The organism is Streptomyces sp. CA-251387, from assembly GCF_050936625.1.
In the GTDB taxonomy this organism is placed as follows: Bacteria; Actinomycetota; Actinomycetes; order Streptomycetales; family Streptomycetaceae; genus Streptomyces.
Genome location: NZ_JBNJMJ010000001.1, coordinates 7,782,059 through 8,008,337, shown reverse-complemented (window position 1 = coordinate 8,008,337; position 226,279 = coordinate 7,782,059). Strand labels below are relative to the sequence as shown.

The 226,279-nt window shown below is 71.1% G+C and carries 198 protein-coding genes, 1 tRNA gene, 5 pseudogenes and 1 riboswitch (2 of these 205 cut by a window edge); of the genes and pseudogenes, 95 read left to right on the top strand and 109 right to left on the bottom strand.

The genetic code is table 11. The features are described from left to right. Together ACQEV2_RS35565 and ACQEV2_RS35560 are read left to right on the top strand one after the other, a co-directional pair. Positions 1-405: the 3' portion of an MFS transporter gene (locus ACQEV2_RS35565; protein WP_433051091.1), read on the top strand. It extends 945 nt beyond the left edge of the window; 405 of the gene's 1,350 nt are visible here — the last part of the coding sequence; the start codon falls outside the window, past its left edge; its stop codon occupies positions 403-405. 66 nt (positions 406-471) lie between these two features. Then, positions 472-1,704: a serine hydrolase domain-containing protein gene (locus ACQEV2_RS35560; RefSeq protein ID WP_433051088.1), complete on the top strand. Its 1,233-nt coding sequence runs from the start codon at positions 472-474 to the stop codon at positions 1,702-1,704. Positions 1,705-1,861: 157 nt separating this feature from the next. Here the strand turns inward: ACQEV2_RS35560 and ACQEV2_RS35555 are convergent, their stop codons facing one another. Further along, the gene (locus ACQEV2_RS35555; RefSeq protein WP_433051085.1) at positions 1,862-3,007 is read right to left on the bottom strand and encodes an NAD(P)/FAD-dependent oxidoreductase; all 1,146 of its coding nucleotides are present in this window, start codon (positions 3,005-3,007) and stop codon (positions 1,862-1,864) included. Between the two features lie 128 nt (positions 3,008-3,135). Then, on the bottom strand, positions 3,136-3,804 hold the full coding sequence (gene ribA / locus ACQEV2_RS35550; RefSeq protein WP_433051082.1) for a GTP cyclohydrolase II: 669 nt from the start codon (positions 3,802-3,804) through the stop codon (positions 3,136-3,138). Between the two features lie 41 nt (positions 3,805-3,845). On the opposite strand from ribA, the gene ACQEV2_RS35545 reads away from it, so the two are divergent. After that, complete coding sequence (locus tag ACQEV2_RS35545; RefSeq protein WP_433051079.1) at positions 3,846-4,634, top strand: creatininase family protein; 789 nt, start codon at positions 3,846-3,848, stop codon at positions 4,632-4,634. A 146-nt stretch (positions 4,635-4,780) separates the two neighbouring features. Here the strand turns inward: ACQEV2_RS35545 and ACQEV2_RS35540 are convergent. From ACQEV2_RS35540 to ACQEV2_RS35520, 5 genes and pseudogenes are all read right to left on the bottom strand, one after another. After that, positions 4,781-5,794 (bottom strand): annotated as a pseudogene (locus ACQEV2_RS35540) (lysylphosphatidylglycerol synthase transmembrane domain-containing protein); the annotation flags it as partial. Continuing rightward, entirely contained in the window at positions 5,791-6,828 is a 1,038-nt protein-coding gene (locus ACQEV2_RS35535) for a trans-aconitate methyltransferase (protein ID WP_433051076.1), read from the bottom strand. The gene ACQEV2_RS35535 and the pseudogene ACQEV2_RS35540, both read right to left, overlap by 4 nt. Next, positions 6,825-7,967, bottom strand: a complete 1,143-nt coding sequence (locus tag ACQEV2_RS35530) for a glycosyltransferase family 4 protein (protein WP_433055029.1) — start codon at positions 7,965-7,967, stop codon at positions 6,825-6,827. The genes ACQEV2_RS35535 and ACQEV2_RS35530 overlap by 4 nt, the downstream gene beginning before the upstream one ends. A gap of 128 nt (positions 7,968-8,095) precedes the next feature. Continuing rightward, positions 8,096-8,494 carry a 6-pyruvoyl trahydropterin synthase family protein gene (locus ACQEV2_RS35525; RefSeq protein ID WP_433051073.1) on the bottom strand — a complete coding sequence of 133 codons (399 nt, stop codon included), beginning with the start codon at positions 8,492-8,494 and terminating at the stop codon, positions 8,096-8,098. 151 nt (positions 8,495-8,645) lie between these two features. Continuing rightward, a complete protein-coding gene (locus ACQEV2_RS35520; RefSeq protein WP_433051070.1) occupies positions 8,646-9,629 on the bottom strand; it encodes a zinc-dependent alcohol dehydrogenase in 984 nt (327 codons plus the stop codon). 108 nt (positions 9,630-9,737) lie between these two features. Here ACQEV2_RS35520 and ACQEV2_RS35515 point away from each other — a divergent pair, with 108 nt between their 5' ends. Continuing rightward, a complete protein-coding gene (locus ACQEV2_RS35515) occupies positions 9,738-10,496 on the top strand; it encodes a CDP-alcohol phosphatidyltransferase family protein (protein WP_433055026.1) in 759 nt (252 codons plus the stop codon). A gap of 410 nt (positions 10,497-10,906) precedes the next feature. Here the strand turns inward: ACQEV2_RS35515 and ACQEV2_RS35510 are convergent, their stop codons facing one another. Genes ACQEV2_RS35510 through ACQEV2_RS35495 form a run of 4 tightly spaced genes read right to left on the bottom strand, consistent with a single transcriptional unit; the run spans position 10,907 to position 15,957 of the window. Next, complete coding sequence (locus tag ACQEV2_RS35510; protein WP_433051067.1) at positions 10,907-12,133, bottom strand: MDR family MFS transporter; 1,227 nt, start codon at positions 12,131-12,133, stop codon at positions 10,907-10,909. Beyond that, positions 12,130-13,923, bottom strand: coding sequence for an ABC transporter permease subunit (locus tag ACQEV2_RS35505; protein ID WP_433051064.1), 1,794 nt, complete (start codon positions 13,921-13,923; stop codon positions 12,130-12,132). The genes ACQEV2_RS35510 and ACQEV2_RS35505 overlap by 4 nt, the downstream gene beginning before the upstream one ends. Before the next feature lie 3 nt (positions 13,924-13,926). Continuing rightward, complete coding sequence (locus ACQEV2_RS35500; protein ID WP_433051061.1) at positions 13,927-15,417, bottom strand: ABC transporter substrate-binding protein; 1,491 nt, start codon at positions 15,415-15,417, stop codon at positions 13,927-13,929. 3 nt (positions 15,418-15,420) lie between these two features. Continuing rightward, the gene (locus tag ACQEV2_RS35495; protein WP_433051058.1) at positions 15,421-15,957 is read right to left on the bottom strand and encodes a GNAT family N-acetyltransferase; all 537 of its coding nucleotides are present in this window, start codon (positions 15,955-15,957) and stop codon (positions 15,421-15,423) included. A 170-nt stretch (positions 15,958-16,127) separates the two neighbouring features. Here ACQEV2_RS35495 and ACQEV2_RS35490 point away from each other — a divergent pair, with 170 nt between their 5' ends. The 4 genes from ACQEV2_RS35490 (at position 16,128) to ACQEV2_RS35475 (ending at position 18,642) form a co-directional block, all read left to right on the top strand. Continuing rightward, on the top strand, positions 16,128-17,075 hold the full coding sequence (locus ACQEV2_RS35490; protein ID WP_433051055.1) for an ATP-binding protein: 948 nt from the start codon (positions 16,128-16,130) through the stop codon (positions 17,073-17,075). A gap of 61 nt (positions 17,076-17,136) precedes the next feature. Then, on the top strand, positions 17,137-17,529 hold the full coding sequence (locus ACQEV2_RS35485) for an SCO5389 family protein (RefSeq protein ID WP_433051052.1): 393 nt from the start codon (positions 17,137-17,139) through the stop codon (positions 17,527-17,529). 61 nt (positions 17,530-17,590) lie between these two features. Next, entirely contained in the window at positions 17,591-18,073 is a 483-nt protein-coding gene (locus ACQEV2_RS35480; RefSeq protein ID WP_433051049.1) for a DUF3592 domain-containing protein, read from the top strand. Continuing rightward, the gene (locus ACQEV2_RS35475; RefSeq protein ID WP_433051046.1) at positions 18,070-18,642 is read left to right on the top strand and encodes an SMI1/KNR4 family protein; all 573 of its coding nucleotides are present in this window, start codon (positions 18,070-18,072) and stop codon (positions 18,640-18,642) included. The genes ACQEV2_RS35480 and ACQEV2_RS35475 overlap by 4 nt, the downstream gene beginning before the upstream one ends. 76 nt (positions 18,643-18,718) lie before the next feature. On the opposite strand, the gene ACQEV2_RS35470 is transcribed toward ACQEV2_RS35475, so the two are convergent. The 4 genes from ACQEV2_RS35470 to ACQEV2_RS35455 are packed head-to-tail and all read right to left on the bottom strand — an operon-like array spanning position 18,719 to position 23,301. After that, complete coding sequence (locus ACQEV2_RS35470; protein ID WP_433051043.1) at positions 18,719-20,083, bottom strand: GH1 family beta-glucosidase; 1,365 nt, start codon at positions 20,081-20,083, stop codon at positions 18,719-18,721. 35 nt (positions 20,084-20,118) lie between these two features. Next, positions 20,119-20,958: a carbohydrate ABC transporter permease gene (locus tag ACQEV2_RS35465; protein ID WP_433055023.1), complete on the bottom strand. Its 840-nt coding sequence runs from the start codon at positions 20,956-20,958 to the stop codon at positions 20,119-20,121. A gap of 31 nt (positions 20,959-20,989) precedes the next feature. Continuing rightward, positions 20,990-21,979, bottom strand: coding sequence for a carbohydrate ABC transporter permease (locus ACQEV2_RS35460; RefSeq protein WP_433051040.1), 990 nt, complete (start codon positions 21,977-21,979; stop codon positions 20,990-20,992). Positions 21,980-21,984: 5 nt separating this feature from the next. Continuing rightward, on the bottom strand, positions 21,985-23,301 hold the full coding sequence (locus ACQEV2_RS35455; RefSeq protein ID WP_433051037.1) for an ABC transporter substrate-binding protein: 1,317 nt from the start codon (positions 23,299-23,301) through the stop codon (positions 21,985-21,987). A 211-nt stretch (positions 23,302-23,512) separates the two neighbouring features. Between ACQEV2_RS35455 and ACQEV2_RS35450 the strand changes: the two genes are divergently transcribed. After that, positions 23,513-25,372 (top strand): coagulation factor 5/8 type domain-containing protein, encoded by a 1,860-nt coding sequence (locus ACQEV2_RS35450; protein ID WP_433051034.1) that lies wholly within the window; start codon positions 23,513-23,515, stop codon positions 25,370-25,372. 42 nt (positions 25,373-25,414) lie between these two features. Here the strand turns inward: ACQEV2_RS35450 and fusA are convergent, their stop codons facing one another. Continuing rightward, complete coding sequence (fusA, locus tag ACQEV2_RS35445) at positions 25,415-27,472, bottom strand: elongation factor G (protein WP_433051031.1); 2,058 nt, start codon at positions 27,470-27,472, stop codon at positions 25,415-25,417. 710 nt (positions 27,473-28,182) lie between these two features. Here fusA and lanKC point away from each other — a divergent pair. The 5 genes from lanKC (at position 28,183) to ACQEV2_RS35420 (ending at position 34,798) form a co-directional block, all read left to right on the top strand. Beyond that, positions 28,183-30,795, top strand: coding sequence for a class III lanthionine synthetase LanKC (gene lanKC / locus ACQEV2_RS35440; RefSeq protein WP_433051028.1), 2,613 nt, complete (start codon positions 28,183-28,185; stop codon positions 30,793-30,795). 6 nt (positions 30,796-30,801) lie between these two features. Beyond that, positions 30,802-30,918 (top strand): SapB/AmfS family lanthipeptide, encoded by a 117-nt coding sequence (locus ACQEV2_RS35435; RefSeq protein WP_433051025.1) that lies wholly within the window; start codon positions 30,802-30,804, stop codon positions 30,916-30,918. Positions 30,919-31,050: 132 nt separating this feature from the next. Next, positions 31,051-32,871, top strand: a complete 1,821-nt coding sequence (locus tag ACQEV2_RS35430) for an ABC transporter ATP-binding protein (RefSeq protein WP_433051022.1) — start codon at positions 31,051-31,053, stop codon at positions 32,869-32,871. Beyond that, positions 32,868-33,902: a hypothetical protein gene (locus ACQEV2_RS35425; RefSeq protein WP_433051019.1), complete on the top strand. Its 1,035-nt coding sequence runs from the start codon at positions 32,868-32,870 to the stop codon at positions 33,900-33,902. Before ACQEV2_RS35430 ends, ACQEV2_RS35425 begins: the two co-directional genes overlap by 4 nt. A 35-nt stretch (positions 33,903-33,937) precedes the next feature. After that, complete coding sequence (locus tag ACQEV2_RS35420; RefSeq protein WP_433051016.1) at positions 33,938-34,798, top strand: ATP-binding cassette domain-containing protein; 861 nt, start codon at positions 33,938-33,940, stop codon at positions 34,796-34,798. 109 nt (positions 34,799-34,907) lie between these two features. Here ACQEV2_RS35420 and ACQEV2_RS35415 read toward each other — a convergent pair whose 3' ends face one another. The 5 genes from ACQEV2_RS35415 to sucC all read right to left on the bottom strand — a co-directional run bounded on the left by ACQEV2_RS35415 (position 34,908) and on the right by sucC (position 39,767). Beyond that, entirely contained in the window at positions 34,908-35,513 is a 606-nt protein-coding gene (locus ACQEV2_RS35415; RefSeq protein WP_433055020.1) for a LuxR C-terminal-related transcriptional regulator, read from the bottom strand. 264 nt (positions 35,514-35,777) lie between these two features. Next, positions 35,778-35,862 (bottom strand) — tRNA-Leu (locus ACQEV2_RS35410). A gap of 219 nt (positions 35,863-36,081) precedes the next feature. Further along, positions 36,082-37,623 carry an aldehyde dehydrogenase family protein gene (locus tag ACQEV2_RS35405; RefSeq protein WP_433051013.1) on the bottom strand — a complete coding sequence of 514 codons (1,542 nt, stop codon included), beginning with the start codon at positions 37,621-37,623 and terminating at the stop codon, positions 36,082-36,084. A 111-nt stretch (positions 37,624-37,734) separates the two neighbouring features. Continuing rightward, the gene (gene sucD, locus ACQEV2_RS35400) at positions 37,735-38,619 is read right to left on the bottom strand and encodes a succinate--CoA ligase subunit alpha (protein ID WP_433051010.1); all 885 of its coding nucleotides are present in this window, start codon (positions 38,617-38,619) and stop codon (positions 37,735-37,737) included. A gap of 14 nt (positions 38,620-38,633) precedes the next feature. Continuing rightward, complete coding sequence (gene sucC / locus ACQEV2_RS35395; protein ID WP_433051007.1) at positions 38,634-39,767, bottom strand: ADP-forming succinate--CoA ligase subunit beta; 1,134 nt, start codon at positions 39,765-39,767, stop codon at positions 38,634-38,636. A 167-nt stretch (positions 39,768-39,934) separates the two neighbouring features. On the opposite strand from sucC, the gene ACQEV2_RS35390 reads away from it, so the two are divergent. From ACQEV2_RS35390 to ACQEV2_RS35370, 5 genes and pseudogenes are all read left to right on the top strand, one after another. Continuing rightward, entirely contained in the window at positions 39,935-41,617 is a 1,683-nt protein-coding gene (locus tag ACQEV2_RS35390) for a thiamine pyrophosphate-binding protein (RefSeq protein ID WP_433051004.1), read from the top strand. 9 nt (positions 41,618-41,626) lie between these two features. Then, complete coding sequence (frc, locus tag ACQEV2_RS35385) at positions 41,627-42,886, top strand: formyl-CoA transferase (protein ID WP_433051001.1); 1,260 nt, start codon at positions 41,627-41,629, stop codon at positions 42,884-42,886. A 4-nt stretch (positions 42,887-42,890) separates the two neighbouring features. Then, positions 42,891-45,023, top strand: a pseudogene (locus ACQEV2_RS35380) (acetate--CoA ligase family protein); the annotation flags it as partial. A 132-nt stretch (positions 45,024-45,155) separates the two neighbouring features. Then, positions 45,156-46,544 carry an OFA family MFS transporter gene (locus ACQEV2_RS35375; RefSeq protein WP_433055017.1) on the top strand — a complete coding sequence of 463 codons (1,389 nt, stop codon included), beginning with the start codon at positions 45,156-45,158 and terminating at the stop codon, positions 46,542-46,544. 1 nt (position 46,545) lies between these two features. Then, positions 46,546-47,934: an OFA family MFS transporter gene (locus ACQEV2_RS35370; protein ID WP_433050998.1), complete on the top strand. Its 1,389-nt coding sequence runs from the start codon at positions 46,546-46,548 to the stop codon at positions 47,932-47,934. A 63-nt stretch (positions 47,935-47,997) separates the two neighbouring features. Here ACQEV2_RS35370 and ACQEV2_RS35365 read toward each other — a convergent pair whose 3' ends face one another. The 16 genes and pseudogenes from ACQEV2_RS35365 to ACQEV2_RS35290 all read right to left on the bottom strand — a co-directional run bounded on the left by ACQEV2_RS35365 (position 47,998) and on the right by ACQEV2_RS35290 (position 68,376). Then, complete coding sequence (locus tag ACQEV2_RS35365; protein WP_433050995.1) at positions 47,998-49,044, bottom strand: sugar phosphate isomerase/epimerase family protein; 1,047 nt, start codon at positions 49,042-49,044, stop codon at positions 47,998-48,000. Between the two features lie 115 nt (positions 49,045-49,159). Further along, on the bottom strand, positions 49,160-50,632 hold the full coding sequence (locus ACQEV2_RS35360; protein ID WP_433050992.1) for an alkaline phosphatase family protein: 1,473 nt from the start codon (positions 50,630-50,632) through the stop codon (positions 49,160-49,162). Further along, positions 50,629-51,798 carry a metabolite traffic protein EboE gene (gene eboE / locus ACQEV2_RS35355; protein WP_433050989.1) on the bottom strand — a complete coding sequence of 390 codons (1,170 nt, stop codon included), beginning with the start codon at positions 51,796-51,798 and terminating at the stop codon, positions 50,629-50,631. The genes ACQEV2_RS35360 and eboE overlap by 4 nt, the downstream gene beginning before the upstream one ends. A gap of 3 nt (positions 51,799-51,801) precedes the next feature. Further along, a complete protein-coding gene (locus tag ACQEV2_RS35350; protein WP_433050986.1) occupies positions 51,802-52,722 on the bottom strand; it encodes a TatD family hydrolase in 921 nt (306 codons plus the stop codon). After that, positions 52,722-53,462, bottom strand: coding sequence for an EboA domain-containing protein (locus ACQEV2_RS35345; RefSeq protein WP_433050983.1), 741 nt, complete (start codon positions 53,460-53,462; stop codon positions 52,722-52,724). Before ACQEV2_RS35345 ends, ACQEV2_RS35350 begins: the two co-directional genes overlap by 1 nt. Continuing rightward, positions 53,459-54,598, bottom strand: a complete 1,140-nt coding sequence (locus ACQEV2_RS35340) for a sugar phosphate isomerase/epimerase family protein (RefSeq protein WP_433050980.1) — start codon at positions 54,596-54,598, stop codon at positions 53,459-53,461. Before ACQEV2_RS35340 ends, ACQEV2_RS35345 begins: the two co-directional genes overlap by 4 nt. Then, positions 54,595-55,742, bottom strand: a pseudogene (locus ACQEV2_RS35335) (SCO3242 family prenyltransferase). The gene ACQEV2_RS35340 and the pseudogene ACQEV2_RS35335 overlap by 4 nt, the downstream one beginning before the upstream one ends. 71 nt (positions 55,743-55,813) lie before the next feature. Then, the gene (locus ACQEV2_RS35330) at positions 55,814-56,980 is read right to left on the bottom strand and encodes an inositol-3-phosphate synthase (protein ID WP_433050977.1); all 1,167 of its coding nucleotides are present in this window, start codon (positions 56,978-56,980) and stop codon (positions 55,814-55,816) included. 111 nt (positions 56,981-57,091) lie between these two features. Beyond that, complete coding sequence (locus ACQEV2_RS35325) at positions 57,092-58,486, bottom strand: ThuA domain-containing protein (protein ID WP_433050974.1); 1,395 nt, start codon at positions 58,484-58,486, stop codon at positions 57,092-57,094. 15 nt (positions 58,487-58,501) lie between these two features. Continuing rightward, positions 58,502-60,994, bottom strand: coding sequence for a PQQ-dependent sugar dehydrogenase (locus tag ACQEV2_RS35320; RefSeq protein ID WP_433050971.1), 2,493 nt, complete (start codon positions 60,992-60,994; stop codon positions 58,502-58,504). Between the two features lie 83 nt (positions 60,995-61,077). After that, complete coding sequence (locus ACQEV2_RS35315; protein WP_433050968.1) at positions 61,078-62,082, bottom strand: sugar phosphate isomerase/epimerase family protein; 1,005 nt, start codon at positions 62,080-62,082, stop codon at positions 61,078-61,080. Positions 62,083-62,116: 34 nt separating this feature from the next. Beyond that, entirely contained in the window at positions 62,117-63,328 is a 1,212-nt protein-coding gene (locus ACQEV2_RS35310) for a Gfo/Idh/MocA family protein (RefSeq protein WP_433050965.1), read from the bottom strand. 55 nt (positions 63,329-63,383) lie between these two features. Next, entirely contained in the window at positions 63,384-64,421 is a 1,038-nt protein-coding gene (locus ACQEV2_RS35305; protein ID WP_433050962.1) for a substrate-binding domain-containing protein, read from the bottom strand. Between the two features lie 49 nt (positions 64,422-64,470). Next, complete coding sequence (locus ACQEV2_RS35300) at positions 64,471-65,490, bottom strand: ABC transporter permease (RefSeq protein ID WP_433050959.1); 1,020 nt, start codon at positions 65,488-65,490, stop codon at positions 64,471-64,473. Then, positions 65,487-67,007: a sugar ABC transporter ATP-binding protein gene (locus tag ACQEV2_RS35295; protein WP_433050956.1), complete on the bottom strand. Its 1,521-nt coding sequence runs from the start codon at positions 67,005-67,007 to the stop codon at positions 65,487-65,489. Before ACQEV2_RS35295 ends, ACQEV2_RS35300 begins: the two co-directional genes overlap by 4 nt. A 187-nt stretch (positions 67,008-67,194) precedes the next feature. Then, positions 67,195-68,376: an ROK family protein gene (locus tag ACQEV2_RS35290; protein WP_433050953.1), complete on the bottom strand. Its 1,182-nt coding sequence runs from the start codon at positions 68,374-68,376 to the stop codon at positions 67,195-67,197. Between the two features lie 258 nt (positions 68,377-68,634). Between ACQEV2_RS35290 and ACQEV2_RS35285 the strand changes: the two genes are divergently transcribed. Then, positions 68,635-69,453 (top strand): NAD(P)H-binding protein, encoded by an 819-nt coding sequence (locus ACQEV2_RS35285; RefSeq protein WP_433050950.1) that lies wholly within the window; start codon positions 68,635-68,637, stop codon positions 69,451-69,453. Positions 69,454-69,483: 30 nt separating this feature from the next. Here the strand turns inward: ACQEV2_RS35285 and ACQEV2_RS35280 are convergent, their stop codons facing one another. From ACQEV2_RS35280 to ACQEV2_RS35265, 4 genes and pseudogenes are all read right to left on the bottom strand, one after another. Next, complete coding sequence (locus tag ACQEV2_RS35280; protein ID WP_433050947.1) at positions 69,484-70,161, bottom strand: GntR family transcriptional regulator; 678 nt, start codon at positions 70,159-70,161, stop codon at positions 69,484-69,486. Positions 70,162-70,332: 171 nt separating this feature from the next. Then, positions 70,333-71,271 (bottom strand): beta-ketoacyl-ACP synthase III, encoded by a 939-nt coding sequence (locus tag ACQEV2_RS35275; RefSeq protein ID WP_433050944.1) that lies wholly within the window; start codon positions 71,269-71,271, stop codon positions 70,333-70,335. A 151-nt stretch (positions 71,272-71,422) separates the two neighbouring features. Next, complete coding sequence (locus tag ACQEV2_RS35270) at positions 71,423-71,557, bottom strand: MFS transporter small subunit (RefSeq protein ID WP_433050941.1); 135 nt, start codon at positions 71,555-71,557, stop codon at positions 71,423-71,425. Next, positions 71,541-72,878 (bottom strand): annotated as a pseudogene (locus ACQEV2_RS35265) (OFA family MFS transporter); the annotation flags it as partial. The pseudogene ACQEV2_RS35265 and the gene ACQEV2_RS35270, both read right to left, overlap by 17 nt. Before the next feature lie 315 nt (positions 72,879-73,193). On the opposite strand from ACQEV2_RS35265, the gene ACQEV2_RS35260 reads away from it, so the two are divergent. Genes ACQEV2_RS35260 through fdhD form a run of 5 tightly spaced genes read left to right on the top strand, consistent with a single transcriptional unit; the run spans position 73,194 to position 79,653 of the window. Next, positions 73,194-74,165 (top strand): 2-dehydropantoate 2-reductase, encoded by a 972-nt coding sequence (locus tag ACQEV2_RS35260; RefSeq protein WP_433050938.1) that lies wholly within the window; start codon positions 73,194-73,196, stop codon positions 74,163-74,165. A gap of 10 nt (positions 74,166-74,175) precedes the next feature. Next, positions 74,176-76,110, top strand: coding sequence for a molybdopterin oxidoreductase family protein (locus ACQEV2_RS35255; RefSeq protein ID WP_433050935.1), 1,935 nt, complete (start codon positions 74,176-74,178; stop codon positions 76,108-76,110). Positions 76,111-76,115: 5 nt separating this feature from the next. Continuing rightward, on the top strand, positions 76,116-77,939 hold the full coding sequence (locus tag ACQEV2_RS35250) for an NAD(P)H-dependent oxidoreductase subunit E (protein WP_433050932.1): 1,824 nt from the start codon (positions 76,116-76,118) through the stop codon (positions 77,937-77,939). Then, on the top strand, positions 77,936-78,796 hold the full coding sequence (locus tag ACQEV2_RS35245; protein ID WP_433050929.1) for a 2Fe-2S iron-sulfur cluster-binding protein: 861 nt from the start codon (positions 77,936-77,938) through the stop codon (positions 78,794-78,796). Before ACQEV2_RS35250 ends, ACQEV2_RS35245 begins: the two co-directional genes overlap by 4 nt. A gap of 8 nt (positions 78,797-78,804) precedes the next feature. Then, positions 78,805-79,653, top strand: a complete 849-nt coding sequence (gene fdhD, locus ACQEV2_RS35240; protein ID WP_433050926.1) for a formate dehydrogenase accessory sulfurtransferase FdhD — start codon at positions 78,805-78,807, stop codon at positions 79,651-79,653. Between the two features lie 111 nt (positions 79,654-79,764). Here fdhD and ACQEV2_RS35235 read toward each other — a convergent pair whose 3' ends face one another. Continuing rightward, positions 79,765-80,292 (bottom strand): isochorismatase family protein, encoded by a 528-nt coding sequence (locus tag ACQEV2_RS35235; protein WP_433050923.1) that lies wholly within the window; start codon positions 80,290-80,292, stop codon positions 79,765-79,767. A gap of 233 nt (positions 80,293-80,525) precedes the next feature. On the opposite strand from ACQEV2_RS35235, the gene ACQEV2_RS35230 reads away from it, so the two are divergent. Together ACQEV2_RS35230 and ACQEV2_RS35225 are read left to right on the top strand one after the other, a co-directional pair. After that, a complete protein-coding gene (locus ACQEV2_RS35230) occupies positions 80,526-82,415 on the top strand; it encodes an exo-alpha-sialidase (protein ID WP_433050920.1) in 1,890 nt (629 codons plus the stop codon). A gap of 19 nt (positions 82,416-82,434) precedes the next feature. After that, the gene (locus ACQEV2_RS35225; protein ID WP_433050917.1) at positions 82,435-83,670 is read left to right on the top strand and encodes a DUF4185 domain-containing protein; all 1,236 of its coding nucleotides are present in this window, start codon (positions 82,435-82,437) and stop codon (positions 83,668-83,670) included. On the opposite strand, the gene ACQEV2_RS35220 is transcribed toward ACQEV2_RS35225, so the two are convergent. Then, positions 83,606-84,646: a bile acid:sodium symporter family protein gene (locus tag ACQEV2_RS35220; RefSeq protein ID WP_433055014.1), complete on the bottom strand. Its 1,041-nt coding sequence runs from the start codon at positions 84,644-84,646 to the stop codon at positions 83,606-83,608. The genes ACQEV2_RS35225 and ACQEV2_RS35220 overlap by 65 nt on opposite strands. A gap of 193 nt (positions 84,647-84,839) precedes the next feature. Here ACQEV2_RS35220 and ACQEV2_RS35215 point away from each other — a divergent pair, with 193 nt between their 5' ends. From ACQEV2_RS35215 to ACQEV2_RS35205, 3 genes are all read left to right on the top strand, one after another. After that, entirely contained in the window at positions 84,840-85,718 is an 879-nt protein-coding gene (locus ACQEV2_RS35215) for a LysR substrate-binding domain-containing protein (protein ID WP_433050914.1), read from the top strand. 407 nt (positions 85,719-86,125) lie between these two features. Next, on the top strand, positions 86,126-87,952 hold the full coding sequence (locus tag ACQEV2_RS35210) for an AMP-dependent synthetase/ligase (protein WP_433050911.1): 1,827 nt from the start codon (positions 86,126-86,128) through the stop codon (positions 87,950-87,952). Between the two features lie 125 nt (positions 87,953-88,077). Then, positions 88,078-88,914: an aldo/keto reductase gene (locus tag ACQEV2_RS35205; protein ID WP_433050908.1), complete on the top strand. Its 837-nt coding sequence runs from the start codon at positions 88,078-88,080 to the stop codon at positions 88,912-88,914. Between the two features lie 87 nt (positions 88,915-89,001). Here the strand turns inward: ACQEV2_RS35205 and ACQEV2_RS35200 are convergent, their stop codons facing one another. The 3 genes from ACQEV2_RS35200 to ACQEV2_RS35190 all read right to left on the bottom strand — a co-directional run bounded on the left by ACQEV2_RS35200 (position 89,002) and on the right by ACQEV2_RS35190 (position 91,700). Next, positions 89,002-89,613 (bottom strand): hypothetical protein, encoded by a 612-nt coding sequence (locus ACQEV2_RS35200; RefSeq protein WP_433050905.1) that lies wholly within the window; start codon positions 89,611-89,613, stop codon positions 89,002-89,004. Positions 89,614-89,831: 218 nt separating this feature from the next. After that, positions 89,832-90,548 (bottom strand): SDR family oxidoreductase, encoded by a 717-nt coding sequence (locus ACQEV2_RS35195; protein WP_433050902.1) that lies wholly within the window; start codon positions 90,546-90,548, stop codon positions 89,832-89,834. Positions 90,549-90,806: 258 nt separating this feature from the next. Further along, positions 90,807-91,700, bottom strand: coding sequence for a class I SAM-dependent methyltransferase (locus ACQEV2_RS35190; RefSeq protein ID WP_433050899.1), 894 nt, complete (start codon positions 91,698-91,700; stop codon positions 90,807-90,809). 136 nt (positions 91,701-91,836) lie between these two features. On the opposite strand from ACQEV2_RS35190, the gene ACQEV2_RS35185 reads away from it, so the two are divergent. Beyond that, on the top strand, positions 91,837-92,607 hold the full coding sequence (locus ACQEV2_RS35185) for a phytanoyl-CoA dioxygenase family protein (protein WP_433050896.1): 771 nt from the start codon (positions 91,837-91,839) through the stop codon (positions 92,605-92,607). A gap of 109 nt (positions 92,608-92,716) precedes the next feature. On the opposite strand, the gene ACQEV2_RS35180 is transcribed toward ACQEV2_RS35185, so the two are convergent. Then, complete coding sequence (locus ACQEV2_RS35180; protein ID WP_433050893.1) at positions 92,717-94,435, bottom strand: glycoside hydrolase family 6 protein; 1,719 nt, start codon at positions 94,433-94,435, stop codon at positions 92,717-92,719. A 537-nt stretch (positions 94,436-94,972) separates the two neighbouring features. Here ACQEV2_RS35180 and ACQEV2_RS35175 point away from each other — a divergent pair. Together ACQEV2_RS35175 and ACQEV2_RS35170 are read left to right on the top strand one after the other, a co-directional pair. After that, positions 94,973-97,888 (top strand): glycoside hydrolase family 48 protein, encoded by a 2,916-nt coding sequence (locus tag ACQEV2_RS35175; RefSeq protein WP_433050890.1) that lies wholly within the window; start codon positions 94,973-94,975, stop codon positions 97,886-97,888. A gap of 300 nt (positions 97,889-98,188) precedes the next feature. Further along, on the top strand, positions 98,189-100,855 hold the full coding sequence (locus tag ACQEV2_RS35170; RefSeq protein ID WP_433050887.1) for a cellulose binding domain-containing protein: 2,667 nt from the start codon (positions 98,189-98,191) through the stop codon (positions 100,853-100,855). A 49-nt stretch (positions 100,856-100,904) separates the two neighbouring features. On the opposite strand, the gene ACQEV2_RS35165 is transcribed toward ACQEV2_RS35170, so the two are convergent. The 3 genes and pseudogenes from ACQEV2_RS35165 to ACQEV2_RS35155 form a co-directional block, all read right to left on the bottom strand. Further along, positions 100,905-101,513, bottom strand: coding sequence for a DUF4352 domain-containing protein (locus tag ACQEV2_RS35165; RefSeq protein WP_433050884.1), 609 nt, complete (start codon positions 101,511-101,513; stop codon positions 100,905-100,907). Positions 101,514-101,666: 153 nt separating this feature from the next. Further along, a pseudogene (locus tag ACQEV2_RS35160) lies at positions 101,667-103,540 on the bottom strand (rhamnogalacturonan lyase). A 40-nt stretch (positions 103,541-103,580) separates the two neighbouring features. After that, positions 103,581-104,531, bottom strand: a complete 951-nt coding sequence (locus ACQEV2_RS35155; RefSeq protein WP_433050881.1) for a helix-turn-helix transcriptional regulator — start codon at positions 104,529-104,531, stop codon at positions 103,581-103,583. A 39-nt stretch (positions 104,532-104,570) separates the two neighbouring features. Between ACQEV2_RS35155 and ACQEV2_RS35150 the strand changes: the two genes are divergently transcribed. Together ACQEV2_RS35150 and ACQEV2_RS35145 are read left to right on the top strand one after the other, a co-directional pair. Further along, entirely contained in the window at positions 104,571-105,050 is a 480-nt protein-coding gene (locus ACQEV2_RS35150) for a hypothetical protein (RefSeq protein WP_433050878.1), read from the top strand. After that, entirely contained in the window at positions 105,047-105,523 is a 477-nt protein-coding gene (locus ACQEV2_RS35145) for a hypothetical protein (RefSeq protein ID WP_433050876.1), read from the top strand. Before ACQEV2_RS35150 ends, ACQEV2_RS35145 begins: the two co-directional genes overlap by 4 nt. Here the strand turns inward: ACQEV2_RS35145 and ACQEV2_RS35140 are convergent. From ACQEV2_RS35140 to ACQEV2_RS35130, 3 genes are all read right to left on the bottom strand, one after another. Next, complete coding sequence (locus tag ACQEV2_RS35140; protein WP_433050873.1) at positions 105,492-106,235, bottom strand: class I SAM-dependent methyltransferase; 744 nt, start codon at positions 106,233-106,235, stop codon at positions 105,492-105,494. The two genes, ACQEV2_RS35145 and ACQEV2_RS35140, sit on opposite strands and share 32 nt — an antisense overlap. Positions 106,236-106,240: 5 nt before the next feature. Further along, on the bottom strand, positions 106,241-106,543 hold the full coding sequence (locus tag ACQEV2_RS35135) for a 4a-hydroxytetrahydrobiopterin dehydratase (RefSeq protein ID WP_398821932.1): 303 nt from the start codon (positions 106,541-106,543) through the stop codon (positions 106,241-106,243). An 88-nt stretch (positions 106,544-106,631) separates the two neighbouring features. Then, entirely contained in the window at positions 106,632-107,720 is a 1,089-nt protein-coding gene (locus tag ACQEV2_RS35130) for an ADP-ribosylglycohydrolase family protein (protein ID WP_433050869.1), read from the bottom strand. Between the two features lie 30 nt (positions 107,721-107,750). On the opposite strand from ACQEV2_RS35130, the gene ACQEV2_RS35125 reads away from it, so the two are divergent. Then, positions 107,751-108,581: a helix-turn-helix domain-containing protein gene (locus ACQEV2_RS35125; protein ID WP_433050866.1), complete on the top strand. Its 831-nt coding sequence runs from the start codon at positions 107,751-107,753 to the stop codon at positions 108,579-108,581. Here the strand turns inward: ACQEV2_RS35125 and ACQEV2_RS35120 are convergent. Next, positions 108,563-108,988: a hypothetical protein gene (locus tag ACQEV2_RS35120; RefSeq protein ID WP_433050863.1), complete on the bottom strand. Its 426-nt coding sequence runs from the start codon at positions 108,986-108,988 to the stop codon at positions 108,563-108,565. The genes ACQEV2_RS35125 and ACQEV2_RS35120 overlap by 19 nt on opposite strands. A gap of 298 nt (positions 108,989-109,286) precedes the next feature. Between ACQEV2_RS35120 and ACQEV2_RS35115 the strand changes: the two genes are divergently transcribed. From ACQEV2_RS35115 to narI, 6 genes are all read left to right on the top strand, one after another. Continuing rightward, positions 109,287-110,150 carry a helix-turn-helix domain-containing protein gene (locus ACQEV2_RS35115; RefSeq protein WP_433050860.1) on the top strand — a complete coding sequence of 288 codons (864 nt, stop codon included), beginning with the start codon at positions 109,287-109,289 and terminating at the stop codon, positions 110,148-110,150. Between the two features lie 112 nt (positions 110,151-110,262). Continuing rightward, a complete protein-coding gene (locus ACQEV2_RS35110) occupies positions 110,263-111,078 on the top strand; it encodes an SAM-dependent methyltransferase (protein ID WP_433050858.1) in 816 nt (271 codons plus the stop codon). Between the two features lie 99 nt (positions 111,079-111,177). Next, positions 111,178-114,750 (top strand): nitrate reductase subunit alpha, encoded by a 3,573-nt coding sequence (locus tag ACQEV2_RS35105; protein ID WP_433050855.1) that lies wholly within the window; start codon positions 111,178-111,180, stop codon positions 114,748-114,750. Next, on the top strand, positions 114,750-116,378 hold the full coding sequence (narH, locus tag ACQEV2_RS35100; protein ID WP_433050852.1) for a nitrate reductase subunit beta: 1,629 nt from the start codon (positions 114,750-114,752) through the stop codon (positions 116,376-116,378). Before ACQEV2_RS35105 ends, narH begins: the two co-directional genes overlap by 1 nt. Then, positions 116,378-116,869 carry a nitrate reductase molybdenum cofactor assembly chaperone gene (narJ, locus tag ACQEV2_RS35095; RefSeq protein WP_433050849.1) on the top strand — a complete coding sequence of 164 codons (492 nt, stop codon included), beginning with the start codon at positions 116,378-116,380 and terminating at the stop codon, positions 116,867-116,869. The genes narH and narJ overlap by 1 nt, the downstream gene beginning before the upstream one ends. Further along, a complete protein-coding gene (narI, locus tag ACQEV2_RS35090; protein ID WP_433050846.1) occupies positions 116,869-117,591 on the top strand; it encodes a respiratory nitrate reductase subunit gamma in 723 nt (240 codons plus the stop codon). The genes narJ and narI overlap by 1 nt, the downstream gene beginning before the upstream one ends. 13 nt (positions 117,592-117,604) lie before the next feature. On the opposite strand, the gene dnaK is transcribed toward narI, so the two are convergent. From dnaK to ACQEV2_RS35060, 6 genes are all read right to left on the bottom strand, one after another. Further along, positions 117,605-119,491: a molecular chaperone DnaK gene (gene dnaK, locus ACQEV2_RS35085; protein ID WP_433050843.1), complete on the bottom strand. Its 1,887-nt coding sequence runs from the start codon at positions 119,489-119,491 to the stop codon at positions 117,605-117,607. Positions 119,492-119,635: 144 nt separating this feature from the next. After that, entirely contained in the window at positions 119,636-120,064 is a 429-nt protein-coding gene (locus tag ACQEV2_RS35080; protein WP_433050840.1) for an OsmC family protein, read from the bottom strand. Between the two features lie 74 nt (positions 120,065-120,138). Continuing rightward, entirely contained in the window at positions 120,139-121,938 is a 1,800-nt protein-coding gene (locus ACQEV2_RS35075) for a vWA domain-containing protein (RefSeq protein WP_433050837.1), read from the bottom strand. Beyond that, entirely contained in the window at positions 121,935-122,996 is a 1,062-nt protein-coding gene (locus ACQEV2_RS35070; RefSeq protein WP_433050834.1) for an ATP-binding protein, read from the bottom strand. The genes ACQEV2_RS35075 and ACQEV2_RS35070 overlap by 4 nt, the downstream gene beginning before the upstream one ends. A gap of 240 nt (positions 122,997-123,236) precedes the next feature. Then, the gene (locus tag ACQEV2_RS35065) at positions 123,237-125,375 is read right to left on the bottom strand and encodes a phage holin family protein (RefSeq protein ID WP_433050831.1); all 2,139 of its coding nucleotides are present in this window, start codon (positions 125,373-125,375) and stop codon (positions 123,237-123,239) included. A 271-nt stretch (positions 125,376-125,646) separates the two neighbouring features. Next, on the bottom strand, positions 125,647-126,054 hold the full coding sequence (locus ACQEV2_RS35060) for a hypothetical protein (RefSeq protein WP_433050828.1): 408 nt from the start codon (positions 126,052-126,054) through the stop codon (positions 125,647-125,649). A gap of 84 nt (positions 126,055-126,138) precedes the next feature. Here ACQEV2_RS35060 and ACQEV2_RS35055 point away from each other — a divergent pair, with 84 nt between their 5' ends. Then, positions 126,139-126,912 (top strand): MBL fold metallo-hydrolase, encoded by a 774-nt coding sequence (locus tag ACQEV2_RS35055; RefSeq protein WP_433050825.1) that lies wholly within the window; start codon positions 126,139-126,141, stop codon positions 126,910-126,912. Next, positions 126,909-127,529: a DedA family protein gene (locus ACQEV2_RS35050; RefSeq protein WP_433050822.1), complete on the top strand. Its 621-nt coding sequence runs from the start codon at positions 126,909-126,911 to the stop codon at positions 127,527-127,529. The genes ACQEV2_RS35055 and ACQEV2_RS35050 overlap by 4 nt, the downstream gene beginning before the upstream one ends. Before the next feature lie 90 nt (positions 127,530-127,619). Here ACQEV2_RS35050 and ACQEV2_RS35045 read toward each other — a convergent pair whose 3' ends face one another. The 4 genes from ACQEV2_RS35045 to ACQEV2_RS35030 form a co-directional block, all read right to left on the bottom strand. Beyond that, positions 127,620-128,699, bottom strand: a complete 1,080-nt coding sequence (locus ACQEV2_RS35045) for an MBL fold metallo-hydrolase (protein ID WP_433050819.1) — start codon at positions 128,697-128,699, stop codon at positions 127,620-127,622. After that, positions 128,696-129,943, bottom strand: a complete 1,248-nt coding sequence (locus ACQEV2_RS35040) for an aminotransferase class I/II-fold pyridoxal phosphate-dependent enzyme (protein WP_433050816.1) — start codon at positions 129,941-129,943, stop codon at positions 128,696-128,698. The genes ACQEV2_RS35045 and ACQEV2_RS35040 overlap by 4 nt, the downstream gene beginning before the upstream one ends. A gap of 243 nt (positions 129,944-130,186) precedes the next feature. Next, a complete protein-coding gene (locus ACQEV2_RS35035; protein ID WP_433050814.1) occupies positions 130,187-131,278 on the bottom strand; it encodes a hypothetical protein in 1,092 nt (363 codons plus the stop codon). 232 nt (positions 131,279-131,510) lie between these two features. Then, entirely contained in the window at positions 131,511-132,227 is a 717-nt protein-coding gene (locus ACQEV2_RS35030; protein WP_433050811.1) for an ANTAR domain-containing response regulator, read from the bottom strand. A 123-nt stretch (positions 132,228-132,350) separates the two neighbouring features. On the opposite strand from ACQEV2_RS35030, the gene ACQEV2_RS35025 reads away from it, so the two are divergent. Beyond that, complete coding sequence (locus tag ACQEV2_RS35025; RefSeq protein WP_433050808.1) at positions 132,351-133,481, top strand: GAF domain-containing protein; 1,131 nt, start codon at positions 132,351-132,353, stop codon at positions 133,479-133,481. Positions 133,482-133,595: 114 nt separating this feature from the next. On the opposite strand, the gene ACQEV2_RS35020 is transcribed toward ACQEV2_RS35025, so the two are convergent. After that, a complete protein-coding gene (locus ACQEV2_RS35020) occupies positions 133,596-134,387 on the bottom strand; it encodes an RNA polymerase sigma factor SigF (protein ID WP_433050805.1) in 792 nt (263 codons plus the stop codon). A 267-nt stretch (positions 134,388-134,654) separates the two neighbouring features. Between ACQEV2_RS35020 and ACQEV2_RS35015 the strand changes: the two genes are divergently transcribed. Further along, positions 134,655-136,457: a thiamine pyrophosphate-requiring protein gene (locus tag ACQEV2_RS35015; RefSeq protein WP_433050802.1), complete on the top strand. Its 1,803-nt coding sequence runs from the start codon at positions 134,655-134,657 to the stop codon at positions 136,455-136,457. A gap of 86 nt (positions 136,458-136,543) precedes the next feature. Here the strand turns inward: ACQEV2_RS35015 and ACQEV2_RS35010 are convergent, their stop codons facing one another. Then, on the bottom strand, positions 136,544-136,675 hold the full coding sequence (locus tag ACQEV2_RS35010; RefSeq protein ID WP_433050799.1) for a hypothetical protein: 132 nt from the start codon (positions 136,673-136,675) through the stop codon (positions 136,544-136,546). A 128-nt stretch (positions 136,676-136,803) separates the two neighbouring features. Between ACQEV2_RS35010 and ACQEV2_RS35005 the strand changes: the two genes are divergently transcribed. The 5 genes from ACQEV2_RS35005 (at position 136,804) to ACQEV2_RS34985 (ending at position 141,036) form a co-directional block, all read left to right on the top strand. Then, positions 136,804-137,208, top strand: a complete 405-nt coding sequence (locus ACQEV2_RS35005) for a DUF2795 domain-containing protein (RefSeq protein ID WP_433050796.1) — start codon at positions 136,804-136,806, stop codon at positions 137,206-137,208. Between the two features lie 86 nt (positions 137,209-137,294). Further along, positions 137,295-137,714, top strand: a complete 420-nt coding sequence (locus tag ACQEV2_RS35000; protein ID WP_433050793.1) for a CBS domain-containing protein — start codon at positions 137,295-137,297, stop codon at positions 137,712-137,714. A gap of 5 nt (positions 137,715-137,719) precedes the next feature. Further along, positions 137,720-138,385: a diguanylate cyclase gene (locus ACQEV2_RS34995; protein ID WP_433050790.1), complete on the top strand. Its 666-nt coding sequence runs from the start codon at positions 137,720-137,722 to the stop codon at positions 138,383-138,385. A 6-nt stretch (positions 138,386-138,391) separates the two neighbouring features. Then, positions 138,392-138,943, top strand: a complete 552-nt coding sequence (locus tag ACQEV2_RS34990) for a type 1 glutamine amidotransferase domain-containing protein (protein WP_433050787.1) — start codon at positions 138,392-138,394, stop codon at positions 138,941-138,943. Next, the gene (locus ACQEV2_RS34985) at positions 138,943-141,036 is read left to right on the top strand and encodes a catalase (RefSeq protein WP_433050784.1); all 2,094 of its coding nucleotides are present in this window, start codon (positions 138,943-138,945) and stop codon (positions 141,034-141,036) included. Before ACQEV2_RS34990 ends, ACQEV2_RS34985 begins: the two co-directional genes overlap by 1 nt. A gap of 245 nt (positions 141,037-141,281) precedes the next feature. Here the strand turns inward: ACQEV2_RS34985 and ACQEV2_RS34980 are convergent, their stop codons facing one another. After that, complete coding sequence (locus ACQEV2_RS34980; protein ID WP_433050782.1) at positions 141,282-141,554, bottom strand: DUF6158 family protein; 273 nt, start codon at positions 141,552-141,554, stop codon at positions 141,282-141,284. Positions 141,555-141,613: 59 nt separating this feature from the next. Between ACQEV2_RS34980 and ACQEV2_RS34975 the strand changes: the two genes are divergently transcribed. Then, positions 141,614-142,720, top strand: coding sequence for a Vms1/Ankzf1 family peptidyl-tRNA hydrolase (locus tag ACQEV2_RS34975; RefSeq protein ID WP_433050779.1), 1,107 nt, complete (start codon positions 141,614-141,616; stop codon positions 142,718-142,720). 110 nt (positions 142,721-142,830) lie between these two features. On the opposite strand, the gene ACQEV2_RS34970 is transcribed toward ACQEV2_RS34975, so the two are convergent. Next, positions 142,831-144,450 carry an ABC-F family ATP-binding cassette domain-containing protein gene (locus tag ACQEV2_RS34970; protein WP_433050776.1) on the bottom strand — a complete coding sequence of 540 codons (1,620 nt, stop codon included), beginning with the start codon at positions 144,448-144,450 and terminating at the stop codon, positions 142,831-142,833. A 138-nt stretch (positions 144,451-144,588) separates the two neighbouring features. Further along, positions 144,589-145,248: a histidine phosphatase family protein gene (locus ACQEV2_RS34965; RefSeq protein ID WP_433050773.1), complete on the bottom strand. Its 660-nt coding sequence runs from the start codon at positions 145,246-145,248 to the stop codon at positions 144,589-144,591. Between the two features lie 72 nt (positions 145,249-145,320). On the opposite strand from ACQEV2_RS34965, the gene ACQEV2_RS34960 reads away from it, so the two are divergent. The 3 genes from ACQEV2_RS34960 (at position 145,321) to ACQEV2_RS34950 (ending at position 147,987) form a co-directional block, all read left to right on the top strand. Further along, the gene (locus ACQEV2_RS34960; RefSeq protein WP_433050770.1) at positions 145,321-146,814 is read left to right on the top strand and encodes a bifunctional phosphatase PAP2/diacylglycerol kinase family protein; all 1,494 of its coding nucleotides are present in this window, start codon (positions 145,321-145,323) and stop codon (positions 146,812-146,814) included. A 125-nt stretch (positions 146,815-146,939) separates the two neighbouring features. Next, a complete protein-coding gene (locus ACQEV2_RS34955; protein ID WP_433050767.1) occupies positions 146,940-147,773 on the top strand; it encodes a class I SAM-dependent methyltransferase in 834 nt (277 codons plus the stop codon). A gap of 43 nt (positions 147,774-147,816) precedes the next feature. After that, positions 147,817-147,987 (top strand): hydrophobic protein, encoded by a 171-nt coding sequence (locus tag ACQEV2_RS34950; protein ID WP_433050764.1) that lies wholly within the window; start codon positions 147,817-147,819, stop codon positions 147,985-147,987. A 53-nt stretch (positions 147,988-148,040) separates the two neighbouring features. Here the strand turns inward: ACQEV2_RS34950 and ACQEV2_RS34945 are convergent, their stop codons facing one another. The 13 genes from ACQEV2_RS34945 to ACQEV2_RS34885 all read right to left on the bottom strand — a co-directional run bounded on the left by ACQEV2_RS34945 (position 148,041) and on the right by ACQEV2_RS34885 (position 158,275). Further along, positions 148,041-148,325 carry a gas vesicle protein K gene (locus ACQEV2_RS34945; protein WP_433050761.1) on the bottom strand — a complete coding sequence of 95 codons (285 nt, stop codon included), beginning with the start codon at positions 148,323-148,325 and terminating at the stop codon, positions 148,041-148,043. Continuing rightward, on the bottom strand, positions 148,322-148,510 hold the full coding sequence (locus ACQEV2_RS34940) for a gas vesicle protein (RefSeq protein ID WP_031475810.1): 189 nt from the start codon (positions 148,508-148,510) through the stop codon (positions 148,322-148,324). The genes ACQEV2_RS34945 and ACQEV2_RS34940 overlap by 4 nt, the downstream gene beginning before the upstream one ends. Then, positions 148,507-149,322: a GvpL/GvpF family gas vesicle protein gene (locus ACQEV2_RS34935; protein ID WP_433050757.1), complete on the bottom strand. Its 816-nt coding sequence runs from the start codon at positions 149,320-149,322 to the stop codon at positions 148,507-148,509. The genes ACQEV2_RS34940 and ACQEV2_RS34935 overlap by 4 nt, the downstream gene beginning before the upstream one ends. Continuing rightward, positions 149,319-149,654 carry a gas vesicle protein gene (locus ACQEV2_RS34930; protein ID WP_433050754.1) on the bottom strand — a complete coding sequence of 112 codons (336 nt, stop codon included), beginning with the start codon at positions 149,652-149,654 and terminating at the stop codon, positions 149,319-149,321. The genes ACQEV2_RS34935 and ACQEV2_RS34930 overlap by 4 nt, the downstream gene beginning before the upstream one ends. Beyond that, on the bottom strand, positions 149,651-150,793 hold the full coding sequence (locus tag ACQEV2_RS34925; protein ID WP_433050751.1) for an SRPBCC family protein: 1,143 nt from the start codon (positions 150,791-150,793) through the stop codon (positions 149,651-149,653). Before ACQEV2_RS34925 ends, ACQEV2_RS34930 begins: the two co-directional genes overlap by 4 nt. Beyond that, the gene (locus ACQEV2_RS34920) at positions 150,793-151,536 is read right to left on the bottom strand and encodes a DNA primase (protein WP_433055011.1); all 744 of its coding nucleotides are present in this window, start codon (positions 151,534-151,536) and stop codon (positions 150,793-150,795) included. The genes ACQEV2_RS34925 and ACQEV2_RS34920 overlap by 1 nt, the downstream gene beginning before the upstream one ends. Further along, complete coding sequence (locus ACQEV2_RS34915) at positions 151,536-151,796, bottom strand: gas vesicle protein GvpG (RefSeq protein WP_433050748.1); 261 nt, start codon at positions 151,794-151,796, stop codon at positions 151,536-151,538. Before ACQEV2_RS34915 ends, ACQEV2_RS34920 begins: the two co-directional genes overlap by 1 nt. A 4-nt stretch (positions 151,797-151,800) precedes the next feature. Continuing rightward, entirely contained in the window at positions 151,801-152,571 is a 771-nt protein-coding gene (locus ACQEV2_RS34910; protein ID WP_433050745.1) for a GvpL/GvpF family gas vesicle protein, read from the bottom strand. Then, positions 152,568-152,993, bottom strand: coding sequence for a gas vesicle structural protein GvpA (locus ACQEV2_RS34905; RefSeq protein ID WP_433050742.1), 426 nt, complete (start codon positions 152,991-152,993; stop codon positions 152,568-152,570). Before ACQEV2_RS34905 ends, ACQEV2_RS34910 begins: the two co-directional genes overlap by 4 nt. A gap of 52 nt (positions 152,994-153,045) precedes the next feature. After that, positions 153,046-153,378, bottom strand: coding sequence for a gas vesicle protein (locus tag ACQEV2_RS34900; RefSeq protein ID WP_433050739.1), 333 nt, complete (start codon positions 153,376-153,378; stop codon positions 153,046-153,048). A gap of 78 nt (positions 153,379-153,456) precedes the next feature. Beyond that, complete coding sequence (gene ligD / locus ACQEV2_RS34895) at positions 153,457-154,386, bottom strand: non-homologous end-joining DNA ligase (RefSeq protein WP_433050736.1); 930 nt, start codon at positions 154,384-154,386, stop codon at positions 153,457-153,459. Beyond that, positions 154,383-156,233 (bottom strand): transketolase, encoded by a 1,851-nt coding sequence (locus ACQEV2_RS34890; protein ID WP_433050733.1) that lies wholly within the window; start codon positions 156,231-156,233, stop codon positions 154,383-154,385. The genes ligD and ACQEV2_RS34890 overlap by 4 nt, the downstream gene beginning before the upstream one ends. Beyond that, entirely contained in the window at positions 156,230-158,275 is a 2,046-nt protein-coding gene (locus ACQEV2_RS34885) for an FAD-dependent oxidoreductase (RefSeq protein WP_433050731.1), read from the bottom strand. The genes ACQEV2_RS34890 and ACQEV2_RS34885 overlap by 4 nt, the downstream gene beginning before the upstream one ends. A gap of 215 nt (positions 158,276-158,490) precedes the next feature. On the opposite strand from ACQEV2_RS34885, the gene ACQEV2_RS34880 reads away from it, so the two are divergent. Beyond that, positions 158,491-159,447, top strand: a complete 957-nt coding sequence (locus ACQEV2_RS34880; RefSeq protein WP_433050728.1) for an LLM class F420-dependent oxidoreductase — start codon at positions 158,491-158,493, stop codon at positions 159,445-159,447. 19 nt (positions 159,448-159,466) lie between these two features. Then, positions 159,467-160,558, top strand: coding sequence for an enolase C-terminal domain-like protein (locus ACQEV2_RS34875; protein WP_433050725.1), 1,092 nt, complete (start codon positions 159,467-159,469; stop codon positions 160,556-160,558). A 3-nt stretch (positions 160,559-160,561) separates the two neighbouring features. Here the strand turns inward: ACQEV2_RS34875 and ACQEV2_RS34870 are convergent, their stop codons facing one another. Next, on the bottom strand, positions 160,562-161,599 hold the full coding sequence (locus ACQEV2_RS34870) for an SDR family oxidoreductase (protein WP_433050722.1): 1,038 nt from the start codon (positions 161,597-161,599) through the stop codon (positions 160,562-160,564). A 6-nt stretch (positions 161,600-161,605) separates the two neighbouring features. Beyond that, a complete protein-coding gene (locus ACQEV2_RS34865; protein ID WP_433050719.1) occupies positions 161,606-162,142 on the bottom strand; it encodes a phage holin family protein in 537 nt (178 codons plus the stop codon). Positions 162,143-162,280: 138 nt separating this feature from the next. On the opposite strand from ACQEV2_RS34865, the gene ACQEV2_RS34860 reads away from it, so the two are divergent. The 3 genes from ACQEV2_RS34860 to ACQEV2_RS34850 all read left to right on the top strand — a co-directional run bounded on the left by ACQEV2_RS34860 (position 162,281) and on the right by ACQEV2_RS34850 (position 163,706). Beyond that, entirely contained in the window at positions 162,281-162,829 is a 549-nt protein-coding gene (locus ACQEV2_RS34860; protein ID WP_433050716.1) for a hemerythrin domain-containing protein, read from the top strand. 83 nt (positions 162,830-162,912) lie between these two features. Then, the gene (locus ACQEV2_RS34855; protein ID WP_433050713.1) at positions 162,913-163,260 is read left to right on the top strand and encodes a VOC family protein; all 348 of its coding nucleotides are present in this window, start codon (positions 162,913-162,915) and stop codon (positions 163,258-163,260) included. A 98-nt stretch (positions 163,261-163,358) separates the two neighbouring features. Beyond that, positions 163,359-163,706, top strand: a complete 348-nt coding sequence (locus ACQEV2_RS34850) for a DUF6204 family protein (RefSeq protein ID WP_433050711.1) — start codon at positions 163,359-163,361, stop codon at positions 163,704-163,706. Here ACQEV2_RS34850 and ACQEV2_RS34845 read toward each other — a convergent pair. The 9 genes from ACQEV2_RS34845 to ACQEV2_RS34805 all read right to left on the bottom strand — a co-directional run bounded on the left by ACQEV2_RS34845 (position 163,678) and on the right by ACQEV2_RS34805 (position 172,686). Then, entirely contained in the window at positions 163,678-164,232 is a 555-nt protein-coding gene (locus ACQEV2_RS34845; protein WP_433050708.1) for a GNAT family N-acetyltransferase, read from the bottom strand. The two genes, ACQEV2_RS34850 and ACQEV2_RS34845, sit on opposite strands and share 29 nt — an antisense overlap. 20 nt (positions 164,233-164,252) lie before the next feature. Continuing rightward, on the bottom strand, positions 164,253-164,507 hold the full coding sequence (locus ACQEV2_RS34840; protein ID WP_433050705.1) for a DUF1049 domain-containing protein: 255 nt from the start codon (positions 164,505-164,507) through the stop codon (positions 164,253-164,255). A gap of 56 nt (positions 164,508-164,563) precedes the next feature. Next, positions 164,564-166,369, bottom strand: a complete 1,806-nt coding sequence (locus ACQEV2_RS34835) for a CocE/NonD family hydrolase (protein ID WP_433050702.1) — start codon at positions 166,367-166,369, stop codon at positions 164,564-164,566. 117 nt (positions 166,370-166,486) lie between these two features. Next, entirely contained in the window at positions 166,487-167,422 is a 936-nt protein-coding gene (locus ACQEV2_RS34830) for a S66 peptidase family protein (RefSeq protein ID WP_433050699.1), read from the bottom strand. Continuing rightward, positions 167,419-169,383 (bottom strand): LpqB family beta-propeller domain-containing protein, encoded by a 1,965-nt coding sequence (locus ACQEV2_RS34825; protein ID WP_433050696.1) that lies wholly within the window; start codon positions 169,381-169,383, stop codon positions 167,419-167,421. Before ACQEV2_RS34825 ends, ACQEV2_RS34830 begins: the two co-directional genes overlap by 4 nt. 5 nt (positions 169,384-169,388) lie before the next feature. Next, a complete protein-coding gene (locus ACQEV2_RS34820; protein ID WP_433050693.1) occupies positions 169,389-170,693 on the bottom strand; it encodes a M20/M25/M40 family metallo-hydrolase in 1,305 nt (434 codons plus the stop codon). Then, the gene (locus ACQEV2_RS34815; protein ID WP_433050690.1) at positions 170,686-171,519 is read right to left on the bottom strand and encodes a M55 family metallopeptidase; all 834 of its coding nucleotides are present in this window, start codon (positions 171,517-171,519) and stop codon (positions 170,686-170,688) included. Before ACQEV2_RS34815 ends, ACQEV2_RS34820 begins: the two co-directional genes overlap by 8 nt. A 148-nt stretch (positions 171,520-171,667) precedes the next feature. Then, a complete protein-coding gene (locus ACQEV2_RS34810; RefSeq protein ID WP_433050687.1) occupies positions 171,668-172,096 on the bottom strand; it encodes a hypothetical protein in 429 nt (142 codons plus the stop codon). A 50-nt stretch (positions 172,097-172,146) separates the two neighbouring features. Next, on the bottom strand, positions 172,147-172,686 hold the full coding sequence (locus ACQEV2_RS34805) for a DUF2231 domain-containing protein (protein ID WP_433050684.1): 540 nt from the start codon (positions 172,684-172,686) through the stop codon (positions 172,147-172,149). Positions 172,687-172,804: 118 nt separating this feature from the next. On the opposite strand from ACQEV2_RS34805, the gene ACQEV2_RS34800 reads away from it, so the two are divergent. The 5 genes from ACQEV2_RS34800 to ACQEV2_RS34780 all read left to right on the top strand — a co-directional run bounded on the left by ACQEV2_RS34800 (position 172,805) and on the right by ACQEV2_RS34780 (position 176,831). Continuing rightward, positions 172,805-173,554 (top strand): helix-turn-helix transcriptional regulator, encoded by a 750-nt coding sequence (locus ACQEV2_RS34800; RefSeq protein WP_433050681.1) that lies wholly within the window; start codon positions 172,805-172,807, stop codon positions 173,552-173,554. Positions 173,555-173,804: 250 nt separating this feature from the next. Further along, positions 173,805-174,158: a hypothetical protein gene (locus ACQEV2_RS34795; protein WP_433050678.1), complete on the top strand. Its 354-nt coding sequence runs from the start codon at positions 173,805-173,807 to the stop codon at positions 174,156-174,158. A 182-nt stretch (positions 174,159-174,340) separates the two neighbouring features. Next, positions 174,341-174,898, top strand: a complete 558-nt coding sequence (locus tag ACQEV2_RS34790; protein WP_433050675.1) for an RNA polymerase sigma factor — start codon at positions 174,341-174,343, stop codon at positions 174,896-174,898. Then, complete coding sequence (locus tag ACQEV2_RS34785) at positions 174,865-175,626, top strand: hypothetical protein (RefSeq protein ID WP_433055262.1); 762 nt, start codon at positions 174,865-174,867, stop codon at positions 175,624-175,626. The genes ACQEV2_RS34790 and ACQEV2_RS34785 overlap by 34 nt, the downstream gene beginning before the upstream one ends. Positions 175,627-175,709: 83 nt before the next feature. Beyond that, positions 175,710-176,831 carry an IS630 family transposase gene (locus ACQEV2_RS34780; RefSeq protein WP_433050672.1) on the top strand — a complete coding sequence of 374 codons (1,122 nt, stop codon included), beginning with the start codon at positions 175,710-175,712 and terminating at the stop codon, positions 176,829-176,831. A gap of 221 nt (positions 176,832-177,052) precedes the next feature. Here ACQEV2_RS34780 and ACQEV2_RS34775 read toward each other — a convergent pair whose 3' ends face one another. The 4 genes from ACQEV2_RS34775 to ACQEV2_RS34760 all read right to left on the bottom strand — a co-directional run bounded on the left by ACQEV2_RS34775 (position 177,053) and on the right by ACQEV2_RS34760 (position 180,397). Next, a complete protein-coding gene (locus tag ACQEV2_RS34775) occupies positions 177,053-177,217 on the bottom strand; it encodes a hypothetical protein (RefSeq protein ID WP_433050669.1) in 165 nt (54 codons plus the stop codon). Between the two features lie 484 nt (positions 177,218-177,701). Further along, complete coding sequence (locus ACQEV2_RS34770; protein WP_433050667.1) at positions 177,702-178,304, bottom strand: TetR/AcrR family transcriptional regulator; 603 nt, start codon at positions 178,302-178,304, stop codon at positions 177,702-177,704. A 48-nt stretch (positions 178,305-178,352) separates the two neighbouring features. Next, positions 178,353-179,348, bottom strand: a complete 996-nt coding sequence (locus ACQEV2_RS34765) for an NADP-dependent oxidoreductase (RefSeq protein ID WP_391237292.1) — start codon at positions 179,346-179,348, stop codon at positions 178,353-178,355. A 122-nt stretch (positions 179,349-179,470) separates the two neighbouring features. After that, positions 179,471-180,397 carry an NADP-dependent oxidoreductase gene (locus ACQEV2_RS34760; RefSeq protein ID WP_433055008.1) on the bottom strand — a complete coding sequence of 309 codons (927 nt, stop codon included), beginning with the start codon at positions 180,395-180,397 and terminating at the stop codon, positions 179,471-179,473. Positions 180,398-180,525: 128 nt separating this feature from the next. Between ACQEV2_RS34760 and ACQEV2_RS34755 the strand changes: the two genes are divergently transcribed. The 7 genes from ACQEV2_RS34755 (at position 180,526) to ACQEV2_RS34725 (ending at position 188,040) form a co-directional block, all read left to right on the top strand. Beyond that, positions 180,526-181,569, top strand: a complete 1,044-nt coding sequence (locus tag ACQEV2_RS34755) for a GlxA family transcriptional regulator (RefSeq protein ID WP_433050663.1) — start codon at positions 180,526-180,528, stop codon at positions 181,567-181,569. A 352-nt stretch (positions 181,570-181,921) separates the two neighbouring features. After that, a riboswitch (cobalamin riboswitch) is annotated at positions 181,922-182,106 on the top strand. Between the two features lie 30 nt (positions 182,107-182,136). Next, positions 182,137-182,838 (top strand): energy-coupling factor ABC transporter permease, encoded by a 702-nt coding sequence (locus tag ACQEV2_RS34750; RefSeq protein WP_433050661.1) that lies wholly within the window; start codon positions 182,137-182,139, stop codon positions 182,836-182,838. Next, positions 182,835-183,236 (top strand): energy-coupling factor ABC transporter substrate-binding protein, encoded by a 402-nt coding sequence (locus ACQEV2_RS34745; protein ID WP_433050658.1) that lies wholly within the window; start codon positions 182,835-182,837, stop codon positions 183,234-183,236. The genes ACQEV2_RS34750 and ACQEV2_RS34745 overlap by 4 nt, the downstream gene beginning before the upstream one ends. A 6-nt stretch (positions 183,237-183,242) precedes the next feature. Next, a complete protein-coding gene (cbiQ, locus tag ACQEV2_RS34740) occupies positions 183,243-183,992 on the top strand; it encodes a cobalt ECF transporter T component CbiQ (protein ID WP_433050655.1) in 750 nt (249 codons plus the stop codon). Beyond that, on the top strand, positions 183,989-184,843 hold the full coding sequence (locus ACQEV2_RS34735) for an energy-coupling factor ABC transporter ATP-binding protein (RefSeq protein ID WP_433050652.1): 855 nt from the start codon (positions 183,989-183,991) through the stop codon (positions 184,841-184,843). The genes cbiQ and ACQEV2_RS34735 overlap by 4 nt, the downstream gene beginning before the upstream one ends. Before the next feature lie 141 nt (positions 184,844-184,984). Next, a complete protein-coding gene (gene rox, locus ACQEV2_RS34730) occupies positions 184,985-186,412 on the top strand; it encodes a rifampin monooxygenase (RefSeq protein WP_433050649.1) in 1,428 nt (475 codons plus the stop codon). 131 nt (positions 186,413-186,543) lie between these two features. Continuing rightward, positions 186,544-188,040, top strand: coding sequence for an APC family permease (locus ACQEV2_RS34725; RefSeq protein ID WP_433050646.1), 1,497 nt, complete (start codon positions 186,544-186,546; stop codon positions 188,038-188,040). 7 nt (positions 188,041-188,047) lie between these two features. Here ACQEV2_RS34725 and ACQEV2_RS34720 read toward each other — a convergent pair whose 3' ends face one another. After that, the gene (locus ACQEV2_RS34720; protein WP_433050643.1) at positions 188,048-189,103 is read right to left on the bottom strand and encodes a heme/hemin ABC transporter substrate-binding protein; all 1,056 of its coding nucleotides are present in this window, start codon (positions 189,101-189,103) and stop codon (positions 188,048-188,050) included. Between the two features lie 85 nt (positions 189,104-189,188). On the opposite strand from ACQEV2_RS34720, the gene ACQEV2_RS34715 reads away from it, so the two are divergent. The 4 genes from ACQEV2_RS34715 to ACQEV2_RS34700 all read left to right on the top strand — a co-directional run bounded on the left by ACQEV2_RS34715 (position 189,189) and on the right by ACQEV2_RS34700 (position 194,144). Then, positions 189,189-189,974: a hypothetical protein gene (locus tag ACQEV2_RS34715; protein WP_433050640.1), complete on the top strand. Its 786-nt coding sequence runs from the start codon at positions 189,189-189,191 to the stop codon at positions 189,972-189,974. Between the two features lie 32 nt (positions 189,975-190,006). Continuing rightward, a complete protein-coding gene (locus tag ACQEV2_RS34710; protein ID WP_433050637.1) occupies positions 190,007-190,954 on the top strand; it encodes an HtaA domain-containing protein in 948 nt (315 codons plus the stop codon). Between the two features lie 110 nt (positions 190,955-191,064). Next, positions 191,065-191,592: a hypothetical protein gene (locus ACQEV2_RS34705; protein WP_433050634.1), complete on the top strand. Its 528-nt coding sequence runs from the start codon at positions 191,065-191,067 to the stop codon at positions 191,590-191,592. Positions 191,593-191,606: 14 nt separating this feature from the next. Beyond that, positions 191,607-194,144: an immunoglobulin I-set domain protein gene (locus ACQEV2_RS34700; RefSeq protein ID WP_433050631.1), complete on the top strand. Its 2,538-nt coding sequence runs from the start codon at positions 191,607-191,609 to the stop codon at positions 194,142-194,144. A gap of 60 nt (positions 194,145-194,204) precedes the next feature. Here the strand turns inward: ACQEV2_RS34700 and ACQEV2_RS34695 are convergent, their stop codons facing one another. The 4 genes from ACQEV2_RS34695 to ACQEV2_RS34680 form a co-directional block, all read right to left on the bottom strand. Next, positions 194,205-194,930, bottom strand: coding sequence for a class I SAM-dependent methyltransferase (locus tag ACQEV2_RS34695; protein ID WP_433050628.1), 726 nt, complete (start codon positions 194,928-194,930; stop codon positions 194,205-194,207). Between the two features lie 153 nt (positions 194,931-195,083). Beyond that, positions 195,084-197,537 (bottom strand): SpoIIE family protein phosphatase, encoded by a 2,454-nt coding sequence (locus ACQEV2_RS34690; RefSeq protein ID WP_433050625.1) that lies wholly within the window; start codon positions 197,535-197,537, stop codon positions 195,084-195,086. Between the two features lie 108 nt (positions 197,538-197,645). After that, complete coding sequence (locus ACQEV2_RS34685) at positions 197,646-200,033, bottom strand: MFS transporter (protein ID WP_433050622.1); 2,388 nt, start codon at positions 200,031-200,033, stop codon at positions 197,646-197,648. 161 nt (positions 200,034-200,194) lie between these two features. Further along, positions 200,195-200,638 (bottom strand): SRPBCC family protein, encoded by a 444-nt coding sequence (locus ACQEV2_RS34680; protein ID WP_433050619.1) that lies wholly within the window; start codon positions 200,636-200,638, stop codon positions 200,195-200,197. A 190-nt stretch (positions 200,639-200,828) separates the two neighbouring features. On the opposite strand from ACQEV2_RS34680, the gene ACQEV2_RS34675 reads away from it, so the two are divergent. From ACQEV2_RS34675 to ACQEV2_RS34665, 3 genes are all read left to right on the top strand, one after another. Continuing rightward, a complete protein-coding gene (locus tag ACQEV2_RS34675; RefSeq protein ID WP_433050616.1) occupies positions 200,829-201,866 on the top strand; it encodes an Rv2578c family radical SAM protein in 1,038 nt (345 codons plus the stop codon). A 136-nt stretch (positions 201,867-202,002) separates the two neighbouring features. Continuing rightward, a complete protein-coding gene (locus tag ACQEV2_RS34670; protein ID WP_433050613.1) occupies positions 202,003-203,580 on the top strand; it encodes an alpha/beta hydrolase in 1,578 nt (525 codons plus the stop codon). A 71-nt stretch (positions 203,581-203,651) separates the two neighbouring features. After that, positions 203,652-204,050, top strand: a complete 399-nt coding sequence (locus ACQEV2_RS34665) for a RidA family protein (RefSeq protein ID WP_433050610.1) — start codon at positions 203,652-203,654, stop codon at positions 204,048-204,050. Positions 204,051-204,163: 113 nt separating this feature from the next. On the opposite strand, the gene ACQEV2_RS34660 is transcribed toward ACQEV2_RS34665, so the two are convergent. Beyond that, complete coding sequence (locus tag ACQEV2_RS34660; RefSeq protein WP_433050607.1) at positions 204,164-204,739, bottom strand: adenylosuccinate lyase; 576 nt, start codon at positions 204,737-204,739, stop codon at positions 204,164-204,166. Positions 204,740-205,139: 400 nt separating this feature from the next. Here ACQEV2_RS34660 and ACQEV2_RS34655 point away from each other — a divergent pair, with 400 nt between their 5' ends. The 11 genes from ACQEV2_RS34655 to ACQEV2_RS34605 all read left to right on the top strand — a co-directional run bounded on the left by ACQEV2_RS34655 (position 205,140) and on the right by ACQEV2_RS34605 (position 217,996). Next, positions 205,140-206,945 (top strand): 3-hydroxyacyl-CoA dehydrogenase family protein, encoded by a 1,806-nt coding sequence (locus ACQEV2_RS34655; protein ID WP_433050604.1) that lies wholly within the window; start codon positions 205,140-205,142, stop codon positions 206,943-206,945. 160 nt (positions 206,946-207,105) lie between these two features. Next, positions 207,106-207,918, top strand: coding sequence for a TetR family transcriptional regulator (locus ACQEV2_RS34650; protein ID WP_433050601.1), 813 nt, complete (start codon positions 207,106-207,108; stop codon positions 207,916-207,918). A gap of 134 nt (positions 207,919-208,052) precedes the next feature. Then, positions 208,053-208,271, top strand: a complete 219-nt coding sequence (locus ACQEV2_RS34645; RefSeq protein ID WP_433050598.1) for a hypothetical protein — start codon at positions 208,053-208,055, stop codon at positions 208,269-208,271. Between the two features lie 530 nt (positions 208,272-208,801). Beyond that, on the top strand, positions 208,802-210,145 hold the full coding sequence (gene ccrA / locus ACQEV2_RS34640; RefSeq protein ID WP_433050596.1) for a crotonyl-CoA carboxylase/reductase: 1,344 nt from the start codon (positions 208,802-208,804) through the stop codon (positions 210,143-210,145). A gap of 18 nt (positions 210,146-210,163) precedes the next feature. Then, complete coding sequence (locus tag ACQEV2_RS34635) at positions 210,164-212,212, top strand: protein meaA (RefSeq protein WP_433050593.1); 2,049 nt, start codon at positions 210,164-210,166, stop codon at positions 212,210-212,212. Beyond that, a complete protein-coding gene (locus ACQEV2_RS34630) occupies positions 212,209-213,183 on the top strand; it encodes an HpcH/HpaI aldolase/citrate lyase family protein (RefSeq protein WP_433050590.1) in 975 nt (324 codons plus the stop codon). Before ACQEV2_RS34635 ends, ACQEV2_RS34630 begins: the two co-directional genes overlap by 4 nt. A 5-nt stretch (positions 213,184-213,188) precedes the next feature. Next, entirely contained in the window at positions 213,189-213,701 is a 513-nt protein-coding gene (locus tag ACQEV2_RS34625) for a MaoC family dehydratase (protein WP_019757884.1), read from the top strand. Between the two features lie 2 nt (positions 213,702-213,703). Beyond that, complete coding sequence (locus ACQEV2_RS34620; protein WP_398822101.1) at positions 213,704-214,909, top strand: acyl-CoA dehydrogenase family protein; 1,206 nt, start codon at positions 213,704-213,706, stop codon at positions 214,907-214,909. A gap of 170 nt (positions 214,910-215,079) precedes the next feature. After that, on the top strand, positions 215,080-215,739 hold the full coding sequence (locus tag ACQEV2_RS34615) for a phosphatidylserine decarboxylase (RefSeq protein WP_433050587.1): 660 nt from the start codon (positions 215,080-215,082) through the stop codon (positions 215,737-215,739). A gap of 58 nt (positions 215,740-215,797) precedes the next feature. Next, complete coding sequence (gene pssA / locus ACQEV2_RS34610; protein ID WP_433050584.1) at positions 215,798-216,580, top strand: CDP-diacylglycerol--serine O-phosphatidyltransferase; 783 nt, start codon at positions 215,798-215,800, stop codon at positions 216,578-216,580. A 201-nt stretch (positions 216,581-216,781) separates the two neighbouring features. Then, positions 216,782-217,996, top strand: a complete 1,215-nt coding sequence (locus ACQEV2_RS34605; RefSeq protein WP_433050581.1) for an alpha/beta hydrolase — start codon at positions 216,782-216,784, stop codon at positions 217,994-217,996. Between the two features lie 4 nt (positions 217,997-218,000). Here the strand turns inward: ACQEV2_RS34605 and ACQEV2_RS34600 are convergent, their stop codons facing one another. Next, complete coding sequence (locus ACQEV2_RS34600; RefSeq protein WP_433055004.1) at positions 218,001-219,119, bottom strand: glycerate kinase family protein; 1,119 nt, start codon at positions 219,117-219,119, stop codon at positions 218,001-218,003. A 235-nt stretch (positions 219,120-219,354) separates the two neighbouring features. On the opposite strand from ACQEV2_RS34600, the gene ACQEV2_RS34595 reads away from it, so the two are divergent. Next, on the top strand, positions 219,355-220,488 hold the full coding sequence (locus ACQEV2_RS34595; protein ID WP_433050578.1) for an ADP-ribosylglycohydrolase family protein: 1,134 nt from the start codon (positions 219,355-219,357) through the stop codon (positions 220,486-220,488). A 39-nt stretch (positions 220,489-220,527) separates the two neighbouring features. Then, positions 220,528-221,022 carry an NUDIX domain-containing protein gene (locus ACQEV2_RS34590; RefSeq protein WP_433050575.1) on the top strand — a complete coding sequence of 165 codons (495 nt, stop codon included), beginning with the start codon at positions 220,528-220,530 and terminating at the stop codon, positions 221,020-221,022. Between the two features lie 54 nt (positions 221,023-221,076). On the opposite strand, the gene ACQEV2_RS34585 is transcribed toward ACQEV2_RS34590, so the two are convergent. Next, positions 221,077-221,277, bottom strand: coding sequence for a DUF2191 domain-containing protein (locus tag ACQEV2_RS34585; RefSeq protein WP_398822112.1), 201 nt, complete (start codon positions 221,275-221,277; stop codon positions 221,077-221,079). A 77-nt stretch (positions 221,278-221,354) separates the two neighbouring features. On the opposite strand from ACQEV2_RS34585, the gene ACQEV2_RS34580 reads away from it, so the two are divergent. Beyond that, a complete protein-coding gene (locus tag ACQEV2_RS34580) occupies positions 221,355-222,110 on the top strand; it encodes an SIR2 family NAD-dependent protein deacylase (RefSeq protein WP_433050572.1) in 756 nt (251 codons plus the stop codon). Between the two features lie 15 nt (positions 222,111-222,125). Further along, positions 222,126-222,497: a VOC family protein gene (locus tag ACQEV2_RS34575; protein ID WP_433050569.1), complete on the top strand. Its 372-nt coding sequence runs from the start codon at positions 222,126-222,128 to the stop codon at positions 222,495-222,497. 32 nt (positions 222,498-222,529) lie between these two features. Here ACQEV2_RS34575 and ACQEV2_RS34570 read toward each other — a convergent pair whose 3' ends face one another. Then, on the bottom strand, positions 222,530-223,012 hold the full coding sequence (locus ACQEV2_RS34570; RefSeq protein ID WP_433050566.1) for a methylated-DNA--[protein]-cysteine S-methyltransferase: 483 nt from the start codon (positions 223,010-223,012) through the stop codon (positions 222,530-222,532). 9 nt (positions 223,013-223,021) lie between these two features. Further along, positions 223,022-224,521: a DNA-3-methyladenine glycosylase 2 family protein gene (locus ACQEV2_RS34565; RefSeq protein WP_433050563.1), complete on the bottom strand. Its 1,500-nt coding sequence runs from the start codon at positions 224,519-224,521 to the stop codon at positions 223,022-223,024. A 175-nt stretch (positions 224,522-224,696) separates the two neighbouring features. On the opposite strand from ACQEV2_RS34565, the gene ACQEV2_RS34560 reads away from it, so the two are divergent. After that, positions 224,697-225,059: an ArsR/SmtB family transcription factor gene (locus ACQEV2_RS34560; protein WP_433050560.1), complete on the top strand. Its 363-nt coding sequence runs from the start codon at positions 224,697-224,699 to the stop codon at positions 225,057-225,059. A gap of 30 nt (positions 225,060-225,089) precedes the next feature. Here ACQEV2_RS34560 and ACQEV2_RS34555 read toward each other — a convergent pair whose 3' ends face one another. Both ACQEV2_RS34555 and ACQEV2_RS34550 read right to left on the bottom strand, forming a co-directional pair. Then, a complete protein-coding gene (locus tag ACQEV2_RS34555) occupies positions 225,090-225,554 on the bottom strand; it encodes a hypothetical protein (RefSeq protein WP_433050557.1) in 465 nt (154 codons plus the stop codon). A 59-nt stretch (positions 225,555-225,613) separates the two neighbouring features. Continuing rightward, positions 225,614-226,279, bottom strand: partial view of an FAD-dependent monooxygenase gene (locus tag ACQEV2_RS34550; protein ID WP_433050554.1) — the end only. 876 nt of this gene lie beyond the right edge of the window; only the last 666 of its 1,542 coding nucleotides appear in the window; its start codon lies beyond the right edge, outside the window — the gene reads right to left on this strand; it ends in the stop codon at positions 225,614-225,616.

Sequence of the window (226,279 nt, the reverse complement as noted above, 5' to 3'; positions counted from 1 at the left end):
CGTACGGCCGTGGGGGCGATGGTGGTCCTCGCGCTCGGAATCCTCGTCCTCTCCGATGCGTCGGCCACGGTCACCCTGTGCGCGGGGTTCGCCCTGGTGGGAGCCGGATTCGGCACGGTGATGGTGGCGGCGACCCATGGCGTCGTACGGGAGGCCGCCGTGCAGTCGGCAGGCGTGGCGGGCGGGCTGCAGCAGACCGCGATGAACGTCGGGCCGGTGCTGGGCGTGGCCGCCGCGACCGCGCTCATGGAATCGAGTGGTGGCCCCGCGCTGCCGTTGATCGTCCTCGCCGCCCTCGCCCTGGCCGGTGCGGTGCCGGGCCGTGCGCTTCCGGGGCGGCCCGGAGCGGCGATCGACGATCATGAGCAATCGAAGGACCGTACACGCGTACCTGCGCGACGATGAGGTCAGAGGCCGTTCCGGCGGGGTATGCCGGAGCGCGTCCTCGTCGTACGCATTCGGAGGAGAGCGATGGCACTGCTGACACAAGAGGTCGACCCGGGCGAGGTCGGACTGGACGCGAAGGCGCTGGACCGCCTCGACCAGCAGTTCGCCCACTACGTCGACGAGGGGCGGCTGCCCGGCTACCTGGTGTCCGTCGCCCGCGGCGGCCGCGTCGCCCACCTCACCACGCACGGCCACCGCGATCTCGCGGCCGGGCTGCCGGTCGAGGCGGACACGCTGTGGCGGATCTACTCCATGACCAAGCCGGTCACCTCGGTCGCCGCGCTGCTGCTGGTGGAGGAGGGCAAGCTGTCGCTCGACGACCCGCTCGAACGCCACCTGCCCGCCTTCGCCGAGCCTCGGGTGTACGTCAGCGGATCCGGCGCCGACATGGTGACCCGCCCCGCCGACGGGCCGATCACCGTCCGGCACCTGATGACCCACACCGCCGGGCTGACGTTCGCCTTCTACCACACGCACCCCGTCGACGCCCTCTACCGCGACGCCAACCTGGAGTCGGCGGTGCTGCCGGGCTCCGACCTGGCCACGACAGTCGACGTGTACGCGAGTCTGCCGCTGCAGTTCGAGCCGGGGACACAGTGGAACTACTCGGTCGCCAGCAATGTCCTGGGCCGCGTCATCGAGGTCGTGTCCGGGCGGTCGCTCGACGAGTTCTTCGCCGAGCGGATCTTCGGGCCGCTCGGGATGACCGACGCCGGGTTCTGCGTGAGCGACGAACAGGCGGGCAGGCTGGCCGAGTTGTACGGCGAGACCGAGCACGGTGGTATCGAGCCGATCCCGGGCCTCCCGCTGCACGGCCGCCCCCGCTTCCTGTCCGGCAGCGGTGGTCTGGCGGCGTCCGCGCACGACGTCCACCGCTTCATGGAACTGCTGCGCCGCCGCGGCGAACTCGACGGCACCCGGTTGCTGGCCCCCGAAACCGTGGACCTGATGACGTCCAACCAGCTCCCGGGCGGCGCCGATCTGCGCGCCTTCGGCAGCCGCCCCGCCCATGACGAGCCCGGCAACGACGGCATCGGCTTCGGCCTCGGCGTCTCCGTGGTGATCGACCCGACCCGCACCAGGGCCCCCTCCACGCTCGGCACGTACGGCTGGAGCGGTGTGGCGACCACCACGTTCTGGGTGGACCCGGCCCGCGATCTGACGGTGCAGTTCATGACGCAGGTGCGGCCGAAGTCCTCGCACACGATGTTCCAGGACCTCAAGCGGCTCGTGCACGAGGCCGTCACCGGGGACTGAATCGTCACCGGGTGGTGGGGTACGCGGCCCGCCGACTCCTCTGCCGGCGCGGTGATCCGGGCGTCGTCACCGGTCCACAGCTCCTCGAAGACGGCGTCCCGGGCACGCAGTCACCCCTCCGGGCGCAGCGTGCCGCGCAGCCACAGATGGAGCTCGGTCATACGCGGTTGGCCTCCGGGCGCGGGGCGTCGGCCGCGAACCGGTCGGCGCTCAAGGGGCTGACGTCCATGAAGGGTGCGCGGCCGAGGTACAGGTCGCGGACGACCTCGCCGACGGCCGGTCCCTGAAGAAAGCCATGGCCGGAGAAGCCGGTCGCGTACAGAAAACGGGAGACGGAAGTCGCCTCGCCGATCAGGGCGTTGTGGTCCGGGGTGACCTCGTACAGGCCCGCCCAGCCTCCCGTGCGGCGCAGGTCGAGGAGCGCGGGGGCGCGGCGCTCCATGGCCTCGGCCAGGCGGGGGATCCAGCGGTCGTGGGTGTCGGTGGCGAAACCGGGCCGCTCGTCGGGGTCGGACATGCCGAGGAGGAGGCCGGGGCCCTCGCGGTGGAAGTAGAGGCTGGTGGTGAAGTCGATGGTCATGGGCAGCTGCGGCGGCAGCCCCTCTACCGGCTCGGTGACCGCGATCTGGCGGCGCAGCGGCACCACCGGCAGGACCACGCCGGCCATCGCGCCGACGGCCCGCGACCATGCGCCGGCCGCGCAGACGACCGTGTCGGTGGCGATACGCCCGATGGTCGTCGTCACGGCGGTGATCCGGTCGCCGCGCAGTTCGATGCCGGTGACGTCGGTGTGCCGTAAGATCCGCGCGCCGTACTGGCGGGCGGCGGACGCGTAGCCCTGGACGACGGATTCGGGGGTGCAGTGGCCGTCGTCCGGCGAGAAGGCGGCGGCCAGCAGTCCCTCGGTGATGATCAGCGGGGAAAGCCGCTGCGCCTCAGGCGGGGCGATCATCCGGCTCGGCACGCCGAGGGAGTTCTGCAGCCGGACGCTCGCCTCGAAGCCGGCGACCTCCTCCGGGGTCGACAGCAGGAACAGATAGCCGACCCGGTGCAGCCCGATGTCGTACCCGGTGTCCGCCTCGAACCGGCCGAACGCCTCCAGACTGCGCGCCCCGAGCTGGATGTTGAGCTCGTCGGAGAACTGCGCCCGCACCCCGCCGGCCGCCTTCGAGGTGGACCCGGAGGCCAGCTCGTCCCGCTCGACGAGCAGGACGTCCCGTACGCCGGCGCGGGCGAGGTGGTAGGCGATGCTGGTGCCCATCACGCCGCCGCCGATGATGACGACGTTCGCGTGCGTGTTCACAGGCCCACCTTCCTGACTGGCGTCGGTTCTGCCGCGCCCCAAAGGGGCGCGGGGAACTGCGCGACCAGCCACGACGACGCCGCAGACGAACGACGGCACATCGCGGCATAATCCAGCGGAACGCCTCGTCAGGACAAGTGCGCCACGGCGTCCAGATGGGGCAGGTGGTGGTCGAGCCGCTCCCGCTTGGTGCGCAGATAGGTGATGTTGTTCTCGCACGGCGGTATCAGCAGCGGAACCTGCTCCGCCACCTGGATGCCGTGCCGCAGCAACGCCTCCCGCTTGCGGGGGTTGTTCGACATCAGGCGGACGGAGTTGACGCCCAGGTCGTGCAGGATCTCGGCGGCGACACCGTAGTCGCGGGCGTCCACCGGCAGGCCGAGCGCGAGGTTGGCCTCGACGGTGTCCAGGCCCTCCGCCTGCAGGGCCATCGCGCGCAGCTTGGCGAGCAGGCCGATGCCGCGGCCCTCGTGGCCCCGCAAGTAGACGACGATGCCGCGTCCTTCGGCGACGACCGCGCGCAGCGCGGAGGCGAGCTGGTCGCCGCACTCGCAGTGCTGGGAGCCGAAGGCGTCGCCGGTCAGGCACTCGGAGTGCAGCCGGGTGAGCACGTCCTCCGTGCCGATCTCGCCGTAGACGAGGGCCACTTGCTCGTCACCGCGGTCGTGGTCGAGGTAACCGATCGCGCGGAATTCCCCGTACACGGTGGGCAAGGGGGCATTCACCACGCGTTCCACTCCGGAACGCTGCGTCCGCTGTGCGGACTTCTTGCCGAGGACACCAATTTTTTCTGTCATGATTCTTCAGTTCCTAAGCAGAGACGAAAGGCCGGAAAAAGATGAGTGATTCGCAGACGCAGCCGGCGGCCCACTCGCTGGTGCCGGCGGACACCACCGAGGACGTACGGACGCGAGGTGCGGGCGTCTCACGACAGGTCGCGGTCCTTCCCGTCGGGAGCTTCGAGCAGCACGGACCGTTCCTTCCGCTGGCCACCGACACGCTCGTGGCCTGCGCCATCGCGCGCGAGATCGCCGCAGTGCACCCGGTGCACCTCCTTCCGCCCGTGACGATCTCCTGCTCGCACGAGCACGCGGCCTGGCCGGGGACCGTCAGCATCTCCTCCGTGACCCTTCATGCGGTGATACGGGACATAGCGGCTTCGCTCCGCCGGTCCGGCGTCGACGTCCTGGTGCTGGTCAACGGGCACGGCGGCAACTACGTACTGGGCAATGTCGTTCAGGAGTCCTCCGCGCGCGGCGAACGAATGGCGCTGTTCCCGGCCCCGGAGGACTGGGAGGCGGCGCGGGAGCGGGCGGGAGTGGAGACCTCGCTGCTCACCGACATGCACGCGGGGGAAATTGAGACCTCCATCCTTCTGCACGCTCATCCCGAATTGATCCGACCCGGTTATGAGACTTCCGATTTCGTGGCGGACGACCGCCGCCATCTACTGACCCTCGGTATGTCCGCCTATACCGATTCGGGTGTCATAGGCCGTCCTTCGCTGGGCTCCGCGGAAAAGGGGAAGCGGCTGCTGGCGAGCCTCGCCGATTCCTTCGGCGCGTATGTGTCACTGCTGACCTCCGCGGACGATTCCGTACGGGACACGGGAGACGCAAGGGCATAGCGGCCGGTTTCCGGGTCCGCCCCGGCGGCGGCGGGCCCGGAGCCGGCGCGCAGACCGGAGTACCAGCGGGCGGCCAGCACGAGGACACCGGGCAGGGCGGCCACGAAGCTGAGCACGCCGTACACGACGGCGACGGCCAGTCCGCTGTCGGCGCCCAACCCTGCCGCACCGAACGCCCAGGCGGTGACGCCCTCGCGGGGGCCGAAGCCGCCGACGTTCAGGGGCAGACCCATGGCGAGCAGGGCGAGGACGGCGAGCGGCAGCAGGACGGCCACGGAGGCGGTGGTGCCGGCGACCCGTGCGGCGACCACGAACATCGCGAGGTGACCGGCGAGGACGACGGCGGAGGAGACGGCGACGCCGGGCCCGTTGCGGCGGGACAGCAGGGCTTCCCGTGCCTCGCCGAGCGTGGTGCGCCGGGCCGTCGGGTGCGACCGGTCACGCCGGGAGGGCGCGCGGTTCATACGAACGGCGGCCACGACGGCGAACGCGCCCGCCGCGGCGAACAGCACGACGGGCGTGAGGTTCCGGGCCTCGTTCAGCACCGGTGACGGCATGGTCAGCAGAACGACGGCACCGACGGCGGCGAGGACGACCTGGCCGGCCGTCCGCTCCAGAACGACCGCCCGCACACCGCGCCCCAGGTCACCGGCGCTCTGCCCGTGCCGCACGGCCCGGTGCACATCGCCGAGGACGCCGCCCGGCAGGGCCGCGTTGAGGAACAGGGCGCGGTAGTAGTCGGCGACGGCCGGCCCGAACGGCAGCCGGATCCGCAGCCCACGCGCCACCAACTGCCAACGCCACGCACTGAAGACGGTGGTGACGGCCCCGATCCCGAGCGCCGCGAACAGCGCGGGCCCGTCGATCCGCCGCAGCCCGTCGAGGAAGACACCGGTACCGAGCCGCCAGAACAGCACGACGAGGATGGCGACGCCGACGGCGGTGCCCAGGTGGGTGCGGACGGTGGAGGTGTTGAGGCGGGACAGGAAGGTGCGGACGGAGGCGAGGAGGGGGGTGCGGGGGCGTGGTGCGCCGGAGGTGGCCGCTTCCGGGCGGGGCTCGGTGACGATGACGCCGATGCGGGACGGGTCCGCGCACCGGTTGCGCGGCTTGCCGTTGCGTCGTTCGGCGCGCGCCCTGGCCACCGTCTCCACGGTCATGACGCTCCGCCCGTCGGTCGGCACAGTGCCAGCAGGTCGCTGTGGTGGACCACGACGCGCAGGTCGCCCGCCTCGCAGGCGGCGATGCGGTCGCTCAGGTAGCGGTCGGCGCGTTCGCGGAGTTCGGGGCGTTGCTCGACCGCCGCGCCGACCCAGCCGCGCAGCCACATGGCCATGAGCGCCGACTCGCCGGGGCCCAGTCGCCAGGGGCTCGGGTGCACCTGGACGGTCGCGCCGTGCTCGGAGAAGGCCTCGGCCGCCACGGTGATCGCGTCCGGGCCGAGCAGCCCCGAGCGCCGCTGGTGGGCGTTGAACGCCTCGGCGATCTCCGTGTCCAGCGGGTCGGACGGGGTGAGTTCGACGCGGCCGGCGACGGAGAGCGTCAGCAGCGCCGGGCAACCCGCGCCCGCGCAGGCGGCGGCGAGGGTGTCGACCTCCTCGCGGGTGAGGACGTCGAGCAGCGCGGAGGCCGTCACCAGGGAGGCACCGGTGAGGGCGTCCGAGGTGAGGCGGCCGACGTCGCCGCGGCGCGTCTCGACCGTGACGCGGCTGCCGTCGGCGGCGGAGCGCGGGGAGGCCACGGCCGCGAAGTGCAGGAGGTAGGGGTCGCGGTCGTGCAGGACCCAGTGCTGGGCGCCGTCCAGGTGGGGCGCGAGCCAGCGGCCCATGGAGCCGGTGCCGCAGCCCAGGTCATGGATGACCAGGCCGGACCGCCCCGGCAGGTTGGCGAGCCGGATCCGCAGCGGGTCCAGCAAGTCGTGCGCCCGCGCGGCGGCATCGGCGCCTTCCCGCAGCTCCAGCCACTCGGGGGCATAGCGGGGCGGATCGTCCGGCCCGGCGTCCCTGAGTCGTACGGTGGCCTGCTCACCGGGACGGACGCTGGGCCCGGCCCCGAGAATCACGGCGTCCGCGTCAGCCTCCGCCGGTACGGATACGCCGTTCATGTCGCCCCCTGTTGTCGAGTCCGTCGCGTCCCTCGGGCCGGGTTGGGCCGGAATCGTCCCCCCGCTCTGTGTCGTTGCCGTCTTCCTCATGCCGCCCTCCGGGGTTCGTTAGGCAGTCGGCCCAGTACCGCGGCCAGGCTGCGGGCCGTGCCGGCCCAGCCGTTCAGGGCGGCCCGGCGTGCCCGGGCCGCCGCCTTCAGTCGGCGGCGTACGTCCGCCTCGCCGAACCAGCCGCGCAGCTCGGCGGCGATCGCGGCCGGGTTCTCCGGCGGCACGAGGATGCCGGGGACGCCGCCGTCGGGGGCCCGGCCGACCGCCTCCGGCAGGCCTCCGACATCCGTCGCCAGCACGGGAATGCCGCGCGCGAGCGCTTCCGTCACGGCCATGCCGTACGTCTCGGCGTAGGAGGTGAGCACCATGAGGTCGGCGGCGTGGTAGCTGGCGTCGAGTTCGGCGCCGGCCTGCGGGCCCGCCAGGACCAGCCGGTCCTCGAGGCCGTGCCTCGCTATCAGGGACCGCAGGTCGGCCACGTACTCGGGATCCTGGGTCAGCGCGCCCACGCACACACAGCTCCACGGCAGGTCGGTCACCGCCGCCAGCGCCTCCACCAGCCGGTGCTGCCCCTTCCTCGGCGTGACGGCGGCCACGCACAGCAGCCTCGACATGCCGTCCGTGCCGGACGCGAGGGGGGCGATGTCGGCGCCGGGGGCGGCGACATGGACCCGGTCGGGGGCCAGGCCGTGGTGGGAGACGAGGCGGCGGACCGCCCAGTCGCTGGTGGCGATGACCGCGGGGACGGCCCGCAGCACGGTGCGTTCCCGAGCGTCCAGCTCCGCCGCGAGGCCGGGCTCCAGTCCCGTCTCGTCGCCGAGCGGAAGGTGGACGAGGACCGCGAGGTGCAGTCGTTCCGTCTCCGGAAGGATGATCTCGGGCACCCCGCAGGCCACCAGCCCGTCGAGCAGGACGACCGTGCCGTCCGGGAACTCCCGCAGCGTGCGGGCGAGTTCCGCGCGGGCCGCCGCGCCCGGGCGGGGCCAGCTGCCGTCCACCGCGTGCTTGTGCACCTGCCAGCCGAAGCCGGGCAGATCCAGGCTCACCCGCCGGTCATAGGCGTTGCCGCCGCTCGGCACGGCCGGGTCGTCGACGCCGCCCGGCATCACGAAGTGCACGGAGCGCAGGGACATGGGGATGATCTCGGCGTTCTTCAGGACGGAGTGCTGGACGGGCACATAGCCGAGCTTGACCTTCTCCGGCTTGGCCTTCTCCGGCTTCGGCTGCTCCGGCTTGGCCTTCTCCGCCTTCAGCTGTTCCGTCTTCGGCTGTTCCGGCCGTGCCGGCTTTTCCAGGGTCACGTCGGTCACAGCGCACGCTCATAACTCGCCCACGCGACATGCGACTCGTGCAGCGTGACGGTCAGACCCGCGAGACCCTTGGCGCCCTCGCCCAGCGCACCCTTCTCGATCCGCTCGGCGAGCCGGTCGGCGATGACCTTGGCGAGGAACTCGGTGGAGGTGTTGATCCCGGCGAAGTCGGGCTCGTTGTCGAGGTTCCGGTAGTTCAGCTCGCCGACGACGGCACTCAGTTCCCGCGTGGCCAGCCCGATGTCGACGACGATGTTGTCGTCGTCCAGCTGCTCGCGCCGGAACGTGGCGTCCACCAGAAACGTCGCTCCGTGCAGGCGCTGCGCGGGGCCGAAGACCTCGCCGCGGAAGCTGTGGGCGATCATGATGTGATCGCGGACGGTGATGCTGAACAACGGACGACCCTCCAGGCGGTGCGCTCCTCATCCCCCGCTGATCGCTGCCGGGGATGCCGTGTAGTACGGCTCTTCGCTTCCCGTTGTTCAGCGGTCTCTCACTCTTTTCTCAGGTCAGGCGCTCTTGCTCGTCCCGTATTGAACGAGTCCGTCAGGGCGTGTCCCTGTAGCTGACGCGGTGACAGAGCGCCGGGATCTCCCCGGAGGCGAGCTTCGGCATGACATCGGGCAGCTCCTCGAAGGCACTCTCGCCGGTGACGAGCGCGTCGAGAGCCGGGTCGGCGAGCAGGTCGAGGGCGAGGGCGAGCCGGTCGGCGTACGTGCGGCTGGCGCGGCGGGCCGGGGAGACGGTGCCGACCTGGCTGCTGCGGATGACGAGCCGCCGGGAGTGGAAGGCCTCGCCGAGCGGGAGGCTCACCTGCCGGTCGCCGTACCAGCTGAGTTCGAGGACCGTGCCCTCGGCGGTGAGCAGGTCCAGGGAGCGGGCGAGGCCCTGCTCGGTGGCGCTGGCGTGGACGACCAGGTCGCACTCGCCCAGCGCCTCGTCGGGCGTGGCGAATCCGACGCCGAGGGCCTCGGCGACCTTCGCCCGGCCGGGGTCGGCGTCGACCAACTGCAGCCGTACGCCCGGGAAGCGGGCCAGCAGGGCGGCCACCGAGCAGCCGACCATGCCGCCGCCGACCACGGCGATGCGGTCGCCGATCAGGGGAGCTGCGTCCCAGAGCGCGTTGACGGCGGTCTCGACGGTGCCGGCGAGGATGGCGCGCCGGGCGGGCACGGAGTCCGGTACGACGGTCACCGCGCTCGCGGGGACGACGTACCGGGTCTGATGCGGATGCAGGCAGAAGACCGTACGGCCGACGAGTTCCTCGGGACCCTCCTCCACCACCCCCACGCTCAGGTAGCCATACTTCACCGGGGCGGGGAACTCGCCCTCCTGGAACGGCGCTCGCATGGCCGCGTGCTGGCTTTCCGGGACCCCGCCCCGGAACACGAGTGTCTCCGTGCCCCGGCTGACCCCGGAGTAGAGCGACCGCACCAGCACGTCGCCCTCGCCCGGTTCCGGAAGGGCGACCTCCCGGATCTCTCCCTTCCCCGGAGAGCCGATCCAGAACGCATGTGCGCTGCGGTTCATCGGGATCCTCCTGAACGATCTGCGAGCTGTCCACGTACCGAGGTGTGCACAGGTCGCGCACAGTACGCGGCCTTGATCGACTCTGTCACCTGGCCGGAGGAATGTGCGGTGGCCCTGAACAACACTTACGACGCAAGGCTGGTCCAGCAGGAGACCGCTGTGGGAGCGGGCGTGCAGATCCTGTTGCTGGCCCTGCTCGGTTCGGCGATCGGCATGGGGCCGGCGGGCTGGCTGACCGGCCTCGCCTTCGCCATCGCCACGTGGGCCGTGCTGTCGCGGGCCCTGCACCGCTCCAGGCTGCAGTCGTTCGGCCCGGCCAACCGGGTCACCCTCGGCCGCGCGACGCTGGTGGGTGGTGTGACGGCGCTGGTGGCGGACTCTTTCGAGAGCTCGCCGCCGGTGACGTTGTTCGTCGGTCTGACGGCGGTGGCCCTGATTCTGGATGGCGTCGACGGCAAGGTCGCCCGTCGTACGGGCACGTCGACGGCGCTGGGCGCTCGCTTCGACATGGAGGTCGACGCGTTCCTGATCCTGGTGCTGAGCGTGTACGTCTCGATGACGCTGGGCCCCTGGGTCTTGCTGATCGGCGTTATGCGCTACGGCTTCGTCGCCGCCGCCCGCGTCTGGCCCTGGCTGAACGCCGCGCTCCCGCCGAGCACGGCCCGCAAGACGGTCGCCGCGATGCAGGGCGTGTTCCTGCTGCTGGCTGCGTCCGGTTTCCTTCCGTACGCGGCGACGTTCGCGGTCGCGGCAGTGGCTCTGGCGGCGCTGGTCTGGTCGTTCGGCCGGGACATCCTGTGGCTGTGGCGGACGTCGCGTGTGCAGCAGGCGCCGGTGGCGGAGTTGCGGGAGCTGGTGGCGTCCTGAGCGGGTTGCCTCCGGCGGTTGGGCCGGGGATGCCTGCGGTGTGCCTCCGGCGGTGGGGCGGGGCGCGTGCGGTTGTCCGTGCGGGTGGTGGGGGTGCGGTGCGCGTTGATGCCTGCGGCGCCTGTGCGGGTGGGGTGGGGGGGGCGCGTAGCGCCTGCGGGTGCGTTGTGGGTCGCGGTGCCGTGCCGGGGGGGTGTCCGTCCTCGGACCGGCTGCCGGACTTGAGCCAGGAAGTGCTGCGTGTTGACGCCGGCCACTGCGGGCGGACACCCCCCGGCACGTCCCCTTCCCGCCGTACGCGACTGCGGGTACGTCCACACGCTGCCGACGGCACTGCACCGCCCTAAGGGGCGCGGGGAACTGCGCGACCAGGCCCCACACCGGGCAAGCCGCAAGCAGGCGGTCGCCCCCTACCGGCGCGGCAGCAGTCCGATCGCTGCGATCGGTACGGCCGCCAGGACAAGCCACGGCACAGCGGCCGGCAGGCCACTGTCGAGCAGGGTGCCCGTCGCTGAGCTGCCGATGAGGACGATCAGGCCGGACACCGAGGACAACGCCCCGGTGTAGAGGCCTAGTCGGCCCTCCTCGGCGAGGTCGGGGACCCAGGCTCGGGCGACCGGTGCCACGAGCATCTGGCCGAGGGTGAGCAGGACGACGAAACCGGCCGCCGGCAACAGGCCTGCCGTACCGGTGCGGTCGGCGGGGCGGGCCGCGGCCACGATGGCGAAGCCGGTCGCGATCAGCAGGAGTCCGGCCACCATGGACCGGCGCAGGGTGAACCGCTCCCCCACCCAGCGGGTGACCGGGAGCTGCGCGGTGACCACCAGCAGCGAGGACAGGGCGAACAGCCAGGCCAGTGCCGACTGGGAGCCCGTGGCGCGCTCCACCTCGTCGGGGAGGGCCAGGTAGAGCTGGTTGTAGGCGAGCAGGTAGGCGCCGTACGCGCAGCACAGGGCGAGGAAACGGCGGTTGCGCAGCAGCTTCCCCAAGCCGCCGCGGAACCGCACGCCTCCGCGGCCGGGAATGTGCTGCGGCAGCAGCCACGCGTGTCCGGCGAGGACAAGGACGAAGATTCCGGCGCCGGCCAGGCAGACCGTGCGGAAGTCCACCGAGAGCAGCAGGGCGCCTAGCAGCGGGCCCACGAACGCGCCCGCCTGTCCGGCCACGGTGAGCAGCGCAAGGATCCGGGTGCGAGAGCCGCCGCCCGACTCCTCCCACACCACGGCCTGCCGGGCGACCTCGGACTCCACGGCGGGCGAGAACAGCGCGGCGGCGAACCCGATCAGCAGGACGGCGGTGATGACCGCCCAGGTCTGCTGGGCGTACCCGAGCCATGCGAATCCGGCGATGCGCAGCGCGCAGCCCAGTAGGACGACCGGCCGGATCCCGTACCGGTCGGCCAGCGCTCCGCCCACCACGAACAGTCCCTGCTGGCTGAAGGTCCGCAGGCCGAGTACGAATCCGACCAGCCAGCCCGCCATGCCGATGGCCTGTCCCAGGTGCTCGGCGAGGAAGGGCAGCACGGCGTAGAAGCCGATGTTGAAGGCGAGTTGGGTGAGGATGAGGAGGCGGAGGAGGGGGGACAGGCGGGGGCGGCCCGGCGCCTTGCGGAGGAGGCCGAGGGTCGGCGTGGTCATGGGGTGGTGGCCACCAACTCCCTGGTGTGCGGGGGCGGTTCGGGCGGGAGGGGCTCGGCGCTACGGCGCCGGCGCGGCCCGCTCCGCACTCCACCGGCCGCCGTCACCGCCAGCGCCCCCAGCAGGGCGAGTACGGCGGCGGGGGCGAGGACCGCCCAGGGGGCGCGCTCGGCGTACGGCTGGTTCTCGGCGAGGAGCAGGCCCCATTCCGGGGCGGGTGGCTGGGCGCCCAGGCCGAGGAAGGCCAGGGAGGCGAGCGCGAGGGCGGTGCCGGGCAGGCGGAGCAGGGCGTGGCGGGTGACGGGTGGCACCACTGCGGGCAGCAGGGCGTGGCGGAGCAGGTGCCACGGGCCGGCGCCCAGGGCTCGGGTGGCGGTGAGGTGGAGGGCGGCGCGTTCCTGGCGCAGCAAGGACGAGGTGTGGGCCGCGAGTGGCGCCCAGGCGACCGCGGCCACGGCGAGCGCGGGCGTGGCGGACCCGCTGCCGACGACCGCGGTGACGAGCAGGGCGACGAGGACCGGCGGCAGCGCGGTGACGGTGTCGACGAGCGGGCCGGAGAGGCGGGGCAGCAGGCCGAGCGCCACTCCGGTGAGCAGGGTGACGGCGGTGATCGCGCAGGCGAGCAGGAGGGTGTCGAGGGCGCCGTGGGCGACGCGGGCGAGGACGTCCCTGCCGAGGGCGTCGGTGCCGAACGGGTGCGCGAGGGACGGGGCCACGAGGCGCTCGGTGGTGTCGAGGGCGAGGGGGTCGCGGGGCAGGCCGAGGGTGATGACGGCGGTCAGCAGTGCGCCGTATAGGAGGGGAAGGGTCCTGTGGGCGAGCGGCGGCGGGCGGTGCAGGGATGGCAGTGCGCCGTCGCGCAGGGCCGGGCCGATCAGCAGGCGGGTGAGGAGGTGGGCGACTCCGGCGGCGGTCGCGGCGAGCAGGACGAGGGCGAGGGTGCCGGCCTGGAGGACGGGCAGGTCCTGGGCGAGGGCGGCCTGGAGGGTGGTGCGGCCCAGGCCGGGGATGTCGAAGATCTGCTCGACCGTGACCGATCCGCCGGTCAGTCCCACGACGAACAGGCCGGTGTTGGGCAGCAGGCTGGGCAGGCAGCGGCGCAGGGCATGGCGGGCGACCGTGCGGCCGGGCAGTCCGCGTGCGGTGGCGGCCAAGGCCCAGGGCTCGGCGAAGGCGCCGGGCAGCAGATCGTCGAGGAGCCGGCCGAGGACGGCGCCGGCGGGCAGGCCGAGGGAGAGTGCGGGCAGGATCGTCCACTGGGGGCCGAACCAGCCGAGGGCCGGGAGCCAGCCGAGTTGGACGCCTACGACGGTGGCGAGCACGGACGCGGTGAGGAACTCGGGCAGTGCGGCGAGGGCGGCGGAGACGCTGCCGCACGCCCGTCGCCCGCCCAGCCGCCGGTGTGCGCCGAGCCATAGCGTGCGGGCGCAGATCAGCGCGGCGGTGACGGCGGCGACCGCGAGGACCACCGCCATCAGCAGCAGGGACACTCCCAGGGCTTGGAGCAAGGCGGGCGTGACCTCGCTGCCGGAGATCCACGACCGGCCGGCGTCCCCGCGCCACAGGCCGCCCAGCCAGTCACCGAGCAGGTGGAACGGGCCGTGACCCAGGTCGAGTTGGTGGCGGATGTCCGCCAGCACCTCGGGGGTGGGGTCGCGGTCCGCCGAGCGGGCCTTGAGGACGGTGACGGCCGGGTCGGTGTGCGAGAGCCAGGGAAGCAGGCCCAGGGCGGTGACGAGGGCGGCCGCGATCCCGGCCCGCCACAGGAAGGTGGCCGTGCGCTGCCGCATGGGTCAGCGCCGGGTGCCGGTGCCGACGAGGGTGCGCTCGTACGGGTCGAGGAGCGCGCCCCGGACGGAGGTCGCGACGCCGGTGATGATGCGCTGGTGGACCAGCGGTACGACGGCGTCGGTGCCGAGGATGCGGGCCTCGGCCGCCATGGCCGCGTCCTGCCGCCCGACGGTGTCGGCGGCGTCCTCGGCCTTGGCGACGGCCCGGTCGACGTCCTTGTCGCAGAGCTGGGCCATGTTGTATCCGCCGTCGCAGGTGTAGTCGCTCGCCAGGACGGAGACGGGGTCGCCGGTGTCGACGAGGGTGTTGCGGGCGAGGACGAACGCGTCGAACCTGCCGTCCAGCGCGTCGCTCTCCAGCCGCGAGTACTCGCGTACCTCCAAAGTGACCTCGAATCCGGCCTTCTCCAGCTGCTGTTTCAGCACTTGGGCGGCTTCCGGGAGTTCGGGCCGGTTGTCGTACGTGGCGAGCGTGATCCGGGTCCCGTCGGGCTTGCCCGGCTTCGCGCGTCCGACCGGCTCGGTCCGCTTGCCCGCGGCCCAGGTGACGGCGGGTCCGTAGATGCCGGTGCCGGCGTCGGCGTACCCCTCGTAGACGCCCTTGGCGAACGCGGAGGTGTCGACGGCCTGCCGGGCGGCGGCCCGGAGCGCGGCGTCCTCGAAGGGGCCCTTCTCGGTGTTGAGGAGCAGGCTCGTGGTGCGGGTCGTGGCGGTCGCCTCGCGGGTGGCCTTGTCGAGGGTGGCGGCCTGGGCGACGGGGATCGCCTCGGCGAGGTCGACCTGGTGCGTGCGCAGGGCGCTCGCACGGGCGGTGCCGTCGGCGACGAACTTGACGTCGATGCCGCCGGCCTGGGCGCGGCCGCCCCAGTAGTCGTCGTAGCGGTCGAGGGTGGCCGCGGTGGTGCCCATGACCTTGGTGAGTTCGAAGGGTCCGGTGGCGGTGCCGACCGGGTCGACCTTGTCCTTCGTGTCGTACGCCTTGGTGGCGAGGACGGCGAGGGAGGGGCTGGACAGGCGCAGCGGCAGGACGGGGTCCGGGTCTGCGGTGGTGATGCGTACGCCGGTGCCGCCCTCGGGTTTCGCGGTGAGGGTGACGCCGGCGAGGGCGGCGGGGACGGGCTTGGCCTGGGTGGCGTGGGTGAGGGCGGCGGCGACCGCGGCCGGCGTGACCTTCGAGCCGTCCTGGAAGGTGGCCTCGCGCAGGGTGAACAGCCAGGTGCGGTCGTTCTCCTGGCGCCAGGAGGCGGCGAGGGCGGGGGTGGGGGCGCCGTTGGCGTCGAGCGCGGTCAGGCCCTCGGTGACGCCGAGGCGGCTGAGGATGGTGGAGTCGGCGCCGTACGGCGAGAGGTTCTCGGCGGGCGGGAAGGCGAGGGCGACGCGCAGGCGGGAGCCCTCCCGGTCGCCGTCCGCGGCGTCGGTGCCGCCGCCGGGGGCGAAGCAGCCGGCGAGGACGGGGGCCAGCACGAGGGCGAGGAGCGGGCGGAGTCGGCGCACGGTCTATCGGTCCATCGGTATCTCGAAGTGGACGACGCCGAAGGCGGCGTCGGTGTCGTCGCGTTCGTCGTGCACGATCTTGCCCAGCGAGCGCCAGAAGCCCTCGGCGCCGGGCACCTGCGGGTCGGTGTGCAGATAGACGGCGCGGTAGCCGCCGTCCGCGGCCGCGAAGGCGAGCAGCTCCTCGACGAGCCGCCGGGCGAGCCCGCGCCTGCGGTGCTCGGGGCGGACGTAGACCCGGCGCAGCTGCGCGGTCTCGCCGGAGGGGTAGCGCTCGGCGAGGTGGCGCGGGTTCGGCGGGTGGGCCGGGCCGCGGGAGTCGAGGGCGGCCGTGGCCACGACACCGTTGTCGCGCGGGTCCACTGCGACGAGGAGGGTATGGCGGGGTGACGCGAGGTAGGCGGCGGCCGGGTCGATGATGTCCGCGTGCCAGCGGGGCACATAGCCGGTGCCGAAGTCGCGGTGGACGGTGTCGAGCATCAGGGCTCGCGCACCGTCCAGGTCGTCCGGGCTCGCCGCCCTGATGCTGTAGTCGTGCACTTGCACATCATATGCATTAAGGGCCGGAGGTGATCACGGCAGCCCGCTCACCTCTCACAACCCCCTTACGGCGCAAGCGATTTGACAGTGATCGCGAGTCGCGGACAACCTAGCCACATGACATCCATTTTCAACAAGGGTATCGTGTCCGCGAAGGCGGGCGGCTGCTGATGCGTATCGCGTTCGTCGGCAAGGGCGGCAGCGGCAAGACCACCTTGTCGGCGCTGTTCTCCCGCCACCTGGCTCGTTCCGGCGCGCCCGTGCTGGCCATCGACGGCGACATCAACCAGCACCTCGCCGAGGCGCTGGGCCACGACGGGGACGCCCTGGACGCGCCACCGCTCGGCGCGCACCTGCGGGACATCAAGGAGTACCTGCGCGGCACCAACCCGCGTATCCCCTCCGCCGACGCCATGATCAAGACCACTCCGCCCGGCAGGGGCTCCCGCCTCCTGACCCTGCTCGGCGACGACGAACTGCACGCGCGGCATGTCCGGCGTGTGGGGGACGTGCCGCTGATGGTGACGGGTGAGTTCGACGAGAGCGACCTCGGGGTGGCCTGCTACCACTCCAAGCTCGGCGGGGTCGAGCTCTACCTCGGCCACCTGGTCGACGGGCCCGGCGAGTACGTGGTGGTCGACATGACGGCGGGCGCGGACGCCTTCGCGTCGGGCCTGTTCACCCGCTTCGACATGACCTTCCTGGTGGCGGAGCCCACGCGGAAGGGGATCTCCGTGTACCGCCAGTACCGGGACCACGCCCGCGAGTTCGGGATCCGCATCGCCGTCGTCGGCAACAAGGTCACGGGCGAGGACGACCTGCTCTTCCTCAAGGAGGAGGTGGGCGACGACCTCCTCACCCACCTGGTCCACTCCCCCTGGGTCCGCGCGGCCGAACAGGGCCGGGAGCAGGGCGAGTTGGAGTCCCACAACGTCCACGCCCTCGACGTCCTGCGCGAGGCGGTGGACGCCCGCCCCAAGGACTGGCCCACGATGCACGGCCACGCCGTCGAGTTCCATCTGCGCAACGCCCGCGCGTGGGGCGACGACAGGACGGGCCAGGACCTGGCCGCACAGGTGGACCCGGAGTTCGTCCCGGGGCCGGCGGCACTGACCTGACGACACGACTCCCCCTGCCTTCCCCCTACACCTCATCACCCCCGAACAGGAACATACGCACATGTCTCTCGACGTCTCCCCGAAGCTCCTCGCCGAAGCCGAACACGGTGACATCCGCGAGGAGGACTTCGTGGACACGGTCCGCACCTCCCTGCCGTACGCCTACGACCTGATCGCCTCCCTCGCCGCCGAACTCCGGGGCGGCCCCGCCGAGTTCACCGACAACCAGACCCCTCCCCCGTCCGAGAAGGAACGCGGCCAGCTCCTGCGCGCCCTCGCCAGCGACGCGATCCGCACCAGCCTGGAGCGGCACTTCGGCATCACCCTCGCCTTCCAGAACTGCCACCGGGTGGCGGCGTTCCGGCCCGAGGCGCGCAGTGGGGAGGCCTATGCGCGGTTCACTTCGGTGCGGTCGCAGGTGCTGAACCAGTCGCCGGAGTTCAGGGACTGCTGACCGAGGGCGACCGGGCACTGAGATAGCCTCCCTCTCACTCCGGACGAGTGAGAGGGACGTCGTGCAGGTTCAGGTACGGGGGCGGGGTGCCCGCCGGTGGATCACGTTCGGGGCGATCGCGTTCGGGGCCGTGTTCTTGGTCATCGGGTTGGTCCTGGCGGGACAGTCGGTCTCGTTCCTGACGGACGCGAAGCGTGCCCCGGGCACCGTGGTGGCGCTGGAGTGGCGGAACGACAGCAGCGGCGCGTCCCGCAAAAAGAGGGGGAACGACGAGCCTGCGGCGTACCCGGTGGTCCGGTTCACGTCGGCGGACGGCACGGCGAGGACGTTCCGGAGCTCGACGGGTTCCAATCCTCCCTCGTACGACGAGGGCGACCAGGTAGAGGTGCTGTACCGCGCCGACTCCCCCGATGACGCGCGGATCAACGGGTTCGCCTCGCTGTGGCTGTTGCCGCTGATCTTCGGTGGGATCGGGCTGGTGATCGCGGGGGTCGGGACCGCCGTTGCCGTGGTGGGACGGCGGCGCTCCCAGGCCGTGCGTTGAGCAGCCGGCTGCGACGCAGGGAGAGCTGGGACGAGGGCGAGGTCCGCGCTCGGGTACGGGAGATGGCGGCACGGGATCCGGAGCGGGCGCGCTTCGGGGCGGACACGCACCGGTATGAGCTGACGCCTGCGCTGCCGGAGGCGGAGATCAGGGCGTTCGAGGAAGAGCACGGCATCGATCTGCCGGAGGAGTACCGGTCCTTCGTCGCGAAGGTGAGCAACGGTCCCGCCGGCCCCGGCTACGGGTTGATGCCGTTGACCACACCTCGGCCGGAAGCCGACGGGGACTGGGCCGTGGACGAGGAGTGGGCACAGGACCGGCTGCCCGGCCGACTCGCCGCACCCTTCCCTCTCGCCGAACCCCTGCCCGGCCGCATCGGCGCACCGAGCGATGAACCGACCCAGGGCACGCTCGTGCTGGCCGACGAAGGCTGCGGCATCTGTCTCCGACTGATCCTGACGGGCCCGCGAGCGGGTGAGGTCTGGCGGATCGACCCGGACTGGGGCGGCTTCGTGCCGGTGAGCCCTGGCTTTGGTGCCTGGTACGGCGAGTGGCTGCAGCGCCTGTGACACCCGTCGGCGGTCTCCGGGTGGGGGAGGACGGTTCAGCCCGTGCCGCACCTGGAGACCGCGTCGGCGAAGTGGGTCAGGCAGCCCGTCGTGCCCCGTCCCGGTGGCTGCGGATGATCTCCGCGTAGTGTCGGCCCGTCCCCTTGATGGTGCGTGCCTGCGTGCCGTAGTCGACGTGGACCAGTCCGAACCGCTTGGCATAGCCGTACGCCCACTCGAAGTTGTCGAGCAGCGACCAGGCGAAGTACCCGGCCAGCGGAGCCCCCTTACGGGCCGCCGACGCGCAGGCGGCGAGGTGCTGGACCAGGTAGGCCTGGCGCTCCGGGTCGTCGACCGTGCCGTCCGGGCGTACGACGTCCTCGTAGGCGGAGCCGTTCTCGGTGACGTACAGCTTGCGGGCGCCGTATTCGTCGGTCAGCCGGAGCAGCAGTGCCTCGATACCGCTCGCGTCGACCTCCCAGTCCATGGCGGTGCGGGGGACGTCGGGGCGGCGGACGGCGCGGGCGTGCGGGGCGGGGCCCGTGGGGTCGTCGGCGACGGTCGCCGGGAAGTAGTAGTTCAGGCCGAGCCAGTCGAGGGGGGCGGCGATCGTCTCCGAGTCGCCCGCTCGCTCGGGGAGTTCCACGCCGTACAGCTCGCGCATGTCCGAGGGGAACCCTCGGCCGTGCACCGGGTCCAGCCACCAGCGGTTGGTGTGGCCGTCCATGCGGCGCGCGGCGGCGAGGTCCTCGGGGCGGTCGCTCGCGGGATGGACCGTGGAGAGGTTGTTGACGATGCCGACCTGGGCGTTCGCGGCGGCCGCACGGATGGCCTGCGCGGCGAGACCGTGGCCGAGGAGCAGGTGGTACGAGGCCCGCACCGCCGCCGTGAGGTCGGTGAGACCGGGGGCCATCGTGCCTTCGAGGTGGCCGATCCACGCCGAGCACAGCGGCTCGTTGAGGGTCGCCCAGTGCTTGACGCGGTCACCGAGGCGTTCGGCGACGGCCGAGGCGTACGCCGCGAAGTGCTCGGCGGTCGCCCGCTCCGGCCAGCCGCCGCGGTCCTGGAGCGTCTGTGGCAGGTCCCAGTGGTAGAGGGTGACGGAAGGGGTGATGCCCGCCGCCAGCAGGCCGTCGATCAACTCGTCGTAGAAGGCGAGGCCCTTGGGGTTCACCGGGCCGTCCCCGTCCGGTACGACCCTCGGCCACGCGATCGACAAGCGGTAGGCGTTCGTGCCCAGTTGGCGCATCAGGCCGATGTCCTCGCGCCAGCGGTGGTAGTGGTCGCAGGCGATGTCACCGTGGTCACCGTTGTCGGTCTTTCCGGGGGTGTGCGAGAACGTGTCCCAGATCGACGGGGAACGGCCGTCCTCCGCCACGGCTCCCTCGATCTGGTACGCCGATGTGGCCGTGCCCCACAGGAAGTCGTGCGGGAGTGCGGCGAGGTCGATGCGGTCGGACACAGAGATCCCTTCGGGGTGAGGCGAGTTGGCACAGGTCACTTGACGGCGCCGGCCGTCAGGCCCGCGACCAGGTAGCGCTGGAGGAGGAGGAAGCCGGCGACGACGGGGACGCTCACGACCAGCGACGCGGCCATGATCTGGTTCCAGTACACGTCGTTGAGCGTGGAGTAGCCCTGGAGGCCGACGGCGAGGGTGCGCGTGGTGTCGTTCGTCATCACCGACGCGAACAGCACCTCGCCCCACGCGGTCATGAAGGCGTAGACGGCGACCGCGACGATGCCGGGGACCGCGGCCGGCACGACGACCCGGAACAGCGCGCCGAGCGGGCCGCAGCCGTCCACCAGTGCCGCCTCGTCGAGGTCGCGCGGCACCGAGTCGAAGTACCCGATCAGCATCCAGATCGAGAACGGGAGGGAGAAGGTGAGGTACGTCAGGATCAGGCCGCCGCGCGAGCCGAACAGGGCGACGCCGGTGGCGTTGCCGATGTTGACGTAGATCAGGAACAGCGGGAGGAGGAAGAGGATGCCGGGGAACATCTGCGTGGACAGGACGGTCACCGTGAAGACGCGCTTGCCGCGGAAGGAGTAACGGCTGACCGCATACGCCGCGAACACCGCGATCACCACCGAGCAGACCGTCGCCGCGCCCGCCACGATGAGCGAGTTCATGAAGTACGTGGCGAGCGGCACCGTCGACCAGATGTCGATGTACGGGCGGATCGTCAGGCCGCTGGGCAGCCAGCGGAACTGGCCGGACACGTCCGCCAGCGGCTTCAGCGAGCTGGAGACCATGACGTACACCGGGACCAGGACGAATCCGGTGAGCAGCGTGAGGAAGATCCGCCGGGACCAGAGGAAGGAACGCGGCGGCGCCATCGGCGACCTGGACATCACGGAGCCCGGAGACCTAGACATCGGCGGTCCTCCGTCCGCGCGAGGTGAGCACGAGGTAGACGCCCGTCACGAGCAGCAGGAACAGCAGCAGGAGCACGGACATCGCGGAGCCGGTGCCGAAGTTCCAGGTGACGAAGCTGGCTTGGTAGATGTGCACCGAGATGAGGTCGGCGGCCTCGGGGGCGGTCTTGCCGAACAGGACGTACGGCGTGTTGAAGTCGTTGAACGTCCAGAGGAAGAGGACCAGGACGAGGACCTGGTTGACGGGGCGCAGTGACGGCAGCGTGATGCGGCGGAGCTGCTGCCACATGCCGGCGCCGTCGAGTGCCGCGGCCTCGTACAGCTCCTTGGGGATGTTCTGCAGCCCGGCCATGACGATGAGGAAGGCGAACGGCCAGCCCTTCCACACCGACACCGTCAGCAGCGCGATGAAGCTGTTGTCACCGATGAGCCAGAAGGAGGGCTTGTCGGTGAGGCCGAGCTGGTCGTGCAGGACGTGGTTCACCAGGCCGTTGTCGTGCTGGAACATGAAGACCCAGGTGATGACGGCCGTGTAGACGGGCAGCGCGTACGGCACCAGGAACAGGGCGCGCAGCAGGCCCCGGCCGCGGAAGGTGTCCTGCAGGCAGACCGCTGCGGCCGTGCCGATCAGCCAGCACAGGCCGACCGAGAGCAGCGTGAAGCCGACGGTGACCAGGAAGGAGTGGAGCAGCGCCTCCCCTGCGGGGGCGTTGAAGTCCACCGACATCCGGTAGTTGTCGAGACCGTTCCACGGGGCGGTGGTCCAGTCGCGGATGTAGAACTGCGTGAGTTCCTTGAAGCTCATCACGATGCCGATGACCATCGGCACCAGGTGGACCAGGAGTTCGAGGAGCAGGGCGGGCAGGAGGAGCAGATACGGCAGTCCGATGCGGCGGATCCGCCCGGGACGGCGGCGGGGGCCGTCCGCCGTCCCGGGGGAACTGTGACGCACGGCGGCATCGGTGGGGACCGTGGTCGTCATCGTGCTCACTTCGTCGGCATCTGCTGCTGGGCCTTCTCCAGGGCCGCCTTCACCGAGTCCTCCGTGACCGGGCGTCCGGCGGCGGCGTCGGCGAACAGCCCCTTGATGGCCGTACCGACCGCCGTCTCGAACTGGGACTCGTCGGCGACCTGGGGAGCGGCGACGGCGCTCTTGGCGAGGGTGTCCTTGAGGACCGCGTTCGCCGGGGTGTTGAAGGCCTGGTCGGACTGGGCGCCCTTGACGGGCGGGATCGAGCTGTAGGCCTCGTTGAGGATCTTCTGCTCCGCGTCGCTCGTCATGAACTTCACGAACTTCGTGGCGCCGTCGAGGTTGTCGGTGTTCTTGAAGACGGCCAGGTTGATGCCCATGACCATCGAGTTGACGCTCGTGCCGGAGCCGGGGCTGCCGGACCCCACCGGCACGGGGGCGACGCCGTAGGCGTCCTCGCTCATGCCCTGGGACTTGAGGTTGGCGGAGGCGGACTGCCACAGCAGCATCGCCGTCCTGCCCTTGGCGAAGTCGCTCACGGACTGGTTCTGCGCGTACTCGGCGTTGCCCGGCGCGATGATCTTGTCCTTGGCCATCAGGTCGACGAACTGCTTGACTCCCGCGACCGCCCCGTCCGAGGTGAAGTCGGGCTTGCCGTCGGCGGTGAAGAAGTCGGCGCCGTGCTGCTTGGCGAAGACCACGGCATGGTGGATGTTCTCCGAGGGGTTCGAACCCTCCGTGCCCAGGCCCCACTTGCCGCCCTTCGACAGCTTCTTGCCGTCGGCTATGAGCTCGTCCCAGGTGGCCGGCGGCTTCTCGATGCCCGCGTCGGCGAACAGCTTCTTGTTGTAGTAGAGCGCGTACGCCATCGAGTACAGCGGCACCGCGGCCGGGTCCCGGCCCTCGGCGCCGGTCGAGCCGAGCGCGGAGTCGACGAACCTGTCCCTGCCACCGATCTTGTCCAAGTTCTCGGCGTCCCACGGCAGCAGCGCCCCGGTGGCCTGGAGGGAGGCGCTCCAGGTGTTGCCGATGTTGAGGACGTCGGGGCCCTGGCCGGAGGTGGTCGCGGTCAGGATCCGGTTCAGCAGGTCCGACCAGGGCACGACCTCCAGCTTCACCTCGATGCCCGTCTGCTTCTCGAACTTGTCCAGTTCGGGTTGGAGGACCTTCTTGTCGACCTCGATACTGGCGCCCTGATTGGACGCCCAGTAGGTGAGGGTCTTCGGCGAGTCGTCGGACCCGCCGCCCGTCGGCGAACCGCCGCCACAGGCCGAGGCGGCCAGGGCGAGGGACAGGGTGACGGCGCCTACGGCTGCGGCTCGGATGCTGCGCATGGCTCCTGATGGCCCTTCCGGGAAGTGCATCACGGCTTAATTTAGAGCGTGAGTTAAGCCCTGCCGGGGCGATGCGTCAAGGGTTTTGACGCACTCTCCGAACTTCCGCCGGACCTCTTGACTCACCCGTTCCACGGTTGAACCATTCAGCGGCGAGAGAGCGCTCCCCGCACCCCACGCCGTTCACTTCCTGAACCAGGAGAGCCGCCCCATGCCCCCTTCCTCCCCGTCCTCGTCATCTGCCGGGCCGCCCTCGATCGGCCGCCGGGCTCTGATGGGCGCCGCGGTCGCGTCCGCGCCGGCTGTGATCGGCCTGTCGACGGAGGCCTCCGCGCAGGTGTCCCCGCAGGCCTCCACGCGGGCCTCGGGCCTTGCCGCCGCCCAGGATTCCGCCGCCCCGTCGGCCCGGAAGAAGCCGCACGCCCTGCCCGGCGGCGGCGACCTCGGCCCGAACGTCCTCGTCTTCGAACCGTCGACTCCGGGCATCCAGGCCCGGCTCGACGAGGTGTTCCGGCAGCAGGAGTCGGCGCAGTTCGGCACCGGCCGCTTCGCGCTGCTGTTCAAGCCGGGCCCGTACCACGGCCTCAACGCGCAGATAGGCTTCTACACCGCCATCGCCGGCCTCGGCCTCTCCCCCGACGACACAACCATCAACGGCGACGTCACGGTCGACGCCGGCTGGTTCGACGGCAACGCCACGCAGAACTTCTGGCGTTCGGCGGAGAATCTCGCGGTCGTGCCGGTCAACGGAACCAACCGCTGGGCGGTCTCCCAGGCCGCGCCGTTCCGCCGGATGCACGTGCGCGGCAACCTCAACCTCGCGCCCACCGGCTACGGCTGGTCCAGCGGCGGCTATATCGCCGACAGCCGTGTCGACGGCCAGGTCCAGCCGTACTCCCAGCAGCAGTGGTACACCCGGGACAGCGCGATCGGCGGCTGGCTCAACGGCGTGTGGAACATGGTGTTCTCCGGCGTCGAGGGCGCCCCCGCACAGAGCTTCCCGAACCCCCCGTACACCACGCTCGACACGACGCCCGTGTCCCGGGAAAAGCCCTTCCTGTACCTCCAGGGCAACGACTACCGGGTCTTCCTGCCGGAGAAGCGGACCAACGCCCGCGGTGTCACCTGGGGCAACGGCACGCCGCGCGGCACCTCGCTGCCGCTCACGCAGTTCTACGTCGCCCGGCCCGGCGTCTCCGCAGCCACGCTCAACCAGGCGCTCGCCCAGGGACTGCACCTGCTGCTGACGCCGGGGATCTACCACCTGGACCGGCCCGTCGAGGTGAACCGGCCGAACACGGTCGTGCTGGGTCTGGGTTACGCCACCCTGATCCCGGACAACGGCGTCACGGCCCTGAAGGTCGCCGACGTCGACGGCGTACGACTGGCCGGGTTCCTGATCGACGCCGGTCCGGTCAACTCCCCGACACTGCTGGAGGTCGGCCCGCGAGGGGCGTTCCGGGACCACTCCGCCAACCCCACCACCGTGCAGGACGTGTTCATCCGCATCGGCGGCGCCGGCCCCGGCAAGGCCACCACCAGCATGGTGATCAACAGCCGGCACACGATCGTCGACCACACATGGGTCTGGCGCGCCGACCACGGCGAGGGAGTCGGCTGGGAGACCAACCGCGCCGACTACGGCGTCGTCGTCAACGGCCACGACGTCCTGGCGACCGGCCTGTTCGTGGAGCACTTCAACAAGTACGACGTGCAGTGGTACGGCCAGCGGGGCCGCACGATCTTCTTCCAGAACGAGAAGGCGTACGACGCCCCGAACCAGGCCGCCGTCCAGAACGGCTCGGTCAAGGGCTACGCCGCCTACAAGGTCGGCGACGGCGTGACCTCGCACGAGGGCTGGGGACTGGGCAGCTACTGCTACTACAACGTCGACCCCACGATCGTGCAGCACCACGGATTCGCCGCCCCGAACACGCCCGGCGTGCGCTTCCATGACCTGCTCGTCGTGTCGCTGGGCGGCAAGGGACAGTACGAGCACGTCATCAACGAGACGGGGGCACCGACGTCGGGGACGTCGACGGTGCCGTCGACTGTGGTGTCGTATCCGTGAGGCGGGGGCGGCCCCGCCCGTACGGGAGGGGCCGCCGTTCGGTCACCGGACCGGCGTCACGGCCGGAGCCGGTGCGTAGCCGGTGGGCCGGGCGGTGAACGTGCCGCGGCCCTGGGTCCGGCTGCGCAACCGGGTCGCGTAGCCGAAGAGTTCGGCCAGCGGCACGGTGGCCGTCAGGACCGCCGAGCCGCCGCGCGTGGCCGAGCCGGAGACCCGGCCCCGCCGCGCCGCGAGGTCGCCGAGCACGGTGCCGACGGCGTCCTCGGGCACGGTGACCGTGACCTCGACGACCGGCTCCAGGAGGACCATCGCGCAGGTGCGCAGGGCCTCGCGGAGACCAAGCCGGCCGGCGGTGCGGAAGGCCGTGTCGGAGGAGTCCTTCACATGGGTCGCCCCGTCGGTGAGGGTGACGCGCAGCCCGGTCACCGGGTGGCCGCCGAGCGGGCCTTCGGCGAGGGCGTCCCGGCAGCCGACCTCGACGGCGCGGACGTACTCCTGCGGTACCCGGCCGCCGACGACGGCCGAGCGGAACGCGAAGCCGGACTCCGACTCGGCAGGTTCCACGTCGAGGACGACATGCGCGAACTGTCCTGCGCCGCCGTCCTGTTTGACGTGCCGGAAGACGAAGCCGGTCACTCCGCGGCCGACCGTCTCCCGATACGACACCCGGGGCCGGCCCACGTTGACGTCCAGCCCGGCGTCGCGCCGGATCTTCTCCACCGCGACCTCCAGATGCAGTTCGCCCATGCCGGACAGCACCGTCTGCCCGGTCTCGGTGTCGGTCCGCACGACCAGTGACGGGTCCTCCTCGGCGAGCCGTGCCAGCGCGGCCGCCAGCCGGTCGGTCTCGGTCGACCTGCGGGCCTCGACCGCCACGGACACCACCGGGTCGGCCACACTGGGCGGTTCCAGGACGAGCGGGGCGTCCGGTGCGCACAGGGTGGCGCCCGGGCGGGCCGACTTCAGGCCGACCACGGCCACGATGTCCCCGGCGACCGCCCGCTCCACCTGGGCGTGCCGGTCGGCCTGGACCCGCAGGATCCGCCCGATCCGCTCGGTGCGCCGCGGGCCCGCGTCGAGCACCGTGTCTCCCTTCTCGATCGTTCCCGAGTACACGCGCAGGTAGGTCAGCCGTCCCGTCGGGGTGGCGCTCACCTTGAACGCCAGCGCGGCGAACGGTGCCGACGGGTTGGCCGACCGCTCTTCGTCGACACCATCGCGCATACCGCATACAGGCGGGACGTCGAGCGGCGACGGCAGATACGCCACGACCGCGTCAAGCAGCGGCTCGATCCCACGGTTGCGGTAGGCCGAGCCGCACAGGACGACCACGCCATCACCGCTGCGGGTCAGGTCGCGCAGGGCGGTGACGAGTGCCGACGGGGATATCGCCGACTGTATACAGAATTCCTCCAGGGCTCCGGCATGCAGCTCGGCCACCGCCTCCTCCAGCAGCCGCCGACGCCGCTGCGCCTCCTCCCGCAGGTCCTCCGGCACCGGCTCCTCCACGGCCGTGTCGGCGCCGTCCGCCCACACCAGCGCCCGCATGCGGACGAGGTCCACGACCCCGCGGAATCCGTCCTCCGCCCCGATGGGCAGCTGCACGACCAGCGGCGCCGGATGCAGCCGTTCCCGGATCGAGGCGACCGCCGCGTCGAGGTCGGCCCCGGCACGGTCCAGCTTGTTGACGAACGCGATCCTCGGCACACCGTGCCGGTCGGCCTGCCGCCACACCGACTCGCTCTGCGGTTCGACGCCCGCGACGGCGTCGAACACCGCGACCGCACCGTCGAGGACCCGCAGCGAACGCTCCACCTCATCGGAGAAGTCGACGTGCCCCGGGGTGTCGATCAGGTTGATCCGATGCCCGTCCCAGGCGCAGCTGACCGCCGCCGCGAAGATGGTGATGCCGCGATCGCGCTCCTGCGGGTCGAAGTCGGTGACGGTGGTGCCGTCGTGGACCTCGCCGCGCTTGTGCGTGGTCCCGGTGGTGTACAGGATCCGCTCGGTGACGGTGGTCTTGCCGGCGTCGACGTGGGCGAGGATGCCGAGGTTGCGGACGACGGCGAGGGTGGTCAGGTGGGTGGGGTTGGTGCGCACGGCCCTTGGCCTTTCGGATGATCCGGAAGTGGAAACAGGTCAGCGCGATTCCCCGGACGAGGCCCACACGGGCCAGGACATGGCCTGCTGGCCTGCCGAAGGGCAGGCTCAGGGACAGGAGTTGGCGGAGCTCAGACGCTCGTCACGGGCATCCGGTGCCGGCCGCGCAGCGGGCACCGGGCGGACGAGGACACGAGGATCACCTCGTACCGGCAGAGGGAGACCACGGCAGCGGTGCGGTCACACACGGCCCGGCTCCCTTCGACTGGTCACGACGACGCGCCGCCGAGCGGTGGGCGGCGCGTGATTGCGTGGTGAGTCTAGGGAACCGGGCGCGGTCGGAGCACGTGCTTTTCCGGCGGTGCGGCGGAGCGTGAAGCTCACTGGTCGTCGTCGATCGTGATGGCCGACGGGGGGCTCCAGATCGGCGTGGGCGCGCACTTGGCCGGCGTCCACGCCGCGCCGCGGCCGCGCCGCGAGCGCCTCGTACTGCCGCGCCGCAGCCGTGAGATTCGTACAGGCGGGCCGTGCGAATCTCACACTCGTGCGGTGACAGACGATCGATGTCCGAGATCCTCTGTTCTGTCATCGTAAGAGGTGATTGCGAACGGTCAGGAACCCGAAGCAGCACGGGTCCCCCGTCCCCACCCCGCCCCATCGAGCCGCAAGGCACCGCTGAGGAGGAGAGCAGCCCCGACAGGAGGCTTTCCGTGGACAAGCGGTACGAGGTGTACTGCCTCACCGACCCGCACTTCTACGACACGCTGTCCCACGGCCGGACGCGTTGCCGGTTCCGTCAGAGTCTGCGCCCACCCCCCGCAGCGTGGAGGCGCGACGAACTCGACGAGTGGGTGGTCTTCCGTCCCGTCGATGCGGTGCTCCCGCCGCAGGGCTGGAAGATCCATGTCTCGGCGTGCCCGGACAACGCGCAGACGATCCTGGACGCCGTGTGGGACTACTGCGTCCCGCGCCGGATCGCCTTCAAGTTCCTGCCGGACAAGGAGAGCCTGTTCCTCACCAACGCGAAGTACGCGCATCGCGGGTCCAGCGGCAAGTTCGTGACCGTCTACCCGGTCGACGAGGCCCACTGCGAGCGCGTGCTCACCGAGCTGGGTTCCGTCCTCGACGGACTGCCGGGGCCGTACATCCTCAGCGACCTGCGCTGGGGGGCCGGCCCGCTCTACGTGAGGTACGGGGGCTTCGCGGACCGGCACTGCGTGTCGGCCGACGGTGTGGTGGAGCAGGCGATGGAGGATCCCTCCGGCCGTCTGGTGCCGGACGTGCGCGGCCCCACCTTCCAGGTACCCGAGTGGGTGCGGCTGCCGGCGTTCCTGGAACCGCACCTCGCCGAGCGCCTGCGGACGACGGTCGCCGACCTGCCGTACCGGATCGAGAAGGCGCTGCACTTCTCCAACGGCGGCGGGCTGTACGCCGCCGTGGACACGCGCACACAGGAACGTGTCGTCCTCAAGGAGGCCCGGCCCCACGCGGGGCTCACCCCGGACGGGGCGGACGCCGTCACCCGCCTGGAGCGTGAGCGGGAGGCCCTGGAACGGCTGCGCGGCCTGCCCTGTGTCCCCGTGCTCCACGACCACTTCGAACTGGGCGGCCACCACTTCCTCGTCGAGGAGTTCATCGAGGGGACGCCCCTGCACACGCTGTTCGTCGAGCACTATCCGCTCGCCGCACTGGATCCGTCCCCGGCCGCCTTCGCCGACTACACCTCCTGGGCCCTCGACATGTTCCGGCAGGTGGAGGAGGCGGTCGCGGCGGTCCACGAGCGGGGCGTCGTGATGGGCGACGTGCACACGTTCAACATCCTGGTCCGCCCCGGCGGCGGGGTCGTCCTGATCGACTTCGAGGGCGCCTCGGACGTGGCCGACGCACGGCACCAGGTCCTCGCGGCCCCGGGCTTCCTCGCCCCGAGGTCGGCCACCGGTTTCGACATCGACCGGCACGCGCTGGCCTGCCTGCGGCTGTCCTTGTTCATGCCGCTGACCAGCCTGATCGAGCTGGACCGCGGCAAGGCGGGCCAGCTCGCCAGGGAGGCCTCGCGGCTGTTTCCCGTCCCCGGCCGCTTCCTCGACGAGGCCGTCCGCACGGTGACCGGCGACGGCGGCACGGCCTCCGGGGCGGACGACGAACCCCGGCTGGAACCCGACCACTCCGGCTGGCTGCGCGCCCGGGAGTCGATCGGCGGCGCCATCCTGGCCGCCGCCACACCCGAGCGCCACGACCGGCTGTTCCCGGGCGACATCGAGCAGTTCGACACCCCCGGCGGCGGCCTCAACATGGCGCACGGCGCGGCGGGCGTGCTGTACGCACTGGACGTGACGGGCAGCGGCCGGCACCCCGCTCACGAGGAGTGGCTGATCCGGCACGCACTCCACCCCGATCCGGGCACCCGCCTCGGCTTCTACGACGGCCTGCACGGCATCGCGTACGTCCTCGGCCACCTCGGGCATCACGAGGAGGCCGTCAAGGTCCTCGACATGTGCCTGGCCGAACGCTGGGAGGTCCTGGCCCTCGACCTCAGGGGTGGCCTGTCCGGCATCGGGCTCAACCTGCTCCACTTCGCGACCACCACCGGCGACCCCGGCTGCCGTGACGCCGCCCTCCAGGTGGCGGAGGCCGTCGCCAACCGTCTGGGCCCGGTCGACGCCGTACCGGAGATCAGTGGCGGCGCCCGTCCCCGAGCGGGGCTGATGTACGGATCGTCCGGTCCCGCGCTGCTGTTCCTGCGCCTGTACGAGCACAGCGGCGACCCGGCACTCCTCGACCTGGCCGCCACCGCGCTGCGCCAGGACCTGCGCCGCTGCGTGGTGCGCGAGGAGGTGTCGATGGAGGTGAACGAGGGCTGGCGCACCATGCCGTATCTCGCCGACGGCAGCGTGGGCATCGGCATGGTCCTCGACGACTACCTGGCGCACCGCGCGGACGACGAGTTCGTGACATCCGCCGCCGCGATCCGCCGGGCCGCCGGGGCGTCGTTCTACATCGAACCCGGGCTCTTCGACGGCATCGCCGGCATGATCCTCCACCTCAGCCGCGCGCACCCGCCGGGCACGGCGGCCGCGCGGGACCCCGTGATCGCGGACCACGTGCGCCGCCTGTCCCGTCACGCCTGCCTGCTCGACGGCCGACTGGCCTTCCCCGGCGAGCAGTTGATGCGGCTGTCCATGGACCTGGCCACCGGAGGTGCGGGCGTCCTGCTCGCGCTGGGCGCCGCCTGCCACTCCCGGGCCACCGGACTGCCGTTCCTGACGGCGGACCTGCCCGCTGATGACCTCCCCGTCCCCACACGAGTCGAAGAGAGGAGGTGAGGACTGATGTCGCTCCTCGAACTGCAGGGCCTGACCATCGAGTCGGAGTCCGGCCTGCGTCCGCCGCCGGGCAGCCGTGCGAGCAGGGGTTGCTTCAGCGGGCTGAGCCTGCTGATCTGCTAGAGGCTCGGCCTCTGACCGCAACGGCGGGGGCACACCGCGCGCCCCCGACCACCAGGGGCGGGGGCACATCACGCCCCCGCCCTCCTCCGGAACCTCACGACGACCGGAACCTCACGACGACGGGAGCGGCCGGTGGACCGACGCGCGGCGGACCGTCTGCTGCTGGAGACGGTCCGGCGAGGTGGTGCCTGGGGCGGGATTCAGGCCGCCGTGTCCCTCGTGCTGGCAGCGGTCTACGTGCTTCTGCCCGCCGTCATGGGCCGCACGGTCGACGCCGTGCTCGGGCACGGTGACACGGCACTGTGGCTGACCCTCTCCGCCGTCACCGTCGCGCTGCTGGTGGTGTGCGACGCCGCCGACGACTGGGCGGGCGCCGTGGCCAACGCCCGCTGCACGGCCTGGCTGCGGCACACCCTGCTCGGCCATGTCCTCGACCTGGGCGGCCCCGCCACCCGCCGTCACTCCCGCGGTGACCTGGTGGCCCGCCTGGTGGGCAACACCGCCCGGGCCGGCAGCGCCCCGTCGGGCCTGGTGTGGGCGGTGACCGAACTCGTCCCCCCGCTCGGGGCCGTGGTCGCCCTGGCCCTCATCGATCCCTGGCTGTGCCTCACCTTCGTGGCAGGGCTGCCGCTGATCGTCCTCGTGGTCCGCGCCTTCGTCCGCGACGTCTCCGACCTCAACGACCGCTACTTCGCCACCCAGGGCCGCATCGCCACCCGACTCGTCGACGCCCTCGCCGGAATCCGCACCATCGCGGCCGCCGGGACCACGGCCCGCGAGGCCGAGCGCGTCCTGGAGCCGCTGCCCGAACTGCACCGTCACGGGCTGGGCATGTGGCGCGCGTTCGCCCGGGTCTCCGCACGCGACGCGGCGATCGTGCCCCTGCTGGTGGTCGCCGTGCTGGCCGTGGCCGGCCTCGGGCTCGCCCGGGGCCGTATCACACCGGGTCAGATGCTCGCGGCGACCGGATACGTCCTCCTGGCCACCGGCGTGAGTTCACTGGTGGCCTCGGTCAACCGGCTGGCCTTCGCCCGCGCCACCGCGGGCCGGGTCGCCGAGGTGCTCGGCGAACCCACGGTCGCGTACGGCACCGCCCATCTGCCCTCCGGGGGCGGCGGGCGGCTGGAGTTCCGCGGGGTCAAGGTACGCACCGCCGAGGGCGACGCCGCGCTGGACGGCATCGACCTCGCCCTGCCGGCGGGCGCGCTGACCGCCGTCGTAGGACGCTCCGGGTCCGGCAAGTCCCTGCTGGCCGCGCTGGCCGGACGGCTGGCCGACCCGGAGGAGGGGGAGATACGGCTCGACGGAGTGCCGCTGCGCGATCTGGACCGCGCGGAGCTGCGGCGGGCCGTCGCCTACGGCTTCGAACGCCCGGTGCTGCTGGGCGACACCTTCGCCGACGCGATCGGCTTCGGGCCGTGCGCACCCGGAGGCGGGGGGGTGCGCGCGGCGGCCACCGCGGCACGCGCCGACGCCTTCATCCGGACCATGCCCGAGGGGTACGGCACCGGTCTCGCCACCGCCCCGCTGTCCGGCGGCGAGAACCAACGCATCGGCCTGGCAAGGGCGTTCGCCCAGTCCGCCCCGAACGGCCGCCTCCTGGTCCTGGACGACGTGACGGCCAGCCTCGACACCGTCACCGAGCACCACATCCGCCAGGCCCTCACCGGCACCGGCCCGCTCGCCCACCGCACCCGCCTCGTCGTGACCCACCGCGCCTCCACGGCCGCCCGCGCCGACGTCGTCGTATGGCTCGACGCGGGGCGAGTGCGGGGGGTGGGGACGCATCGCGAGCTGTGGGCGGAGGAGGGGTACCGGGCGGTGTTCAGGCCAGAGGCGGGGGGTTACGGAGAGACGGGCCAGGAAACGGAGCCGCACGGGAACACACGTCCGGAAGCGACACCGGGACAGGGACCGGCACTGGCATCGGAACCCGACGGAGGCGTCTGGTGAGCCCGGGGCCGGGAGCCCTGCTGCGCTCCACGCTGCGCACGCGGCGCCGGGAGTTCGTACGCCTCACCGGCTGGTCGCTGGTGGAGGCCGTGCCCGCGCTGCTGTCCGGCTGGCTGGTCGCCCGTGCCGTCGACGACGGCTTCCTGGCCGGCCGCAGCGCCGAGGGCTTCGGCTGGCTCGGTCTGCTGGCCTGCGCCGTCCTCGTCGGCGCCTGGGGCACCCGGCAGGCCACGCGCCGACTGGCCGAGGTCGTCGAGCCGTTCCGCGACGACCTGGTCACCCTCGCCACGACCGGCACGCTGCGCCGCTCGGCCCGCGTCGGGCAGCCAGTCGACACGGCGGGCGTGGCACGGCTGACCGAGCAGGTGGAGATCGCCCGCGAGTCGTACGGGGCGGTCGTGATGTTCGTGCAGAGCTTCGCGGTCACCTCGGTGAGCGTGCTGATCGGGCTGGCCGCGCTGGATCCCGCCCTCCTGCTGTTCGTCGTGCCACCCCTGGTGGCCGGGCTGTTGCTGTTCCTGCTGGCCCTGCGGGCGATGGCGGCCCGGCAGCGGGCGGTCGTCCTCGCCGACGAGGCCATCGCCGAGCAGGTGGGCACGGTGGTCGGCGGCCTGCGGGACGTGACGGCCTGCGGCGCCGAGGACCTCGTACGCCGTCGCGTCGGCGCCCGTATCGACGAGGCGGCGAGCGCCGCCCGCGCGCTGGCCCGGCTCACCGCGTTGCGCACCGCCGCGCTGGGCGTCGGCGGCTGGCTGCCGATCGTGCTCATCCTGGCCGGGGCGCCGTGGCTGGTGCGGGGCGGGGTGACGGCCGGCGCGATCCTGGGCGCGCTGACCTATGTCGCCCAGAGCCTGCAGCCGGCCCTGCACGGCTTGGTCCAGGGGCTCGGCGGCAACGGTCTGTGGCTGCTGGTCACCCTCGGCCGGATCCTGGAGGCGGCGGGCCCGGGTGCATCGAGGGTGGGGGAGCGGCCGGCCCGGGTGCATCGGGGGTGCTGGAGGCGTCGCGAGTGGCGGGTACATCACGGGTGATCGACGCCCCGGCGAGGACCGGGCCATCGAGGGAGATGCCGTACCGCTCAGTCCCGAGCCGCGAACCGCCCGGCACCCCGCTCGCCCCCGGGCCGGGAAGACCCCGCGGCACCGCTCCGGCTCCCCCGGCAACAGCGCAGGCGCCGACAGACCCGCAACCCCCGGACGGCCGTGTCGAACTGCGGGACGTCACCTTCGCCTACGCCCCGTCCGCCGAACCGGTCGTCCAGGACCTCGACCTCGCCCTCCCGTCCGGCACCCACCTGGCGGTCGTCGGCCCCAGTGGCGCGGGCAAGTCCACGCTCGCCGCGCTCATCGCCGGAATGCTCGAACCGCAGGCCGGCCGGATACGCCTGGGCGGTGTCCCGGTCCGGTCCCTGGACACGGGCCGGCTCTCCCGGTCGCGCGTGCTGATCCCGCAGGAGGCGTACGTCTTCACCGGCACCCTGCGCGAGAACCTCGCCTACCTGCATCCGACGGCCCCCCTGCCCGCCCTCGACACGGCCGTCCACGCCATCGGCGCCGCCCCGCTCGTCGCACGCCTCGGCGGCTACGACGCGCCGGTCGACCCGGCCGTGCTCTCCGCCGGTGAACGCCAGCTGATCGCCCTCGTCCGCGCCCTGCTGCCGCCGGCCCCGCTGGTCCTGCTGGACGAGGCCACCTGCCATCTCGACCCGGCCGCCGAGGCCGTCGCCGAACGTGCCTTCGCCTGCCGCCCGTCCACCCTCATCGTCTGCGCCCACCGGATCAGCTCCGCCCTGCGTGCCGACCTCGTCCTCGTCATGGAGGGCCCGCGCTGCGCCCTCGGCACCCACGACCAGTTGCAGGCCGACTGTGCCCTCTACCGCGACCTGATCGGCCACTGGGACCAGGTGGCGGCCGACATCCGGCACTGAGGGGACGGGGACGCCGACGTCCGGCACTCAGGGGACGAGGACGCCGGTCGACCCGGCTCAACGGCCGACGTGCCCTCGACGGCCCACGCCGACCGGCCCGGGGTCCCGGCTACAACCAGCCCGATTCCCGGGCGATGCGGATCGCGTCGATGCGGTTGCGTGCTCCGGTCTTTCTGGAGACGGCGTTCAGGTGGTTGCGGACCGTTCCCACGGACAGCGACAGCCGGTCGGCGATCTCCCGCGTGGGCGTGCCGTCCGCCGCCAGCCGCAGCACCTCGAGCTCCCTCGCGGTCAGCGGGTTCTCCGCCGAGGAGAGCGCCAGCAGCGCCAGTGACGGGTCGATGAACCGCTCGCCCGCCGCCACCTTGCGGACCCCCTGGGGGAGCATGTGGCAGGGGCTGTTCCTGCCGATGAGCCCCGCGACCCTCCGGTCCAGCGCCCGGCGCAGATACTCGGGGCTCGTCGAGCCGACCACGAGCAGGGTCCGGCACTCGGGCAGCCGCGCGGCCAGTTCCAGGGAGGTACCGAGGGCGCGGTCCTCGTCGCCGTCGATGTCGATGACGACCACGTCGGGCCGGTACGACAGCGCCTGCGGGACCGTCTGGCCGTGCTCCGGTGACGCCGGGACCACTTCGATGTCCTTCTCCCGGGTCAGCAGGGCGGCGAGTGCCCCGCGCACCAGGTCTGCCTCCTCGACGAGAAGAACACGGATCAACATCTCTCCCGCCCGGCCGGACGCGGCCTCCATCACCCGATGCGCCCCGGACGCTCCGACGACGCCATATGCAGTATGTCCCGGTTTCCGCCCCATTGCCGGGCGCCGCCCCGCCCGCCTACCGCCGGGTCGGGCCTTCGGTTCAGGAGATGACGAGGCGCAGAAAGCAGGACCTCCAAGGCATTCTGATCCCACCAGAAACAGCTCATGCGGGACGAGGCGAACCTCGTCCCGCATGAGCTGAAACGATCTGTATCCGTTCTGTGTCCGAGGGGGGACTTGAACCCCCACGCCCGATAAAGGGCACTAGCACCTCAAGCTAGCGCGTCTGCCATTCCGCCACCCGGACTAGGTGTCTGCCGCCTTGCCGGAGGTGTTCCCCGCGGCGACATGGACAACAATACCAAGGTTTCGGAGTGCCCTTCACCTGCATATCCGTCCGTCGGACCGCCCGCGCGAGCCGGGAGGCGAGGCGGTCCGGGGGTCCTTCACCTGCAGTGATTCGGCGTTCACGCACGGGTGAAGTTCTCCGGCGGCGCCCCCACGGGTGGGCGCCGCCGGGATCCCGTCACGGCATGAGGTGGTAGTCCGGGAAGTTCCCGGGCAGCCGCTCCTGCGCCGGTCCCTGGGTCACCGCGCGCACGAGCAGCTCGCCGCCGACGAACGCCCCGCGCCAGGACGCGCCGAAGCCGCCGAACAGCTCGTCGCGGTCGCCGCGGGAGCGCGGCTCGCCGTGGCCCACCTTGAACGCGCGGATCTGCGGGGCCAGGCGGTCGTACGTGGCCCGGTCGTCCGTCGACAGCGTGGCGACCAGCGCGCCGTTGGACGCGTTCATCGCCGCGAGCAGCTCCGCCTCCGTGTCGACCAGGACGATCGTGTCGACCGGGCCGAACGGCTCCGCGTGGTGGAGGGGGGAGGACGGGGGCGGGTTGAGCAGCGTGACCGGCTGGACGTACGCCGAGGTGTCCTGGCCGGGCAGGAAGCGGGCGTCGGACGGCTTGCCCCGGTGCAGCGGGACGGCACCGCGATCGATCGCCTCGGCGACCTGGTCCTGCAGTTCCTTGGCCTTGGCCGCGTTGATCACCGGTCCGAAGTCCAGCTGCGGGTAGGGGTCGTCCCGCTTCTCGACCGCCAAGGGGTGACCGACCTTCAGCGTGCGCACCGCCGGGAGGTACGCCGCCAGGAACTCGTCGAACAGCTCACGCTGGACGACGAAGCGCGGGTACGCCGTGCAGCGCTGCTTGCCGTAGTCGAAGAGCTTGGGGATGACCGCCGTGAGCGCGTCCCAATCCGTGTAGTTCCAGATGCCCCAGGTGTTGAGTCCTTCCTGTTCGAGTACGTGTCGTTTGCCGAGGTCGGCGACGGCCGTGGCCACCGCGGCGCCGGTGTCGCGGCCGCCGACGAAGGAGACGCAGCCGATCTCGGGCGCCCGCACCAGCGCCTGGGACAGCTCGCCTCCGCTGCCGCTGACGAGGGTGACGGGAATCCCTTCGCGGGCGGCGAGAGCGCAGGCCAGGGTCAGACAGGCGACACCGCCGTCCGTCGGGGTCTTGGCGATGACCGCGTTGCCTGCCAGTGCCTGTACCAACACTGCGTGAACGAGCACGCTCATCGGGTAGTTCCAGCTCGCGATGTTGGATACCGGGCCGTCCAGCGGGGCCCGGCCGGCGAGCATCGGTTCGATGCCGTCGACGTACCAGCGCACGCCGTCGATCGCCCGGTCGACGTCCGCCTGGGCGAGCCGCCAGGGCTTGCCGATCTCCCAGACGAGGAGCAGGGCGAGGAGCTCGCGATGCTCGGTCAGCGCGTCGAGGGTGGCCGCGACACGGGCCCGGCGCTCGTCCAGCGGGATGTGCCGCCACGCGCGGTGCTGGTCGAGTGAGGCTCGTACGGCCTGGTGGGCGGTGGCCCGGTCCAGGCGTGGCGGGCCGGCGATCGGGCCGCCGTCGACGGGGCTGGTGGCGGGCAGGGCTCGGCCGTCCGCCTGCCAGGTGGAGTCCCAGAGGTTCAGGACACGGTCGTCGCGGAACGCCTCCGGGGCGACCGCGACGCAGCGCTGCCAGGCGTCGGCCCAGGTGGTGCCGGATTTGAGGGTGAGGGTGGTTGCCATCGGAGTCTCCGCTCTCGGTGCACAGTCGGGGCGGCTTCTTGCATGGCTACGGCGGACGCTAGCGAGGTGCGGCAACTCCCGAAAGTGACCTCGCTCTGACTATGAGTGACGTCACGCCCCGGCTCCCAGGCGGTCCAGCACCAGACGCGCGGTCTCGGTGGGCGTGCCACCGACCTGTACGCCCACCGCCTCCAGCGCCTCCTTCTTCGCCGCCGCCGTACCGGACGAGCCGGACACGATCGCGCCCGCGTGCCCCATCGTCTTGCCCTCGGGTGCGGTGAATCCGGCGATGTAGCCGACGACCGGCTTGGTGACGTGGTCGCGTATGTACGTGGCCGCGCGTTCCTCGGCGTCGCCGCCGATCTCCCCGATCAGGACGATCAGTTCGGTGTCGGGGTCGTCCTGGAAGGCGGCCAGGCAGTCGATGTGGGTCGTCCCGACGACCGGGTCGCCGCCGATGCCGACGCAGGTCGAGAAGCCGATGTCGCGCAGCTCGTACATGAGTTGATAGGTGAGCGTGCCGGACTTGGAGACCAGGCCGATGCGGCCGGGCTTGGTGATGTCGGCCGGGATGATGCCGGCGTTGGACTGGCCTGGGGTGATCAGGCCGGGGCAGTTGGGGCCGATGATGCGGATGCCGCGCGTCTTGGCGTACGTGGTGAAGGCGACGGAGTCGTGGACCGGAATGCCCTCGGTGATCACGACGGCGAGTCCGATGCCGGCGTCGGCCGCCTCGACGACGGCCGCCTTGGTGAATGCGGGCGGGACGAAGACGACGGTCACATCGGCGCCGGTCGACCGCATACCGTCGGCGACCGACCCGAAGACGGGCACGGCACGGTCGTCGAAGTCGACGGTGCGGCCCGCCTTACGCGGGTTGACGCCGCCGACGACGTTCGTGCCGGCGGCGAGCATGCGCCGGGTGTGCTTCATACCCTCGCCGCCGGTCATGCCCTGGACGAGGACCTTGCTCTCCTTGGTGAGGTAGATGGCCATGTCGTCGTGTCTCCTCAGGCTGTGGCGGCGGCGAGTTGGGCGGCCCGGAGCGCGGCGCCGTCCATGGTGGTGGCCTGCTGGACCAGGGGGTGGGCGCGGCCGTCGAGGATGGCTCGGCCGCGGGCGGCGTTGTTGCCGTCGAGGCGCACGACGAGCGGCTTGGTCAACTGGACGGAGTCCAGGGCCTGCACGATGCCGTCGGCGACCGCGTCGCACGCGGTGATCCCGCCGAAGACGTTGACGAACACCGACTTCACGGCGGGGTCGGAGAGGATCACGGACAGGCCGTCGGCCATGATCTGGGCCGATGCCCCGCCGCCGATGTCGAGGAAGTTGGCGGGGCGGGCACCGCAGCCTGCGACGACGTCGAGGGTCGACATGACGAGGCCGGCGCCGTTGCCGATGATGCCGACCTCGCCGTCGAGCTTGACGTAGTTGAGGCCCTTGGCGGCGGCCGCCGCCTCCAGCGCGTCGTCGTGCTCGACCTCGTCGGCGCCCCAACGCGCCTGGCGGAAGCGGGCGTTGTCGTCGAGGGTGACCTTGCCGTCGAGGGCGAGGATCTGCCCCTGCCCGGTGCGGACGAGCGGGTTCACCTCGACGAGGAGGGCGTCCTCGCGGACCAGTACCTCCCAGAGCCGTACGAGGACGTCGACGGTCTGCGGCGGCAGTCCGGCGGCTTCGGCGATCTCGCCCGCCTTCGCGGAGGTGACGCCCTCGGCGGGATCGATGGGAACGCGCGCCACGGCCTCGGGGCGACTGGCGGCCACCTCCTCGATCTCCATGCCGCCTTCCGCGGAAGCGATCGCCAGGAAGCGGCCGGCCGCGCGGTCGAGGACGTAGGACACGTAGAACTCGGTCTCGATGTCCACGGGTTGGGCCAGCATCACCTTGCCGACCGTGTGGCCCTTGATGTCCATGCCGAGGATCTGGCGTGCGGTGAGCTCCGCGGCAGCCGGGTCCGCGGCGAGCTTCACCCCGCCCGCCTTGCCGCGGCCGCCGGTCTTCACCTGCGCCTTGACGACGACACGGCCGCCGAGCCGGCGTGCGATCTCGCGGGCTTCCTTGGGTGAGTCCGTCACCTCGGCCCTCGGCACCAAGATGCCGTGCTCCTCGAAGAGTTCCCTTGCCTGGTGTTCGTACAGGTCCATTCCGGCTCCTGTCTTAAAAGTGCCGCACGCCCCCTGGACACCACCCACCGGATGCGGGATAACAAGCTTCATACAGTATTCGTCGACTGTATGCAATGTACTGCCGACGGTCGACGACATACCGCTGAGCGCGTTCCCAACCCCCTACGAAGGGACAGGACTTCGCCATGCCTGACGACACCCAGGACGTGATTTCCGGTGGTCATCTCGTAGCCAAGGCGCTGAAGGCCGAGGGGGTCGACCGCATCTACACGTTGTGCGGCGGCCACATCATCGACATCTACGACGGCTGCGTCGACGAGGGCATCGAGGTCGTCGACGTCCGCCACGAGCAGGTCGCCGCCCACGCCGCCGACGGTTACGCCCGTATCACCGGCAAGCCCGGCTGCGCGGTCGTCACCGCGGGTCCCGGCACCACCGACGCCGTCACCGGTGTCGCCAACGCCTTCCGCGCCGAGTCCCCGATGCTGCTCATCGGCGGCCAGGGCGCCCTCAGCCAGCACAAGATGGGGTCCCTGCAGGACCTGCCGCACGTCGACATGATGACGCCGATCACCAAGTTCGCGGCGGCCGTGCCGGACACGGCGCGCGCGGCGGACATGGTGTCGATGGCGTTCCGCGAGTGCTACCACGGCGCACCCGGCCCCTCCTTCCTGGAGATCCCGCGCGATGTCCTCGACGCCAAGGTGCCGGTGGCCAAGGCGCGGGTGCCGAAGGCCGGGGCGTACCGTGCCTCCACCCGCTCGGCCGGTGACCCCGAGGCGATCGAGAAGCTCGCCGACCTGCTGGTCCACGCCGAGAAACCGGCCATCCTGCTCGGCAGCCAGGTGTGGACTACACGCAGCACCGAGGCGGCCATCGAGCTCGTGCGCACCCTCAACATCCCCGCGTACATGAACGGCGCCGGCCGCGGCACCCTCCCGCCGGGCGACCCGCACCACTTCCAGCTGTCACGGCGGTACGCCTTCTCCAACGCCGATGTCATCGTCATCGTCGGCACGCCCTTCGACTTCCGCATGGGCTACGGCAAGCGGCTGTCGCCGGACGCGACCGTCGTGCAGATCGACCTCGACTACCGCACCGTCGGCAAGAACCGCGACATCGACCTCGGCATCGTCGGCGACGCCGGTCTGGTGCTGAAGTCGGTGACCGAGGCGGCCTCCGGTCGCATCAACGGGGGCGCGTCGAAGCGCAAGGAGTGGCTCGACGAGCTGCGCGCGGCCGAGCAGACCGCTCTGGAGAAGCGGCTGCCGAGCCTGAAGTCGGACGCCTCACCGATCCACCCGTACCGGCTGGTCAGCGAGATCAACGACTTCCTCACCGAGGACTCGATCTACATCGGCGACGGCGGCGACATCGTCACCTTCTCCGGGCAGGTCGTGCAGCCCAAGTCGCCCGGGCACTGGATGGACCCGGGCCCGCTGGGCACGCTCGGCGTCGGCGTCCCCTTCGTGCTCGCGGCCAAGCAGGCGCGGCCCGACAAGGAGGTCGTCGCGCTCTTCGGCGACGGCGCGTTCTCCCTCACCGGCTGGGACTTCGAGACTCTCGTCCGTTACAACCTCCCCTTCGTCGGCATCGTCGGCAACAACTCCTCCATGAACCAGATCCGCTACGGCCAGGCCCAGAAGTACGGCCTGGAGCGCGAGCGGGTCGGCAACACGCTCGGCGACGTCCACTACGACAAGTTCGCGCAGATGCTGGGCGGTTACGGCGAGGAGGTCCGTGACCCCGCCGACATCGGCCCCGCGCTCAGGCGCGCCCGCGAGTCCGGGAAGCCGTCGCTGATCAACGTCTGGGTCGACCCGGACGCGTACGCCCCCGGAACCATGAACCAGACCATGTACAAGTGAGGTGACCTGGTGACCACCGAGACCATCTCGACCTCGCAGCCGGCCAAGGCTCTCGAAGGCATCCGCGTCCTGGACATGACCCACGTCCAGTCCGGGCCCTCCGCGACGCAGCTGCTCGCCTGGCTCGGCGCGGACGTCATCAAGCTGGAGGCGCCGACCGGTGACATCACGCGCAAGCAGTTGCGTGACCTCCCGGACGTCGACTCGCTCTACTTCACGATGCTCAACTGCAACAAGCGGAGCATCACCCTCAACACCAAGACCGAGCGCGGCAAGGAGATCCTCACCGAGCTGATCCGGCGCTCCGACGTCATGGTCGAGAACTTCGGACCGGGCGCGGTCGACCGGATGGGCTTCACCTGGGACCGCATCCAGGAGATCAATCCGCGTATCGTCTATGCCTCCATCAAGGGGTTCGGGGAGGGCCCGTACACCAACTTCAAGGCGTACGAGGTCGTCGCGCAGGCCATGGGCGGGTCGATGTCGACCACCGGTTTCGAGGACGGGCCGCCGCTGGCGACGGGAGCCCAGATCGGGGACTCGGGTACGGGTGTGCACGCCGTCGCGGGGATTCTCGCGGCGCTGTTCCAGCGCGAGAACACCGGGCGTGGGCAGCGGGTCAACGTGGCCATGCAGCACGCTGTACTCAACCTGTGCCGGGTGAAGCTGAGGGACCAGCAGCGCCTGGCACACGGGCCGCTTGCTGAATATCCGAACGAGGACTTCGGCACGGAAGTTCCCCGCTCGGGAAACGCGTCCGGCGGCGGTCAGCCCGGCTGGGCGGTCAAGTGCGCGCCGGGCGGACCGAACGACTACGTGTACGTCATCGTGCAGCCCGTCGGCTGGCAGCCGATCAGCGAGCTCATCGGCCGGCCAGAGCTCGCCGAAGACCCCGAGTGGGCGACGCCGGAGGCCCGGCTGCCCAAGCTCAACAAGATGTTCCAGCTGATCGAGGAGTGGTCCTCGACCCTGCCCAAGTGGGAGGTGCTGGAGAAGCTCAACGCCCACAACATCCCGTGCGGGCCGATCCTGTCCACCAAGGAGATCATCGAGGACTCCTCGCTGGTCGCCAACGAGATGGTCGTCACCGTGCCGCACCCCGAGCGGGGCGAGTTCGTGACCGTGGGCAGCCCCCTGAAGCTGTCCGACTCCCCCGTCGAGGTGACCACTTCACCGCTGCTCGGCGAGCACAACGAAGAGGTCTACATCGGCGAGCTCGGCCTCGGCGACGAGGAGCTGCGCCTGCTCAAGTCGAACGGAGTGATCTGACGTGATGGCCGAAGACCGCGTCCTGAGGGTGCGCACGCTCCTCGACTCCGTGCGGGCCGAGGAACGCACCGCGCTGACCGCACCCGAGGGCAAGGTGATCGCCGACGCTTACGGGATCGCCGTACCGGGCGAGGAGCTCGCGACCGACGTCGACGAGGCGGTGGCGTACGCGGCGCGTTTCGGCGGGCCCGTGGTGATGAAGATCGTCTCACCGGACATCCTGCACAAGACCGACGCGGGCGGCGTGATCGTCGGTGTCGAGGGCGCGACGGACGTACGGGCCGCGTTCCACAAGATCATCGACAACGCGCGCGCGTACAACGCGGATGCCCGCATCGAAGGCGTACAGGTCCAGGAACTGCTGCCCCAGGGGCAGGAGGTCATCGTCGGCGCGGTCACCGACCCGACGTTCGGGAAGGTCGTGGCCTTCGGCCTCGGCGGGGTGCTCGTCGAGGTCCTCAAGGACGTCACCTTCCGGCTCGCCCCCGTGACCGCCGACGAGGCGCTGTCCATGCTGGACTCGATCCGGGCGGCGGAGATCCTGCGCGGGGTGCGCGGCCAGGCGGCCGTGGACCGGTGGGCGGTCGCCGAGCAGATCCGCCGGGTGTCCCAACTCGTCGCGGACTTCCCGGAGATCGCCGAGGTGGACCTCAACCCGGTGATCGCGACGGCGGAGGGGGCTGTCGCGGCCGACATCCGGGTGATCCTCTCCGAGGCGTCCGTGAAGCCGCGCCGCCGCTACACGCGCGAGGAGATCCTCGCCTCCATGCGCCGGTTGATGCAGCCGTCGTCGGTCGCCGTGATCGGCGCCTCCAACGAGCAGGGCAAGATCGGCAATTCGGTGATGCGCAACCTCATCGACGGTGGTTTCGCCGGGGACATCCATCCGGTGAACCCCAAGGCCGATGACATTCTGGGCCGCAAGGCGTACAAGAGTGTCACGGACGTTCCCGGTGAGGTGGATGTGGCGGTCTTCGCTATCCCCGCCAAGTTCGTGGCCTCGGCCCTGGAGGAGGTGGGACGCAAGAAGGTCCCCAATGCCGTGCTGATCCCCTCCGGGTTCGCGGAGACCGGTGAGCACGAACTCCAGGCGGAGATCGTGGAGATCGCCGAGCGGCACGGGATCCGGCTGCTCGGACCGAACATCTACGGCTACTACTCGACCTGGCAGGACCTGTGCGCCACGTTCTGCACGCCGTACGACGTCAAGGGCGGGGTGGCGCTGACCTCGCAGTCCGGCGGCATCGGGATGGCCATCCTGGGCTTCGCGCGGACCACGAAGACGGGCGTATCGGCGATCGTCGGCCTCGGCAACAAGTCGGACCTGGACGAGGACGACCTGCTGACCTGGTTCGGGGAGGACCCGCACACCGAGTGCATCGCCATGCACCTGGAGGACCTCAAGGACGGGCGGGCCTTCGTCGAGGCCGCCCGGGCGACCGTACCGAAGAAGCCGGTCGTGGTGCTGAAGGCGGGACGCACCGCGGCGGGCGCCAAGGCCGCCGGTTCGCACACCGGAGCGCTCGCCGGCGACGACGCCGTGTACGACGACATCCTCAGGCAGGCCGGTGTCATCCGGGCGCCCGGGCTGAACGAAATGCTGGAGTACGCGCGCGCGTTGCCGGTGCTTCCCACTCCGCAGGGCGACAACGTCGTGATCATCACCGGGGCCGGCGGCAGCGGCGTCCTGCTGTCGGACGCGGTGACCGACAACGGGCTGTCCCTGATGGAGATCCCGCCGGACCTGGACGAGGCCTTCCGGAAGTTCATCCCGCCCTTCGGGGCCGCGGGCAACCCGGTGGACATCACAGGGGGCGAGCCGCCGTCGACGTACGAGGCGACGATCCGGCTCGGCCTGGAGGATCCGCGCATCCACGCGCTGGTCCTGGGCTACTGGCACACGATCGTCACTCCCCCGATGGTCTTCGCGGAGCTCACCGCGCGCGTGGTGACCGAATTCCGGGAGCGCGGCGTGGAGAAGCCCGTTGTCGCGTCGCTCGCGGGTGACGTCGAGGTCGAGGAGGCCTGCCAGTACCTCTACGAGCGAGGGGTCGTGGCGTACCCGTACACGACCGAGAAGCCGGTGGCCGTGCTCGGTGCGAAGTACCGGTGGGCGCGGGCGGCTGGGTTGTTGGGGGCGGCTCATGAGGTGAGACAGCGGGGGGCCGGCCGACGGTGCGCGTCGGTCGGCTCCGGGACCCGCGCGCGCACGAAAGGCATTGGACAGGGGGCGCTGGCCAGAACTTTCGACGCAAGGGGTGCAACCAACGTGACAACCACCGACGTTCCACGGGTCGCCGGCTATCGAGAGGTGACCGACAAGAACGGACGCGTCTATCGCATCGGCGAGTCCGACATCGACATCATGGGCCGCAAGCGCAAGTGGATGGTGATCCTGCCGTGGATCGGCATGATGGGCATCTCCTCCGCCGAGTACGCGTTCGCGTCCGCCGAGGACACCCTGCACACGGCGCACCATTGGAACAGCATGCACATCTTCTGGATGATGACCGTGTGGGTCTTCTTCCAGGCCGCGGTGGCCTTCCCCGCGGGCAAGCTGCGTGAGAGCGGAAAGCTGCCGGCCCGCTGGGCGATGATGCTCGGCGCGACGGGCACGTTGCTGGGTTATCTGTCGCTGGCCTTCGCGCCGCACGTCGTCTTCGCCTACATCGGCTTCAGCATGTTCAGCGGCATGGGCGCGGGCATGGTGTACGCCACCTGCGTCAACATGGTGGGCAAGTGGCATCCGGAGCGCAAGGGCGGCAAGACCGGCTTCGTCAACGGCGGTTTCGCCTACGGCTCGGTGCCGTTCGTCTTCCTCTTCAACGGCTACATGGACCTGACCAACTTCCGCTGGGTGCTGGTCTCGGTGGGTGTGTTCCTCGCCGGAGTGGTCGCGTTCTCCGGCTACTTCTTCAAGGATCCGCCGAAGAACTGGTGGCCCGCCGCGGTCGACCCGCTCAACCCGCCGAACGACCCGCGCGCGGCCCGCTCGCTGCGGATGAACCCGCCGGCGGTCCGCCAGTACTCCCCCAAGGAGGCGTGGAAGACCGGCCGAGTGGCACTGATGTGGTTCTGTCTGGCGTGCACGTCCGGCGTGAACATCTTCGGTATCGCCTTCCAGGTGGACATCGGCGAGGAGGCCGGATTCGCGGGCGGGATCGTGGCCACGGCCATGTCCCTGAAGGCGGTCGTCAACGGTACCGGCCGCGGCGTCATCGGCTGGCTCTCCGACCTCTACGGCCGCAAGCGGTGCCTGCTGGTCGTCTGCCTCATCCTGGGCCTCGCCCAGTACGGCATCCTCTGGTCGGCCGAGAGCAAGAACCTCACACTGTTCCTGGTCTTCTCCGCGATCTCCGGCTTCGGCGGCGGCGCCATCTTCCCCATGTTCGCGGCGCTCACCGCCGACTACTTCGGTGAGAACAACAACGCGTCCAACTACGGCATGGTCTACAGCGCCAAACTCGTGTCCGGCCTGGGCGCCGGCATGGGTGCCGTGGTCGTCGGCGCCTGGGGACACTCCGGTGCCTTCATCCTGGCCGGCTCCATCTCGCTCTTCGCCGGCTGCATGGCGCTGTTCCTCAGCCCGCCGGGACGCGACAAGGACGGGCGCCGCATCGTTCCCAACCCCCGACCGCTCGGCGAGGACATGGCCTGACATGACGGCAGATCCGTACGCAGCAAGCAGCTCGTCCGCACAATCCGACGCCGCACACCGTCCCTACCGCGAAGTGACCGACGCGCGAGGCCGCGTCTACCGCATCGGCGAGACCGACCGCGACATCCTCGGCCACTCCCGCAAGCTCATGGTGTATCTGCCGTGGATCGCCATGATGGCCATCAGTGTCTTCGAATACGCGTACGGCTCCGCGGAGGACACCCTGTCCCACGCGCACGGCTGGACGCAGAGCAACACCTTCTGGATCCTCAGCGTCTGGGTGTTCTTCCAGGCCGGCATCGCCTTCCCGGCGGGCTGGCTGCGCGAGAAGGGCATCCTGACGGCCCGCACGGCGATGTACGTCGGCTCCGGCATGTGCCTGCTGGGGTTCCTCGCCCTGTCGCACCTGAGCAACGTCTGGCCCGCGATCCTCGGATTCGGCGTCATCGGCGGCGTGGGCGCCGGCCTGGTCTACGCGACCTGCATCAACATGGTCGGCAAATGGTTCCCCGAGCGGCGCGGTGCCCGGACGGGGTTCGTCAATGGCGGGTTCGCGTACGGATCACTGCCGTTCATCTTCATCTTCAACTACGGATTCGACACCGCGAACTACCACCGGGTGCTGGACCTGATCGGCTGCTACATCATGATCGTCGTCTTCGGATGCGCGTTCTTCTTCAAGGACCCGCCGAAGAACTGGTGGCCCGCGGACATCGATCCGCTGTCGTACGAGGGCAACCGGAAGAACGCGGCGAGCCTGGCCAAGAACCCTCCGGCGGTGAAGCAGTTCACGCCGCGGGAGGCCATCAGGACGGGCATGCTGCCGCTGATGTGGCTGTCCGTGGTGCTGACGGCCGGGGTGTCGATCTTCGGGATCTCCTTCCAGGTCGACTACGCCAAGGAGGTGGGCTTCGGCCCACTGGTCGCGGCGTCGTCGATGGGCGTGATGGCGGTCATCAACGGCATCGGCCGCGGTGTCGTGGGCTGGCTGTCCGACCGCTGGGGCCGCAGGTCGACGCTGGTGTTCGTGATCGTCGTCCTGGGGCTCGCCCAGTTCGGCGTGATCTGGGCGGGTGATGTCAGGAGCGAGTGGCTGTTCCTGTTCTTCGCCTTCCTCTCCGGCTTCGGCGGCGGCGCGTTCTACCCGTTGTTCGCGGCGCTCACCCCGGACTACTTCGGGGAGAACTACAACGCCACCAACTACGGGCTGGTCTACAGCGGCAAGCTGATCAGCGGCCTGTTCGGCGGGGGCCTGGGCTCCATGGTGGTCGCGGCCTGGGGCTACGACGGGGCGTACGCGCTGGCCGGCGGCCTGTCGATGGTGGCGGCGGCGATCGCCTTGCTGCTGCGACAGCCGGGGCGGACGGCGGTGCCGCGTGCCGCGGGCTGACGCTCGCGAACGTGAGGAGGCCCTCCCCGCTTCGGGGAGGGCCTCCTCACGTGGTTACGGCCGTCAGCACTTCTCCCGCAGCGAGTGCAGGTGCTCGCTCGAGCGGCGTGCGAACGTGAAGGACTCGGTCGGGTTGTCGTGCTCCGCCTGCCAGTGGTGGGCGAATCGCTGCCCGCGCAGCCTGGTCACGGCGGAGATGAACCGCTGGTAGTCGATGTCGCCGTCCCCGACGTCGACCATGCGGTAGCCGTAGGTGTTGGCCGGGTCGCTCACACCGTCCTTGACGTGGAAGAGCGGGTAGCGGTGCGGCTGCTTCAGTACGTAGTCCAGCGGCTCGAAGGGGGCGGCGGTGCCGTCGGGCCGCTTCGAGAAGCGGAACTGGCCCGAGTACGCCCAGAAGATGTCCATCTCCAGGTAGACGAGGTTGGGGTCGGTCTCGGCGAGCAGCACGTCGTAGAGGCGCACCTTGGGGTTGTCGGTGGCGAAGGAGAACTCCTCGGAGTGGTTGTGCTGGTAGAACTTCATGCCGCGCGCCTTCGCGGCCGCGCCGTAGGTGTTGAACTCTTCGGCGGCCCGCTTCCAGGCGTCGACCGTGGAGCCGTAGCGGAACGGCCCGGAGGCGGTTCCTATGTGCTTCAGGCCCAGGGCCTCGGCGTCGTCGAGGACCTTGGTGAGGTTCTGGGCGAAGGTGTAGGCATTCGGGTCGTTGGAGTAGTAGCCGACGTGGCTGCCGATCGGATTCAGACCGTGGTTCCGGGCCAGCCGCTTGAGCTGGGCGAGAGTGATCGGGCCGGCTGAGCCCTGCGTGTATCCGGCGAACTCGACCTCGTCGTAGCCGTACTTCTCCAGTTCGGCGAAGACGGGGGCGAAGCCGAGCGTGGAGACCTTGTCGCGCAGGCTGTAGAGCTGGATGCCGAGTCGGCCGGGCGGCAGGACGGGACGGCCGCGGCCGGCGGTGCCGGGGGCGGACGCGGTGCCGGGGGCGGCGGTCGCGGGGGCTGTGGCGGCGCCCAGCAGGGCGGCAGCCGTGGCGCCCGCGGCGACGCCGAGCATGCCTCGTCTGCTGAGGCGGTGGGTGAGTTCGGGGTCGGGCTGGGAAAAGCGGCTCATGCCTGGAACTCCTCGAGGTCGGAGGCCGTTGTCAGTGGTGAGTGCTTCACTTGTGACCAGTCGGAAGAGACGGGTCGGTGGGGCCGGCGGGCCGGCGCTCGCCGGTCGTGGCCGGTCAGGTGAGACCGGCGAGTTGGAGCAGCAGTGACTTCACGTCGGTGGCCGATACGCGGTCGCCGACAGCGCGGGGGGTGGAGCAGATGAGGAGCGGACCGTCGTCGTCGCTCGCGGGAAGGCGGCCGTGGCTGCCGCGAATAGGTGACGGATCCAGGGGCACGACCGCCATGCGGTAACGCATGCCGAGTTTCTTGCGCGCCAACGCGGTCGCGGCCTTGACCTTGACGTAGGGGTCGAGGGGATCCATGAAGAGTTCGACCGGGTCGTAGCCGGGTTTGCGATGGATCTCGACGAGTCGCGCGAAGTCGGGCGCGCGGGCGTCGTCGAGCCAGTAGTAGTACGTGAACCAGGCGTCCGGCTCCGCGACGGCGACGAGCTCGCCCGAGCGCGGGTGGTCGAGGTGGTGGGCCTTCTTGCCCTCGTCGTCGAGGAGTTGCTCGATGCCGGGCAGCCCGTCGAGGGCGGCCCGGGTCGCGTCGAGATCTTCCGGCCGGCGTACATAGACGTGGGCGATCTGGTGATCTGAGACAGCGAAGGCGCGTGACGCCATCGGGTCGAGGTACTCCATGCCGTCCTGGGTGTGCACCTCGAGCAGGCCTGCCCGTCGCAGAGCGCGGTTGATGTCGATGGGCCTGTTCACGCGGGTGATGCCGTATTCGGAGAGCGCGACGACCGTACGGCCCTCGGCTCGGGCGTCGTCGAGCAGCGGGGCCATGGCAGCGTCCAGGTCGGCTGCCGCTTTCCGGGAGCGCGAGTCGTCGGGGCCGAAGCGCTGCAGCTCGTAGTCGAGATGAGGGAGGTAGCAGAGGGTCAGGTCGGGGTGCCGGCTGCGGATGATGTGACGGGTCGCGTCGATGATCCAGCGGCTGGAGACGAGGTCCGCGCCGGGCCCCCAGAAGTGGAAGAGCGGGAAGGTGCCGAGTTTCTCGGTGAGTTCGTCGTGCAGGGTGGGCGGCCGGGTGTAGCAGTCGGGTTCCTTGCGGCCGTCGGAGTAGTAGATCGGACGGGGGGTGACGGTGATGTCGGTGTCGGCGCCCATGGCGTACCACCAGCAGATATTGGCCACGGTGTAGCCGGGGTGGGCGCGGCGGGCGGCGTCCCAGAGTTTGTCGCCGGCGACCAGTCCGTTGTGCTGCCGCCACAGGAGTACGTCGCCGAGGTCGCGGAAGTACCAGCCGTTGCCGACGATGCCGTGCTCCGACGGGTGGGTGCCGGTGAGGAAGGTGGACTGGGCGGCGCAGGTGACGGCGGGCAGGAAGGTGCCGAGCAGGGCGCGGGAGCCCGACTGGGCGAGGGTCTTGAGATGGGGCATGTGGTCGAGGAGACGGGGGGTGAGGCCGACGACGTCGAGGACGAGGAGAGGGGTGGGACGGCGCGTGGTGGCGGCATTCGCGGTGGCGCCGTCGGCGGTGGCGTGCGGTCCAGGTGCCGGGCGGCCGATCTGGGCTGCCGGGTCCGGTAGCTCGGTCATGGCAGCTCCTTCAGGCCCAGGTCGGTCAACAGGTCGCGGGCGAGGGTGAGTTCGGCGGCGATGCCGTCGGCGAGCTGGCTGCGGGCACGGGGTCGCAGGTCGGCCGGGAGGGCCTGCCAGGTGTACGTCTCGACCTCGAGGTGGTGGGTGAGCGGGTGCGGGCCGCCGACGAGGCGGGTCAGTGCGGCTTTGAGGACAGGAAGTGTGGAGGTGAGGGGCGCGGCGGGCGCCGCGTGGAGCGGGACGTGGAAGTGGGCGCGCCACGGAGAGGCGTCGGGCAGGGCGTCGCCCTTGAGGGCCTCGCCGAGGTCGTCGGTGCCGCGCAGACCTACGGAAGTGGCTGTGCGGGTCTGGTGCAGGAAGCGGGGTTCGTCGAAGTCGGCGAGGGCCTCGCGGACCTCGGGAAGGTGGGGGTGTTCGGCGTGCAGGGCGGCTGAGAGCTGGGACTTGACGACGGGGACGCGGGCTGCGGTGAGCGCGTCCAGGGCGGTGTGCGGATCTTCGAAGGAGGTGGCGAGGTGACAGGTGTCGACACAGATGCCGACGCGGTCGTGGCCGATCGCGGTGAGCGGGACGATGGCGTCGGCGGTGGTCTCGACGGTGCAGCCGGGCTCGGGTTCGAGGCCGATGCGGATGTCGCGGCCAGTCAACTCCTGCAGGGCGTCGAGGCGTTCGGCGAGGGTGAGCAGGGCTGTGCGGGCGGTCTCGGCGCGGGCGTCGTCATAGGCGGTGCGCCAGGCGAGGGGCAGGGTGGAGATGCTGCCCTGGGAGACGTCGTCGGGGAGGAGGCCGGCGAGGACGCGGGCCAGGGCGGTGGTGTGGTCGAGGCGTTCGGGGTCGGCCCAGTCCGGCTTGTAGACGCGGTACTTGACCTCTTCGGCACCGAAGCCCTCGTACGGGAAGCCGTTGAGGGTGACGACCTCCAAGCCGCGCCGGTCGAGTTCGGTGCGCAGGCCGCGCAGGGCGGACGGGTCGGAGACGAGGGCGTGGGCGGCGTCCTTGGCGAGCCACAGGCCGATGCCGAGGCGGTCGCGGCCGAGCCGGCGGCGGACGGGTTCGCAGTGGTCGCGGAGTTGGGCGAGGACGCCGTCGAGCGTCTCGGCCGGGTGGACGTTGGTGCAATAGGCGAGGTGGACGGTAGAGCCGTCGGGGTGGCGGAAGCGCATGGCTCACGCCCCCGGAGCCGGGGCGGCAGACGGGTCGTCCCCCTCACTCGGGGTGTCGGCCGGTCCCTCGTCGTCCTTCGGGGCGCCGCGCAGGATGGAGTTGCCCTCGTGGGTCGCCTCCGGGGCCGCGACGTCGAGGGTGAGGCGGCCGCTGAGCCCGTAGAAGGCGACCGGGTTGCGCCACAGCACGCGGTCGACGTCGTCCTCGTCGAAGCCCTCGGCGAGCATCAGGTCGGCGACCTTCCGGGTCTTGAGGGGATCGCTTCTGCCCCAGTCGGCGGCGGAGTTCACCAGCACTTGGTCGGGCCCGTACTCGCGGAGGATCGCGACCATCCGCTCCTCGTCCATCTTGGTGTCCGGATAGACGGAGAAACCGAGCCAGGAGCCGCTGTCCTTGGCCTCCTTGACCGTCGTCTCGTTGAGGTGGTCGACCAGGACGCGCTCGGGGGGCAGCGCGGACTCCCGGACGACGTCGAGGGTGCGGCGCAGGCCGGCCAGCTTGTCTCGGTGCGGGGTGTGCACGAGCGCGGGCAGTTCGTGGTCCGCGGCGAGCTGGAGCTGGGCGGCGAGGGCGGTGTCCTCGGCGGGGGTCATCGAGTCATAGCCGATCTCACCGACGGCGACGACCTGGTCCTTCACCAGATACCGGGGCAGTTCGTCGAGGACGGGGACGCAGCGCGGGTCGTTCGCCTCCTTGGGGTTGAGGGCGAGCGTGCAGTGGTGGGCGATGCCGTACTGGGCGGCGCGGAAGGGTTCCCAGCCGAGGAGGGAGTCGAAGTAGTCGAGGAAGGAGGCGGGACAGGTGCGGGGCTGGCCGAGCCAGAAGGAGGGCTCGACGACGGCGCGGACGCCGGCGGCGTGCATGGCCTCGTAGTCGTCGGTGGTGCGCGACGTCATGTGGATGTGGGGGTCGAAGAGGCGCATCAGGACTCCTTGCCGTCGGTGCCGCGGGTGCCGCACTCGGCGGCGGGCGCGGGTGGGGTGGCCGTGGGGTCGGTCAGGGTCAGGACGCGGTGCAGGTCTTCGGGCACGGGTCGGCCCGCGGCAGTGCGTTCGGCGGCGTAGTCGCCGAGCATGCGGGCGAGTTCGGCGTCGCGGTGGGCGCGGCGGTCCAGGTCGGCCACCGTGGCGACGGGGACACCGGTGAACAGGCACTTCAGGACGGCATGCCGCCACTGGTGGGGGTCGAGGTGGCGGGCGGCGTAGGGGCCGACGGCGGCGGCGAGGAGCCGGGTGTCGTTGGTGCGCAGGGCGTCCTCGACGAGAGGGAGGGCCTCGCGGCCGGCCACGAGGTGGGGCAGTGCGTGCAGGACGGCGCGGCGTTCGGCGGCGGTGCCCTGGAAGTAGACCCGGGTGAGGGCGTCCGCGTCGGCGCGGGCGGCGTGCAGGATGAGGACGCGGGCGGCGTCGGCATGCTCGGGGCCACAGCGGCGCCCGGCCTCGGCGATGCGCAACTCCCAGACAGAGATGGGCCCGTGGGTGCCTGGGTGGTCGGCGGCCTCGTCGAGAGCTTGGTGGAGCCAGGCGCGGGCGGCGCCGCCGAGGTGGTCGGTGAGGTGGCCGCGCAGCTCGGTGGGCGGGGTGTGGGCGAGGGTCGTCCCGCCGGCGTCCGTCCACTCGTTGTCCGCGCCCGGGGTGGCCGGGTTGGTGCGGGGGTGCGTCATGAGGTGCTCCCTTCAGGGGTGGCGGAGGGATCGCCATGAGGTGGGACGAGGACGGGTGATCCGGTGGCCGTGGCTCCGGCAGCGGCTTCGGCTGCGGCAGCGGCTGCAGTTCCGGCAGCGGCTCCGGCTGCGGCAGCGGCTGCAGTTCCGGCAGCGGCTCCGGCTCCGGCTTCGGCTTCGGCTTCGGCGCGGCGGAGGAATGGGAGGGAGAGTTCGGCGAAATGAGGGCCCGCGTGGGAGTGGCGGGGCAGTTCGACGACGGTCAGGCCCTGGTAGCCGGTGGCGGCGAGGGCGGCGAGCACGGGCGGGAAGTCGATCTCGCCGTCGCCGAAAGGGAGGTGTTCATGGATGCCGCGGCGCATGTCCTCGATCTGGACGTGGCGCAGCCAGGGAGCGGCGGCGCGTACGCAGTCGGCGGGAGAAAGGAGTTCGAGGCACTGGCAGTGGCCGATGTCGAGGGTCAGGCCGAGGTGGTGCGGGTCGCCGAGTGTGCGGCGGAGTCGGTGGAAGTCGGCGAGGGTGGCGAGGAGGTGACCGGGTTCGGGTTCGACGGCGAGTGGGACACCGGCCGTGGCGGCGGCGTCCAGGACCGGAGTGAGCGCGTCGGCAAGGCGGTGCCAGGCCGTGTCGGGGTCGGTTCCCGGTGGTGTGACTCCGCTGAAGCAGTGCACGGCGTAGGCGCCGAGGTCGGCGGCGACTCGGACGGCGCGGATGAGCAGGTCGACGCGGCGGGCGCGGGCGTCCGCATCGGGGTCCAGGAGGGAGGGGCCGTGCTTGCGGCGTGGGTCGAGCACATAGCGGGCGCCCGTCTCCACGGTTACGTCCAGCCCCAGGGCACCCAGCCGCTGTGCAAGGCGGCGGGTGCGTGTGGCGAGGTCCGGGGCGAGCGGGTCCAGGTGCATGTGATCGAGCGTCAGACCGACCCCGTCGTAACCGAGGTCGGCGAGCAGGGCCAGGGCATCGTCGAGGCGGAGGTCGGCGAGGCCGTTGGTGCCGTAGCCGAAGCGGAGAGGGGTGAGGGCCGGCGCTTGGGAGGTGGCGGTGGCGTGCGCGACGCTGGTGGCGTGCGGTCGGGCGCCGGGTCCCGGGCCCGGAGCCTCGGTGGACCGGCCCGGGTCGGTCGTCGCGTGGCTCATGTGACGCTCACCTTCCGTCCGAACCGCCGACCGAGCGGGGCGAGACCCGCCACGAACAGGGCGGTGATGCCTGCTCCGGACCGGGCAGTGAGCGCGGCCTGGAGGGGGACCGTGGCGCGGATACCGCCGGCGACCGCGCGTTGGGTGAGAGGAGGTGACGGATTGAGGGCGGCGTGAAAGTAGGGGCGGGCAGCGGTCGCGGTGTAGGCGACCGCGAGGGCTGAGCGCACGGTGTCCGCGGTCGACCGCGCCCAGGCGGGCCTGTTCAACCGGCGCTGAGCGAGCGGGGTCGCGGGAGCGGCGGTCGGGCTTACGGCTGCGTTTTCCGGCACGTCGACGCCCGCCACACTCGGCCGGGCCCCCTCCGGCTCGCGCTCCGGCGGCGAGCGGTTGCGTGGGTGGTTTCGCCAGGTTGGGTGCCCGGCCGGGCTACGATCGCTGCTTCCCAGTCTGGAGCCGGTTGGCGATCGCCCTGCGCCGGAGGCCGGGCGGCGGACCGACGTGCCAGCAGGCGTCCGAGCAGGACCGTGGTGGCCAGGGCTGCGAGGGGTGCCAGGGGTGAACCGCCCGTCGTCTCCTGGCGGGACACCGTGGTGACCGCGAGGGTGTGGGTGCCGAGCAGGGCGGCGGACGGGAGCGCCTCGCGGGTGTGGCCGGTGGTGGCCGCGGCGCCGAGGAGGAGGTCCAGGGCGCGGGCCGTGGCCATGACCGCGGGGCCGGCTGGGGTGTGCTTCAGGGTGAGGTCGTAGGACCAGACGGTGGCGGCGAGCGGCACGGCGACCGTGAGGGCGGGGCGGCCGGCGCGGGCTGCGAGGGCCAGGCCGGCGCCGGTCAGGGCGCAGGCCGCGGTGAGGGCGGCGGCGGGGCGGATGCGGCCGGACGGAAGAGGGCGATGGGGGCGCTCCGCGGCGTCCTCCTCGTGGTCCGCCCAGTCGTTGAGGGCCATGCCGGACGCGTACAGGCAGAGGGAGGAACCGATGGCGAGCAGAGTGCGGGAGTTGGGGTGCACGGCGGTCGCGGCGGCGCCGGCCAGCGCGTCACCGGGGACGGTGAACAGGGCGGGGAGACGCAGGAGTTCGGCCCAGGCAAGGGCAGGGTCACGGGGTGCTGCCAAGGCGCGTGCAGGATCACGGTGCGCTGCCAAGGCGCGTGCCGTGTTGCGGGGCGCTTCGGTCGCGCCGGTGGTCGGCGATGTGCGGAGCTCCCGGCGCCGGTTCACTGCTGCTCCTTGTCGGCACCGGGGCACCGGTCAGCTTCTTCGAGGCGTGCGGCCGCCAGGCGTTCGGCGAATCTCGTCAGTGCCGCGTACTGCTCTCCCAGCGCCGCGGGCCCGTCCCCCACCGGATCCTTGAAGTAGAAGCCCAGTTCACTGAGCGGACCGGTCAGGCCGGCCTCGTGGGCGCGTGCCGTCAGGCGCGCGAGGTCGAGGACCAGCGGGGCTGCCAGGGACGAGTCGCAGCCCTGCCAGATGGTCTGGAGGATCATGCGGGTGCCGAGGAAGCCGTCGAAGGCGATGTGGTCCCAGGCGGTCTTCCAGTCGCCGAGGGCGGGGACGTCGTCGATGTGGACCTCGCCTTCGGGCACCTCACCCAGCACGTCCGCCAGGGCCCGCTCCTTGCCGGCGTTCTTCGCCGCCGCGGCGGCCGGGTCGGCCAGGGAGGCGCCGTCGCCGCCGCCGAGCAGATTCGTGCCGGACCAGGCGCGGACCGTCAGCGCTCGTTGGGTGAACATCGGGCCCAGGACCGAGCGGAGCAGTGTCTGTCCCGTCTTGCCGTCGCGGCCGGCGTACGGCAGGCCGCTTGCTGTCGCTATGGCCGTCAGTGCGGGATGGTGCAGTCCGGTCGACGGGGTGAAGTTCACGTACGGGCAGCCCGCGCGCAGGGCGGCCGCCGCGTACAGGGAGCTCGGGGGCAGCGCATCGCCGGTGGGGGCCGGTTCCGTGGAGGCCACGTTCACGACCACCGCCCGGGCGAGCCCGTGACGGCGTACGAAGTCCCGTATGTCTGCCGCGAAGGCCGCGATCAGTTCCGTTTCGCTCCGCGTGTCCCCGGCGAGCGGGCCGCCGGGCCTGATCTCCTGGTCGGCGGCGGCCAGTTCGGCGTGTACGGCCGCGGGAAGTCCCGGTGGCAGCACACCACCCGCGGCCAGGGCCTCCGCACGTTTGGGCAGCGGGCAGTCCAGTGTGTCGTGGCCGCCGAACACGAGGGAGGACAAGGCGGGCAGGCCGGATTCGGCGAACGCCGGCGTCTCGGTGACCATTCCCGTCGGCGGGTGCAGGCCGGCGGTCACGGCGGCGCATCCGGCGACGACGGTCGTGGCGACGGAGCCGCGCGCCCCGATCAGCCAGACGCCGACACGCGGTGGAGAAACGGACGCGGACATGGGCAGCCTCCTTGTCGAACGCGTCGTGGGCAGGCCCCGGGCGGGGAAAGACGGATCCCGGACGGGGAAAAGACGGCGGGCGGGAGTCCGGCGTCCCCCGCCCGCCGTCGCTCAGTCGCCCTGCGAAGCCAGGAGTCCGGCGGACTCCGCGGACTTCGTGGGCAGTTCCTTGATCCGGATGTCACGGAAGGACACCTCGTCGTCGGCTCCGTGGTTCTGGATGCCGATGTGTCCGTCGGTGAGGCTCCGGGCCGGGTCGGTGTTGGTGAAATCGTTGATCTTCACGCCGTTGAGATAGACGCGGAGGCGTTCGCCCTCCACGCGGATCTCGTACGTGTTCCACTCCCCCGGCGGGTTCAGCGCACGGTCGCGCTTCTTGAGGTCGGCGGACTGGAAGCCGTACACGGCCCCGGTGGTGCGGTCGGGGGCGTCGGTCGCGTCGATCTGGATCTCGTAGCCGTTGTTGACCGCCGACCACGGGTCGTCCGAGGGCGGGAAGCCCACGAACACGCCCGAGTTGTCGTCGCCGGCCGGCTTCCAGTCGAGCTTCAGGGAGTACGACCCGAAGCCCGACGCGGCGTACCAGAGCATCCCCATGCCGCCGGTCGACGTGAGCGTGCCGTCGTCGGACAGGGCGAAGGAGCCCGGCCCCGCCTGCTTCCAGCCGTCCAGCGAGGCCTGCGTGCCGTCGAAGAGCGGTCGGTATCCGTTCTCCGGGCGGCAGTCGGCCTCGGTGTCGCCGACGGCCCAGCGGATTCCGCCCAGCAGGTGCTCCCGGAACAAGGGCTCGGCGTAGGACTCCTTGGTGTGGCCGCCCCCGGTGTAGAAGGCGCGGCCGCCCTGGTAGTTCTGGCACCAGGCGATCGGGTGGTCCCCGTTCATGGTGCCGCCGGTGTACGAGGACTCGTCGAGGGACGCGAGGACATGAGCCCTCTCCCGTGGATTCGAGCGGTAGTTGTACCACTCGTCCGTGCGGTTCCATGTCTCGGCAAGACCCGAGGTCGCCGGGTGGGCGTGGTCCTCGACGTCCACGGTGGCCGGCTGGATCGCCGGGTGCGACTGGAAGTAGGCGCCGGCGAGGCCGCCGTAGAACGCCCAGTCGTACTCGGTGTCGGCGGCCGCGTGGATGCCGACGTAGCCTCCGCCGCGCCGGATGTAGCCCTCGAAGGCCGTCTGCTGGGCGGCGTCGAGGACGTCTCCGGTGGTCGACAGGAACACGACGGCGGCGTAGCGCCGCAGGTTGGCGGCGGTGAAGGCCGCGGCGTCCTCCGTCGCGTCGACCGTGAAGCCGCCCGTCTCGCCGAGCTGTTTCACCGCGGCCACGCCGTCGGGGATCGAGTCGTGACGGAAGCCGGCCGTCTTGGAGAAGACCAGCACCCGCTTGCCGTCGTCCCGGGCCCGGGAGTCCTCCGACGCCTGTGACGTGGCCGGTCCCGAGACGCAGCCGAGGAGTACGGCGGCTCCCACAACTGCCGTCGTCAGCCGTCCGGTTGAACGTGTTCGCATCCTCCGTCCCTCCTCTCAGCCCGTGGTGAAGGTGAAGTCGTCCACGTCGTACAGGGCACCCGTGCCGCTCCCCTTGAAGACGAGGTAGAGCGTGGTCGTGCCCCTGGGCGCGCGGGACAGGTCGGCGGTGACGTCCTGGAAGGTCTCCCAGCCGCCGGTCACCGGCACGGTCGTCTTGCCGAGCAGGGTGCCCGTCGAGGACCCGGCACGGACCTCGAGAGTGCCGCCCGCGCCGCCGGAGGAGATGCGTGCGGTGATCTTCTTGGCGTTGCTCAGGGCGTACGGCGTGAAGGAGATCCAGTCGCCGTTGTGGATGCTGCCGACCGTCCTGCCGCCATGTGCGGTGGCCTTGGTGATGACCGAGACGCCGGAGCCGTTGCCGAAGTGCTCGGCCTGGCGGTGCCCCGGCTGGGTGACGTTCTGGTCGTGCGTGGTGAGGGGGGCCTGGCCGCCGCCCCCGCCGTCGGTGTACTCGGCGTCCATGACGCCGAAGATGTTGGCGTCCTCGTCGTGGCCGCCGTCGGCGCTGGTCTGGATGGTGCCGGTGCAGCCGTTCGCCGAGGTCACCGGGTGGCCGTGGCTGTCGTGGCCGAGGATGAAGGTGACCTTGACCTTGGCGCAGTCGATGGCCGGGTCCTCGGGGTCGCTGACCTTCACCTTGAACGGGATCGCGTCACCGAAGCTGAACAGCTGCCCGTCCTGCGGGAGTTCCAGCGTCACCTTGGGCGCGGTGTTGCCGACCACGATCTGCACGCTCGCGCTGCCGGTACGGCCCGAGGGGTCCTTGGCGGTCAGGGTGGCGGTGTAGGTGCCGTTCTTCTTGTAGCGGTACGTCGGGTTGGCCGTCGTCGACTTGCCTCCGTCACCGAAGTCCCAGCTGTAGGTGAGGGCGTCGCCGTCCTGGTCGGTCGTGCCTTCCGAGGAGAACTGGACCCTCAGCGGCGCCGTGCCGGAGGTCTTGCTCGCCGCGGCCTGCGCCACGGGCGAGTGACCGTCGGTGGCGTTCTCGATCCGGTACAGGCCCGAGTTCTCGTCACCACCGAACCACGCGGTGCCGTAATCCAGCACATACAGCGCGCCATCCGGACCGAAGGCCATGTCCATGATCTGGGTGCCGGTCCACGGGACGTTGTTGATCGACTGCACGGTCCCGGCGTCGTCACTCACGATCCGCTTGATCCAGCGGCGGCCGAACTCCCCGGCGAAGAAGTTCCCGTCGTAGGCCTCGGGGAACTTCACCGGCGAGTCGAGCGAGGCGTCGTAGCGGTAGACCGGGCCGCCCATCGGGGACTCGGAGCCGGTGCCGAACTCGGGCACGGATCCGCCGTCGTACGGGATCCAGGCGGGCTGGGCCGGGGGAAGGTCGGTCAGGCCGGTGTTGTGCGGCGAGGTGTTCTTCGGCGCCGCGCAGTCGAAGGCCGAGCCCGACTGGCCGGTCGCGAAGTCGTAGTCGACGTAGGCGTCGTTGTCGCCCGTGCAGTACGGCCACCCGAAGTTGCCGGGGCCGGTGACGCGGGCGAACTCGACCTGGCCGGCCGGGCCGCGCGCCGGGTCGGCGGCGCCGGCGTCGGGGCCGTAGTCGCCGACGTAGAGGATCCCGGTCTTCTTGTCGACGCTGAAGCGGAACGGGTTGCGGAAGCCCATGGCGTAGATCTCGGGGCGGGTCTTGTCGGTGCCGGGCGCGAAGAGGTTGCCGTCCGGGATCGAGTAGGAGCCGTCGGCGTTCACCTTGATGCGCAGGATCTTGCCGCGCAGGTCGTTGGTGTTGCCGGAGGAACGCTGGGCGTCGAAGGCCGGGTTGCGGTTGGCGCGCTCGTCGATCGGGGTGAAGCCGTCCGACTGGAACGGATTGGTGTCGTCGCCCGTTGAGAGATACAGGTTGCCCGCCGCGTCGAAGTCGATGTCGCCGCCGACATGGCAGCACAGGCCGCGGGAGGCGGGGATGTCGATGATCTTCGTCTCGCTGGCCGTGTCGAGCGTGCCGTCGGTCCTCAGGACGAAGCGGGAGAGGCGGTTGACGCCGTCGAAGGGGGCGAAGTCCGCCGCCGTTCCCGTCTCGGGGGCGTCGCCGGCCGGAGTGTTGAGCGGGGGTGCGTAGTAGAGGTAGATGAAGCGGTTCTCGGCGAATCCGGGGTCGACGCCGATGCCCTGCAGGCCTTCCTCGTCGTGCGTGTACACGGCGAGCTTGCCCGCGAGCTTGGTGTTGCCGGCCGCGTCGGTGAGGCGCAGCTCGCCGTCGCGGGAGGTGTGCAGGACCGAGCGGTCCGGGAGGACGGCGAGCGACATGGGCTCGCCGACCTCCGGTTCGCCCTTGGCGAGGGTGACCTGCTGGAAGTCCTCGGCCGCCACGGCTTCCTGGTCGGCTACGGCTGCGCCGGCCTGGGGTGCGGTGAACGTGAGGGTTGCGCCTGCCAACAGCGCGCCGCTGAACAGCGCGACTGCCTTACGGAAGGGCAGGCGTCGTCTGTGGGTCTCGATTCCGTCGGTGCCATGGGTTTTCCCGTGCACGGATGCCTCCAGAATGGGGCCGGTTGTACATGCGGGTGCAATACGCCGGGATGCGCCGTCATCCCGGAACTCACAGAAGAGGCCTATTCGTTGCCGCCGAACGCCGCGTCGAAGGAGGCCGACGGCGGTTCGAAGTCGTACGCCTTGAGGCGGGTCAGCGCCTCGGGGGCGCCCTGGAGCCGGTCCATGCCGGCGTCCTCCCACTCCACGGAGATCGGGCCCTGGTAGCCGATGGAGCGCAGCATCCGGAAGACGTCTTCCCAAGGGACGTCGCCGTGCCCGGCCGACACGAAGTCCCAGCCGCGGCGCGGGTCGCCCCAGGGCAGGTGGGAGCCGAGGCGGCCGTTGCGGCCGTCGAGGCGCTTGCGGGCCTCCTTGCAGTCGACGTGGTAGATGCGGTCGCGGAAGTCCCACAGGAAGCCGACCGGGTCGAGGTCCTGCCACACGAAGTGCGAGGGGTCGAAGTTCAGACCGAAGGCGGGACGGTTACCCAGGGCCTCCAGCGCGCGCTGAGTCGTCCAGTAGTCGTACGCGATCTCGCTCGGATGGACCTCGTGCGCGAACCGCACGCCCTCCGCGTCGAAGACGTCGAGGATCGGGTTCCAGCGCTCGGCGAAGTCGTCGTAGCCGCGTTCGATCATCGACTCGGGCGCGGGCGGGAACATGGCGACCAGATGCCAGATGGCGGAGCCGGTGAACCCGATCACCGTGTCGACGCCGAAGGCGGCCGCGGCACGTGCCGTGTCCTTCATGCGGTCCGCGGCCCGCCGCCGGACCCCTTCCGGGTCTCCGTCGCCCCACACCTCGCGCGGCAGGATGGCCTGGTGGCGTTCGTCGATGATGGCGTCGCAGACGGCCTGGCCGACGAGGTGGTTGGAGATGGCCCAGCACTTGAGGCCGTACTTGTCGAGGAGCTGATGCCTGGACTCCACGTAGGAGGGATCATTCAGCGCCTTGTCGACCTCGAAGTGGTCGCCCCAGCAGGCGAGTTCGAGTCCGTCGTAGCCGAAGTCGCGGGCGAGCCGACAGACCTCCTCCAGCGGCAGGTCGGCCCACTGGCCGGTGAACAGCGTGAACGTACGGGGCATGCGCGTCAGCCTCCTCAGACCGCTATCGGGTGGATCAGACCGCAATCGGGGTGTAGACGGAGTTCTTCTCGGCGCTCTCCTCCACCGCCGCGAGGACGCGCTGCACCTGCAGTCCGTCGGCGAAGGAGGGTTCGGGCCGGCGGCCCTCGGCGATGGCGTGGACCAGGTCGCGGGCCTGGTGGACGAAGGTGTGCTCGTAGCCGAGGCCGTGGCCCGGGGGCCACCAGGCGTCCAGGTAGGGGTGGTCGGGTTCGGTGACGAGGATGCGGCGGAAGCCGGCGTGCGCTCCGGGTTCCCTGCCGTCGTGGTAGGCGAGTTCGTTGAGCCGCTCCAGGTCGAAGGCGATCGAGCCGTGTTCGCCGTTGAGCTCGATGCGCAGGGCGTTCTTGCGGCCGGTGGCGTAGCGGGTGGCCTCGAAGGAGGCGAGGGCGCCGGACGGGAAGCGGGCCGTGAACAGGGCCGCGTCGTCGACGGTGACCTGCCCGGTGCCGGCGGCCGAGACGGCGGTCAGCCCGCTCGTGGCGCCGGTGGGCAGGGGCCGCTGACGCACGAAGGTCTCCGTCAGCGCCGAGACGCCAGCCAGCCGCTCCCCCACCAGGTACTGCGCGAGGTCGACGATGTGCGCGCCCAGGTCGCCGAGCGATCCCGAGCCCGCCTGTTCCTTGCGCAGCCGCCAGGTCAGCGGGAAGTCCGGGTCGACCAGCCAGTCCTGGAGGTACGTCACGCGCACGTGCCGCAGCGCGCCCAGTCGGCCCTCGTCGACCATCCGGCGGGCCAGGGCGGTGGCCGGCACCCGGCGGTAGTTGAAGCCGACCATCGCCAGCTGGCCCCGCGCGTACGCCTCTTCGGCCGCCCGCGCCATCGACGTGGCCTCCTCGACGGTGTTGGCGAGCGGCTTCTCGCACAGGACGTGCTTGCCGGCGGCCAGGGCGGCGAGGGCGATCTCGGCGTGGCTGTCGCCGGGTGTGCAGATGTCGACGAGGTCGACGTCGTCGCGTTCGACGAGAGCACGCCAGTCGGTCTCGACGGACGCCCAGCCGTGCCGGTCGGCCGCCCCCTGTACGGCCGCCCGGTCGCGGCCGCAGATCACGGCCTGTACGGGGTTCAGCGGCAGGTCGAAGACGCGGCCCGCGGTGCGCCAGCCCTGGGAGTGGGCGGCGCCCATGAAGGCGTAGCCCACCATCCCCACGCGCAGGGGTGGCTTGCCTGCCTCGGTCCCTTCTGACTGCTGCTGCGGCTGTCCCATGTGGGAGTCCTCCTCGTCCTGGTCGGGGTGGCGCACGTGGGGGGTGCGGGCGGAATCACTTGAAGCCGGTGGACATGTACTGGCCGACGTTGGTCTTGTCGACGACCGCCGAGTAGAGCGTGATCGAGGCCGGGATCTCGAACTCGGCCATGCCGCCGACGCCCTTGCCCTGGCCCAGCGCACGGGCCAGGTCGATCGCGGAGGCGGCCATGGTCGGCGGGTAGAGGACGGTGGCCTTGAGGACGCCGTCGTCCTGCTTGATGGCCTGGAAGGCGGACAGGGCGCCCGCTCCGCCGACCATCAGGAAGTCGTCGCGCCCCGCCTGCTCGATGGCGCGCAGCGCGCCCACGCCCTGGTCGTCGTCGTGGTTCCACAGCGCGTCGAACTTCGACTGGGCCTGCAGGAGCTGAGCCATCTTGGCCTGCCCGGACTCGACGGTGAACTCGGCCGCCTGGCGGGCCACCTTCTTGATGTTGGGGTAGTTCTTCAGCGCGTCGTCGAAGCCCTGGGTGCGCTGCTTGGTCAACTCCAGGTTGTCGAGTCCCGCCAGCTCGATGACCTTGGCGTTCGACTTCCCCTTGAGCTTCTCGCCGATGTAGTGGCCGGCGTTGAGACCCATCCCGTAGTTGTCGCCGCCGATCCAGCAGCGGTACGCCTGCGGGGTGTTGAAGATCCGGTCGAGGTTGATGACCGGGATGCCCGCGCGCATCGCCTTCAGGCCGACCTGGGTGAGTGCCTTGCCGTCGGCGGGCAGCACCACCAGCACGTCGACCTTCTTGTTGATCAGCGTCTCGATCTGGCCGATCTGCGCGGCGGTGTCGTTGGAGCCCTCCGTGATCTCCAGCGTCACGTCGGAGTACTTCTTCGCCCGGCTCTTGGCGTTGTCGTTGATCGCGTTGAGCCAGCCGTGGTCGGCCTGCGGCCCGGCGAAACCGATGGTGACCGGCTTGCCGGACTTGTCGTCGGCGGCCGGCTGGTCCTTGGCGGCCGGTTCATCCTTGGACTCGTTGCTCGTGCAACCTGCGAGGAGGGCACCGGCACCTATGGCGGCGGTTCCGAACAGCAGCCCTCTGCGACTGGTGAGCTCTGACATGGCGGTGAACCCTTTCCTCAGGTCTTGCTGAGCGGGAGCGGTACGACCCTCAGGTCGTGCTCGCGGTACGGCGCTGGACCAGGACGGCGGCGACGATGATCGCGCCCTTGGCGATCTGCTGGACGTCGCTCTGCAGGTTGTTCAGGGCGAAGATGTTGGTGATCGTGGTGAAGATCAGGACGCCGAGTACGGAGCCGGTGATGGTGCCGCGGCCCCCGCTGAGCAGCGTGCCGCCGATGATCGCGGCGGCGATGGCGTCGAGTTCGTAGAGGTTGCCGTTGGTGTTCTGGCCGGAGCCGGACAGGATGATCAGCAGGAAGGCGGCGATGCCGCAGCACAGCCCGGACAGCAGGTAGAGGTAGAGCCGCTGGCGGCGGACGTCGATGCCGGCGAGCCGGGCCGCCTCCGCGTTGCCGCCGACGGCGACCGTACGGCGTCCGAAGGTGGTGCGGTTCAGGATCAGCCAGCCGATGATCGTCACGACCGCGAACACCATGACCAGCGGCGGGATGCCGAGCACGTACGCGTCGCGCTCGCCGAGGTCGAGCACGGAGGGCACGGTGACGATCTGCGTCTTGCCGTCGGTGATCTGCAGCGCCAGCCCTCGGGCGGAGGCCAGCATGGCGAGCGTGGCGATGAACGGGACCATCGCGCCGTACGCGATGAGCAGTCCGTTGACCAGTCCGCACCCCACGCCGACGATCACCGCCGTGAAGAGGATGCCGCCGAAGCCGTACTCCTGGGTGGCGACCGTCGTCGCCCACACGGAGGCGAGCGCGACGATCGCGCCGACGGACAGGTCGATGCCGCCGGAGGTGATGACGAAGGTCATGCCGACGGTGACGACGCCGATCACGGACGCCTGGGTGAGGACGAGTTGGAGGTTGCGGGTGTCCAGGAACTCGTCCGGCTTGGTGATGCCGCCGATGACGATCAGGGCGGCGAGGACGCCGAGCAGGGAGAGGGTGCGCACGTCGGCGCGGGCCATCAGGCCACGCCAGGCGGGCGGTGCGCCGGCCGACGGCACCTTGCCGGTGCTGTCCCGGGGCGGGGAGGCGTGCTGCGTCATGACGCCGGGCTTCCTTCCATGACGAGGTCGAGTACACGGTGTTCGTCGAGTTCGCGGGCGGGTGCGGTGTGGACGACGCGGCCTTCGCGGAGCACCAGGACGCGGTCGGCGAGGCCGAGCACTTCGGGCACTTCGCTGGAGACGAGCAGCACGGCGAGGCCTTCAGTCGCCAGTCGACGGACGACTGCATACAGTTCGGCGCGGGCGCCGACGTCGACGCCGCGGGTCGGTTCGTCGAGCAGCAGGACACGGCAGCCGCGCAGCAGCCAGCGAGCCAGGACGGCTTTCTGCTGGTTGCCGCCGGACAGGGTGCGCACGGGCACGGAGGGGTTGTCGGGCCGCAGGGACAGCTCGCGGGTCGCGGCCCGGGCGGCCCGGAGCTCGGCGGCGCGGTCGATCCAGCCGCCGCGCGAGAAGCGGGACATGGACGACACCGACACATTGCGGGTGACGGACTCGAGCATCAGCAGCGCCTGCGCCTTGCGCTCCTCGGGGGCGAGCCCGAGGCCGGCGCGGACGGCGGCGCGTACGCTGCCGGGCTTCAACGGCCGCCCGTCGACCAGCACCTGACCGGCCGTCGGCTTCCGCGCACCGTATACAGTCTCCAGAATCTCGGATCGCCCGGAGCCCACCAGTCCGGCGAGCCCGACGATCTCGCCGGGCCGCACGGTCAGGTCGAAGGGCTCGAACTCGCCGTCCCGGGCGAGACCCCGGACCTCCAGCAGCGGCTTCCTGGCCGTCACATCCCTGGTCGGCCGCTCGGGGAAGACGTACTCCACATTGCGTCCCGTCATCAGCGCCACGACCTCGCGCGTCGGCGTCGTCTTCGCCGGCAGCCCGCCGGCCACGGCCCGCCCGTCCTTCAGCACCGTCACCCGGTCGCCGATGCGGCGGATCTCCTCCAGCCGGTGCGAGATGTAGACGACGGCGACGCCGTCGGCGGTGAGGTCGCCGACTATGCGGAAGAGGTTGTCGACCTCGTCCGGGTCGAGGGCGGCGGACGGCTCGTCCATCACGATGAGCCGTACGTCGTGGGAGAGCGCCCGCGCCATGGACACGATCTGCTGCTGCGCCGCCGACAACTCGCCGACCAGGCGGGCCGGATCGATCTCCGGATGCCCGAGTCGCTTGAGGAGCTGCGCCGTTGACGCCTTGGCCGTCTTTCCGCGTACGACGAAACCGGCGGCCGTGGGTTCATGGCCGAGGTGGACGTTCTCGGCCACCGACAGGTGCTCGACGAGGTCGAGTTCCTGGTAGATGGTGGCGATGCCCAGGCGCATCGCGGCGATCGGCGAGCGGAGGGTGACCTCCTCGCCGCGCCAGCGGATGGTGCCGGTGTCGGGCTGGTGGGCGCCGGCCAGGACCTTGATGAGGGTGGACTTGCCGGCGCCGTTCTGGCCGAGCAGGCAGTGCACTTCACCGGCCTGGACGTCGAGGTCGACGCCGTCGAGTGCGCGGACGCCGGGGAACGACTTGGTGATGCCGGACATGCTGAGCAGCGGTGGTTCTGGTGCCATGAGGGTCCCCTTGGCGGGCGTGCGGGCCGGGTTCAGGGCGATCCCCTTGCGGGGCGGCGTTTTCAGGCAGGGCTGTTTTCGGGCAGGGCAGAGCAGGGCGCTGTGCGGGTGAGCCGTACTGAGTGGTGCCGAGTGTGCCGAGTGTGCCGAGTGGTGCCGAGTGGTGCCGAGTGGTTCCTGGCGGTGCTTACGCGGGTGAGAACAGGTGGTCGCTGATGAGCCGGGCCGCGCCGATGACTCCGGCGGTGGGGCCCAACTCGCCCAGGACGATGGGCAGGTTGCCGGTCGCCAGCGGCAGCGACTGGCGGTAGACCTGGGTGCGGATCGCGGCGAGGAGGTTGTGGCCGAGGCCGGTCACCCCGCCGCCGATCACCACCAGACCGGGGTTGAAGAAGCTGACGAGTCCGGCGATGACCTGGCCGACGCGGTTGCCGCCCTCGCGGATCAGGTCGAGGGCGGTGGCGTCACCCGCGGCGGCCGCGGCGGCGACGTCGACGGCGGTCAGGGTGCCGTTCGCCGCCAGCCGCGAGGCGAGTTCGTCCGACAGCCCCTGCTGGGCCGCCTCCACGGCGTCCCGGGCGAGGGCCGCCCCGCTGAAGTGGGCTTCGAGGCAACCCCGGTTGCCGCAGGCGCAGGGGCGGCCGTCGGGCACGGCCTGGATGTGCCCGATGTCGCCCGCGCTGCCCGTGACACCGCGGTGGACGTCACCGCCGGCGACGATGCCGCAGCCGATGCCGGTGCCGATCTTGACGCAGAGGAAGTCGCCCACGGAGCGTGCGACGCCCGCGTGCTGCTCCCCCATCGCCATGAGGTTCACGTCGTTGTCGACCATGACCGGGCAGCCGAGTTCCTGGCTGAGCGCCTCCCGCACCGGGAAGCCGTCCCAGCCCGGCATGATCGGCGGAGCCACCGGGACGCCCTCGGGGAAGCGGACGGGGCCGGGGACGCCGATGCCGGCGCCGTCGTACCCCTCCGCGAGCCCGGAGGCCCTCAACTTCGCTGCCATGGACAGGACTTGCTCGAAGACCGCGACCGGGCCCTCGCGGACGTCCAGGGGCTGGTTGAGGTGACCCAGGATCTCCAGTTCGGCGTTGGTGACGGCGACGTCGACCGAGGTCGCGCCGATGTCGACGCCGAGGAAGCGCAGCTCCGGGTTGAGCCGGATGTTGTGGGAGCGCCGGCCGCCGCGCGAGGCGGCGAGTCCGTCGGCCACGACCAGGCCCGTCTCCAGCAGGCGGTCCACCTCCACGGCCAGCTTGGACCGTGAGAGGTCGATCTGATCGCCGAGCTGGGCCCGGGAGTTGGGACCCCCGTCACGCAACAGCTTCAGCAGCCTGGCCTGATGGGCGTTCGCGGGTCGCGCCGTCATGCGTCTCACGAGCCCCTCCCCGCCTCAATCGGCCTGTGCGCGCCGGGTTTCGGCCACTTCCGTGGCCTGCTTTCGAGGGGAACGTAGCAGCGGGCGCCGGGAGTGGGAAGAAGTTGCGCGCAGATTGCCGTCAACTTTCTCCACTGACAGGACAAAGATCTGTCGCGCCCTGGTGCTGTCGGCGCCGGCCCCGCAGGATGGGCAGGACGCCGGGCCTGCCGCGGCCCGGGACGGGGAGAGGGGGGCCGGGTGTTTCTGGTGACGGGTGCCACGGGGAACGTGGGCGCCGAACTCGTACGGGCTCTGGCGGAAGCAGGGCAGCCGACGCGGGCGATGAGCCGCTCCGGCCGGATGGACGGGCTGCCCCCGGGGGTGACGGCCGTCGCGGGCGATCTCAACCGGCCCGAGACGGTTCGTCAGGCGCTGGGCGGCGTACGGGCCATGTTCTTGATGCCCGGTTACGGCGGACAGCGGCAGATCCTGGCGGACGCGCGGGCGGCGGGAGTGGAACGGATCGTGCTGCTGTCCGGGAAGTCGGCCGGGACCGGCGACACGGGCAACGCGGTCGCGGGCTATCTGATCGACGCCGAGAACGCCGTACGTGAGTCGGGGCCGGCGTGGACGTTCCTGCGGCCGACCAGCTTCATGTCGAACGCACTGCAACTCGCGGACCAGATCCGCAAGGGCGACGAGGTGCGGGTGCCGTTCCCGGACGTCCGCACGGCCGACGTCGACCCGCACGACATCGCGCAGGTCGCCCTGCGTGCCCTGCTGTCGGACGAGTACACGGGCCGGGCCCTCGAAGTGACCGGCCCCGAGGCGCTGTTGCCCGCCGACCGCGTCCGCGTCCTCGGCGAGGTCCTGGGCCGCGACCTGCGTACCGTCGGCCTCGCCCCCGAGGAGGCACGCGCCGAGCTGGAGGCCCGCATGCCGAAGCCTTACGTCGACGCCTTCTTCAGCTTCTTCGTCGACGGCACCCTGGACGAGTCGGAGGTGCTGCCGACGGTGCGGGAGGTGACGGGCCGGGAGCCGCGCACGTTCGAGCAGTGGGTGCGGGCGCATGCGGAGGGGTTCTGAGGCGCCGCCCTTGCACCCGGGTGAGCACGGTCAGGACTTCTGCCGTGCGTGATACGACCGCCGCGTGTGCTCGGTGTGCTCCCGCATCAGCTGCGTGGCTCGCTGTTCGTCGTGGTCGGCAATGGCTGCGATGAGTTCGCGGTGCTCGCTCCAGGACTGGCCTCCCCGCAGGCGGGCGACCGGTGTGTAGTACCAGCGCACCCGGCGGTCGACCTGCGCGGCGAGCTCGGCGAGGACCGAGTTGCCTGCCAGCTCCATGATCTTGGCGTGGAACGCGGCGTTGAGAGCGACTGCGGCATCCACGTCGTCGGAGGCCACGGCCTTCAGGCCTTGTGCCACAAGTTCGTCCAAGGCAGCGATGCCGTCGCCGTCCGCATTCACCGCGGCGAGCCGGGCGGCCTCGGCCTCAAGGAGCATACGGACGCTGAGGAGCTGATCCGCCTCCTCCTCCGTCGGCTCGTGCACGAACGCGCCCTGCGCGGGCCGCAGATCCACCCAGCCCTCGGTGTTCAGCCGCTGCAGCGCCTCGCGCACCGGCTGCCGTGACACGCCGAGGTGGCCTGCCAGTTCGCTCTCGACCAGGTGCTGGCCCGGCTGGAGGGCGCGGGTGGTGATGAGTTCGAGGAGCGCCTCGTAGACGCGGTCGCGCAGCGGGCCGGGCCGTTCGAGCTTGGGCATCGCACCCTGCGGCAGTCCTGTCGACAACATCGGTCCCCCTCCTGGGCGAACACCGGGGCGACTGCGTCCGGTAGCCGGCCGTCACTGAAAGCAAGTATCGATTGTCTTTCGTCTACAGTCTACGGCGCGCGAAGACCAGGGGAACGGGGAGTCGGCCTCGTCACACAGGTCGGCGCACAGGGGCCGAAGATGTCATGGACGTCAGGGACAGCGGACGACCTGCCCGGCGTACGACAGGTTCCCCCCGAACCCGAACAGCAGGACCGGATCGCCGCTGGAGATCCTCCCCTGCTCCACGAGCTTGGAGAACGCGAGCGGGATGCTGGCCGCCGATGTGTTCCCGGACTCGGCGACATCGCGCGCCACCACGGCGTTGACCGCGCCGAGCTTCTCGGCGAGGGGCTCGATGATGCGCAGGTTGGCCTGGTGCAGGACGACGCCGGCGAGGTCCTCGGGCGCGAGCCCCGCCCGCTCGCAGGCCCGGCGGGCGATGGCCGGCAACTGCGTCGTCGCCCAGCGGTAGACGCTCTGCCCCTCCTGCGCGAACCGCGCGGGCTGCCCCTCGATGCGCACCGCGTGCCCCATCTCGGGCACCGAACCCCACAGCACCGGCCCGATGCCGGCCTCCTCGGACGCCTCCACGACGGCCGCGCCCGCCCCGTCGCCGACCAGCACACAGGTCGTGCGGTCGCCCCAGTCGGTCACGTCGGACATCTTGTCGGCGCCGATCACCAGCGCCCGGGCCGCGGCGCCCGCGCGGACGGCGTGGTCGGCGGTGGCCAGGGCGTGGGTGAAGCCCGCGCAGACGACGTTGACGTCCATCGCGGCGGGCGAGGGGATGCCGAGGCGGGCCGCGACCCGGGCGGCCATGTTCGGGGAGCGGTCGATGGCGGTGGAGGTGGCGACCAGGACCAGGTCGACGTCACCGGGTGCCAGACCGGCCGCCGCGAGCGCCTTGGCGGCGGCGTGCGCGGCCAGTTCGTCGACCGGCTCGTCGGGCCCGGCGATGTGACGCGTACGGATGCCCACACGGCTCCGGATCCACTCGTCACTGGTGTCGACCATGCCCGCCAGTTCCTCGTTGGTGAGCACCTTGGCGGGCTGGTAGTGGCCGACGGCGGCGATACGCGAGCCGTTCATCGTTGGTGGTCCCCCTCGGAGCCTCGGGTAGCGGGATTCACCAGTCTGATCAGTGACTCACCGGTACGGCGGCACGTGATGCCACAGGAATCGGGCGCCCGTGTTGTCGGCTTCCCTCAGACCCTCGGACGCCCGAACACCTTCCGAACAGCTAGCCGGTGAACAGCTGCGTCGCCTTCCGTACGAGTTCGTAGAGCCCGTAGGCGAGGGGCACCCCCACCCACACCCAGGCGAAGGCGATCAGCCCCCGTCGGCTGGGCGGACTGCTACTGCTGTCGGTGGACATCCGCGGCCTCCTTCTCCTTCTGCTCGTTCGACGTCGGGACGGGAACGTGATGACGGGGATGGACGGGCCGGACGAGCTCGTTGGCGACGAAGCCGACGGCGAGCAGCCCGATCATGATGAAGAGGGAGAGCGTGTACAGGGAGGAGCCGTCCTTGCCCGCCTCCTCCTGCCGGTCGGCGATCCAGTTCACGATCAGCGGTCCGAGGACACCGGCCGTGGACCAGGCGGTGAGCAGCCGCCCGTGGATGGCGCCGACCTGGTAGGTCCCGAAGAGGTCCTTCAGATAGGCGGGGATCGTGGCGAAGCCGCCGCCGTAGAAGGACAGGATCACCAGCGCGCACAGGACGAACAGCGGCTTGGACGAGTCGCCGGCGAGCGCGATCAGCCCGTACATGAGCGCTCCCACGCCCAGGTACACGCGGTAGATGTTCTTGCGCCCGATCAGGTCCGAGGTCGACGACCAGCCGATGCGGCCCGCCATGTTGGCGGCGGACAGCAGGGCGACGAAGCCGGCGGCGGCCGACGCCGACACCGTTGTCGAGGTGTTCGCGAAGAAGTCCGTGATCATCGGGGCGGCCTTCTCCAGGATGCCGATGCCGGCGGTCACGTTCATGCAGAGCACGATCCACAGACACCAGAACTGCGGTGTGCGCACGGCGTTGCGGGCGGACACCTGCGGTCCGTCGAAGGCGCTGGGCCCGTCGCCGACCGGCTTCTCGGTGCGCGGCACCCGGACCAGCAGCACGCCGAGCAGCATGAAGACGGCGTACGACAGCCCGTGCACCAGGAACGCCATCGCGATCCCGGAGCTGTCGGAGCCGAACGACTCCAGCATCTGCGCCGACCAGGGCGAGGCGATGAGCGCGCCGCCGCCGAAGCCCATGATGGCGATGCCGGTGGCCATGCCGGGCCGGTCGGGGAACCACTTGATCAGTGTCGACACCGGCGAGATGTACCCGATGCCGAGGCCGATCCCGCCGACGAAGCCGTAGCCGAGGACGATCAGCCAGTACTGCTCGGTCGCCGCGCCGAGGGCGGAGAGCAGGAAGCCGGACGAGAAGCAGCACAGGGCGACCGTCATGGCCCAGCGGGGCCCGTTGCGCTCCACCAGCGTGCCGCCGAACGCGGCCGACAGGCCGAGCATGACGATGCCGAGCTGGAACGGCAGCGCGCTCTGGGTGCCGCTGAGGCCGAGCGCGGATTCGAGCGGGGGCTTGAACACGCTCCAGGCGTAGGCCTGGCCGATGGAGAGGTGGACCGAGAGGGCGGCGGGCGGAACCAGCCAGCGGCTCCACCCCGGGGGTGCGACTGGGGGACTCATGATCCCGAACGGTAGGGAGCGGCACGGCAGTTGAGAAGGCGGCACGTCGACCGTATGCGGTGAGCGGTATGCAGCGCGCGACGAACGGTCGAACGCTGTACGGAATGCCGCGCCGCAGGCAGAGCGCACAGCCTTGGGAACGCCGTGCGCGATCCCTTGCTGAACGCCGTGCGCGAACCCTTGCTGACCCTCTATCCATACTGTAGACAATATTCCGTCGACAGGATTCGGCCCCGGGCTCGGGCTCTCACCGGCCGGTCCGAGAACTTCCAGCCACCTCCGCGGTACTCCCTCGACCGAACGGAGCGTTCCGAAGTGAAAGTTGCAGTCCTCGGCGCCGGTGCCATCGGCGCCTACGTCGGAGCCGCGCTCCATCGCGCGGGCGCCGACGTGCATCTCATCGCCCGTGGACCGCATCTGGCGGCCATGAGGCAGCACGGAGTGCGCGTGCTCAGTCCGCGCGGCGACTTCACCGCCCGCGCCCACGCGACCGACGACCCGGCCGAGGTCGGCCCGGTCGACTATGTCTTTCTGGGCCTTAAGGCCAACTCGTACGCGGCGTGTGGGCCGCTCATCGAGCCCCTTTTGCACGACAGCACGGCGGTCGTGGCCGCCCAGAACGGCATTCCCTGGTGGTACTTCCACCGCCACGGCGGCCCGTACGACGGCCACCGCATCGACAGTGTGGACCCCGACGGCGCGGTCAGTGCGGTGCTCGCGCCCGAACGGGCCGTCGGCTGTGTCGTCTACGCCGCGACCGAACTCGAAGGGCCGGGTGTCGTACGGCACTTGGAAGGCACCCGCTTCTCCGTCGGCGAACCCGACCGCAGCGTGTCCCAGCGCTGTCTGGACTTCAGCGAGGCCGTGATCGCCGGCGGTCTGAAGTGCCCGGTCGAGCCCGACCTGCGCAACGACATCTGGCTCAAGCTGCTCGGCAACATCTCCTTCAACCCGATCAGCGCGCTGGCCCGCGCCACGATGCGGCAAATGTGCCTGCACGGCGGCACCCGCAAGGTCATCGAGACCATGATGACCGAGACGCTCGCGGTCGCCGAGGCCCTCGGCTGCGAGGTGGGCGTCTCCATCGAGCGCCGCCTCGCGGGCGCGGAGCGGGTCGGCGACCACCGCACCTCCACGCTCCAGGACCTGGAGCGTGGCAAGCCGCTCGAACTCGACGTACTCCTCGCGGCGGTCGTCGAGTTGGCGGAGATCACCGGCGTCCAGGTGCCCACCCTGCGCACCGTCCACGCCATCTCGGACCTGCTCGCGCTGAGGAGCGCCGCATGAGGAGTGTCGTATGAGGAAACGCGACCGGAGCCCGAAGACCTACACGCGGCTGACCCATCCACTCATCCGCGACTCCCGCGACGAGCCCTTCCGCCGAGCGAGCTGGGAGGAGGCCCTGGACCGGGCGGCCCGCGGCCTGGCGCGCAACCGCGACGCGTTCGGCATGTTCTCCTGCGCCCGCGCCACCAACGAGATGAACTACGTGGCGCAGAAGTTCGCCCGGGTGGTGATGGGCACCAACAACGTCGACTCCTGCAACCGGACGTGTCACGCCCCGAGCGTCGCCGGGCTGTCGGCCGCCTTCGGATCGGGCGGAGGCACCTCCTCATACGAGGAGATCGAGCACACCGACGTCATCGTCATGTGGGGTTCCAACGCGCGCTTCGCGCACCCGATCTTCTTCCAGCACGTGCTGAAGGGGATCAGGAACGGCGCCCGCATGTACGCCGTCGATCCGCGCCGCACCTCCACCGCCGAGTGGGCGGAGAGCTGGCTCGGCCTGAACGTCGGCACCGACATCCCGCTGGCGCACGCGATCGGGCGGGAGATCATCCACGCGGGCCTCGCGAACGAGGCGTTCATCGAGCGGGCGACGACCGGCTTCGAGGAGTACCAGGCGCTGGTCGAGCCGTGGACGCTGTCCCTCGCCGAGAAGGTCACGGGCGTACCGGCAGCGGCGATCAGGGAGTTGGCGCACGCCTACGCCCGTGCCGAGCGCGCCCAGCTGTGCTGGACCCTCGGTATCACCGAGCACCACAACGGCACGGACAACGTGCGCGCGCTGATCAACCTGTCCCTGCTGACCGGGCATGTGGGCCGGTACGGCAGCGGGCTGCAACCCCTGCGCGGCCAGAACAACGTGCAGGGCGGCGGCGACATGGGCGCGATCCCCAACCGCCTCCCCGGCTTCCAGGACATCCTGGACACGAGCGCTCGCCTGAAGTTCGAGTCGGCCTGGGACACCGTCATCCAGCCGCACTACGGGCTCAACCTCACCGAGATGTTCGAGGCGATGGAGGAGGGCACGCTCAAGGCCGTCTACTGCATCGGCGAGAACCCGGCGCAGTCGGAGGCGGACAGCGAGCAGGCCGTACGGCGGATGCGGCAGCTGGACTTCCTCGTCGTCCAGGACATCTTCCTGACGAAGACGGCCGAGCTGGCGGACGTCGTCCTGCCCGCGACCGCCGGGTGGGCCGAGACCGACGGCACCACCACCAACAGCGAGCGGCGGGTGCAGCGGGTACGGCGGGCGGTCACCCCGCCCGGTGAGGCACGCGAGGACATCGACATCATCTGCGAGCTGGCGGCACGGCTCGGCCACGACTGGAAGTACGCCGATGCCGAGGCCGTCTGGAACGAGCTCAGGTCGGTGTCGCCGGACCACTACGGGATGACGTACGAGCGCCTGGAGGAGCACCAGGGCATCCAGTGGCCGTGCCCGAGCACCGAGCAGCTCGAACCGACCTATCTGCACGGCCGGTTGTGGGAGACGAACCCCGCCAGGCGCGGGACGCCGGCGCCGTTCGGGATCGTGCAGCACGATCCGCCGGTCGACCTCACCGACGAGGAGTACCCGATCCGGCTCACCACCGGACGGCGGCTCGACTCCTACAACACCGGTGTGCAGAGCGGGAGTTTCGCCTCCCCGCTGCGGCGCGGCGAGTACGTCGAGCTGTGCCCGGAGGACGCCGAACGGTACGGGGTCGTGGTGGGCGAGGAGGTCCAGGTGTCCTCGCGGCGCGGTTCGGTCGTCGCGCCGGTGTGGATCGACACAGCGCTGCGGCCCGGGCTCGCCTTCATGACCATGCACTTTCCCGACGAGGTGGACACCAACCGGCTGACGATCGAGGCGAACTGCCCGATCGCGGGGACGGCGGAGTTCAAGGCGTCGGCGATCCGGATCGAGAAGCTCCCCGTCGCGACCGTAGTGACGAACGTGAGGTGACGTAAGTGGACCTGCACTTCGGCGACAGCAAACCGACGGACGACGAACGGGCGGCCGTGGACGCCCTGTTGGGCCCCCCGGAGTCCTCCTGGGAGGGCGCCGACCGTTCCGACGCGGACCTCAGGTGGGCGCGTGGCGGGCGCGAGGCGCGGGACCGCCGCGACCTGCTGTTGCCGGGGCTGCACGCGATCAACGACCGGATCGGCTGGATCAGCGAGGGCGCCCTCGACTACCTGTGCCGGCGGCTGACGGTGCCGCCGGCGGAGGCGTACGGCGTCGCCACCTTCTACGCCATGTTCTCGGTCAAGCCCCGGCCCGCCACCGTGCTCCACGTCTGCACCGACCTCGCGTGCGCGGCGGCCGGGGCGAGCGAACTGTGTGCCGGGGTCGAGGCGCGGCTCGGGCTCGGGAGCGGTGTGTCGGTCGAGCGCAGCGCATGTCTGGGCCTGTGCGAGCGGGCTCCGGCGGCGCTCGCGATCAAGGCCGGGGATCCGGTGCGTACGGCGGTCTCGGCGCCGGCCACCGTGCACGACGCCGTCCTCGCGGCGAGCGCTCCGGACTCGGCGCCCGAGGAGCCGCCGGCCGCGATGGCCGTACCGCAGGCGGGGGACCCCGCGCTGACCCTGCTACGGCGTGTCGGTGTGGTCGACCCGTCGTCGCTGGACGACTACCGCGCCCACGGCGGTTACACGGCCCTGCGCCGGGCCTTCGAGCTGGGTCCCGCCGGAGTCATCCGCGAGGTCACCGACTCCGGCCTGGTGGGGCGTGGCGGCGCCGCCTTCCCCACCGGCCGCAAATGGCAGGCCACGGCGTCCCAGCCCGACCATCCGCACTACCTCGTCTGCAACGCCGACGAATCCGAGCCGGGCACCTTCAAGGACCGCGTGATCATGGAGGGGGACCCGTACGCGCTGGTGGAGGCGATGACGATCGCGGCGTACGCGACGGGCGCCCACAAGGGATACCTGTATCTGCGCGGCGAGTACCCCCGTGCGCTGGGGCGCCTGGAGCACGCCATCGCACAGGCACGCGCGCGTGGACTGCTCGGCGACGACGTCCTCGGCCAGGGATACGCCTTCGACATCGAGATCCGGCGGGGTGCGGGGGCGTACATCTGCGGTGAGGAGACGGCCCTGTTCAACTCGATCGAGGGCTACCGGGGCGAGCCGCGCTCGAAGCCGCCGTTCCCGGTGGAGAAGGGGTTGTTCGGCAAGCCGACGGTGGAGAACAACGTGGAGACGCTGGTCAATGTGCTGCCGATCCTGACCATGGGCGCACCTGCGTATGCGGCGATCGGCACGGCGAAGTCCACGGGGCCGAAGCTGTTCTGCGTCTCCGGGAGTGTGGAGCGGCCCGGGATCTACGAGCTGCCGTTCGGCGCGACGCTCGGCGAGCTGCTGGAACTGGCCGGAGTACGGGACGGGCTGCGGGCGGTGCTGCTGGGCGGCGCGGCGGGCGGGTTCGTACGGCCCGACGAGCTGGACATCCCGCTCACCTTCGAAGGCACGCGGGAGGCGGGCACCACGCTCGGCTCCGGTGTGGTCATGGCCTTCGACGACACGGTCCCGCTGCCCCGGCTGCTGCTGCGCATCGCCGAGTTCTTCCGTGACGAGTCGTGCGGGCAGTGCGTGCCGTGCCGGGTCGGGACCGTACGGCAGGAGGAGGCGCTGCACCGGATCGTGGAGCGCACGGGTGCGGCGGCCGCCGGCGACATCGCCCTGCTCAGGGAGGTCGGCCGCGCGATGCGGGACGCCTCGATCTGCGGTCTGGGGCAGACCGCGTGGAACGCCGTGGAATCCGCCATCGACCGTCTGGGGGCGTACGAATGACCGTGACACCGCTGGGGATCCCGCGCCGGCTGCTGGAGTTCACCCTCGACGGCGAGCCCGTCCGGGCAGCCGAGGGCTCGACGGTTCTCGACGCCTGCCGGGCCGCCGGGAAGGACGTCCCGACCCTGTGCCAAGGGGACACCCTGACGCCCAAGAACGCCTGCCGGGTGTGTGTCGTGGAGGTCGAGGGGTCCAGGACCCTGGTGCCGGCCTGCTCACGCAAGGCCGAGCCGGGGATGGTGGTGCGGACCGACACCGAGCGCGCCCGGCACAGCCGCAAGATCGTCCTGGAACTGCTCGCCTCGTCGGTGGATCTGTCGACGACTCCGCGGGTCGCCGACTGGATCAAGGAGTACGAGGCGAAACCGGACCGCTTCGGGCCGGACGCGGCGCGGCTCGACGAGGAGCCGAGGATCGACAACGACCTGTATGTGCGCGACTACGACAAGTGCATCCTCTGCTACAAGTGCGTCGACGCCTGCGGCGACCAGTGGCAGAACACCTTCGCGATCTCGGTCGCCGGACGCGGCTTCGACGCGCGGATCGCGGTGGAGCACGACGCTCCGCTGACCGATTCGGCGTGCGTGTACTGCGGGAACTGCATCGAGGTGTGTCCGACGGGGGCCCTGTCCTTCAAGTCCGAGTTCGACATGCGGGCGGCGGGCACATGGGACGAGTCCCAGCAGACCCGGACGACCACCGTGTGCGCGTACTGCGGTGTGGGCTGCAACCTCACGCTCCACGTGCAGGACAATGAGATCGTGAAGGTCACGTCACCGCACGACAACCCGGTGACCCACGGCAACCTCTGCATCAAGGGCCGCTTCGGCTACCAGCACGTACAGAACCGGGACTGAGACACGACATGGGACGAGTCACGGAACGACGCAAGGTGATCCGCATCAGGGACGGCGCCGTCTCCAGCCGCCCGGACACCCTGGTCGCCGAGGAACCGCTGGAGATCCGGCTGAACGGCAAGCCGCTCGCGATCACCATGCGCACCCCGGGCGACGACTTCGCGCTGGCCGCGGGCTTCCTGGTCAGCGAGGGCGTGCTGGGCGGGCAGGACGATCTGCAGAACATCGTGTACTGCGCCGGGGCCACGGTCGACGGCTCGAACACGTACAACGTGGTCGATGTGAAGACCGCGCCGGGCGTGACCGTCCCCGACATCACCCTCGAACGGAACGTCTACACCACCTCCTCCTGCGGCCTGTGCGGGAAGGCGAGCCTCGACGCGGTGCGTACGACGGCACGCTGGCCGATAGCCGACACTCCCCCGGTCCGTGTCGCACCCGAACTCCTCGCGAGCCTCCCCGACCGGCTCCGCGCGGCCCAGCGGGTCTTCGACCGGACCGGGGGCCTGCATGCGGCGGCCCTGTTCACCGAGGACGGCGAGCTGCTCGACATACGCGAGGACGTCGGCCGGCACAACGCGGTGGACAAACTGGTCGGGCGTGCGCTGCAGAACGGCGACCTGCCGCTGTCCCGGACCGTGCTGCTGGTCTCGGGGCGGGCCAGCTTCGAGCTCGCGCAGAAGGCGGTCATGGCGGGGATTCCGGTGCTGGCGGCCGTCTCCGCCCCGTCGTCGCTGGCGGTGGACCTGGCCGCGGAGACGGGGCTGACGCTGGTGGGCTTCCTGCGGGGCAGCTCCATGAACGTGTACGCGGGCGAACACCGGCTCGCCCTGCGGACCGCGGCCGCCCAGGCCTGACCGGCTCCCCGCGACACGGCGGCGGGGCCCCGAACCGGCGGGGAGCGCCCCCTGCGCCGCCGGGGTCCCGCTGTTCTTCCCATGTGTGCCGGCGTGGTCAGGTCGGCTGGGTCAGCCGGCTGAGAAGGTCACCGCCGCGGCCGGTACCACCGAGCCCAGCCTCGGGAAGTCGAGCCGGACCGACGCCTCGTGTTCTGCCGCCGTGAACGCCGTCATCGCGTCCTCGACGAAGACCAGGTCGTAGCCGAGGTCGGCGGCTGCGCGGGCAGTGGACTCGACGCCGAGGTTGGTGGCGATGCCGCCGAACACCAGGGTGGTGACGCCCCGTTCGCGGAGGCGGTCGTCGAGTCCTGTGTCCTGGAAGCCGCCGATCGTCCGCTTCACGATCTCGATGTCTCCCTCCTTCCGCAGCCCTGCCACCAGGCCGCTGCCGGGCGGCTGCTCGGTGACGCCGGGGCGTTCGACGCGGACGAGGACGACGGGCGCTCCAGCGGAGCGGAAGGCGGCCGCCAACTCCTCGCAGGTTGCGAGGGCTTCGGTTCCTTTTCGGGGCTCCAGAGGCAGCGCGACGATGCGGTCCATCAGGTCGACCAGGACGAGGGCGGTGTGTGCGGGTTCGAGCGCGAGTGGTGCGGTCATGACGGAACGTTATCCGCCGTCAGCGCTGTGTACCGGAAATCCGGATCCACGGGTAAGTCCCCCATCGGGGTCCCCGAGGGAAAGTGGTACTCCATCCGTGATGTGACACGTGCACGGTTCTTGTGATGCGTGCGACAGCCCAACTAACGTCTGTGCTGCGCACTTTGGACGTGGGATGTCCGAATGTTCAGATGCCTGGACCTGTGACCAGACGATGAAGGGCGGGCCGCACCATGCCTTCAAGAGTTCGCGCACGTCTCAGAGCTGTTCTCATTGCGGCCGTCGCCACTTCGGCGACGGCCGCGGCGTTAAGTCCGGCAAGTCCGGCGCAGTCCCAACCGGCCTCGCGTACACCGCTGTTCGAGCAGCAGGTTCTGTTCAGGGCCGACCAGGAGACCGGCTACGCCTGCTTCCGCATCCCGGCGATCGTCAAGAGCAAGGACGGCACGCTGCTGGCGTTCGCCGAGGGGCGGGTGCTCAACTGCGGTGACGCCGCCGACATCGACATCGTCCTCAAACGGTCGACGGACGGTGGCCGCACCTGGGGGCCGCTCCAAGTCGTCAACGAGGGCGCCGGCGACACGCACGGCAACCCGGCGCCGATCGTGGACCGCGAGACCGGCCGCATCCTGCTGGCGGAGACGTACAATACGGGCCGTACGGACAGCGGGAATTGCTCGGTGCCGTGCGATCGCACCCCGCATCTGCAGTACAGCGACGACGACGGCCGGACCTGGTCCGAGCCGCGCGATCTGAGTGACGAGATACTGCCGGCGCACTGGAACTCCTGGTACGCCACCGGCCCCGTGCACGGCATCCAGCTCACCAAGGGCAAGCACGCCGGACGTCTGGTCTTCGGCGTCAACACCGAGACCTGGGACGGCAGTCGGGTGACCGCCAACCACGCCGCCCTCATCGTCAGCGACGACGGCGGCGACAGCTGGCGGGTCGGCGCCACCGACTCCTGGCCCATCGCCGCCGCCGACGGCACGTTCCGGCAGAAGCCGTCCGAGGTGACGCTCACCGAGCGCACGGACGGCACGATCCTCATCAGCGGCCGGGAACAGGACGGCACGGACCTCGGCCACCGCTCCCAGACGTACAGCCGCGACGGCGGCGACAGCTTCACCGGCCCGTTCCGGGGCCTGCCGGACCTCTACACGCCCCAGGTGCAGGGCGCCACGCTGCGCATGGGCAACCGGATACTGCTGTCCGCCCCCGCCGACCCCGACCGCCGCCGGACCATGATGGTCCGCTCCTCCTACGACAGCGGTGACAGCTGGGAGAGCGTGGACCGCGGCAGGGTCGTCGCCACGGACTGGTCGGGCTACTCCGACATGGTGGGCATCGACGCGTCCACGGTGGGCCTGATGTACGAGGGCGGCGCCGTCGACGCACGCGACGAGATCCGCTTCGCCCGCTTCAACGAGGCCTGGCTCGGCCCGCGCCGCGCCCCCGACCCGACCACCCCCGACCTCGCCCCGAGCGCCCCCCGGGCGACCGTCCTCGGCGGCGCGCACACGACGGACGGCGTGTTCGGCAACGCCGTGGAGTTCGACGGCACGGACGACGCCGTACGCCTGCCGTACCGCTCCCGGCTCCCGCTCGGCACAGGCGAGTTCACGGCATCGCTGTTCTTCCGCTACTCCGCCGCCTCCGGCGAGCAGCCGTTCCTGTGGATGGGCGGGATCGGCACCACCCAGCCCCAGATCTGGCTGCGCGGCGAGCCCGACAACGACCGGGTGCGCGCCCTGATCACCACACGGGAGGGATTCCGGACCGTGCGCACCGCGTCCGTGTGGTTCAACGGCGCCCGCGACGACGGGCAGTGGCACCACCTCGCGCTGCGGCGGGGCGGCGGGCAGCTGACGCTGTTCCTCGACGGTGAGGCGATCAGCACCGCGGACGTGGCGGGCTCGGTCAGCCGCAACTCGCCGTTCGGTGTGCACGTCGGCCAGCGCCTGGACAGCCGGGCCTTCCTCACCGGCGCGATCGACGACGTCCACGTGTGGAACCGGGCGCTCGGCGACGCCGAGGTCAAGGCGGCGGCGCAGGCCACCGGCCGTAAGGCTTCGGCCACCGGCGACACCGTCCTGTGGCTGCCCATGGACCAGGTGCGCTGAGGCCACTAACGTCCCTGCCGTGCCCGACGACGCACGAGCACGGCAGCGCACCGGAGCCGGCCTGGGACTCCTGCTGGCCCTGGTGCTCGCGGCCGTGCTGCTCACCGCCCTCCCGGACGACGGCGAACGGGAGGGCGGTGACGCGTGCGCACCGCAGAGCGTCGCGTCCTGGTCAGCCGACGCCGGTCTCACCGGCGAGTTCGCCCGCTACGGCGACGATCCCGCCCGCAGCGACGACTGGACCGGCGGCGACGGCACACACTCGGTGCGGCTGCCGGACGGCCGGCTGCTGTGGCTGTTCTCGGACACCTACCTGGGCCGGGTGCACGCCCCGCCCAACCCGTTCGGCGAGTCCTACACCTGGCGTGAGGCGGCCGCTCCCCTGGTGCGCAACTCGGCGGTCGTCATGCGCGACGGACGCCTGGAGAGCACCCTGCCCGCCCCGCTCTTCCCCGACCCCGCCCCGAACCAGTGGCGCTGGCCGGTCGCGGCCCGCGTCGAGCCCCGCTCCCCCGGCTCGTCCGAGCAGGTCGTCCGGGTGCTGCTGTGGGTGCGCACGGCGGGGCAGTCCCCCTGGATCTACGGCGTGCCCACCGCCACCGAGGTCGCCACGCTCTCGCTGCCCGACCTGCGGGTGGAGTCGGTGGTGAAGGTCTTCGACCAGCAGCTGGTGCCGGATCCCTCCCGGCGGGTGCTGTTCGGCACGACGCTGGTCGAGGAGGGCGGCTGGACGTACGTCTTCGGGGGCGACGACCGCCAGGCCGCGTCCCGGCCGGTCTCCCAGGCGTATGTCGCGCGCGTGCCGCGGGGCAGGCTCGCCGAGCCGGGTGCCTGGCGGTACTGGAACGGCTCCGCGTGGGCCGGGGCGGGTGCCCGGCCGCGTGCGGTGCTGGGGGACGGGCAGCGCGCCGGGGTGGGCAGCGCGTTCTCGGTGGCCCGGGTGCGGGGGACGTACGTGCTGTTCACGATGGCCGCGGGGACCGAGGGGCTGACGACCGTGACGTCGTACTGGGCCTGCTCCCCCACCGGTCCCTGGCACGGGCCGACGAAGGACTTCAGCCCGTCGCTGCCGCAGGGCGGGCAGGTCGCCGCCTACAACCCGCAGACCCACCCCGAGCTGAGCGACGACGGACGCCTCGTCCTGAGCTATGACGTCAACTGGCTGGAGACGGCCGGTGCCGCGACGCAGCTCAACCGGAACGTGTCCCTGTACCGACCGCGGTTCGTGACGCTGCGGCTGGCGTCGGCCCGGTGACCGGCTCCGGGGCGTCGGCCTCGGCGTCGTGGGCCTCGGCGTCGTGGGCGCGCCGCTTGGCGATGACCGCGCACACCATCAGCTGCATCTGGTGGAAGAGCATCAGCGGCAGCACGGCCAGCGAGGCGTGCGCGCCGAACAGGACGCTCGCCATGGGCAGGCCGGAGGCGAGGGACTTCTTGGACCCGGCGAACTGGATCGCGATGCGGTCCTCGCGGCCGAAGCGCAGCGCCTTCGCGCCGTACCAGGTCAGGGCGAGCATCACGGCCAGCAGCACGGCCTCGACGGCGAGCAGGCCGGCCAGCCGGGCCGGGCTCACCTGGTGCCAGATGCCCTGGACCATGCCCTCGCTGAACGCGGTGTAGACGACCAGCAGGATCGAGCCGCGGTCCACGAGCCCGAGGACCTTCTTGTGCCGGGCGACGAACCCACCGATCCAGCGGCGCAGCACCTGCCCGGCGAGGAACGGCACCAGCAACTGCAGCACGATCTTCAGCACCGAGTCGGCGGAGAAGCCGCCCCCGCTGCCGCCCAGCAGGGAGGCCGCGAGCAGCGGGGTGATGACGATGCCGACGAGCGAGGAGAAGGAGCCCGCGCAGATCGCGGCGGGCACGTTGCCGCGGGCCATCGAGGTGAAGGCGATCGACGACTGGATGGTCGACGGGACGAGGGTGAGGAAGAGCAGGCCCTGGTAGAGCGGGTGCGTCAGGAGCACCGGGACGAGGCCGCGGGCGGCCAGACCGAGCAGCGGGAAGACGACGAAGGTGCAGGCCAGCACGGTGACGTGGAGCCGCCAGTGTTTGAGCCCGTCCACCGCCTCACGGGTGGACAGCCGGGCGCCGTAGAGGAAGAACAGGAAGGCGATCGCGGCCGTGGAGGCACCGGACGCCACGTCGGAGGCCGTCCCGCGCGCCGGGAACAGGGCCGCGAGGCCCACGGTCCCGAGCAGCAGCAGGATGTACGGGTCGATCGGCATCCAACGGGGCCATTGCAGGCGTTTCACGGTGCTCCACTACGTCGCTGTCGTACTCGGCTGTCGCTTCGCTGAACTTCGGGTTCCCGGCACGGACGTGCCCTCTCCATCGTCCTCCGGCGACCAGCGATCGTGAATCCGGCATACCACTCTGACTGTCATCACGTTCCGCGATAACCGTGGGTAGGCTTGCGGTGTGTACGACCCCTCCCACCTGCGTACCTTCCTCGCGGTGGCCCAGACGCTGAGCTTCACGCAGGCCGCGCGGCGTCTCGGCCTGCGTCAGTCGACCGTCAGCCAGCACGTGCGGCGCCTGGAGGACGCCACCGGGCGGCCGCTGTTCAGCCGGGACACCCACTCGGTGGAGCTGACCGAGGACGGCGAGGCGATGCTCGGCTTCGCCCGCCGGATCCTGGAGGTGCACGAGCAGGCGACGGCGTTCTTCACCGGCACCCGGCTGCGCGGCCGGCTCCGCTTCGGCGCGTCCGAAGACTTCGTCCTGACCCGTCTGCCGGAGATCCTGGAGGGCTTCCGCTACGACCACCCCGAGGTCGACCTGGAGCTGACGGTCGAGCTCTCCGGGACCCTGCACGAGCAGCTGGCCGCCGGGAAGCTCGACCTGGTGCTGGCCAAGCGGCGGCCCGAGGATCCGCGGGGCGAGCTGGTGTGGCACGACCGGCTGGTCTGGATCGGCGCGGAGCGGCTCCGCCTGGAGGCGGAACGTCCGGTGCCGTTGATCGTGTATCCGCCGCCGGGCATCACGCGGGCGCTCGCGTTGGAGGCGCTGGAGCGGCAGGGGCGGGAGTGGCGGATCGTGTGCACGAGCGGCAGTCTCAACGGGCTGATCGCGGCGGCGCGGGCGGGGCTGGGGGTGATGGCGCACTCGCGGGGGCTGATTCCGCCGGGGCTGGCGCGGGTGCCCGAGCGGTTCGGGTTGCCGGAGCTCGGGCGGGTCGACTTCGTGCTGGTGCACGGGCGACGGCGGACGGCCGCCCAGGGCGCCGCGGACGCCCTGGCGGCGGCGATCCTGGCGGGCGGCGACCGACTGCACCGGCGCCAGGCGCTCCGCGGGTAGCACCGAAGGCGCGTCGCGGGGTGCCACGCCATGCCGTCAGGCGTCTGCGGGCTCGTTGTGGCTGGTCGCGCCGCAGGAACACCTTCCGCGAAGAAGACCGGGGTGACGGATTCGGCCACGCGTACGCTGACAGAAAGAGACGACGGCACGCCGCTGATGACATGATCGACAGGGCCCGCGGCGCGTAATCGGGTCGTACAGATTCGGTGGAGATTGCGGGTCCGAAACTTACTCAACCGTCAGTTTTCTGTCCGACCCTTCCCCATGTGAGCGCATTTTCCGGCGCTGACCAGTGCATACCTGAGCAGCCGTCGTTTTCCGACCCCCTCCCGCCTCAACGGCGGGTGGGGTAGCTTTCACGGCGCTGAGCGGAGCGTCAGCGAGGCAATCGGAGCGGGGAGCGGGGTTTGCGCGAGTTCACCAACCCTCCGTTGGCGTTGGCACCGCCCGTGGGCGGCCTGGCCGACGTCGTTTTCGAGCATGCCCAGGAGGACCCGCTGTACGTCGCCCTCGGCCGCAAGGACGAGAGCGGGCAGTGGCGGGATGTCACCGCCGCCGAGTTCCGCGACGAGGTGCTAGCCCTGGCCAAGGGCCTGCTCGCCCGGGGCATCCGGTTCGGAGACCGGGTCGCGATCATGTCCCGCACCCGGTACGAGTGGACGCTCTTCGACTACGCGCTGTGGACCATCGGCGCCCAGGTCGTACCGATTTACCCGACCTCCTCGGCCGAGCAGTGTTTCTGGACGCTGTACGACGCCGAGTGCTCGGCGGCGATCGTGGAGCACGAGGACCACGCGATGACGATCGCCACCGTCATCGACCGGTTGCCGCGGCTGCACCAGCTGTGGCAGCTGGACGCGGGCGCCGTGCAGGAGCTGTACGACGCCGGCGCCGCCCTCGACGACGAGGTGGTCCACCGCCACCGGCAGGCGGTCACCCCGGACTCCGTCGCGACGATCATCTACACCTCGGGGACGACCGGGCGCCCCAAGGGCTGTGTCATCTCGCACGGCAACTTCATGTACGAGGCGGACACCGTCATCCAGCGCTGGGAGCCGGTGTTCCACTCCAAGAAGGGCGACGAGGCGGCGACCCTGCTGTTCCTGCCCCTCGCGCACGTCTTCGGGCGGATGGTGCAGGTCGCCGCGATCCGCGGCAAGGTCCGCTTCGGCCACCAGCCCCAGATGAACGCGGCCGCCCTGCTGCCGGACCTCGCCGCGTTCAAGCCGACGTTCTTCCTCGCCGTGCCGTACATCTTCGAGAAGGTCTTCAACGCCGCCCGCCGCAAGGCCGAGAAGGAGGGCAGGGCCGGCGCGTTCGAGAAGGCCGTCGAGGTCGCCGTGAAGTACGCGGACGCCATGGAGGCCAAGGCGTGGGGCATCGGCCCCGGCCCGTCGGCCGGCCTGCGCATGCAGCACCAGCTCTTCGACAAGCTCGTCTATTCCAAGATGCGGGCCGCGATGGGCGGCCGTATCAAGCAGGCGATGACCGGCGGTTCGGCGATGGACCGGCGCCTCGGTCTGTTCTTCGCGGGCGCCGGCGTCCATGTGTACGAGGGATACGGCCTCACCGAGACCACGGCGGCCGCGACCGCCAACCCGCCCTATCGCACCCGCTACGGCACCGTCGGCCAGCCCATCCCGGGCATGACCGTGCACATCGCGGACGACGGCGAGATCTGGCTGCACGGCGCCAACGTCTTCCAGGGCTACCTCAACAACCAGAAGGCCACCGACGAGGCCCTGCACGACGGCTGGCTGGCCACCGGTGACCTGGGCTCCCTCGACGAGGACGGTTACCTCACCATCACCGGCCGCAAGAAGGAGATCCTCGTCACGTCCGGCGGCAAGAGTGTCTCGCCGGGCCTGCTGGAGGAGCGCGTCCGCGACCATCCGCTGGTCGCCCAGTGCATCGTCGTCGGCAACGACCGCCCGTACATCGCGGCCCTGGTCACGCTCGATCAGGAGGCCGTCGAGCACTGGCTGATGATGCGCGACAAACCGCAGATGACACCGGCCCAGCTGGTGCGCGACCCCGACCTGGAGACCGAGGTGCGGCGCGCGGTCGTCGCCGCCAACACCCTTGTGTCCCAGGCCGAGTCGATCCGTACGTTCCGTATCCTCGCCCAGCCGTTCACCGAGGAGCACGGACTGCTCACGCCGTCACTGAAGTTGAAGCGCAAGGCGATCGAGAACGCCTACGCGGGCGAGGTCGAGGCGCTGTACCGGGCCTGAGTCCGGCTTTTCGGTCCTGCGGCCGATTCCGTTCCGGCGGATTCTCCGGTCAGGAATGCATCGCGGCTCGTGATCGTTGACGATGGGGAGTACCACCTGACGACAACCGTAAGGATCAAGAGCTCGTGAGCAGCAAGGTCCCCCCGATCATCCTCAACAACGGCGTCGAGATGCCCCAGCTGGGCTTCGGCGTCTGGCAGGTGCCGGACGACGAGGCGGAGCAGGCGGTCGGCACCGCGCTGGAGGCCGGGTACCGCAGCATCGACACAGCGGCGATCTACGGCAATGAAGAGGGCACCGGCAAGGCCATCGCCGCCTCCGGCCTCCCCCGTGAGGACATCTTCGTCACCACCAAGCTCTGGAACAGCGAGCAGGGGTACGACTCCACGCTGCGCGCCTTCGACGCCTCGCTGGAGAAGCTCGGCCTGGACTATGTGGACCTGTACCTGATCCACTGGCCCACCCCGTCCCGTGACCTGTACGTCGACACGTACAAGGCGTTCGAGAAGCTCCACGCCGACGGCCGGATCAAGGCGATCGGCGTCTCCAACTTCCTTCCGGAGCACCTGAAGCGGCTCATCGCCGAGACGTCGGTCATCCCGGCGGTCAACCAGATCGAGCTGCACCCGCACCTGCAGCAGCACGCCTCCCGCGAATACCACGCCGAGCAGGGCATCGCCACCGAGGCCTGGTCGCCGCTCGGCCAGGGCAAGGGCCTGCTGGAGGTCCCGGCGATCGTCGCCATCGCGCAGAAGCACGGCCGTACCCCGGCCCAGATCGTGCTGCGCTGGCACCTCCAGCTGGGCAATGTCGTGATCCCGAAGTCCGTGACGCCGGCGCGGATCAAGGAGAACATCGACGTGTTCGACTTCAGCCTGGACGCCGAGGACCTGGCGGCGATCAGCGCGCTGAACGAGGACCGGCGCCTGGGCCCGGACCCGGCTGCGTTCAACATGGCCTGACGTTCACGGCCTGACGCCCGCAACGGGTACGACCGTCCCGCCCGCCGCTCGCCTGCGTGAGCGGCGGGCGGACGCGTACGGGGCGCCTCACTCGCCGCGCACGTCGCTGAAGACGACCTCGAACTCCTCCAGCCCGGTCACGGTCACATGCGCCTTGGCCGCACCTTCGTGCCGGGCCGCGGCCTGCCCCGCTCGGGATGCCGCCAGGGAGGCCTGGTCGACGAAGGTGACTCCGACCAGCCCACGCCCCCGCTCCCGGTCGACCAGAAGGACCGCCCTGGCCAGCCCCGAGAACGTCTCCATCTTGGGAATCACCGTCCCCCGGAACGTGTCGGCGAGCAGGTCCGCGTCCATGGGGTCGAACTCCAGCCTGGTCAGCCGCAGTCCGCCTCCCGCCCGTGGCTGCTGGGCCTGATGGAAGGCCACCGCCTCGTAGTTGTCGACGGCCAGGGTCCCCGCGAACGGCTCCAGCATCGCCGCCCGCCGCTCCCGCAGCACCTCGTCGCTGTTGCGCCGGGCCTCCTCCGTCTCCCACCAGCTCGCCGCGAGCAGTTTCCCGAGCGTCCGGTCCACGAAGACGCTTGCCCCGCGGTAGCCCGGACGGTCCTCCAGCAGGTCCCGCCCCTCTGTGTTCATTGCCCTGATGGCCGTGTCGATCTTCGCGGGATCGCCGGTCGCGTAAACCGCACGTACGAACATGACACCTCCCAGGAGCCGAGCAAATATCCGAAATCTTCGGCATGTCCAGTCTTCTACCGGGGCCATGGCGCCGCAATCAGCACGGATTCGCCGAGGTCACGGGCAGGGGCCTGACGGGTTCACGCAAAGGGACCACCTAATACGACACCCGATAGGAAACTTTCCTAATAGACTGGCCGAGGTCCGCGCAGGAAGGCCGGGTATCGCTGGGCTAGAAGTCAGTTGGGCTGTCCGATCGGTCGTACGACGACGGTGTTGATGTCGACGCCGTGGGGCTGGCGGACTGCCCACACGACCGAGTCGGCGATCTGGTCGGCGGTGAGCAGATGCCCCGGCGGCAGGCTGCCGTAGCTGTCCCAGAACGGTGTCTCCGTCCGGCCCGGCGCGATGTGGGTCACGCCGACGCCCCAGTCGGTGACCTGCCGCCTGGTGTTCTCGGCGAGCCCGGTCACCGCCCACTTCGTCGCCCCGTAGAGGTTGCCCGGCCCCGGCACGAAGCCGGCGACGCTCCCGACCAGCACGATCCGGCCACGGGTTTCCTTGAGGGCGTCGATCGAAGCGCGGATGAGCAGGGCCGGGCCGAGGACGTTGGTCAGCACCATGTCGGTCCAGCCGGACGGGTCGCCCTCGGCGACCGTGTCGTGGGTGGCGGAACCGGCGTTGGCGACGACGGTGTCCAGCCGGCCGAAGGTCTTGAGTGCCGTGTCGACGGCCGCCTGGACGTCACCGTACTCGGCCGCGTTCCCGACGATCGTCAACAGGCCCTCCGGATTCCCGAGTTCGTCGGCGAAGCCCCGCAGCCGCGCCTGGCCACGGCCGGTGACGGTGACCCGGTACCCGGCGTCCAGCAACTGCCGTGCGACCGCGGCGCCGATGCCGCTGCCGCCGCCGGTGATGAGCGCGACCGGAGAGTCGGTCGCGGATGAGCCGGTCATGGCGATCCCCCTGCGTTTCGTTCGGACGACGGGGAGTCCATCACTTGAAGAGCTCTCGAAGTCAAGGCCCGCAGGTGGTAGGGCAGGTGGCGGAATCGAGGCAGCGGCGCCATCCGCTCTCTCGGTGAGCCGCGCCGCGTTCGAGGAGTGCGGACGCGGGAAGTGCAGGGGGCCCGGGTCACCGTGTAGGCGCGGGCGGGGTGCCGGCGGGCCGGTTCTGGTGACCGCCGCGGTGTGTGGGGTGCCGGCCCGTCGGCGTCACTTCGTCCGCACCGCCGTGTACACCGTCTGCGCCGCCAGGACGAACACGTCCGGCCGGTGGTACACGCTCGCCTTGTCGTCCGGGTCGAGGAGGCGGTCGAGGGTCGCGCGGTCGTCGGCGTCGAGATGCTCGCCGAGGCCCTCGCGGGTGCGGGTCAGCGAGGCGACGACGTAGGCGCGGGCCCGGTCCGTGGTCGGGGCGGGCAGGTCGAGGAGGAAGCTGCGGGTGCCGGTGGGCCTGAGGCCGGCGGCGGTGAGTAGGGCGGGCCAGTCCTCGGTCTCGGCGACGGAGCCGGGCAGGTCGGCCCGCATCGCGGCGAACCGCTCCTCCTCCAGGGCGTCGAGACGGGCCTGCAGCCCGGGCTGCCCGAAGCCGAGGTCGCGGGGCAGGAACCGGGCCGGGAGACCGCCCTCCTGCAGCGCGAGCGTGCCGCCGTGCGTGAGGCGGGCGGCGAAGGCGGCGAGGGCGCCGCGCTGGTCGCCGAGGTGATGCAGGCTGCGGCTCGCCCACAGCAGATCGACCGGGTAGTCCAAGTCGTCGAGGACGTCCGGGAGTTCACCGGCGAGGGTGCTGAAACGGTCCGCGACGCCGAGCCGCTCGGCCCGCGCCTGGGCACGCTCGAGCAGCGGCTCGGAACCGTCGACGGCGACGATCCGGGCGCCCGGGAAGGTGTCCGCCAGCAGACAGGCGAAGACGCCGGGCCCGCTGCCCGCGTCGACGATCAGCCCCGGCTCCGTCTGCCGTTTGGCCAGCCAGGCCAGGGCGTGCTCGTACAGGGGCGTGAACAGCTCCGCCTGCGCCTCCAGCAGCGGGGCCATATCGTTCCAGTCGATGTCGGTGTGGTCGTGGTGGTGACCGGCGTGGTGGTCTCCGTGGTGGTGGTGCGCCATGCTCGTCAGCCTCTCCTTCGGATGGAGCCAGCGTGCGCCGACGCACCGGCGCGGGGCCACTGTCGTTGCCGTAACGGCAAAACGGCGGCCAAGAAATGGGATGCGGGCCGCAGGGCCGGTCGCGCACGATGGCCCGATGGACGACGAGATGGTGGAGCGCTTCCTCGAGGACGGGTTCGTGAAGATCGAGGGCGCCTTTCCGCCGCGCGTCGCCGAGCACTGCGCGCGGCTGCTGTGGCGGGAGACGGGGTACGACCCGGAGGACCCGGGCACCTGGAAGGACCCCGTGTACTGGGTGTACGACATGGCGCAGGGCCCGTTCGCGGCCGCCGTCAACACCCCTGTTCTGCATGAGGCTTTCGATGTGCTGGTGGGTGAGGGCCGCTGGCAGTCGCGCTACTCGCTGGGCAGCTTCCCGCTGCGGTTCCCGCACGAGGAGGAACCGGACGACGCGGGCTGGCACATCGAAGGCAGCTATGTGCCCGAAGGCTCCGACCACCCCCACACGAACGTGCGCTCGAAGGATCGTGCGCTGCTCATGCTGTTCCTGTTCAACGAGGTCACAAAGGACGACGCCCCGACCCGCATCAGGGTCGGCTCGCATCTCGACGTACCGCCCGTCCTGGCGCCGTACGGCGAGGCCGGCGCCTCCTTCCTGGAGCTCGGCCCGAAGGTCGCCGAGGCCTCCGCGCACCGCCCCCTCGCCCATGCCACCGGCCGACCCGGCGACGTCTACCTCTGCCACCCCTTCCTGGTCCACGCCGCCCAGCCCCATCACGGCACCCGCCCCCGCTTCATGGCTCAGCCGCCCCTGCTCACGGCGGTGCCCCATGAGCTGGAGCGGGCCGACGGCGACTACTCGGCGGTGGAGTTCGCGATCCGCCGGGGCCTGGCCAGAGAGCACTGACCGACCCCGGCGGACTGTCACGCCCTCAGGGGCGCGGGGCTGTATCCATATGCGGCTCCGCCGCGCGGGCGCGACCAGCCACCGTCGGCCCGCTGTCGCAGTCATCGCACTATGACAACGGCGGGTACGCGTTCTGCATCAGCTGCTGGAACTGCGCCGAGAACCAGTGCCCCGACAGCGGAGCGTTCGGCAGGGCGCCGGACATGTTGTTGCCGTTGCGCGGATTGCCGGTGTAGGTCGGGTCGCACATCCGGTCGAAGCCCTTGCCCTCGTCGTTCGGGATCGCCGTGCTGGAGCCGTCGGACTCACCCGGCGGCTTCATCCAGACGTACGCGTCGATCCCGGCCGCCGGGTTGGCCTGCGGGCGCTCGCCGAGGCCGGCGCCGGACTGGTTGCACCAGTTGCCGACATGGATGCGCCGGTCGTAGCGGCCGCCGTTGACGTACGTGTCGACGTCGGTCGTCGCTCCCGGGCCGGTGGGCCGTGCGCTGCCGCCCCAGCCGTTCCTCGACGTGTCGATCAGCATGCCGATGCCGGAGTTGAAGCCGGTCGTGACCAGCTGCTGGCGGAAGGCCTGTGCGAAGGACAGCTCGTCGACGTACCGGTTCCAGTCGACCCACTGGGACTCGCGGACCGACTTGCCGCCCACGGAGTCGTTGATGGTGAAGTTGTTCTCCTTCAGGGCGCTGTAGTTGGCCGTGTTGGCGATGAAGCCGTGCACGTCGTTGACAGTGGCGCCCTCGGCGGTGGCCGCCTGCTTCATCACAGTGGCACTGGCGGCGAAGTTGTCGTCCCAGCCGATCCAGCCGTGGTGCCCGGCGTCGATGTAGTTGTAGACGTTCGCCACGTCACCCAGCTTGTTGAGGGCGTAACCGACGCCCTTCACGTAGTTGCCGTTGGCGAGCATCGTGTCGCACTGCGGGGTGGCCGTCGGACGGCTGCCGGTGTTGGTGACCAGGTTCGGCAGCGAGTCGATCTCGATCGTGGTGACGATCCGCAGCGAGGCGTACTTCGGGTCGGCGAGGATCGCGGCGATCGGGTCGATGTACTGCGTCTTGTACTTGTCGATCTCCGTCGGGCCGAGCTCGCCGTTGGAGGCGAGGGCGGCACAGTCGCGTCCGGGCAGGTTGTAGATCACCAGCTGGACGACGAGGTCGCCGGAGCCCTTCTGCCGCAGTGCCTCGTCGAGGTGGGCGCGCAGGCCCATGCCGCCGTTCACGCCGTTGATCGCGGCGATCCGGTCCAGCCACACGCCCGTCGGCTGGTTGGCGATGCGGCTGCCGCCCGGCTCGGCGGCGGCCTTCGCGGACCACTCCGGGTTCACGTACACCTTGGCGCCGGAGTACGGGTTGTCGACCTTCGGTCCGGTCGGGCCGGGGTCCGGCGGATCCGTGGGGCCGCCGCTGCCGTCGTCGACGTTGCAGGTCACGCCGTCGAGGGTGAAGGTGGCGGGGAGGGCGTTGGTGCCGCTGTAGGACGCCTGGAAGCCGAAGCTGACCGAACCGCCGGTCGACAGCGTCCCGTTGTAGGACTCGTTGGCCGCGGTGACCGCCGCGCCGCTCTGGCTGATCTTCGCGTTCCAGCCGTTGGTCACCTTCTGGTTCCCGGCGTACGACCACTTCACGGACCAGTTCGACTTGGCGGCGCCCTGGTTGGTGACCGTCACGGCCGCGGTGAAGCCGGTGTCCCACTGGTTCTGCACCTTGTAGTCGACGGTGCAGGGGACGGCGGCGATGCCGACCGCGTCCGGATCCGCGGCGAGCGCGGTCCCCGAGGCCCCGGCGACCAGCGCCAGGGCGGCGATCATCGGTGTTCTGGTACGACTCATGAGTGCGGGTTCCTTCTCCGTCAGGGGGAGTTGCGGTTCAGGGGAGTTGTCCGTTCAGGGCGCGCGGATGCGTCAGCCACTGACTCAGGTCGTTCCGTACGCGAGCCCGCCGAGCAGGATCAGCTTGTGGGCGCCGGTGTCCCGTATGGCGTCGGCGTTGCAGGGGGGTGTCGTTGAGCCTGAACGCGGTCGGTACTGCGTTGCTCCCCGACCAGGACGCGATGAACCCGGCGCTGACGCTATCGCCGGCGTCGGCTAAAAGTACTGAACGCGGGGGGTGTCGCATGAGCGACTCCTTGCAGCTCAGGCGCGTCGTGACGGACGCGCCGACTGATGGAATCGCTCCCACTGGTGTCCATGAAGCTAGCGCCAAGTGACGGTAAAGGACAGAGGAGTTGCTGACTTTTACTCAACCGAACGCATCGAATCTTTTCGACTCTTCAAGCACCTTGACCCCTTGCACCCCCGTCCCCACTATGGGAGCGCTCCCACTGGTTCAAGCCTTGACTTCTCCGAGCCGCAAGGAGGAACCAGCACGTGCATCCCCCACGCAGACGCAGAGCCGTACGACGGTTGTGGACGGCCGTCGTCGCGGTCCTGGCGCTTCCTTTGACGATGGTGAGTGCGGGCTCAAGTCCCGCTCAGGCGGCGGCACTTCAGTGCAGTGTCGACTACAAGACCAATGACTGGGGCTCCGGCTTCACCGCGGATCTGACGATCACCAACCGCGGCACGGACGTCATCGACGGCTGGACCCTGACGTACAGCTACGCGGGCAACCAGAAGCTCAGCAACGGCTGGAACGGCACCTGGTCCCAGTCCGGCCAGGCGGTCACCGTGAAGGACGCCGGCTACAACGGCAGGATCGCCGCCGGAGCCGCCGTGTCGACCGGCGCGCAGTTCACCTACAGCGGCACCAACGCCGCCCCCACGAACTTCGCCGTAAACGGCACCATCTGCACGGGCGCCCACCAACCCCCCATCACCGTGCTGACCAGCCCGGCGGCGGGCGCCGTCTACTCACAGGGCGACGCGGTCCCGCTCGCGGCCACCGCCGCGGCCGCGGACAACGCCACCATCAGCAAGGTCGAGTTCTACGACGACACCACGCTGCTGGGCACGGACACGACGGCGCCGTACTCGCTCTCGGTCTCCAGCTTGACCGTGGGCAGTCATTCGCTCCTCGCAAAGGCGTACGACAGCCTGGGCGCCTCCGCGGAGTCCACACCGGTCGGCATCACGGTCGCCTCGGGTCCCGCCGTGGCGGCCTCGCCGACCCAACTCCCCGTCCAGCAGGGCAAGACGGCCACGTACGACGTCAAACTGTCGACCCAGCCGTCGGCCAACGTGACCGTCACGACCGCTCGCACGGGCGGCAACTCGGGCCTGTCGGTGACGGGTGGCGCCTCGCTCACCTTCACCCCGTCGAACTGGAACACCGCCCAGAAGGTGACCATCACCGCCGACAGTTCCGGCACCGGCTCGGCGACATTCGAGTCGACGGCCACCGGCCACGCGAAGGCCTCGGTGACGGTGACCCAGATCGCGGCGACGAAGGCGTACGACGCCCGCTTCCTGGAGCTGTACGGCAAGATCACCAACCCGGCGAACGGCTACTTCTCGCCCGAGGGCATTCCCTACCACTCGGTCGAGACGCTGATCGTCGAGGCGCCGGACCACGGTCACGAGACCACGTCGGAGGCCTACAGCTACCTTCTCTGGCTGCAGGCGATGTACGGCAAGGTCACGGGTGACTGGTCGAAGTTCAACGGAGCCTGGGAGATCATGGAGAAGTACATGATCCCGACCCACGCCGACCAGCCGACCAACTCCTTCTACAACGCGTCCAAGCCCGCGACTTACGCGCCCGAGCTGGACACCCCGAACGAGTACCCGGCGAAGCTGGACACCGGGGTCTCGGTCGGCTCGGATCCGATCGCCGGTGAACTGAAGACTGCATACGGTACGGACGATGTCTACGGTATGCACTGGCTGCAGGACGTCGACAACGTCTACGGCTACGGCAACTCGCCGGGCAAGTGCGAGGCCGGGCCGACGGACACCGGGCCGTCGTACATCAACACCTTCCAGCGCGGCGCGCAGGAGTCGGTGTGGGAGACGGTGCCGCAGCCGACCTGCGACCAGTTCAAGTACGGCGGCAAGAACGGGTATCTGGACCTGTTCACGGGTGACGCGTCGTACGCCAAGCAGTGGAAGTTCACCAACGCCCCGGACGCCGACGCGCGTGCGGTGCAGGCCGCGTACTGGGCGGACAAGTGGGCCGACGCGCAGGGCAAGGGCGGCGAGATCTCCGCGACCGTGGCCAAGGCCGCGAAGATGGGCGACTACCTGCGCTACGCGATGTACGACAAGTACTTCAAGAAGATCGGCAACTGTGTGGGGGCCTCGTCCTGCCCGGCGGGCACCGGCAAGGACGCCTCGCACTACCTGCTCTCCTGGTACTACGCCTGGGGCGGCGCCACCGACACCTCGGCGGGCTGGGCCTGGCGCATCGGCTCCAGTCATGCGCACGGCGGCTACCAGAACCCGCTGGCCGCGTACGCGCTGAGCTCCTACGCCGACCTGAAGCCCAAGTCGGCGACGGGACAGGCGGACTGGGCCAAGTCCCTGGAGCGGCAGATCGAGTTCTACCGCTGGCTGCAGTCCAGCGAGGGCGCGATCGCGGGCGGTGCGACCAACAGCTGGGCGGGCCGGTACGCGACCCCGCCGGCCGGGAAGTCGACGTTCTACGGCATGTACTACGACCAGCAGCCCGTCTACCACGACCCGCCGTCCAACCAGTGGTTCGGCTTCCAGGCGTGGTCGATGGAGCGGGTGGCCGAGTACTACCAGCAGACGGGGAACGAGGCCGCGAAGGCGGTCCTGGACAAGTGGGTCGACTGGGCGCTGTCCGAGACGACCGTCAACCCGGACGGCACCTTCCGGATCCCGTCGACGCTCCAGTGGTCGGGCCAGCCCGACACCTGGAACCCGTCAAGTCCGGGCGCGAACAACGGGCTTCACGTCACCGTCGCCGACTACACCAACGACGTCGGTGTGGCGGCCGCGTACGCCAAGACCCTGACGTACTACGCCGACCGCTCCGGTGACACGCAGGCCGCGTCCACGGCCAAGGCGCTCCTCGACGGCATGTGGAACAACCACCAGGACGCCCTGGGCATCGCCGTCCCGGAGACCCGCGCCGACTACAACCGCTTCGACGATGCGATCTACATCCCGAGCGGCTGGACCGGCACCATGCCGAACGGCGACGCGATCAACTCGTCGTCGACCTTCGACTCGATCCGCTCGTTCTACGAGGACGACCCGGCCTGGTCGAAGATCGAGGCGTATCTGGCGGGCGGTGCGGCGCCGTCGTTCACGTATCACCGGTTCTGGGCCCAGGCGGACATCGCCTTGGCCATGGGTTCGTACGCGGAGCTTCTCGAATAGTCCCCGCCGGGCGCTCCGCGGGTAGGGCCGTGTTCGACTGCGGGTCCGTTGTGGCTGGTCGCGCCCGCGCGGCAGAGCCGCAAATCGATGCAGTCCCGCGCCCCTGAAGGGCGCTCCGGTGCACGGCGCTTCTTCGGAGCCGCTCGAAGAGTTCCGCGTACGTGGTCCCGCCACCGGACGGCGGGACCAACCGGCCGGGCGGCCCCCTCCCGCACTGGGGGTCGCCCGGCACCTCTCGCGACCGACAGAAATCGCTCGCCACACCTGGACCCCTCTCCCCCACCCCGGAAGGGACCCCCCGTGCGAAGAACCCGCACCCTCACGGCGGTGCTCACGCTCGCCGCCGGGCTGCTCGCGGGCACGCCGCCCGTCCTGGCCGCCGACAGTGTCTCGAAGGACGTGTCGATCGCCGCCGACACCTACACCTGGAAGAACGCCCGCATCGACGGCGGCGGTTTCGTCCCCGGCATCGTCTTCAACCGCAAGGAGAAGAACCTCGCCTACGCCCGGACCGACATCGGCGGCGCCTACCGCTGGCAGGAGCCGACGAAGACGTGGACTCCGCTGCTGGACTCGGTCGGCTGGGACGACTGGGGGCACACCGGCGTCGTGAGCCTCGCCTCCGACTCGGTCGACCCGGACAGGGTGTACGCGGCGGTCGGCACGTACACCAACAGCTGGGACCCGACGAACGGCGCCGTCCTGCGCTCCTCCGACCGGGGCGCGAGCTGGCAGAAGACCGACCTGCCGTTCAAGCTGGGCGGCAACATGCCCGGCCGCGGCATGGGTGAGCGGCTGGCGGTCGACCCGAACAAGAACAGCGTGCTGTATCTGGGCGCGCCCAGCGGCAAGGGGCTGTGGCGGTCGACGGACTCCGGGGTGACCTGGTCGCAGGTGGCGAACTTCCCCAACGTCGGCAACTACGTGCAGGATCCGAGCGACACGAGCGGGTACGCCGGCGACAACCAGGGGATCGTCTGGGTCACCTTCGACGAGTCCACGGGGACGTCCCTGAACGCGACGAAGACGATCTACGTCGGGGTGGCCGACAAGGACAACGCGGTGTACCGGTCGACGGACGCGGGCGCGACGTGGTCACGGCTCGCGGGGCAGCCGACGGGATACCTGGCGCACAAGGGCGTATTGGATACCGTCAACGGCTATCTGTATATCGCATACAGCGACAAGGGCGGCCCCTACGACGGCGGCAAGGGCCGGCTGTGGCGGTACGCGACCGCGACCGGCACCTGGGCGGACATCAGCCCGGTCGCCGAGGCCGACACCTACTACGGCTTCAGCGGCCTGACCGTCGACCGGCAGAAGCCCGGCACGGTGATGGCCACGGCGTACAGCTCCTGGTGGCCGGACACGCAGATCTTCCGCTCGGCGGACAGCGGCGGCACCTGGACGAAGGCGTGGGACTACACGTCGTATCCCAACCGCGAGAACCGCTACACGATGGATGTCTCGTCGTCGCCGTGGCTGACGTGGGGCGCGAACCCGTCGCCACCCGAACAGACCCCGAAGCTGGGGTGGATGACCGAGGCGCTGGAGATCGACCCGTTCAACTCGAACCGGATGATGTACGGGACGGGCGCGACGATCTACGGCACCGAGAACCTCACGAACTGGGACAGCGGCAGCAAGTTCGCCATCAAGCCGATGGTCCAGGGCCTGGAGGAGACGGCGGTCAACGACCTCGCCTCTCCCCCGTCGGGCGCGCCGCTCCTCAGCGCACTCGGCGACATCGGCGGCTTCCGGCACACGGACCTCACCAAGGTGCCGTCGATGATGTTCACGCAGCCGAACTTCACCACGACCACCAGCCTGGACTTCGCGGAGACCAACCCAAACGCGGTCGTCCGGGTCGGCAATCTGGACTCGGGCCCGCATATCGCGTTCTCGACGGACAACGGCGCCAACTGGTTCGCGGGAACCGACCCTTCGGGCGTGAGCGGCGGCGGTACGGTGGCGGCCGCGGCCGACGGCGGCCGGTTCGTGTGGAGCCCGGCCGGTACGGGTGTGCAGTACACGACGGGCTTCGGCAGCTCCTGGTCGGCTTCGAGCGGTATCCCCTCCGGCGCGATCGTCGAGTCCGACCGGGTCGACCCGAAGGTCTTCTACGGCTTCAAGTCCGGGAAGTTCTACGTCAGCACGGACGGCGGCGCGACCTTCACCGCGTCCTCGGCGACCGGGTTGCCGAGCGGGGACAGTGTCCGCTTCAAGGCGCTGCCCGGGGCGAAGGGGGACGTGTGGCTGGCGGGCGGTGCGACGGACGGCGCGTACGGTCTGTGGCACTCGACGGACGGCGGCGCGAGCTTCACGAAACTCCCGAACGTCGAGCAGGCCGACACGATCGGCTTCGGCAAGGCGGCGTCAGGAGCCTCGTACCAGACGCTGTACACGAGCGCGAAGATCGGCGGCGTGCGCGGCATCTTCCGGTCGACGGACAAGGGCGCGACCTGGACGCGTATCAACGACGACGCCCACCAGTGGGGTTGGACGGGCGCGGCGATCACGGGTGACCCGCGGGTGTACGGGCGGGTGTACGTGGCGACGAACGGGCGCGGCGTCATCTACGGCGACACCTCCGACAGCGGCGGTGGAGACGGCGGCGACGGAACCGACCCCACGCCGACGCCGACCGGTGCCTGCGCGGTGACGTACAAGATCACCAACCAGTGGTCGGGCGGTTTCCAGGCGGACGTGCAGCTGTCCAACACCGGATCGAGTGCCTGGAGCGGCTGGTCGCTCGGCTGGTCCTTCGCGGACGGGCAGCGGATCACGCAGCTGTGGAACGCCGACCACAGGCAGTCGGGGTCGGCGGTGACCGCGAAGAACGTCGGCTGGAACGGCAATGTGGCGGCCGGTTCGTCCGTGAGCTTCGGGTTCACGGGCAACTGGTCGGGGACGAACACGAAACCGACCGCGTTCAAGCTGGGTGACCAGAGCTGCACCGTGAGTTGAGCGAGCCCGAGGGCGCGTGCCGGCGACGGCACGCGCCCTCTGCGCTCTCCTACAGCTTCCACTCCCCGATCTGCTCGGCGAAGCCCGAGTCCATCCCGAAGGTGACGGTGGCCGCCTTCGATGCCTTGGGCACCTCGAAGACGATCCAGCCGAGCGCCTTGCCGCCGGGCTTCAGCCGGACGTCCGCCGACATCGACGGGCCGGCCGTGATGTCGGCGATCGTGGTCCCGAACTGCTGGCCCTGGTCGTCGGCCATCTTCGCCCCGTTCATGGGGGCGTCCGAGTAGACCTTGGTGCCGGTGTTGACGAGCTGGAACTGCACGCCGATCCACCGGTTGCCGGACTCGGGGGCGAAGAACTCGTCGCTGGACTTGGCGTTGTCGACGACCTTGAGGACGGTGACGTCGAGTTCGCTGCCCGCCTCCACGCCCTTGAGGCCGAGCGTGTCACCGACCTTGGCGACGTCGGGCGCGGCGCTGCTCTTCTCGGCGGCGGGGTCCTTCTCGTTGCCGCTGCCGCTGTCGGCCTTGGCGGAGGCCTTCGCCTTCGGCTTGTCGACGATCTCGTCGTCCGAGCCGGTGCCACAGGCGGTCAGGGCCATGGCGGCCACGGCGGCGGCCGCGGTGGCGGCGAGGCGTATGCGGGTGTGGTGGAACATGTTCTCCCCAGGTGTTCGGTGGTACGCGTGTGAATGACCTGTGAAGAACCTGCATGGTTGTACGGATCATTGAAAAAAATCGGCGCCTGGAAGCAACCTGGCAGCCCGTCATGACGTCCGGGCTGCCGGGCCGGACGAGGTGGTCGCCGAGGTTCAGGGCGTGTACACGGTCGGGCGGGGCGCCGTCGCCATGCCGTTGCCGATGAAGAAGCTCGGATGGGGCGGCTGGTTGTATGCCGTGTTCTGCCAGGCCAGGGCCGTGCGGTACATCGTGTCGTGCAGCAGGGTCGTGATCCTGGTGTTCGTCTCGTACGGCGTGGAGTAGATCCGCAGTGCCGTGTTGTTCGACGTCGGCCAGATGACCTCCTCGCGCCAGTCGCCGAGGATGTCGCCGGAGAGGGACGGCGTCGCCTTGGTGCCGTTGTTGGAGTGGACCGACGCGCCGGTCAGGAGACGGGTGTCGCCGGACGTGCCGTACTTGTCGATGCGGGTGCCGTCGAGGAGTTCACGGACGGGGTCGCCGTCCCACCAGGACAGGAAGTTGATGCTGGACGGCTCCCGGCCGAGGGAGCCGCCGGTGGCCGAGCGCAGGGTGGTGTCCGAGGCGGACCAGGCCTCGGCGCCCGCGCTGCCGGCGTAGATGTCACCGGCGACGCCGCGGCCGTTGTCGGCGCCGGAGGCCGTCTGCCACAGGATCTGGCCGGTGCGCGCGTCGGCCATCCAGGAGCCGGGCTTGCCGGAGTCCTCCGAGACCTTGAAGTACTCCAGGCCGGCACGGGAGGGGTTGAGATCGCCGACGTGGCCCGCGTCGCGTGGCCGAGCTTGGTGGTCCACAGCCCGGAGCCGTTGTCGTCCACGGTCATGGCACCGTAGACGATCTCATCCTTGCCGTCGGCGTCGACGTCCGCGATGGACAGGCTGTGGTTGCCCTGACCGTCGTAGCCCTTGCCGGAGTTGGTGGAGGAGTTGGTGTCGAAGGTCCAGCGCCGGGTGAAGGTGCCGTGCCGCCAGTCCCAGGCGGCGATAACCGTACGGGTGTAGTAGCCGCGGGCCATGATCAGGGAGGGGCGGGAGCCGTCCAGGTACGCCGTGCCCGCGAGGAAGCGGTCCACGCGGTTGCCGTAGGAGTCGCCCCAGGACGAGACCGTGCCCCGGGCCGGGACATAGTCGACCGTCCCCATCGCCTTGCCGGTCTGGCCGTTGAACATGGTCAGGTACTCGGGGCCGGAAAGGATGTACCCGCTGGAATTGCGGTAGTCGGCGGACGAACTGCCGATCACCGCCCCGGTGCCGTCGACCGTGCCGTCGGCGGTCTTCATGGCGACCTCGGCCTTGCCGTCGCCGTCGTAGTCGTACACCTGGAACTGGGTGTAGTGCGCGCCGGAGCGGATGTTGCGGCCCAGGTCGATGCGCCACAGCCGGGTGCAGTCGAGCTTGATGCCGTCGACGATCGTGTTGCCGGTGTAGCCGGACTGGGAGTTGTCCTTGGCGTTGGTGGGATACCACTTCAGGACGATGTCGAGGGCGCCGTCGCCGTCGAGGTCGCCGACGGAGGCGTCGTTGGCCTCGTGGGTGTACGCCACGCCGTCCGGGGTCGTACCGCCGGCCGGTGGGCTGATCGGGACGTCCTTGTAGCCGGTGCGGAACTGGACGGCGTGCACGGAGTCGCCCTGTTCGACACCGTTCACGATCGCGCGGACGGTGTAGTCGGCCTGTTCGGGGGCGCCGGAGTGGAAGTAGTTGGTGGTGCCGGTGATCGGGGTGGAGTTGACCTTCGTGCCGGCCCGGTAGACGTTGAAGGAGACGTCGTTCGGGTCGGTGCCGAGCCAGCGCCAGCTGACCAGGTTGCCGGTGGACGTGTGGACGCTGACCACGCCCCGGTCGAGTTTCTCGACCTGGCGGGCGGTGGCGGCCTCGGCTGTGTCGGCGCCGTTCAGTGTGGTGATGCCGGCGGCGACCAGGGCGGTGACGGCGACGGTCGCGGCGAGGGCGGCCCGGCGTCTACGGTGCTTGCGCGGGTGCTGCACGTGACGTACCTCCTCGGGAGGACGGACGGGTTCCGCTCCCTCAGTCGCCGCCGCGTGCCGCCGAGTTGCCGTATCTTTCGGCCAGTTCGGCCACCGTACGGGCGATCTTCTCGCGCAGTTCAGGCGGTTCGAGCACCTCGATGCCGGTGCCCAGGCGAAGGAAGTCGGCGTGGGCGTGGTCGACGGACTCGATGGGGACGGTGGCCCGGGTCCAGCCGTCCTTCTCCGTACGGTGGCCGGCCGTCCGGTCGAGGGTCACGCCGGGCGCCAGCCGGACCACCGCCTCGGCGGGCCGGAGCCGGTCGTGGAAGTCGCGCTGGTACGCCGCCCAGTAGGCGGCCAGGTCGAAGTCGTCGGGGCGGGTGAACTCCTCGTCGGCGACGGCGAGTCGGAGGATCTGGTCCACGCGGAACGTACGGGGTCCGGGGGCCGCGACCACGTACCAGCGGCCCGCCTTGAGGACCAGACCGTACGGCTCCAGGCGGCGCTCCACGTCGGTGGGCTCACGCCAGCGGCGGTACCGGATGTGCAGCACACGGCAGTTCCAGACGGCGTCGGCCACCGCGGTGAGGTACGGCGCCTCGCCGGCCTCGGCGTACCAGCCGGGGGCGTCCAGGTGGAAGCGGCCGCCGACCCGGTCGGCGTGGGCGCGCAGCTCCGGCGGCAGGGCGGCGCGGACCTTGAGCTGGGCGGCGGCCAGAACCGAGCCGAGGCCCAGTTCGGCGGCCGGTCCCGGGACCCCCGCCAGGAACAGGGCCTCGGCCTCGTCGGCGGTCAGCCCGGTGAGGCGGGTGCGGTAGCCGTCGAGGAGGCGGTAGCCCCCGGCGTGGCCCGCGTCACCGTACAGCGGGACACCGGCCGCGCTCAGCGCCTCCACGTCCCGGTAGACCGTGCGAACCGACACCTCCAGTTCCTCGGCGAGCTGGGCGGCGGTCATCCGGCCGCGGGTCTGGAGCAGCAGGAGGATGGAGACGAGCCGACTGGACTTCACTGACACAGGATGTCAGGGGACCGGCCCTAGCGTCCTGACATGCCCTTCAGCGAGAAACTGCTGACCGTGCCGCCGCCGATCGAGGTCGCCGGACGGCACGTCAAGCGCTACCACGTCACCGCCGACCCCGCGGGCATCGCGCCCGAGGTCGAGAAGGCGGCGTACGAGATCCTGCCTGAACTGCTCCCGGAGCCGGACGGCACCCCACCGGCGACGTTCGTGGTCCTGCACCGGGGCGGCGACGACGGCGCCTACCTGAACGCGTACAGCTGGGTGTGGGACAACGTCCTGCATTTCAAGGGCGCGTCGGCGGGCCAGCCGGTGCTGGGATGCCCGGACCGCGATCCGACCCACTTCATCACGCCCGACCTGCCGTGGATCGGCTGCGTCTGGGAACTGCCGCCGATCCTGCACGAACGGGACGCCTGGGTACGGCACATGCTCGCGCCCGAAGTCCCTGACCTCGGCGCCTACTTGGCCGATTCCCTGCCCGAAGGAACCACTGGAGACCGCTCATGAGCAGCCCGCACGACTTCGACTTCTTCCACGGCGAGTGGGAGGTCCGCAACCGTCGCCGCACCGACTTCCTCGACCCCGACAGCGGCTGGGAGGAATTCCCGGCGACCACCCGGTGCTGGCCGCTGTTCGACGGGGCCGCGAACATGGACGAGATCGACCTGCCGCGGCTGTCGGCGAAGGGGGCGACGCTGCGGCTCTTCGACCGGGAGACCGAGCAGTGGTCGCTGAACTGGGCCTCCAGCATCAGCGGGACCCTGTTCCCACCGGTCGTCGGCCGGTTCGAGGGCGGGCGCGGCGAGTTCTACGGCGACGACACGTACGACGGCAAGGACGTACGGGTGCGGTTCGTGTGGTCGGGTGTGTCCGCGACGTCGGCCCGCTGGGAGCAGGCGTTCTCCGTCGACGACGGACAGACCTGGCTGACCAACTGGACCATGAACTTCACTCGGGCTTCCGGAACGCCCGCAGGGTGAACACCGGGTCGGGCCGGGGCACGTCCTGGTCCGGGAGTTCCGCCAGACGGGCGGCGAACGCATCGGCCAGCGCGCCGCCGGGCGGCAGGGTGACGAACCAGCCGCGGCGCAGGTCAGCGATCGTGCGGCGGGGGCTGCGGCCCTGGCCGCGACCCGTGAAGCGGGTGCTGCCGGCCGGGACGAGGCCGTGGTCGAGGGCGTACGACTCGACGAGCGCCGCCTCGTCCCGGGCCGGGCGGCGCGGGCGGGAGGCCAGGACGGCATCGATGTCACTGCCCACGTTGTGCGCGGCGGCCTTGTCGACGGTGGTGACGTAGACCCCGCCGGGCCGCAGCACGCGCGCGCACTCGGCGACCGTGGTCCGCACGTCGTCGTCCGTCCGGGCCAGGTGCAGCAGCCACACGCTGCTGACGGCGTCGAACCGGCCGTCCCGGAACGGCAGCCGGCGGCTGTCGGCGCGCACGACGGCGCCGGGCAGCCGGGCGGCGGCCTGCCGGGCCATGGCGGGTGCGAGGTCGACGCCGGTCACGCACAGACCGGCCCGTCCGGCGGCGAGCCGCCGCGTCACGATGCCGGTGCCGCAGGCGACGTCGAGCAGGCGTCGCGTCCCGTCCGGCAGGAGCGCCAGCACCGCCTCCGCCGCGGCCTCGGCCCTGGGCTCGCCGCCGCGTGAGGCGTCGTACCGCTCCGCTTCCTTGTCGTAGTCCAGCACGCGCGTCAGTGTGCCCCGTGGCCCGGGGCGAGCTCCTCGATTTTCTGCGCGAGGGCGAAGTCGCGCTCGGTCACGCCGCCGACGGTGTGCGTGTTCACCGTGAGGGACACCGTGTTGTAGCCGAGGGTGAGGTCGGAGTGGTGGTCGAGCTCCTCCTGGACCTGGGCGATGTGCACGACCATCGCCGTGGCCGCGAAGTGCGAGGGGAGCCGGTAGGAGCGGGCGATGCGGTCGCCGTCCAGCGACCAGCCCGGCAGCTCCGCGAGCCGGTCCTCGATCTCCTTCTGCGACAGCGGTTCGAGGGGCATGGGCCTCGCTCCTTCCTGAAGTGGGGGGTCGTCTTCAGCGTGCCACAGCCCGGCCGCCGCGGCCCTGCTCAGACGCGTGCCCCGGTGGTCAGCGGCGCACGCTTTCGGCCGCCAGGTCGTCGGCGAGCGCGGCGATCTGCGCCCGGCCCTCGACCCGCTCCACCCAGTCGTGCGGGAGGCCGTGGTCGCCGTATCGGGCGCCCAGGAGGTTGCCGCAGACGGAGCCGGTGGAGTCGCTGTCGCCGGAGTGGTTGACGGCGAGCAGCAGCGTGTCCCGCACGGAGGGTGCGACGAGCGCGCAGTAGACGCCGATGGCGAGGGCCTGCTCGGCGACCCAGCCTTCCCCCAGGGACTCGACCTTCTCCGCCGTCGGCGTGCCTTCCTGAGCGAGGTCGAGGGCCTCGGTGAGCGCGGCCGAGGTCTCCTCGTGACCGGGGTGGCGGGCCAGCAGCCGCAAGGAGCGCAGTACGGCACCTTCCAGGGACTCGCCCTCGACGACGTGCGCCACGATCGCGGCCAGCGCGCCCGCCGCGTAGTAGCCGGTGGGGTGGCCGTGGGTGATCTGGGCGGCGCGGGCGGCCATGGCGAAGGCCGCGTCGGCGGGGTTCACCAGGCCGAAGGGGGCCGAGCGCATCACCGCGCCGCAGCCCTTGGAGTCGGGGTTGACCTCGCCGGGCCTGCCGTCCAGGGCGAGGGTCGGGTCGGGGGCGTACATCTGGGCGATGCCGGACACACAGGCGTTGCCGGGGGCGCGTCGGGCGTACAGCCAGGGCTGGGTGATCAGGCCGCCCTCGGGGGCGCCGCTCTGCGGGGGTGCGGCGTGTTCCGGGCCGGGGTGGCGCTGGGTCTCCAGCCAGCGCTCGTACGCCCAGCGCACCAGGAGGGCCCATCCGCCGCCGATACCCTTGAGCCGCTCGCGCCGGTGGGCCTGGATGAGGGCCTCGGCGGTGAAGAGGGTCATCTGTGTGTCGTCGCTGATCCGGGCCACCTCGCTGTCGCCGGGGAAGAGGAGCCCGGTCACTCCGCGCTCGCCGTGGGCGGCACGTATCCGCTCCAGCGAGCTGAACTCGATCGGGTAGCCGAGGGCGTCCCCGAGGGCGCCGCCCAGGAGACAGCCACGCACGCGGGCGCGGTACACGGCCTCGTCCGTCAGGGACGACGTCCTCGGCTCGTTCATTCCACGCGCTCCTCGACTACGGTCGTACTCATGACCATTGTCTCTTCCGCACACGCCGCGCCCGCCACCACCCCCACCGGCCAGGGCGTGGGCCCGTTGCTGCGGGCTTGGCGGGAGCAACGGCGGGTCAGTCAGCTGGAGTTGGCGCTGCGGGCCGATTCGTCGGCGCGGCACATCAGCTTCATCGAGACGGGCCGTTCCCGGCCGAGCGAGGAGATGGTGCTGCGGCTGGCCGAGCACCTGGACGTGCCGGTGCGCGAGCGCAACGCGCTGCTGCTGGCGGCCGGTTACGCCCCGCGCTACCCGGAGACCCCGCTGGACGATCCGGCGCTGGACGCGCTGCGCGCGGGCATGGAGCAGCTGATCCAGGGCTACGAGCCCTACCCGGCGCTCGTGGTGGACGCGATGTACGACGTCCACGCGGCCAACCGGGGCATCCTGACACTGCTCGACGGCATCCCCGAGCACCTCCTGGAGCCCCCGCTCAACGCGATGCGCCTGACCCTGCACCCCGAGGGTCTCGCGCCGCGCATCCGCAACCTGCGGGAGTGGCGCGGGCACCTGCTCGCCCAGATGGACCGGCAGATCGCCCTGCGCCGCTCGGAGCCGCTGCGCCGGCTGTACGAGGAGGTGGCGGCGTACCCGGTGCCGGAGGAGACGACGACCGCCGAACCGGCGGAGGACGTCCCCTACTTCGCGCTGCCGTTGCAGATCGAGCACGAGGGCCGCGTCCTGTCCTTCATCTCCTCCATCTCCACCTTCAACACCCCGATGGACGTGACCGTCGCCGAGCTGGCCATCGAGACACTGCTCCCGGCCGACCCGGCGACGGTCAAGTACCTTCAGTCGCTCATGCCCTGACGGGCCCTCAGGGCCGCGTACTGCAACCCGGCGAACCCGGCCACGGTGAGCGCCTGGAGCACGGTCCACACCGCGCCCGCCGTCGTCGGCGACAGCCACACCGCGAGGGCGACGACACTCAGCGCGGCCCAGGCGAGGTTGGCCTCGATCACGGCACGCACCGGGAACGCGGCCGGTCGGGCCCTGGAGGCGAGCAGGCCGACGCCGGCCGCGTACACCGTCAGGAACGCACCGAGCCCGAGCAGCAGCGCCGAGTCGACACCGAGAAGGCGGCCCAGCGGACCGGAGACGGCGAGGTAGGCGAGCCCGTTCGCCCCGGTCACCACCGCGTCCAGGGCCAGAAAGCGGCGCAGCACGGTCTGCGGGTCGGAGGTCCGGGCAAGCGCGGCAAGCGAGGTGGCGGACATGACGAATCACCCTCCGTCGAGGTCGAGTTACGGTGGCGGAGCCGGGTTCCGGAACGGAGTGCGCCGGCCCGGAACCCGGTGCCCCAACGATCCCGCGGACGGACAGGGGGGTCGATTACCCGAGAAGTAATGCCGGCCCGCACATCGACGAGGCTGCGGACAACGCCGCCAAGGGGTGCGGGGAACTGCGCGACCAGCCCCCAGGAACCCGCGGACCGCATACAGCACCGGCCACCCCGTTGCCACCCGGAACATGGCACACTGCCCCCGTACTTTCGGCGCGTAGGGGAGGCGTGGCGTGAGTGAGCGGCGGCCGGCCCCGACCGTGGGCCAGGTGGTGCTCGGAAAGCGCCTGCAGGAGCTGCGGGAGGCGGCGGGCCTGGGGCGTGACGAGGCCGCACGCGTGCTGCGGGTGGCCTCGGCGACCGTACGGCGGATGGAGACGGCCGAGGTCGCGCTGAAGATCCCGTACGTACAGGTGCTGCTGGAGACGTACGGCCTGTCCGAGGAGGACGCGGCCGCGTTCGTCGCCCTGGCCGAGGAGGCCAATCAGCCGGGCTGGTGGCAGCGGTTCCACGACGTACTGCCGGACTGGTTCAGCCTGTACGTGAGCCTGGAGGGTGCCGCCCGCATCATCCGTTCCTACGAGCCGCACTTCGTGCCGGGGCTGCTGCAGACCGAGGAATACGCGCGTGCCGTGATGGAGGCCGGGACGATCGGGCAGACGGGGCCGGAGACCATCGAGCGACATGTGTCGCTGCGCATGGAACGGCAGCGGCTGCTGGAACGCCCGGATCCGCCGCACCTGTGGGTGATCATGGACGAGACGGTGCTGCGGCGTCCGGTGAGCATCCGCGGCGAGGTCATGCGCGACCAGATGGACAAGCTCCTGGAGTTCGCCGAGCGCGACCGGGTCACGTTGCAGATCGCCGAGTTCGCGTCCGGCCCGCACCCGGGGACGTACGCGCCGTTCACGCTGTTCCGTTTCGCCGAGCCCGAGCTGCCCGACATGGTCTACACGGAGTACCTGACCGGCGCCCTGTATCTGGACTCCCGCAAGGAGGTCGCCGCGCACCTGGAGGTCCTGGACCACATGTCGACGGCCGCCGCGTCGGCCGAGCGCACGAAGAAGATCCTGCGGGAGCACCGCGACGACTTCTGAGCCGCGAGTACTGCTGAGCCGCGAGGACCGCTGAGCGGCGTACGGCAACCTTCCCGGCCACCGCGGACGACCTGTCCACGACGGCAACCGAGCCCCGAGGAGAACACAGCGCATGACCGGATCCGAAGCCGCACCCACCCGCGTGGACACCAGCCGGCCGCATCCGGCCCGCGTCTACGACTGGTGGCTGGGCGGCAAGGACAACTACCCGGTGGACGAGGAGCTGGCCCGGAAGATCCTCGCCGTGGACGGCACGGTCTTACGTGGGGCGCGCGCGAACCGCCGGTTCATGCACCGGGCGGTGCGCACGGCCGCCGAGGCCGGAATTCGCCAGTTCCTGGACATCGGCACGGGCATCCCCACCGAGCCCAACCTGCACCAGGTGGCGCAGCGCGTGGCCCCGGAGTCCAGGGTCGTGTACGCGGACAACGACCCGATCGTGCTGCGGCACGCTCATGCCCTGCTGCACGGCACCGCGGAGGGCAGCACCGACTACGTGCACGCCGACGTCCGTGACATCGACGCCCTGCTGGGCCGGGCCGGCGAGTCCCTGGACTTCGGGGCGCCGGTCGCGCTGTCGCTGGTCGCGCTCACCCACTACCTGGGCGACGACCCCGACGGCGACGACGTGTACGGCCTGCTCCAGAAGTACGTCGCCGCGCTCGCCCCGGGCAGCTACCTGATCCTGTCCCAGGTCACCCCGGACCTCAGCCCGGAGGCCATCGAGAAGGCGGCGAACCAGTTCCGGCGCAGCGGCACCCCCTTCTTCCCCCGGTCGCTGGCCGAGTTCTCCCGTTTCTTCGAGGGCCTTGAGCTGCTCGGACCGGGCGTCATCCCCGTCTACGGCTGGCGTCCGGAGCCGGAGGACGTGGCGGCCCAGGCGGAGGGCATCGTGCCGGTGTACGCCGGGGTCGCCTACAAGCCCTGACCCGTACGGGGCCGTGCGGGGACCCGTACGGGTGCCGTGAAGGGGTGCGCTCCCGCGCTCCGCCCTAGGTTCGGGACCAGGGCAAGCAAGGGAGCGCCTGTGACCGACACCCGGATACCGCCCACCCCGGCCGCTGAGCCGGGCGCGGCGCTGCTGAAGGCCGGCAGGTTCTTCCGGCCGGGCACGCCCGCGCCCGATCCGCACAGCGTCGAGCCGACCGGCGGGCGTGAGGCGGACGCGGTCGCGGACTGTCCGGGCGTCGGGCCCGACCGCCCCGAGTACGAGCCCCGCGGCTACCCACGCGGCGCCGCCCTCTCCTGGTACACCTACTCCCCCACCCGGATCCGCTACCCATATGTGCGCGGTGTTCTGCTTGAGATGTACCGGGAGGCAAAAAACCGCATACAGGATCCCGTCGCCGCCTGGGCGGACGTCCAGAGCGACCCCGAGCGCCGCCGCCGCTACCAGCAGGCGCGCGGCAAGGGCGGCCTGGTGCGGGCGACTTGGGACGAGGCGATCGAGCTGGTCGCCGCCGCGCACGTGCACACCATCAAGACGTACGGCCCCGACCGCATCGCCGGCTTCTCCCCCGCCCCCGCGAGGTCGATGGTGTCGCACGCGGCGGGCGCCCGCTTCCACTCCCTGATCGGCGCCCCGATGCTGTCGTTCAACGACTGGTACGCCGACCTGCCCGTGGCCTCGCCGCAGGTGCTCGGCGACCAGACCGGCGCACCGGAGTCCGGCGACTGGTGGGACGCGGCGTACCTGCTGATGTGCGGCTCGAACGTCCCGGCCACCCGCACACCCGACGCGCACTGGATGGCGGAGGCCCGCTACCGGGGTCAGAAGGTGGTGGTCGTCGCCCCGGACCACGCCGACAACGCCAAGTTCGCCGACGAGTGGCTCCACCCGCACCCCGGCACGGACGGCGCGCTGGCTCTGGCGATGGGCCACGTCGTCCTCAAGGAGTTCTTCGTCGACCGCGAGACACCGTTCTTCGCGGACTACGTACGGCAGTTCACCGACCTGCCCTTCCTGGTCGCCCTGGAGGAACGGGACGGCGCGCACGTCCCGGCGAAGTTCCTGCGCGCCTCGGACCTCGGCCAGGAGGGCGAGGGTGCCGAGTGGAAGACGGTGGTGCTGGATGAGGTGTCGGGCCGCGCGGTCGTCCCGAACGGCTCGCTGGGCTTCCGCTGGGCCGCGTCGGGCAAGGGCAGGTGGAACCTCGAACTCGGCGAGATTCGGCCCCGGTTGAGCCTGTACGGCAGTGAGGTCGCGGCGGGCGTGGAGGTGCTGCTGCCGCGCTTCGACACCGAGGGCGGGACGCACGGGCAGGGGCGCGGGGCGGTCGTACGGCGCGGGGTGCCGGCGACGCGGCTGGGCGGGTCGACCGGATACCTCGTGACGACTGTATTCGATCTACTGTTGGCGCAATACGGTGTACCGCGTCCCGGCCTCCCCGGTACCTGGCCCGCCTCCTACGACGATGCCGACGCGCCCTGCACCCCTGCCTGGCAGGAGGCGCACACCTCCGTCCCGGCCGCCAAGTGCGTACGGATCGCGAGGGAGTTCGCCCGGACGGCGGAGCGGTCGAAGGGCCGCTGCATGATCCTGACGGGCGCCGGCACCAACGACTGGTTCCACTCCGAGACGATCTGCCGCGCGTTCCTCGCCCTGCTCCAGCTCACCGGCTGCCAGGGCCGCAACGGCGGCGGCTGGGCGCACTACGGGGGCCAGGAGAAGTGCCGTCCGGTGACCGGCTGGGCGACGCTGGCGGCCGCGTCGGACTGGTCGCGGCCGCCGCGGCAGATGATCGGCACGGCGTACTGGTACCTCAACACCGACCAGTGGCGCTACGACCGGTTCACGGCCGACGTGCTGGCCTCGCCGCTCGGCGCGGGCCGGTTCCGGGGGATGACGGGCGCGGACTGTCTCGCGCTGTCGGCGCGTGCGGGGTGGATGCCGTCGTATCCGACCTTCGACCGCAATCCGCTGGAGCTGGGCGAGGTGTTCGGCGATCCGGTGGCGCGGGTGGTGGCCGAACTGCGCGCCAGGACTTTGAAGTTCGCCTGCGAGGACCCCGACGCGCCGGAGAACTGGCCGCGGGTGCTGACGCTGTGGCGGGCCAACCTGTTCGGCTCGTCGGCGAAGGGCGCCGAGTACTTCACCCGGCATCTGCTGGGCACGCACTCGTCCCTGGGGGCGCAGGAGGCTCCGGAGGACGTACAGCCTCGGGAGGTGACCTGGCGGGACGAGGCGCCCGAGGGCAAGCTCGATCTGCTGCTGTCGCTGGACTTCCGGCAGACGTCGTCCACGCTGCTGTCGGACGTCGTCCTGCCCGCGGCGACCTGGTACGAGAAGCACGACCTGTCCAGCTCGGACATGCATCCCTACGTCCACTCCTTCACCCCGGCCGTGGATCCGCCGTGGCAGGCGCGCACCGACTTCGACACGTTCAAGGCGTTGGCCGAGCGCCTCAGTGAGCTGGCCGTCGACCATCTGGGGGTACGCAAGGACCTGGTGGCGACTCCGCTCCAGCACGACACCCCGGGCGAGACCGCCCAGCCGGGCGGGGTCGTCCTGGACTGGAAGCGCGGGCAGTGCGCCCCCGTGCCCGGGCGGACCATGCCGAACCTGAGCGTCGTGGAGCGGGACTACACGGCGATCGGCGCCAAGTTCACCGCGCTCGGCCCGCTCGTGGAGCAGCTCGGCCTCCCCATCAAGGGCATCACACTCAAGCCGGACGTGGAGGTCGAGGACCTCCGGCTCCTGAACGGCGTCACACCCGGCGGCCGCCCCTTGCTCGACACGGCCGTGAAGGCGGCGAACACCATCCTCGCCCTCTCCGGCACCACCAACGGCCGCCTCGCCACCCAGGGCTTCCGCACCCTTCAGGCCCGCACCGGGCAGGAGATGGCGCATCCGGCGGCCGAGCACGAGGGCCAGCGGATCACCTACGCGGACACGCAGGCCGCACCCGTGCCGGTGATCACGTCACCGGAGTGGTCGGGCAGCGAGTCGGACGGGCGGCGCTATACCGCCTTCACGCTCAACACCGAGCACCTCAATCCCTGGCACACCCTCACCGGCCGCCAGCACTTCTTCCTCGACCACGACTGGATCCACGAGCTCGGCGAGGCGCTCCCGGTCTACCGGCCGCCGCTGGACATGAACAAGCTGTTCGGCAAGGCGCGCCTCGGCCCGGACGGCCAACCGGAGGTGACGGTCCGTTACCTCACCCCGCACGACAAGTGGTCCATCCACTCCGAGTACCAGGACAACCTGTTCATGCTGGCGCTCTCCCGCGGCGGCCAGAACATCTGGATGTCCCCGCAGGACGCCGACGCGATCGGCGTCGTCGACAACGACTGGGTCGAGGCCGTCAACCGCAACGGCGTGGTCGTCGCCCGGGCCGTCGTCTCACACCGCATTCCGCCCGGCACCGTCTACCTGCACCACGCGCAGGAACGCACGGTCGCCGTCCCGAAGACCGAGACCACCGGCAGGCGCGGCGGCATCCACAACGCGCTGACCCGGCTGATCCTCAAGCCGTCCCACCTCGTCGGCGGCTACGCCCAGTTGTCCTGGGCGTTCAACTACCTGGGCCCGACGGGCAACCAGCGCGACGAGGTGACGGTGATCCGCCGCCGCAGCCAGGAGGTCGAGTACTGATGCGCCCCATGGCCCAGATAGCGATGGTGATGAACCTCGACAAGTGCATCGGCTGCCACACCTGCTCGGTCACCTGCAAGCAGGCGTGGACCAACCGGCGCGGCATGGAGCACGTCTGGTTCAACAATGTCGAGAGCCGCCCCGGCCAGGGCTATCCACGCCGCTACGAGGACCAGGAGCGGTGGCGCGGCGGCTGGGAGCTGAACCGGCGCGGCGCGCTGAAGCTGAAGGCGGGCGGGCGGCTGCGCAAGCTCGCCGGGATCTTCTCCAACCCCGCACTCCCGGAGATCAAGGACTACTACGAGCCCTGGACGTACGACTACAGGAACCTCACCGACGCCCCGCTGGGCGACGACTTCCCGCTCACGGAGCCGATGTCGCAGCTCGACGGCAAGCCGATGAAGATCGAGTGGTCGGCGAACGGGGACGACAACCTCGTGGGCGCCCCGACCGACGGCGACCTGGATCCCATGGTCGAGCGGGCGCGCCGGCACGCCTCGGACAAGGTGCGGTTCGAGTACGAGCAGGCCTTCATGTTCTATCTGCCGCGCATCTGCGAGCACTGCCTCAACCCGTCCTGCGTGGCCTCGTGCCCCTCCGGGGCGATGTACAAGCGGGCGGAGGACGGCATCGTCCTCGTCGACCAGGACCGGTGCCGGGGCTGGCGGATGTGCGTGACGGGATGCCCGTACAAGAAGGTGTACTTCAACCATCGCACCGGCAAGGCCGAGAAGTGCACGCTGTGCCATCCGCGCATCGAGGTCGGCATGCCGACGGTCTGCTCGGAGACGTGTGTCGGTCGGCTGCGCTATCTCGGGGTGGTGCTGTACGACGCCGACAGGGTGACGGCCGCCGCTGCGGTCCGGGACGAACGGGCCCTGTACGAGGCGCAGTTGGACGTCTTCCTCGACCCCGAGGACTCCCGCGTGCGACAGGCCTGCGAGGATGCGGGGATCCCTGACGACTGGCTGGAGGCGGCCCGCCGCTCCCCCGTGCATGCGCTGATCAGCAAGTACCGGGTGGCGCTCCCGCTGCATCCGGAGTACCGGACGATGCCGATGGTCTGGTACATCCCGCCGCTCTCCCCGGTGGTGGACGCGCTGACGGAGACCGGGCACGACGGTGAGGACGCGCGGAACCTGTTCGGCGCGATCGACAGCCTGCGCATCCCGCTGGAGTACCTGGCGGAGCTGTTCACCGCCGGTGACGTCGCCCCGGTCCGGTCCTCGCTGGAGAAGCTCGCCGCGATGCGCGCCCACATGCGGGCGGTCAACCTCGGCGAGGAGCCGGATCCCTCGGTGCCGGCCGCGGTGGGCATGGGCGTCTACGAGATCGAGCAGATGTACCGGCTGCTGGCGATCGCCACGTACGAGGACCGGTACGTGATTCCGACGGCGGCCGTCGGGGACGCCCGGCGCCTGGAGGAGTCGGCGCTCCCGCAGGGGTGCAGCCTCGACTACGACGGCGGGCCCGGGATGGGCGGGCACGGCCCCTTCGGCCGGGACTCGGGCCGCAAGCTGCTGCCCCTGGTGCCGGTGGAGAACTTCCACGTCCTGCGCAGACGGCAGACCGCGGACGCCACCGACCCGGCCGCCTTGACCCCCACCCCCCAGGCCGAGGAGGCCTGATGCCCTCCTTCGAAGTGCTCTACCAGGCGGCCGCGCTCTGCCTGACCTACCCCGACGACGACTTCCGCGCCCGCCTGCCGCTGCTGCGCGAAGCCGCCCCGCAGCTGCGGGAGTTCACCGACCACGCGGCGGTCACGCCCCCGCAGGACCTGGCCGCGCATTATGTCGAGGTCTTCGACTTCACCGACCGTCACAGCCTGCACCTGAGCTGGTGGCGCGACGGGGACACCCGGCGGCGCGGTATGTCGCTGGTCCGCTTCAAGGACCTCTATCGCGCGCACGGGCTGGAGTGCACCGGCGAGGAGCTGCCCGACTTCCTGCCCGCAGTACTGGAGTTCACGTCCCGCACCGGCAACACCGAGCTGCTGCTGGAACACCGGGACGCCCTGGAACAGCTCCGCTCCCGGCTCACCGACTTCGGCACACCGTACGCGTCCGTGCTGGACGCCGTATGCGCCACACTGCCGACCGCACAGACGGGGGTGCGCTGATGAGCACACTCCTCTGGGGCGTCCTGCCGTACGTCACCTTGGCTCTGCTCGTCGCCGGACTCGTCTGGCGCCACCGCTACGACCGGTTCGGCTGGACCCCGCGCTCGTCGCAGGTATACGAGTCGAAGCTCCTGAACATCGCCTCGCCCGCCTTCCACTACGGCATCCTGTTCGTGCTGGTCGGCCATGCGGTGGGCCTGTTCGTGCCGGAGTCCTGGACGGACGCGCTGGGCGTGAGCCAGCACGCCTACCACCTGTTCTCCCTCTACGGCGGCACGGCGGCCGGTGTGGTCACGGTCGCCGGGATCGTGCTGCTGATCTACCGGCGCCGCACCAACGCCCCCGTGTTCCGCGCGACGACCGCCGACGACAAGCTCATGTACGTCGTCCTGCTCGCGGCGATCGTGATGGGCATGGTCGCCAAGCTGTCCCACGCCTCCGGCGACGGCTACGACTACCGGCAGTCCATCGCCCCTTGGGCGCGCAGCCTGTTCACCCTCCAGCCGGACGTCGACCGCATGGCGGGCGTGCCGGTGCTGTACGAGGTGCACGCGGTGATCGGCATGGTGCTGATCGCGCTGGTGCCGTACACCCGGCTGGTGCACATGTTCGGCGCGCCGGTGCAGTATCTGTTCCGGCCGTATGTGGTGTACCGCCGCCGCGACCCCGGGGAGCTGGGGCCGCGGCCGGAGCGGCGGGGCTGGGAGCGGACCGGGTCCTAGACGGGCCCTGCCCCTAGGCAGCCCCTCCCTTCTGGTCCTTCTCGTCGTCGACGATCTCCGCGTCCACTACGCCCTCGTCGTCCTGCGGTGAGGTCTGTTCCGTGCCGCTGCCGGTGCCGGTGCCGGTGGCGCTGTCCGTCGGGGTCTGCTGGGTCTGGGCGTACATGGCCTGGCCCATCTTCTGGCTGACGGTGGCGAGTTTCTCGATGCCGGTGCGCAGGGTGCTCGTCTCCGCGTTCTGCTCCAGTTGCTGCTTCAGCTCCGTGAGCGCCGACTCCACCTCGGACTTGGTGTCCGTCGGGACCTTGTCCTCGTTGTCGCGGATGAACTTCTCGGTCTGGTAGACGAGCTGTTCGGCCTGGTTGCGGGTCTCGGCGGCCTCGCGCCGCTTGCGGTCCTCCTCGGCGTACTGCTCCGCCTCCCGCATCATGCGGTCGATGTCGTCCTTCGGGAGGGCAGAGCCACCGGTGACGGTCATCTTCTGTTCGCGGCCGGTGGCCAGGTCCTTGGCGGAGACGTGCATGATCCCGTTGGCGTCGATGTCGAAGGCGACCTCGATCTGCGGCACCCCGCGCGGCGCGGGCGGCAGACCGGTGAGGTCGAAGACGCCGAGCTTCTTGTTGTACGCCGCGATCTCGCGTTCGCCCTGGTAGACCTGGATGCCGACGGAGGGCTGGTTGTCGGTGGCGGTGGTGAAGATCTCCGAACGCCGGGTGGGGATGGTCGTGTTGCGTTCGATGAGCTTCGTCATGATGCCGCCCTTGGTCTCGATGCCGAGGGACAGCGGGGTGACGTCGAGCAGCAGGACGTCCTTGACGTCGCCGCGGATGACGCCCGCCTGGAGGGCCGCGCCGACGGCCACGACCTCGTCGGGGTTGACGCCCTTGTGCGGGTCCTTGCCGGTGAGTTCCTTCACCAGGTCGGTGACGGCGGGCATCCGGGTGGAGCCGCCGACGAGAATGACGTGGTCGACCGCGGACAGCTTGATGCCGGCGTCCTTGACCGCCTGGTGGAAGGGGGTCTTGCAGCGGTCGAGGAGGTCGGCGGTGAGCTCCTGGAACTGGGCTCGGGTCATCTTCTCGTCGAGGTGGAGGGGGCCCTCGGCGGACGCGGTGATGTAGGGCAGGTTGATCGTCGTCTCGGAGGAGGAGGACAGCTCGATCTTGGCTTTCTCGGCGCCCTCGCGCAGCCGCTGCAGCGCCATCTTGTCGTTGCCGAGGTCGATGCCGTACTGCCCTTTGAACTTCTTGACCAGGTGCTCGACGATCCGCTGGTCCCAGTCGTCGCCGCCGAGGTGGGTGTCACCGTTGGTGGCCTTGACCTCGATCACGCCGTCGCCGATCTCCAGCAGCGAGACGTCGAAGGTGCCGCCGCCGAGGTCGAAGACGAGCACGGTCTGTTCCTCGCCCCGGTCGAGGCCGTAGGCGAGGGCGGCGGCCGTGGGCTCGTTGATGATCCGCAGGACCTTCAGGCCCGCGATCTCCCCGGCCTCCTTGGTGGCCTGCCGTTGGGCGTCGTCGAAGTAGGCGGGGACGGTGATCACCGCGTCGGTGACGTCCTCGCCGAGGTAGGACTCGGCGTCCCGCTTCAGCTTCTGCAGCACCCGGGCCGACAGCTCCTGGGCCCGGTAGCGGGTGCCGTCGATGTCGCCCTGGTCGGGGAAGCGCCAGTTGGCGTCGCCCATGTGCCGCTTCACCGAGCGGGCCGTGCGCTCGACGTTCGTCACCGCCTGCCGCTTGGCCACCTCACCCACGAGGACCTCGCCGTTCTTGGCGAAGGCCACGACCGACGGTGTGGTCCTGGCCCCCTCCGCGTTGGCGACGACAGTGGGTTCGCCGCCCTCCAGGACGGCCACCACCGAGTTCGTGGTCCCGAGATCGATCCCGACCGCGCGTGCCATCGTTGTCCCCTTCCGCCAGGGCACCCCTTCGAACTCCAGCACAAAACTTGAGTGGGTTCTTGTCAATGGGACGGGTGACCCGGGGGCCGGGTGCCAAACGGGGGCTGAGCGGGCGCTCAGCCCCTCGCGGCTCTCATCGCATGTTTACGACAGCTTGGCGGAGAGCGTGATCGGCACCGCCTTCAGCGCCTGGCTGACCGGGCAGCCCACCTTGGCCTCCTCGGCCCTGGCGAGGAAGTCCTCCTCGGAGATCCCCGGAACCGTGCCCTCCACGGTGATGTGGATGCCGGTGATCCCCTCCCCCGGCTGGAAGGTCACGTCGGCGGAGGTCACCAGCTTGGCCGGCGGGGTGCCGGCCTTGTCGAGGATGTTCGAGAAGGCCATGGAGTAGCAGCTGGAGTGGGCGGCGGCGATCAGCTCCTCCGGGCTGGTCCTGCCGTTCGCGTCCTCGGCGCGCGACGCCCACGTCACCGGCTGCTGGGCGATGCTGCCGGAGGAGTCGAAGGAGACGACGCCATTGCCCTGGAACAGGTTTCCTTCCCACACGGTGTGTGCGGAGCGCGTGGTTGCCACGATGAATCCCTTCGCCTGCTTACGGTGAGGTCCCGTGTCCGGGTTCCGTGTCCCCCATCCGATCACACTCGTCCTCATTGCACCCGGAAGACCGGCCCACGCGGGGTGAACGGCAGACGACGGCCTTGTGGAATCAGGTACGCGTGCTCGCGCCGCACCCGCAGGACATCGCACCAGCCGTCCGTGATGACCAGGACGGGCGCGCCCGGCGGAAAGTCGTCCGCGCGCTGCAGCAGGTCGATCCCGGGCTGCAGCACCGTGCCGCCCCGGCCGTGCACCCGCACCCGCCCCGCTATCTCCGTGACCGGCACGTATCCCGCGTCGTGCGGTGCCGCGTCGCAGAACACCACCCGCGCCGCCGGTACGTCCCGGGCCGCGGCGTAGGAGGCGATCGCGCCCAGCGCCTTGCCGAGCAGGACCGCTCCCATGGAGCCGGAGGTGTCCAGGACCACGCCGAAGGTGCAGCGGGCGATCTCCTCGGGCGGGAAGTAGCGGCCCGCGCGCGGGATGTCGGGCGTCGACGACTGGCGGCGCGAGGGACGGGCGTACGTCCGGACCGGCTCCGGGCGCGGCACGAACTCGTCGAACCAGCGGGCCAGTCGGGCGTCCCAGGGCAGCGGCGGATGGCTGAGCGCGCGGATCTCCTGGACCAGGCCGCCGGGCAGGAAGCCGCGCTCCTGCTGCTGGTGCAGGTCCAGGCCGTGCGAGAGGCCCCGGCGGTAGAACTCGTCGAGGTCGCAATAGTCGCCGGGCGCGCCGAGCGGGGCGCCGAGGACATCGCCGACGCCCTTGCCGCGCAGGGTGGCCAGGCGGCGCATCCGGCGCAGGTCGCCGGCGATCCGGTCGTACACCTCCTCGGCGGACAGGCCGGCGAACCGCGCGTCGTACAGCAGCCCTTGGGGCATCTCGCCGACCTGCATCTCGCGCAGCCAGCCGTTGATGACGTAGTCGCAGGCGACGTTGAACAGGTACGGGTCGCGGGTGCCGCAGCGGTCGCCGTGGCGCAGGGCGGCGTGCAGCATCTCGTGGGCGAGGATGAACCGCCACTCCTCGTCCTCGAAGGTCCGCAGCGGGTTGATGTAGATCTCGCCGGCCTCGGCGTTGACGGCGGCGACGGAGATGCCGTGCGCGCGGGCGAGTTCGGCGTCGGCGACCAGCTTGATGCCGGCCGCGATACCGCCGAGCAGCGGGTAGGAGGTGATGAACCACTCCAGCGCCCACTGCCAGGGCCGCTTCTTGACCGGCTCGCCGTCCATGGAGTCGCGTCGGCCGCCCGCCATGTCCATCGCGGTGGAGACGGTGCGGGTCAGCGCGGTGGCGAAGGCCAGCTGGTGGTCCGGGGGCGACCCCAACCAGCCCGTCCACTGCACGAGCAGCTGGTCGGGCTCCCCGCCCGCGGTGCCGCAGTGCTCGTACGCGGCCGGGATGCCGTGGCGGCGCCAGCGCGCGGCGAGTTGCTCCTCGTCGCCGTCCGGGTACGACAGGGGCAGGTGCTCCGGTGTCTGGCCGATGGGGAAGGAGAGCAGGAAGCGGTTGACGACCGCGCAGCGGGCGGCGATGTCGTACCGGTCGGGCTGCTCGCGCTCGCCCTTCGCCGCCGGGAGGTGTCCGAACCCGAGGTGCAGCACGGCGTGCGCGAGGGTCCAGGCCCAGACGGCGGGTTCGGCGAAGCGGTCGGGGTGGATGTGCAGGTCGCCGTCGGAGTCGACACGGACGAGTCCGTCGCGGGGCGCCTCCTCGCAGTCCTCGTGACGGCAGATGCCGAGCTCGACGGTCGCGAGCGCGGGGTTGGCACGGAGCAGCCGCAGTCCTTCGGCGAACGCCCGGGTCGCGAGGTCGCGCTTCTTCTGCCCCTTGCCCTGGTCGCGGCTCATCGCCGCGCCTCCACCAGCCGCGGCATGTCCCGTGCCGCCTCCACCAGGAACCAGGCGGGCAGCACCGGATTGCCGTCGGCGTCGGAGGCGATGACGCTCTGGGCGACCTCGACGGAGATCTCCGCGAGCTGCACCAGCAGCGACTTCGCGCGGTACGCGGTCTGCCGTCCGCTCGCCGACATGTGCTCCTTGCTGACGGGCAGTTCCTTGATGAGGCGGCCGCGGAAGGACTCGGCGAGGTAGTAGAGCAGGTCGCGGTCCTCCATGCGGTGCGGCCAGCGGGCGTCGCCCTTGATGATGGCCTCGATGCCGAACTGGCTGCGCACGATCTTGACGTAGCCGCAGAACGCGGTGGCGTGCGTGGGCGTCAGCATGCCGTGCGCCAGGACCTTCAGGGTCTCCTCGTCGAGGCCGTGGCCGAAGGAGTGCAGGGCGTCGGAGAGCATGTGCCAGGAGCGGGGCGTGGAGAAGGGCTCCTCGGTCTTCGGCGGCTTGGACCACAGGTGGTCGGGCCGGTCGGCGAGGTGGTCCAGGATCCAGGGGTGGATGCCGTTGTTCGCGGCCCAGGTCAGCCAGTCCTTGGCGGAGGCCTCCAGGTGGACGTGGGTGAGCCGGTTGACCAGGGCGGAGGCGATGGGGCGGGCGAGGGCGTTGTCCGTGGCGCGGTTGCCGGCACCGATGACGATCGAGCCCTTGGGCAGTTCGTAGGTGCCGATACGGCGGTCCAGGATCAGCGAGTAGAACGCCTTCTGCACATCCGGGGTGGCCGCGTTCAGCTCGTCCAGGAACAGGCAGTACGGCTCGTCGCGGGCGATGGCCTCGGGTGGGCAGAACACCGACCGGCCGTCCCGGATCTGCGGCACACCGATCAGGTCCTCCGGCGCGAGCTGGGTGCCGAGCAGGCTCACGCACTCCAGCCCCAGCGACTCGGCGAAGTCCCTGACGAGGGAGGACTTTCCGATGCCGGGGGCGCCCCAGATGAAGACCGGCCGCACGGTGGCGAGGCCGAGAAGCAGGTCGGGGATACGGGCGGGCGTGACGGTGACGGCTGCCTGCAAGGCAGGGGCTCCTTGGGAGTGTTCGAGAAGGGCGCACAGGTATGCGACGCCCGATACGAACAGTTTGTGTGCCGCGCGAGGCAGGCGCAGCCTATTTTCCGGTTGACCGGGATGTGCCCTGGGCAATCCCGCCCCGCGGTGACACGTTGAAGCACGGTCCACCGTGAAGGCCGCTCCTGCGTTCATGGGGGTACGAAGGAGCGGCGGCCTCCGAGGGATCCCGAGGGATGTCCGGATCGATCAGGCCGCCCGCTGGTCCTCACGCCGTGTCACCGGCACCTGAGGGCCGTCCGACTCCCGCAGCCAGCGGCGCAGCACGCGGTGGACGTGCTCGGCGCCGACGACCTCCTCCCCGTCGTCGGCCGGCGCGGAGAAGGCGAGCGGCGACAGCAGGAACGCCTTGCCCTGCGCGCCGCCGAGTCCGCCGTGCGAGCCGATCTGCTCCTCGAAGGCGAGGACCTCGCCGTCGGCCGGGTCGTACGCGGAGTTGACCATGATGTCGGCGGCGTTCGGGAACGAGTGCGTGCGGCGTACGGCGTCGGCGGCACCCGGCCCGAAGACCTCCAACGGCCCTGGATCGTCGTCCAGTCGGTCCACGGGTATCTCGGCACCGTACGCGCCGAGCACGACTCCGCCGTGCCGCTCGCTGCGGACGAGCAGGAAGCCGACGCCGGGATGGTTGGCGAGGGTGGTGAGCAGGGCCGGGTGGCGGGCGTCGATCTCCTCCTTGGTCATCCGGTGCGGCACGTCCGGGAAGGAGACCAGCCCGAGGTTGCCGGAGGCCAGCACGATCGGCTCGGAGCTGCGGCGCGAGGGGCGGTGCCGCTCGCCGCCCTCCTCGACGGGGATGCGCAGCGCCGCGCGTACGGCCGCGCGCGCCTCGGCGCCGCTGTGGGTGCGCTGTGCCTTGCGCGGCACGGGCAGCCCGCAGCCGGCCCGTACCAGATCGCCGAGGCCGAGGCCGTAGCGGGCGCGGAAGGTCTCGCCGGGGCTCTGGCCGTGGTCCGACAGCACGACGATGCGGTACGGCCGTGGCGCGTGCTCGGCGACGTTCTCGATCAACGCCAGTGCCCGGTCGAGGCGTTCGAGGACCTTCTCGGCGTCGTGGCTGAACGGTCCGGAGTGGTGGGCCACTTCGTCGTACGCCACCAGGTCGGCGTAGACGGAGGTGCGGCCGGCGAGCATGTCGCCCATCACCGCGGCGACCACGACGTCCCGTTCGACGACGGTCGCGAAGGCGCGCACGAACGGGTAGAGGCCGCCGCGGGAGACCCTCGGCCGGGCCTTGCGGGCGCGGGCCCGGGTGGACTGGCCGATCTCGCGGCCGACCTCGGCGATGAAGGACAGGGCGGTGCGTACGGCGTTGGCCGGGTCGGAGAAGTAGGCGAAGTAGCCCGCCCGCGAGCGGTTCTCCCGGGGGCGGCGTTTGGTGGCGATGGACAGCACGAGGGCCTGTTCGTCGGCGCCGCCGCTGAAGAGGTTGCCGCGGCTGGCGCCGTCGGCGGTGAGCAGTCCGCCGTCGCCGGTGCGGTCGATGGCGCGGCGCTGGAGTTCGGCGGCGCTGGTGGGGCGGTTGCAGACCATCACCTCGCGGCCGGCCTTCTCGTACCAGCGGAAGGCGGGGACGTCGTGGTTGCTGCCGTGCAGGATGCCGAGCTGGCTGGCGCCGGTCTGGCTGGACCAGTCGGTGCGCCAAGGAGTGAGCCGGTGGGTGGGGCGGGCGCTGCCTCCTGTGCCGTCGCCGATGCCGTGGCCGATTCCGTCGCCGGTGCCGGTGCCATTGCCGTTGCTCTTGCCGAGCCAGCGGGCGACGGTGGGCATCAGGTCCTTGCCGACGGCGTCGAGGAGGACGTCGTGGCCGACGCCGTCGAGCTGGAGGAAGACGGTGCCGGGGCTGGACGGGCCGGGCGGCAGGGCCCTGCGGCGGCGGTCGGCGAGGCGGTACAGGCGGCGCCGGTACGCGTCGTCGTCGCGTACGGCCAGGGCGGCGCCGGTGCCGGAGGCGACGGCGGACATCACGGCGGCGACGATGACAGCGGTCTCCGGGGCGGCCTCGCTGTCGCCGGAGGGGACGAGGCGCAGGGCGATGATGAGCAGCGAGCCGTTGAGGAAGAAGACCAGCGTGCCGAGCACCAGAGCGGGCACCAGCAGCAGGAGCCGTACGAGGAGGGGCCAGACGAGCGCCGAGAGCAGGCCGAAGGCGCCGGCGCCGAGGGCCGCGGTGATGGCGATACGGGTGGCGCTGTCGCCGTCCGCCGACTGGAGCTGGAAGTCGGGCAGGATGCCGGCGAGCACGAGCATGGTGACGGTGGAGACCGCCCACACGGTGATGCTCCGCCCGACCTGACTGGCGACCCGCCGCCAACGCCGTCCACGCACGCCCAGCCCACCTCACGTCCTGGCTCGCCGCCCCGAACGAGCCTTCAGGCACCCAGCGTGGCATACGGCTCCGACAGTGGTCGGTGGCCGGACCTCAGCCTTGGTTTCCTCGCCCCCGCCGCCCCTACCCGTCCCATCCTGAAGGGGCTCCGCCCCTTCGGCCCCGCCAAGGGGCTCCGCCCCCTGGACCCCCGTCGGCCCCGAAAGGGCCTCGTCCTCGAACGCCGGACGGGCTGAATGCAGCTGACCGGTGTCGAGACACGCCCCGGCGTCAGCGCCCGTCGTATCCCGCCGTCGGCATCGACAGTCTCCGGTGTACCCGCGCCTTCATCTGCGCGTCGTACAACGGCTCGGCGCGCCCCACCGTCTCCACCCGTACCCCGCGCCGGGCGCACTCCGCGGTGAACTCCTCGACGGACGACAGCGCGCTCTCCAGAACTCTGCGGCTGGGTGCCACGAACAGGTCGAGGCCGGGGCGGACGCCCTCCCACAGGACGCTGTGGTCCGGCCGCAACCGGCGTACCAGGAGCTCGCGTGCGACGACGTACCCGTGTTCGGCGGCCCAACGCGCGCACATCGCGTGCTGGCTGCGGGAGTCCACCAGGAAGGGGTCGGCGTCCAGTTCTTCGAGCGGCGTCAGACTGGCGATCGCCGTCACACGCACTACGGATGACCCCATGGCGTCCCCCTCACCTCCGGGTTTCGCCGCTGACCCTACTCCAGCCCGTACGCTTCGGGGAGTCGCACGAAGGGGGCAAAGAAGGTGCCGGTGGAGATCACCTGGTGGGGTCACGCCACCTGCACGGTCGAGGATTCGAACGTGCGCATCCTCACCGACCCTCTGTTCGCACGCCGACTCGCGCACCTGCGTCGCCGCCGGGGCCCCCTGCCGCCGCCCGACGCCCGGCGTGCGGACGTCGCCCTGGTCTCCCACCTTCACGCCGACCACCTGCACGTTCCGTCCCTGGCGAGGCTTCCGCAGGGCACCCGCCTGCTCGTGCCCAGCGGCGCACTCCGCGCGGTGCCGAGCCTGCGCCGCCTCACGCAGCTGCGGGTGACCGAGATGGCGCCCGGGGACGTGGCGTCGGTGGGCGAGCTGACCGTACGAGCCGTACCCGCGCGGCACGACGGACGGCGGCTGCCCGTGGGCCCGCACCGCTCCCCCGCCCTCGGCTACGTCATCGAGGGCGAGGCGCGTACGTATTTCGCCGGAGACACCGGACTGTTCGACGCGATGGCCAAGGAGGTCGGGCCGGTCGACGTGACGCTGCTGCCGGTGGGCGGCTGGGGGCCGTATCTCGGGGAAGGCCATCTGGACGCGGGGCGGGCGGCCGAGGCACTGGCCCGTCTCGCGCCGCGCAGTGCGGTGCCGGTGCACTACGGCACGTACTGGCCGATCGGCATGGATGCCGTGCGCCCCCATGAATTCCACTCCCCCGGCGACGAGTTCGCGCGGCTCGCGGCCGAGCGCGCGCCCGGCGTGTCGGTGCATCGGCTCGCGCACGGCGAGAGTGTGCGCCTGGGGGTGGCCCGGTGACGGTCCTGGCCACCACGGCGACGGTGGTGCCGGCGGAGTCCACTCAGCAGGCGATCGGCTATCCGTCGCTGTTCCTGCTGGTGCTGATCGGGGCGCTGGTGCCGATCGTGCCGACGGGTGCGCTGGTGAGTTCGGCGGCGGTGGTGGCGTTTCACCAGACGGCACCGTTCGCGCTGGCGCTGGTTTTCGCGACGGCGTCGACGGCCGCGTTCCTGGGCGACGCGACGCTGTACTGGCTGGGGCGGCGCGGCATGCGCTCGAAGAACGGCTCGCGCTGGCTGGAGGCGATCCGCTCGCGGGCGCCGGAGGACCGGCTCACGCAGGCGCAGCGGAAGCTCTCCGAGCACGGGGTGGCCGTGCTGGTGTTGTCCCGGCTGGTGCCTGCGGGCCGGCTGCCGGTGATGCTGGCCTGTCTGCTGGCGAAGTGGCCGATGCGGCGGTTCGCCCGTGGCAACCTTCCCGCCTGCCTGGCCTGGGCTGTGACGTATCAGTTGATCGGGATCCTTGGGGGATCGCTGTTCCCGGAGCCGTGGGAGGGTGTGGTCGCGGCCGTTGCGCTGACGTTGGTCATCAGTGTGGCGCCGAGTGTCTGGAAGCGGATGCGATCTGCCAGGTGATGTTTAGTCGCGGGGCGCGGATTCGTTGTGGCTGGTCGCCCCCACGCGGCGGAGCCGCATATCGATACAGCCCCGCGCCTCTTCGGGGCGCTACAGCACTCGTGAGCCTCCAACGGGCAGGTCCCACAAGTCCCCCCGCGCCAGCCCCGCCTTCTCCCAAGCCGCCCGCACGCGCGTGAGCGGTTCCAGTACCGGTTCCGCCGAAAGCACGAACGTCGCCCAGTGCATCGGTGCCATCCGGCGGGCGCCGAGGTCCTGGGCGGCGCGGACGGCCTCCTCGGGGTCGCAGTGGACGTCGCTGAGCCACCAGCGGGGGTCGTAGGCGCCGATGGGGAGGAGGGCGAGGTCGATGCCGGGGTAGCGCTCGCCGATGCGGGTGAACCAGTGGCCGTAGCCGGTGTCGCCGGCGAAGTACACCCGCTGTCCGTCGGGGGCGGTGAGTACCCAGCCGCCCCACAGGCTGCGGCAGGTGTCGAGGAGGGTGCGCTTGGACCAGTGGTGGGCCGGGACGAAGTCGAAGCGGACGCCGGACAGTTCGGCCGCCTCCCACCAGTCCAGCTCGGTGATCTGGGTGAACCGGCGGCGACGGAACCAGGCGGCGAGGCCGGCCGGCACGAACACGGGGGTGTCGCGCGGGAGTCGGCGCAGAGTGGGGGCGTCCAGGTGGTCGTAGTGGTTGTGGCTGATGACGACCGCGTCGACGCGCGGCAGGTCGCTCCAGGCGATGCCGACCGGGGTGATGCGGGCCGGGGTGCCGAGGATGCGGCGTGACCAGACCGGGTCGGTGAGGACGGTCAGTCCGCCGATCTGTACGACCCAACTGGCGTGTCCCGCCCAGGAGACAGCGACCGTGCGCGCATCCACGCGGGGCAGCGGGGCCGGCTCGAAGGGCAGCCGCGGGATGTCGGCGAGGCCTTCCCGGCCGGGGCGTACCGCGCCCTCGCGGGCGAAGCGGGCGAGGGCCTTGATGCCGGGCAGCGGGGCGGTGAGGCGGTCGTGGAAGGTCCGCGGCCACGCCCGGCGTTCGCCCAGCGGGCGGGGTGCGGCGAGCGGCGGGAACGGGGGCGCGAAGAGGGACGGGTCCGCCGGGGCCTCGGCTTCCTGCCCGGGCGGCGCGGTCGTGCTCGTGGCGGTCGTACGCCTGGTGGTCGACTCGGACTGCTGCGTCATCGAGGAGGCTCCCATCGCTGAGCGTCGTCGCGGAGATCGTCGAAGACCGTCTTCATGTGGATCAACGTGCGTTGCACGTGTGGCAGTTCCAACGGCGAGGGTGAACTGATGCATTCCGCGCGTTCCTCGTCGGTGCCGTCCAGCAGCGGTCCGGTGGACAGCCGCACGCGCAGCGCGCCGAGGTCGTCGCCGAAGCGGTGCCCGCCCGGCGCGGGCATGCCGAGCCGGGCGGCGAGGAAGTCCTCCAGGTCCTGCGCGTCCCCCACGCCGTGCGCGGACAGCCCGGCGCGCAGCGGGCCGAGGTCGACGTAGAGGTGGCGCCCGGCCTGCGGGGGTCGTGCGAGGGCGCCGGCCTTCACGGCGGCGGCGTGCGCGGCGGCGGCCACGCGCGCGTGCAGGCGTACGGCGGCGGTGACCCGCGCGGTGACCGCTTCGGGCTCCGCCAGCGCGTAACCGGCCGCGAGGGCGACCGGGCCGGCGACGCGGGCGTCGAGCGCGGTGAGCACGTCGAGCACGCGCGCGTGGAGGCCGCCTCCGGCCTCGCCCGCGGGGAACCGGGCGACCGCGGCCGGCCAGCCGGGCGGGAGGTGGGCGCCCGCCAGGTCGGTGACGACGGTGACCTGCTCGGGCAGCATCTCGGCGGGACTGAGCAGCACGGTGTCGTGCGGGGCGTGCACGGTGTCGCGCCAGGTCTCGTCGCTGACCAGGTGCAGCCCCTCGCCGGTGGCGGCCTCCAGAGTCTCGTGCAGCACCTCGGGCGGGGCGACGGTGGCGGTCGGGTCGTCGGCGACGGACAAGACGAGCAGGCGCGGGTCACCGCCCTCGGCACGCACCCGGCGGACGGTCTCCAGAAGGGCGTACGGATCCGGTACGCCGCCGCACTCGGCCGGTGTCGCCACGTGGAAGACGGGTCTGCCCAACAGGCGTGCGTACGGCGCCCACCAGGCGGCGCAGGGCCGGGGCACCAGCACGTCGCCGCCGAGCGCGAAGGTCAGGGCGAGCAGCAGGGCGGGCGCGCCGTTGGCGGCCACCGCCTGGTCGGGCTCGGTCGGCAGTCCGCGCCGGTCCCAGTAACCGCACGCGGCCTCCAGGAGCGCGGTGCCGCCGCCGATCGGCTCGCTCTCGGACCGCCCCGCGGCCGCGGCGAGCACGGCGGCCAGCTCGGGCAGCACGGGCAGCCCGTCGTCCGGGAGCGGCGGCCCGTAACGGACGGGGCCGTGGCCTTCGAGGTCCGTCCGGCGCATCGGTGCCTCCGCGCTGTGCCTGGTGCCGTGGTTGTTCGTCGTCCGGTGCTCCGTGAGGGTTCGTGTTCCGTGGTGCGGTCTGTGTGGTGCGTACGGCGCGGGGGCCGTACGGTGCGTCGCGCTTCCCTCGCGCTCTGAGTACCCACCGGGGTGCCACCCCATGGGCGCCGACCGGGGTTGCGCCGATCACAGCTCCGGTGGTTCCGGGTTCCGTGCGGCCTGCGCGGGGCGTCACCGTACGCATCAGCTCTCCGTGGGAGGCGTCTTACGGCGCAGCCGGTACACCGCGCCGCCGAACGCGCCCGCGATCAGGACTCCGCCCGCGACCAGCGCGGGGACGGAGTCGGTGAAGGCCCCGCCCGCACCGGCCTGCACGCCGCGGTGGACGGCCTCGCCGCCGCAGTCCTGCGCGTGTGCGTCGCTCCCGCCGGAGTGGAACTCGGTCTCCTCCCAGGCGGGCTCGGCCTTCTCGGACGCCGCCGAGTCCCAGTCGGCCCCGGTCCCACCCGAGTCGGAACCGGTCCCACCCGAGTCGGCCCCGGCCCCGCCTGCGTCGGACCCGCTCTCGTCCGAGTCAGGCCGGCTCTCGCCCGAGTCGGATCCGCCCTCGCCCGAGTGAGATCCGCTTTCGCCCCGGTCGGGCTCGGCCTTCTCGGGTTCGCTCATGTCCCCATCCGTCTTGTCCGAGTCGGACCGGGCCCCGTCCCAGCCGGGCTCGTTCCTGCCCGAGTGGGACTCGGTGCAGGACCGGCCGGCGCCGTCCGTCCCGTCACCGTCGCCCGCCGTACCGCCCCCGCCGTCCTTGCCGGTTCCCCCACCGCCCGTACCGTCTCCGCCGCCCGCACCGCCTTCCCCGCCCTCGCCGACCCCGCCGTCCTTGCCGTCCTCGCCGCCACCCGCGCCGCCACCCTCCCGGGCCACCGTGAACGTCGCGCTCCACTCCTTGCCCTCCCCGCCGGATGCCGCCGGGCAGGTGCCGTCGACGGTCCATGAGGAGTCGGATCCGACCGCGTCCGGGTCAACCTCGAAGTTCTCGGCCGGGGGGATACGCGCGGTGCCGCTGTAGGCGGCCCCCGCCGCTTGCTCGTCGTTGCCGGCGACCCGCTTCAGCTTGACGGTGCCCTCTTCGAACGCCTGGGAGGTGGCGTCGACGGTGGCGGGCGCGGCAACCCCGTCGAGGGCGTCGCAGGAGACCGAGACGGTAACGCTGCCGCCCGGGGAGACGGTGCCGGGGCTGACCTCCGCAGCCGGGTCCGCCGAGGCGGCCGAGGCGGCGAGGCCCAGGACGACACCGGCCAGAGCGGGGACGGACAGGGCACAGGCGGGGCGGCGCATGGGGCGGACTCCTTCGGCCGGCGGCTGCGGGGGAACGGCGGTCACTCCCCCGCAGCCATGACAGCCCGCCCGGCCCCGGGGCGCGCGCGGCCGGGCACCATTCGCGGGACGGTGGGGGCCGAGTGGGTGACGTCGAGCGTGGGATCGGGCCGGCCGAAGAGCCGAAGAAGGGTGGGTTGCCGAACCGAGTCACGCCAGGGGGCCCGACCCACCCCCGGATGAGGTCCACCGGTCAGTTCATCAGCGCCGCCAAGTCGCGTTCCAGTCCCCGCCCCCGCCTGCTGACAACGCCGGACGCGACGTCCGACAGCTTGCGGTTGGTGCCCTGTGAGATGCGGCGCAGTACGCCGAAGGCGGCGTCGGCGTCGCAGCCGAGGACGTGCATGACGATGCCGCACGCCTGGTCGACGACGGGCCGGGAGCGCAGGGCGGTGCCGAGGTGGTCGAGCTCGGTGAGCGCGGCGCGGTAGGAGCGGTCGCGGACCAGGCAGCTCGCGGCGAGTTCGCCCAGGGCGTGCACGGGACCGTGCGAGGCGTTCTCCAGGGCGCCCGGCCGGAAGCTGTAGAGACTGAGCGTCACCATGAGCCCGGAGCGGCGGAACGGGAGTGTCACGGTGGAGCGCACCCCGGAGTCGAGCGCCATGGCGCGGTACTCCGGCCAGCGCTCGTCGTGCAGCAGGTCGGTCGAGTCGACGGGCCGGCCGCCTTCCAGGGCGTCCGGGATGGGCCCGTCCCCGGAGCGGAGCTGCACGGCGACGAGTCCGGCGAGGTCGGGATGGGTGACGGCGGCGGGCCGCTCGGCACCCGCCTCGGTCACCATGCTGCTCGCCCCGCAGCAGTCGGCGGTGCAGCGCACGGCCTGTTCGGCCAGCTCGGACAGCCTGCGCCCCGGTAGGGCGGCTTCGGCGGACTCGTCACCCAAGTGACCGACATGTTCCTGAGCGGGCATCCTCAACTCCTCCTCTTCTGTGCGCCTTCCCGGCCCCGGCCGGGGAAAACAGGGAGGAAACAAGCGGAACCAGTTGACCACCCGCCTCCCCGGAACGTCCCGCCGGGAGCTAGGTTCGTTCCCATGGCGCAGACGACGGACGAATTCGGTGAAGAGCTTGCGGATTTCGTGCGCCGCGTTGCGGAGCTCAAGGCGGCACGGTCCGTGTCGGAAGGCAACCTGCCGACGGTCCTGGACGCGGCCATCTTCGAACTCGACCATGTGGCCGACCAGTTGTGGCCCTGGTACGAACGGCTGTCCTCGGCCGGACCGCCCCGTACGGCATCCGCCGACCGCCAGGAGCAGCATCTGCTGCGCGCGGTGTTCCAGCGGTTTCCGCTGCCGGTGGCGCTGGTGGACCGGGAGGCGGTGGTGCGCCGGCTGAACTTCGCGGCGACGTCGTTCACGGGCGTCCGGGCGGGCTATGCGACGGGCCGGCCGCTGACCGGTTTCCTCGCCCACGCCGACCGGGTGGCGTTCCGTTCGCAGGCCGCCGCGGTGGCGCGGGGCGAGGGCGACCGCAGCCTCACCGTGCACCTCCAGCAGCGCCCGTCCGCGCCGGTCCACGCGACCCTGACCGCCGTACGCCCGAGCGGGGAGCCGCACCCCACCGTGCTGGTGGTGCTGCAGCCCGGCGAGCTGAAGGCGCCCGGCGCACCGCCCCCGACGGCCGCGCCGGCGGCCCACGTCCCCGACCTCACCGAGACGACCCGGCACGCGGCCCTGATGGACCTCCAGGACGAGATGACCACGGTCCTCCTGACCGCACCGCGCGGCGACCGCGAGGCAGTCGTCCGCCGGGCGGCCCAGGTCCTCCACGGCCGTTTCGCCGATTGGGTCATCGCCGACACGGGCGACGCCCGGTTGTCCCGTACGACGGTGCTGGCCCCCTCGGAAGAGGAGTCGGCAGCGCTCACGGAACAGGACCCGGCCACGTGCCCTCTGGTCACAGCCACGGCACGCACCGGATCCCCGTCCCTGCAGATCCGCCCCGAGAACCCGGACGCCTTCGGCAGGGACCCGGACGGCGCCCCCGTCCTCGTACAGGCGAACGTCACCTCACTGCTGTGCGTCCCCCTGAAGGCGGAGGGCGCGGTACAAGGCGTCCTGACGCTGTTCAGATGTGGAGCCCGCCTGGCGTTCTCCATGGCAGAGGCGAAGGCGATGGACACCATGTCCCGTCACATATCACTGGCGGTAACGACAACACCCTGAAAGGGGCGCGGGGCGGGGTCGATATGCGGCTCCGCCGCGTGGGCGCGAGCAACCACATACGGCCCGCACTCCGCAGATATCCGCTATCCGCACCCCCACGGCGAAACCCGCCCCTCAGGCCACATCATTGAGCACCTGTTCCCGCACCCGGCTGCAGCACCGGCTGATCAGCCGGGACACATGCATCTGCGAGATACCCAACTGCTCGGCGATCCGACTCTGCGTCATGTCGCCGAAGAACCGCATGTACAAAATCGCCCGCTCCCGCTCAGGCAGCGCGGCGAGCCGCGGCGCGACGGCCTCACGGTCCACGACCGTGTCCAGCGCGGGGTCCGCGGAGCCCAGCGCGTCGCTCAACGAGTACCCGTCGTCGCTGCCGGGCAGTTCCGCGTCCAGCGACAGGGCGGTGAAACTCTCCAGCGCCTCGAGGCCGACCTTCACATCGGCCTCTTCCATGTCCGCGTGCTCGGCGATCTCGGCGATCGTGGGCGTGCGGCCCGAGACGGTCTGGAGGTCCTGCACGGCGAACCGCACGCGGTTGCGCAGGTCCTGCACCCGGCGCGGCACATGTAGCGTCCACATGTGGTCACGGAAGTGCCGCTTGATCTCGCCGGTGATGGTGGGCACGGCATAACTCTCAAAGGCGTTGCCGCGCTCGGGGTCGTACCGGTCGACGGCCTTGACCAGCCCGAGGGCGGCGACCTGCCGCAGGTCCTCGAAGCTCTCCCCGCGGCTGCGGAACCGCCCGGCGAGCCGGTCGGCCATGGGCAGCCACGCCTCGACGATCCTGTCGCGGATGGTGTCGCGCTGCTGCCCCTCGGGCAGCGACGCGAGCTTGCGGAAGTCCTCCGCGGTGTCGGGGGCGTCGTCGTGCGGGTGGTGCTTCGCGCTCACTGAAGTGGGCATGGTGCGTCGCAACTCCCTTTGCTGTGCTCTGGGTTGGACGGTCACCGTGGGAGTCGGGGCGCGCACCGAAGCCGGACACACCCGTGGCGACTGATCGGCCGCTTCCGGCGGCTGATACGCCGCTCCCACGGACGTGCCTCCTGTCCGAAGCACTGTCCTTCGCCTGCCCTCACTCCCGCCGCGCAAACACGGTCAGGTTTTCCGCTCACCCGCAGGGTCACTCGTAGCGGTGCCGCGCAGTACCCCGAGAAGGCCAGGAGGTCCCGCATGAGCACCAAGGTCGCCGACCATGTCCTGCAGCGCCTGCGCGAGTGGGGTGTGGAGCACGTCTTCGGCTATCCCGGCGACGGCATCAACGGCCTGCTCGCCGCCTGGGGCCGGGCCGAGAACGAGCCCCGTTTCATCCAGTCCCGGCACGAGGAGATGTCCGCGTTCCAGGCGGTCGGTTACGCCAAGTTCAGCGGCCGTCTCGGCGTGTGCGCGGCGACGTCCGGGCCCGGCGCGATCCACCTCCTGAACGGCCTGTACGACGCCAAGCTCGATCATGTCCCGGTCCTGGCGATCGTCGGCCAGACGCACCGCACGGCGATGGGCGGCTCGTACCAGCAGGAGGTGGACCTGCACACGCTGTTCAAGGACGTCGCCTCGGACTTCGTGGAGACGGTGACGGTGCCCGAGCAGCTGCCGAACGTCCTGGACCGGGCGATCCGCACCGCGTACGCGCGCCGCGCCCCCACGGCGATCATCATCCCGGGCGATGTCCAGGAGCTCGACTACTCGCCGCCCACGCACGAGTTCAAGATGGTGCCGTCCAGCCTGGACCGCAGCGGTTGGACGGCGATCCCGTCGGAGGACTCGGTGCGCAGGGCGGCGGAGATCCTCAACGCCGGTGACAAGGTGGCGATCCTGGTCGGCCAGGGCGCGGCCGGTGCGCGGGCCGAGGTGGAGCGGATCGCCGAACTGCTCGGCGCCGGCGTGGCCAAGGCGCTGCTCGGCAAGGACGTGCTGAGCGACGAACTGCCGTATGTCACGGGCGCGATCGGCCTGCTGGGCACCCGCCCGTCGTACGAGCTGATGCGGGACTGCGACACCCTGCTGACCATCGGGTCGTCCTTCCCGTACACGCAGTTCCTGCCGGACTTCGGCAAGGCGCGGGGCGTGCAGATCGACATCGATCCGCACATGGTCGGGATGCGGTATCCGTACGAGGTGAATCTCGTCGGCGACGCGAAGGCGACGCTGGAGCGGCTGATCCCGCTGATCGCATCGGAGGAGCGCGGCCGCGAGTGGTACGACACGGTGTGCGACAACGTCACGCGCTGGCGCGAGGTCATGGAGCGGCGCGCCCACCTGTCGGCCGACCCCATCAACCCGGAGTACGTCACCCGTGCCCTGGACCCGCTGCTGCCCGCCAACGCCATCATCAGCTCCGACTCGGGCTCGGCGGCGAACTGGTACGCCCGCCATCTGACGATGCGGCCCGGCATGCGCGCGTCGCTGTCCGGGACGCTGGCGACGATGGGCTGCGGGGTGCCGTACGCGATCGGGGCGAAGTTCGCGCACCCGAACCGCCCGGCGATCGCGCTGGTCGGCGACGGGGCGATGCAGATGAACGGGCTGGCGGAGCTGATCACGGCCGCGAAGTACAAGGACCAGTGGGACGATCCGCGCCTGATCGTGGGCGTGTTCAACAACCACGACCTCAACCAGGTCACCTGGGAGATGCGGGCCATGGAGGGCGCCCCGTCCTTCCTGCCCTCGCAGGAGATCCCGGACGTGCAGTACGCCGCCTTCGCCCGCTCCCTCGGGCTGACCGGCATCCGGGTGGAGAAGCCCGAGGACGTCGAGGCGGGCTGGCGCGCGGGCCTGGAGGCGGACGGCCCCGCGGTGATCGAGTTCCTGACCGACCCGGCCGTACCGCCGATCCCGCCGCATGCCACCTGGGACCAGATGGAGGCGACGGCCGCGTCGATCCTGAAGGGCGACGCGGACCGGGGGTCGATGGTCAAGCAGGGGTTCAAGGCGAAGATGCAGGAGTTCCTGCCGGGGCGGGACAAGAGGCACGGCTGACGACGCCGCGTACTCCGCGTACTCCGCGTACTCCGCGTACGCCAGGGGCGGCGCCCGCAAGCATCCCGGGCGCCGCCCCTCCGGCTTCAGTGGCCCAGTGCCGCCCCCTCCGGCCGGTCCTCGTCCTTCTCCTTCGGCAGCAGCAGATCCTCATAGCGGCCCAGTGCCAGCACCACGCCGAGCATGAGGAGCGGAAGCAGCACAGCAAGCAGTGCCATGGCCTGGTCCTTCCCCAGAACGTGTGGGGGGTGAAGGGCCGGGTCTCCCTCCTTCCGGACGGCAAACCCTGTGTCGGCCCCCTCTCATCGGGTACGCGGTGCGCACCCCCGAAGATCTGGAGGGAGTCATGCAGCGAGGCAGTGACCGGCTGAGCGTTCACCGTGACGACGAGATGAAACACGAACTGCAGGGGCTGCTGCGGTCCGGGCACCCCACGCGGACCGAGGAGTGGCACGACCCGGAGCCGTCCGCCGACGACGACCCGATGGTCGCGCACGGGCCGGTGGGGTGGCCGGGGCCCCAGGCGGCGTCCCTGGAGACGGTCCGGCTGGAGCTGGCGCGGATTCTGGGCCGTAGCTCCTTCCCGGCGAGCCCCCGGGATCTGATCAGTGCCCTGCGCCGCGGATACGCGCCCGACGCTCTCGTGGAGCCGCTGGAGCGGCTGCCGCGCTCGGCGCGCTACGCCAACGTCCAGGAGCTGGCCGAGGCCCTGACCGGGGCCGAACGGTCCACGCGGCGCAGGAACGCATAGGGGGCCGGTGGGCGGATGCCGCGGCGGGGTCACGCCGACGCGACCGCGCCGCCCGTCCCGGCCGGACAACGCAGGAAGGGCCAGTGATGGCTGATTTCGTAAGGGACGTCATGACTCCGGGCGTGGTCGCCGTCCGCCCGGACGCCTCGCTCGTCGAGGCGGCGCAGCTGATGCGGGCGCAGGACATCGGCGATGTGGTGGTGGCCGACGGACAGGACGTCGTGGGCGTGCTCACCGACCGTGACATCACGGTGCGGGCGGTCGCCGACGGCGCCGATCCGCTGACGGTGAGCGCCGAGTCGGTGTGTACCCGGGACCCGGTGGTGATCGAGCCGGGCGAGCGGGTGTCGGTCGCGGTCGCGCTGATGCGCGAGCACGCCGTACGACGGCTGCCGGTCGTCGAGGACGGCCTGCCGGTCGGCATCGTCAGCCTCGGTGACCTGGCCGAAGCCCAGGATCCCGACTCGGCGCTCGCCGAGATCAGCCGATCCGCCCCGGACGAGTGAGGCCCATGGGACGGGATCAGGCCGCCGAGATCAGCGCCTCCGGCGTCACCGTCGATGTCGGTGACGCCACGGTCCGCTATCTGCTGTACGGGCTGCTGCCCAGCTGGTTCGTGCCGGGCCTCGCCGACTGGTGGATGCACCGGCGGACCCGCATCGAGGAGACGGCGGGCACCAAGGAGTCGCTGATCCACGCGCTGATGATGACCGAGGTGGGCATCCCCATCGCGCTGACCCTGCGCTACGAGGTCAACCCGCTGCTGCTCAGCGTGCAGCTCGGCGCGACCGCCGCGCACGAGGCCACCGCGCTGTGGGACGTGCGCACGGCCGTCGACAGCGACCGCGAGGTCAAGCCGGTCGAGCAGCACATCCACAGCTTCCTGGAGTCGCTGCCGTTCGGCGGACTGGCCTCGCTGATGTGTCTGCACGCCGACCAGGTGAAGTCGCTGCTGCGCGGCGGCCGCGGCGATCCGGACGCCTGGCGTCTCGTGCCGCGCCGACGCCCGCTGTCCCGCGGCTATCTCGCCGGCATCGCGGTGGCGATCGGCACCTGTGTGCTGCTGCCGTACGGCGAGGAGCTGCTGCGCTGCGCGCGCACGGCCAGGCGCGACAAGAAGCGAGACAGGAAGCGCGCGAGCGACGAGGCCCGCTTCCGGGCCACGGAAGGACGTTGAACCATCATGCGCATCGCATTTCTGACCGCACCCGAGGGCGTCGAGCAGGTCGAGCTCACCGATCCGTGGCAGGCGGCGGTGGACGCGGGGCACGAACCGGTGCTGGTGTCGACGAAGCCGGGCACGATCCAGGCGTTCCACCACCTCGACAAGGCGGAGAAGTTCCCCGTGCAGGAGGTCGTCGGGGAGATCTCGGCCGACTCCTTCGACGGGCTGGTCCTGCCGGGCGGGGTCGCCAACCCGGACTATCTGCGGATGAACCGCAAGGCCGTCGCGTTCGTGCGGGACTTCTTCGAGAAGGGCCGGCCGGTCGCCTCGATCTGCCACGCTGCCTGGACGCTGGTGGAGGCGGACGTCGTACGCGGCCGGGTGCTGACCTCCTGGCCGAGTCTGCAGACGGACATCCGCAACGCGGGCGGCACCTGGGTCGACGAGCAGGTGCGGATCTGCGACCACGGCCCGAACAAGCTGGTCACCAGCCGTAAGCCGGACGATCTGAAGGCGTTCTGCGAGACGTTCCTCGAGGTGTTCGCCAGGGAGTCCAAGGAGGCCGTCTGATGGGAGACCGCAAGCAGGAGCAGCGGGAGGCCTTCCGGGCGGACGACCCCGCGGCCGGGCCGCTCACCACCGACCAGGGGGTCGAGGTCGACCACACCGACGACTCGCTGGCCGCCGGCGAGCGCGGTCCGACGCTGATGGAGGACTTCCACTTCCGGGAGAAGCTCACCCACTTCGACCACGAGCGGATCCCGGAGCGGGTGGTGCACGCGCGGGGCGCGGGCGCCTACGGCTACTTCGAACCGTACGAGTCCTGCGCGGAGTTCACGCGCGCGGCCTTCCTCCAGGACCCGTCCGTGCAGACGCCGGTGTTCGTGCGGTTCTCCACGGTCCAGGGGCCGAAGGGCTCGGCGGACACCGTGCGGGACGTGCGTGGCTTCGCGACCAAGTTCTACACGTCGGAGGGGAACTACGACCTGGTCGGGAACAATTTCCCGGTCTTCTTCATCCAGGACGGCATCAAGTTCCCCGACTTCGTGCACGCGGTGAAACCGGAGCCGCACAACGACATCCCGACGGGTGCCTCCGCGCACGACACCCTCTGGGACTTCGTGTCGCTGCAGCCGGAGACGCTGCACGCGATCATGTGGCTGATGTCGGACCGGGCGATCCCCCGCAGCTACCGCATGATGCAGGGCTTCGGCGTGCACACCTTCCGGTTCGTGAACGCGGACGGGAAGGGCACGTTCGTGAAGTTCCACTGGAAGCCGAAGCTGGGTGTGCACTCGCTGGTGTGGGACGAGGCGCAGGAGTGCCAGGGCCGTGACCCGGACTTCAACCGGCGCGACCTGTGGGACGCGATCGAGGCGGGCGAGTACCCGGAGTGGGAGCTGGGCGTCCAACTCGTGCCGGAGGAGGACGAGTTCGCCTTCGACTTCGATCTGCTGGACGCCACGAAGATCATTCCGGAGGAGCAGGTGCCGGTACGGCCGATCGGCCGGATGGTACTCAACCGCAACCCGGAGAATTTCTTCGCGGAGACCGAGCAGGTCGCCTTCCACACGGCGAACGTCGTCCCCGGCATCGACTTCACCAACGACCCGCTGCTCCAGGCCCGCAACTTCTCCTACCTGGACACCCAGTTGATCCGCCTGGGCGGCCCCAACTTCACGCAGATCCCGGTCAACCGTCCACTGGCACCCGTACGCACCAACCAGCGCGACGGCTACCACCAGGGCGCGATCCACCGGGGCACCAACTACTTCCCGAACTCCCTCGGCGGCGGCTGCCCCGCGCACGCCGGTGCCGACGGGCACGCGTACACCCACTACGCCGAACGCGTCGACGGCGCCAAGATCCGCCGCCGCAGCGCGAGTTTCCAGGACCACTACACCCAGCCCGCGATGTTCTGGAACAGCATGGCGGACTGGGAGCAACAGCACATCGTCGAGGCGTTCCGGTTCGAGCTGGGCAAGGTCGGCTCGATGACGGTGCGGGCCCGTACGGTCGAGCATCTCGCCAAGGTGAACGGCGATCTGGCGACTCGGGTGGCGCGCGGCATCGGCGTTCCGGATCCCTCGGCCACGGAGGCCGCGGACAAGCTCTCCTCCCCCGCGCTCAGCCTGGAGTCCCTGCGCGGCGACGGCTCGATCCGCACCCGGCAGATCGCGGTCCTCGTCGCCGACGGCACCGACACCGCGCAGGTCAGGTCGGTGCGTGACGCGCTCACTGCCGAGGGCGCGATCGTCGAGGCGCTGGCGCCGACGGACGGCGCGATCACCGGGGCCGACGGCGAACGGTTCGCGGTCGACCGCGCGCTGCCGACCGTCGCCTCGGTGCTGTACGACGCCGTACTGCTGCCCGGTGGCCCCGCGGGCACCCCGCCGACGGCCGCCGACCAGGACGCGATGCGCTTCGTACGGGACGCCTACCGGCACGGCAAACCGGTGGGCGCGCTCGGCTCCGGCGTGGGCGTCCTGTCCTCCCTCGAACCGGAGGGCGTACGCCTGTCCGCCGAGTTCCACCACACGGTGGCCGACCGTGGCGTGGTGACGGACACCTCGCCGGGGCCGGCGAGCGAGGAGTTCCTGCAGGCCTTCGCGGCCGCGGTGGCGGCGCATCGCCATTGGGGGCGCCCGCCGGTACGGTGCTGAGCCCCTCCGGGGCCGGCCCGTGGGGGCGGGAGAGCTGAACCACGGGGACACAGAAGCAGGTGCGCCGGGGTCGAGGGACGAACGGGGTCCCCCCTGCGCACCGACCGTTACCTGGGTCGGCACCGTCACCTGGGTCGGCGGGGCCGACTTCAGCCACGCAAGCCCCGGCCGGTCCAGGCCGTCGTACGTCCCACCCCCTGCTCGCCCCGTCCTCTTCCCCTAGAACTCCTCCGCGCCGCTCGGCGTCACGTCGGTGCCTCACTGGCCCCGGTGCGGTCGCGGGCGCCCTCGCGGGTGCGGCCCGAGGCCACCGTGCGGCGTGGGTTGCGGCGCAGGTATTCGCCCTCCAGCTGCGCCATGCGTTCATTGTGGGCCCGCAGGGCGTCGTTGGAGCCGTACAGCAGCGTGTCGTGGCGCGTCCGGTGGATCGTCTCCAGCTCCTTCATGAGCTGCTGGTCGTCCAGCCGGTCGGGATCGACTCCGGTCATGGTGGTGTCCCGCTCGTCGTGTTCAGTCATGCCGTCCGGGTACCCGCCCGTAGAGCACACAGCCCCCGAGAGGTGTACGGGAGAGAACCATGGATCTCGCTTTTCTCCATCCACTGTACGAACACCCCGGTCCCTGGGCCTCCGTGTACGTCGACACCTCACGGCACACGGAGGACACACCCCACGAACGACACCTGACGGCTCAGGCCCTGTCCCGGGAGCTCGCCGAGCAGGGCGCCGACGACGCGACCTGCCGGGCTGTGCGAGCCGCGCTGGAGGAACTGGAGCACTCCTCCGAACCCCATGGGCGCGCGATCTTCGCCTGCGCGGGTGAGGTGGTCCTGGATCCCCCGCTGGCCCGCGCCCCGCTGCGCGCCGGCGCGCACTGGGCGCCGCTGCCGCACACCGCGCCGCTGCTGGAGCTGGCGGGCGAGGACCCGGTCTGCGTGGTGGCCTACGTCGACCGCAAGGGCGCCGCCTTCGAGCTGCGTACCGCGCTGGGCCGGCAGGACGTCGGCTCGGTCACCGGCCGGCAGCATCCGATCCACCGGACGAGCACGGTCGACTGGTCCGAGCGGCACTTCCAGCTCAAGGTGGAGAACACCTGGGAGCACAACGCCGCCGAGATCGCCGACGCGCTCACCGTCTGCCAGGAGGAGACCCGCGCCGACCTGCTGATCCTCGTCGGTGACGACCGGGAGCGGCGGGCCGTGCACGAACGGCTGCCGCAGCGGCTGCAGGACCTCGTGGTCGAGGCCCCGCACGGCACCGGCAGCAGGCTGCTCGACGAGGATGTCCAACGGGCCCGGGAGGAGCATGTACGGCAGCGGGCGGAGCGTGAGCTGGAGCGGTTCCTGGCGGCCCGCGAGCCGGATCCCGAGGGGCGTTCCGGGGCGGTGGAGGGGGTGCCCGCGCTGATCGAGGCCGCCCGTGAGCACCGTATCGACGAACTGCTGATCCGCCCGGACGCTCCTGACGCGCATCGCGAGGTGTGGATCGGTGAGGATCCGGACCAGGTGGCGGTGCGCCGTACGGACCTGAAGATCCTCGGCGAGCAGCACGCGTGGTCGGCCCGCGCGGACGACGCGCTGATCCGCTCCGCGGTCGCCACGGGCGCGGCGGCACTGTCGCTGACCCCGGCGGGCCCGGAGAGGGAGCCGGCGGGGGGTCTGGGGGCGTTGTTGCGCTGGACGTGACCGACGGGGGGTGCGGTCTCTGCCCCCTGGACCCGCGCTCCTCAAACGCCGGACGGGCTGGTTCTTCAGCCCGTCCGGCGTTTGAGGACGAGGCCCCTTCAGGGCGAGAACTATCGGGCCCGTTCCACCCGGCGTTCGTCCCACACCGGCTCCGGCGTCTCGCGGACGCGCCCGTCGCTGCCGAAGACCAGATAGCGGTCGAAGGAACGGGCGAACCACCGGTCATGCGTGACCGCCAGCACCGTACCGTCGAAGGCCTCCAGCCCCTCCTGCAGCGCCTCCGCGGACTCCAGATCGAGGTTGTCCGTCGGCTCGTCGAGGAGCAGCGCCGTCGCCCCCTCCAGCTCCAGCAGCAGAATCTGGAAACGCGCCTGCTGACCTCCGGAGAGCCGGTCGAAGGCCTGCTCGGCCTGCTGAGTCAGCTCATAGCGCCGCAGCCGCGACATCGCCGCACCCCGGTCCTGGGCGTGCTCCTTCCACAGGATGTCGAGGAGAGTCCGCCCCATCAGCTCGGGATGCGCGTGCGTCTGCGCGAAGTGCCCGGGCACCACACGCGCGCCCAGCCTCCACTCCCCCGTGTGCGCCACGTCCTCGCCCGCCAGCAGCCGCAGGAAGTGCGACTTGCCGGAACCGTTGGAGCCGAGAACGGCGACGCGTTCGCCGTAGAAGACCTCCAGGGAGAACGGCTTCATCAGGCCGGTCAGCTCGAGCCCCTCGCAGGTGACGGCCCGCACCCCGGTACGTCCGCCCTTCAGCCGCATCCTGATGTCCTGCTCGCGCGGCGGCTCCGGCGGCGGTCCGGCCTCCTCGAACTTGCGCAGCCGGGTCTGGGCGGCCTGGTAGCGGGAGGCCAGTTCATGGCTGATGGAGGCGGCCTGACGGAGGTTCAGCACCAGCTTCTTCAGCTGGGCGTGCTTCTCGTCCCAGCGCCTGCGCAACTCCTCGAAACGGGCGAAGCGTTCGCGCCGCGCCTCGTGGTACGTCGCGAAGCCACCGCCGTGCACCCACGCGTCCGCGCCGGCCGGCGACGGCTCCACCGACACGATCTTCTCGGCGCCGCGGGCGAGGAGTTCACGGTCGTGGGAGACGAAGAGGACCGTCTTGCGGGTCTCCTTCAGGCGCTCCTCCAGCCAGCGCTTGCCGGGCACGTCGAGGTAGTTGTCGGGCTCGTCGAGCAGCAGCACCTCGTCCGTGCCGCGCAGCAGCGCCTCCAGCACCAGCCGCTTCTGCTCGCCGCCGGACAGGGTCCGCACCTGCCGCCACTGCGCCTTCTCGTACGGCACGCCGAGCGCGGCCGTGGTGCACATGTCCCACAGCGTCTCGGCCTCGTACCCGCGCGCCTCGGCCCAGTCGGCGAGGGCCTGCGCGTACCTCAGCTGGGCGGCCTCGTCGTCGACGGTCATGATGCCGTGCTCGGCGGCGTCGACGGCCTTCGCCCCCTCGCGGATCCGGGGCGGCGCGACCGACACGAGCAGATCGCGTACGGTCGTCTCGTCCCGTACGGACCCCACGAACTGCCGCATCACACCGAGGCCGCCGCTGACGGTGACCGTCCCGCCGTGCGGCTTCAGCTCACCGGAGATCAGCCGCAGCAGGGTCGTCTTCCCGGCGCCGTTGGGCCCGACCAGCGCGACGACGGCCCCTTCCCCCACCCGGAAGGACACGTCGCCGAGCAACGCCCTCCCGTCGGGGAGGTAGTACTCGAGGTGCGCGGCTTCCAGATGTCCCATGGTGCCGCATTCTGCGGGCCATCGCGGAACCCGGGCAAACGCTTATTCCACACGCCGAGGGCGGAAACGCCCCCAAGGGGCGCGGGGAACTGCGCGACCAGCCACAACGAAACCCGCCCCCGGCATCGAACAGGCCCCCTACGGCGCATCTCCGACAACAGGCCACCCCGCAGGCCCACCCTCCCCCGCGGGAACCACGACCGCCCCCGCCCAAGACACCGCCTTCCACCCATCCACGGGCGAGCCCTCCAGAACCACCACACCGGTGTTCTCCAGCGGGTGCGCCGCGGCGAAGGCCACGTCCACGTTGTCCGCACGGGCAGCCGTCCACATACGGATCGCCGCACCATGACTGACCATCGCCACGGTCCCGGCCCCACTGCCAGCGGCCTCGCCCACCACGGCGTCGTACCGCGCCAGCGCCTCCGCACCGCTCTCGCCTCCCGGCATGCGCAGCTCCGTGTCACCGGCGGCCCACGCGAACACCGTCTTCATGTAGAGCTCACCCCGCTCGGAGTCGCCGGGCAGCATCTCCAGGTCGCCGGCGGACAGCTCGCGGATACCGTCGCGCACCAGCACGTCGAGGCCGCGGGCGGCGGCCAGCGGGGCCGCGGTGAGCCGGGTGCGGGTCAGGGTGGAGGCGTAGACGGCCTCGATGTCCTCGTCGGCCAGCGCCGCAGGCAGCGCGGCGGCCTGCTGTTCGCCGAGTGCGGTCAGGCCCGGGCCGGGGACGGCCGTGTCCAGCAGGTGGTGCAGGTTGGACGGGGTCTGGCCGTGGCGTATGAGGAGCAGGCGCATGCACAGGTTCCTTAGTGTGTCGGTCACTGCCGGCCGGACAGCAATCGGCCACTTCAGGGTACCCAGCCCTGTATGAGCCCAGACGTCGACCTCACCGTCCCCAAGCCCGGCCGGCACGCCCTGCGCGACCGGCTCCTCGCCCTCGACTCGCGGCTGTTCGAGTTCGCCGCCGAGCGCCACTGGCCGTATGCCGAGCCGGTGCTGCCGCGGCTGAGCCGGAGTGCGAACCACGGGGTGCTGTGGTTCGCGACGGCCGCCGCCATCGCCGCGAGCCGGACGCCGAGGGCCCGCCGCGCGGCAGCCCGCGGCCTCGCCTCGCTGAGCCTGGCCTCGCTGACCATCAACACCCTCGGAAAGCGGTCGGTGCGCCGCCCCCGCCCCCTCCTGGATCCCGTACCGCTGGTCCGGCAGCTGAAGCGGCAGCCGATCACCACCTCGTTCCCGTCCGGTCACGCCGCCTCGGCGGCCGCGTTCGCGACCGGGGTCGCCCTGGAGTCGCCCGGGTGGGGCCTGGTCGTGGCCCCGATCGCCTGGTCGGTCGCGCTGTCCCGGGTGTACACGGGCGTCCACTTCCCGAGCGACGTGCTGGCGGGGGCGGCCCTGGGTGCGGGTGCCGCGTTCGCCGTACGGGGCATGGTGCCGACCCGTGACCGGCTGGTCCCGCCCGCCCGGCCCCGCACGGACGTTCCGGCGCTGCCGGACGGAGAGGGCCTGGTCATGGTGGCCAACAAGGGGTCGGGCACCTCCGACCGGGTGCACGCCCTGCTGGACACGCTGCCGCGTGCCGAGCTCGTCGAGTGCGAACCGTCCGAGACCCGCGCCGAGTTGCGCAAGGCGGCGGCCCGGGCCCGGGTGCTCGGCGTGTGCGGCGGCGACGGCACGGTGAACGCGGCCGCGGAGGTGGCGCTGCGGCACGGTCTGCCGCTCGCGGTGCTGCCCGGCGGCACGATGAACCACTTCGCCCACGACCTGGGCGTGGAGGACGCGCGCGATCTGAGCCGGGCCGTGCAGCAGGGCCAGGCCGTGCGCGTGGACGTGGGCCGGTTCACCTGCGACGGACGGCAGGGCCTGTTCCTCAACACCTGCAGCCTGGGCGTGTATCCGGAACTGGTGCGCGTGCGGGACCACTTCTCGCCCCGGATCGGGGCCTGGCCGGCCGGCGTGCTCGCGACCCTGCGCGTCCTGCGCAGCGAACGCCACCCGCTGCACGCCGAAGTCGCCGGGCGCGCCCACCCGTTGTGGCTGCTGTTCGCCGGGAACGGCACCTACCACCGGGTGGGCCTGGTGCCCGCGCGGCGCCTGGACCTCGCGGACGGCGTGCTGGACGTGCGCGTCGTGCACGGTGGCCGCCGGCCCGGCCTGCGCCTGCTCGCGGCCGCCCTCGCGGGCCCGCTGACCCGCTCTCCGGCGCATGCGGCAGTCCAGGTGGGCCGGCTGCGTCTGTCGGGGGTCACGCCGGGTGCGCTCCTCGCGTACGACGGCGAAGTGACCGAGGTGGGGGGCGAGGTGACGCTGGAGAAGCTGCCGGAGGCGCTGACGGTCTACCGTCCGCTGCCCGGTTCCTGATCATCGGTCAGTCCATATAGCGAAACCGATATCTCAACATTCGACATGCAGGCGTACGGTGTCGCGTACCGCCCGGCGGGGCCCCGCGCCCCGTGAGCCGGTACGACGAGACGAGGGGAACAGCCATGTCGAAGGCGCCGGAGAGACCGCACGAGACCGCCGTCTACACGCACGGGCACCATGAGTCCGTGCTGCGTTCGCACACCTGGCGCACCGCCGCCAACTCCGCCGCCTACCTGCTCGGATCACTGAAACCGCACATGCGGCTCCTGGACGTCGGCTGCGGCCCCGGCACGATCACGGCCGACCTGGCTGCCCTGGTCCCCGAGGGGCACGTCACCGGGGTCGACCGGGCGCCGGAGATCCTGGAGCAGGCCCGGGCCACGGCCGCCGGACGGGGTCTGACCAACGTCGACTTCACGGTGGCGGACGTGCACGCCCTGGACTTCCCGGACGACACGTTCTGCGTCGTCCACGCCCACCAGGTGCTGCAGCACGTGGGCGATCCGGTGGGGGCGCTGCGCGAGATGAAGCGGGTGACCAGGCCGGGCGGCCTCATCGCGGTCCGCGACTCGGACTACGCGGCGATGACGTGGTATCCGGCCTCCCAGGGCATGGACGCCTGGCTGGACCTGTACCGCAGGGTCGCCCGCGCCAACGGCGGCGAGCCGGACGCCGGACGCCGGCTGAGGTCCTGGGCGCTGCGGGCGGGGTTCACGGACGTCACGGCCACCGCCGGCACATGGACCTACTCGACGCCGGACGAGCGGGCCTGGTGGAGCGGCCTGTGGGCGGACCGCACACTGGCCTCGGCCTATGCCGAGCGGGCCACCGAGGGCGGACACGCGACCACGGAGCAGCTGCGGGCGGTGGCGGAGGCCTGGCGGGAGTGGGGGCGGCAGGAGGACGGCTGGTTCAGTGTGCTGCACGGGGAGATTCTGTGCCGTAAGGAAGCCTGAATCGCGAATTTCTGGAAACCCGGCGAGCAGGAGGTCGAAAAAAATGGTTCCTATTCTGCTCGTGCTGCTACTGGCTCTGATTCTCTTCGGTGCCGGATTTGCACTGAAGGCACTGTGGTGGATCGCGCTCGCGGTTCTCGTGGTGTGGCTCCTGGGTTTCCTGATGCGCGGCACGACCGCGGCGGGAGGCAGGGGCCGCTGGTACCGGTGGTGAGGTGATCTCACTCCTGGTACCGGTGGTGAGGTGATCTCACTCCCGAGGTGATCTCACTCCCTGGGAAGCAGAGGGCCCAGCGGCCCGAGGTCCAGGTTCAGGTCCTCGGGCCGCAGCCCGTACCGCTCACGCAGCTCGGTCATGCGCTCTTCGAGGAGCATCAGGGTGAGACCGATGCGCTCCTCCTGCTCCTCGCTCAGCTCGCCCGTGTCGAAGCGGCGCAGCGCCTGGCGCTCCATGAGCTGGCGCAGCAACTCGACAACCGTCAGGACGAGTTTCACCAGGTCGCGTTCCACGGTGTCGGGTTCGAGGTCCAGCCGGCCTCGGCGTGCCGTCATGTCAACTCCCCCCAGGGTGACGGAACCTGCTCGTTGACCGAGCTGATCAGCGCGTTCAGGTCGATGCGGACGAGGTCGACGTCCGCGATGCGCAGGGTGATGTCCCCCGTGACGACGACGCCCCCGGCGAGCAGCCGGTCGAGCAGGTCCACGAGGGCGATCTCTCGGCGTTCGACGACGGTCACTGCCTCTCCTCCGGCTCCTGCGCGAACTCGCCCGTGAAGGAATAGGCCGCCCAGGGGCCGGTGAGTTCCACCCGGATTCCGGGGGCATCGTCCTTCTCCCGGTCCACGAGTTCCACGAATTCCTCGGAATCCGCGCGCGGCACCAGATAGGCGGCGTTGAGCACATTCTGTCCGGACGCCCCGGAAAGCGTGGCGTTCTGCGGGGCGTGCAGTCGGGAATCCTCGGCGAACGCGGAGAGCTTTTCGTGCAGTCGGCCGGCGAAGGCGGCGGCCGACTGATACACGTCCTCGCGGGCCCGTGTCTGCATGCGGCGCTGTCGCAGATAGTCGCGGCCCGACAGGGCGGCCTTCGGCCCCTGCCGGCCGGTCTCCGCGGCGGCTGCCGACGCCTCGGGGGCCGCCGACGCCGCGGGCTCCGTCTCGGCGTACACCTTGACGCCCCACTCCACACGCCCGTCCAGCCGGTCGAGAACGCGCCGGAAGTCCTCCTCGCGGGCCTCCATCATGGTCCGTACGCCGCTGTCGTCCCGGAAGACAGTGGCGAGCCGCAGCGGCAGCGGGGTGGTGACGGCGGTGAGCGCGTCGATGACCTGCTGGTGGGCGCGGGCCGTCGCGGTGAGCCAGTCCAGGTCCTCCAGGTGCGCGCGCAGCGGCTCCTCGGCGAAGTCCGCCTCGGGCACCGTACTGACGACGGCGACCAGGCCGTGGTGCGTCAGCTGCTTCGGCGGCGCTCCGGCCACCCCGGTCAGCTGGGACTGGAGAGCGGAGCGAAAGGGGCGGCAGACGGCGTAGACGTAGCGCAGTGCGGTCATCGGCCCTCCTCCTGTTCCCGGGCGGGCTCCGCGAGCTCCAACTGGGCCAGGCGCTCGCGCAACTCGGCGTTCTCGCGGGCGAGTTCGTTGCGGCGGGCGCGGGAGGACAGCGCCGGGTCGTCCTCCCACCAGTCGATGCCCATCTCCTTGGCCTTGTCGACCGAGGCGACGATGAGGCGGAGCTTGATCGTGAGGAGTTCTATGTCGAGCAGGTTGATCCGGATGTCGCCCGCGATGACGATGCCTTTGTCCAGCACCCTTTCCAGGATGTCGGCGAGGTTGGCCCCACCGCCCTGGCCGTAGGGCTCTGGAAGCCGGCTGGGCATCGTCATCGTCGGCTCCCGCCGCCGGCGTACTCGGGCACGTCCTCGTCCTCGGCCTCCTCCTCGTACCCGTCCTCGGGCTCCTCCTCGTCCTCCTCGTACTCGTCCTCTTCGTCTTCCTCGTACTCGCCCTCGGGCTCCTCGTCCTCAGGCTGCTCGCCCTCGGGCTCCTCGTCCTCAGGCTGCTCGTCCTCGGGCTCCTCGTCCTCGGTGTACTCGGCGTTCTCGCCGTTGCCCTCGTCTTCCTCGTACTCCTCCTCGTCCTCCTCCGCGACCGCGTCCTCATGGCTGCGGACGACCTCACCGTCACGGATCTCGCCGCGCCAGCCGTCCTCGGCCTCTCCCTTGAGGGTGACGAAGCGGACGTAGTTCTTCAGGTCGAGGCGGGCCCGGCGGCCCTGGGCGCGCCAGATGTTGCCGGTCTTCTCGAACAGGCCCGTGGGGTAGTACTCGATGACCAGCAGGACGCGGGTGAGACTGTCGCCGAGGCGGTGGAAGGAGACCACGCCCTTCGTGGTGCCCTTGGCTCCCTCCGAGGTCCAGGCGATGCGGTCGTCCGGCACCTGCTCGGTGGTGTGCGCCTTCCAGCTGCGGTTGGACCAGAAGACCTTGAGCTGCCAGTCGGAGGTCGTGTCGTCGGCGCGGTTCGCGCTCTTCACGCCCTTCGCGAAGGTGCTGAAGTCCTGGTACTGGGTCCACTGGTCGTACGCGGTGCGCACCGGCACGCCGACGTCGACGTGCTCGATGATGACGGTGGGCTTGTTGCCGCCCTTGCCCTTGCCCTTGCCCTTTCCCATGACCTTGCCGCCGAGGTTCTTGACCGCGCCGACCACGTTGTCCTTGGCGCGTGTGGCGCCGACCTCCAGCGCGCTGCGCAGCGGGCCCTTGCCCTCGGCGAGCTTGCGGCCGCCGTCGAGGGCGAGCTTGCCCAGGCCCGGGCTGCGGCCCTCGGCGACGTCGGTCAGCTTCACCGTGGCCTCGCCGAGTTTGCGCCCCGCGCCGACCAGCAGCCGCTGGCTCTGTGCGGCCAGGTATTCCTGCAGCTCGGCCTTGAGCCGGTCGGCGGCCTCGCTGTGGGCCACGCCGGCGAGTGGTTGCTTCGCCGCTCCGCTGGCCGCGGAGCTCGCGGATCCGAGCGTTTCGGTCATCACTCGTCACCGCCCTTCGACTGGCGCGCCCGGCCGCCGCGGGCGGTGCCGCCGGACCCGGCCGTCTTCCTGGTGGCCGACCTCGCGGTTCCGCTCCGCTTCTGAGCCGCCTTCCTGGGCGCTGTCCTTCCGGCGGCGGTCTTCTTCGCCGCCGTCTTCTTCGTGGGGGCCTTCTTGGTGGAGGCCTTCTGTGCCGACTTATTGGCGGTCTTCTTCGCCGGGGCCCGCTTCGCCGACGTCGTCTTCCCGGACGGTTCTTCGGCCTCGGTCTCCTCTTCGGTCTCCTCGTCCGCCTCGGAGCCCTCCGGCTCGTCGCGCTCCTCGTCCTCCGCGCGCGGCTCCTCGTCGTCCTCCGCGCGCGGCTCTTCTTCCTCGGTCTCCTCTTCGGTCTCCTCGTCCCGCGCACCGAGATCCGGTGTCGGCACCGCACCCGACAGCTGCTCGCGCACCTCGGCGGTGCGTCCGTGCAGCCGGTCGGCGAGCGCGTCGAGCCGGCGCTCGACCAGGGCGCCGGACGCCGCCTGGCCGACGCCGCGCAGGTCCTCGCGTATCTGGTCCCCGATCTCCTTGAACTGGGGGTTGTTCTGGAGCTGTTCGGACACCAGGTCCTTGACGGCCCGCGGGCTCAGATGCATCCGCTTGCCGGCTACGGCGCTGCCGACGGCCAACGCCAGTTTCAGTTTCCTCGTCCGTCCGAGGAAGTATCCGGCCCCTATCGCGAGGCCCAGTCCCACTCGGTTCATCATGCCGTCCCGTCGCTGTTCCCGTGCCCTGTGCTCAGGCCGATCTCGAGTCGGTCGAGAAGTTCGTCCTCTCGCCGGTCGAACTCCTCCTCGTCGATCTCGCCCGCGGTCAACTGCTCCTCCAACCGCGCCAGTTCGGCCCGCACGGCGGCCGGGTCGTAGTACAGGCGCTCGGCCTCGCGCAGCACCTGTCTGATCACCCATCCGCTGCCGCGCACCGGGGCGAACGGCAGCAGGAGCACCTCTCCGATCAGTCCCACGGCTTCACTCCTTCGTCGTTCCGCCGCCGGACATCGCGTCCGCGGGCTCGGCGGGGCCGGGCTCGACGAAGCTGTAGGGCGGCAGCGGGCCGTTGACGCGCAGGTCCAGATGCGGATGGTCCGCGCGGAGCTGCTCGACGGCGGCCATGAACGTGTCGACCGAGTCGCGGGCGACCAGGAACGACACGTTGGCGAGCCAGCCGGTGGAGTCGGGGCCCTGGCTGACCGCGGCCGCGGCCGGTTCCAGGGTGTGCTGCACCTCGGTCGCGTCCTCGGCCTCCTGGGCCTTGACCGCGGCGACGACCATCTCGCCGAGCTTGAGCCGCTGCTCGTAGGTACCGCCGCCGGCCTGCCGGTTGGCCTCCGTCATGGCCCGGATCTCCGGGTTCTCGGCCAGCACCCGGTGCAGCACGGCCTCCTCGGCGTGCGTGGCCTTCACGTTGTACTCGACCTTGCCGTCCAGGGCGGTGAGCCGCTCCTGGTAGTGCTCGGCGCGTTCGGTGAGGACCGAGGTGACCGTGTCGTCGTCGGGGGCGACGCTGCCGAACCGCATGGGCAGGACGCAGCCGCCCGCACCCGCCTCGGCGAGCACGTTCGAGTGGGCGAGCAGTTCCCTGCGCTTGGGGCGCAGGTCTTCGGGGGCGTCGCTGACGAGGGCGGCGAGTTCACCCGCCTTCAGGACGCGCACGGGGCGCGGCGGCTCGCCCACCCCGTCCAGGTCCTTCGGAAGCGCGGGATGCGAGCTCGCGGTGATGCCGTACACGTACGTGCTCACTCCTGCTCCTCCTTCCTGCGCGTCGTGGTGGACTTGCGGGCGCGGGGCTTGGGCTCGCGCTCGCCTTCGTCGCGCGCCTGCTTGAAGGCGTCCGAGATGGTCTCGGCGGCGCCGGACAGGGCTCCCTTGGACTTGCCGCGCGCGCCGGACTCGGTGATCTGGCCGACCATGTCGGGCAGGCCGGGGCTCTTGCGCGGCCCGGCCTCCAGGTCGAGCCGGTTGCACGCCTCTGCGAAGCGGAGATAGGTGTCGACGCTGGCGACGACGACACGGACGTCGATTTTCAGGATTTCGATGCCGACCAGGGATACCCGTACGAACGCGTCAATGACGAGCCCCCTGTCGAGTACGAGCTCGAGAACGTCGTAGAGGCCGCTGCTGCCGCCTCCGCCGCCGGTCTGCTGTGCCGGGACAACGGTCATGCCGACCGTTCCTCCTTGTCTCGGGACGGTGAGTCGGGAATGGGCGGGCGGCCTACCGGCCGCCGGACCTGTGCGCGTCGGAGCGCCCACGTTCGTAGCGGCGCACGCGCCGGTACCCGGTGAGCTCTCCTTCGGGGTCGAGATCCACCTGGTAGCTCGCCATCAGGCTCATCGTGTCGGGGACGCGGGTCAGTTCCAGGACCTCTATTTCGAGCGTCCAGCCGTCCTCGGTCTGCTCGAAGGACGTCACTGTCTCCGCGTTCATGCCGGTGAGCTCGGCGAGCTGGGCCCGTGCTTGACGCAGGACCTCCATGGGGGCCGGTCGTCCGTCCGCCCCGCCCGTCTGCCGTCTGGATGACTTGGGTGTGTTCTGTGAATCATTCATGGGCGCCTCCTTCGCCGAGTGGCCTGGAAGGCGCCGGTCAAACCCGCGGCTCGGTTTCTTCGGGCGCGCGGTGCTTCTTCAGGCCCGCAGGGCGTCGAGCCTGCGCCGGGCCGGTCCGAGGGCGCGACCCCGGCCCATCAGCCCGGCCCAGGGGTCGGTGCGGGCCTGCTCCACGGCGTCGGCGATGCTCCAGCGGCGGGCGTTCAGGTCCGGGTCGTCCAGGTCGGACCAGGTCAGCGGCGTGGCGACGGGTGCGCCGGGGCGGGCGCGGACGGTGTAGGGCGCGACCGCGGTCTGGGCGTAGGCGTTGCGCTGCACGTCCAGGTAGAGGCGGTCGCCGCGGTCCTTCTTGCGAGCGGCGGTGGTGAGCCGGTCCGGGTGGGCCGACTCGAGCACCCCGGCGACGTCCTTGGCGAACTCCCGGACCTCCTCGAAGTCGTGGTGCCCGTTCAGCGGGACGACGATGTGCAGCCCGCGCGAGCCGGTGGTCATCGGCGCCGAGGGCAGTCCCAGCGCGTCGAGGAGCTCGCCGAGGAGCCCGGCGGCCTCCCTGACCTGGGCGAAGTCGTCCTCGGCCGGGTCGAGGTCGAAGACCATCCGGTCGGGCCGGTCGATGCCGTCGGTGCGGGAGAGCCAGCGGTGCACGGTGAGGCAGGCCTGGTCGGCGAGGAAGACAAGGGTGGCGGTGTCGTCGCAGACCGTGTGGCAGACGGTGCCGCCTTCCTTGGGCACCTCGAACCGGGTGATCCACTCCGGGTAGTGCTCCGGGGTGTTCTTCTGCATGAACCGGGGCCCGTCGAGACCGTCGGGGTAGCGCTCCAGCATCAGCGGGCGGCCGCGCAGGTGCGGCAGCATGAACGCGGCGACGGACCGGTAGTAGTCGACAAGGTCTCCCTTGGTGTACTCCTTGGCGCCCCCGTCGCCGGGGAAGAGCACCTTGTCGACGCGTTTCACCTCGACCGTACGGCGACCCGCCCGCACCTTCTTGGTATCGCCGCCGCCGGTCACCGTACGACCGCCTCCTCCACCAGCAGCTTCCCCGCGGCGGCGATGGACGCGGCGTCGATGCCCGCGGCGTGCAGCTGCTCGTCCGGGGAGGCGGAGCCGGGCATCCTGCGGACGGCGAGGCGCACCAGGCGCGGCACCGGGCGCCCGTCGAGGAACGCGTCGAGGACGGCGTCGCCGATGCCGCCCTCCTCGTGGTGGTCCTCCACGGTGAGCAGGCAGCCGGTGTCCTCGGCGGCCCGGCGCAGGGTGTCCCGGTCGACGGGCTTGACGGAGTAGAGGTCGACGACCCTGACCTGGATGCCCTCCTCGCGGTCCAGGGCGTCGGCGGCGGCGAGCGCCTCGTGCACGGTGACGCCGGCCGCGACGACGGTCAACCGGTCGTATGCGCTGGAGCGCAGCACCTTGCTGCCGCCGACGGGGAACTCCTCGTCGGGGCCGTAGACGACCGGGCTCGCCCCGCGCGAGGTGCGCAGATAGCGGATGCCCTGCAGGCCGGCCATGGCGGCGACGAGCTTCGCGGTCTGGTTGGCGTCGCACGGGTACAGCACGGTCGAGCCGTGCACGGCCCGCATCATCGCCAGGTCCTCCAGGCCCATCTGGCTCGGCCCGTCCTGCCCGATGGCGACGCCGGCGTGCGAGCCGACGAGGTTGACGCCGGCACCACTGACCGACGCCATGCGCACGAAGTCGTAGGCGCGGGTGAGGAAGGCGGCGAAGGTGGAGGCGTACGGCACCCAGCCACGCGTCGCCAGACCCACCGCGGCGGCGACCATCTGCTGCTCGGCGATGTAGCACTCGAAGAACCGGTCGGGGTGCTCCTTGGCGAAGAACTCGGCGCGAGTGGAGTCGCTGACCTCGCCGTCGAGGGCGACTATGTCACCGCGGCCGGTGCCGAGGGCGGCGAGCGCCTCGCCGTAGGCGTTGCGCGTGGCCACCTCCTCGCCCTTGTCCCAGCGGGGCAGTTGGAGATCGCCGGCGGGGACGGCGTGCAGCATGCGGGCGGCGGGCGGTTCGTGGACGCTGACGCGGATGTCGCGGGGCCCGCCGAGTTCCGCGATCGCTTCCTCCGGCTCCGGCAGCGGCTTGCCGTGCAGCCCCTCCCGGTCCTGGACGGCCTCGACTCCCTTGCCCTTGAGCGTGCGGGCGAGGACCACGGTGGGCTGCCCGGTGGTGGACCTGGCCTCCCCGTACGCCCGGTCGATTGCATCCACGTCGTGTCCGTCGACCTCGATGGTGTGCCAGCCGAAGGCCTGGAAGCGGCGGGCGTAGGCGTCGAGATCATGGCCGTGCCGGGTCGGGCCGCGCTGGCCCAGCCGGTTCACGTCGACGATCGCGGTGAGGTTGTCCAGGTGCTCGTACGCCGCGTGCTCGGCGGCCTCCCACACGGAACCTTCCGCGAGCTCGCTGTCCCCGCACAGCACCCACACCCGGTACCCGGACCGGTCGAGCCGCTTGCCGGCCAGCGCGATCCCCACGCCGATCGGCAGCCCCTGCCCGAGCGAACCGGTCGCGGTCTCCACCCAGGGCAGCCACCGCGGCGTCGGATGCCCTTCGAGCCGGCTGCCGAGCTTGCGGAAGGTGAGCAGTTCACCGTCCTCGATGGCGCCGGCCGCCTTGTAGGCGGCGTACAGCAGGGGCGAGGCATGCCCCTTGGAGAGGACGAAGCGGTCGTTGCCGGGGTGGGCGGGCCGGTCGAAGTCGTAGCGAAGGTGGTTGGCGAGGAGTACGGCCGCCAGATCGGCGGCGGACATCGACGACGTAGGGTGCCCCGACCCCGCGGCGGCGGAGGCCCGCACGCTGTCCACACGCAACTGCTGGGCGAGCTCGACGAGTTCTGCGGTGTTCATGGGGCTCCTTTCGAGGGTTTGCGGGAGCGGGGTTCGGGGGCTTCGGGGTGCGGTTTGTGGATCGCGGGGGCGTCGGGGTCCGGGCCGGGGAACGCGCGGGCGTCGCCGTGCGGCTCGTGGGCGGCTCGGAGATCGTCACGCGTCACCGGGCCGGGGGGTTCGGGGTGCTTGACGGCGTCGGGGTCCTGGACCGAGTCGGACGGCTCGGAGCCCCTGGGCGTGCCGGTACGACCACCTGAGCGTGCCGCACCGCCACGCGTGCCCGAGGACTCGCCGCCCGTGCCTGACGGCCCGCCGCCCTTGGCGACGTCGGGGCGCCGGACGGAGATGGGGGCGCCGAAACGCTTGCTGTCCTGGGCCTCCGTGGCATCCGGGTGGTCGGCGGGGCCCGACGATGCGAACCCCTTCGCGCCGACCGGGCTCGCGCCCGCGCCCCCGCCCGAAGGCCCGGAGTCCCCGGCGTGCTCGACCGGGCCCGTGGCGGTGGCGGGGCCGGGCCCCGGACCCTTGGCGGGCTCGCCACCCGGCTGACTCTTCGCCGACTCACGCCCCGGCTGACCCTTCGCCGCCTCGCCTGTCGTCCGGCTTCTGTCGGGCTCCTCGGCCTCCGCCGGCTCAGCCGACCCCGGACCAGCCTCCGACCGCTTCCCCCCTCCCTTCACCGCGCCGGACTCCGCGCCCTTCTCCGCGTCCCCCTTCCGGGGCCGCTCCCCCCGCTTCTCCGCCCCTTTCTCCGGCCCGCCCGGCACCCGGGCCAGCTCCGGCGACGCGGTGTCCAGCGGCACCGACCACTCCCGGACGAGCCCCAACTGCACGGCCTGGCGGGGCAGTACGGCGTCCAGGAGCCAGTCGGCGGCGACGCGGATGCGGTTGCCGGGCATCGCGGCGAGGTGGTAGCCGCGGGTGACCGCGCCCGCCGCCACGCCGGACAGCGGCACGCCGAACGGGTTGGCGGCCGCCTTGACGCCGCCGAGGTCCACGGCGAAGCCCTTGTCGCGATGGCGGTACGGGCGCCGCTCACCCATGCCCAGGGACGCGGCGACGTTGTGGGCCACGGCCTTGCCGTGCCGCCAGGCGTGCTGTGCCGTCATCGGCGTGAACTGGCCGGGCTGCTCCAGGTCGGGCACCGCGGCCCCGTCCCCGGCGGCGAACAGCTCGGGCCGGCCCGGCACCTGGAGGTACGGGTCAACGAGGAGGCGGCCCCGTTCCATGGGCAGTTCGAGCGACTCGGCGAGCGGATCGGGCCGTACGCCGACACACCACACCACAGTGCGGGTGTCGACGAACTCGCCGTCGGTCAGCAGGACCCCGCGGTGCGTGGCCTCCTTCACGGAGGTGCCCATCCGCACGTCCACGCCCCGCTGCCGCAGCACCCGGTCGGCGGTGCGGGAGAGCCGCTCGTCCAGCTCGGGCAGCACGCGATCGGCGACGTCGAGCAGCAGCCAGCGCGGCCGCATTCCGGCCCGCAAGGGGTGCTTGCGCACCTGGGAGTCGGTGAACAACTTGCCCTGCGCGGCGACCTCGGTACCGGTGTATCCGGCGCCCACGACGACGAACGTGCACCGCGCCGAGCAGCTCTCGGGGTCGTCGGCGGCGGCCGCAAGCTCCACCTGCCGGGTCACGTGGTCGCGCAGATACAGCGCCTCGGGGAGCCCCCGGAAGCCATGCGCGTGCTCGGCGACGCCGGGGATGGGCAGCAGCTTGTTGACGCTGCCCGCGGCGAGGATCAGCCGGTCGAAGGGCAGGGTCCCCCCGTCGCCCTCGGGCCCGCTGTAGTGCACGGTGTGCCCGTCGAGGTCGATCGCGTCGGCCTCGCCAAGCACGAGCCGTACGTGGGGCAGGGTGCCGGAGAGCGAGACGGTCACCCGGCGCGGTTCCAGGATGCCGGCGGCGACCTGGGGCAGGAGGGGCAGATACAGGAAGTAGTCGGTCGGGTTCAGCAGGGTGATCTCGGCCCTGTGCCGGGTGAGCCGGGACAGGGTGCGGGCCGCACGGTACCCGGCGAATCCGGCGCCGACGATCACGATGCGGGGTCGACTCACGGTTGGCCTCCGGCCTTGTTGAGGGCTCACTGGCTGTCGCGTACCTCGGGAGCCTTCCGCGTCCCCCTGGCCAGGACCGCCAAACGTCGGCGCCGGGCAGCGCGGCTTTGCTCCCCGTCGACGAGGAACAGCCCGGTTTCCCGCCTGGCCGCCGGGTACCCGGAACGGCGACCCCGTCCCCGCCGCCGACGCGGCACTCCCGGAGGTGTCCCCCGATGCCCGAATACGGCTACTTCCTGGCGAGCGAGGAGTTCCGTCCCGCCGATCTCGTCGAGCAGGCGAGGATGGCCGAGCAGGCGGGATTCCAGTCACTGTGGATCTCGGACCACTACCACCCGTGGAACGACGCACAGGGCGAGAGCCCCTTCGTGTGGTCGGTGATCGGCGCGATCTCGGAGGCTGTCTCGCTGCCGATCGAGACGGCCGTCACCTGCCCGACCGTGCGCATCCACCCGGCGGTGGTGGCCCAGGCCGCGGCGACCTGCGCGGTGATGACGAACGGCCGCTTCCGGCTCGGCGTCGGCACCGGCGAGGCCCTCAACGAGCACATCCTCGGCCATGTGTGGCCGCCCGCGAGCGTCCGCCTGGAGATGCTGGAAGAGGCGATCCTGATCATGCGCCGGCTGTTCTCCGGCGAGGAGATCAGCCATTACGGCAGCCACTACCGGGTGGAGAACGCCCGCCTCTACACGGTCCCCGACGAGCCGGTCCAGATCGACATCTCCGGCTTCGGCCCGGCGGCGACGGCTCTCGCGGCCCGGGTCGGCGACGGCTACATCACGATGATGCCGGACGAGGAACTGGTGACCCAGTTCCGCAAGGGCGGCGGGCACGGCAAGCCGGTGATGGGCGGTACGAAGGTCTGCTACGGCACCGACCGCGACGAGGCCGTACGCACCGTGCGCCGGCTGTGGTCCAACCAGCTGCTGCCCGGCGAGATGGGCCAGATCCTGCCCTCGCCGCGCCACTTCGAGCAGCTGGAACCGCTGATCACCGAGGAGATGGTGCGTGAGAACACGGTGTGCGGGGACGACGCCGACGAGCACGTGTCCGCGCTGAACGCCTTCGCCGAGGCCGGGTTCGACCGGATCTACGTCAACCAGATCGGCCCCGACCAACGCGGCTTCTTCGACTTCTACCGCACGAAGGTGCTCCCGCAGCTGCAGCAGTGACGAGGGGTCGGCCCACGCGATGAAACTCCATCTCCCCGTCGTCTCCGTCTACACGGTCCCCACCGACGCCCCCGAGGCGGACGGCACGCTGTCCTGGAACTCCACCACGGTGGTGATCGCCGAGGTGACGGCGGGCGACGCGACCGGCACCGGCTGGACGTACGGCCCGGCGGCGGTCGGCGACTTCCTGCGCGACCACCTCGCCCCCCTCGTCGAGGGCCGAGGCGCCCTCGACGTTCCGGCCGCCCACGAGGCGCTGTCCCGCTCGATCCGCAACGCGGGCCGTCCGGGCGTCGCCGCGTGCGCGATCTCGGCGCTGGACATCGCCCTGTGGGACCTCAAGGCCCGCCTGCTGGAACTGCCCCTGGTCCGGCTGCTGGGCGCCTGCCGCGAACGCGTCCCGGTCTACGGCAGCGGCGGCTTCACCACCTACCACGACAAGCACCTGGCCGCCCAGTTGAACGGCTGGGTGCACGGCCAGCACATCCCGCGCGTGAAGATCAAGATCGGCGAGGACTGGGGCCGCGAGGTCCTGCGCGATGTGGCCCGGGTCCAGGCCGCACGCCAAGTGATCGGCGCCGAGGCCGAGTTGTACGTGGACGCCAACGGCGCCTACACCCGCAAACAGGCGGTCCGCGTCGGCCACGCCCTCGCCGAGCAGGGCGTCGGCTGGTTCGAGGAGCCGGTGTCCTCGGACGACCTGACCGGGCTGCGCCTGGTCCGCGACGCCCTGGTCTGCGACGTCACGGCCGGCGAATACGGCTACGACCTCCCGTACTTCGCCCGCATGATCGCCGCGGGCGCGGTCGACTGCCTCCAGATCGACGCCACCCGCTGCGGCGGCATCACGGACTTCCTCCGCGCCGCCGCCCTCGCCGAGGCCCACGGCCTGGAGGTCTCGGCCCACTGCGCCCCGCACGCCCATGCCGCCGTGTGCGCCGCGATCCCCAACCTCCGCCACATCGAGTGGTTCCACGACCACGTCCGCATAGAGGACATGTTCTTCGACGGCGCCCTGGACCCGACGGGCGGCACGGTCGCCCCGACGCAGGGGGTCGGGCACGGTCTCACGTTGAGGGCGGAGGAAGTGCAGGAGTACCGGGTCGCCTAGCCGCTAACGGCGCACCAGGCGGGTCAGCTGTCGTGCGGCCAGAACACCGGCGCCGACCGTGAGTGCCTGTCCCACCCGGCCACGGTTACGGGAGAGCCACTCTTGTGAACTACCCGGATGGGACTCCTCGTCGAAACGCCCGTGCGCCCCGAAGTCCCGCCCGTGCGGACCGTCCGCCGGGGTCCACAGGTTGCCCGGACCCGCGTGCTCGCCCTCGTCCTGCTGGGCCTCGAAACCGGTCCTCGCCAGGTACCGGTCCAGCAGCCCTGGCGCCACCGCGTTGGCGATCAGCGTCGCGGCCGTGGAGCCCCCGACCCAGTACTCCCTGCGCCGCCCGTGCCCGGCTGCATGCACGATGGCCCGCGCGGCCACCTCCGGCTGGTACACCGGCGCCACGGGCCGGGCCCGCCCCGGCATCCGGTTCAACACCCAGTCGAACTGAGGGGTGTTGACGGCAGGGAGCTGCACCATGGTCGTACACACGCCGCTCCTCTCGCGGAGCAGCTCGCACCGCAGTGACTCGTTGAAGCCCTGGATGGCGTGCTTGGCCCCGCAGTACGCCGACTGCAACGGAATCCCCCGGTAGGCCAGCGCGGACCCGACCTGCACGATGGTCCCCCGGTCGCGCGGCAGCATGTGGTGCAGGGCGGCCCGCGTGCCGAACACATAGCCCAGGTACGTCACTTCGGTCACCCGCCGGAACTCGTCCGGGGTGATCTCGGTGAACGGGGCGTAGATCCCGGCGAAGGCGTTGTTGACCCAGACGTCGATGCGCCCGAACGCGTCGGCGACCTGCTGTGCCGCGTCGTCGACGGCCTTGGCGTCGGACATGTCCACGGTGACGACGAGGGCCTCACCGCCGGCGCGCTGCACCTCGTCCGCCGCCCCGGCGAGGCCCTCGCGTCCCCGGGCCAGCAGGGCGACGCGGTCGCCCCGCTCGGCGAAGGCCAGGGCCGCGGCCCGGCCCACGCCGCCGCTGGCCCCGGTGACGACGACGGCCCTGCCGCGCTTCGGCAGGGCACCCTTGAACGGCCTGCGCATCGTGCCTCACGCCCGGTGGTGCGGCTGCTCGGGGTCGATGTCGTCCGGGCGCGGTTGCCGCCCCTCGGGGGGTTCGGGCATCGCCGCCCCGGGCGTGCCGGGCAACGGGGCTCCGGGCGCGCCCATGCCGGTGCCCGGCGGGACGGGCGGCACCGGCGGGTAGGGCATGCCGCCCGGCGCTGCGGCGGGTGCACCGCTGGGGGTACGCCCGTGGGCCAACTCGGCCTCGCGTTCCGATGTGGGCCGGGACGCGGACGGCCGGGCGGCGCCGCGCAGCACATAGGCCACCACGCCGAGGATCCCGGCGGTGATCAGCGCGGCGGCCCAGTCCGGCAGCGCCGCGGCGAGGCCCAGCCCCAGGGCGAGCGCGAGGGCCGCGCCCGCGTACAGGGCGACGGCGCCGGACGCGCCGTACAGCATGGCCCGGCGGCGCTGCCTGCGCGTCTGCTCGCGCAGTTCGTCACGTACGGTCTCGCGCGCCACCTGCGCCAGCTCGTCGACCAGTTCCTTGTCCAGATGCTCAAGGTGATCCAAGCGGTCCATGGCCGCCGAGTACCCGTACGGGGGTACGCATAACGGGCTCCGTCACGGCCCGTACCGGCGCGTAAGCCCGCGGTCCCCGGGTACCCGCCGCCCGCAAGCGCCCTACCCGAGCAACAAAAAGCGAGGAAGAGAAAGAGGATGACCGAACGCACCGACGTCGTGGAGCTGCTCAAGGCGCAGCACACGCGGATCCGGGAGCTGCTCGACGAGGTGGCGGCCACCAAGGGCGACGAGCGGAAGCGTAGCTTCCATGAGCTCGTCCGCCTCCTCGCGGTGCACGAGACCGCGGAGGAAGAGGTCGTCCATCCCTTCGCCCGCCGGCACATCGACGGCGGGGAGCTCGTCGTGAAGGACCGCATCGAGGAGGAGGAGCACGCCAAGCAGGCGCTGGCCCGGCTGGACGACATGGACCCGGACTCACCGGAGTTCCTCGACCAGTTCGCCGCCCTGCGCCAGGACGTGCTGGCGCACGCCGACGCCGAGGAGCGCTACGAGTTCGCACACTTCAACCGGGTCGCCGACCGCGGCAAGCTGGAGAACCTGGCGCGCGCGGTGCAGGCGGCCGAGGCCCTGGCACCGACCCGCCCGCATCCGGGCACGGACACCGCGCTGAAGAACGTCGCGGTGGGCCCGGTCGCGGCCGTCATCGACCGTACGCGGGACGTCGTACGCAAGGCCATGGGCTGAACTCCCGTGCCACCGCGGCCGGAGTGAGGGGATCGCGTGAAACGATCTCCCTCTCCGGCCGCACCCGACTAGGCTTCGTCCGCATGGAGATTCTGGGAGCCACGCTGCGCGTCTGCGTCGACGACCTGGAGACCGCGGTCCCCTTCTACGAACGCCTCGCGGGCGGCACCGCCCTCCGCTTCGAACGCGGCGGCGTCCAGGTGGCGGCCGTCGGCTGCTTCCTGCTGATGAGCGGCCCGGAGGCGGAGCTGGAGGTGCTGCGCAAGGTCGCCGCGACGATCGCTGTGAAGGACGTCGAGGAGACCCACCAGGTACTCAGCGAGCTGGGCGCGCACATCGTCGCGGGTCCGGTGCCGACGCCGGTGGGCCGCAATCTGATCGCAATGCATCCGGACGGGACGATCTACGAGTACGTCGACCGTCAGGCGTGACGAGGCGAAATTCCGCATGCGGTTCGTCCTCGCCGACGTAGAGTCTGCCCTCAACGCCCATGTACGAACGCCGATACACAGGAGCGGGTGGACAGAGGATGAGCGAGCGGCACACCTACCGGGTGATCGTCCGGGGCACCTGGGACGGGCTCACCGAGGAGGCCCGTGCGCGGCTGCTCGCCGAGGCGCCCGAGCACGGTCTGACCAGCATGCGGTTCTCCGAGGAGGGGTCGCTCTCCTACGAGCCGTCCCCGCTGAAGCACTTCTCGATGCGGTATGTGGTGGTGTCCGACGCGGCGGACGGCGAGGAGATGGCCGGCGCGATCGCCGAGGACCGCGCCGAGACCGCGCTCCGGGAGCTGGGCTACGGCTTTCGCGACCTGAAGTCGACGGTCACCGACCTCGACACGATGAAGATCAACCGGAAGTCCGCATCTCGGCGGTGATGGCCCACCGCTCATGGTCGCGCCAGGCCCCGTCGATGAAGAGCATGCGCGGCGAGAAGCCCTCCAGCCGGAAGCCGCAGGACCGGGCGAGGGCGATCGAGGCGGTGTTGGCGGGCTGGACGTTGATCTCCAGGCGGTGCAGCCGCATCGGGCCGAAGGCATGGCCGATCAGCAGGTCGAGACCCTCCCGCATCAGGCCGCGCCCGGCGGCGTGGGCGAAGGCGCCGTATCCCAGGGCCCCGCTCTGGAAGGCGCCCTCGACGATGTTGTTGATGTTGATGAACCCGGCGATGTCCCCGCCGTCGTCCTTCGCGCAGACGAGGAACCCCGCCTTGCTCGGATCCTCGATCAGCCGCCCGGCGTAAGCGGCGTACGCCGCCGGGCTGTCCGGCGGGAAGAGCCACGGGTGGTGCAGCTCCTTGGACTCCCGGGCACGCGCGGTGAACTCGGCAGCGTCCTCGTAAGTGAAGTGACGCAGACCCACGCGAGGGCCTTCGGTGAGGTAGCGGGACGCGAGGTGGGGCATTGCGCCAGCCTACGACCCGGCTAGCGGCGCCGGCTCATGAACAACGCCCCGCACAGTGCGCCGATGACTCCCACGCCGAGCAGGGCCAGCCACAGCGGCATCGTCACCTCGGGGACGAGCAGCCGGATCTCGGTCTTGCGGGTGTTCTCGAAGATGAAGACCAGGGCGAGGACGACGAGCAGCAGCACGGTGATCCCCTTGGGGGTCAGCATCTCGCTGAGGCCGCGCCGCTTCCCGCCGACCTTCAGGCCGCTCTTCTTCGCCTTCGCGGTCATACGACAAGGATGCTCCCGAAGGCGCGATCACGCACGGTGAGCGGCCGTCCGCCGGCTCAGCCGATCACCGGCAGCTGGAGCACCCCCGTGTCCTGCGGCGCGCTGACCACGGTCACCGGCTTGATCCCCCGGTTCCCGAAGTACGCGTCGTCACTCGCCGCGATCACGAAGCGCAGCCGGTGCCCCTTCTCGTACCGGTGCACGATCCCCGGCAGGGTCACGGTGAAACTCTTCGTGACGTCGGGCACCCGCACCGGCGCGACCAGCCGGCGCACCAGCGTCCGGGTGCCGTCGGGTGCGACGTCGTAGAGCTTGGCGAACAGGACGAGCTTGTCCGCGGCGTCCCCGGAGTGCTGGGTCCGCTCGGCCTTCGGGGAGACGACCTTCAGCGTGGCCCGGGGCGCGCCGACCACGTCGGTGGTGCGGGCGAGCGGCTCGCTGGTCCAGCCGAGGTAGGTGCCCTTGGTGTCGTACGGCGCCCGGTCAGGGATGCCGAGGAGTCCGGCCAGTGAGGTCTCCGAGTGGCTCGTGGGGACGAGCCAGTTGGTGTAGGTACGGCTGCCGCGCGCGACCTTGGCGCGGTTGTCGACGAGTTTGCCGTCGCCGGAGAGGTAGAGCGTCCGGCTGAGCGCGGGGACACGGTCGGCGGTGGCGTAGGTGCGGGTCGGGTCGGTGATCCAGTCGCGGTAGTAGGCGAAGGCCGGTCCGGTGTCGACGTTCTTCTTCCCCAGGTAGCGGTCGAACCAGGCGAGGATGCGGCGGCCGACGTAGCTGCTCTCCAAGTTGCCCTGCGCGAGGTTGAGTTCGCCGCTCGCCGGGTCGGTGAGGCCGCCGCTGTGGCCCCCGTACTGCCAGATCATCTTCGTCGGTGTGCCCTGTGCCTTGAGCGTCTTGTACGTCGCCGTCGCCTCGTTGAGGTTGAAGAGGCTGTCGGCCTGGCCCTGCACGAGGAGGGTGGGTGCCTTGACGCGGCTCAGGTAGGACACCGGCGAGACGCTGTGCGCGTAGGCGAGCAGCTCGGCGGTCTCCTTCGCCGGATAGCGGCCGGAGTTGAGGGTGCGGACGGTGTCGCAGGCCTGGGTGACGAAGTGCAGGCAGGCGAGGTTGTTGATGCGGGAGGGGTCGAGGTTCGGTTCCAGCAGGGGCTGGCCCTCGCCGATGAGGTAGAAGCCGTTGGCCCACTGCCATTTGAAGGCGCCGGGGACGCTGCCGCTGCCGACCGCGCTGTTGGGGTCGAGCGAGTAGGCGAGGTTGTTCCAGGTGATCATCGGCACCAGCGCGTCGACGCGCCGGTCGACGGCCGCCGTGGCCAGCTGGATGGCCCCGCCGTAGGAGCCGCCCACCATGCCGACGCGCGGGTCGCCGGCGGCGTCGAGGGTGACGAAGTCGGCTGTGGTGCCGTCGTCGGCGGCCCGCTTGCCGCCGAGGAAGTCGATCAGCTGCGAGGCGGCGGCGCCGTCGATGGCCGGGTCGTCGAGCGAGATCAGACAGCCGGACTTGCCGAAGCCGAGCCCGGAGTAGACGAGGGAGACGTATCCGCGCTCGGCGAAGGCCTTGCCGGCGGCGTCGGTCGAGCCGTCGGACTTGCTGCCGCCGAAGCCGTTGGTGGTGAGGACCGCGGGTGCGGGGTGGGCGCGGTCCACGCCCGCGGGCCGGTACAGGTCGGCGTCGACGGTGCAGGTGCGTCCGCCCGCCCGGACGGTGAACTTCAGGGCGGTGACGGTGTACTGGCCGGTGGCGGCGGCCGGAGCGGTGAGCGCGAGGGGTGCGGTGAGCGTGGCGCCGAGGACGAGAGCGAGGGCTGCAGCCCCTGAGGTTCTGGGCACACGACGGGACACGAAGACCTCCACACTGAGGCACATTGAGGACAGCCCGGCTTACCGACCAGTAAGTACTGGCCGGTTGTCATGGTGTGACACGTGTCAGAGCAGGTCAATCACCGAGACGGAGGTTTCTTGACGGAAATTCAGTGGAGGGGATCAGGCGAGGGCGGGCTCGTCGAGGGTCAAGGTCCCTGCCTCGGCGTGGAGTTCGGCACTCACCCCGAAGGGAATCGTCAACGCCCCTTCACCGTGCCCGAACCCGAACTCGTCCACAACGGGCACGCGGAGGCCACCCAACCGGTCGAGGAGCAGCGCGTGCACCCGTTCGTACGGCTCGCACTCCTGCCAGGACCCGAGCAGCACGCCCCGCACGCCGTCGAGAAAGCCGGCGCGCAGAAGCTGGGTGAGGTAGCGGTCGAGCCGGTACGTCTCCTCGCCGACGTCCTCCAGGCACAGCAGGCCGCCTCGCGCGGAGGGCCGGGCGTGCGGGGTGCCCCGGTCGGCGGCGAGCAGGCTGAGACAGCCACCGAGGGTGACGCCCCGCGCCCGGCCCGGGACCAGGGCGGAGCCGGTGGAGGTGATCGTGCGCACCGACTCCGGTTCGAACAGCGTGGCCTTCAGATGCTCCTGCGCCCGCGCGTTCTTGATGAAGTCGATGCCCGCCGCCATCGGCCCGTGGAGGGTGACCAGGCCCAGCCGGGTGGCGAACGCCTCGTGCAGCGCGGTGATGTCGCTGAAGCCGAGGAACACCTTCGGTCCGGCCGCGCGCATCGCGTCCCAGTCGAGGAGGTCGACCATGCGCTGTGCCCCGTAGCCGCCCCGCGCGCACAGCACGGCGTCGACGGAACGGTCGCACCAGGCGCCCTGGAGGTCGGCGGCCCGGTCGGCGTCCGTGCCCGCCAGATACTCGAACTCGCCGTGCCGGTCCAGCACATGGGGTGCCACCACCGGGTCGAGGTCCCAGCCGCGCAGCAGGTCGAGCCCGGCCTGCAGCCGCTCCTCCGGCACGGGCCCGCTGGGTGCGACGACGGCCACGCGGGCGCCCGGCGCGAGTCGGGAGGGCCGCAGCAGGGGCCGTACGGGATCGTTCACTTGGCGAGCTCCAGTGTCGGGATCGAGGGCGGGTTCAGCCCGAAGACCTGGGCGTACAGCGACAGTTCGGCCTCCAGGACGCGGATCATCGTCTCCGCCCGCCGGAATCCGTGGCCCTCCCCCTCGAAGGCGATGTAGGCGTGCGGCACCCGACGTCCCTCCATGGCGGCCAGGAACCGCTCGCACTGGGCGGGCGGGCAGATCACGTCGTCCAGCCCCTGTAGCAGCAGGAACGGCGCGGTGATGCGGTCGGCGTGCGCGGCGGGCGAACGCTCGGTGTACCGGGACGGCACCTCGGCGAGCGGTCCGACCAGGCTCTCGAGGTACTGGGACTCGAAGTCGTGGGTCTCGCCCGTGCCCCAGCCGGCCAGGTCGAGGATCGGGTAGAGGATGGTGCCGCAGGCGTAGACGTCGGTCGTGGCGAGCGACGCGGCCGTGGTCCAGCCGCCCGCGCTGCCGCCGCGGATGGCGAGCCGGCCGCGGTCGGCGGTGCCCTCGTCGGCGAGGGCGAGCGCGACGGCCGCGCAGTCCTCGACGTCGACCACGCCCCACTGCTCGCGCAGCCGGTTGCGGTAGGCCCGGCCGTACCCGGTGGAGCCGCCGTAGTCGACCTCGGCGACGCCGATGCCGCGCGAGGTGAAGTAGGCGATGGCCAGGTCGAGCACGAGGGGCGCCCGGTCGGTGGGCCCGCCGTGCGCCCAGACGACGTACGGGGGTGGAGTGCCGTCGGGGGCCGTGCAGTCGGGGTTGTGGGGCGGGTAGATGTGCGCGTGGATGTCCTGTCCGGCGGGGCCGGTGAAGGTGCGGATCTGGGGCTCGGGGTAGTAGGCGGGGTCCACCGCGTCGTCGTGCGCGGCGCCGATGACGCGGGCGCGGCCGGTGCGTTCGTCCAGCTCGATGACCTCGTAGGCGCTGCGCGGGCTGGCGCCGACGGCGATCACCCGCTCGCCGTGCACGGCGAGCGTGGGCGCGAACTCGGTCCAGGGGCCCGCCACGTCGACGAGTTCGCCGGATTCGGGATCCAGTATCCCGAGGACCGTCGACCCACGACCGTGTACGACGGCGATCAACCCGCTCTCCAGCGGAGCGAACCAGCGCAGGCCGAGCTTCCACAGCGGTCCGCCGAACTCCTCCTCACGCGGGCAGAGGGGTTCGCCGTCCCGGTAGAGGTTCCACCAGCCGCTGCTGTCGACTGTATACAGAAGACGGTTGTCCGTCGACCAGTCGACCTGAGCGATCGACTCCTCCGGCCCACCGGCGACGGTATGCGGTCGACCGAGCGTGCCGTCGGCGCCGACGTCGGCGACCAGCAGCTCCGTGCCGTCCCACGGCATCCGCGGATGGTCCCAGGCGAGCCACGCCGCCCGCCGCCCGTCCGGCGAGATCCGCGCTCCGGTGACGAACCGGTACCGGTCGTCGGTGAGTTCGCGTACGGCGTCCCGCTCCTCGGCCGCCGAGCCGTCCAGCGGGACGGCGGCCAGGACGCGCCGCACATCCGTGGGGCCGTCCCCCGTGAACTCCTCCAGTACGCACCACACTTCCCCGAGGTCGAGCCGCACCTGAGGCTCGACCCAGCGCAGTCCACCGCCCACCGGGGACCGGGGTGTGAGCGGACGCGGCTCACCGCCCTCCTCGTACCGGTAGAGCCGCTGGTCGGCGAAGTCGACGAAGACGACGAGGGGCCGGCCGTCGACCATCGCTCCGGCCCACGGCTGTCCGCCGTACTCGACGACGCGGCTGCGCACGTTCCACGGAGCGGGCAGCACGGACTCCTCCCTGCCGTCGGCCCGTCGCCGCACCAGCGTGCGGCGCCCGCCCTCCGTGGGCCGGGGCTCGATCCACCACGCCTCGTCACCCACGAAACCCACGTACTCGGGCCGCCCGTCGTGCGCGGCGGCGAGCGCCGCGTCGATGGGCGAGGGCCAGGAACCGTACGCCAGCGTCCGCACTGTCTTCCCCAACTCCCCTAGGCCGTGCGCAGGAAACGGTCGAGGACACGGACGCCGAAGTGCAGCGCCTCGACGGGCACGCGCTCGTCGACGCCGTGGAACATGGCCCCGTAGTCGTAGCCCTCCGGCAGCTTCAGCGGGGAGAAGCCGTAGCCGGTGATGCCGAGCCGCGAGAACTGCTTGGCGTCCGTGCCGCCGGGCATGCAGTACGGCACGACGTGCCCCTCGGGGGCGAACTCCTCGACGGCGGCGCGCATACGGGCGTACGTCGGCGAGTCCACCGGCGACTGGAGCGCCACCTCGTGGTGGTGGAACTCCCACTCCACGTCGGGTCCGGTGAGCTCGTCGACGGTCGCGCGGAACTCGTCCTCGACGCCGGGGAGATACCGGCCGTCGACATAGGCCACGGCCTCCCCCGGGATCACGTTGACCTTGTAACCGGCCTCCAGCATGGTCGGGTTGGCGCTGTTGCGGACGGTCGCCTCGACGAGCTTCGCCGCCGGGCCGAGCTTCTCCAGCAGGCCGTCCACGTCGTCCAGGCCGGCGTCGAGGCCGTAGAGCGCGGCGAGTTCGGTGAGAGCGGCGCGCACGGTCGGGGTCAGGCGCAGCGGCCAGTCGTGGGCGCCGATCCGGGTGACGGCCGCGGCGAGGCGGGTGACCGCGTTCTCCGGGTTGGGCCGGGAGCCGTGTGCGGCCCTTCCGCGCGCCGTGAGCTTGAGCCAGCCGGTGCCGCGCTCCCCGGCCGCGATCGGGTAGATCTGCCGCCCGCCGCCGTCGTGGAAGGTGAACGCGCCGGACTCGCTGATGCCCTCGGTGCAGCCCTCGAACAGCCCGGCGTGCCGGTCGGCCAGGAAGCCGGAGCCGTCCTCGGCGCTCGCCTCCTCGTCGGCGGTGAAGGCGATCACGACGTCGCGCCGGGGCCGTACGCCCTGCCGGGCCCAGGCCCGCACGACGGCGAGGATCATCGCGTCCATGTTCTTCATGTCGACCGCCCCCCGCCCCCACACGACCCCGTCGCGGATCTCCCCGGAGAAGGGGTGCACGCTCCACTCGGCGGCCTGCGCGGGCACCACGTCCAGGTGACCGTGGACGAGCAGCGCGTCCGCCGACTGATCGGTGCCCTCGATGCGGGCGACGACGTTCGTACGGCCCCTGGTGCGCTCCAGCAGGGTGGGCTCCAGGCCCGCCTCGGCCAGCCGTGCGGCGGCGTACTCGGCGGCGGGGCGCTCCTGGCAGTCGCCGCCGCCGCGATTGGTCGTGTCGATGCGGATGAGGTCGGACGTGAAGGTCACGACCTCGTCCAGTGCCTGCCCGTCAGCCATACTGCTCCTCCACCGCGGCCGAGACGATCGTGGTGACCGCCTTGAAGGTACGGATCCCCTGGTACATCGTCTCGCTGGTGTACGCCACCTTGCGCTCCCCGATCCGGCCGACACCGGGAACGACGGTGGCGGCCATGGCGAGGTGCTCGGCGTCGAACTCGAGGGCGATGGTGAACGGACCGCCGCTCACCGGCTCGTGCCGGACCGCCAGCGTCGCCGCCTCCTTCGCTGCCGCGCGGATGTCGGCGGCGGTTCGGGCCGGCGTGCGGCAGACGGCCGCGTACCGCGAGACGTGGTCCTTGACGGCGACCTTCAGCGCCCCGGGCGCGTATCCGAGCGCGTCCTCGCAGGCCACGTCGTCGCCGGTGACGAGCACCACGGGCACGCCGTACTCGGCGACGACGTGTGCGTTCAGCAGCCCCTCGCTGGCCCGTACGTCGTTCAGCCACACGCCGGTGATGGAGTTGGCGAGATAGGTGTGCGCGAGGACGCCCTCCATGCCGGCGCCCGCGTGGTAGCCGACGAAGGCGATGCCGTCCACGTCGCCGTGCTGGACGCCCTCGACCATGGACAGCGCCTTGTGCCGGCCGGTGAGCATCTCGGCTCGTTCGTCGAGCTGTTCGAGCAGCAGATTACGCATCGTCCAGTGCGCCTCGTTGATGAGGACGTCGTCGGCACCGCCGTCGAAGAAGCCCAGCACGGCGGCGTTGACGTCCGAGGTGAACATCCCGCGGCACCGCTCCCACTGAGGCGTCCCCGGCAGCACGTCGGCCGGCCAGGTCACGCCGGTGGCGCCCTCCATGTCGGCACTGATGAGGATTTTCACGCGGGTCCGTCCCCTCGCTGCTCAGAGGCTGGTCGTCCTGCCGGTGACAGCAGTGTGCGGCAGCGTGCAGCGGGGACGGGCATCTTCATGCTGCTTCACGTTACGCGTCGGCCAGGGAACTTCCTACGGGACGGGGGCGCCGTCACGGTCAGCTCCCGCCGACCTCCAGCGCGGCCAGCAGCACCAGCACCAGGGTCGTGGCGCCCAGCAGGCCGTGGGCAAGGACCACGGGGACCGGCAGCTGCCGTTCGGGCGGTGCCGTGGTGTCCTGTGGCGCCGGCGTGGTGGCGCGGTGGACGGGCAGCCAGCGGGCAAAAAGGGTGAAGCCGAGCAGGGCGACGACGACGAGGATCCCGAAGGACGTCCAGGCCAGGCCGTCCTTGTCGGCGGCGAGGTAGACGATCCAGACGACCAGTCCGGCCGCCGCGAGCAGGAAGTGGCCGAAGACGAGCGGGGCCGGGAAGCGGCTGTCCCCGGTCTGCTGCCCGCGCAGGCCGCCGCCCGCGATCCAGCGGGAGAGGAGGACGAATCCGCCGAGGGCGGTGACCACCCAGGCGACGAGAGCGGCGATCTCCATGTCGGGCTCCAGCGGTGGTGACGAGCGGGGTCAGGCGGGTCCGGTGCGGGTCAGGCGGGTCCGGTGCGGTACCCCTCTGCCTGCACGGACTCCTCGGCGACGCGCACGCCGTAGCGGTAGGCGAGCTTGCCTCCGAGGTAGCCGGACAGGCCGAGGGCGGCGAGCGCGACGGCGGAGAGCGCCAGCTGACCGGCTCCCACGCCCTGCCCCTCCGGGTAGCCGTCGCTCTGCCGCCAGGCGAAACCGGCCGCGTAGGCGGCGGTGACGGCCAGGTTGAGCGCCATGTGCACCAGCGCCGTACGGAAGGCCGGGGTGCCGGTGGGGATGGCGAACAGGTCGAGGAAGCCGACGCAGGCCGCCACCAGGGCGCCGATCGCGCCGATGGCGATCAGCCAGGCGGATCCGTGGGCCAGGAAGCCGGGCCGGTCGACGATCCGGGAGGCGATGTCGAAGACCAGGCTCGACACCCAGGCGCCGATCGGCACGGTGACCAGGATCGGATGGAAGGGATGCCCGTAGGGTCCCGCCAGGGCGCCGCTGACCGGCTGCTTCGCCTGACGCGGATCGCGTAGCTCACTGTGCACCGTCATACGGCACCTCACCTGTGAGTTGTTTCACCAACAATTGTTGGTCTTATTCGTGCCACGGGTCAAGACAGGTGCCGAGTACCCCCACCCGAGAGTGGTCCGTCGGGGTTACGGTGAGCGCGTGACGTCCGAACCTCCGGCAGCAGCGCCCACGCCTGCGACCGGCGCCGACGCGATGGCCGCGCTCGCCGTCCTGGGCGACGAGTCGCGGCGCCGGCTGCTGGAGTTCGTACGGCGGGCACGGCGGCCGGTGACCCGTGAGGAGGCGTCCGCCGCGGTGGGCATCTCCCGCAAGCTGGCCGCGTTCCACCTGGACAAGCTGGTGGCGTCGGGGCTGCTGCAGGCCCGCCACGGCGGGCACAGGCCGCGCCGGGTCGGCCGCGCGCCGAAGGTGTACGAACCCGCTCCGCACGCGCTCACACTGAGCCTTCCGCCGCGCCGCCACGAGCTGCTGGCCTCGCTCCTGGCCCAGGCCATCACCGCCCAGCGGCCCGGCGAGAGCGCACAGGAGGCGTCCCTGCGCGTCGCCCGCGAGCGCGGCGAGGCACTCGGCGCCGAGGCCCCCGCTGCCGATGTCACCGCGTTCCTGGAGGCCTTCGGCTTCGATCCGGAGGACGGCGGGGAGGGGCGGACCGTGCTGCACAACTGCCCCTTCCATCCCGTCGCCGCCCAGGCACCGGTGCTGGTCTGCGGCATGAACCACGCCTTCCTGTGCGGCTACCTGGCCGCCACGGGCGACCGGGACACCACGGCCGTGCTGGCACCCCGCCCCGGCGCCTGCTGCGTCGAACTCCGCTCCGGCAGTCCCGGTGCGGAGCGCGGCGAATCGACCGAGGGCACGGACACGACCTGCGCCCGCGACGCCTCATAGGACACCGGACCGGACGGGTGAGCGGCCGCCTCTGTACGAGCGGTCAGCCGAGCGTCTCGCCCGCGCCGTCCTCAAATGTGCCGCCGCGCCTGAACATTTGGGTAAGTGCCCGAATAGGCGACCATATTTTGGGCGCTGTGGATTGAGGTGTAACGCGGACGCGCGAGCAGGACGCAGAGCTGGAGAGGAGCGGATAAACCCCGCGGGGCGGCCGCGCCGACACGACACCTCGTCAGATCGGAATTCTCTTGTGAGCAACACGGACCCGGCTTCCGGATACCCCACCTACAATCAGCCCTCGGACCCCGACCGCTTCGCCCGCCGCCAGGCCGCCGGGCGGCGCACGGCGCTGACGGTCTGCACGATCGCCGACACCGCCGCAGGTCTGCTGGTCCTGTGGATCCTGCTGTTCCTGCTCGACGCGAACCAGGCGAACGTATTCGTCACGTTCGTGCAGGGAACGGCGGACTGGCTGGCCTGGTGGTCCCAGGACATTTTCACGATGGACACAGAGGGTCTACGCGTCATCCTCAATTATGGGCTCCCCGCGGTTATGTATTTGCTGATCGGTCACGGAATCTCCGCCCGCCTCAACCGGGCCTGACTTCACCGGATCGACTGCGAAACGCAGCCCCACCGAAAAGGCCGAACCCACGCCCCGCAACGGCCACGCGCCACCGATTCTTCGAGACCGGCCCGGCGCTCGTGCAACCTGCCGTACGCTCCGGTGCGTTGGCCGGCCAATGGGGGGCGACCAGCGGCGGGCGGGGAGGGGATGCTGCGCACATGAGGGCCGACGATGTGGCGTTGGACAGCGCAGTGGCCCAGGCACAGGACGGTGACGAAGCCGCGTTCGCCGCGCTGTACCGGCTGGTCCAGCCGGGCCTGCTCGGCTACCTGCGCCAAATCGTGGGCGAGGCCGCCGAGGACGTCGCCGCCGCGGCGTGGCAGGAGATCGCCGAGGACCTGCCACGGTTTCGCGGCGACGGTCATGGATTCCGCGGCTGGACGGCGAGCATCGCCCGACGCCACGCGCTCGTTCACCTCCGGCAGCACGGCACATCGCCCCGCGGAGCAACACCGTCCGCGGGGACCCTCCCGGCCCTCCTCGCCCGGCTGCCCCGCGGCCAGGCCGAGGCGGTCGTGCTGCGCCACGCCTTAGGCCTCGACGAGCCGGCGGCCGCGAGAGTGATGGGCAGACCCCGCGCCGTCGTACGGGTTCTGGCCCGCCGCGGTCTGAAGGGCCTGGCCCGGGAGCTGTACCCGCGTGAGGTGACACATGAGGTCGCGCGGACGCTGGGAGAACCGAGATGGGCACCGATCGAAACGGAGGCGAACCGTTGAGCGGCGAGGCCCACGACCCTGCAGCCGCCTCGCGCCCGGCAGCACCCCACGCGCACCCCGCCCGCGACCTCGACGACGCGTCCGCCCTGGACAGGACGGCGGAACGGCTCGGCGAGGCCCTGCGGCAGCAGGACCTGGACGCCACCGCGGAACAGGCGGCCGTCACCGCGTTTCGCAGCGCGCGCACGGCAGGTGATCAGGACCCGCGCACCCGGCACCAGGACGACTGGCGCCCGAAAGTCCCGAAGCGGCGCTGGGCACGCGGCGGAGCGGTCGCCGTCGCGGCGAGTGCGCTGCTGGGCGGCATCGCCTTCGCCTCCATCGGCGTAGTGGACACACCGCACGCCGACGCCCCTGACACCGGTGCCACGGGCACCCACAGCACGCGCCGCCCCTCGGCAGACGCTCCCGGCGAACAGCCCGCCCCTCCCGCCCGGCCCGGCACGACACCGACGACGCCCTCCCGGCACCCCGACACGGCCAAGAACGTCGAAGCGCACTGCCGTTCCTACGAGAAGATCAAGAACCGCGGTCACGCCCCGAACGCCACGGCATGGCAGCGTCTCGTCCAGGCCGCGGGCGGGGAAGAGCACGTGGCGGCCTACTGCGCCCGGTTGACCGGCTCGGTACCGGAAGCCGAGGCCGGCCCGGCGCCGACCAGGACGAAGAAGACCCCGAAAGGCGACGTCAAGACCAAGCCCTCGAAGGAGCCTTCCGAGCCCGGCTAGTGCTGTGACCGCATAGGTTCGCCGGGTCGGCGGTCGTGGCGGTTGGATGTGCGGTGACATCCGATTCGACCGCTGGAGGCGCGGTGGCCGAGCCCTTCCGTGTGCGCAGACTGACCGACCACGAGGGGCAGAAGCTGCAGCAGATCGTGCGCCGGGGCAGCACGAGTTCGGTGCGCTACCGGCGGGCGATGATGCTGCTGGCCTCCGCTGGAGGAAAACGGGTGCCGGTGATCGCACAGCTGGTGCAGGCCGACGAGGACACCGTCCGGGATGTGATCCACGCGTTCAACGAGAAGGGCCTGGCCTGCCTGGACCCTCGGTGGGCGGGAGGCCGTCCCCGCCAACTCAAGTCTGACGAAGAGGACTTCGTCGTCCAGACGGCCACCACCCGCCCGGTCAAGCTCGGCCAGCCTTTTACTCGCTGGTCACTGCGCAAGCTCGTCGCCTACCTGCGCAAAGTCCACGGCCGGGTGATTCGCATCGGCCGTGAGGCGTTACGGTGCCTGCTCGCCCGCCGCGGCGTCACCTTCCAGCGCACCAAGACCTGGAAGGAGTCCCCGGACCCCGAACGGGAGACGAAGCTGGACCGTATCGAGCACGTCCTGGACCGCTTCCCGGACCGGGTATTCGCCTTCGATGAGTTCGGCCCACTCGGGATCCGGCCCATCGGCGGCAGCTGCTGGGCCGAACAGACCCGGCCCGACCGGCTGCCGGCCACCCACCATCGCACCCACGGCGTCCGGTACTTCCATGGCTGCTACTCGGTGGGCGACGACCGTCTGTGGGGCGTGAACCGCCGCAAGAAGGGTGCCGGGAACACGCTGGCCGCGCTGAAATCGATCCGCGCCGCCCGGCCCGACGGCGCACCGATCTACGTGATCCTGGACAACCTGTCCGCCCACAAGGGCGCCGACATCCGCCGCTGGGCAAAGAAGCACAAGGTCGAGCTGTGCTTCACCCCGACCTACGCCTCCTGGGCGAACCCGATCGAGGCCCACTTCGGACCACTGCGGCAGTTCACCATCGCCAACTCCCACCACCCCAACCACACCTTCCAGACCAGGGCCCTGCACTCCTACCTCCGCTGGCGCAACGCCAATGCCCGCCACTGCGACGTCCTGGCCGCCGAACGCAAGGAACGCGCCCGCATCCGCAGCGAGAAAGGCACCCGATGGGGCGGACGCCCCCTCACAACCGCAGCCTGATCCAACCCGGCGAACCTACGCGATCACAGCATTAGATCGCTGCCGTTGCGGCTCCGTAGGGCGACACGGCCGTCGGCCCACCGGCCGGCCAGGGCGCGGTAACACCCCACTTCTGTTGTGCGCTGTTGAGCTGTCCGCGGGATATCGTCCGGCGCCATGTCGATCACTGGATGGCGGGTGAAGTGCACCCGCCATCCAGTGATCGACATGGCGGGCGCACTTCACTCGCCGAGCTGATGTGGCCGCGGGATGCGTGTGCCCGAGGTGCAGCCGTTCCTGATCAGGCCGGTCGGCATGTACGACGTCGAGTCGAACCGGTACTTCTCGGTGTGGTCGGCGTCTTCGCCGTGGAACACCCAGGCCGCCCATGCCCGGGACCTGCGCACGTACTTCGACTTCCTGTGGTTCACGCGAGGCAGGCGGGACTGGCGTGATGCGCCCATGGACGACCGGCGAGCGGCGTTCGAGTGGTGGGGCGGTCACCTACGACTGCCATGTCTGCCGGCAGCCCTACGAGCGCCCCGACCTGGCCGCCTGCGCCACGCACGACGCGGCAGGACGGCATCATCGCGTCGAAGGCGCCCTTGAACTGCTGAATCGACCCACAAAGCCCTGACCGCACCACACGGGCCTCGACCCGGAATCCTGCGGACAGGGACTGTGCGACGGGGACTCGACGCCACGTAGGTGGGCAATCTCCGAAATCCCAGCAGCACGCGGTGGCGGTAGTCCTCCGGCCACCCGCCCCAGCCGTCCGGTCATGCCGGTATGGGCAGCAACGGCCGGATGAACTGCCATGTGGGGATTCGGGCCATGCCGCAGCCGAGGACTACCCGGATGGTCACCTGCACCTGAGGCTGGGGCCGCGCTTCAGCGAGGCAGCAGGACCTCAACCTGCCTCCGGATGTCCTGCACGATCTCCTCGACGCTCAAGGCGATGTTCACGCCCGCCGCCATGCTGAGGAACATCACGGCGGACACGATGTGTGCCAGCGTCGCGGCGTCGCCCTCCGTGACCCGATCGTCTCGGCGCAGCGCGGCGGCGATGGCCTCCTCGGTCTGCGCGACGATGGCGAGTGCCGCGCTGTGCCGGGGCTCCTCGGGGTCGCCGAAGACCATCTCTCGCAGGTAGGTGCGTCCGTTGTCGACCTGGATGCGGTTGCACTCGACGATCGGCCGGACGATCGCCAGCACCGCGTCCAGCACGCCGGGGACGGCCTCGGCGTCCGCAAGGCCCTGCTCAAGTGCTTCGACGTACTTGGCGTTCTGGACGAGCAGGAGGAGTTCGCCCTTGGTCTTGGCATAAAGGAACAGGGTCCCGGTGCCGATGTCGGCCTGGTCCGCGATCTGCTGGGTCGTGACCTCATCGACGCCGTGTTCGGCGAACAGTTCACTGGCGGCAGCGACGATGCGGTCGAGTTTCTCCTGCTTGTTCCGCTCGCGCCGTCCGACCGACTGGGAGGCGACAGACATGGGTGGTGTCCTCGTGCGTTCTGTGTCGCCCGTCGCGGTTGCGGCGGGTCAGCTGCTGCCGATGACGGCCTTGCCGCGGATGCCACCCTGGGACAGGGACTGCAGCGCCTGCGGGGTCTGGTCGAAGCCGACCACCTTTCCCACGACCGGACGCACCACGCCCTGGTCGATGAGGGTGGTGATCTGGCGGAGCTGGTCGCCGCTGGCGCGCATGAGCATGAACTCATACGTCACGCCGAGCTTCTTCGCCTGCTTGCGGATCTTGCGGCTCAGGACGGCGACCCCCAGGCGCAGCAGCGGGTTGAGGCCGGCCTCGCGCGCGAAAGTGGGCTCCGGGGGACCAGCGATCTCGATGGCTTTGCCGCCGGGCTTGAGCACCCGCAGGGACTTCTCGAGAGTCTCCCCACCGAGGCTGTCCAGCACCAGGTCGTAGCCGGTCAGGAGCTGCTCGAAGTCCTGGCTGCGGTAATCGATCACCGTGTCCGCGCCGAGCGCGCGCACGAAGTCCGCGTTGGACCCGCTGGCGGTCGTGGCGACGCTCGCACCGAGGTGCGCGGCGAGCTGGATCGCGATCGAACCGACCCCGCCGGCCCCGGCGTGGATGAGAACCTTCTGCCCGGGCCGCACCTTCCCGCGCTCCACCAGCGCCTGCCACGCCGTGAGCGCCACCAGCGGCAGCGAGCCGGCCTCATTCATGCTGATCGAAGCGGGCTTGAGCGCCAGGTCGCCCTCCGCGACGGCGATGCGCTCGGCGAACGTGCCGATGCGGTCCTGGTCGGGCCGACCGTAGACCTCGTCTCCGGGCTTGAAGCCGCGAACCGCCGTCCCGACGCTGATGACAGTGCCCGCGACATCGTTGCCCAGGATCAGCGGCAGCTTGTAGGGCAGGATCTGCTTCAACTCACCGGCGCGGATCTTCTCATCCAGCTGATTCAGTCCGGCGGCCTCCACCCGGACGAGCACGTCGTGCTCCCCCACGGTGGGTTCGGGGACGTCCGCCTCCTGCAGCGGCTCCTTGTACTTGGTGACGACGAACGCTCGCATGGGGCACTACTCCTTGTCTTCATCCTATTTATCCAGGCGTGAGGCCAGATCAGGACCGGTCGGTCCCGGGGCTCCAGTCCCGCTCCACCTGCCCGCAGCCGACCCGGCCGGGGCGGCTGGCGTCAGGCGACGCTCAGGACGATCTTCCCGGTGGTGCGGCCCTGCTCGCCGATCTCGTGCGCCTTCGCGGCCTCGGCCAGCGGGACGACGGTCTCGACCACGGGCGTGAGCGCGCCCCGCTCGGCCAGGGCGGCGATCTCACGCAGACCCAGGTGGTCGGGCTCGACCAGCATCCACACCGCCCGCACGTGGCCGGGGACGTCGGCGGGGACGTCGTCGGGGCCGGGCAGGGTGATCAGCCGGCCGCCCGGGCGCAGCACCGTCAGGGACCGCTCGGCGTTCTGGCCGCCGAGCCCGTCCAGCACCACGTCCACGCCCCCGACGGCGTCCTCGAAGCGGACCGTGCGGTAGTCGATCACCTCGTCCGCGCCCAGCTGCCGCAGCAGGTCGTGCTTGCCGGCGCTGGCCGTGCCGATGACGTACGCGCCGCGGGCCTTGGCGATCTGCACGGCCAGGTGGCCGACCCCGCCGGCCGCCGCGTGCACCAGCACCCGCTCACCGGCGCGCACCCCGGCGGTGTCCACCAGGGCCTGCCAGGCGGTCAGCGCGGCCAGCGGCAGCGCCGCCGCCTGCACGTGGGTGAGGTTCGCTGGCTTGGGCGCGAGGTGGCGGGCCGGGGCGACGACGTACTCGGCGTAGGCGCCGGCCTGCCGCGGGAACAGCGGCATGCCGTACACCTCGTCCCCGGGGCGGAACATCCCCACGCCCGGTCCGACGGCCTCCACGGTGCCGGAGACGTCCCAGCCGACCGCCGGGACCTCGCCCCACTCGATCAGGGCCCCGCTGGCCCGGGTCTTGAAGTCCACCGGGTTCACACCGGCCGCGTGGACCCGCACCAGGACCTCGTTCAGTCCCGGCTCGGGCCGGGCGACCTCACGCTCCACGAGCACTTCCGGTCCGCCCCACTGCTCCACGACCACCGCACGCATGCTGTCCGCCTCACTCTTTTCCGTCTTGATCGGATACCGGCCGTCCGGGCCCTTCCCGGCGCGACGCAGTCCACGATCCGGCATCCGCCCCCACCATGGTGTTGGCCGTCTGGCCACAGGATCTGGCCATGAGTGAGATGCAGTGGCCGTGCACCGACCCCCTCCCCGACCCGAGCGCCGACGCGGCCGGGCGGCACCGCATCGCCGTCCTCGCGCTGCCCGGCGTCCCGCCCTTCGAACTCGGCATCCCCTCCCGCGTCTTCGGCAGCGTCCTGGACCCCGGCTCACGCCCGCTGTACGAGGTCACCGTCTGCACCGCCGACGGCGCCCCGGTCCTCAGCGACGCCGGGTTCACCGTGCAGCCCGCGGCCGGTCCCGAGGCCCTGGCCGCCGCGGACACCGTGATCGTCCCGCCCACGCACGCCATGCCCGAGCTGGGCCGCGGCGGCCCGCTGCCGCCCGAGGTCACCGCGGCCATCGCCGGCATCCGGCCCGGCACCCGCCTGGTGTCCATCTGCGCCGGCTCCTACGTCCTGGCCGCTGCGGGCCTCCTCGACGGCCGGCCCGCCACCACCCACTGGGGCCTCGCTCCCGAGTTCCGCCGCGCCTACCCCCGCGTCAAGGTCGACGAGGAGGTCCTCTTCGTCGACGACGGCGACGTCCTGACCTCCGCGGGCGTCGCCGCCGGCGTCGACCTGTGCCTGCACATGATCCGCCGCGACCACGGCGCCGCCGCCGCCAACCGCGCCGCCCGCATGTGCGTCGTCCCGCCCTGGCGGGACGGCGGCCAGGCCCAGTACATCGACCGCCCGGTGCCCGAACCCACCGTCGGCACCACCACCGCCACCCGCGCCTGGGCCCTGGAACACCTCGGCGAACCCCTCTCCCTGAACCGCCTGGCCGAACACGCCCGGATGAGCCTGCGCTCCTTCACCCGCCGCTTCCGCGACGAGGTCGGCATGACCCCCGTGCAGTGGCTCACCGCGCAACGCCTGGAACTGGCCAAGCAGTTGCTGGAGACCACCGACCTGTCCATCGACCTGGTCGCCCACCGCTGTGGCTTCGGCTCCGCCAACTCCCTGCGCGCCCACATGCGCACCACCTTCGGTGTCTCACCCGCCTCCTACCGCCGCACCTTCCATACCGACGACCTGGTGGAAGCGGGCGTCTGAGGACACATCAGCGCCGCATATACCCGCTCCGCGGGCCGCCGGGATCCGCCTGATCATCCGCTGCCGGTGCCCCCTCCAGCGGAGGCCAGCAGCATCATCGCCCGCCGGTAGCGCACCGAACTCGTGCTGCCCCGGCGCACGATCTGCTGCAGCTTCTGCCCCTCGTGGTCGGTCAGTCACCGCACATCCAACCGCCACGACCGCCGACCCGGCGAACCTATGCGGTCACAGCACTAAACAGCGCCCAAACCATGCCACTGATGCGGCACTCCAGCCGAGCCACTCATCTCGAAGCAGGTGAACGCCCCCTTTGCGCCCCCGAGGCGCGCTTGTCAGGCGGCCGGTGCGGGCACTACTGTCACCACGCCTTGGTGAACGGGAAATCCGGTGTGATGCCGGTGCGGCCCTCGCCACTGTGAATCGGGAAGTCCGGCTCCGGCCCTGACGGGCAGCCACTGGGTTCTTGCGACCCGGGAAGGCGGGGCACGGGCGGTGGTACCCGTCAGCCAGGAGACCGGCCAAGGCGCGTCAACCATCCACGAGGTGCTGGAGAGGGTCTGCTGAGCCATGCACATAGCCGAGGGTTTTCTGCCTCCGGCGCACGCTGTCGCCTGGGGCGTCGCGTCCGCGCCCTTCGTCGTCCACGGAGTCCGTTCCCTCACCCGTGAGGTCAGGGAGCACCCGGAGAGCACACTGCTCCTCGGCGCCTCCGGCGCCTTCACCTTCGTCCTGTCCGCGCTGAAGCTGCCCTCGGTGACCGGAAGTTGCTCCCACCCCACCGGCACCGGACTGGGCGCCATCCTGTTCCGGCCACCGATCATGGCGGTCCTGGGCACCATCACCCTGCTCTTCCAGGCGCTGCTGCTCGCGCACGGCGGCCTGACCACGCTCGGCGCCAACGTCTTCTCGATGGCGATCGTCGGGCCCTGGGCCGGATACGGCATCTACCGGCTGCTGCGGCGGTACGACGTGCCGCTGATGGTCGCCGTCTTCTTCGGGGCGTTCGTCGCCGACCTGTCCACCTACTGCGTCACCAGCGTCCAGCTGGCGCTCGCCTTTCCCGACCCGAGCAGCGGATTCCTGGGCGCGCTCGGCAAGTTCGGCTCCATCTTCGCCGTCACCCAGCTGCCGCTCGCGGTGAGCGAGGGACTGCTGACGGTCCTCGTGATGCGGCTGCTGGTGCAGTCCAGCAAGGGCGAACTGACCCGGCTGGGCGTGCTCGTCGGCAAGGAGCGGTCCCGGACCGAGACCGAGGCGGTGGCCCGATGAGCAAGAACACGAAGATCAACGTTCTGCTGCTGCTCGTCGTGGCCGCGCTCGCCGTGCTGCCGCTCGCTCTCGGCCTCGGCGACCACAAGGAGGAGCCGTTCACGGGCGCCGACGGTGAGGCGGAGACCGCGATCACCGAGATCGAGCCGGACTACCAGCCGTGGTTCTCGCCGTTGTACGAGCCGCCGTCCGGTGAGATCGAGTCGGCCCTGTTCTCCCTCCAGGCGGCCCTCGGCGCGGGTGTCCTCGCCTACTACTTCGGCCTGCACCGCGGACGGCGCCAGGGCGAGCAGCGGGCGCTGGAGCGGGAACGGGAGTCCGAGAGCGCGCCCAGCGGGACTGCCGGGAGCGTGCCGGGTGGCACCGCCGGGAAACCTCCCGCCGAACAACAGGACTGAGCCCGCGTGCTGCCGATCGACGCGGCGGCGCACAGCAGTCGCTGGCGCCACCGTCACCCCGTGGACAAGGCCGTGCTCGGGCTCGGCCTCACCGTGCTCGCGATCTCGCTGCCGCCGTGGCCGGGCGCCGCGCTGGTCCTGGTCACCGCCCTGAGCGTGCTGCTGGGACCGGCCGGCGTGCCCGGCCGCCGGCTGTGGCGCGCCTACCGCGTGCCGCTGGGCTTCTGCGTGACCGGCGCGGCCACGCTGCTCGTCCAGGTCGGCGGGCCGGAGGGCTTCGTGTCCCTCGCCGCCGAGGGCCCGCGGCAGGCGGGTGAGCTGCTGCTGCGCACTTCGGCCGCCTCCCTCGGAGTGCTGCTGTTCGCCTTCACCACGCCGATGTCCGACCTGCTGCCCCGCCTGGTGAAGGCCGGTGTGCCCGCGGCCGTCGTCGACGTCGCCCTGGTGACGTACCGCATGAGCTTCCTGCTCCTGGATTCCGTACGGCGCATCCGGGACGCCCAGGCCGCCCGACTCGGGCACACCGGCCGGGCGGCGGAGTGGCGCTCTCTTGCCGGGCTCGGCGCCACCGCGTTCATCCGTGCCTTCGACCGGGCGGCCCGCCTCCAGGCCGGGCTCGCCGGGCGCGGCTACGACGGCACCCTGCGCGTCCTGGTGCCCGAGGCCCGGGTCTCCGTCCGCTTCACGGCCGCGAGTTGCGCGCTCCTCGCAGCGGTGGCCGCCCTCACCCTCGTACTGGAAAAGGCCCTGCCATGAGCGAGCCCACCGCCCTGGTCGCCCTGCGGGGCGCGTCCTACGCCTACGAGGACGGCCCTGTCGTCCTCAACGGCCTCGACTTCGACGTGCACGAGGGGCGGGCGCTGGCGCTGCTCGGCCGCAACGGCACCGGCAAAACCACGTTGATGCGGCTGCTCAGCGGCGGGCTGCGTCCGGACAGTGGCCGGCTGACGGTGGAGGGTTCGCCGGTCAGGTACGACCGCAAGGGGCTGACCCGGCTGCGGACGACCGTCCAGCTGGTGGTGCAGGACCCCGACGACCAGCTCTTCGCCGCGTCCGTCGCCCAGGACGTCTCCTTCGGCCCGCTGAACCTCGGCCTGCCCGACGCCGAGGTGCGCGCCCGGGTCGACGAGGCGCTCGCCGCCCTGGACATCTCGGCGCTGGCCGACCGGCCCACGCACCTGCTGTCGTACGGGCAGCGCAAACGCACGGCCATCGCGGGCGCCGTCGCGATGCGGCCCCGTGTGCTGATCCTGGACGAACCGACCGCCGGCCTCGACCCGGACGGCCAGGAACGCCTGCTCACCATCCTCGACGGGCTGCGCACGTCCGGCACCACGGTGGTCATGGCCACGCACGATGTCGACCTGGCCCTGCGCTGGGCCGACGAGACGGCTCTCCTCACCCCGTCCGGGGTGCGCACCGGCCCCGCGGACGTGATGTTGTCCCGCACGGATCTGCTGCAGCAGGCGGGGCTGCGGCTGCCCTGGGGCATCGCGGCGACCCAACTGCTCCGCGCACACGGCCTGTTGGACGACACGGCACCCGGTCCGCGCGACCCGGCCGAGCTGGCCGCCCTGGCAGCGGCGCACACGGCGGCCGACGGCTGAGGTACCGCGGACGTGCCGCGGAAAAGACAAAGGCAAGGAGGTCACTCACTCCTTGCCACTCTCAACGTATAGCGCACGGGGGGCCTTGCGGCAAGGCCCCGGTCGTACCTCAGAATCTCCAGGCCGAGACAGGGGGTTCTGATGATCGACGTGATCGTTGCCGGTGGCGGACCGACCGGCCTGATGCTGGCCTGCGAGCTGCGGCTGCACGGCGTCCACGTGGTCGTGCTGGAGAAGGAGGCACAGCCGACCAAGGTGGTCCGCTCGCTCGGGCTGCATGTGCGCAGCATCGAGGTGATGGCCCAGCGCGGTCTGCTGGAGCGGTTCCTCGCGCACGGCAAGCAGTACCCGGTGGGCGGTTTCTTCGCCGGGATCGAAAAGCCCTCGCCGGTCCGGCTCGACAGCGCGCATGCGTACGTCCTCGGCATCCCGCAGCCCACCACCGATCGCCTGCTGGCCGAGCACGCAGCCGAGGTCGGCGCCGAGATCCGGCGCGGTTGCGAGCTGGTCGGGCTGAGCCAGGACGAGGACGGCGTGACCGCCGAGCTGGCAGACGGCACGCGGCTGCGCTCGCGCTACCTGGTCGGCTGCGACGGCGGCCGCAGCACGGTGCGCAAACTGCTCGGCGTCGGCTTCCCGGGTGAGCCCAGCAGGGTCGAGACGTTGCTGGGCGAGATGGAGGTGACCGAGGATCCGGCGACGGTCGCCGCCGTCGTCGGGGAGGTCCGCAAGACCCAGAAGAGGTTCGGTCTCGGGCCCCTCGGGGACGGGGTGTACCGCGTCATCGTGCCTGCCGAGGGGGTGGCCGAGGACCGTGCGGTCCCGCCGGCTTTCGAGGAGTTCAAGCAGCAGCTGCGGGCGTGCGCCGGCACCGACTTCGGTGTGCACTCACCGCGCTGGCTCTCCCGCTTCGGCGACGCCACCCGGCAGGCCGAGCGCTACCGCGTCGGCCGGGTGCTGCTGGCCGGCGACGCGGCGCACATCCATCCGCCGACCGGCGGACAGGGCCTGAATCTCGGCATCCAGGACGCGTTCAACCTCGGCTGGAAACTGGCCGCCGAGGTGACGGGATGGGCGCCGGAGGGGCTGCTGGACAGCTACCACACCGAACGGCACCCGGTGGCCGCCGACGTGCTGGACAACACCCGTGCGCAGATGGAGCTGATGTCCACCGAACCGGGCTCTCAGGCGGTGCGCCGCCTGCTGTCGGAGCTGATGGACTTCGAGGACGTGAACCGGTATCTGATCGAGAAGATCACCGCGATCGGGGTCCGCTACGACTTCGGCGAGGGACACGAACTGCTCGGCCGGCGGATGCGGGACGTGGACCTGAAGCGGGGGCGCCTCTACGAGCTGATGCACGGCGGCCGCGGACTGCTGCTCGACCGGACCGGCCGGCTCTCGGTGGCGGGCTGGGCCGACCGGGTCGACCACGTCGTCGACACCGGCGGGGAACTGGACGTGCCCGCCGTACTGCTGCGGCCGGACGGCCATGTGGCGTGGGTCGGTGACGACCAGCAGGATCTGCTCGGCCGGCTGCCCAGGTGGTTCGGCGCTCCGGTCGGCTGAAAGCGCGTGTGACGGCGGGGCCGCGGTGATGGGCACATGGGTGATGCGTCCCGCGGCCGGACGCCAAAGCCCCGGCAACCCCCACGGCTCCCTGTTTCATGAGGTCACCACGACGACGGAAGCGAGGGAGCATGGCCGACGGCACGCCGGACACCCGCCCGCCCGACGGGCTGAAGGCCGATGCGATCGGGTTCGTCGACGCCCTCGTCATCGGGCTCAACTCCACTTCGCCCGCGTACTCGCTGGCCGCGGCCATCGGCCCGGTGGTGGTGCTCGTCGGTGTCCACGCGCCCGGCGTGATGGTCGCGTCGTTCGTGCCGATGCTGCTGATCGCGTCGGCGTTCTACTACCTCAACAAGGTCGACCAGGACTGCGGGACGACCTTCTCGTGGGTCACCCGGGCGATGGGCCCCTGGGCCGGATGGCTCGGCGGATGGGCCATCGCGATGACCGGAGTCCTGGTGGTCGGATCGCTGGCGGACGTCGCCGTGACCTTCGCCCTGCTCGCCTTCGGCCTCGACAGCTGGGCCGACGAGGACGTCGTACGCCAGTCGCTCACCGTGCTGCTCATCCTCGTGATGACGGCCGTGTGCGTCATCGGCACGGAGGTCTCGGCCAGGGTGCAGAACGTCCTCATCCTCGCGCAGGTCGCCTGCCTGCTCGCCTTCGCGGTCGTAGCGCTCCAGCGGGTGTACGCCGGCACCGGCACCCTCGACTCCGTCGACCCGTCGCTCGGCTGGCTGGACCCCTTCGGGGCCGGCGGCGCGGAGCTCACCGCGGGCCTGCTGCTGGGCGTGTTCGTCTACTGGGGCTGGGAGTCGGCGGTGAACCTCACCGAGGAGGTCGAGAACTCCGCCACCGCTCCCGGAAAGGCGGCCGTATGGTCGACGGTCGTCCTGCTGGTGACCTATGTGTCGGTCGCCCTCGCGGTCGTGGCCTACGCCGGACCGGCGTTCCTGGCCGAGAACGCCGGGGAGGAGGAGTTCGTCTTCGCCCTTCTCGCCGAGGAGGCGATGGGCGGCTGGGACTGGGTCGTGCTGCTGGCGGTCTCGACGTCCGCGCTGGCATCGACGCAGACGACGATCATCCCCGCCTCGCGCACGGCGCTGTCCATGGCACGCCGGCACGCACTGCCGGCGCACTTCGCCCACGTCCACGCCCGGTTCCGCACACCGGACGTGAGTACGTGGTGGGTGGCCGGTATCGCCGTCGCCTGGTACCTCGCCGTCAACCGGATCAGCGCCGACGCCCTCTTCGACTCGCTCACCGCGCTGTCCCTGCTGATCGCGTTCTACTACGCGCTCACGGGCGTCGCATGCGCGGTCTACTACCGCCGCCATCTGACCGAGAGCCTGCACCACTTCGTCCTCATCGGCCTCGGCCCGCTGGTCGGCGCCGGGCTGTTGGCCTGGCTGCTGGTGGAGTCGGTCTCCGACATGTCCGATCCCGCGAACTCCTACAGCGGCGTCTCGTGGTTCGGCCTCGGCCCGCCCTTGGTCATCGGCATCGGCATCGCCCTGACGGGTGTGGTCCTCATGGTCGTGCAGCGCCTGATGTCCCCCGCCTTCTGGACGGAACGCCCGGGGGTGGTCGACCCCGCACTCGTGCACGGTGAGAAAGGGCCCTGAAGAACGCTCACACCCCGTGAACACGGTCGACCAGGATGTCGATCACCAACGGCGTCCGCGGCCCGTACCCCAGCAGCACCCCGTCCTCCAGGTCCACCACCCGCCGGTTCATCCCCGCCGGCGTCTGACCGATCCCGGGAATCCGCGCCAGGCCGTCGATGCCGCCCACGGACTCCAGCCCCTTGGTCATCATCAGGATCACGTCCGGCTGGGCCCGCACCAGGGCCTCGCTGGTGATCGGTGTGAACGGCTTGTCCAGCCCGGCCTCCTCGCCCGCGTCCACCGCCCCCGCGGCCTCGATCAGCGAGTCGGCGCCCGAGCCCTTGCCGCCGATCAGATAGACGGCCGCGCTGCCGCGCAGGTACAGGAAGGCGACCTTGGGCTTGCTGCCCTCGGGCACGGCGGCGCGGGCCGCGGCGAGTTCGCCGTTCATGCGCCGGTTGAGGGCCTTGCCCGCCTCGGGGACGCCGAGCGCCTCGGCGATGCGGGTGGTGCGCAGGGTGACATCGGCCAACTCGGTGGCCGGGTCGAGGACGACGACGGGGACGCCGGCGTCGCGGATCTGGTCGATCGCTTCCTCGGGGCCGGTGTCGGTGTCGGCCAGCACGACCGTCGGCCGCAGCGACAGCACGCTTTCCGCGCTCACGTCGTGGGCCTTGGTGACCTGTGGGAGCTTCTCGGCCTCCGCGAAGGTGGCTGTGATGTCCCGGCCGACGACACGGTCACCGAGTCCCAGCGTGAACACGATCTCCGCGACACCGCCGTTGAGCGGCAGGATGCGGGAGGCGTCCTGCACGGTCACCTTGCGCCCGTCGGAGGAGTCGACGGTGACCGGCAACTTCGGGGTGGGCGGCTCGCCTTCGAGGGGGACGAGGGTGTTCTTGGCGAGCTGCTTCTCGGCGGCGGCGCGTTCGCTCGGGGAGGCGGGTGAGGCGTCGGCCCCGCCGGAGCCGGAGGTACCAGAGGTATCGGACGAACCAGAAGAACCGCCCCCACCGCAGCCGCCCGTGAGCAGCGCGAGCGTCAGACCAAGGGCGGCGAGGCGTCTCCGGTATGCGCGCATGGGGTTTCCTGTCCTCTCTCCTGACACTCCATTGGACAGTAGTTTAGGTTAGCCTTCCCTTAGTTTTCTCTCAGGGGGTGTTTCCATGGCGTGGGCAAGTTGCCTGCAGCGCAAGGGAGTTGAGACGTTCCTCGGAATCGCGAACGCGGCCGCCCTGCTGCTCTCGGCCACCGGTACGGCCACGGCGGCGGCCGGCTCGGCGACCGGCCCCGAGGGCCAGAAACTCACCGTCTCCCAGTCCTCCGGCCTCGATCCGGACGGCGAAACAGTGACCGTGACCGGCTCCGGCTACAACACCGAGAAGGGCATCTACGTCGCCTTCTGCGTGGACAACGGCGCAGGGAAGACCCCCACGCCCTGTGTGGGCGGGGTGGACATGTCCGGTGAGTCCGGGGCGTCCGCGTGGATCTCCTCCAACCCGCCGTCGTACGGCGAGGGGCTGGCGAAACCGTACGAAGGCAGCGGCCACAAGGGCTCGTTCAGCGTGCGGCTCACCGTGCGCGCCAAGGACGCGAACACCGACTGCACCAAGGCCGGCGTGAAATGCGCCGTCATCACCCGCAACGACCACACCCGAGGCGGCGACCAGAGCCAGACCGTCCGGATCCCGGTGGCCTTCGGAGCGGATGGCGGCAGCTCATCGACGGGCGACCGTACGCCGGCGAATCCGGCCGCGACGGCCGGTGCGAGCACGACCGGCGGTACCGGGCCGGGCAGTTCGGGAGACGGCGAGGACAAGGCTGCCGATGGGCCGCTCGCGAGCACCGGCTCCGTCGCCCTGACAGCCGGCGTGACGGCGGTGGGCCTGGTCGCGGCCGGCACCGGCACGTGGCTGTGGGCACGCAGGCGCCGGGCGGCGAACGCGAGTTGAAACAAGCCGGCACCCTCCAGGGAGGCTCGAAGATGGCGAAGAGATCCGGCGCCGCCGCCGTGACAGGGGGTGCCCTGCTCGCCCTGCTGTGTCCTGGCATCGTGGCCGCGCAGGACGGTGACCCGCTCCCACGCGACGTGTCCGGCGGCTACGCGAGCTGGAACACCGCATCCGGCGCGCTCGAAGACCCCGGCATCTCGCTCGACGTGACCGAACCCGCCGTACGGGGATCCGCGGACCGCGCCTGGTTCCCGACGACCGGCGGCGGCACCGACCCCCAAACCGGCGAGATGGACATCGAGTTGGGCGGCTCGGTGCTGCTGACCCCGTCCACCGGCACGCGGCCCCTGCCCCTCGGCGGGCTCAGACTTCGGCTCGACGGCGGCACGGGCGCCCTCCACGCGCGTACGGTCGTTGACGGCCGGGCCCGCGAACTCCCCCTGGCCGACGTGAAACCCGGTGCCGAACCCGTTGTACGGACGAGCGGAGTGACCTGGACCGGGCTACGGGCGTCACTCACGCAGGAGGGGGCCGCGCTGCTGTCCGAGTGGAGCGGAACGGAGTTCGCGGCAGGGGACGCGTACGGGGTGCTGGACCTGACCGTGGGGACCGGCAGCGAAACGCCCGAAGCCGCACCGGACGACACACCACGGCCGACCGCCGGCCCCTCGCAGGAGAAACCGGCGGCGGCTCGTCGGCCTACGGCGGCCCCTTCCGCCACCGTCACCCGCCCCACCCTCTCCCCCGGCACCCAACAGCAGATCACCGGCGCTGGGTTCGAGCCCGGCGAGGTCGTCCTCGTCGCCATCGACGACGACACCAGGTACCAGGCGGTGGCCGACGAGGCGGGGCGAGTGTCCCGGACGTTCCCGGTGTACGACAGCGCCATCGAGGGCGCGCACACGGTCGAGCTGTGCACGGCGACCGGCGGGCGGAAGGCCGACGCGGAGTTCCTCGTGCGCACCAACTCCCCTTCCTGAGAACGCCATTGGTCTCCGTTTGCCTCCCGTTGACAAACCACCTTCATCGATACTTAGGTTAGCCTTACCTAAGCCGAGCACCTGGACTCTTCCAGAAAGGTCCCGCCTCCATGAGACCCCTCCCCGCCGCCCGCGCGGCCCTCACCGTCGTCGCCGCCTCCGCCCTGACCCTGGGCCTGGCCACCTCGGCCTCCGGCGCCACCTCGACCCGCACGGTCACCGACGGCGGCACGACGTACAACCTGTCGCTGACCTCTCCCGGCACGGCCGCCGCCGCGGGCCAGGTCATCACCGTCTCCGGCTCCGGCTACAACACCGGCCAGGGCATCTACGTCAGCCTGTGCGTGGTCGACGGGGCACAGGGCGCCAACAAGCCCACCCCGTGTCTGGGCGGCCAGGACGAGGACGGCTCCACCGGCGCCTCGCACTGGGTCAACAACACCTTCGGCGGCCTGTTCGCGGGCAGCTCCAAGTTCGGCACGGGCGGCACCTTCAGTGTGCGGATCCACGTCAAGGCCACCCTCGACGACGGCAGCGTCTGCGGCCAGGACGTCGAGTGCGCCGTGGTGACGCGCGCCGACCACTTCGACAGCGAGGACCGCAAGTACGACGTCCACGTCCCGATCACCTTCCAGTGACCGGAGGGACCCCCATGCAGCACCGACGACCGGCGGCGCTCCTCGGCGCCGCCGCGCTCGTGGCCGCCTCCGTGGCCCTCGGTACGGTCGCTCAGGCCTCCGACACACCGAAGACTGCCCTCGGCAAGGACGGCCAGAAGCTCACCGTCTCCGCCTCCGCCGGCCTCGACCCCGACGGCGAGACCCTCCGCGTCACCGGCTCCGGCTACGACACGACCAAGGCCGTCTACGTCGCCCTGTGCAAGGACAACGGCGACAACCGCGTCCCCACCCCGTGTCTCGGCGGCGCCGACCAGAACGGAACCGGCAGTTCCTCGCAGTGGATCGTCCCCGAGGGCGACGAGTACGCGGGCGACCTCGCCGTGCACTGGGGCCAGGGCGGCACCTTCGACGTCGGGATCGACGTCAAGGCCAAGGAGAGCGGCCTCGACTGCACCGAGGTCACCTGCTCGGTCGTCACCCGCGTCGACCACCGCAACCCCGGCGACCGCTCCCAGGACGTCCGCATCCCCGTCACCTTCGAGGGCCAGGACCCCGGCGACGGGGACGACGGCGGAGACGGCGTCGACGTACCGCCGGGCACCGTCGGCTACGTACGCGCCGCCGAGTTCGCCACCGTGGGCCGCCCGCTGGACCTGCTGCTGCACCCCGACTCCGGGAAGCTGTACGTCGGTTCGGACAACATCCCCGACACCGCGGATGTCGCCGAGCAGGGCCTGTACGCCATCGACCCGAAGGACGGCAGGCTCCTCGGCCACATCCAGCAGGCCCCCGGCTCCACCGGCGCGCTCGCGGCCCGCGCGGTCCGCTGGATCGCCGCCCCGCTGGCCGGCGACGGCGTCGCCTTCCACTACCCCCTGCGGGGCATAGGCACCGCGAAGGACGGTGACACGGCCGCGCGGGGCGTGTGGCTGGCCGGCGGCACGGTCACCGGCATCGGTGCCGGCACGGCCGCGTCCACCGTGCTGGTCGCCCAGGGTGCCGTACTGTCCGAGGTCGAGACGGCCACCGGCACGGTGAAGAAGACGGCCACCCTTCCGGGCGGCGGCGTCCTCGGCGTGGACACCGCGCGCGGCTCCGCCTGGTCGGCGGACTCGGTGGGCGGGAAGCTGTACCGCGTCGACACCGGCTCCTTCGCCGTCACCGCCACCGTCGAACTCCCGGCGGCTTCCGTCCACTTCGTCGAGACGGACCCGAAGAGCGGCAACGTCTGGGTGGGCAGCGCGTACGACGTGCTCGTCTTCGACCGGGACGGCAAGCAGCTGGCCAAACTGACCGGCGAGGACCGGGCCACCGCGATGGCCTTCGACCAAGGCACCGGCGAGGCCTTCGTCCTGCGCGAGGACTGGGGCACCGCCGAGGACGGCGCGGACAACGTCGGCGCCCTGGAGACCTACGACAGCGCCACGGCCGACAAGGCGGCCGAGCCCGTCGCCCTCCCCGGCAGCCGCGCCGGCGCCTACGCGGGCGTCGCCGTCACCCCCGGCGCCACATCCGTGTACGTCACCGCCCAGGCGGAGAGCAAGGTGGTCAAGCTCGACCGCCGCGTCTCCCCGAAGGTCGTCCAGTCCCCCACCGACCGGTCCGCCGCACCCGGCGACAAGGTCACCTTCGTCGCGGCCGCCGAGGGCACCCCGGAGCCCACGGTGCGCTGGCAGGTCAGCCACGACGGCGGCCAGACCTGGTCCGCGGTCGAGGGCGGGACACAGAACGCGTACTCCTTCACCGCGAGGGCGGCGCAGGACGGCTACCGGTACCGCGCCGAGTTCACCAACTCCGCGGGAACGACCCGTACTTCGCCGATCACGCTGACCGTCACCGAGGCCGACGACGGCGACGAGGGCGGCGGGGAGACACCCGACGACAAGCCCTCCGGCTCCAAGACCGTCAGCGGCCCGAACGGCCAGAAGCTCACCGTCACCCCGGTCAACGACCTCGCCACCGAGGACCAGACCCTGAAGGTCACCGGCTCCGGCTACGACGTGAAGAAGGGCATCTACGTCGCCCTCTGCGTCGACAACGGCGACGGCGAACTGCCCACACCGTGCATCGGCGGCGTCGACATGACGGGCGGCTCGCACTCCTCCGCGTGGATCTCCTCCAACCCGCCGGACTACGGGGAGGAGTTGGCGACCCCGTACGGCGAGGGCGGCACTTTCGAGGTGGAGCTGACCGTGGACGCCAAGGACGAGTACACCGACTGCTTCACGTCCACGTGTGTCCTGGCCACCCGGAATGACCACACCCTCTCCGGCGACCGCTCCCAGGACGTCAAGGTCCCGGTCAGCTTTGTCGGGCAGGACCCCGTGGACACGGACGACGAGAGCGGCGGCACGGGCGGGAACGCCAGCTCCGGTACGGGCACGACGGGCGGGAGCACCGGCGGCACGGGGGCCGCGTCCACGACGGGCGGATCCGGCGGCACCGGCACCTCCACCGCGGGCGGCAGCCTCGCCTCCACCGGGGTCACGGTGCTCTCCGTCGCCGCGCTCGCGGCCGCGCTGCTGGCCACCGGCTGGGCGGCGTACCGCAGGGGCCGTAACGCCAACTGATCGACGGACGAGGCGATCGGCCCTCCGGCCCGCGAATCTCGCGCCGGAGGGCCACCGGCGTTACGCCGTCCGGCCGGCCACCACCCACGTCGACGGCAGCTCGATGCGCCTGCCGTCGGGCCCGTACTCCGTGGTGACCAGCGGCAGTTCGCCGCTCGCGAGGACGGTGAGGCCGGCCGCGCGCAGATACTCGGGCACCGCGGCGTCGGCCACCTCGCCGGGCGCGATGCCGTGCCGGAAGATGGGCGCGAGCTTGGGCGGCGGGCCCGCCGGGCTCTGGGCGAGGCCGATCAGGACGGGCTTGGCGGACTCGGAGAGCTCGACGAGGAAGGCCCGGCCGCGCTCGCCGACCAGCGTGGCGATGCCGTCCACCATCGGCTGCCGGTCGTCGGGCTCGGCCTGGTGCAGGACGCCCCGCATATAGACGTTGGCGTCGCCGAGTTCGGCGTGCAGCGTCTCGGCCTCGGTCTTCTCCACGGCGTCGAACAACCGGTACGTCGCCTGCCCGGCGGGGTCGGCGTGCCGGGCGTGGTCGAGGGCGGCGGCGGACAGGTCGGCGCCGACCACGCGCCGGAAGCGGTCGGCGAGGAAACGGGTCTGGGTGCCGTTGCCGCAGCCGAGATCCACCATCGGCAGGCCGGGATCGGTGAGGTGCGCGTCGAACAGGGCCAGATGGCGGCCGGCGGTCACGGCCGGCTCCGCGTCCCAGAACACCGCCCCCTGTTCCTCGGGGGCCTCCTGCCAGAAGCCCTCCCAGGCGTCCCGGTACCGACTCGTCACGCTCATGACCGACTCCCCAGGGTGCGATGCCGACCCGTCGTGAAGTGACGGGCGAGTACGGTTTATCGCGGGCCGGTGACGGCTACAAGCGCGTGGCGCATTCCTTCACTCCGCATTCGAGACTCGTACGCCGTTGCACGCCCTTCGGGGCACGGTTGATCAGCGTCGCGGGAGCGTGAGTTCGAACCAGACGGTCTTTCCGGCGCTCGTACGACTCGTGCCCCACTCGCGCGCAAGCGTGCTCACCACGCGCAGCCCACGTCCGTGCTCGTCGCCGGGGCCGGCGTTGAGCAGGGTCGGCAGGTCATGGTCGTCGTCATCGACCTCGCACAGCAGCGAGTCGCCGCGGACGAGGCGCAGTTCGACGGGGCGGCCGTGGGAGTGCCGTACGGCATTGGTGACCAGCTCGCTGACCAGCAGCTCGGCGGGGTACGCGAGCTTGGCCAGTCCCCAGTCGTGCAGCTGCTCGCGGACGACCGCGCGGGCCCGGCCGGCCTCCGCCGGGTCCAGGGAGAGCCGCCACTCGGCGACGTCCTCGGGCTCGATGCCGTTGAGGCGGGCCATCAGCAGGGCGACGTCGTCCTTGCGGCCGCCGCGCCCTGCCTTGGAAAAGGTCACGGCGAGGGCGCGGATGATCGTGTCGCAGGCGTCGTCCATCGAGGCGGCCGGGTGGGCGGCGGACTCGCACAGGGTCGCGAGGCCGACACCGATGTCCTCGCCGCGCACCTCGACCAGTCCGTCGGTGCACATCACGATCCGGTCGCCGGGTTCCACGCGCACGCGTACCGCCTCGAAGGGCACCCCGCCGACGCCGATCGGCGCGCCCGTGGGCAGGTCGAGCAGCTCGCTGCGCCCGTCCTCGGCGCGGACGAGGACGGGCGGGATGTGGCCGGCGTTGGCGATGTGCAGTTCGCTCGCGATGGGGTCGTAGACGGCGTACAGGCAGGTCGCGAGGTAGGCGTCGCCGAGGCGCTGGGCGAGGTCGTCGAGGTTGCGCAGCAGCTGGGCGGGCGGCAGGTCGAGGGCGGCCATGGTCTGCACGGCCGTACGCAACTGGCCCATCATGGCGGCCGAGTTGAGGCCGTGGCCCATGACGTCACCGACGACGAGGGCGGTGCGGGCGCCGGGCAGCTTCACGGAGTCGAACCAGTCGCCGCCGACCCTGCCGAGGAGAGTGCCGGGCAGATAGCGGGTGGCGATGTCGCAGCCCGCCCTGCGCGGCGGGATGTGCGGCAGCATGCTGTCCTGGAGGGTCTCGGCGACGCTCTCCTGGTAGGTGTACATGCGCGCGTTGTCGAGGACGAGGCCCGCGCGGGCGGCGAGTTCGGCGCCGGTGACGCGGTCCATGTCGTTGAAGACGGGCCGCTCGGGGTGGCGCAGCAGGATCATGAAGCCGAGCACCACATTGCGGGCCTTGAGCGGCACGACCAGCATGGAGCGGCCCGTGATCAGCGGCCGGATGTCCCGCTTCTCGAACTGGGAGGCGATGGCATGGCCCATCTCCTCGCCGATGCGCGGCACGAGGACGGGCTCGCCGGTGGTCATGCACTGGAAGAACGGTGTGTGCGCCGGGAACGGCATGGCCTCGCCGACCGGCACGACGTCGTCCCAGCGGCCGGGTTCGTCGGTGTGCTCGACGGCGACCCGGTGCCACATGGTGGTCGTGTCCGGCACACCGTCGGGGAATCCCTCGCCGGCGACGACCTGTTCGCGCAGATAGGTGCCGGCGACGTCGGTGAAGCGGGGCACGACGGCCTTGCTGACCTCGATGATGGTCTGCGCCAGGTCGAGGGAGGTGCCGATGCGGCCGCTGACCTCGTTGAGGAACTCCAGGCGTTCACGTACGGCGGCGTACTCGAGGTCCTCGCCCTCGTCCGTGTACTCCTGCGGTAACGGAAGGCCTTCGGCGGCGGCCCGGGCGGCCCGCTCGCGGCGCGCCCTGCGCTCGACACGCCGGGGCACGCCCCAGTCGGGGGTGACGGGCACCCGGTCGTTCTGGCTGAACTCCAGGACGGGGTAGCCCAGTTCGAGGATCTGCCCGACGATGCGGGAACCCTCCTCGACGCTCATGCTGGGCAGGATCTCGGGCAGCCTGCGGGCGAGTTCCTCGGCGCCGGGAAAGTCGGTGTGCAGGGCGAAGCCGGGTGCGACGCGCTCGAAGCGGGCGTCCTCCTCGTGCCCGTCCTGCTGGAGTGCGCCCACGTCGGCGCCGAGCACCAGCAGCCGCTCCGGTCCCGGGCCCACCAGCGGGTAGGCCCACCACAGCACGTCGACCCGGTCGCGCTCGGGCACGGTCAGCCGGGCGCGGCCCGCGGCCGGGTAGAACAGCCGCCCGTCGAGGGACGATTCGAGGTCGTGGCCGAGACCGTCGTACGCCGCGTAGGCCCCGTACGGCGAGACGTCCTCGTCCTCCGGCAGGGCTCCGGAGACGGGCAGCAGATCGACGGCCGGACGCCCTATGGCCTCTTCCTTGGCGGCGCCGAACAGACGGCGTGCGCCGGAGCTCCAGTGGGAGACGAGGCCCTCGCGGTCGACCACGACGACGGCCAGCGGGATGCGGCCGGTCACGGCGTGTTCCGTCACCGCGCCGTCCCTCTCGGTGCCACGGTCCATGACCCAGGCCCTCTCTCCCCACGGCTCCGCAAGATCTGCCGCCTACTCCACCGTACGGCGCCTGACGGAGGTGATGTGCGGCAATACGGGAATTGATATGACGGCGGCTCAGTCCTCGTGCCCCAGCTGAAGGTCGCGTTCCGTACGGCCTCCCCCGGCGACCTGGAGCACGGTGGCGACCGGCGGGTAACCCGTGGCGATGACGGTGTACTCGCCGGTGGACAGGTCGCCGAACCGGAAGGTTCCGTCGGGGCCGGTGGTGAGCGTGTCCAGGACGTTGCCGGCCGCGTCGAGGAGGGTCACGCGCGCGTCCTCGACGGGTCGCCCGCCGCCCGCCCGGACGGTGCCGCGCAGCAGGGCGCCACCGGCGAGTTCGATGTCCTGCCGGGTCTCGCGGGCCGCCTTCACGGTGACGGGGACGGCGGCCGGGCGGAAGGCGGGCGAGCTCGCGGCGAGGGTGTACTCCCCGGCGACCAGCTCGGTGATGACATAGCCGCCTTCACGGCCGCTGCGGGTGGTGGCCACGACCTCGCCCTGGACGTTGGTGAGCGTGACGGTGGCGTCCACGGGCGTGCCGTCCGGGGTGAGCACCTTCCCGGCGAGGCGTCCGGCGCCGCCGAGGACGATGTCCAGTTCGAGGGGGCGCTCGCCGACGGTCACGGAGACGGCCTGCGGCTGATGGCCGCCCGCCGCGGCGATCAGCACATACGCCCCCGGTCCCGGCGTGGCCAGCGCGTACCGCCCGTCCTCACCGCTGGCGCCGCGCCCGATCTGCTGCCCGGCGATGTCGATGAGGGTGAGTGCCGCGCGCGGTACGACGGTGCCGTCGGGGTGCTGCACCGTGCCGCGGACGGGGACCGAGCCGGTGTACGGCGACCGGGCGGGAGGGATCTGGGTGTTCACCGGCTCCGATTCCGTCTCCGGGGCCGGGGCGTTGTGGGACACCAGCGGTTTCTCCTTGAGGAAGAAGGCGATGAGCAGGCCGAGGACCAGGACCGGCACCAGGTAGAGGAAGATGCGCGGCATGGCGTCGGCGTAGGCCCGGATGTAGCCGTCGCGCAGGTCCTGGGGCAGGGCGTGGACGAGCTGCGGGGTGAGGGACTCGGGGTCGGGCAGCCGGCCGCCCGCGCGCGTGGGCAGGTGTTCGGCGAGCGCGTCCGAGAGCCGGTCGGCGAAGAGGGTGCCGAAGATCGCGGCGCCGACGCTGCCGCCGATCTGCCGGAAGTAGTTGTTGGCGCTGGTGGCGGTGCCGAGGTCGGTGGGGCGCACGGAGTTCTGCACGGCGAGGATCAGGACCGGCATCACCATGCCGATACCGGCGCCGAGCACCGCCATCCAGAGGCTGTAGTGCAGCCGGGGCGTGTCGGCTTCGAGGCGGGACAGCAGCCACATGCCGACGGCCGAGAGGGCGCTGCCGAGCACCGGGTAGATCTTGTAGCGGCCGGTGAGGCTGATGAGCTGGCCGCAGACGATCGAGGCGCCGACGATGCCGCCCATCATCGGCAGCATCAGCAGGCCCGACTCGGTGGCCGTGGCTCCGTCGACCATCTGCAGGAACGTCGGCAGGTAGCTGGCCGCGCCGAACAGGGCGACACCGATCACGAGGCCGACCAGGCCGGTGACGTTGAAGACGGAGTCCCTGAACAGCCTGAGGGGAATGAGGGGTTCGGCGGCGAAGTGCTCGGCGACGAGGAAGAGGACCGTGGCGACGGCCGCTCCCCCACCGAGGCCGAGGATGACCCGGGAGTCCCAGGCGTACTCGCTGCCGCCCCAGCTGGTCAGCAGGACCAGGCAGGTGGAGGCGACCGCGAGCAGCAGGGATCCGAGGATGTCGAGCCGGGCCTTGACCTGCGGCTTCGGCAGTTTCAGGACGACGGCGACGACGGCCAGGGTGACGAGCCCGAAGGGGACGTTGATATAGAAGCACCACCTCCAGGAGAGGTGGTCCGTGAAGTAGCCGCCCAGCAGGGGCCCGGCGACCGAGGCAAGACCGAACGCGGCGCCGATCAGGCCCATGAAACGGCCGCGCTCCCGGGCCGGAACGATGTCGGCGATGATCGCCTGGACGCCGATCAGGAGCCCGCCCGCACCGACGCCCTGGATCGCGCGGTAGGCGATCAGCTGGTCCATGGTCCCGGCCCGCCCGGCGAGCGCGGAGCCGGCGACGAAGACGACGATCGCGAACTGGAAGACGCCCTTGCGGCCGAGGAGATCACCGAGCTTGCCGTAGATCGGCAGGCCGATGGTGGCGGTGAGTAGGTAGGCGGTGATCGCCCAGGACATCCTGTCCAGGCCGTGCAGCTCGCCGACGATCTTCGGCAGGGCGGTGGCGACGATCATCTGCTCCAGCGCGGCCAGCAGCAGCGCGAGCATCAGCGCGAAGAAGACCAACCGCACCCGGCGCGGGCTGAGTTCGGTCGCCTGCGGGGGAGCGGGAGCGGGGACGTCCGGGGGCGCCGCGGCCGGTTCGTCCTGTACCAGAGTGATCCCGCCCACGTACCGCTCCCCTCGTCGCGCTGCCACACAATTCCCGCGTAAGCGACAACTACGAGCAAGCGCGACGAGTTACGGCATACCGTCGGGCGACGAAGAGATCCACTCGATCCGGTGAGGGGCCAACGCCCGCCGGGGATCAGCTCATTGAAGTGAGCCCGGCTCTACTTCTCGACCTCGGCGGCGAGCTTGGCGAGGACCGCGTCGTAGATCCGGCCGAGGCCCTTGGGCGCGAAGGTCCGCTCGAAGAAGCCGCCGATGCCGCCGGCGCCCTGCCAGGTGGTGGTGACGACGACCCGGGACTTGCCCTCGCCGGCCGGGGTGACCCGCCAGGTGGTGACCATGGAGGAGTTGCGGTCCTTCTCGACGAGCTCGCCGTCGGTGGGCTCGCTGACCTCCAGGAGGCAGTCACGGACCCGCTTGCTGGTGGCCTGGAGCTTCCAGTGGACGAGGGTGCCCTCGCCGTCGCCGCCCTCGCGCACCTCGTACTCGCTGAAGTGCTCGGGCAGCAGCTTCCGCCTGGTGCCGCTGTAATCGGCGAGGGCGTCGAACACCTTCTCCGCGTCCGCCGCGACGACCCGCTCCGTAGTGGCCTCGACCTGCGCCATTGACTTCCTCCAGGACTGGTTTCTCGGGGGTGGGAGCAAGCCAACCACCCCGCTCCCGGACCACCCAAATCGGGGTCCCGATCAGCTTCCGAAGCGGTCGCACAGTGATCGAAAACGGAGCCGGGAAAGAGGTCGCACGATCAAGGGAACATGTGTTCTATTCTTGGGGCAGTGCTACCGAGGAGGCCTCATGCGCTGGGAGAACCTCACCCTGGAGTCCGACCACAGCCGGGCCGACGCCGCGCTGTTCGGCGCGGACGCCGTGGTCACCCGCACCTTCGACACGCCCGAGTTCGCCGGGATCACATTCCACGAGATCCGGGCCCGCTCGATCATCAACCGGGTGCCGGGCGCCTCGCGCATGCCCTTCGAGTGGACGGTCAACCCCTATCGGGGCTGCACGCACGCGTGCGTGTACTGCTTCGCCCGCAAGACCCACAGCTATCTGGACCTCGACACGGGCCTCGGCTTCGACTCCCAGATCGTGGTGAAGGTGAACGCGCCGGAGCTCCTGCGCCGCCAGCTCTCCTCGCGCCGCTGGCAGGGCGAGCACATAGCGATGGGCACGAACGTCGACTGCTACCAGCGCGCGGAGGGCCGCTACCGCCTGATGCCGGGCATCCTCGCCGCGCTGCGGGACAACGCCAACCCCTACTCGATCCTGACCAAGGGCACGCTGATCCTGCGCGACCTCGACCTGCTGAAGCAGTCGTCCGAGGTGACGGACGTCGGCATCTCCGTCTCGGTCGGCTTCACCGACCGCGAGCTGTGGCGCACCGTGGAGCCGGGCACGCCCGCGCCCGAGCGGCGCCTGGATGTCGTACGCACCCTGACCGAGCACGGGCTCGGGTGCGGTGTGCTGATGGCGCCGGTGATTCCGTTCCTGAGCGACGACCCTGCCCAACTGCGGGACACGGTGCGGGCGATCGCCGCGTCCGGGGCCACCTCCGTGACACCGCTGGTACTGCATCTGCGGCCCGGGGCCCGCGAGTGGTTCATGGCCTGGCTGGGCAGCCATCACCCGCATCTGGTGCGCCGTTACGAGCGGCTGTACGCGGACGGCGCCTACGCGCCGAAGTGGTACCAGCGCCGGATCACCCGTCAGGTCCACGACCTGGCGCAGGAGTACGGCATCGGTCCCACGCGCGCGGGCATGCCCCGACGGATCCGCGAGCCCGAGCCGACCGAATCGGCGATGACCGAACCGACCCAACTCTCGCTCATTTGACGAGCATTAGAGCGCATCCTCCGACCCAATCGGGTCAAGTATTGCCAGAACGAGTTCTTCCAGGCCCCCATCCCGGGACGATGCGGCCAGGGCCGTGACCCTCGCGGTCCGCATCCCTCCGTCCTGGGAGGACCCGATGAGAAAACGCGCAGCCGTGCTGTGCGGCGCCGCCGTCGTCGCGGCCGGGACCATGACCGCCGTCCCCGTCGAGGCGAGCGCCACGCACACCGCGGACGCCGCTCATGCCGCACCCCTCACCTGGAAGAAGTGCGGCACCGAGAAGTACCCGACGCTCCAGTGCGCGTCCCTCAAGGTGCCGCTCGACCACGCCCACCCGAACGGACGGCAGATCACGCTCGCGCTGTCCCGCGTCCCGCACACCGCGAAGAAGTACCAGGGCCCGCTGCTGGTCAACCCAGGTGGCCCCGGCGGCAGCGGGCTCACGCTCGCCGGATTCGTCGCCTCCGCGCTGCCCAGAGCGGTGGCGGCCCAGTACGACGTCATCGGATTCGACCCGCGCGGTGTCGGCAGGAGCACGCCCGCCCTGGACTGCAAGCCCGGCTACTTCGCCCCGGTGCGCCCGGACTCCGTGCCCAGCACACCGCGCATCGAGAAGGCCAACCTCCAGCGCGTCCAGTCCTTCGCGCGGGCCTGCGCCGACAAGTACGCGCGCGTGTTGCCGTACATCAACACGATCAGCGCCGTGCGCGACATGGACCGGATCCGCGCCGCCCTGGGCGCGAAGAAGATCAATTACTTCGGCTACTCGTACGGCACCTATCTCGGCGCGGTCTACGCCAAGCTCTTCCCGGAGCGCGTGCGGCGGGCGGTCCTGGACTCGGTCGTCGACCCGACCGGCGTCTGGGAGGAGGACAACCTCGCGCAGGACGTCGCCTTCAACGACCGCCACCGGGCCTTCATGGCATGGGTGGCCAAGCACGACATGACGTACAAGCTCGGCACCGACCCGGCGAGGGTCGAGGCCAAGTGGTACGCGATGCGGGCGGCCCTGGCCAAGAAGCCGGCCGACGGGAAGGTGGGCGCCTCCGAGTTGGAGGACACCTTCCTGCCCGGCGGCTACTACAACGGCTACTGGCCCCAGCTCGCCGAGGCGTTCGCGGCGTTCGTGACCGACAAGAACGCCGATCCGCTGGTCGAGGCGTACGAGGACTTCGGCGCCGCCGACACGTCCGCGGACAACGGCTACAGCGTCTACGCCACGGTGCAGTGCCGTGACGCCGCCTGGCCGCGCGACTGGCGTCAGTGGCGGGCGGACAACTGGGCCGTCTATGCGAAGGCACCGTTCATGACCTGGAACAACGCCTGGTACAACGCGCCCTGCGCGTTCTGGCCGACGTCCTCGCTCGACTCCGTGGACGTCGTCAACAGCAAGCTGCCACCGATGCTGCTGTTCCAGGCGACCGACGACGCCGCCACCCCGTACCAGGGCGCCGTCACCGTGCACCGGCAGGTGGCCCGCTCAAGCCTGGTGGTCGAGCAAGGCGGCGGCAACCACGGCATCACACTGGGCGGGAACACCTGCCTGGACAAGCACCTCACGGCCTATCTGACCGACGGCACGGTGCCGCGCGGCACGGGTGAGGTCGACGCGGTGTGCGCGGCGCAGCCGGATCCGAAGCCGCTGAACGCCAAGGTCGCGTCGACGGCGTCGCGGGGCGCGGAACTGCACAGGCTGCTGGGTTTCCGCCGTTGAGCGCCTGCCCGCGGCTGCCCGCCTGACGGCCCGTCGGGGGCGTTGTCGGACCCATGGTCCACCATGGACGCATGAGTGAGCTGACCAGGATCCCCGCCCCCGACGGTGTCGCCCCCGCCACCCAGTACACGCACGTCGTGCTCGGCACGGGCCGCTTCGTCGCCGTCTCCGGCCAGCTCGCCCTGGACGAGGACGGCAAGCTCGTCGGCGAGGGCGACGAAGCGGCCCAGGCCCGCCAGGTCTTCGAGAACCTGAGACGCTGTCTCGCCGCGGCCGGGGCGACCTTCGACGACGTCGTCAAACTCACCTACTTCGTCACGGACATGACCCACATGCCCGCCCTCCGCACGGCCCGCGCCGCCCACATACCCGACGACCGCCTGCCGGCCGCGTCGGCGGTGCAGGTCGCGGGGCTGGTGCGGCCGGAGTTCCTGATGGAGGTCGAGGCGTTCGCGGTGGTGCCGGACTGATCGGAGGCCGGCTCAGGCGAGCGGTGTCCGCGGTGCCGAGGAACCGTCCGAGGTGGACGGCCTCGTGGTACCCGAGGTGCGGTACGCACGGGACCTGTCGGTCCGACTGACGGTCACCGCTGCCTCGGGATCCGCGCCAGCGCCCGGGCCGCCGCCTCCGCGAGGGACGGGTGGGCGAGGGCCTCGTTGAGGACTCGTCTGGCTCGGGTGTCGCCGAGGGTGCCCAGGCCCTCTACGCAGGCGAGGGCCACGCGGCGGTAGGGGTCGTGCGGGGTCAGCCTCCGTTCCAGGGTGGTGATCAGGGCGGGGACGGCCTCGGGGGCGCGCAGCTCGACCAGGAGCCGGACCGGGTGCAGGGCGTAGGCGACGCGCAGTTCGTTGGTGGCCAGGGCGGCGGCCGCGCGGGCCGTGCGCGGGTCGCCGAGGCGGGCGAGGGCGTGGGCGGCGGAGGCACAGCGCTGCGGGTCGCGGTGGTTCAGGAGCAGGACGAGGGACTCGAAGGCCCGGCGGTCCCCGGCGAGGCCCAGGCGGAACGCGGCCAGTTCCCTGGCCCACAGCGGCTGTCCCGGCGCGGTGAGCACGCCCGCCAGTTCGTCGGGGTCCTCGGTCGCGGCGAGGCGGTCGTACGCGGCCGACGCCCCGGACTCCTGCCGTAAGCGCTCCGTGAGTGATCGCAACTCTTCGTCCATGAGGGCGAGCGTAGAGGGGTCCGTCGGCGATCGGGACCTACATCACAAACTCGGGGACTGGCGTGCTCGTTACCCACTGGTTAAGCTCATACGAGCGAGTTACCCACTCGCGAACTCCTTGCGGCGGCCTGGTGACGCAGTTGCCGCGAGAAGCAGTCGGTTCGGTACATCGAGTACCGCAGTACGACTCGGCCACGGGACAGGGCCGGTCGGTCATCACCGCTCCTCGGACGTGTGCACGTCCGCAGCGACGGCACCGGGCGTGTGCGCTCGCAGCCCGGCAACACCCGCATTTCCACCGCACCCGGTGCGCTCATGGTTCGGCTTCGACTCCGGTCGGGCCCCCTTCGGCGCACCCGGGCGCGCTTCCAGTCGTCACCCTCATTCCTGGAGTCCCGCGATGGCCACTCCCCTGTCCGACACCCCTCTGTCCCCGCTCAAGACCGTTGCCGTCGTCGGCCTCGGCACCATGGGCACCGGTATCACCGAGGTCCTGGCCAAGGCCGGCCGCGAGGTCATCGGCATCGACATCAGCGAGGCCGCGGCCGCCAGGTCCGTCGCCGCCCTGGAGGCCTCGACCGCCCGCGCCGTGGAGCGCGGCAAGCTGACCGAGGAGGACCGCGCGGACGCCCTCGCCCGCGTCCGCACCTTCACCGACCTCAGGGCCGCGGCCGACGCGGACCTGGTCATCGAGGTGGCTCCGGAGTCGTACGAGATCAAGCAGCAGATCTTCCGCGAGCTGGACGGGATCGTGCGCCCCGAGACGATCCTGGCCACCGGCACCAACGCCCTGTCGGTCACGCGCCTGGCCGCCGACTCGGCCCGCCCCGAGCGCGTGCTCGGCCTGCACTTCTTCAACCCGGCGCCGGCGATGCGGCTCGTCGAGGTCGTCTCCTCGGTGCTGACCGCCCCCGCCGCCGTCGCCGCGGTCACCGACCTGGCCGTCGAGCTGGGCAAGGAGCCCGTCGCGGTCGGCGACCGGCCCGGTTTCGTCGCCGACGGACTGCTTTTCGGCTACCTCAACCAGGCGGCCGCGATGTACGAGGCGAAGTACGCCTCCCGCGAGGACATCGACGCCGCGATGCGGCTGGGCTGCGGACTTCCCATGGGCCCGCTGGCCCTGCTAGACCTGATCGGCGTCGACACGGCCCGTACGGTCCTGGAGGCCATGTACGCCGAGTCCCGCGACCGGCTGCACGCCCCGGCCCCCATCCTCAAGCAGCTCAGCGAGGCCGGCCTGACGGGCCGTAAGTCGGGCCGTGGCTTCTACACCTACGAGGCACCGGGCAGCGCCACCGTCGTGCGGGACGCGCTGACGCCGCTGGAGGGCGCCGCCCTGACGCCCGGCCGTACGGTCCGCTCCGTCGGTGTCGCGGGCTCCGGCACCATGGCGTCCGGGATCGCCGAGGTCTTCGCCAAGGCCGGGTACGACGTCGTGCTCGCCGCCCGCAGCGAGGAGAAGGCGCAGACCGCGAAGGCCCGTATCGGCAAGTCTCTTTCTCGCTCTGTCGACAAGGGACGGATGACCGCCGAGGCCGCCGCGCAGACCCTGGACCGGATCACTCCGGCGGGTTCCTACGACGCCTTCGCCGACGTCGATCTGGCCGTCGAGGCCGTCGCCGAGGACCTGGAGATCAAGCGGCAGCTCTTCGCGACGCTGGACAAGGTCTGCAAGCCGGGCGCGGTGCTGGCCACCACCACCTCGTCGCTGCCCGTCGTCGCCTGTGCCCGCGCCACCTCGCGTCCGCAGGACGTGATCGGCATGCACTTCTTCAACCCGGCGCCGGCGATGAAGCTGGTCGAGGTCGTCCGTACGGTGCTGACGGCCGACGACGTCCACTCGACGGTCCGCGAGGTCTGCGCCAAGATCAAGAAGCACGCCGTCGACTGCGGTGACCGTGCGGGCTTCATCGTCAACGCACTGCTGTTCCCGTACCTGAACAACGCGATCAAGATGGTGCAGGAGCACTACGCCTCTCTCGACGACATCGACGCGGCGATGAAGCTGGGCGGCGGCTACCCGATGGGTCCGTTCGAGCTGCTGGACGTCGTCGGGCTCGATGTCTCCCTCGCGATCGAGAAGGTCCTGCACCGCGAGTTCCGCGACCCGGGCCTCGCTCCGGCGCCGCTCTTGGAGCACCTGGTGGCCGCGGGCTGCCTCGGCCGCAAGACGGGCCGCGGCTTCCGCGAATATGCCCGCCGCTGAAGGCGTCGGCGACTGGTTCAGAGGCGGCGAGGACTGGGGCGGGCTGCTGGACCCCGGCAGCTCTCCCCCGCCCTCCCGGACCGGCACTCCCCCGCCCGCCGAGGGCGGGGGAAACCCCGTACATGCGCATCAAGCTGCGCACATGCAGTACGTTCGGGTCATGTCCCAGCCCGCCAAGTCCTCACGTACACCAGCTACGCCCGACGCGCCGGAAAGTGCCGCAGGCAGTCGCGCGGCGGCCCAGCGGCTCAAGATGCGCCGCGAACTGGCGGCCGCGGCGATGGAGCTGTTCGCGACCAAGGGGTACGAGGCGACCACCGTCGACGAGATCGCGGCCGCGGCCGGGGTCGCCCGCCGCACGTTCTTCCGCCACTTCCGCTCCAAGGAAGAGGCGATCTTCCCGGACCACGACGACACCCTGATCCGCGCCGAGGCGGTGCTGAACGCCGCGCCGGCCCACGAGCACCCGCTCGACACGGTGTGCCGCGGCATCAAGGAAGTCATGCGGATGTACGCGGCCCGGCCGGAGATCTCGGTCGCCCGTTACAAGCTCACGCGCGAGGTGCCCACCCTGCGTGAGGCGGAGATCGCGTCGGTGGCCCGCTACGAGCGCCTCTTCACCCGCTACCTCCTCGGCCACTTCGACGAGCACGCGCACGACGACGACGCCAACGACGACCCGCTGCTGGCGGAGGTCGCCGCGTCAGCGGTGGTCACCGCGCACAACCACGTCCTGCGGCGCTGGCTACGGGCCGGTGGCCAGGGCGACGTGGAGGCACAGCTCGACCACGCCTTCGCGATCGTACGAAGGACCTTCGGTGCGGGGATCGGGGTGGGCCGGGAGGCCGCGCCGCGCACGGCACCGGCCTCCGTCGCCTCGGAGGGGGAGGTGCTGGTGGCGGTGGCCCGGACCGACGCGCCCCTGGACGAGGTGATGCGGACCATCGAGCAGGCGCTGAAGGAGCGGGCGTAGGCGCTGCCGACGAGCCTGCCGAGGGGTCTGCCGACGGATCTCGGGGCGGATCCCGCCGGGGAACCATTTCGCGGACCCGTCCGTCATCCATGACGAAGCCGGATCTTCACCGTGCGTGACGGAAGCGGGTTGCCATGCAGACGAACGACCCCACCAAGCTCGAAGCCACACTGGCCGACGGGCGGCGCATGACCCTGTCGCTTCCCCCGACGGACGCGAAGTGGGCCGCCGACGGCATACAGGGCCTGCGCACCGTCCCGCCGACACACACGGGCCGCGGGGAGGAGCCTCCCGCCCTCCCCGAGGAGCCGACACTCCCTCTGCAGGTGGCCTTGCTGGGCCTGGGCGCCTAGGCCTGTCCGGCAGACAGGCCCCTGCCGGAACCGGTCCGGGTCCCGGTCGAACTCCATCGTCCGGCGACCCGCACGTCCTTGCCCCGCTACGCCGACACCGCCTTCCGCGCCTCGCCTCAGCCACTCGGCCGGCATGCCACGCGCTGCCCGGACGGCCGATGCCCGTTAGCGCCCGAATCGTGCGTACTCACGAGTAGCTTTGATCGATCATCGCTCATTTGTTACGTAAAGATTTCATCTGAGGCCAAGTTCTGGCACCCAGTGCCTTGCCAGGTGACACGCCGTGCCATACGTTGAAAGTGTCCGGGCGGCCGGCGTGCAGAGACCTTTCGTACGCCGGCTGTCCCCGCAAGCCCTTCCCGGGGCCTGCGCGCCCGGCGCCTGCGTCACAGGCAACCTCCCGCGCCACAAAGCGCTGCCGAACAGCACCACCCCTGCCGAACCGACGGCAACCAACCCCAAACCCTCAGCAGCACCGACGTAACCCTCAGCACCCCTCCCTCAGGGTGCGCATCGCCGGAGGCAACACCGTGACCGTGAAGGACATCCTGGACGCGATCCAGTCGCCCGACTCCACGCCGGCCGACTTCGCCGCTCTTCCGCTCCCCGAGTCGTACCGCGCGATCACCGTGCACAAGGACGAGACGGAGATGTTCGCGGGCCTCGAGACCCGCGACAAGGACCCGCGCAAGTCGATCCACCTGGACGAGGTTCCGCTCCCCGAACTCGGCCCGGGTGAGGCCCTGGTGGCCGTCATGGCCTCCTCGGTCAACTACAACTCGGTGTGGACCTCGATCTTCGAGCCGCTGTCCACATTCGGGTTCCTGGAGCGCTACGGCCGCACCAGCGAGCTGGCCAAGCGCCACGACCTGCCCTACCACATCATCGGCTCCGACCTCGCGGGCGTCGTCCTGCGCACCGGCCCGGGCGTGAACTCCTGGAAGCCCGGTGACGAGGTCGTCGCGCACTGTCTGTCCGTCGAGCTGGAGTCCAGCGACGGCCACAACGACACGATGCTCGACCCCGAGCAGCGCATCTGGGGCTTCGAGACCAACTTCGGCGGCCTCGCCGAGATCGCGCTGGTCAAGTCCAACCAGCTGATGCCCAAGCCGGACCACCTCAGCTGGGAGGAGGCCGCCGCTCCGGGCCTGGTCAACTCCACCGCGTACCGCCAGCTGGTCTCCCGCAACGGCGCCGGCATGAAGCAGGGCGACAACGTGCTGATCTGGGGCGCGAGCGGCGGACTCGGCTCGTACGCCACGCAGTTCGCGCTGGCCGGTGGCGCCAACCCGATCTGCGTCGTCTCCTCGCCGCAGAAGGCGGACATCTGCCGGGCGATGGGCGCCGAGGCGATCATCGACCGCAACGCCGAGGGCTACAAGTTCTGGAAGGACGAGAACACCCAGGACCCGAAGGAGTGGAAGCGCTTCGGCAAGCGCATCCGCGAGCTCACCGGCGGCGAGGACATCGACATCGTCTTCGAGCACCCCGGCCGCGAGACCTTCGGCGCGAGTGTCTACGTCACGCGCAAGGGCGGCACCATCACCACCTGCGCCTCGACCTCGGGCTACATGCACCAGTACGACAACCGCTACCTGTGGATGTCCCTGAAGCGGATCATCGGCTCGCACTTCGCCAACTACCGCGAGGCCTGGGAGGCCAACCGGCTCATCGCGAAGGGCAAGATCCACCCGACCCTGTCGAAGGTGTACTCCCTGGAGGACACCGGCCAGGCCGCGTTCGACGTGCACCGCAACCTCCACCAGGGCAAGGTCGGCGTGCTCTGCCTGGCCCCCGAGGAGGGCCTCGGCGTGCGCGACGAGGAGAAGCGCGCCAAGCACATCGACGCCATCAACCGCTTCCGCAACATCTGAGAGCAGTCGAGGTCATCAATGACTGAGCGTCAGCCTGCCGAAGGCAAGCGGGAGAAGGACCGGCCGTGGCTCATGCGGACCTATGCCGGTCACTCCACGGCCGAGGCGTCCAACGAGCTGTACCGGCGCAACCTCGCCAAGGGCCAGACGGGCCTGTCGGTCGCGTTCGACCTGCCGACCCAGACCGGCTACGACTCCGACCACATCCTCGCCCGCGGCGAGGTCGGCCGGGTCGGCGTGCCGGTCGCGCACCTCGGTGACATGCGCCGGCTGTTCCAGGACATCCCCCTGGAGCAGATGAACACCTCGATGACGATCAACGCCACCGCCATGTGGCTGCTGGCGCTCTACCAGGTCGTCGCGGAGGAGCAGGGCGCGGACATCACCAAGCTCCAGGGCACGACCCAGAACGACATCGTCAAGGAGTACCTGTCGCGGGGGACCCATGTCTTCCCGCCGGGGCCCTCACTCCGGCTGACGACGGACATGATCGCGTACACGGTCTCCCACATCCCGAAGTGGAACCCGATCAACATCTGCAGCTACCACCTGCAGGAGGCGGGCGCCACGCCGGTCCAGGAGATCGCGTACGCGATGTCCACCGCGATCGCGGTGCTCGATGCCGTACGCGACTCGGGGCAGGTCCCCGAGGAGAAGTTCGGGGACGTCGTGGCCCGTATCTCCTTCTTCGTGAACGCGGGCGTCCGCTTCATCGAGGAGATGTGCAAGATGCGGGCGTTCGGGCGGATCTGGGACAAGATCACGCGCGAGCGGTACGGCATCGAGAACCCCAAGCAGCGCCGCTTCCGGTACGGCGTCCAGGTCAACTCCCTCGGTCTGACCGAGGCGCAGCCGGAGAACAACGTCCAGCGGATCGTCCTGGAGATGCTGGCCGTGACCCTCTCGAAGGATGCACGCGCGCGTGCCGTGCAGTTGCCGGCCTGGAACGAGGCACTGGGTCTGCCCCGGCCCTGGGACCAGCAGTGGTCGCTGCGCATCCAGCAGGTCCTCGCGCACGAGAGCGACCTGCTGGAGTACGAGGACATCTTCGAGGGCTCGAAGGTCATCGAGGCGAAGGTCTCCCAGCTCGTCGAGGAGTCCCTCAAGGAGATCGAGCGGATCCAGGAGATGGGCGGCGCGATGGCCGCCGTCGAGTCGGGCTACCTCAAGTCGCAGCTCGTCTCCTCGCACGCCGAGCGCCGCGCCCGTATCGAGTCCGGGCAGGAGAAGATCGTCGGCGTCAACATCTTCGAGACGACCGAGCCCAATCCCCTGACCGCGGATCTGGACACGGCCATCCAGACGGTCGACCCGGCGGTCGAGGCCCGCGTCATCGCCTCGCTCCAGCACTGGCGCGACACCCGCTACCAGCCGCCCTTCAACCACCCGCGCCCGTGCAAGGCGCTGGAGCGGTTGAAGGAGGCCGCCAAGGGCACCGACAACCTCATGGAGGCCACCCTGGAGTGCGCCCGCGCCGGGGTAACGACCGGCGAGTGGGCCGGGGCCCTGCGCGAGGTGTTCGGCGAGTTCCGGGCGCCGACCGGTGTCTCGTCGGCGCCGGTGGCCGTCGCCGCCGCGGAGGGTTCCGCGCTCTCCGAGGTCCGCCGGAAGGTGGACCGGACGGCGAAGGACCTCGGCGTCGGCAAGCTGCGCTTCCTGGTCGGCAAGCCGGGCCTGGACGGTCACTCCAACGGCGCCGAGCAGATCGCCGTGCGGGCCCGTGACGCCGGGTTCGAGGTGGTCTACCAGGGCATCCGGCTCACCCCGGAGCAGATCGTGGACGCGGCCCTCGCCGAGGACGTGCACGCGGTCGGCCTGTCCATCCTCTCCGGCTCGCACGCGCAGCTGGTGCCGGACGTGCTGGAGCGGCTCCGTGTGGCCGGTGCCACAGATATACCGGTGATCGCCGGTGGCATCATCCCGAATGGTGACGCCGAGCAGCTCAGGGCCGCCGGAGTGGCCGCCGTCTTCACCCCGAAGGACTTCGACATCACCGGAATCATCGGCCGCATCGTCGACGAGATCCGGAAAGCGAACAAGCTCGACCCCCTGGAGGTCCCCGCATGACCACGCCCGCCCCGCAGGTCAACCGCCTTCGCCCGCGGCGCTCCTGCCTCGCCGTGCCGGGAAGCAACCCCCGCTTCCTGGAGAAGGCCCAGGGCCTCCCCGCCGACCAGGTCTTCCTGGACCTGGAGGACGCGTGCGCGCCGCTCGCCAAGCCCGAGGCGCGGCACACCATCGTCAAGTTCCTCAACGAGGGCGACTGGACGGGCAAGACGCGGGTCGTGCGCGTCAACGACTGGACGACCGAGTGGACGTACCGCGACGTCGTCACGGTCGTCGAGGGCGCCGGCCAGAACCTCGACTGCATCATGCTGCCGAAGGTCCAGGACGCCCAGCAGATCGTGGCGCTGGACCTGCTCCTGACGCAGATCGAGAAGACCATGGGCTTCGAGGTCGGCAAGATCGGCATCGAGGCGCAGATCGAGAACGCGCAGGGCCTGAACAACGTCAACGAGATCGCGCAGGCCTCCCAGCGCGTCGAGACGATCATCTTCGGCCCGGCCGACTTCATGGCGTCGATCAACATGAAGTCGCTGGTCGTGGGCGAGCAGCCGCCCGGCTACCCGGCGGACGCCTACCACTACATCCTGATGAAGATCCTGATGGCCGCCCGCGCCAACAACCTCCAGGCGATCGACGGCCCCTACCTGCAGATCCGCAACATCGACGGCTACCGCGAGGTCGCCCAGCGCGCCGCCGCCCTCGGCTTCGACGGCAAGTGGGTGCTGCACCCGGGCCAGGTCGAGGCGTCCAACGAGATCTTCTCGCCGTCGCAGGAGGACTACGACCACGCCGAGCTGATCCTGGACGCGTACGACTACTACACGTCCGAGGCGGGCGGCAAGAAGGGATCCGCGATGCTCGGCGACGAGATGATCGACGAGGCCAGCCGCAAGATGGCCCTGGTCATCGCGGGCAAGGGACGCGCCGCCGGCATGCAGCGCACCAGCAAGTTCGAGATCCCGGAGGCGTGACGCGCATGCAGTTCGGACGCACCTACGAGGAGTTCGAGGTCGGGGCGACGTACAAGCACTGGCCGGGCAAGACGGTCACGGAGTACGACGACCACCTGTTCTGTCTCCTCACCATGAACCACCACCCGCTCCACATGGACACCAACTATGCGGAGAAGACGACGGACTTCGGCAAGAACGTCGTCGTCGGGAACTACATCTACTCGCTGCTGCTCGGCATGAGCGTGCCGGACATCTCCGGCAAGGCGATCGCCAACCTGGAGATCGAGTCGCTCAAGCACGTGGCGCCGACCTTCCACGGCGACACGATCTACGGCGAGACGACCGTCCTCGACAAGTGGCCGTCGAAGTCGAAGAACGACCGCGGCATCGTCTACGTCGAGACCAAGGGCTACAAGCAGGACGGCACGCTGGTCTGCGTGTTCCGCCGCAAGGTCATGGTCCCCACCGAGACGTACATCAAGGAGCGCGGCGGCGAGCAGCCGGGCCGCCCCGAGCTGAAGCAGCAGGAGAAGTAGAGATGGCACGTCTCGCCCAGACCGCCGGTCTGACCGACATCCAGCAGGAGATCCTCTCCACCGTCCGCGACTTCGTGGACAAGGAGATCATCCCGGTCGCCACCGAGCTGGAGCACCGCGACGAGTACCCGCAGCAGATCGTCGACGGCCTCAAGGAACTGGGCCTGTTCGGCCTGATGATCCCCGAGGAGTACGGCGGCCTGGGCGAGTCCCTCCTCACGTACGCCCTCTGCGTCGAGGAGATCGCGCGCGGCTGGATGTCGGTGTCCGGCATCATCAACACCCACTTCATCGTGGCGTACATGCTCAAGCAGCACGGCACGCAGGAGCAGAAGGACCACTTCCTGCCGCGCATGGCGGCCGGCGACATCCGCGGCGCCTTCTCGATGTCCGAGCCCGGTCTCGGCTCCGATGTGTCGGCCATCACATCGAAGGCGGTGAAGGACGGCGACGAGTACGTCCTGAACGGTCAGAAGATGTGGCTGACGAACGGCGGAACGTCCTCTCTGGTCGCCGTCCTCGTCCGAAGTGACGAAGGACACCCCGAGGGCACCGCGCCCCACAAGTCGATGACGACCTTCCTCGTCGAGAAGGAGCCCGGCTTCGGCGAGGTCCGCCCCGGCCTCACCATCCCCGGCAAGATCGACAAGATGGGCTACAAGGGCGTCGACACGACCGAGCTCATCATGGACGGCCTGCGGATTCCGGCCAATCGGGTGCTCGGCGGCGTCACCGGCCGAGGCTTCTACCAGATGATGGACGGCGTCGAAGTCGGGCGCGTCAATGTGGCGGCGCGTGGCTGTGGCGTCGCTCAGCGTGCTTTCGAACTCGGCGTCCAGTACGCCCAGCAGCGGCACACTTTCGGCAAGCCGATCGCCCAGCACCAGGCGATCCAGTTCAAACTGGCCGAGATGGCTACCAAGGTCGAAGCCGCGCATGCCATGATGGTGAACGCGGCACGCAAAAAGGACTCAGGGGAACGAAACGACCTTGAGGCCGGTATGGCGAAGTACCTCGCCTCCGAGTACTGCAAGGAGGTCGTGGAGGACGCCTTCCGGATCCACGGCGGCTACGGCTTCTCCAAGGAGTACGAGATCGAGCGCCTCTACCGTGAGGCTCCGATGCTGCTGATCGGTGAAGGTACTGCCGAGATCCAAAAAATGATCATCGGTCGCAGGCTGCTCGAAGAGTATCGATTCCAGGGCTGATTGTCCGGTTACGGGGTGTTTTCTTGGAGAAGAAGATCACACCCCGTCAACACTCTTCGGCGGCCGACTCGGCTTCCTGGCTTGCCCAGTTGTGGCCCGCGACCGGTACGATCCCGGGAAAGCCGCCGTCCCCTGATACCGCGCGGCATCATCCGCTACGAAGGTCATCCATGCCCCACAGCCAAACCTCTGCACCACGCGACAGCCAGGTCGGCGGCGTACGCCTCGCGCGCGGAGCATCGCCGTGGCTTCTCCCGACCGTCGCCACCGCAGCCGTCAGCCTCCTGCGCGCACGCCGCTCCGGCGCCGCCAAGGCCGTCGCCGTGCCCGCCACCGCTCTCGCGGCGGGCATGCTGTGGTTCTTCCGCGACCCCGAGCGCGAGATCGCCCAGGGCCGGGTCATCTCGCCCGCCGACGGTGTGGTGCAGAGCATCATGCCGTGGAAGGACGGCCGCACCCGCGTCGCGATCTTCATGAGCCCGCTCAACGTCCACGTCAACCGTGCGCCGCTCTCCGGCACGGTCACCTCCGTGGAGCACATCCCGGGCGGGTTCGTTCCGGCGTTCAACAAGGAGAGCGAGAACAACGAGCGTGTCGTCTGGCACTTCGACACCGAGCTCGGCGACATCGAGATGATCCAGATCGCCGGCGCGGTGGCCCGTCGTATCGTGCCCTACATCCCGCAGGGCACGAAGGTCGAGCAGGGCGACCGGATCGGTCTGATCCGCTTCGGCTCGCGTGTCGACATCTACCTGCCCGAGGGCGTGGAGGTCGCGGTCGAGGTGGGACAGAAGACCGTGGCTGGGGTGACTCGCATTGACCGTGATTGATCCTGAGACTCAGCCGGGCTGGGTTCCCGATGCCGACGAGGTCGACGAAGAGGAGGAGATGCCTCTTTCTCTCCGCCTGTCGATAGCGGACACCCTCACCCTCGGCAACGCCACGTGCGGCTTCATGGCGGTGTACTTCACCACCACCGGCATCCTGATCCCGCACCTCACCGGCAGCCAGGAGTCCGGCATGGCCCGCCACAGCGCGGCCACGGCGGTCATCCTGATGCTGTGCGCGGCGGTCTTCGACCTGTTCGACGGCCTGGTCGCGAGGAAGCTGCGCTCCTCCCCGATGGGCGCGGAGCTGGACAACCTCTCCGACCTGATCAGCTTCGGCCTCGCGCCGGCGTACTTCGTCCTGGTCTACGGCATGGTCGCCGACGACGCGCACCAGCGGGTGGCGGCGGTCGGGGCGATCGTGGTGCTCCTGGCCGTCGTACTGCGCCTGGCGAGATTCTCGTGCGTGACGGTCCCGAACGGCATGTTCCAGGGCATGCCCTCGCCGTTCGGGGCGCTCACAGTGGTCTCGATCGTGCTCCTCGAGCTGCCCTTCGTGGCGACGCTGCTGGCGATCCTGGGCACGGCCTGGCTGATGGTGAGCCGCGTCGAGTACCCCAAGCCGCGGGGCCGGCTCGCGGTGGCGATGCTGTCCTGGATCGTCGTGTCCATGGGCCTGCTCGCCGCCTGGGCCTTCGACGCCCCCAGCGGCCAGCTGCTGCTCCAGACCGGCTGTGCGCTGCAGCTGGTGATGGGCGCGGTGATCCCGCTGTTCGCCACGGCCCGCCGGGTGAACAACTTCCGCGACAACCGACGCGAGGCACGGGCGGCACAGCTGCCCTGACCTTCGCTCCGTTGCTGACAGGTGTGGCCCGAGCCTTCCCGGCTCGGGCCACACCTGTTTCGGGTTCAAGGGCGTCCGGGGTTTGCCCTTGAGGGGTCAACTACCTCTTGTGGGTGCCCAGTTGCTGGGGGTGGGGAAGGGGAGGACGGTGGAGGAGGGGAGATTTCACAGCAGTTGCCCCCTTTCCCCCGGGAGATGAGCATGTCTTCATACGAACTCAGGGAGCACAAGGTCAAGCACCTCTCGAAGATCCCGAACTTCGAGAACGAGGTGGAGCTGCCTGTACGGGAGTACGACGGCACCCCCAACGGGCACGACCGCAAGCCGGTGCTGATGCTGCACGGCCGCAGCGTGCCGGCGCTTGCGGGCTTCGACCTCGCGCCGGTGCCCGGCGGCAACCCCAACCGGTACAGCTGGGCACAGGAACTGGCGCAAGCCGGTTTCGACGTCTTCATCATGGAAATCCGGGGCTCCGGACGGTCGCCCCGCCCGGGAGTGATGGACAATCCGTACAACACCAACCCGGTCCAGCAGCAACCGGTCCTCGTAGACCACACCATCCCGGCGCCCGGCCCGCCCTCGTACACGTCCGAGCTGGGCAACTCGGAGAGTGAATGGGCAGAGCTGGCGGCGGTGGTGGCGTTCATCAAGACCCAGGTCGGCTCGGAGAAGCGCATCCACTTCGTCAGCTGGTCCGCAGCCTCGTTCGTCATGGGCCCCTACACCCTCAAGCACCCCGACGATGTCGAGAGCCTGTTCCTGCTCGCCCCGATGTTCCCGCCGCGCGGACGGTGGTCGGGAACGCTGAATGACTCCTTCGGGCGCCCGCCGGAGGCCGCGACACTGCCTGTGGGCAAACCGCCCGAACAGTTCGGTTTTCCGATGAATGTCACCAGCAAGGGCGGATTCAAGAGGTCGTTGACCGGCACTCCCGCCCTGTGGGAGCCCGGCATCGACGAGCTTGCCTGGGCGGCCTGCATGGAGGACGACCCCGTCGGCAGCAAGTGGGGCCGCAAGGTGAATGGCGAGCCCGAGGGCGTCCTGCGCTACCGGAACACCTACTGGTGGGGCTGGAACAGCAAGACGGCGCCGCTCAAGGACTCGCAGGGCAAGCACATACTCGGCGACCGGGTACCCGTACTCATCCTCTACGGGGAACTGGACCGGACGGCCAACAGCCCGATGCCGATGCAGGACAACCTGTACTTCTCCGTTCCGGACCTATATGCGGCCATCGAGGGATCCCGGAAGCTGATGTTCTGCTTCGAGGGATCGAGCCACTCCCTGGTCTGGGAGACCACCGCCGAGGCCATCCACCACTACTCGAAGCTGTGGTTCAAGCACGGCAAGGTGGAGGGCCTCGACAGCGGCAAGTACTTCAGGGAGCTGGACGGCAGTCTGATTCCCCTGCCGTAGCGGATCAGCCCAGGAAGTCCCGAGCGACCCGCTCCGCCACCCGCTCCAGAATGGGCCCGGCATCCGCCATGCACTTCGCGACGTCGGGCTCGACCTCCGTGAGCGGGTACGCCCGGCGGATCCCGGCCCGGCCCAGGGCCTCCGGTTGCAGCGCGAGGCGGCCGCACACCGCGACGACCTCCTTGTGGGCGGCGCGGGCGGCGGCGGCGACGCCTGCCGGGGCCTTGCCGTGGAGGGTCTGCTCGTCCAGGGAGCCCTCGCCGGTGATGACCAGGTCGGCCCGCTCCAGGGCGGGCGCGAAGCCCAGGACGTCGAGCATGACCTCGATGCCGGGGCGGAAGCGGGCGCCGAGGAGGAGGGCGCCGTAGCCGATGCCGCCGGCGGCGCCGGCGCCGGGTGCGGCGGCGTGCTCGGCGGCCTCGGTACCGACCGTCTCCTCCAGGATCTTCGCGTAGTGCGCGAGGGCCGTGTCCAGTGTCTCCACGTCGTCCGGCGAGGCGCCCTTCTGCGGGCCGTACACCGCCGGCGCGCCCTTCGGGCCGGTCAGCGGGTTGTCGACGTCGCTCGCCAGGACCAGTTCGACGGAGGCCAGGCGCGGGTCCAGGTCCGAGAGGTCAGCCGTGGCCAGGTCGCCCAGGCCTCCGCCGCCCGGTCCCACCGGCTCGCCCTCCGCGTCCAGGAAGCGCGCGCCCAGCGCGGCCAGCATTCCGGCACCGCCGTCCGTCGTCGCGCTGCCGCCCACGCCGAACACGATCGTGCGGGCGCCCGCGTCGAGGGCGGCGCGCAGCAGCTCGCCGGAACCGTACGTGGAGGCCGTGAGCGGCGCGAAGACACCCGCGGGCAGCCGCTGCAGGCCGCTCGCCTCCGCCATCTCCACGACCGCCGTGTCGCCGCGCAGCGCGAACGCCGCCGTCACCTCGTGCCCGAGGGGCCCGGCGACCCGTACCACCCGCCGCTCGAAACCGGCCGCGACCGCCGCGTCCACGGTCCCGTCGCCGCCGTCGGCCACGGGCATGGCCTCGACCTCGAGACCCGGCACGACCCGGCGCAGACCGGCCGTCACCCGCTCGGCGACCTGAACGGCCGTGAGCGAGCCCTTGAACTTGTCCGCGGCGATGAGCACCCGTCGGGCACCGTTCACTGCAGCGTCCGCCACCTTGTCTTCCCCTTGCTCTCCGGGCCCCGGACATGCCGGGGCCAGTCGCGCCGCTGCGACCTTAACCGGAGGACGCCCCTGCCGTCATGCGCTGACCGGACCCTGAGAACGCCGTACGTGCGCCCTACGAACGTCCTGCGCGCCCCCTGTGCAGACGGCAGAACCCCGCGCGAACGCCCCCGGAATTGGGTAAACCGGTCCTATGACCCCTGTGGGCACTGAGCCAGAGCTCGCCGACCGCATCCTCGGGGGCTGGCTGGGCCGGATCGCGGGCAACATGCTCGGCAAACCGGTCGAGCAGGGCGACCTGTGGACGCGTGACCGTATCGACCGCTATCTGCGGCAGGCCGCCGCCCTGCCCCTCACCGACTATCTCCCCGAGCCGATCAGCGAGGACGACGGCTTCGAGCTGCGCCCGGAGTGGCGGAGTTGCGTCCGCGGCCGGATCCACGGCAGCTGCCGCGACGACGACGTCGACTACGCGATCCTCGGCCTCGACCTGCTGGAGACGCACGGCTTCGGCTTCAGCACCGAGCAGGTCGGGGATCTGTGGCTGCTGCGGCTGCCGTACCTGCAGACCTTCACGGCGGAGCGGGCCGCGTACCGCAACCTCGCGAACGGTCTGAAACCGCCGCTCACGGCGACGTACGACAACCCGTACCAGGAGTGGATCGGCGCCCTCATCCGCGCCGACATCTACGGCTGGACCTGCCCGGGCGCCCCGCGCCGCGCCGCCTCCCTCGCCCGCCGGGACGCGGTGCTGTCGCACACCGGCAACGGCGTGTACGGCGCCATGTGGGCGGCGGCCCTGATCGCGGCGGCGTTCACGGCGCCGACGGTCCGCAAGGCGGTCGACCGGGCACTCGACGTCATTCCGGGAAGCAGCCGCCTCGCCCGCACCGTACGCCGGGTGGTCTCGCTGCACGACACCCGGATGAGCTGGGAAGACACGCTCACCACGGTCGCCGAGGAGACCGCCGGGCTCGGCTGGATCCACACCATCCCGAACGCCGCCGTGCTCACCGCCGGGCTCCTGTACGGCGACGGCGACTTCACCCGCACCATCACGCTCACCGTCCGCGGCGGCCTGGACACCGACTCCAACGGGGCTACCGCCGGTTCGGTCGCGGGGGTGCTGACGGGGGCGGCGGCGATCCCGGACCAGTGGACCGAGCCGCTGGAGGACACGGTGCGCAGCGCGGTGTTCGGGTTCGACGGGGTGCGGATCAGCGAGCTGGCGGAGCGGACGGTGCGGCTGGCGGAGACGGAGTCGCAGGCAGAGGCGGAGGTCCGGGCGACGGTGCGCCGGGGGGACGCCTCCCTGCGCGGGGCGTGAGGCCGGGGCGCGGCTGTGCGGGCTGGTTACCCTTCCCCAATGACCACCACGCAAGACTTCGCCACGTACATCGCGGGTCTCCCCCGTGTCCTCGCCGGTGCCGCCGCCCTCTTCCGGGACGAGGAGGGACGGGTGTTGCTCGTTGAGCCCAACTACCGTGAGGGCTGGGCGCTTCCGGGCGGCACGGTCGAGTCCGACGACGGCGAGACCCCGCGGCAGGGCGCGCGCCGTGAGACTGCCGAGGAGATCGGTCTGGACCGGGAGCTCGGCCGGCTGCTCGCGGTGGACTGGGTGCACGGGACGGGGCGGCCGCCGCTGGTGGCGTATCTGTACGACGGCGGGGTCCTCGGCGAGGACGACCTCAAGGCGATCCGGTTGCAGGAGGAGGAGCTGCTGTCCTGGCGGGTCGTGGCCCCGCAGGACGTCCCGGAGTACCTGCCGGGGTCCCTCGGCCGCCGTGTGTTGGCCGCGCTGGAGGTGCTGGCGGACGGCGGGGGGACGGTGGAGCTGGAGAACGGGCACCGGGTGGGGTGACCGGGCGCGGGCAGAGGCCGACCAGGCGCGGGCCTGGCTTGACCGGGCTCGGGCTCAGCCCTCGACGTCCCGCGGCTTCACGTCGGCCACGCGCAGTGCCTCGTCGCGTTCGGCGACCCGGGCCTCGGTGCGGTGACCGCGCTCGATGTAGTCGCGGACGACGAGCTCGACGGCGTCCTGAGGATTGCCCACCCCCGCGAGAACCATGACTTCCACGACGAGTTCGGCATCGAGCGACACGCTGACCTTGGCCATGCGGGGACGCTAGCACTCCACCGGCCGTTCGAATATCCGCTCGCCGCCCCCGCGGCGCCCGTCCTACCCTCGGCAGCATGACCAAGCCCCTCGTCGCCCTCCTCAGCGGCGCCGGTATCTCGACCGACTCCGGAATCCCCGACTACCGCGGGCCGAACGGGCTGTGGCGGCGGGATCCGGAGGCCGAGAAGCTCGTGACGTACGAGTACTACATGGGCGATCCGGAGATCCGGCGGCGCTCGTGGCAGATGCGGCGGAAGAACCGCACGCTGAAGGCCGAGCCGAACGCGGCGCACCTCGCCGTCGCCGAGCTGGAGCGCTCCGGTGTGCCCGTGCGGGTGATCACGCAGAACGTGGACGGGCTGCACCAGCTCGCCGGGATGCCCGCCCGCAAGGTGCTCGAGCTGCACGGCAGCGCGCGGAGTGTCGTCTGCACGAACTGTCACGCGCGCGGGCCGATGGAGGACGCCCTCGCGCGCGTGGCGGCCGGTGAGGAGGATCCGCCCTGCCTGGAGTGCGGCGGGATCCTGAAGTCGGCGACGGTGATGTTCGGCGAGCGGCTCGATCCGGTGGTCCTCGGTGAGGCGGTCGCGATCACCAAGGCGTGCCAGGTGTTCATCGCCGTGGGCAGCAGCCTGCAGGTGCAGCCCGCCGCCGGGCTCGCGGGTGTCGCCGCCGACCACGGCGCCCGGCTGATCATCGTCAACGCCGAGCCGACCCCGTACGACGACCGCGCCGACGAGGTGATCCGGGAACCGATCGGCACCGCGCTGCCGAAGCTGCTGCGCGGGCTCGGGGAGGAGAAAAGTCCGCTGCGCGGGCTCGGTGAGTAGATCAGAATCCGAGGCATGACTTCTGCGATTCGCCATACGACGATCGACTCCGCCGACGCCTATCGGCTCGCCGGCTTCTGGTCCCAGGTGCTGGGCCTGCCCGTGCACCCGGACGACAAGCCGGGAGACGAGGACGTGCTGATCGAGGGCGCGGGTCTGCTGTTCGTCACCGTCCCGGAGCCCAAGACCGTCAAGAACCGGGTGCACCTGGATCTCCAGCCGCAGGACCGCACCCGGGACGAGGAGGTCGAGCGGCTCCTCGCCCTGGGCGCCACCCTGGTCGCCGACCGCCGCGCCCCGGACGGCAGGGGCTGGGCGGTCCTCGCCGATCCGGAGGGCAACGAGTTCTGCGTGGAGCGCGGTGCGGCCGAGCGGGCAGCCGGCTGACGCGAACCTCTCTAGAACAGCGCCGTTTCGCTCTAGAACAGCGCCGTTCCGCTCTCGAAGTCCAGCAGGCGCTGCTTGCGGTCCAGGCCGCCGCCGTATCCGGTGAGGCTGCCGTTCGCGCCGACGACGCGGTGGCAGGGGACGATGATGCCGATGGGGTTCTTGCCGTTGGCGAGGCCCACGGCTCGGGAGGCGGTGGGGTTGCCGAGGGCGTCGGCGAGTTCGCCGTAGGAGCGGGTCTCGCCGTACGGGATCTTCCGGAGCTGGTCCCAGACGCTGCGCTGGAACGGCGTTCCACGCAGGCGCAGTTCGAGGGTGAACTCCTTCAACTCCCCGGCGAAATACGCCTCCAGTTGGTCCTCCGCCTCCGCGAAGGGGGACTCGTCACGCGTGCCGAAGGTCTCCTCGGGCGGGCGGTGGCGCTGGTCGGTCATGTAGAGGCCGCACAGGACGCCGTCCTCGGCGACGAGAGTGAGGGGGCCGTACGGGCTGTCGATGACGGTGTGCTGTCTCACTGGCTTTCCTTATACGGGGAGGAAGTTGATCGGGTGGCTGTCCGTCGCCCACAGGTACTGGACGGCGTACGCCCGCCAGGGGCGCCAGGCCGTCGCCCGGGCCGTGAGGGCCGCGGGTGTGGAGGGCAGGCCCAGCTCCTGGGCGGCGCGGCGGATTCCGAGGTCGGTGGGGAGGAAGGCGTCGGGGTCGCCGAGGGCGCGCATCGCGATGACGTCGACCGTCCAGGGGCCGAAGCCGGGGAGGGCGAGGAGCCGGGCACGGGTCTGCGGCCAGTCGCTGTCCGGACCCAGACGCACCTCGCCGTCGGCGAGTTGGCGGACCAGCGTGGTGAAGGTCGTCCGGCGGGTTCGGGGCATCGCCAGTGACTCCGGGTCGACCGAGGCCAGCGCTTCGGGGGCCGGGAAGAGGTGGGTGAGGCCGCCCTCGGGGTCGTCGATCTGTTCGCCGTGGGCGGTGACCAGGCGGGCGGCGTGGGTGCGGGCGGCCGCCGTGGAGACCTGCTGGCCGAGCACGGCCCGTACGGCGAACTCGGCCTCGTCGACCGTGCGCGGAACCCGGCGGCCGGGCGCCTTGTCGACGAGCGGCGCCAGCAGCGGATCCGTGCGCAACTGGTCGTCGATCGCGACCGGATCGGCGTCCAGGTCGAGCATCCGGCGGCACCGGCTGATCGCGACGGTCAGATCGCGCAGGTCGCTGAGGGTGAGGCGGCAGGCGATGTGGTCGGGCTGCGGGGTCAGGGCCACGATGCCGTGGCCGTACGGCAGCCGGAGCGTGCGCCGGTAGGCGCCGTCCCGCCACTCCTCGACGCCGGGGACGGCGGTCGCCGCGAGGTGGCCGAAGAGGTTGTCGGGGTTGAGGGGGGCGCGGAACGGCAGGCGCAGGGTCAGGGCGCCGACGGTGCCTCCCGGAGTCCCCGGAGTCCCCGGGTTGCTGCGGGGCGCGCGGGCGCGCAGGTCGGTAGGAGAGAGGGCGAAGACCTCGCGCACGGTGTCGTTGAAGGTGCGGATGGAGGCGAAACCGGCCGCGAAGGCGATGTCCGCCATCGGCAGGGGCGTCGTCTCGATGAGGAGGCGGGCCGCCTGGGCACGCTGTGCGCGGGCCAGGGCGAGCGGGCCCGCGCCCAGTTCGGCGAGGAGTTGGCGTTCGATCTGCCGGGTGCTGTAGCCGAGCCGGGCGGCGAGGCCGGGCACGCCCTCGCGGTCCACGACGCCGTCGGCGATCAGCCGCATCGCGCGGGCCACGAGGTCGGCACGCTGGTTCCACTCCGGGGAACCGGGGCTGGTGTCCGGGCGGCAGCGCTTGCAGGCCCGGAAGCCGGCCTGCTGGCAGGCGGCCGCGCTCGGATAGAACCGCATGTTCTGCGGCTTGGGAGCGACCACCGGACAGCTGGGCCGGCAGTAGATCCCGGTCGTGACGACCGCGGTGAAGAACCAGCCGTCGAAGCGGGCGTCCTTGGACTGGACGGCGCGCACGCAGCGCTCGGTGTCGGTGTGCATCCCCTTCTGCATGCGTCCAGCATCGACCACCCGCAGGAGGAGGGCTGGCGAGAATCCGACATCAACCTCGGCTGTCCTGGGATCCGGCGGATCACCGGGAGGGCGCCGAGGTCGCCGAGGTCGCCAGGGAGGGCTGATACATGAAGAGCAATTCATGCGTTCATGTACGATGGGTAAGATACCGCCCATGGGTCATGGAGCCGTCACCGCCGCGCAGGACACCACCGAGCGCGTACGCCTGGACGCGGCCAACGTCGCCAAGGTGGCCACCACCCTTCAGGCCCTCTCCACTCCGTCCCGCCTGCTGATCCTGGCACGCCTGCGCGAGGGGCCGCTGCCGGCCACCGAGTTGGCGGCGGAGGTGGGCATGGAGCAGTCCGCCTGCTCGCACCAGCTGCGGCTGCTGCGCAATCTCGGCCTGGTCGTGGGTGAGCGGCGCGGCCGGTCGGTCGTGTACGCGCTGCACGACCACCATGTCGCCGAGCTGCTCGACCAGGCCGTGTACCACGTCGAGCATCTGCGACTGGGGATCAGTGACGCGGCCGAGTGAGGCGCTCGCTCATCCGTACCGGCCCGGTTGTCAGGACGTGGTCGGGGCGGGAGTCGGGCCCACACGCCCCAACTGCTGGATGGTTCCGCCGAGTCGGGGTCGGAGCCGCTCCAGCAGCTCGGGTTTCGCGCTGACCACCCAGCGGGTGCCGACGAGGTACTTGCCGCCGTACACGGCGGCCGCGTCCAGCCAGGTCAGCTTGTATTTCTCCTGGGGGAACGTGGTGATGAGGTAGTCGCCCTTCTCCGAGTGGCAGACACCCTCGCGCAGTTCGTCCGCCTCGGTCCGGATCCTGACCTTGCAGCCCGCCAGGTCGGCGATGACCTCGACCTTCGCCGGTGCCACGACGCCGGCCACGGTGGCGGAGACGTTCGTCGGGGTGTCCTTGGCGGCGGCCTCCTCGCCCTCGCCTCCGCCGCAGGCGGTGGCGAGGAGGAGGGCCACCAGACTGCCGGCCGCCGCGATACGGCCGAGGTTTCCTCGCTGTGACTGCACGCAGATGCTTCCTCGCTGTGACTGCACGCAGAGTGGTACGGATCAGCTCCGGGAGCCGTTCATCTCGTCCGCCGCGTCCGCTCGACCGGCAGCCAGCGAGCCGCGTAGGCCCGCAGCCCCGACAGCTCGGCACCGCGCGTGACGTAACCGAGGTGCCCGTCGGGGCGTACGAGTCCCTGGGCGACGCCCGGCCAGGGGCCTCGGTCGTCGAGGCGGTGCACGGTGATCAGGTCGGTCCGTCCGTCCAGGACGGGGGCGAGCCGCTGGTCCGGCCAGAGGTGGGGCGGGCCGGTCAGCAGCAGGTGCCAGCCGGGGGCGGCGATCCGCTCCTGGAGCCCGCGCGGCCGGTCGGGCAGCCGGTCTCCGGCCCGTGGGCCGCGCCGGGGCGGTCGGGTGCCCGTCGCCGAGGCAGGGCTGCGGCGGTAGTGGATGCCGAGTTCCGAGACGGTGCGGAAGACCCACCCGCGGGGTGCCGTGACACGTACCGCCAATGGGGCCAGACGCGGGACGAGTTGGGCGCGGGCGAACCGGAGTACGGGGTGAGGACTGGTGCCGACGACGAACGCGCGGTCGGTGAACCGCCGTACATGCCGGCCGACCGGGGCGCGTTCGATGCCGTACGTCTCCAGCAGGTCCTCCGGTGCGGCGCCCCGGCACACGAGGGCCAGCTTCCAGCCCAGGTTGAGGGCGTCCTGAATGCCGGTGTTCATGCCCTGTGCCCCGGC

What these genes read in the sequence shown, in the direction of transcription:
- ACQEV2_RS35560 (WP_433051088.1), top strand. Translation starts at nt 472, where the DNA reads ATGGCACTGCTGACACAAGAGGTCGACCCGGGCGAGGTCGGACTGGAC.
- ribA (WP_433051082.1), bottom strand. Translation starts at nt 3,804, where the DNA reads ATGACAGAAAAAATTGGTGTCCTCGGCAAGAAGTCCGCACAGCGGACG.
- ACQEV2_RS35545 (WP_433051079.1), top strand. Translation starts at nt 3,846, where the DNA reads ATGAGTGATTCGCAGACGCAGCCGGCGGCCCACTCGCTGGTGCCGGCG.
- ACQEV2_RS35535 (WP_433051076.1), bottom strand. Translation starts at nt 6,828, where the DNA reads ATGAGGAAGACGGCAACGACACAGAGCGGGGGGACGATTCCGGCCCAA.
- ACQEV2_RS35520 (WP_433051070.1), bottom strand. Translation starts at nt 9,629, where the DNA reads ATGAACCGCAGCGCACATGCGTTCTGGATCGGCTCTCCGGGGAAGGGA.
- ACQEV2_RS35510 (WP_433051067.1), bottom strand. Translation starts at nt 12,133, where the DNA reads ATGACCACGCCGACCCTCGGCCTCCTCCGCAAGGCGCCGGGCCGCCCC.
- ACQEV2_RS35505 (WP_433051064.1), bottom strand. Translation starts at nt 13,923, where the DNA reads ATGCGGCAGCGCACGGCCACCTTCCTGTGGCGGGCCGGGATCGCGGCC.
- ACQEV2_RS35490 (WP_433051055.1), top strand. Translation starts at nt 16,128, where the DNA reads ATGCGTATCGCGTTCGTCGGCAAGGGCGGCAGCGGCAAGACCACCTTG.
- ACQEV2_RS35485 (WP_433051052.1), top strand. Translation starts at nt 17,137, where the DNA reads ATGTCTCTCGACGTCTCCCCGAAGCTCCTCGCCGAAGCCGAACACGGT.
- ACQEV2_RS35465 (WP_433055023.1), bottom strand. Translation starts at nt 20,958, where the DNA reads ATGGCGCCGCCGCGTTCCTTCCTCTGGTCCCGGCGGATCTTCCTCACG.
- ACQEV2_RS35460 (WP_433051040.1), bottom strand. Translation starts at nt 21,979, where the DNA reads ATGACGACCACGGTCCCCACCGATGCCGCCGTGCGTCACAGTTCCCCC.
- ACQEV2_RS35455 (WP_433051037.1), bottom strand. Translation starts at nt 23,301, where the DNA reads ATGCGCAGCATCCGAGCCGCAGCCGTAGGCGCCGTCACCCTGTCCCTC.
- ACQEV2_RS35450 (WP_433051034.1), top strand. Translation starts at nt 23,513, where the DNA reads ATGCCCCCTTCCTCCCCGTCCTCGTCATCTGCCGGGCCGCCCTCGATC.
- ACQEV2_RS35435 (WP_433051025.1), top strand. Translation starts at nt 30,802, where the DNA reads ATGTCGCTCCTCGAACTGCAGGGCCTGACCATCGAGTCGGAGTCCGGC.
- ACQEV2_RS35420 (WP_433051016.1), top strand. Translation starts at nt 33,938, where the DNA reads ATGCCGTACCGCTCAGTCCCGAGCCGCGAACCGCCCGGCACCCCGCTC.
- ACQEV2_RS35405 (WP_433051013.1), bottom strand. Translation starts at nt 37,623, where the DNA reads ATGGCAACCACCCTCACCCTCAAATCCGGCACCACCTGGGCCGACGCC.
- sucD (WP_433051010.1), bottom strand. Translation starts at nt 38,619, where the DNA reads ATGGCCATCTACCTCACCAAGGAGAGCAAGGTCCTCGTCCAGGGCATG.
- sucC (WP_433051007.1), bottom strand. Translation starts at nt 39,767, where the DNA reads ATGGACCTGTACGAACACCAGGCAAGGGAACTCTTCGAGGAGCACGGC.
- ACQEV2_RS35390 (WP_433051004.1), top strand. Translation starts at nt 39,935, where the DNA reads ATGCCTGACGACACCCAGGACGTGATTTCCGGTGGTCATCTCGTAGCC.
- ACQEV2_RS35370 (WP_433050998.1), top strand. Translation starts at nt 46,546, where the DNA reads ATGACGGCAGATCCGTACGCAGCAAGCAGCTCGTCCGCACAATCCGAC.
- ACQEV2_RS35365 (WP_433050995.1), bottom strand. Translation starts at nt 49,044, where the DNA reads ATGAGCCGCTTTTCCCAGCCCGACCCCGAACTCACCCACCGCCTCAGC.
- ACQEV2_RS35360 (WP_433050992.1), bottom strand. Translation starts at nt 50,632, where the DNA reads ATGACCGAGCTACCGGACCCGGCAGCCCAGATCGGCCGCCCGGCACCT.
- eboE (WP_433050989.1), bottom strand. Translation starts at nt 51,798, where the DNA reads ATGCGCTTCCGCCACCCCGACGGCTCTACCGTCCACCTCGCCTATTGC.
- ACQEV2_RS35350 (WP_433050986.1), bottom strand. Translation starts at nt 52,722, where the DNA reads ATGCGCCTCTTCGACCCCCACATCCACATGACGTCGCGCACCACCGAC.
- ACQEV2_RS35345 (WP_433050983.1), bottom strand. Translation starts at nt 53,462, where the DNA reads ATGACGCACCCCCGCACCAACCCGGCCACCCCGGGCGCGGACAACGAG.
- ACQEV2_RS35340 (WP_433050980.1), bottom strand. Translation starts at nt 54,598, where the DNA reads ATGAGCCACGCGACGACCGACCCGGGCCGGTCCACCGAGGCTCCGGGC.
- ACQEV2_RS35330 (WP_433050977.1), bottom strand. Translation starts at nt 56,980, where the DNA reads ATGTCCGCGTCCGTTTCTCCACCGCGTGTCGGCGTCTGGCTGATCGGG.
- ACQEV2_RS35325 (WP_433050974.1), bottom strand. Translation starts at nt 58,486, where the DNA reads ATGCGAACACGTTCAACCGGACGGCTGACGACGGCAGTTGTGGGAGCC.
- ACQEV2_RS35315 (WP_433050968.1), bottom strand. Translation starts at nt 62,082, where the DNA reads ATGCCCCGTACGTTCACGCTGTTCACCGGCCAGTGGGCCGACCTGCCG.
- ACQEV2_RS35310 (WP_433050965.1), bottom strand. Translation starts at nt 63,328, where the DNA reads ATGGGACAGCCGCAGCAGCAGTCAGAAGGGACCGAGGCAGGCAAGCCA.
- ACQEV2_RS35305 (WP_433050962.1), bottom strand. Translation starts at nt 64,421, where the DNA reads ATGTCAGAGCTCACCAGTCGCAGAGGGCTGCTGTTCGGAACCGCCGCC.
- ACQEV2_RS35300 (WP_433050959.1), bottom strand. Translation starts at nt 65,490, where the DNA reads ATGACGCAGCACGCCTCCCCGCCCCGGGACAGCACCGGCAAGGTGCCG.
- ACQEV2_RS35295 (WP_433050956.1), bottom strand. Translation starts at nt 67,007, where the DNA reads ATGGCACCAGAACCACCGCTGCTCAGCATGTCCGGCATCACCAAGTCG.
- ACQEV2_RS35290 (WP_433050953.1), bottom strand. Translation starts at nt 68,376, where the DNA reads ATGACGGCGCGACCCGCGAACGCCCATCAGGCCAGGCTGCTGAAGCTG.
- ACQEV2_RS35280 (WP_433050947.1), bottom strand. Translation starts at nt 70,161, where the DNA reads ATGTTGTCGACAGGACTGCCGCAGGGTGCGATGCCCAAGCTCGAACGG.
- ACQEV2_RS35275 (WP_433050944.1), bottom strand. Translation starts at nt 71,271, where the DNA reads ATGAACGGCTCGCGTATCGCCGCCGTCGGCCACTACCAGCCCGCCAAG.
- ACQEV2_RS35270 (WP_433050941.1), bottom strand. Translation starts at nt 71,557, where the DNA reads ATGTCCACCGACAGCAGTAGCAGTCCGCCCAGCCGACGGGGGCTGATC.
- ACQEV2_RS35255 (WP_433050935.1), top strand. Translation starts at nt 74,176, where the DNA reads ATGAGGAAACGCGACCGGAGCCCGAAGACCTACACGCGGCTGACCCAT.
- ACQEV2_RS35245 (WP_433050929.1), top strand. Translation starts at nt 77,936, where the DNA reads ATGACCGTGACACCGCTGGGGATCCCGCGCCGGCTGCTGGAGTTCACC.
- fdhD (WP_433050926.1), top strand. Translation starts at nt 78,805, where the DNA reads ATGGGACGAGTCACGGAACGACGCAAGGTGATCCGCATCAGGGACGGC.
- ACQEV2_RS35235 (WP_433050923.1), bottom strand. Translation starts at nt 80,292, where the DNA reads ATGACCGCACCACTCGCGCTCGAACCCGCACACACCGCCCTCGTCCTG.
- ACQEV2_RS35230 (WP_433050920.1), top strand. Translation starts at nt 80,526, where the DNA reads ATGCCTTCAAGAGTTCGCGCACGTCTCAGAGCTGTTCTCATTGCGGCC.
- ACQEV2_RS35220 (WP_433055014.1), bottom strand. Translation starts at nt 84,646, where the DNA reads ATGCCGATCGACCCGTACATCCTGCTGCTGCTCGGGACCGTGGGCCTC.
- ACQEV2_RS35200 (WP_433050905.1), bottom strand. Translation starts at nt 89,613, where the DNA reads ATGTTCGTACGTGCGGTTTACGCGACCGGCGATCCCGCGAAGATCGAC.
- ACQEV2_RS35195 (WP_433050902.1), bottom strand. Translation starts at nt 90,548, where the DNA reads ATGACCGGCTCATCCGCGACCGACTCTCCGGTCGCGCTCATCACCGGC.
- ACQEV2_RS35190 (WP_433050899.1), bottom strand. Translation starts at nt 91,700, where the DNA reads ATGGCGCACCACCACCACGGAGACCACCACGCCGGTCACCACCACGAC.
- ACQEV2_RS35185 (WP_433050896.1), top strand. Translation starts at nt 91,837, where the DNA reads ATGGACGACGAGATGGTGGAGCGCTTCCTCGAGGACGGGTTCGTGAAG.
- ACQEV2_RS35180 (WP_433050893.1), bottom strand. Translation starts at nt 94,435, where the DNA reads ATGAGTCGTACCAGAACACCGATGATCGCCGCCCTGGCGCTGGTCGCC.
- ACQEV2_RS35165 (WP_433050884.1), bottom strand. Translation starts at nt 101,513, where the DNA reads ATGTTCCACCACACCCGCATACGCCTCGCCGCCACCGCGGCCGCCGCC.
- ACQEV2_RS35150 (WP_433050878.1), top strand. Translation starts at nt 104,571, where the DNA reads ATGCCCTTCAGCGAGAAACTGCTGACCGTGCCGCCGCCGATCGAGGTC.
- ACQEV2_RS35145 (WP_433050876.1), top strand. Translation starts at nt 105,047, where the DNA reads ATGAGCAGCCCGCACGACTTCGACTTCTTCCACGGCGAGTGGGAGGTC.
- ACQEV2_RS35135 (WP_398821932.1), bottom strand. Translation starts at nt 106,543, where the DNA reads ATGCCCCTCGAACCGCTGTCGCAGAAGGAGATCGAGGACCGGCTCGCG.
- ACQEV2_RS35130 (WP_433050869.1), bottom strand. Translation starts at nt 107,720, where the DNA reads ATGAACGAGCCGAGGACGTCGTCCCTGACGGACGAGGCCGTGTACCGC.
- ACQEV2_RS35125 (WP_433050866.1), top strand. Translation starts at nt 107,751, where the DNA reads ATGACCATTGTCTCTTCCGCACACGCCGCGCCCGCCACCACCCCCACC.
- ACQEV2_RS35120 (WP_433050863.1), bottom strand. Translation starts at nt 108,988, where the DNA reads ATGTCCGCCACCTCGCTTGCCGCGCTTGCCCGGACCTCCGACCCGCAG.
- ACQEV2_RS35110 (WP_433050858.1), top strand. Translation starts at nt 110,263, where the DNA reads ATGACCGGATCCGAAGCCGCACCCACCCGCGTGGACACCAGCCGGCCG.
- narH (WP_433050852.1), top strand. Translation starts at nt 114,750, where the DNA reads ATGCGCCCCATGGCCCAGATAGCGATGGTGATGAACCTCGACAAGTGC.
- narJ (WP_433050849.1), top strand. Translation starts at nt 116,378, where the DNA reads ATGCCCTCCTTCGAAGTGCTCTACCAGGCGGCCGCGCTCTGCCTGACC.
- narI (WP_433050846.1), top strand. Translation starts at nt 116,869, where the DNA reads ATGAGCACACTCCTCTGGGGCGTCCTGCCGTACGTCACCTTGGCTCTG.
- dnaK (WP_433050843.1), bottom strand. Translation starts at nt 119,491, where the DNA reads ATGGCACGCGCGGTCGGGATCGATCTCGGGACCACGAACTCGGTGGTG.
- ACQEV2_RS35075 (WP_433050837.1), bottom strand. Translation starts at nt 121,938, where the DNA reads ATGAGCCGCGACCAGGGCAAGGGGCAGAAGAAGCGCGACCTCGCGACC.
- ACQEV2_RS35060 (WP_433050828.1), bottom strand. Translation starts at nt 126,054, where the DNA reads ATGGGGTCATCCGTAGTGCGTGTGACGGCGATCGCCAGTCTGACGCCG.
- ACQEV2_RS35045 (WP_433050819.1), bottom strand. Translation starts at nt 128,699, where the DNA reads ATGACGCAGCAGTCCGAGTCGACCACCAGGCGTACGACCGCCACGAGC.
- ACQEV2_RS35040 (WP_433050816.1), bottom strand. Translation starts at nt 129,943, where the DNA reads ATGCGCCGGACGGACCTCGAAGGCCACGGCCCCGTCCGTTACGGGCCG.
- ACQEV2_RS35035 (WP_433050814.1), bottom strand. Translation starts at nt 131,278, where the DNA reads ATGCGCCGCCCCGCCTGTGCCCTGTCCGTCCCCGCTCTGGCCGGTGTC.
- ACQEV2_RS35030 (WP_433050811.1), bottom strand. Translation starts at nt 132,227, where the DNA reads ATGCCCGCTCAGGAACATGTCGGTCACTTGGGTGACGAGTCCGCCGAA.
- ACQEV2_RS35025 (WP_433050808.1), top strand. Translation starts at nt 132,351, where the DNA reads ATGGCGCAGACGACGGACGAATTCGGTGAAGAGCTTGCGGATTTCGTG.
- ACQEV2_RS35020 (WP_433050805.1), bottom strand. Translation starts at nt 134,387, where the DNA reads ATGCCCACTTCAGTGAGCGCGAAGCACCACCCGCACGACGACGCCCCC.
- ACQEV2_RS35015 (WP_433050802.1), top strand. Translation starts at nt 134,655, where the DNA reads ATGAGCACCAAGGTCGCCGACCATGTCCTGCAGCGCCTGCGCGAGTGG.
- ACQEV2_RS35010 (WP_433050799.1), bottom strand. Translation starts at nt 136,675, where the DNA reads ATGGCACTGCTTGCTGTGCTGCTTCCGCTCCTCATGCTCGGCGTGGTG.
- ACQEV2_RS35005 (WP_433050796.1), top strand. Translation starts at nt 136,804, where the DNA reads ATGCAGCGAGGCAGTGACCGGCTGAGCGTTCACCGTGACGACGAGATG.
- ACQEV2_RS35000 (WP_433050793.1), top strand. Translation starts at nt 137,295, where the DNA reads ATGGCTGATTTCGTAAGGGACGTCATGACTCCGGGCGTGGTCGCCGTC.
- ACQEV2_RS34995 (WP_433050790.1), top strand. Translation starts at nt 137,720, where the DNA reads ATGGGACGGGATCAGGCCGCCGAGATCAGCGCCTCCGGCGTCACCGTC.
- ACQEV2_RS34990 (WP_433050787.1), top strand. Translation starts at nt 138,392, where the DNA reads ATGCGCATCGCATTTCTGACCGCACCCGAGGGCGTCGAGCAGGTCGAG.
- ACQEV2_RS34985 (WP_433050784.1), top strand. Translation starts at nt 138,943, where the DNA reads ATGGGAGACCGCAAGCAGGAGCAGCGGGAGGCCTTCCGGGCGGACGAC.
- ACQEV2_RS34980 (WP_433050782.1), bottom strand. Translation starts at nt 141,554, where the DNA reads ATGACTGAACACGACGAGCGGGACACCACCATGACCGGAGTCGATCCC.
- ACQEV2_RS34975 (WP_433050779.1), top strand. Translation starts at nt 141,614, where the DNA reads ATGGATCTCGCTTTTCTCCATCCACTGTACGAACACCCCGGTCCCTGG.
- ACQEV2_RS34970 (WP_433050776.1), bottom strand. Translation starts at nt 144,450, where the DNA reads ATGGGACATCTGGAAGCCGCGCACCTCGAGTACTACCTCCCCGACGGG.
- ACQEV2_RS34965 (WP_433050773.1), bottom strand. Translation starts at nt 145,248, where the DNA reads ATGCGCCTGCTCCTCATACGCCACGGCCAGACCCCGTCCAACCTGCAC.
- ACQEV2_RS34960 (WP_433050770.1), top strand. Translation starts at nt 145,321, where the DNA reads ATGAGCCCAGACGTCGACCTCACCGTCCCCAAGCCCGGCCGGCACGCC.
- ACQEV2_RS34955 (WP_433050767.1), top strand. Translation starts at nt 146,940, where the DNA reads ATGTCGAAGGCGCCGGAGAGACCGCACGAGACCGCCGTCTACACGCAC.
- ACQEV2_RS34950 (WP_433050764.1), top strand. Translation starts at nt 147,817, where the DNA reads ATGGTTCCTATTCTGCTCGTGCTGCTACTGGCTCTGATTCTCTTCGGT.
- ACQEV2_RS34945 (WP_433050761.1), bottom strand. Translation starts at nt 148,325, where the DNA reads ATGACGGCACGCCGAGGCCGGCTGGACCTCGAACCCGACACCGTGGAA.
- ACQEV2_RS34935 (WP_433050757.1), bottom strand. Translation starts at nt 149,322, where the DNA reads ATGACCGCACTGCGCTACGTCTACGCCGTCTGCCGCCCCTTTCGCTCC.
- ACQEV2_RS34930 (WP_433050754.1), bottom strand. Translation starts at nt 149,654, where the DNA reads ATGACGATGCCCAGCCGGCTTCCAGAGCCCTACGGCCAGGGCGGTGGG.
- ACQEV2_RS34925 (WP_433050751.1), bottom strand. Translation starts at nt 150,793, where the DNA reads ATGACCGAAACGCTCGGATCCGCGAGCTCCGCGGCCAGCGGAGCGGCG.
- ACQEV2_RS34920 (WP_433055011.1), bottom strand. Translation starts at nt 151,536, where the DNA reads ATGAACCGAGTGGGACTGGGCCTCGCGATAGGGGCCGGATACTTCCTC.
- ACQEV2_RS34905 (WP_433050742.1), bottom strand. Translation starts at nt 152,993, where the DNA reads ATGACCGTTGTCCCGGCACAGCAGACCGGCGGCGGAGGCGGCAGCAGC.
- ACQEV2_RS34900 (WP_433050739.1), bottom strand. Translation starts at nt 153,378, where the DNA reads ATGAATGATTCACAGAACACACCCAAGTCATCCAGACGGCAGACGGGC.
- ACQEV2_RS34890 (WP_433050733.1), bottom strand. Translation starts at nt 156,233, where the DNA reads ATGAACACCGCAGAACTCGTCGAGCTCGCCCAGCAGTTGCGTGTGGAC.
- ACQEV2_RS34880 (WP_433050728.1), top strand. Translation starts at nt 158,491, where the DNA reads ATGCCCGAATACGGCTACTTCCTGGCGAGCGAGGAGTTCCGTCCCGCC.
- ACQEV2_RS34875 (WP_433050725.1), top strand. Translation starts at nt 159,467, where the DNA reads ATGAAACTCCATCTCCCCGTCGTCTCCGTCTACACGGTCCCCACCGAC.
- ACQEV2_RS34870 (WP_433050722.1), bottom strand. Translation starts at nt 161,599, where the DNA reads ATGCGCAGGCCGTTCAAGGGTGCCCTGCCGAAGCGCGGCAGGGCCGTC.
- ACQEV2_RS34865 (WP_433050719.1), bottom strand. Translation starts at nt 162,142, where the DNA reads ATGGACCGCTTGGATCACCTTGAGCATCTGGACAAGGAACTGGTCGAC.
- ACQEV2_RS34860 (WP_433050716.1), top strand. Translation starts at nt 162,281, where the DNA reads ATGACCGAACGCACCGACGTCGTGGAGCTGCTCAAGGCGCAGCACACG.
- ACQEV2_RS34855 (WP_433050713.1), top strand. Translation starts at nt 162,913, where the DNA reads ATGGAGATTCTGGGAGCCACGCTGCGCGTCTGCGTCGACGACCTGGAG.
- ACQEV2_RS34850 (WP_433050711.1), top strand. Translation starts at nt 163,359, where the DNA reads ATGAGCGAGCGGCACACCTACCGGGTGATCGTCCGGGGCACCTGGGAC.
- ACQEV2_RS34845 (WP_433050708.1), bottom strand. Translation starts at nt 164,232, where the DNA reads ATGCCCCACCTCGCGTCCCGCTACCTCACCGAAGGCCCTCGCGTGGGT.
- ACQEV2_RS34840 (WP_433050705.1), bottom strand. Translation starts at nt 164,507, where the DNA reads ATGACCGCGAAGGCGAAGAAGAGCGGCCTGAAGGTCGGCGGGAAGCGG.
- ACQEV2_RS34835 (WP_433050702.1), bottom strand. Translation starts at nt 166,369, where the DNA reads ATGTGCCTCAGTGTGGAGGTCTTCGTGTCCCGTCGTGTGCCCAGAACC.
- ACQEV2_RS34820 (WP_433050693.1), bottom strand. Translation starts at nt 170,693, where the DNA reads ATGGCTGACGGGCAGGCACTGGACGAGGTCGTGACCTTCACGTCCGAC.
- ACQEV2_RS34810 (WP_433050687.1), bottom strand. Translation starts at nt 172,096, where the DNA reads ATGGAGATCGCCGCTCTCGTCGCCTGGGTGGTCACCGCCCTCGGCGGA.
- ACQEV2_RS34805 (WP_433050684.1), bottom strand. Translation starts at nt 172,686, where the DNA reads ATGACGGTGCACAGTGAGCTACGCGATCCGCGTCAGGCGAAGCAGCCG.
- ACQEV2_RS34790 (WP_433050675.1), top strand. Translation starts at nt 174,341, where the DNA reads ATGAGGGCCGACGATGTGGCGTTGGACAGCGCAGTGGCCCAGGCACAG.
- ACQEV2_RS34785 (WP_433055262.1), top strand. Translation starts at nt 174,865, where the DNA reads ATGGGCACCGATCGAAACGGAGGCGAACCGTTGAGCGGCGAGGCCCAC.
- ACQEV2_RS34770 (WP_433050667.1), bottom strand. Translation starts at nt 178,304, where the DNA reads ATGTCTGTCGCCTCCCAGTCGGTCGGACGGCGCGAGCGGAACAAGCAG.
- ACQEV2_RS34765 (WP_391237292.1), bottom strand. Translation starts at nt 179,348, where the DNA reads ATGCGAGCGTTCGTCGTCACCAAGTACAAGGAGCCGCTGCAGGAGGCG.
- ACQEV2_RS34760 (WP_433055008.1), bottom strand. Translation starts at nt 180,397, where the DNA reads ATGCGTGCGGTGGTCGTGGAGCAGTGGGGCGGACCGGAAGTGCTCGTG.
- ACQEV2_RS34755 (WP_433050663.1), top strand. Translation starts at nt 180,526, where the DNA reads ATGAGTGAGATGCAGTGGCCGTGCACCGACCCCCTCCCCGACCCGAGC.
- ACQEV2_RS34750 (WP_433050661.1), top strand. Translation starts at nt 182,137, where the DNA reads ATGCACATAGCCGAGGGTTTTCTGCCTCCGGCGCACGCTGTCGCCTGG.
- ACQEV2_RS34745 (WP_433050658.1), top strand. Translation starts at nt 182,835, where the DNA reads ATGAGCAAGAACACGAAGATCAACGTTCTGCTGCTGCTCGTCGTGGCC.
- ACQEV2_RS34735 (WP_433050652.1), top strand. Translation starts at nt 183,989, where the DNA reads ATGAGCGAGCCCACCGCCCTGGTCGCCCTGCGGGGCGCGTCCTACGCC.
- rox (WP_433050649.1), top strand. Translation starts at nt 184,985, where the DNA reads ATGATCGACGTGATCGTTGCCGGTGGCGGACCGACCGGCCTGATGCTG.
- ACQEV2_RS34725 (WP_433050646.1), top strand. Translation starts at nt 186,544, where the DNA reads ATGGCCGACGGCACGCCGGACACCCGCCCGCCCGACGGGCTGAAGGCC.
- ACQEV2_RS34720 (WP_433050643.1), bottom strand. Translation starts at nt 189,103, where the DNA reads ATGCGCGCATACCGGAGACGCCTCGCCGCCCTTGGTCTGACGCTCGCG.
- ACQEV2_RS34715 (WP_433050640.1), top strand. Translation starts at nt 189,189, where the DNA reads ATGGCGTGGGCAAGTTGCCTGCAGCGCAAGGGAGTTGAGACGTTCCTC.
- ACQEV2_RS34710 (WP_433050637.1), top strand. Translation starts at nt 190,007, where the DNA reads ATGGCGAAGAGATCCGGCGCCGCCGCCGTGACAGGGGGTGCCCTGCTC.
- ACQEV2_RS34705 (WP_433050634.1), top strand. Translation starts at nt 191,065, where the DNA reads ATGAGACCCCTCCCCGCCGCCCGCGCGGCCCTCACCGTCGTCGCCGCC.
- ACQEV2_RS34700 (WP_433050631.1), top strand. Translation starts at nt 191,607, where the DNA reads ATGCAGCACCGACGACCGGCGGCGCTCCTCGGCGCCGCCGCGCTCGTG.
- ACQEV2_RS34695 (WP_433050628.1), bottom strand. Translation starts at nt 194,930, where the DNA reads ATGAGCGTGACGAGTCGGTACCGGGACGCCTGGGAGGGCTTCTGGCAG.
- ACQEV2_RS34690 (WP_433050625.1), bottom strand. Translation starts at nt 197,537, where the DNA reads ATGGACCGTGGCACCGAGAGGGACGGCGCGGTGACGGAACACGCCGTG.
- ACQEV2_RS34680 (WP_433050619.1), bottom strand. Translation starts at nt 200,638, where the DNA reads ATGGCGCAGGTCGAGGCCACTACGGAGCGGGTCGTCGCGGCGGACGCG.
- ACQEV2_RS34675 (WP_433050616.1), top strand. Translation starts at nt 200,829, where the DNA reads ATGCGCTGGGAGAACCTCACCCTGGAGTCCGACCACAGCCGGGCCGAC.
- ACQEV2_RS34670 (WP_433050613.1), top strand. Translation starts at nt 202,003, where the DNA reads ATGAGAAAACGCGCAGCCGTGCTGTGCGGCGCCGCCGTCGTCGCGGCC.
- ACQEV2_RS34665 (WP_433050610.1), top strand. Translation starts at nt 203,652, where the DNA reads ATGAGTGAGCTGACCAGGATCCCCGCCCCCGACGGTGTCGCCCCCGCC.
- ACQEV2_RS34660 (WP_433050607.1), bottom strand. Translation starts at nt 204,739, where the DNA reads ATGGACGAAGAGTTGCGATCACTCACGGAGCGCTTACGGCAGGAGTCC.
- ACQEV2_RS34655 (WP_433050604.1), top strand. Translation starts at nt 205,140, where the DNA reads ATGGCCACTCCCCTGTCCGACACCCCTCTGTCCCCGCTCAAGACCGTT.
- ACQEV2_RS34650 (WP_433050601.1), top strand. Translation starts at nt 207,106, where the DNA reads ATGTCCCAGCCCGCCAAGTCCTCACGTACACCAGCTACGCCCGACGCG.
- ACQEV2_RS34645 (WP_433050598.1), top strand. Translation starts at nt 208,053, where the DNA reads ATGCAGACGAACGACCCCACCAAGCTCGAAGCCACACTGGCCGACGGG.
- ACQEV2_RS34635 (WP_433050593.1), top strand. Translation starts at nt 210,164, where the DNA reads ATGACTGAGCGTCAGCCTGCCGAAGGCAAGCGGGAGAAGGACCGGCCG.
- ACQEV2_RS34630 (WP_433050590.1), top strand. Translation starts at nt 212,209, where the DNA reads ATGACCACGCCCGCCCCGCAGGTCAACCGCCTTCGCCCGCGGCGCTCC.
- ACQEV2_RS34625 (WP_019757884.1), top strand. Translation starts at nt 213,189, where the DNA reads ATGCAGTTCGGACGCACCTACGAGGAGTTCGAGGTCGGGGCGACGTAC.
- ACQEV2_RS34620 (WP_398822101.1), top strand. Translation starts at nt 213,704, where the DNA reads ATGGCACGTCTCGCCCAGACCGCCGGTCTGACCGACATCCAGCAGGAG.
- ACQEV2_RS34615 (WP_433050587.1), top strand. Translation starts at nt 215,080, where the DNA reads ATGCCCCACAGCCAAACCTCTGCACCACGCGACAGCCAGGTCGGCGGC.
- pssA (WP_433050584.1), top strand. Translation starts at nt 215,798, where the DNA reads ATGCCTCTTTCTCTCCGCCTGTCGATAGCGGACACCCTCACCCTCGGC.
- ACQEV2_RS34605 (WP_433050581.1), top strand. Translation starts at nt 216,782, where the DNA reads ATGTCTTCATACGAACTCAGGGAGCACAAGGTCAAGCACCTCTCGAAG.
- ACQEV2_RS34595 (WP_433050578.1), top strand. Translation starts at nt 219,355, where the DNA reads ATGACCCCTGTGGGCACTGAGCCAGAGCTCGCCGACCGCATCCTCGGG.
- ACQEV2_RS34590 (WP_433050575.1), top strand. Translation starts at nt 220,528, where the DNA reads ATGACCACCACGCAAGACTTCGCCACGTACATCGCGGGTCTCCCCCGT.
- ACQEV2_RS34585 (WP_398822112.1), bottom strand. Translation starts at nt 221,277, where the DNA reads ATGGCCAAGGTCAGCGTGTCGCTCGATGCCGAACTCGTCGTGGAAGTC.
- ACQEV2_RS34580 (WP_433050572.1), top strand. Translation starts at nt 221,355, where the DNA reads ATGACCAAGCCCCTCGTCGCCCTCCTCAGCGGCGCCGGTATCTCGACC.
- ACQEV2_RS34575 (WP_433050569.1), top strand. Translation starts at nt 222,126, where the DNA reads ATGACTTCTGCGATTCGCCATACGACGATCGACTCCGCCGACGCCTAT.
- ACQEV2_RS34565 (WP_433050563.1), bottom strand. Translation starts at nt 224,521, where the DNA reads ATGCAGAAGGGGATGCACACCGACACCGAGCGCTGCGTGCGCGCCGTC.
- ACQEV2_RS34560 (WP_433050560.1), top strand. Translation starts at nt 224,697, where the DNA reads ATGGGTCATGGAGCCGTCACCGCCGCGCAGGACACCACCGAGCGCGTA.